Origin of the sequence: Acetilactobacillus jinshanensis, assembly GCF_004359375.1 — a bacterium.
Taxonomy (GTDB): domain Bacteria; phylum Bacillota; class Bacilli; order Lactobacillales; family Lactobacillaceae; genus Acetilactobacillus; species Acetilactobacillus jinshanensis.
Genome location: NZ_CP034726.1, coordinates 57,672 through 288,357, shown reverse-complemented (window position 1 = coordinate 288,357; position 230,686 = coordinate 57,672). Strand labels below are relative to the sequence as shown.

Sequence of the window (230,686 nt, the reverse complement as noted above, 5' to 3'; positions counted from 1 at the left end):
GTAATTCTGCTGCAGAAAGACTTCATGAGCGTCTGGATAATCATCTTTGAAGTCAAGGATGTTATTCATGTTGGCACCACGCCAGCCGTAGATACTTTGGTTAACATCCCCAACAACACAGACGTTCTGATAACGTTTGCCCAACAGATGAATTAATTCATATTGAGCTTCGTTAGTATCTTGATATTCATCGACACTGATGTATTTAAATTTCTCTTGATAATATCGTAAAACGTCAGGAAATTTCTTGAATAAGATAATCGTTAGCATAATCAAGTCATCAAAATCCATCGCTTGATTTTGATGAAGTTCATGCTGGTAACGAACATAAACTTTAGCAACCGTTTTAGTAAACGGATTGTGAGCCTTATCCTGAATGTCTTTATATTCATCGGGTGTCTGTAAATTATTTTTAGCCATCGAAATTGCGGATAAAACAGCTCTAGGGTTCATCCGTTTTGGATCCATATTTAACTCACGGGTTAAGATATGTTTAACGAGGGTTCGCTGTTCACTAGTCCCCGCAATTGTAAAAGCACGGTTATAATTTATTTTTTCAGCGTTAAATCTTAAGATGCGCATGCATAACGCATGAAATGTTGATACCCAGGCACCCTGACTATGACCATTCAATAATTTAGTTATTCGGTCACGCATTTCTCGAGCCGCTTTATTAGTAAAAGTAATTGCCAAGATGTTCCATGGGCTAACGCCACAGGCTTTAATTAAATAGGCAATTCGTCTAGTTAGTACTCGGGTCTTTCCACTACCGGCCCCGGCCATAATTAGTAATGGACCTTTAGTGCATAAGACCGCTTCTTTTTGTTTCGAATTAAGTCCGCTTAATATATTTTCTTTAGGCAAAAACGATTCAACTCTTTCTATTGCAAGTAAATTATAGCATAGCGATTAGTTTTCAAGATTAATCCATTTTATAATTTATCAGCTTTAAATTGCTTCTTAACGTTGTCTAACGTATCGGCATGCATCAGCGCATAGCCTTTATGATGGTTAATTAATGAATTCAAGTCAAAATTAACTGAACTGTTATTAGACAATAATTTTTGAGCTTGACTTAAATTATGCTGATCAATCACACTGAGTAACCAAACCTGATGAAGTGACTTTGATTGAACGGGTAATCCAAATACAGAATGTAAAAAGGTTTTATATAGATTATCAGGAGTTAAATTATAAATGTTATTAACTAATTCAAATGGCAATTCAACATTATCAACGTATACCTGTCCATCAGGGGTTAAAATAAGGGAAAGCGTTAAGCAACCTTGATAGTCTAAATGGCTAGTTAAGTTATCGGTAATCTTAGTAAATTGATCAGAAACTTCAGATGATACCTTAGGGCTAAGGTCAGCCATCTTTAATTGTGGACCTTGATAATGTTCTTCAATCACGGGTAATAAAGTAACACCTGAATTTGATTTGATCAACGTTAACTTAAAGTATCGAGATCGTTTGGGAAGTGCTTCTAGTAAGTAGGTTTCACCATTAAACATATGACTTAAATGACCCAATTGACTTGGATCTGTAACCAAGACGCCATTTTGATGAACGTAACTTGTTTGAACGGGCTGGATATATAAAGGATCATGAGAATCACTTAAAGATTGCTTGACGTCATCTAGATTAAAGACAGTCTTATAAGGCAAGGACTTAATATTAAATGAATCCAATAGAACCCTTAAAATAGCCCGGTCATTAATCAAATCTAAAACTTTGGATCCCTGCGGAACGTTTGTAAATTGACGTAGATAATTAATTAAACCAGCGCTAATTCCGGAACCGTCAACATAGACAACTGTCTGACATTCATTTGCAAATTCTTTAAGGTGTGCCTTATCGTTGAGCTTACCGATTATCTTAAAATCAGCGGATCTTACGGCTGGATCATTTTTATCAGTATAGATCCCGATTTTAATCCCCAGACGATGAGCTTCATAGATTAATCGCGCAACATTAGCATTTTGATTACCAATAATACCAATTGTCGTCTTTAAGAGTGATAATTTACTCAAAATGTTCACGGCTCCCTTTTAACCTTTTTAAGTATGACGTTAATAATAAAATACCCAAACATCATTTTACATCATTTTAGTTATTCAAACTTACTCTTTACACCAAATTTCATTCGGATTAGATCGTCCCAATTATGTTAAAATAAGAATGTTAGGGGATGAATTTCTTGATTCGTAAAAAAAAGAAGTTAAGCTCTGCTGAATTAAAATATAACGTTGGTGACGAGGTAGCTTTTACTTTAGATAAGCAGAAGTTCGTAGGTCGAATCGATAAACGATACATCAATTCGTTCTTAATCTCATTTCATTCTGACGACCCGTCGATTGTGGATAAATACCATAACAAGACCGTTGTTAATAATAAGAAATTAAAATTGATTAAGGCTGCACCTAAAAAGAAAGCTAAAAAATCGGCTCCTAAAGCATCTAAATAACTTAAATCACGTAAATAAAAAAGGATTGCTAAAATTAGCAATCCTTTTTATATTATCTTGATTAATAAATAATCGATAATTAACGCTTAGAGAATTGACCTGCTTTACGGGCTTTCTTCAAGCCAGGCTTCTTACGTTCCTTCATACGTGGATCACGAGTTAATAATCCAGCTTTCTTTAATGGAGCTCGGAAGTCAGGGTCAACAGTTAATAATGCACGAGAAATGCCATGACGAACGGCACCGGCTTGACCGGAGTAGCCACCACCATTAACATTTGCTAATACATCATAATTACCAAGAGTATCAGTAGTATGGAATGGCTGCATAATAATTTCTCTTAAGTTAGGGAATGGAATGTATTTATCCATTGCCTTGTTATTAATAACAACTTTACCAGTACCAGGTACTAAACGTACACGTGCAGTAGAATCTTTACGACGACCGGTACCGCGATATTGAACTTTAGCCAATTAGATTCCCTCCTTAAATTAACTTACTAATATCTAATTTAACGGGTTCTTGAGCTTGGTTTTCATGCTTAGGACCTGCATATACATGCATCTTTAAGAATTCATGATGACCTAAGCTGTTGTGAGGAAGCATACCCTTAACTGCTAATTCAATTAAATGAGTTGGCTTAGTAGCTCTCATCTTACCAGCAGTCATGGACTTCATGTGTCCAATCCATGCTGAGTGATGATAATAAACTTTTTCGTCTGCCTTACGGCCAGATAATTTAACTTTTGATGCATTGACGATAACGACATTATCACCAGTATCAACATTAGGTGTATAAGTTGGCTTGTTCTTACCACGTAAAATAGAAGCAACAACGGATGCTAAACGGCCTAATTCAATATCAGCGGCATCGATAACATACCATTTACGTTCTACCTTACCGGCATGTGCCATATAAGTTGTACGCAATTTAATTCCTCCATGTTCTTTGTTTGTATCAACAATAAAATAACAATATTCCGGGGCTTTTATTGTGGAGGCAAACAATACCAACTCCAATAATACAAACTATTTATTATAAAGTCAATGTTGTCTGTCTTGATTATATGTATCCTTAGGGAATTTGGTCGGGTGTTTTGGATCTTCACCCTTATAAATAACTTTCTTTAGGTATAGACCACTTGCGGGTGCCGTAAAAACTGCTTGGTTACGATCCTTAACCTTATAAAGCCTTAAAATATCATGGACGGGTCGACGACCTGATCCAATCTCCAAAAGGACACCAACGATAATTCGAACCATGTTATATAAGAAGCCATTACCATAAAACTGAAAAATTAACTCATTTTCTTGATGGTCATAATGACATGTTGCGTTATATATAATTCTAACGTGATTCTTAACTTGAGAACCAGACGCACAAAAACTTGTAAAATCATGCGTGCCAATCAAGTCTTTGAGTGCAATCTGAATTTTATGCACGTTGACTGGAATTCGCCAGTGCCCCGTATAAAAGCGCTTAAAAGGATTCGTAAAGTGACCTAAGTAAGCTCGGTACATATAGATTTTACCAGACACGTCATATCGGGCATGAAACGTGTGCGGAACCTTTTCGACCTTTTTAACTTCAATATCCAAGGGCATCATACTATTAAGGCCTCGCCACATTCCGTCAACAGGAATGTTAAACGGAAAATCAAAATGTGCTACTTGGGCAAGTGCATGAACCCCAGCATCGGTTCTCCCGGAGCCATAAATTTTAATGGGCGGTTGAGGATTTTTAGCCATTGTATTAACAATATCGGTAATTGTACCCTCAACAGTTCTCAAGCCAGGTTGCTTCTCAAAGCCGTAAAATCGAGTCCCGTCATAGGCAAAGGTTATTTTATATCTAATACTCATAAATTCACTATCCTTTACTCATTATTTCCAAGGCACCAAAAAATAAATAAATGGCCCACGCAATGCCATCTAACTTCGTAAATGATGATTCATTGATTTGAGTTCGACGAATATTAGTTTGGTAACCTCTTGATAGCATTGCATAACTTAATTTCCTGGCTTGTTCAAACGAACTAAACAGAAGCGGAATAATTAACATCGCCATTTTTTTTACACGATCCGATAACGATCCGCTCCGAAAGATCATCCCTCTTGAACGCTGAGCTTTAATAATTGTCCGTAGTTCTTTATACAGCGTTGGGATAAAACGCAATGCAACTGAAATCATTAATGATATTATGTCAACCGGCAATTTAAGCTTCCGAAAAGGATTTAAAATCACTCGAATCCCGTTTGCTAATTTAGTGGGTGGCGTTGATAACGTCAGTAACGTAGAAATCAATATTATTAATAAAAATCGACAAAATACAAATGCACTGCTTGATAGGCCGCCTTCCGTAATTTTTATGGGACCAAGACCCCAAATCAGCTTTCCTGCTGGATCAAAAAACAACTGAAGTATCGCTGTGAATAAAATTATCAATAACAAGGGCTTAATGCCACGATAAATTACTTGGAACGAGATGTGGCACATCACAAAGCTAATTATTATTAATATTGATAATTCTGCATAATCAATCCAATGCGAACTAATTAACGTCATGATTATAAATAGTACACACAATAATAATTTGGATGCCGGATTCATTCGGTGAACCGGTGATGATCCTGGAATATACTCACCAAAGATAAAACTATTCACGGTAACGCCTCATTTTCAACGTGTTAACGATCAAACGCGACAATTGATGTAAATCCAATGGTAAATCATTTAATTTAATTCCCAATTGTGATAATTCATTCGCAAATCTAGGCGCAAACGGTAATTTAAGCCCTGATTTATGTAATAATTCAACGTTCTTAAATAATTTATCAGGCGTCACGTTTGCAACCAATTGACCATGATTTAGTACCAGAACTTGTGTAGCATATTTCGCAACTAAATCCATTTGATGTGTAACCATAATAATCGTTAAATGAAATTGCTTTTTTAATTTGCATAGCAACGTCATAATTCGATGCTCTTCAAAGCTATCTAATCCAACGGTTGGTTCGTCAAGAATTAAAATCTTTGGAAAACAAGCGATGACACCAGCAATCGCTACCCGTTTCATCTGACCACCTGATAGATCAAATGGTGATTTAGACAACATCAACTTTGATAAATTTAACGCATTAGCACTTGTTTTAACGGCTTTTTGCACATCGCTTTTATCAAAATCAAAATTTCGAGGACCAAACGCCAAATCATCTTCAACCGTTTCACCAAACAACTGATCCTGGGCAACTTGGAAAACCAATCCAACTTGCTTACGTAGTTTAATTAAATTACGAGTATTCATTTTAGAAGTGACACGAATCGATCCAACTTGGACAAGACCACGGGTTGGTCGCAATAGTCCGTTAATCTGCTGAACCAGTGTTGATTTACCACTGCCCGTTTGACCGACAATCATGGCAAACGAACCGGCTTTAATTTGAAATGAGACGTCAGATATTCCACCTTGAATATCAGGCTGATCACTAGGATATTTATATGTCACCCGTTTAAAAATAATTGGTGAAGCCACGACAATAACCTCGTTTCATTAAAGTGTTGATTAGGAATATCAATTCCTTGGCTTTTTAATAAGTCCCGTAAAGTATCTGGCTGAGGTAATCCCAAATGAAGTTTATGAAATAATGCAGAGCGTTGAAAAATAGCGTTTGGCGTCCCACTCGCAACAATCTTTCCATGATTCATTACAGCGATTTTCTGTGCATATTTAGCTTCTGATATATTATGCGTAATGTCAATAATCGTTAAATTAAAACGATGCTTTAAAGCATTAACTAGACGGATAATCTGATCTCGACCCTGTGGATCCAACATACTGGTACATTCATCAAGAATGATAATTTTAGGCCTTAATACAATGACATCGGCAATCGCAATTCGCTGTTGCTGACCACCTGATAAATTATCCACTAAAGAATCATAGTAAGAGCTCATCCCAACTAATGATAAAGATTTTCGAACGGCGTGTTTTATCTTGTCTGGGGCAACTTGCTGATTTTCTAGGCCAAACGCAACCTCATCTTTAACAGTGACACCAACAAATTGATCCTTAGGATTTTGAAACACGACGCCTATTTTCGGTCTAATTTTAAGAAGACTCTTACTTGTTAATAGCTGATGGTCAACTACAATTTGGCCACTAGTTTTAGGTACTAAGCCATCAATTAATTTAACTAACGTACTTTTCCCACTACCGTTTAAGCCAATTAGGGTCAGCCATTCACCACGATTAAGCGATAAATTTACGTCATTAACAGCTAATTGCTTAGCACCTGGATAATGATACGTTACATGATGCAACTGAAGTATTGGGTTGTCCATAATTTAACCAGACCTTAAATTTATGTATAAAAAAATCACTAACAGACTTATGATGCATAGGTCACCGACCCATATTCGAGCTAGACTTGGATATTCATCCATCATCGTAACGCTCTATATCATAAACCTTAGTGATTTTTAGAAATTATTCAATTACCAACGGTAATTAGATAAAATATGTCGTTTTAATAAATACGACTAATAAACCTTAAAAATATTTTTAAGATTTATACTAACTGTAAGATAACCATCGGAGCACCATCACCACGACGAGGCATGGTCTTGTATGCTCTAGTGTATCCACCATTACGCTTAGCGTACTTCTTTGCTAAGCTACCAAATAATTTCTGGAGTGCAGTGGTAACGGTGATGCTTTCACCATTTTCTTTAGCACTAGCAATTACATTTTCTAAGAATGAAGCTGCTTGACGACGAGCGCTTAAATCACCGCGTTTGCCAAGAGTAATCATTTTATCAGTGGTAGAACGAACATCTTTAGCTTTAGCTTCAGTGGTCTTAATCTGACCATGAACGATTAATTGGGTCGTTAAATTACGAAGTAAAGCACGTCGCTTATCACTTGTGCGACTTAATTTACGCATAACGGATTTTTCCTCCTTTATCGATCTTAATTATCTTTACGTAAAGATAAGCCCAAGTTATTTAACTTGTTCTTAACTTCATCAAGAGATTTTTGACCTAAGTTACGAACTTTCATCATATCCGATTCACTCTTATTAGTTAATTCCTGAACCGTATTAATTCCAGCTCGCTTCAAGCAATTATAAGAACGAACCGATAGATCTAATTCTTCGATTGGTTTGCCTAATAACTTTTCTTGATGAGTTTCTTTACGTTCAACCATTACTTTAGCGTTTTGAGCTTCTTTAGTTAGATCAACGAACATCTTAAGATGTGACGTCATAATCTTAGCAGCTAAGCTGATAGCTTCATAAGGTTTGATAGAACTATTAGTCCAAACGTCTAAGGTTAATTTATCATAGTCTGTTCGATGACCAACTCGGGCATTTTCAACTTGATAATTAACACGTTCGATTGGGGTATAAATGGAATCAACCGGAATTACACCAATTGGCATTCCGTTATTACGAGCCTTGTTTTCACTAGCTGAAACCCAGCCACGACCTTTATTAGCCGTCATTCGCATTCTAAAGTTTTTACCTTCAGAAAGTGTGCAAATGTGTAAGTCAGGATTCATAACGTGAACATCACCGTCACCTTTAATGTCACCGGCTGTAACTTCACCAGGACCCGTTACGTTAATGCTTAATGCTTTCTTAGTGTCATCTGGGCCATCAATCTTCAAATTAACTTTCTTAATGTTTAAGATAATTTGAATAACGTCTTCAGTAACCCCTTTAATTGTGGAAAAGGCATGAAGAACACCATCAATTTGAATACTGGTGATTGCGGCACCAGGCATGGATGAAAGTAAAATTCGACGTAATGAATTACCAAGAGTAGTTCCATAACCACGTTCTAATGGTTCGACAATAACTTCTCCATAATTCTTGGTTTCTTCAATCTTATGAATATTAGGTTTTTCAAACTTGATCATTATTATCTTTGCCCCTTTCAAAACGCATCGAGATAATCAACTCTCATTATTAAAAACGAAGTAAGATTATATTCGACGACGTTTTGGAGGACGAGATCCATTATGTGGAACTGGAGTTACATCACGAATTGCAGCAACCTGTAATCCAGTGGACTGAAGTGCACGGATAGCAGATTCACGACCGGAACCAGGTCCTTTAACAGCAACTTCAACGTTCTTCATGCCATGTTCCATAGCATCCTTGGCAGCAGCTGCAGCAGCCATCTGTGCAGCAAATGGTGTTGACTTACGGCTACCATGGAAGCCTAAAGCACCGGCAGAAGACCATGAAATAGCGTTACCTTGCATATCGGTAATCATAACTAAGGTGTTGTTAAATGTAGAGTGAATATGAGCAACACCGGTTTCAACATTTTTTCGAGCTCTACGCTTACGAGAATTTCGTTTAGCCATATGAACTTAAACCTCCTTCTGATTTAAATTACTTAGAAGCTTTCTTACCCTTACGGGTACGAGCATTATTTTTATCATGCTGACCACGAACTGGTAATCCTTGACGATGACGCATGCCACGGTAGCAGTCCATTTCTTCAAGACGCTTGATATTAGTACGAACTTCACGTCTTAAATCACCTTCGACCGTGTAATGATCAACAACTTCACGGATGCTGTCTTCTTGATCAGGTGTTAAATCTTTAATTAAAGTATCTGCGGGTACGTGAGCCTTTGCTAAAATTTCTTTAGCACGGTTACGACCGATACCATAAATAGCAGTTAAACCAATTACGGCATGCTTATTATTTGGTAAATCAACACCGGCAATACGAGCCATGTGCTACACCTCCTTATAAATTTATTTACCTTGTCGTTGTTTATGTTTAGGATTTGCTGAGCAAATCACCATAACGTGTCCACGACGATGAACAATCTTACAATGTTCACATAATCGTTTTACAGATGGACGTACTTTCATTTTTTATACCTCCCAGTATGAATAAATTACTTAAAACGATAAGTAATTCGACCTTTAGTCAAGTCATATGGAGACATCTCAATTGTGACACGATCTCCTGGAAGGATTCGAATGTAATGCATCCGAATTCGGCCGGAAATAAATGCCAAAATAGTGTGTCCGTTCTTTAATTTAACGTGAAACATAGCGTTCGGTAAGGTTTCAGTAACTTTACCTTCTACTTGAATAACGTTTTTATTAGACAAAAGAGTACCTCCTATATAGAGTACTACTCAATACGTTCTCTATCAACAGTAATTAGATGTTGATTTATAAGTTATCTAGAACGTTCTGAATTTCCTTATTTACATCATACATGTTCTTAGTTTGATCGATATCTGGATGACCATCAACAACATGTAATAAGTTACGTTTCTTATAAAAATCAAGTAATGGTTTCATGGTCTTCTTACCAACCTTTAAACGATTCTTAACCGTTGCGGGTTTGTCATCGCTTCGCTGGAAGAATTCATGACCACCACATACATCACAAGTATTAGCAACTTTAGGCATTCGGAATAATTTATTGTAAGTAGCACCACACTTCTTACACATAAATCGTCCGGATAAACGTTTAATTAATAATGGTAAATCAACTTTAATGTAAATTACCGCACTTAAAGGACGTTTCATCTCAGTGGTCATGTTTTCTAAAGCTTTAGCTTGGTCAACAGTCCTTGGAAAGCCATCTAAGATGTAGCCCTTTTTAACGTCATCTTTACTAAGACGTTCTTTGACGATACCACAAGTAACATCATCGGGTACTAAATCACCTTTATCGATGTACTTTTTGGCACGTTTACCCATCTCAGTTCCTTTATCCATAGCTTGACGAAAGATATCACCGGTTGAAATATGGGGAATACCATATTTCTTAACAATAAATGGTGATTGCGTACCTTTACCGGCACCTGGCAATCCCATAAAAATTAAATTCATTGACATTTAAATTTCCTCCTAATCCTCAAATTTGACTATAAATTATTTGGACGGGGAGTTCTAATGAAACCGACGTATTCACGTTTCATCATTAAGCCACGAACTTGTCGAATTGTATCGATGGCAACACCAACAACAATTAACAAGCTAGTACCACCTAAGCCAATCGATTCATTTAAATTCCAGATGTTCTGTGCAATTAATGGAATTAACGCAACAACACCTAAGAATAATGAACCAACAGTACTTAAGCGCATTAATAAATTAGAAACATAATCCTGGGTTTCATGACCTGGCCAAACATCAGGAATATAACTTCCTTGCTTTTCTAGATTCTTAGCTAACTTTTCAGGGTTAACTTGAACGAAAGCATAGAAGAACGTAAACATGACAATCAAGAATGTATATAAAATGGCACCGTCCGTTGTCTGCATGTTAAATACATTCGACATGATTCGATACCATGCATCGCTACCATGAGATTTCTGGAAGAACATCAAAAGTGTTTGTGGAGTCGAAATAAATGAACTAGCAAAGATAACTGGAATAACACCAGAAACGTTTACCTTTAATGGTAAGTAACTATCTTTACCAGAAGTTGTAGCTCGACGTGTGTATTGAACAGGAATTCGACGTTCAGCCTGTTGAACCCAGGTAACAAAGGTAATAATAATTAAAACAACTAAAGCAACAGCCAAGACAAAGAGAATGCCTTCAATTAAGTCGGCACCACTGGCACCTTCAATATACGTTTGCCATAACTGCTTAACCCCAACTGGAGTATCAGCAATAATACCAGCAAAGATAATAATGGAGATACCTTGACCAATTCCTTTATCAGTGATCATATCACCCATCCAAGTGGTTAACATTGATCCACCGGTTAAAATAATACCGATGCTAATGTAAGTTCCGATACTTGGATTCTTAACTAAATGCATTGGACTTAATGCATTAAAACCAGCCGTAATACCAACGGACTGGAAAAATGCTAGAACGATGGTTAACCATCTAGTAACTTGATTTAGTTTACGACGACCAACTTCTCCTTGTTTACTCCATTCCACGAATCGTGGGACGATATCCATTTGAAGAAGTTGAATCACAATTTGAGCAGTAATATAAGGTGAAACACCCATAGCAAATAGTGAATAATTAGTTAATCCACCACCACTAAAAATGTTTAACATGCTAACTAATCCTGAAGATGAAACACTTTGTAAAGCTTTAGCGTTTACTCCAGGAACCGTAATATACGCACCGATTCTATAAATAACTAGAATCATTAAGGTAAATAGTATCTTTCCGCGAATATTCTTTACCTTAAAAGCGTTCTTTATGGTAGACAGCATTAGATCACCTCAGTTTTACCGCCAGCGTTTTCAATTGCAGATTTTGCAGATTTAGAGAATTTATTAGCTTTAACCGTTAATTTCTTAGAAAGCTTACCTTTGCCTAAAACCTTAAGGCCATTCTTAAGATTCTTGACAACACCATCTTTCTTTAATAGTGCTGGAGTAACTTCAGTACCATCTTTGAAACGGTTTAAAGTCGTTAGATTAACGATAGCATATTCTTTACGGTTAACGTTAGAAAAGCCACGTTTTGGCATTCTACGGTATAACGGCATTTGGCCACCTTCGAAACCAACACGGGTCTTACTACGTGCACCTTGGCCCTTTTGACCACGGCCAGCAGTTTTACCTTTACTGGAACGGCCTCGACCTTTACGAGTACGGTTAGAACGAGAACCAAAAGCTGGTTTTAATTCGTTTAACTTCATAACTGAGCACCTCCTTAATTATTTATTTAACTAATTCAACTTTAACTAAATGGGTGATCTTAAACAGAGCACCACGTAATGCAGCAGTATCTTTCTTGGTAGTAGTACTGTTAATTCGGTTTAAGCCTAATGACTTAACGATTCGACGTTCATTAGGAAGACGATGAGCAGCACTATGAATTAAAGTAATCTTTAATTTAGCCATTATAAACAGCCTCCCTTTATTCTGCTAAATGCTTAACAGATACACCACGTAATGCGGCTTCCTGCTGAGCACTTCTTAATGAAGTTAAGCCTCTAAATGTAGCTCTGATTTCATTAATTGGGTTATTAGAGCCTAAACGTTTAGCTGTAACATCTTTGATACCAGCTAATTCCATAACGGCACGTACAGTACCACCAGCAGTATCACCAGAACCTTCAGTAGCAGGCTTAAGTAATACAGAACCGCCACCAAAGTGACCGATAACTTTATATGGAATAGTAGTCTTAACTAATGGAATAGTAATAATGTGTTTCTTAGCTTTTTCAGAACCTTTATTGATAGCAGCTGGAACTTCTTCAGCCTTACCAATACCAAAGCCAACGTGACCATTACGGTCACCAACGATTACTAAAGCAGAGAAACGTAAACGACGTCCACCTTTAACAACCTTAGTAATACGGTTGATAGATACGACGTTGTCTTCTAACTTTAATTTACTTGGATTAGCATATTTAGCCATAAGCGGATATTCCTCCTTTATTTAGAATTTCAAGCCAGCCTGACGAGCAGCATCAGCTAAGGCTTCTACACGACCGTGATATAAGTAACCTCCACGATCGAAGACAACCTGCTTGATGCCTTTCTTCATTGCATTTTGTGCAACTAACTTGCCAACGCTCTTAGCTTGATCAGTCTTAGTAGTACCACTAACACCTTTGTCTAAGGTAGAAGCACTTGCTAATGTATGACCTTTAACATCATCAATAACTTGTGCATAAATGTTCTTGTTAGAACGGTAAACATCTAAACGCGGACGATCGGCAGTACCAAAAACGTGTTTACGAACACGATCATGTCGACGTTCACGATCTTTGTTTCTATTCGTCTTTGTGATCAAAGTTGTCACCTCTCTAAATCCATAATCTGAAGCATAACTAATAAGTAATTATGATTACTTACCAGTCTTACCTTCTTTACGAAGAATGTGTTCGCCTTCATAACGAATACCTTTACCTTTATAAGGTTCAGGCTTACGAATGCTACGAACACCAGCAGCAAAATCACCAACTAATTGTTTGTTGATTCCGCTGACAACAATGGTGTCTTTCTTAGGAACCTTAACAGTTAAATTAGGGTCGATATCAACCTTAACAGGGTTGGAATAACCAACGTTTAATACTAAGGTCTTACCGGCTAATTTAGCACGATAACCAACACCAACTAACTTTAAGGTCTTACTGTAACCTTTAGCAACACCTAAGATCATGTTCTTTAAATTAGCGTTCATCGTACCATGTAATGCACGGGTCTTATAATCATACTTACCCTTAGGTTTAAAAGCAATGCTCTTACCCTTAACAATCATGGCAATCTTTGGTGAAAAAGCACGAGTTAAAGTACCTTTTTTACCAGTAACAGTAACGTTGTTACCATCTTGTTTAAGAGTTACACCATCAGGTAAAGTGAGTTTACGATAACCAATTCGACTCATTTATTTACACCTCGATCCATAAATTACCAAATGTATGCTAATACTTCTCCACCGATTTTCTTAGCACGTGCTTCTTTATCGGTAATAACACCTTCAGAAGTAGAAATGATTGCAATACCTAAGCCGTTAAGAACTTTAGGTACATCGGCAGATTTTACATAAGTACGTAAACCTGGTTTAGAAATACGTTTTAAGCCAGCGATTACTCGTTCATGATGCTTACCATACTTAAGGTATACTTTAATAGTACCTTGATTATTGTTTTTAACAACTTCAAAGTCGCGAATGAAACCTTCATTTTTTAAGATGTTAGCGATTGCGACTTTCATTTTTGAAGCCGGAGCTTCTACCGAACTGTGTCTAGCCATATTAGCATTTCGAATTCGAGTTAAGAAGTCCGCGATTGGATCAGTCATATGACTTAACGCCTCCTCGTATATTAATTAAATCTACCAACTAGCTTTTTTCATACCAGGGATTTGGCCCTTGTGAGCTAATTGACGTAAGCAAATTCTGCATAAGTGAAATTTACGGTAAACAGAATGTGGTCGACCACAACGTGCACAACGGGTATAGTTCTGAGTTGAGAACTTAGCAGGACGTTTGCACTTTTCAATTAAAGCTTTTCTAGCCAAATTAAAACCTCCTTGATTTACTTGTTGTTTTTATCAGCAAATGGCATACCAAACTGATCTAATAAGGCACGGCCTTCTTCATCAGTCTTAGCAGTAGTAACGATAACAACGTCTAAGCCACGTACGTGGTTAACGTTGTTGTAATTAATTTCTGGGAAAATTAATTGTTCACGAACACCTAAAGTGTAATTACCGCGGCCATCAAAAGACTTTGGACTTACACCATGGAAGTCACGAACACGTGGTAAGGAAACGTTGATTAATTTATCTAAAAATTCATACATACGTCGGCCACGTAAAGTAACTTTGGCACCAATAGCCATTCCTTTACGTAAACGGAATCCGGCAATGGACTTCTTAGCTTTAGTAACCAATGGCTTTTGACCAGCGATTAATGATAATTCATTAACAGCTTCGTCTAAGTTCTTGGAATTATTAACAGCATCACCAACACCCATGTTTAAGACAATTTTGTCTAACTTAGGTGCTTCCATTACGGATTGATACTTAAATTTTTTAACTAAAGACGGTTGAATCTTTTTAGCGTACTGAACTTGTAAGCGACTTTTCATGAAGATATTTCCTCCTCTCGCTATAAATTACTTAATCGGCTTTTTAGTCTTTTTAGAAACTCGGATCTTTTTACCGTTTTCAAACTTGTATCCGATTCGAGTAGGTTTCTTAGTTGATGGATCAATAACCATTACGTTAGAAGCATTTAATGGAGCTTCTACTGATTTGATACCACCTTGGGGATTACTTTGAGAAGCTTTTTCAGCTTTCTTAACAACGTTAATTCCCTTAACGATTACACGGTTAGCATCAGATAAAACAGAAAGGACAGTACCTTCTTTGCCTTTATCTTTACCAGCAATGACACGAACTTTATCACCAGTTTTTACGAACATAAGGACACCTCCTTATTCTGATTAGCTCTTTTTTATAATACTTCTGGAGCTAATGAAATAATCTTCATGAACTTGTGGTTACGTAATTCACGAGCAACGGGGCCAAAAATACGAGTACCCATAGGGCTCTTATCATCATTAATAATTACAGCTGCGTTTTCATCAAAACGGATATAACTACCATCTTTACGATGGATAGAACGCTTAGTACGTACAACTACAGCTTTAACAACTTGACCCTTTTTGACAACACCGCCTGGTGTTGCTTCTTTAACAGTAGCAACGATAACGTCACCAACTCGTGCATAACGGCGGTTAGAACCACCTAAGGCTTTAATTACTAAAAGCTTTCTAGCACCAGAGTTATCAGCAACGTTCACACGACTTTCTTGTTGAATCATAGCGATTTCCTCCTTTCACCGTTAATAACTAATATCTTTAGATTAGTTCAAACTTTGCTTAACAGATTTCTGAAGAACCTTAACTAAACGAGTGTGAACCGTCTTTGATAATGGACGACAGTTCATGATTTCAACATAATCACCGACATGAGCAGCATTATTCTTGTCATGAGCTTTGTACTTCTTAGAGTATCGTACTCGTTTACCGTATACAGGGTTATCTTTATAAGTAGAAACTAATACAGTGATTGTCTTGTCCATCTTAGTAGAAACAACACGACCACGGAAAATCTTACGTTGATCTCTCAAGGGATTCCCTCCTTTGATTATAATACCTGTGTTATTAATTACTTAGCACTTTCCAATTGCTTCTGACGTAATACCGTTTTAATACGAGCAATATTATGACGAACCTGCTTTAATTTAGCAGTATTTTGTAATTGGCCAGTAGCTAATTGAAAACGAAGATTAAATAAATCTTTCTTGAAACTAGCTTCTTTAGATTTCATCTGAGAAGTAGTTAAATTTTTGATGTCTTTAGCTTTCATTGTTCGCCACCTGCTTTCTTATTCTTTCGTGGAATAATTCTAGTTCTGATAGGTAGCTTCTGAGCAGCTAACCATAAAGCACGTTTAGCGGCAGCATCGGAACACTTACCAACTTCAAACAATACTTTATCACGCTTAACAGCGGCGACCCAACCTGCTGGGGCACCTTTACCACTACCCATACGAACACCAACACCTTTTTGAGTGTAGTTCTTATGAGGGAAAATCTTAATCCATACTTTACCGTCACGTTTGAAGTAACGAGTCATGGCAGTACGGCAAGCTTCGATTTGGCGGTTAGTAATCCAAGCAGATTGTAATGCTTGTAAACCATAAGAACCAAAGGCAACAGAGTTACCACCTTTAGAATGACCCTTTAAGCGGCCACGCTGTTGACGACGATACTTAACACGTCTTGGTACTAACATGATTATTTGCCTCCTTTACTCTGACGAGCTCTAGCTTCAGGATGTCTCTTTCGTGGTAATACTTGACCACGGTAGATCCATACCTTAACACCAATTGAACCATAAGAAGTGTGAGCTTCACAGTCAGCGTAATCGATATCAGCACGTAAAGTATGTAACGGAACAGTACCATTGGAATAGCTTTCAGTTCTGCACATATCAGCACCGTTTAAACGACCAGCGACCTGAATCTTAACACCCTTAGCACCAGCATGTTCAACACGGCGCATACCTTGACGCATAGCACGACGGTAAGCAACACGAGCTTCTAACTGACGAGCGATGTCATCACCAACTAACTTAGCGTCTAAGTCAGGCTTCTTAATTTCAATGATGTTAACGTGAACACGTTTACCAGTTAATTTATCTAAAGCTTTACGAAGACTTTCAACTTCAGATCCACCTTTACCAATAACCATACCAGGTTTGGCAGTGTTAATAGAAATGTTGATGCGCTTTGCAGCACGGTCAATTTCTACTCGAGAAGTGGATGCATCGGCAAGTCGTTTTGCAATATACTTACGAATGCGTAAATCTTCAATTAAGTTTCCGGCAAAATTGTTATCAGAGTACCACTTGGCTTCCCAGTCACGGGTAATACCCATTCGTAAGCCGTTTGGATTTACTTTTTGACCCAAGTTTTATACCTCCTACTTTTCAGAAACGATAATCGTAATGTGACTAGTACGTTTGTTAATCGGAGAAGCAGAACCTTTAGCACGTGGACGGAAACGCTTTAACGTTGGCCCTTCGTTACAAATGGCTTTGCTTACGTACAAATCTTCACGATCTAAATCAAAATTATTTTCAGCATTAGCAACTGCTGATTTAAGTACTTTACTTAAAATTGGAGAAGCACTACGTGGAGTGAACTTCAAAATAGCAGTAGCTTCGGCAACGCTCTTACCTCTGATAAGATCCATAACAAGGCGAACTTTGCGGGCCGAAATTCGAACAGTTCTAGCAGTAGCTTTTGCTGAAGTAACTTGTGCAGCCATTATTAATCCTCCTTATTATTTAGTAGTCTTATCGGCAGCAGTGTCATCACTGTTAGTGCCATGGCCATGGAACGTACGAGTTGGTACGAATTCACCTAACTTATGGCCAACCATATCTTCTTGGATATATACCGGAACGTGTTGACGACCGTTATATACGGCAATGGTGTTACCAATGAAGCTTGGGAAAATCGTAGAACGACGTGACCAAGTCTTAATTAATGTCTTCTTATCTTTACCTTTTTGCGCTTTGATCTTCTTTAATAAAGATTTATCAGCAAAAGGTCCTTTTTTCAAACTACGACTCATGAGACGACCTCCTTCAATCTGGTGTCTTAACTAATTTACATCTTGGACTGCTTACGACGACGAACAATAAACTTGTTTGAACGAGCTTTCTTTGAACGGGTCTTTTTACCAACAGTCTTCTTATGCCATGGAGATAATGGAGATGGGTAACCAACAGTGGTATGAGCATCACCACCACCATGCGGATGGTCGTTAGGGTTCATAGCAGAACCAGTAACATGTGGACGTTTGCCTAATCGACGGGTACGACCAGCTTTACCACTTACTACTAATGAGTGTTCAGCATTACTTAATGCACCAATTGATGCACGATTAGTAGCTAATACTAAACGAACTTCACCTGATGGTAATTTAACTAATACGTACTTGCCCTGCTTACCTAATAAGTGAGCAGAAGTACCAGCAGAACGAGCTAACTGACCACCTTTGCCATGTTTTAATTCAACATTATGAATGGTGGTTCCATCTGGAATATTCTTTAACGGAAGTGCATCACCGACTTTAATGTCAGCGTCAGGACCGGATTCAACTTTGTCACCAACATGTAAGCCCTGTGGTGCTAAAATATAAGATTTAACACCATCAACATAATAGATGAGGGCAATATTGGCAGTTCGGTTAGGATCGTATTGGATTGACTTAACAATTGCGGGAACGCCATCTTTAGTCCGCTTAAAATCGATTAAACGGTAACGACGCTTAACACCAGCACCATGGTGACGAACCGTAATCTTACCACCGTTGTTTCGACCGGATTGGGCCTTACGGTTAGCTAATAAGGACTTTTCAGGGTTGTTTTTAGTAGCAACTTTGTAGTCGATATTAGTCATATTACGGCGACCATTACTGGTGGGCTTGTATAATTTGTTAGCCATTATTTTCCCCTCCTATTCTTTATTTATTATTACTCTTGTTAAATACATTAATCTTCTTCGAGTCTTTGGATAAAGTAACGATGGCTTTACGACTACGACTAGTGTAACCAACGAAACTTCCTTCTCGCTTAAGCTTGCCTCGAACGTTCATAATGTTAACTTTAGTAACTTTAACACCAAAAACATCCTCGACAGCCTTTTTAACTTGGGTCTTGGTAGCCCGTAGGTCAACATCAAAAGTGTACTTCTTCTGGTCCATACGATCAGTTGATGCTTCGGTAATTACGGGACGTAAAAGTACATCACGTGATTCCATATTATGCGAGTACCTCCTCTACTTCGGCTAAAGCAGCTTTAGTCATAACCACTTTACGGTGATCCATAACGTCTAAGGTGTTAATACCTTTACCAGTAATGGTCATAACGTTAGGTAAGTTACGAGCAGCTAAAGCAGCTTTATGATTACCAGATTCTAAGACAAGTAATGTCTTGGATGAGTCTTTTAAGCCAGCTAATAACTGACTCATTTTCTTAGTCTTAGGTGCGTTGAATTTCAATGAATCAACGACGTATAAGTCACCAGCAGCGACTTTGTCTGATAAAGCAGACTTAGTAGCTAACTTAGTAACTTTCTTTGGAAGATGGTAATTGTAAGAACGAGGAGTAGGGCCAAATACAATTCCACCTTTACGCCATTGCGGATCACGAATGGAACCTTGACGAGCACGACCAGTACCCTTTTGGCGCCATGGCTTCTTACCACCACCACGACGTTCACCACGTGATTTAGTATCAGCGGTGCCTTGTCGTTGTGATGCTCTTTGCATTAGAACTGCATCGAATTCAACATTGTTGTTCGGTTTAATACCAAAAATGTCATCGTTTAATTTAACGCTACCATTCTTGCTACCATCTTGTTTGTATAATGCAACGCTAGTCATTTATTTTTCCTCCTTTCTTACTTTCGAGCTGTAGAACGAATCATTAAGAATGACTTGTTAGCACCTGGAACACTACCACTGATTACTAAGGCGTTATCTTTAACGTCGGCATCAATAACAGTTAAATGCTGCATAGTCACACGATTATTACCCATACGGCCAGGTAATTTCATACCTTTAACAACACGGTTAATAATCGGGCCTAAAGAACCTGGACGACGGTGGTAACGAGAACCATGAGCTTCTGGGCCACGGTGCTGGTTATCTTTCTTAATAACACCCTGGTATCCGTGACCTTTAGTAATACCGGTGACATCAACAACGTCACCCTTTTTAAAGATATCAGCAGATACTTTATCAGCAACTTTTAACTTTCCTAAGTCAGCATTACGAATTTCTCGAATAAAACGCTTAGGAGCAGTTTTAGCTTTTGCTACATGACCTTGTTCAGGTTTATTGCTTAAAACTTTTCGTTTATCGGCATAACCTAACTGGACGGCATTGTAACCATCATTTTCTTTGGTTTTCTTCTGTAGAACAACGTTTGGTGTGACATCAACAACGGTTACTGGAATTAATTCGCCATTCTTGCCAAATACTTGGGTCATACCAACTTTTCTACCTAAAATTCCTTTTCTGGCCATGAGTACACCTCCTATACTATTTTAATAAATCTCTATAATTTAATTTCAATATCAATACCGCTTGGTAAGTCCAACTTCATTAAAGAATCAACAGTCTTTGGGGTTGGGTCTAAAATATCAATCAAACGTTTATGAGTTAACATTTCAAACTGTTCACGAGACTTCTTGAACTTATGCGGTGAAGCAAGAACCGTATAGATCGTACGATCAGTTGGTAACGGAATTGGGCCAGAGATACTAGCGCCAGTACGTTGTGCTGTAGCAACGATCTTAGCAGCTGATTGATCTAAAATACGATGTTCATATGCTTTCAAACGAATCCGAATCTTTTGTTTTGCCATTATATTCCCTCCTTCGTCTATATTTGAAATAAGACTAACTCCGTGAAAATTCCCGACGCACCCATGGCAAAGCAACCGGGTGTGTCGCAACCTTTCACATCATAGCTATAGGGTAAACTACCCCAATCAGCAACAATTCTTATAATACTAGGTCTCCCCTGTACTGTCAAGGTTTCTCATAATTTATCCAAATTAAATAAACAAAAAAGGATGTCTAAAAAGACATCCTTTGTAATTATTAATTCAATTAATTATTTTAATTAATTTTTAGAAGATTCAGTTGAGCCACCGTTCTTTTCGATAATCTTCTTTTGAAGACTCTTCGGAACTGGAGCATAGTGATCAAACGTCATAGTAAATGTACCACGGCCTTTGGTAGCAGATCGTAAATTAGTGGCATAACCAAACATTTCACTTAATGGAGTGAAGCAATGTAAGGTTTCGGCTTTGTTCTTTTCAGCCATACCACGGATCTTACCACGACGAGCGGTAATTTCACCCATGACATCACCCATGAATTCCTTAGGAATTACGACATCAGTCTTCATAATTGGTTCAAGGATAACTGGATGAGCAGTCTTAGCAGCTTCTTTCAATGCTAAGGCACCAGCGGTTTCAAATGAAGCCTGGCTTGAATCAACTGGATGATAACTACCATCGTATAACTTAGCCTTTAAGTCAATTAATGGGTAACCGGCAAGAACACCATTCTTCATGGCACCCTGAATACCTTTGGAAACGGATGGAATGAATTCACGCGGAACAACACCACCGACAATGGCATCTTCGAACTTGTAACCTTCACCAGGTTTAGTAGGTGTGAATTCAACCCAAACATCACCATACTGACCTTTACCACCATTCTGGCGGATAAATTTACCATTAGCTTTAGTAGGCTTGGTGAATTCTTCACGATAAGCAACCTGTGGCTTACCAACACGGCATTGTACGTGGAATTCACGACGCATACGTTCAATAATAATGGTTAAGTGTAATTCACCCATACCAGAAATAATGGTCTGACCAGTTTCCTGATCAGTATGAGTCTTAAAGGTAGGATCTTCTTCAGATAACTTTTGTAAAGCGTTATCCATTTTACCTTGATCAGCTTTAGTCTTAGGACCAACGGATACACTGATAACTGGGTCAGGGAAGTCCATGGATTCTAAGTGTAATGGATGATCCTGAGCAGTTAATGAATCACCGGTACCAGTATTCTTTAAACCGATAACAGCGGCGATATCACCAGAGAAGACTTCAGGAATTTCATGACGCTGGTTAGCGTGCATCTGAAGTAAACGACTAGCACGTTCACGCTTGTTCTTGGTTGCGTTTAAGATATAAGATCCGGCTGGTAAAGTACCTTGGTATACACGGATATAAGTTAAACGACCAACGAATGGATCAGTAGCGATCTTAAATGCTAAGGCGGCAAATGGTTTCTTATCATTAGCCTTTAATTCAACAATCTTGTTGGTTTCAGGATCCTTAGCTTCGTATGGATGAATATCCAATGGAGATGGTAAGTAATCCAATACGGCATCCAATAACATTTGAACACCTTTGTTCTTATAAGCGGAACCAGCTAAGACTGGGAAGAACTTTAATTCTAAAGTAGCTTTACGAATAGCAGCTTTGATTTCAGCATTAGAAATTGGGCTACCAGATAAGTATTTAGCCATTAAGTCGTTATCAACGTCACATACAGCTTCGATTAACTGCTGACGACGCTTCTTAGCTTGTGGTAAGTACTTAGCAGGAACTGGAACGGTATCCCACTTAGCACCCATCTTATCTTTATCATAAATATCGGCTTTCATATCGATCAAGTCAATAACACCTTTGAAGTTATCTTCGGCACCGATTGGCATTTGAATGGCATGAGCATTAGCACCTAACTTGGTGTGTAATGACTTAACTGATGCATCGAAGTTAGCACCAATTTTATCCATCTTATTAACAAAGACGATATTTGGAACACGGAATTGAGCAGCTTGACGCCATACGGTTTCAGTTTGCGGTTCAACACCGGCGTTAGCATCTAAGACGGTAATAGCACCATCTAATACACGTAAGGAACGTTCAACTTCAGCAGTGAAGTCAACATGTCCTGGCGTATCAATAATGTTAATTCGGTGATCTTTCCACTCGGCAGTAGTAGCGGCAGAAGTGATCGTGATACCACGATCTTTTTCTTCACTCATCCAATCCATTTGGCTATCACCATCTTGGGTTTCACCAATCTTATGGATCTTACCAGTGTAATACAGAATACGTTCAGTAGTAGTCGTTTTACCGGCATCAATATGAGCGATAATTCCGATGTTACGGGTCTTCTCAAGTGGAAATTCTCGAGCGTTAGCCATGTATATATTTTCTCCTCTCAAACGATCAATATATCTCTATATCAATAAAGTGGCTAAAAATTAGCCACTTTATTTGAAATTATTTAATTATATCGTACTTACTAAATTACCAGCGGTAATGAGCAAATGCACGGTTAGCTTCAGCCATACGGTGTACATCTTCACGTTTCTTAACTGAAGCACCAGTATTGTTAGAAGCATCGATAATTTCACGAGCTAAATGTTCGGTCATGGTATGTTCACCACGTAAACGTGCGTAGTTAACAATCCAACGTAAGCCTAACGTTACTCGGCGAGTAGGACGAACTTCGATCGGAACTTGGTAGTTAGCACCACCAACACGACGAGCACGAACTTCTAATACAGGCATAACATTCTTCATAGCAGCCTGAAATACCTTAACTGGGTCATGATGAGTCTGTTTTTTAATTAATTTAAAAGCATTGTATAAAATCTTTGATGCAGTGCCTCGCTTACCATCGATCATTAAGTGGTTGATTAAACGAGTAACCAACTTAGACTTGTAAATTGGGTCTGGTAAGAAAGTACGTGGTTGTACTGGACCTTTTCTTGGCATAGATTATATCCTCCTTACAAAAACGAAACTAGTTACTTCTTAGCCTTAGGCTTCTTGGTACCATACTTAGAACGGCCTTGACGACGGTTCTGGACACCAGCAGTATCTAAAGCACCACGAATGATATGGTAACGTACTCCAGGTAGATCTTTTACACGACCACCACGAAGTAATACCACACTATGTTCTTGAAGGTTATGACCAATTCCAGGAATGTAGGCAGTAACTTCCATTAAGTTAGTTAAACGAACACGGGCGTACTTACGTAATGCGGAATTAGGCTTCTTTGGAGTCATCGTACCAACACGGGTAGCAACGCCACGCTTCTGTGGAGAAGGAACATAAACTCTTTCCTTCTTGTAACTGTTATAACCCCAGTTTAATGCAGGGGACTTTGATTTAGAACTTTTAGATTTACGACCTTTACGGACCAATTGATTAATTGTTGGCATCTAAAAAGTCCTCCTTTCAATTTAAAATTTGATTGAATTTCAAGTCCACACATCCAGGCGGTTCTTTTTCTAAAAGACTGCTTGGACACTTTTCACGCTTAAGACATGGTTAATAGTATCATTCTCTCCAAAAAGTGTCAACATTTTGCGAAAACTTTACGTATTTAATGGTGAGGTGTTAATCATATGATCAACTTTTTTAAATTCATTGTGGGAACCGTCATTGGCTCTTTTATTTCATTATCAAGTATCAGGTCATATCGTCACGAATCCATTATTTTTCCAGCATCCCACTGTGATCACTGCAATCATAAACTCAGACCTTGGGAATTAATTCCAATCGTTAGTTTTATCCTTCTTCGAGGCAAGTGCCATCAATGTCATCGACCGATTGGCTTTCTAACGTTAATTGGTGAATTGACTGGTGGCTTAATATTTTTGTTTAACCCGCTCACTCTTAACGGACTTTTAGAAATTATTTTTGAATTATTATTTCTATTCATTGCCGAATGTGACTACAGTTACTACACCATCCCAACTTGGTCGTTAATATCAATGTTAACGTTAACTATTTTGCAATTAATTACTAACGGTAAATTAGATGTCCTAACTTTTGCAATTATTCTCATTATTTATGCATTAATTTCACTACTAAATCATTATCTTAAATTTATCGGAAACGGTGACGTTGACCTAATGTTTTTACTGTTCCTTAAAACCGATGTCACCACAATTATTTATATCATTGCGATATCATCTTTCAGCGCCATCTTTAAATACGTAATTCATCACAAGCATAAACTAATTCCTTACGCACCCTACCTAGGATTCGCATACCTACTACTTCGGAGTATAAAAAAATAGCGGTTGCTTATTCAGCAATCGCCATTAATTAAAAGTTATTATTTTTTATTTAGTCTTCTTTAGTACTGTCAGCAGTTGATTCTGCGTCATCGGCTGATTTATCAGTATCAGCAGGCTTGTCTTCCTTCATCTGAATATTACGGTATCGATGCATACCAGTACCAGCAGGAATTAACTTACCAACGATGACGTTTTCTTTCAAACCAACTAACGGATCGTTCTTACCACGAATAGCAGCATCGGTTAATACTCGAGTAGTTTCCTGGAATGATGCGGCACTTAAGAAACTCTTGGATTCTAAAGCAGCCTTAGTCAAACCAAGTAATACTGGACGAGCAGTGGCAGGAATCTTACCTTCGATGACATACTTAGCGTTGGCTTTACGGAAATCATTGATATCCATCAAGGAACCAGGTAATAACTTGGTATCGCCAGGCTTCATGATTCGAACCTTACGCATCAATTGACGGATGATTAATTCAGGATGCTTATCGTTTAGATCAACACCTTGCATACGGTAAACTTTTTGAATTTCACCAAGCATGTAGTTAGCGGTTTCGATCATGTTAGTAACCTGAAGCATTTCCTTAGGATCAATTGAACCAACGTTTAATGGAGTACCACGGTGAACGTGGTCTCCTTCTTTGACGATCAACTTCTGGTCCATCGGAATCTTATACTTCTGAGTATCAGATTTACCTTTAATAGTAACTTCACGAACGTTTTCAGCAGGGTTTTCTTCAATTAACTTGACGTCACCAGTAACCTTACTAATTAAAGCACGGCCTTTTGGATGACGAGCTTCAAAGACTTCTTGGACACGCGGTAGACCTTGGGTAATATCAGCATTACCAGCAACACCACCGGTATGGAAGTTACGCATAGTTAATTGAGTACCAGGTTCACCAATGGCTTGTGCGGCAACGGTACCAACAGCTTCACCGACTTCAACTAATTTGCCAGTGGTCAAATTACGGCCGTAACACATAGCACAAACACCATGAACGGTATGACAAGTCAATGCAGAACGAATTTCAACTTCCTTGACGCCGGAGTTAACAATTTCCGTGGCCTTCTTTTCATCGATCATCTGATTATGACGAACGATAGTCTTTCCAGTCTTCGGATTCTTAACTTCCTTCATGGCGACACGGCCTAAGATTCGTTCATACAGTGGTTCTAATAATTCGCCACCGTTCATTAAAGCATGAACTCTTAAGCCACTATCAGTACCACAATCATGTTCACGAACGATACAGTCTTGAGCAACATCAACCAAACGACGGGTTAAGTAACCAGAGTTGGCAGTCTTCAAGGCGGTATCGGTCATACCTTTACGGGCACCATGGGTGGAAATGAACATCTGTTGAATGGATAGACCTTCACGGAAATTCGCGGTAATTGGTAATTCCATAACTTTACCATTAGGTTCGGCCATTAAACCACGCATACCAGCTAATTGAACGAAGTTCGAGATGTTACCACGGGCACCGGAATCAGACATCATAAAGATATCATTTTCTGGATCAAAGTGATCTTGAATCTTCTGTTGAACTTTATCCTTGGCGTCACTCCAGATATCAACGACACGCTGATAACGTTCTTCATTGGTAATTAGACCCATCTGATATTGCTTAGTGACTAAGTCTTTCTTCTTCTTACCAGCTTCGATAATGTAAGGCTTTTCTTTCAAGTCAACAATATCAGGAATAGCGAACGTTAAGCCTGACTTCATGGAGTTTTCGTAACCCCAATGCTTCAAGCTATCAGCGACGATTGCGGTCGTAGCAATATGGTAACGACGGTAACATTCAGCGATAATATCACTGATCATGCCCTTCTTGAATGGCGGAATTAACTTCGAATGCTTTAAGTAATCGAAGATATTTTCGCCAGGCTTTAAGAAGTACTTATCTGGTAATTCACCACGTAAGTTACGCTTAGTCGGTTCGTTCAAGAATGGGAAGTCATCTGGATACATCGTATTCATGATGATCTTACCAACGGTGGTTACCAAGATTTCTTTACGCTGCTGAGGAGTAAATGGCTTCTTCGGCATGGAAGCAACTCGGATACCAACACGACTATGCCACTGAACATAACCATTCTGGTAAGCTAAGACAGCTTCGTTAGCATCATTAAAGATGGAACCTTCACCTTCACGATGACGTTCTTCTAAGGTGATGTAGTAGTTACCAATGATGATATCTTGTGACGGTGTGATAATTGGAGAACCATCACGCGGTGCCAAAATATGAGTAGAAGCTAACATTAACGTACGGGATTCAGCTTGGGCTTCATCACTTAACGGTACATGTAATGCAACTTGGTCACCATCAAAATCGGCATTATAAGCAGTACAGCAAAGTGGATGGAATCGAATGGACTTACCACTAACTAATACTGGGTAAAAGGCTTGAATACTTAAACGATGTAACGTAGGCGCACGGTTTAATAGGATTGGGTGACCTTTAATGACGTCAGCTAAGACATCATAAATGTCATCATCACGGTTATGAATCTTACGCTTAGCGCTCTTAACGTTTGAAGCAATGCCTCGTTTAACTAATGCGTGCATTAAGTAAGGCTTGAATAATTCCAATGCCATTGGAACTGGTAGACCTAACTGGTTGAACTTCAAATGAGGTCCAACATCAATTACTGAACGACCAGAGTAATCAACACGCTTACCTAATAGGTTCTGACGGAAACGACCTTGCTTACCTTTAAGCATATGCGATAAGGACTTTAACGGACGGTTACCCGGACCAGATACTGGACGACCACGACGACCATTATCGATTAAGGCATCAACAGCTTCTTGTAACATCCGTTTTTCGTTTTGAACGATGATACCAGGGGCATGTAATGCTAATAAACGCTTCAAACGGTTGTTACGGTTAATAACACGACGGTATAAATCGTTTAAATCAGAAGTAGCGAAACGGCCACCTTCTAATTGAACCATCGGTCGTAATGCTGGTGGAATAACTGGAATGACGTGCATTACCATCCAGGATAACTTATTACCAGACTTTAAAAATGCCTGTAAGATATCCAAACGACGAATGGCACGGGTACGTTTCTGACCACCGGCAGTCTTCAAAACCTTTTCTAAATGAGCTGATTCTTTCTTAAGATCAACATCATTTAGTAAGGTTTCAACGGCCTGAGCACCGATCTGAGCTTCAAAACGGTTACCATATTCATTCTTCTTTTCACGGTATTCACGTTCAGTTAATAACTGTTTCTTTTCTAATGGAGTATCTCCAGGATTAGTTACAACGTAAGCCGCAAAGTAAATAATTTCTTCTAAGGCTCGCGGACTCATATCTAATACCAAGCCCATTCGACTAGGAATGCCTTTAAAGTACCAAATATGAGTAACTGGTGCAGCTAATTCAATGTGGCCCATCCGTTCACGACGAACGTTAGAACGAGTAACTTCAACACCACAACGATCACAAATGATGCCACGGTATCGAATTCGCTTGTACTTACCACAAGAACACTGCCAATCTTTGGTCGGTCCAAAGATCCGTTCATCAAACAAGCCTTCCTTTTCAGGCTTTAAGGTACGATAATTAATTGTTTCTGGCTTTTTAACTTCACCATAAGACCAGCTTCGGATCTTATCAGGAGATGCTAGGCCAATCTGCATACTTTCAAATCTATCAACGTTGACCAATTAATGGACCTCCCCGTTATTTATCAGTCTTTTTACCATCAGTCGGCTGCTTCTTTGGATCAGACTTTTCGTCTGTCTTAGTCTGCTTCTTTTGTTCCTGCTTTTCAGCGAACTTACTCAAAGCATCGACGTTCACAACGTCCTGATCTTCGTTATCTTCATCACTTAAGTCAATTTCGTTATGGTTCTTATCTAGAACTCGCATGTCTAAGCCTAGACCTTCAAGTTCTTTAACAAGAACACGGAATGATTCAGGTACACCTGGGTTAGGTAACGGTTCACCTTTAACGATTGCTTCGTAAGCCTTAACACGGCCGACAACATCATCGGACTTGTAAGTTAAGATTTCTTGCAAAGTATAGGCAGCACCGTAGGCTTCTAATGCCCAAACTTCCATTTCACCAAAACGTTGACCACCGAACTGGGCTTTACCACCTAGCGGCTGTTGAGTGACTAATGAGTAAGGCCCGATAGCACGAGCATGGATTTTATCATCAACCATGTGATCCAACTTAAGGTAGTTCATAACACCAACGGCAATTCGTTTGTTGTATGGTTCACCAGTTTCACCACTGTACATGACGGTCTTACCATCAGTAGCACAAGCGGCTTCACGTAAGGCATCGGTAATTTGAGCATTACTAGCACCTTCGAAGACTGGTGTATCAACTTTGATACCTAACTTACGGGCAGCCATACCTAAGTGTAATTCTAAGACTTGACCAATATTCATACGAGATGGAACACCCATTGGACTTAATAGAACATCAACGGGTTCACCATTTGGCAAATAAGGCATATCGTTTTCTGGAACCACAATGGAAATGGTTGACTTATTACCATGTCGTCCGGCTAATTTATCACCGACTTGGATCTTACGGAACTGAGCCAAGTAGACACGAACCATTTCGTTAGTACCAGGCGGTAATTCATCACCGTTTTCACGGCTGAAGACTTTGATGTCCTGAACAATCCCACCGGCACCATGCGGTACACGTAATGAAGTATCACGAACTTCACGGGCCTTTTCACCAAAGATAGCGTGAAGTAAACGTTCTTCACTGGATAATTCAGTCATTCCCTTAGGAGTAACTTTACCAACTAGAATATCACCGGTATGAACTTCGGCACCGATACGAACGATCCCATTTTCATCCAAGTTCTTTAATGCGTCTTGACCGACGTTTGGAATTTCACGGGTGATTTCTTCAGGGCCCAACTTCGTATCACGAGCTTCGGACTTATAATCCTGAAGATGAATTGATGAGTAAACATCATCAATATCCATCCGTTCACTAATGGCAACGGCATCTTCGAAGTTATAACCATGCCAAGTCATGAAGGCAACCAATGGGTTTTGACCCAATGCCAATTCACCTTCCTGCATAGAAGGACCATCAGCAATGATTTCATTGGCGTCAACATGGTCACCAACTTTAACGATTGGTGTCTGGTTATAGTTCTTACCGGCATTAGAACGCTGGAACTTAGTTAAGATGTACTTATCTAAAGCACCATCGTCACGACGAACACGGATTTCGTTGGCATCAACATATTCAACGGTTCCTTCGTGCTTACAAATCTTAGCAACACCGGAATCATGACCAACTTTATATTCAACACCGGTAGCGATAACTGGAGAATGTGGACGAACTAACGGTACGGCTTGACGCTGCATGTTAGCACCCATCATGGCACGGTTTGAATCATCATGTTCTAAGAAGGCAACACAAGCAGCGGCAATTGAAATGACCTGGCGTGGAGATACATCCATGTAGTCAACGTCGTTAACGTTACAAATAAAGTTCTTGGACTTATGACGAGCCATGCAGGTCTTGTTCTTGAAGGAGCCATCATCATTTAACGGTGTGTTGGCTTCGGCAACGGTGTACTTATCTTCTTTATCGGCAGTTAAGTAATCGATCTTATCGGTTACCTTATGGGTCTTCCAAGATACACGACGATATGGTGTTTCGATGAAACCATACTTATTAACTTTAGCGTAACTAGCAAGACTGTTGATTAAACCAATGTTAGGACCAGACGGTGTTTCGATAGGACAAATACGACCGTAATGAGTGTAATGAACATCACGAACTTCGAATCCGGCACGGTCACGGGTTAAACCACCAGGACCTAAGGCGGATAGACGACGTTTATGAGTTAATTCACCCAACGGGTTGTTTTGATCCATGACTTGAGATAACTGTGATGAACCAAAGAACTGTTTAACGGCAGCGGTTACTGGACGGATATTAACTAGCTTCTGTGGAGTAACGGTTGCCGCATCCTGAATTGACATTCGTTCACGAACGACACGTTCCATCCGTGCTAAGCCAATTCGGAACTGGTTCTGTAATAATTCACCAACACGACGAATACGACGGTTACCCAAGTGATCAATGTCGTCTCGAGAACCTAAGTGTTCCTGCATATTGAAGAAGTAGTTCATTGCAGAAATGATATCCGCATTGGTTAAGTGAGTATAACTTAACGGAATATTATCAGGAGCAACGACTGGTACAACATGACCAGGGTTCTTCTTGGAATATACCTTGATGATCTGAACGGTCATCTTCTTTGGATCAACCGCATCAGAACTAGGTGTAAAGGTATATGCCTTAAAGTCTTTTCGTTCTAAGAATGGCTTTAACTTCTTCATTACTTTGTTATCAACTTTAGTACCCTTCTTGGCCAGGATTTCACCGGTGTCTGGATTAGCTAAAGTTTCAGCTAAGGTCAAACCTAGTAACTGATTCTTCATGTCTAATTTTTCGTTAATCTTGTAACGGCCAACCGGCGCGGTACTATAACGCTTATGATCGAAGAATCGGTTCGTTAATAAATGACGAGCAGATTCAGCAGTCTTCGGTTCACCAGGACGTAGACGAGCATAGATATCCTTTAAAGCTTCTGCCGTACGGGTATCCTTAGGGTTCTTGTGTACATCCTTTTCTAAGGTTAACGACAAACTATCGTTACTACCTAAGATGTCCGAGATCTCTTTATCAGAACCAAAACCTAAGGCACGGACTAATTCAGTGATTGGTAACTTACGGGTACGGTCAATTCGTACGTATGATAAGCCCTTAGCATCATTTAAAAATTCCATCCAAGCACCACGGTTAGGAATAATGGTGGCTCCGTAAATCGTTCGGCCCTTCTTGTCTTTATCCTTATGGAAGAAGACACCTGGGGAACGAACTAACTGAGATACGACAACACGTTCGGCACCGTTAATAATAAAAGTACCTTGAGCCGTCATCAATGGAAGATCACCAAAGTAGACATCCTGGGTCTTGATTTCACCAGTTTCATGGTTGGTTAATTCCAAAGTAACGTGCATCGGAGCAGTGTAATTAGCTTCGTGATCACGAGCTTCAGCTTCGGTGTATTTAGGAGTTCCTAACTTATAACCAATGTAATCTAAGGTTAAATTACCCTTGAAATCGGTAATGGGCATGATTGTCTTAAACATTTCATCAATACCCTTATCCAGGAACCACTTGTAGGATTCAGTCTGGACGTCCGTTAAATTAGGAATTGCGAGCACTTTTTTAATGCGAGCGTAATTTCTACGAACACGGTGTTTACCGTATCGAACTAAATGTTCCGGCAAGCTGTTCACCTCTCAAAAAATTCTACGAATGCAACTTTATATTGCGGAAATAAATGTTACATTTTGATTACAATTACGTTTGAGGCCCTTATTGACCTCACGCAAGGCAAAAAAAATCCAAAAACAAGGTAGTAACCTCATTTTTGGAAACTATGCAAATCACTAACGGACAATATATCGCTAGCAATCCATTTCAAATCATAGTTAATACATCATGCTACTTTATGATATACACCATGGAATTGAATGTCAATATTTAACTGATTAATTATTAATGATCAGCAACTTTTGATCGTTTTGTTTTTGGTGACTTTTTAATTGGTTTTGAACTGATGGTAATTTTACCCTGACGAGCACCAATCGTAACGGCATCCCCAGAAGCAACCTTACCAGACAAAAGATCATCACTTAACGGATCTTCAACTAAGTTCTGAAGAACTCTTCGGATCGGTCGAGCACCATATGCAGGTTTATAACCCTTGGTTGCAATTAAGTTAACCGCAGCCGGAGTCATCTTAATCTGAATGTGCTTAGCGATAACTCGTTTCAAGAGGTCACTAGCCATTAATTTAACGATCTTACGAATCTGTGGCTTGGTCAACGAGTGGAAGATAATGATGTCATCAATTCGGTTGATAAATTCAGGACGGAAATGTTCCTTCAACTGATGTTTAATCGTATCTGACATATCTTCATAACTGATCTTCTGCTTCTCGTTACCAAAGCCAACCGGTTTGGCGTCACGTAACGTCGTGGCACCTAAATTAGACGTCATGATGATGATCGTGTTTCTGAAGTCGACTTTCCGACCTTTGGTATCCGTTAAGTATCCTTCATCTAATAATTGAAGGATCACGTTAAAGACATCTGGGTTAGCCTTTTCAACTTCATCGAACAGAACTACAGAATACGGATGAGTCCGAACTTTATCAGTTAACTGACCACCCTGACTGTAGCCAACATAACCGGGTGCAGAACCGATCAAACGGCTGGTGGAGTACTTTTCCATGTATTCACCCATATCGATCCGAATTAGATCCTTCTCAGAACCAAAGACCGTTTTAGCTAATTCTTTAGCTAACTGGGTTTTACCAACACCAGTTGGTCCAAGGAACATAAACGAACCAATTGGACGGTTAGGATCCTTTAATCCGCTCCGGGCACGACGAATGGCCTTTGAAACTGAATCCACGGCTTCATCTTGACCGATAATCCGCTTATGCAAGATCTTTTCTAAGTTTAATAAACGATCCTTAGCACTCTTGGTCAAACGGGTTACCGGAACGCCAGTCCATTCAGAAACAACCTTAGCGATATCGTCAGGCGTTTCTTTCAATGAATATTGGCCTGGCTTTAGATCACGTTTAGCAAGCTTTTCCTTCTTTTCGGATAACCGCATCTGGTCTTTCAAAGCCAACTGATGATTTCTGATCTGGGCAGCTTTTTCAAAGTGCTGACTTTCAATGGCAGTTTCCTTAGCCTTAGCTAACTTCAGGTAACGACGGCGATTCTTAGAAACCTTATTCGGTCGTTGGTTAACCCGAATCATAGCGGCTGCTTCATCCATTAAATCAATGGCCTTATCCGGTAAGAAACGGTCCGGAATGTAACGGGTCGATAATCTAACGGCCGTCTTCAATGCGGCATCGGTAATGTTAACGTGATGGAATTTTTCGTACTTTAGCCGTAAACCTTGTAAAATCTTAAAGGTTTGATCCTTAGTCGGTTCTTTAACGGTGATCGTAGCGAATCGACGTTCCAATGCGGCATCGGGTTCAATGTGCTTTCGGTATTCAGCTAACGTCGTGGCACCCATTAATTGGAAGTCACCACGAGCTAACGACGGCTTCAAAATGTTAGATGCGTCAATGGCGCCTTCAGCGCCACCGGCACCAACTAAAGTATGTAATTCATCAACGAAGAGAATTACGTGACCGTCAGTTTTAATTTCGTTAATAATGTGGCGAAGACGATTTTCAAATTCACCACGGTATTTAGTACCGGCAACTAATGAGCCCATGTCTAATGACATTAATCGTTTATGAGCCATGTCACTCGGTACGTCACCGTTGACGATTCGTTCAGCTAAGCCTTCGGCAATGGCTGTTTTACCAACACCGGGGTTACCTAAAAGAACTGGGTTGTTCTTAGTACGACGGCTTAAAATCTGGATAACCCGCTGAATTTCACGATCACGACCGATAACTGGGTCGAGGCGACCTTCACGAGCTTCCTTGGTTAAGTCGGTAGCAAGTGAATTTAAAGTTGGCGTGTCCTGACGACGGCGACTTCGACGATGGTTTAAAGCCATTCGCTGGGCAGAAATTGAACTAACGCCCATCTTACGAAGGGTAACCGTCTTAACGTCTTCTGGCTTAACGCCTAACGCAATTAAAATCCGTGATGATAAAATCGTGTTATCACTTAACAAGGCCAGTAATAAGTGTTCAGTACCGACTTTTTCAGCTCCGTACTGTCGAGCGATTTTAGCGGCGATCGATAAAATTAACTTAGCCTTGGGAGAATATGGTAAATAAGTTTCAGGTCCCATGCCGGCTAAAGTTCCGTAACCAGTAAAGTGTTCAATTTCACCACGAATATCAGCATCGGTGATCGAAAATTGTCGAAGAGCGTGATAAGCAATCCCGTTCTTTTCCATTGATAAGGCTAACAATAAGTGTTCAGTGCCGATAGCTTGGTGCCTGAACCGTTTAGCTTCCTTCTGTGAGATCACTAAAACGTTTCTAGCACTGGGTGTAAATAAATTATCCATAAGCTGGCCTCGCTTTCTAACTTTCGTATCGCAAGTGATTCAAAATTGAAATCAAAATTCGAGCTCTAATTTCATTTTCTAACGCAGTGTTACCTATACATAAGGTTCGTTTGCTAATCGAAGCAATTACAATGTTTGCTTCTTTATGACTAAGGATATCATGTCGAACTAAAGTGTGTACAATCGATACACCCTTCTTCTCAGATAGATGCGTACCAATTACTTGAGTCAAGAGATCTAAGATCCCTAAATTATCAAGGAGCTTAACATGTTCAATTCGAATGTATCCCCCACCGCCACGTTTACTTTCAACTAGATAGCCATTCGGAATCGTAAATCGAGTCCGGATAACGTAATTAATCTGTGACGGCACCACGTTAAATAGGTGGGCAATTGACGATCGTCTAATTTCGATTTGATCGTCATCAGCCATTATCTTCTTTAAATAGTGCTCGATAAGGTTTGAAATATTTCTGCTTCTCATAATATATCCCGTCTTCTTGACTAATCTTGACTATTATTATAAGAAATCCGGAAATTCATTAAAAGGATTTTGCATATTCTTCATAAGGTACAAAAAAATCGGAAAGACAAGATTCGAACTTGCGACCTCTGCGTCCCGAACGCAGCGCTCTACCAAGCTGAGCTACTTTCCGATAATTTATAACCTATATGTATTTTATCATTCATTTTGCTTAATAAAAACATTAAACAAAAATCGGGAAGACAAGATTCGAACTTGCGACCTCCTGGTCCCAAACCAGGCGCTCTACCAAGCTGAGCTACTTCCCGAAGAATATATGCACCATATAGGGCTCGAACCTATAACCTCTTGATTCGTAATCAAGCGCTCTATCCAGTTGCGCTAATGGTGCATAACATGCCGAGGATCGGGCTCGAACCGATACGGACAAAAATGTCCGCGGGATTTTAAATCCCGTGCGTCTGCCAATTCCGCCACCCCGGCAGAATATGAAATTGTATAAAAACAAAAAGCGGAAGACGAGATTCGAACTCGCGACCCTCACCATGGCAAGGTGATGTTCTACCACTGAACTACTTCCGCATTGTTTATGCCGACTAACAGATTCGAACTGTTGACCTCATCATTACTAATGATGCGCTCTGCCAACTGAGCTAAGTCGGCATATTGACTCGATAAATGCAGGCGATGGGGCTCGAACCCATATGTCCAGAGGACACAAGATCCTAAATCTTGCGCGTCTGCCAATTCCGCCACGCCTGCATATCATGGCAATAAGTCATATTCAACTTAATGAGCCGTAAGGGATTTGAACCCTTGACCCTCTGATTAAAAGTCAGATGCTCTACCAGCTGAGCTAACGGCTCATAAAAATATGGAGGATATCGGGCTCGAACCAATGACCTCCTGCTTGTAAGGCAGATGCTCTCCCAACTGAGCTAATCCTCCAAAATGGAAATATCCATATCACTGTCGTAACGGCGACAGCAATTATTATATTATCACAATTAGAAATAATGTCAAGAACTAATTAATAAAGATTTAAATGAATTTATTAACTAAAGCTCAAGGCATCACACCTCGCGACAACAGTTATTAATATACTCGTCTTTTCCTGAAAATGCAACACTTTTTCCAAAAAAGTTAACAAAAAAAGAGACTGAAGAATATCCAGTCTCTTTAATCGCAAAACTAATGATTCGATTTTAGAACATGTGGTCCTTAGTGATCTTTTTAATGCCATGCATGTATGGTTGTAAGACCTTTGGTACGTTGATCGTGCCATCTTCATTCTGGTAGTTTTCCATAATGGTGGCAACGGTACGGCCCACGGCTAAGCCAGAACCATTCAAAGTATGAACGTACTGGAGCTTACCGTTTTCGTCACGGTAAGTGATGTGAGAACGACGAGCCTGGAAATCACAGGTGTTGGAACAGCTTGAGATTTCACGGTAACAATGCTGACCTGGCATCCATACTTCTAAGTCGTAAGTAGTTGCGGCAGTAAAGCTCATGTCAGAAGTCGTTAAACGAATTACATGGTACGGGATCTTTAATAAGCGTAATAAGTGTTCAGCTTCGTGGGTGATTTCAGCTAATGCGTGCCAAGATTCGTTTGGCTTAGTGAACTGAGCTAATTCAACCTTGTTGAACTGGTGAACACGGATTAAGCCACGTGTATCACGACCAGCACTACCGGCTTCAGAACGGAATGCTGGACTTAAAGCGGTAACTCGGATCGGTAACTGGTCAGCGGGTAAAGTTTCACCACGGTAGTAGTTGATTAACGGAACTTCAGCCGTTGGAATCATGGTTAAATCAGTGCCTTCACATTCGTAACCGGCGTGCTTTTCCAAGAACTTTGGGAACTGACCAGTACCGTACATGGATGCAGAATTAACCATGTATGGCGGTAGAATTTCTTTATAACCGTGCTTGGTGTTTTCATCCAAGAAGAAGTTATATAAAGCACGTTCTAATAAAGCACCTTCACCAACGTAGTAAACAAATCGGGCACCGGAAACCTTAGCGCTTCGTTCAAAGTTTAAGATTCCTAGGTTTTCACCCAAGGTCCAGTGATGCTTTGGCTGGAAACTGAAGTGGGTCGGTTCACCGATTCGGCGAACTTCTTTAGCCCCTTCTTCAGTTAAGCTAACCGGAACGTCATCAGCTGGTAAGTTCGGTAAGTGATCAGCAACGTTCTTTTCAGCAGCCTGAACCTTGTTGAATTTCTTATCAAAGTTCTTGATGTCACTACCAACTTTACGCATCTTCTGAATAACCGGCTTGATGTCTTTACCAGCCTTGGCCATCTTAGGAATCTGTTTAGAGACCTTGTTCTTTTCGGCCTTTAACTGTTCATCCTGAACAATCAAATGACGACGCTGTTTATCATATTTTAGTAATTCATCAATCTTTTTACCCGGGACGTTACGGGTAGCTAATTTTTTCTTAATGTATTCGGGATGGTTCCAAATTAATTTCATATCTAGCATGTTCTACTACCTCCTATAGAAAGCAAAAAAGGCCCTCGTCATTGGGACGAAGGCCTTTCAGTTCGCGGTACCACCCAAGTTCTCAAACTAATGAGCAACTCGTTAGCGATAACGGAACTACCGTGCAGCATTTGAACTGCCTACTTAGATATACCGGAAACTTCGATCAGCAACTCTCACCAACATCGCTTCTCTTTAGATCTACTTATGAAAGCATACCTTGTAATTTCTCAATTACGTTTAATTCAACTTAATAATATTACAAATAATAGCAATGCTCAACATAATTCAAGAATTTAGCCTTAAATCTAATTGATATACCAAATCCTCTTGATTAATTGCCATGTTAAGCACGGATCGATAATTATGGAAATGATTTTTAAGTAAGACTTTTCGTGACGGGACGTTATTCTCAGCTACTAATGCCACTAATCTTTGAACGTGTGAATGCGCCTTTAATCGATTAATCAGCATCCCTAACGTTTTCCCCATATAACCATGATTCTGATACTTGGGCAGCATCATATCAGCTAATTCTAGACACGATTGATTTGGTTCACCATGAGATCCAACTGTCGTATACAGAGAAACCATCCCGATCATTTCATCATTTAAAATGACGGCGTAACTCATGGCATGATTTAAGTCATCTTTAAATAATTCCTTTGCGTTCGACCAATCCTTTGCTGGCTGAAATCGTGCTCCTTGCGCAATCTTTGGATCACTAACTAATTGATAATAGGTTTTGAAATCGTCCTGACTCATCGGACGCAGTTTTAAATTAGAAATAGACGTCAACTTCCCCAATAAGTTATAATTAACACAATCATTATCTCAATTTCATGAGGTGTTCAATTAATGAAAATTATTACAACTAAATTATTAAAAAATTCTAAAGCCTATTTAAAAGGTTACATCAGAAGTAATGTCTATGGTAGAAAACCTAAAAACGAAAAGTTTCCGGCTATGATCATTTTACCTGGTGGTTCGTTTACCCACATTAAGCCCCAGCAAGCCGAAAGCTTTGCCCTAGCTTTTACGGCACTTGGCTACCAGAGTTTTTACCTTCGTTACAGTTTTCAGCAGGAACACAAACCTTTGTACCCATACCCGATGATTGAACTTTGCAAGGCCATTGAATACGTTCGTGCTCATGCTGATGAATGGGATATCAATCCCAATCAAATCGTGGTCGCTGGATTCAGCGTTGGTGGTCACGTCGTTAGTTTATTAAACGACTTTTACGACAGCCCTTGGTTCAAAGAAGAATCCGGCTTCAAAGATCCCAATAAGATCAAACCTAACGTCACGATCTTGGGTTACCCCGTGATTGACCTCCGAATGGGCTTCCCTGAAAAGTTATCCACAGCTAAGCGCTGGATCGATAACCTCCGTGAACTCCGACCTGAATATCACGTCACCGACACTAACGTACCCACCTTTACCTGGGTAACCGCCGATGATAACTTCGTTCCTAGTCAAAACGCCATGGTATATGCCTATGAATTAAATAAGCACCACATCCCGAGTGAATTCCACATGTATTATCATGGCCCACATGGCTTAGCATTAGCTAACCGAGTTACCGCATGGTCACCAGAAACCGATGACCCCCACGTTTCCAGCTGGGTACCATTGGCTGATGAATTCATCCATTCCATTTTTAAACGTCAAGCCAAAAAATAATTTCAAAAATAACTAAAAAAAGACGATCTTTTAATAAGATCGTCTTTTAATTTTATCTAATTTAAATATACGAATGACTAGTAAATGGCCATTTCTTAAGGATTGGTGCAATCTTAATGTAAAGCCATTCACTGATCTGCAGCCACATGTAACCAATCGCAATTGCGCCAAACGTATCGGTTGGATAATGAGCATTCAAATAGATCCGGGCCAGCATTACGAAAATCAGCCAGATCGTTGCCACGATGTAGGCGAACCAGCGCCACGAGGCTTTCTTAATTAGCGGAAACACCACTAGCCACAGCACGCTGATCACCATAAAAGTACTAAAGACGTGACCACTTGGAAAACTATAACCAGTATCAGCAGCCGGATGGAAAGTCGGTCGTGGACGCTTGATGATGTGCTTAATAACTTCGTCAATGACGTCACCACCAAAGACGTTGCACATAGCCCACAATGCTTGAATCTTATATTTAAATCCCCATAATAGAAACGCGATGATCAGAATCCAAACGAGTCCCGCTTTGGGACTGTCTAGAAACGAAACGAACACGTACCACATATGCAGAAATGCGCTTTCGTGCTTCTGAACATCACCGATAATCGAAAGATCGATAAACTGCAGATACTGAGAATTATCAATCACGGGAACGGTAATCAGGAGCGAAATAAAGAACGCCAGTAGAAAACGAAGCGGTCGGCTGTATTCTTTATTAAATAACATTAACCATTAGACCCTTCAATTATTTATGTTTATTTATGTCCTAATTTATTACTTAATTAAGTATACCACAGGTGATTAACCAAAATCCCGAGTCCTTTTTGTTATAATAGGTATAACTTATGTTATTAGGAGGTCTAATATGTTTGCCACCCAAATGATTTTTATCGGGATCTTCGCTGGAATTGCCGGAGCGATCCTGGGCCTTGGTGGTGGAATCATTGTTACCCCAATCTTGACGTTAGCCTATGGCCTGCCCATTAAATACGCCATCGGTGCCAGTATTATCGTGGTCATCGCCACGAGTTCCGGTGCTACCATCTCGTACTTAAAAGACAACGTTTTGAATTTACGGGTTGCAATGTTTCTTGAAATTGCCACCACGATCGGTGCCGTTGCTGGATCCTTGCTAACGGGAGTCCTTAACCCCATGTACCTATACATTCTGTTTGGGCTCTTGCTAGTCTTTAGCGGCTTTAACATGGCCAAAAAGGTTCGAGGAACAACCGATAACTTTGCTAAGCACACCGGTCCAATCGCCCAAAAATTAGAATTAGACAGTAGCTATTACGATAAAGCGGCTCACAAAAAAATTAATTATCAAGTCACGAATGTACCTGGTGGCTTCATCGTCATGCTAGGTGCCGGACTAGCCAGTGGTTTACTTGGTATTGGTTCTGGAGCTTTTAAAGTCATCGCCATGGATACCTTCATGAAGATGCCTTTAAAGCCGTCGAGTTCCACTAGTAACTTCATGATGGGAGTTACTGCCGCCGCTAGTGCCACGGTCTACTTCTTTAACGGTTCGATCTTGCCACAGATTGCGGTTCCGCTAGCCCTTGGCATCTTAGTTGGTGCCGTTGCTGGATCTAGGATCATGCAGCACCTACCTGCTAAATGGATTCGAATCGTATTCGTGCCGGTTCTGTTTTATATCGGGATCGATATGTTACTGCAAGGATTCGGGGTGAAATTATAAGATGAATAAATTAGAACAAGCACGCCAAAAACGTATTCAAGCTAAGATGGATAAGATTGAAATCGTGATTGGTAACCTATTACGAGCTGGTGTTATCATCAGCGCCGTTATCATGATTATCGGCTTTGCCCTCCTAATCATTACTGGTGGAACCGGCTATCCAGCTGGTTACCATCCCCATGATTTTAAGCAAATCTTCGCTGGAGTAATCGCCTTCAAGCCCTACGCTATTATGATGCTCGGTATCTTCTGTTTAATCTTAACCCCGGTTTTACGAGTCTTAGTTTCAATTTACTCATTTTATAAGGAGCACGACATGCTATATGTGTACATCACGACGTTCGTGATGTTCGTGTTAGCCTTTAGTTTCTGGCTCGGAATTCATAAGTGAATCTTAATCAATTAAATAATAAAAAAGCTGTGATTTAACTAAAAATCGCAGCTTTTTATTTATTATCTTAAATTTTTACTTTTTAACCGGCCGAACAAAAATATAATGAGCGGCTTTGTAGCCGATCGTTAACTTAGTGTGATCGGTCAAATTATGAACAATCACGGGACCGTCAAACGGTGCATGTCGTACCACGTGAACCACGTCACCAATATCTAACTTAATGTCGCCTAAATAGGTCAGCAGATCACGATTATCAATAAACCGATCCACCGCAACGGTATGACCGTCCTTAACGTCATTTAAGACCACGTGACTTTCACGACTGTAGTGACCATCTTTACCAGGAATTACACCACCATGCGGACAATGTCTAGGATAGCCCAACCACTTATCTAAAGCTTTTAATAACTTCGGGCTGGTAACGTGTTCCAAAACGTCAGCTTCCTGATCAACATCGCTTAATTTAAAGCCTAATTTTCTAACTAAAAAGACTTCCCAAAGGCGATGTTTCCAAATCAAAAGTTTGGCCAGTCGAGCACCCTTAGCGGTCAGGGTAACCCCTGAATACGGTTCATGTTTAGCGAGACCATCACGTAATAATTTATTAACCATTTCGGTTACAGATCCAGCGGCAATGTTAAGGCTAATGGCAATCTGTTTATTAGATACCTTCACCCGGGTACCACCAAGTTCAAAAATTATTTTTAAATAATCTTCTTTAATCGGACTCATGGCTATATCCCCAATTTTTTCAAAAAACAGTTTTACGTTTACTATCTTAAAAGATATAATTAGATTATACCGCAATCATTTATTACAATAAATGGTGGTTTATAAGTATAGAATTCTATAATTTAGTTTGAAAGGAAGCATCTCATGAGTAAGCTCGTCAAATTTGATCAACTCAGCGATCAGGCCAAAAAGAAAGCGATCCTCGATTTTGCGAAGTTCTACGTTCCGCATTATCGTTCCGAAAACTTAGAAATTATTGGCTCATATGACCACACTGGACTCATCTGGGATATCAATCGTGACATTTGGGATAACAAATTCAATTCTAAGGAAGACGTTATCAAGATGTCTGCTCATGATCGTCCTAAGCATTACGGTAAATTACTTGATAAGATGGACCAGAAATTCTACGAAAACGGCAATCCCGAAAAGCCGTGGAAGAAATGGTACCATGATAAGTACTTCAGTATCGAAACCGGACTATAATTACGATTTAATCTAAAAACGAAAATAACGTGAATTTTAGTTGATCACTAAAGTTCACGTTATTTTTTTATCTTTAATTTAATTATCTATTAAACATCGTGATAATGACCGTTACTGTAATTATAGAAATTCTCCTGTTTACCACGGTTAACTTCAGCCTGTAAAGTTACGTGATCAATATGATATTTCTTATGCAACAGCTCGTAAATTGGATGATACGTCTTTTCAGCTTCACTGATCGTCATGTCACGCATATTGATGTGCGCAGAAAAGATAATGCTGTTTTCATCGATCAGCCAGATATGAACATGATGAACACCGGTAACTTCCGGTAACTGCATCAGATCATGCTGAATCGCTTCACTATCGATATCAGGGGCACCCTGCATCAAAATCACGATGGTCTTCTTAATAATTGGCCAGGTTTCAGCCATGATGTATAGGGCAACGCCGATCGTGACGATCGGGTCAACGATGAACCAGCCATATAATTGAATTAAAATCCCACCGATAATGATGCCGACCGAGGATAACGTATCACTTAATAAATGAAGATACGTGGCTTTGATGTTCAAATTATGCTTGGCACCATGGTTCAAGATCACAGCTGACACTAGATTAGCGATCGTTCCGACAATTGCAACTAGGAACATTAATTCACCATTGGTGTGCTCAGGGTGAAATAATCTTGAAGCCGCTTCAACGATTAAAACTGCGGAAATAATCATCAAAAATGCGGAATTAACGAACGCTGAAATAATCTGAGCTCGTTTATAGCCGAACGTCTCGTGTTTCGTCTGCGGACGACTACTGATTCGATGCGCATAATAACTTAAAACGACCGAAGCCGAATCACCGAGATTATGAAAACCGTCTGATACTAGTGACAGACTTCCGGCCAAGGCACCTCCGGCAAATTCGACCACGGTGATGACGATGTTTAAGATCGTGACGAATAAAAACCGGGCACCTGACATCTGGTCCTTGGATTGCACACAATCGCCTACTTTCTTATTGTTGGGACTTTATTATGGCACGTTAAAAATTATTTTTCCATCCGACCTAACTTATTTTAATCGGATGTAACCATGCGCCAGTCCCCTTCGGCGGCTTTTGAAATCAAATTCAGAAAGTGAGCGACGTGCAAAGCTCGTTGGGGGTCATGCTGATGAAGATGATTCAAGCCGCGTCCAGTAACCATGGGTCGACCTAATCGAAAGTCACCATTTTCAAAATGACCTTCTGAAAAGGCCACGACGGTCTGGCCAGATTCAATCTTGGTTACGATAAAGAAAAGACTGTAACTGTCTTTGGCTTTCATATAAGCCGGCATTGCCCAGATATCAGGAGCAATTTCTTCTAACTTTTCGTTCATGAATCGATAATCTAAATGGTTCTTTTTGGTAACGGGTCTGCGCAACACAAATATCATTCTATTAAAAATGGGGTTGCCTAATTCGATGTGGTTAATGTTTTTTGGTGTATTCATGTTTGTGCTCCTCTTTAGTCTCTTTGGTTATATATCGATGTTCAGCCTTATTTTCGGTCCTCAAGATATTATTCTGACGACGAAGGTCCATCAATTCAGCGTGAACCTCGCCTAAAATCTGGAGTTGTAAACGCTGAACCTCTAAATTATGCGGTAATTGATCCTGGTTTAAATGATCCAGCTTAGCGTGTAAAATACGAAGTTCATGTTCCGATTTAATGTTGACATGATAATCGTTTTCAGCTGACAAACGGTCATGGTCGGCGGAACGGTTTTGACTCATCATGATAAACGGGGCTTGAATGGCAGCAATACAACTCAAAGCTAGATTAAGCAAGATATACGGATACGGATCAAAGTGAATCCCAAATAATTCCAGACCGTTGACGGTCATCCAAATTAACAGGAAACCAACGAAGATAATAATGAAGCTCCAACTACCACCGAAGTGGGCAACGGCATCGGCTAACTTCTGCCCAAAGGTTTCGTGTTTCTGTAGGGCCTGGTTAACGTTGGTGATTGCGTAATTATCGTTATTCAGAGCCCGAGTCAACTTTCGGTTGATCTTATGGTTACGCTTGGTATCACGATTAATCATGCGGTTAACTTCGTGAACTCGGTAATGCAACAGATGATCACCACAAATAAAGTCGGTATCTTTAGCATGATGATAATCATATTTGATCTGACCTCGGATCGACGGCTTCAGTTCTTTTAAGAACATTCCGTCGACCACTCGATACTTTTTGCCGTCAACTAAGCACTTTACAACACTATTCTTTTTCATAACTATCCCTCCGAACTATTTCTGGGTTAGTAACCGTTTCATATCAGCCGGTAAATTGGCCTTAAATTTTCTAACTTGATGAGTAAACGGATCAGGAAAGGCCAAGTACCAAGCATGCAATGCCTGACGCTTAATCCCCCAGTCCATCGGTCCGCCATACAGATGATCACCCACTAAAGGATGACCAATTTCAGTAAAATGAACTCTAATCTGATGGGTCCGTCCGGTATGCAAACGGGCCTTGATCAACGTAAATTTCGGGTACGATTTCACTTGCCGGTATTCCGTCCAGGCAAACTGACCGTTGATCATTTTATGCCGCTTAATTTCGTTTGGTAATTTCCCAATCAGCATTTTTACGGAGCCGTGCTGCGTCTTCAAATGCCCTTTGATTATAGCTAGGTAAACCTTTTTAATCTTATGGGTATTAATCAACTGGTTAGCCAGACTGTTAGCAAACCGATGCTTCGCAATCAGCATTAGACCACTGGTGTACATATCCAACCGGGTAATTAAATGTGGACGTAAATTAGGCGAATGATGCGCTAATAAATACCCCTTAAGGCGGTTCACCACTGTATCATGCCGATTATGCGGACCGGGGACCGAAGTCAGTCCAGCCGGTTTATTAATCACTAGCCAGTTCTGATCTTCATACACTACATCTAATTTACCATGACTAATAACAACGTGGGGATCTGCCGGCTCAGACGGAATGTCAACGGCTACTTCATCCCCTAATTTCATCGGCTGACTAGTCACGATCCGGTGATGATTTAGATAGAGCTTCCCGTGATGTTTAATCGAAGTGAAGATCCGGTGACTGATTCCACGGTGCTTTAAAAATTTTTTCACGGCAATTCGTTTAAACTGCTGGTTAACCCAGGAATATTGCAAATACTATTTCTCCTTATTCAATATAAAAGGCCCCATTATGGAGCCGTCAATCATTAATACTTTCGAATGTAAACTTTATCGATCCGGTGATTATGAGTCTTATGAATAATAAAGTCAGCTCGTGACCGGGTCGGCAAGATATTTTCCTTTAGATTTGGTAAATCGTTCTTGTCCCAAACCCGTTTAGCCATTTTAACGACCGCTTCCGGATTCTGATGAGCATACCGATAATAATAATTCAGTGGATCCTGAAAGGCCGTCTTCATTAATTTCTTGAGTCGGGTTAGGTACCACTGTTCAATCAATTTGGCGTCGGCATCGATATAAATGGAAAAATCAGTAAAGTCACTCACATAAATCTGCTGATTACTCGGTAACTGTAAAACGTTAATCCCCTCGACGATCAAAACGTCGGGCCGGTCAACAATGTCGAAACGATGCGGAATTACATCGTACACTTGATGTGAATAAACCGGTGACTTAACCTCTCGCTTGCAAGTCTTGACGGCATTCAAGAATTTAATCAATGCTGGCATGTCATAAGTCTGCGGAAAGCCCTTCAAAGCCATTAAATGCTTCTTTTTCAAGACCTTATTGGGATACAGAAAGCCGTCGGTCGTAATCATCTGGATCTTGTAACCTTCAAAGAAATGCGAAAGTAAGACTTCTAATAGCCGAGCTGTAGTTGATTTACCGACCGCAACACTTCCGGAAATCCCGATGATGAACGGGGTCCGCTGAGCTGGTCGCTGTAGGAACATCGCTCGAGTATCGTGCCAGGTCTTAAAATTATCCAGACGCATCCGTAATAGATGAATTAACGGGATGTAGATATCCTGAACATCCTGCAAAGAGATTCGATCATTAAACGCTTTGATCTGCTGAAGACTCTTTGCGGTAATCGGGACGGATTCACCCTGGTAAAATTGTTTCCACTTATCCTTTGGATACATAAAATAATTACGTTTACTAGGTACACTCATGTTTAATCCTCTTAATTAATCGTCTAATTGGTACAACTGCTTTGGAATTGCGTTAAATAACGGTGACAAATCATGAATACTGATCACGTTCAACCGGTGCATGGCTCGGGTACAGATCGTGTACGCTAACTGACGATCTTCATCGTTAGCGTAATTATGCCGGGATGCATCCAACATCACGACGGCATCGAATTCTAGTCCCTTGGCTAAGTATGCCGGAACTACTAAGATCCCGCTGACCAATTCCTGATTTTCAGTCTGGATCAGATGAACGTTAACGCCACGCTGCTTTAGCTGCTTAGCTAACAGCTGACACTGTTTTAGATTCTTACCAATTAATGCGGTGGTGCCGTACTTATGATTATTTTTAATGATCTTAATTAAGCCGGCTAATTCTCGACCACGGCTTGGTTCAACGGATACTTTCGGTAATTCACCATTTCGTGCGAACGATTGAATGTCTTCACCATCCGGTAACAGATACTTACTGAAGTCGGTAATCTGTTGAGTGGATCGGTATGATTTAACCAGTTGAACCTGGTGAATTGTTTGACCCTTAAAGATCTGCTTAAGATCACCAAGTAAATGATGACTACGCTGATGGGTAAAGATGGCTTGATTAAGATCGGCCAAGACGGTAAAGCGAGCCTTTGGGAATTCATAATGAATCAGTGCCATCTGGAAGCCAGTGTAATCCTGGGCTTCATCGATAAAGATGTACTTGATGCCCGGATGACCCAAACTACCAGCAATTCGATCATGCAGATACAGATAGATCGAGACATCGGCCATCGAAATCTGGCCATAATCTAATTCGTTAATGAATTCCTTTAAGCTGTTTTGCCAAGTCTTTTCCGGAATCCCAAACTGCTTTAAGCTAATGTACTTCGGTAATGCATTTAATAGGTGCAGATACTGTAGGTTCAGGTTGATAAACAAGCCGTTGGTAATGATGTGTCTAACCCGACGAAAGGCACCGATAACGATGTGCTTAGCCAAGAAATTATACGAATTATCGACGTTCTGGAATTCGTTCGGATGACTTAATTGAATGGCTTGTAACTGAGCACGATCCATATCTTCGATGGCGTCGGAGACCCACTTCTTCTTCATTTCGGACTTAATCCGTTCACGTAATAAGATTAATAATTTATCTTTAGTTGCGTCTAACCGGTTACTAAGATCGTAATTCGAATTGAACTGGTAATAGATCTTTGCGATCTGCTGCTTAGAAATGAAGACGTGACCGTTAAAGATGATGTTCTTGAAGTGCATCCCGCTATGGTTCAAATCACCCAAATATTTATTAACGGCTTTAAAGCACTCTAAGCTGTTCTTCAAATTATTAATTCGCTGATCATGATGCGTTAGATTATCATCACTAAACCGCTGAGCTAAGGTTTCAACACTAAAGTGCGGAACTCGATGGTCACTGTATTGGTAGTACGTCATCCGAACCATGTTGTGTTCACCTAAACTCGGTAAAACGTGGTTAACGTAATCATTGAACAACTGGTTCGGCGAGAACAGAATAATCTGTCGAGACGTTAAACTCGGTCGGTAATGGTACAAAAGGTAAGCGACTCGCTGTAAAGCAGCTGACGTCTTACCAGAACCAGCGGCCCCCTGAACGTAAAGTAAATCAGCGGAAGTATCACGGATGATCTTGTTCTGATCAGCCTGGATCGTGGTCACGATATTCCGCATCTTAGGTGTTGACTGCTGGCTTAAATTACTAAGCAATAATTGGTCACCAATGGCGGCTTTAGTATCGAAGACGGTCACAATCTTACCGTTCTTGATCTGAAACTGACGCTTCAGGAGAACATTAACGGTATGCGGACCAGATGGTGCTTGATAGGTGACTTTACCCAATTTATTTTCGTAATAAATACTCGAAATTGGGGCTCGCCAGTCATACACCAAATAATGTTTACCTTCGTTAGCAAACGAGGCTAAGCCGATGTAAATGGTGTGGACCTGATCACTATTTAACTCTTTGAAGTCGACCCGGGCAAAGTACGGATTCTTAGCCAGTAACTGAAGCCGCTTCAAGAAGAAATGCGCCTGATGCCATTCACTATTGAGCTGATCTAGCATCTGCTGTTTCTGACGAACTTCGACTCCGGTTTCCATTAAACCGGAATAGGTCGTTGAACGTAAACGAACGTCATTGTAGAAATCCTTCTGAATGATCCGTTCGTTCTTTTCGTCATGATGAATCGTCTTTAGCTGTTTCAATTTAGCTAAATTAATCTTTTGAATTACTGAATTAAGCCGTTTCTGTTCTGCGATCTTAATATTTTCTGCCATTTAAATTTCCCCTAAAATTAACGATAACTTGTAGAACCAGCCTTTATTTTATCACGTGACGACCACTAACAAAAAAGCAGGACATCAAATTAAATCCGTGTAGATTATTTAGAATTTACAACCGACATTAATGGATAATCCCCGGTAACCTTGATAAAATAATAAATAGAAACGCAACGCAGTCAGGAGGCGCTTAAATTTTGATCAATATCTTTTTTGTTCGACATGGCCAAACGTACTTAAACATGTACTACCGAATTCAAGGCCTATGCGACGCCCCACTTACACCCAAGGGTGTCTTGGACGCTAAGAAAGCCGGTCAGCGACTCAGTTCAATTAAATTCGACGCAGCATACGCTAGTGACCGGCCACGTGCTATTCACACCGCTGAATATATTTTAGCTAGAAATCCGTCACCAATTAAAGAACCCGTAATTGACAAAGCTTTCCGTGAAGAAAACTTCGGTTACTTCGAAGGTGCCGATGGCGAACACGCCTGGCACATGATCGGTGGTCCTTACGGTGAAGACACCTATAACAAGATGATTAACCGTTGGGGCATGAGTAAGGTCTTAGACATGATTCACGATGCCGACCCATTCCACGATGCTGAAAGCAGTGCGCAGGTTAAGAAACGGTTTGAAGCCGGTTTGAAGCGAATCTTAAGCAAGGCTCATGACGGTGACAACATTTTAGTTGCTGCCCACGGGACCATCATTCGCTGGATCGCTTATTATTACGGTAACCATGTTGACGTCTCCCAGTCGACTGCTAACGGCAGTGTTACTAAGATGGTCGTCAAGGATAACCATCCCGAAGTCGTTTACTTCAACAAAACTGACACCAAGAATTTATAACCGATAAAATTTTAAATTAAAATCACGTGGCGGTTAGTATTTCTATTGAATACTGACCGCTTTTTTAGCAAGGGAAGCCTTAATATCGATACTAAATTTACAAACCAGCCGACCAGAGTTATTACCATCGGTTTAAACCTGAATGATCCTCACTTTGATTACTCCATTAAGGAACTCAACGCCCTGGCCCAAGCTAATCATATGCAAGTCGTTACAACCGTTACCCAGAAGCTCGATCATCCGTTTGCCGGAACCTACTTCGGCCCTGGCAAAATCAAGAGTCTAAAGGAAATTGCTGAAGCTCAAAAAGCCCAGTACATCATCGTTAACGATGAATTAACGCCTAGTCAGATCCGAAATCTAGAAAAGATGACTGGTAAAGACATCATCGATCGAACAGGTTTGATTTTAGAAATTTTCGCTAACCAAGCTCGAACTAAGGAAGCTAAACTTCAAGTTAAATTGGCCCGATTAGAATATCAGTTACCACGACTACGAACCAGCGCCAGTGTCCGTTTGGATCAACAAACCGGTAACGGTGGTGGTTATACCAACCGTGGTTCTGGTGAAACGTTGCTTGAAATGAGACGCCGAACCTTAGGCCGTCAGATCAACAACATCCGTCATCACCTTAAATCAGTCAATAAGACGAAAAAGGTTCAGAGTCACCAACGGAAAAAGATGACCATCCCGACCGTTGCGTTGGTTGGTTACACCAACGCTGGTAAATCGACGATCTTGAACCAATTAGTTAAACGCTGGGGCACCAACGAAAGTAAACGGGCTTTGGTTAAGAATATGCTCTTCGCGACCTTAAGCACCGAAGTTCGTAAATTAACCCTACCTAACAACCGTAAATTCCTGCTTAGTGATACGGTCGGTTTCGTTAGTAAGTTACCTCATGAATTAATCAGTGCGTTCCAGTCAACCCTATCAGAAGCCGCTAACGCGGATCTGTTAATTCAGGTCGTTGACTACTCCGACCCAAACCGGCAATTAATGATGAAGACCACCATGAAGACCTTAAAGAAGATGGGTATTCATGGCATCCCAATGATCACGGTCTTCAATAAAGCCGATAAGGTTGGTAAACATTATCCGGTTCAGGAAGGAAACAGTTTGATCATGTCGGCTCAGGACCCAACTAACCGGTCCATCAATGCATTAGTCAAAATGATTGAACAACGGATTTACCGCAATTACATTACGGTTAATCTCGTAATCCCTTATAACCAAGGTCAGATCATCAGTTATTTGAATACCCACGCCGACGTTTTAAAAGCTAAATATTCTGCTAAAGGAACTCAAATAAAAGTAAATTTGCCAAAGCCCATGCTAGACCGGATCAGCCAATATCAGATTTAAGTCAAATCACGGCTCAGCCCCGTCATATTGCATGTTCCACAACATGTGGCACCTCGAATTGACTTAGCCCCAATCTATGGTATTATTTTAACTGTCATTTGATATTCATATCATAATTTTAATAATTCAGGGGTGCTTAATATGACAATTATTTCTAAAAAAGGTTTTTGCCCTGGCTGCATGATGACCCAAAAGGTCTTGGACGCTAAAGGTGTTAAATACACGATCAAACACATTGATTCCGAAGCGGAAAGAAATCATATCCTGGATTTAGGTTTCCGTAGCTACCCAATCGTAGAACCGAACGATAAGATCGATGATGAAACCTTCTGTGGATTTCGTCCAGAAAAGTTAAAAGCTTAATTAAAGAAAACTAAAAGCCATGACGTGTGATTTAGACGTCATGGCTTTTTTGTAGAAAGAATAATTAAAATGGATCTTGCGTTGTCCGAATATCACGTTATTGTTATGAAGCACACCGATGATCAATACACCGTTCTTTGCCATGATCAAGATCGATATACGATTAAGACCGATACTCAAAAAGCGATCCTCAAGGACGATCGTTGTCTGTGGGACCGAACGACCATGCGAAAGATGATCCGAGATGTTGGCTTTCAAAAGCCGGAAATAACGGCCATTTTAAAGAAGGTCACCGGATTTGATAATCTCAGCAAATGTCAGTTTGTATGGGCCGATCAATTTAAACTTAACTAAAAAGACGTCAACATTATTAGATCAATTTCTACGTCTAATAATATTAACGCCTTTTTTCTTTTACTCAATTTAATTAAAATTGCGGTCGTTCAAAACGAACGTTGACCTGCAAACGATATGGCTGGTGATGCTGATAAACTCGCGAGCGCCCCATCATCTGGTAAGGACCGCCAACCAAGATGACCGAAGTTAAAACTGGCACCCAGGAATGAGCGTGCTGGTTAACTTCTTGGATCGGTTGAAGACCAATCCGGGCAATCTTACCAACGTAACGGGCATGAAATTTGTCATTACCGGCAAATACTCGCCATTCGTTATCGATGTGCCGAAGCTGGTAAAACGGGACTAAGGCTCCCGCACCAATGGCGTAGACCGGACGGTGATGATCCTGCTTCAAACGTTTAAAGATCTGGTGATAACTTAAGCCGGCATAATCAGTATTTAAGTGGTCACCCTTGATCAAATCCTGAACTAAAGCTTGAAGGTTCCGACGGGTCTGTTGCGTAGTGATCAAGTGAGCTGGGATCGACTGTCGAATCTCATGAACCGCATCCCGATCATCCCGCTGATGCAAATTCTGTAGATGCGTTAATGAATGGGTGGCTTCTTCATTAAACTGCTTCAGGCCCAGTTTCTTCTCGATAACTGGTGATACATCAAATGGTGCTTCGCGTTTTAAGAAATAGTAGTAAAAATTGATGTACAAGAAATAGACCAACGCAACGGAAGCTACCACCAGTAAGACACCATGAATGATAAAGCCATTAATGATAAAGCGGCTTCCCGCATAAAACAGGTATAGATCACCTAAGATTCCGGCGGTCGTATAGATTTGATTAAGAACCCTATTACCACGGCTCCCAATGTTAATGAACCCGAAATAACCTAATCCTTGACTAAGTAAATTTAGAAAACTGAACACGATGTCACCTTCTATTGATTCGACTGGCTGCCACTGTTATTCGTCGACTTGCTCTGACTTTGACCGGTCGACTTTTGGGCACCTTGTGACGAACTACTACTTTGGGATGAGCTCGACGAATGACTCGGTTGGTCACTAGTTGATGTCGAATTATTCACATTTGACTTATTCGATCGATTCGGTTGCTTCGTTGATTCAGTCGAATCATCGTCCGATTTTTGATCATTTTTATTATCTTTATCATTTGGTGACTTAAGCTTGTTTTTAATCTTATCCACGATACTATGGCTCCGGGTTCTGTTCTGGTTATTATTTACCACCCGGGTCTGCCGAACAGGCGCACCTTCGTGGGTATTAGTAACTTTGTTTTCAAAAACATTTGACGCACCCAAAATCAAAATTATCGATAGAATCGCAAATGGCGTAATAAACGGCGGGGTGCGGTGCATATTAATCATCTCGGAATTAGATTAGGCCTAACTGCTTTTTAACGAACTGGTCAACATCATAAAAGACGTCCCGTTCGTTATCGTAATAAAAAGTGTGGTAAGCGTTCCGAAAGTCGAACCATCCGTAATCCATGACCTGTTTCTTAGACGGAGTTACAATTACATGCGATTTAACCTGGGCTACAAAGACCTTGACCAAACGCTTATCACCAAGGTTAGGATGATAAGTTAGCGATTTACAAAAAGGTAGTTTAATCTTAACGTCTAAATTAGTCAATTGTTTAGCGCTGGCTTCAGCAGCTGATTTGAATTGATCTAAATCTTTTGGATCGGCATCTGTTTTTAACGGACCCTTCGGAAATTCCCATTCACCGTTATTACGGTGAACTAATAAATAATGGGGAAAACCGAAGACCTTCTGATAAATAATGACGCCGCCTTCTAATTTTTCGGCCATAATTAACCTCCTCAAAGGTAAATTATACTCGGTTCGGTTCAGTTTATGTTAAATGGCCATAATGTTTCCACCCATTAAACATTTATTAACAAGTTAATGATTTTAGATAAGCATTAGCTGTACAATACTATTTAGGAGGTTATTTTATGCACATGAAAAATCATCAATTCGCGATCGAACCCGTTAAGTTTTCGCAAATGATCCATGAATTAAAAGTTATCCACTTTTATAACGATCAAATGAGCAAGTTATCCCCTGCTCTGCTCTTTAAACACTTACTTTTTAAGGCTTTCGTTAACGACCATAGTCAGGCTTTGAAAAACTTCCGACTTCACGGTTTAATGGCCACACCTGACCAAGCTGCCGATAATTATTTAGACAGCACCCAAAACTTATCCACAAGTGCTTTTTATAACGTTGCTTTACAGCTCTGGCACTTTGAAGTTCATCTGGACTTTGAACTTGACGCTCCATTAAAAGCAATGAAAAAGATGCGCTTGCCAATGGTCAAGGTTGCTAACCCTAAGGCAATGACCAACAAAGACGTCTTACATGCTTGGTACTTAATGTTAAATACTCACACCAAGCTTGGTCAGACCTACTTAGATGATCTAGCTAGTGACGGTTATTATAAACAATTTAATGACCTGCCAAAGCCACTCTTCATCGACGGGAAAGCCCAGCCGGTCTTTAATACTAATCATCTAATTCACGAAGTGGTCTACGTTGAATCCCCATTAGACACTGATAAAGACGGTGAACGGGATCTTTTAAAGACCGACATCATCAGACCGAGTGAAACTAATCACGGTGTCAAAGTCCCAACGTTATTCACAGCTAGTCCATATAACATGGGAACTAACGATGCTGACGGTGACCGAATGACACATAATGTCAACAAACCGTTAACTCGCAAGCAACCAAATAACTATACATATCAGGATGTTGAATCACATGCTGATCCAACCAAGAACATCCCCGCACCCCGTGCAGTTAAGGGTCATGCTAAACAACCTGAACAAGCTTTCCATCATGAATGGACATACACGATGAACGACTACTTCTTGGCCCGTGGCTTCGCAGTCGTTTACTCTGCCGGTGTCGGAACGTTAGGCTCACAAGGACTAAAGACAACCGGTGATAAAGCCGAAACGGTCAGTGCTGAATCAGTCGTTCAGTGGTTAGCTGGTAATCGCACCGCCTTCACCAATCCATCTGATCACATCGCAATCGATGCCTGGTGGTCTAATCATAACGTTGCTATGACCGGTCGTTCATACTTAGGAACCTTAGCGACCGCCGTTGCCAGTACCGGTGTTAAAGGTTTAAAGACTTGCATCATCGAAGCCGCCATCTCTAGCTGGTACGACTACTATCGTGAAAACGGCTTAGTTTGCGCTGCCGGTGGCTTCCAGGGTGAAGATGCCGATGTCTTAGCTGAAGAAGTCTTCAGCCGGAAAAAGAGTGCGGGTGATTATCATCGCATTAAACCGTTGTGGAAAAAGCAACTTGCTAAGATTACCCATGACCAGCATCGTGATACCGGTGCATACAATAAATTCTGGGACGCCCGTAACTATCTAAAGGATCTCAAGAACACTAAGGCTGACTTATTATTTGTCCACGGTTTAAACGACATCAACGTTAAGCCAATCAACGTTGAACACAGCTGGAAAGCCTTAAAAGATGTCCCCGTTACCAAGAAATTAATCCTGCATCAGGGTCAGCACATTTATATCAACAACTTCCAGTCAATCGACTTTACTGACATGGTCAACCTGTGGATAAGTAATAAATTATACGGTGTGGATAACTCCGCTAATCAATTAATTCCACCGGTTACCGTTCAAGATAACACCAAGCCAGAAACCTGGAATACTTACAAAGATTGGTGTAATAGTCAGCATCACATCACCTATCATTTAAATGATCAGTCATTAGATCCAGAAAGTTGTTCACAGGCTCCGCTATCATTTAAGGATTATGTGGATAAAAAATCGTTTGCTAAATATTGTCACTACTTACCAGTCTGGTATCACGATCTGATGAGCAGTAAAAAATCACCATTAACCGGTAATAAATTAATCTTCAAAACGGCACCGTTCAAGCATGACCTTAAGGTCGACGGTAACGTTAAAGTTAACTTACGTGTTAAGAGCAGTCAGGACATCGGATTAATCAGTGCCATGCTTGTGGATTACGGAACTGCTAAACGCTTAACGATTTCTCCACAAGTGATCGGCTTCCAGAGTATTTACCAGGGTTATCACTGGCGTAAAGATGATCTCCGTGAATTCAAATATCAGAAGCACCCAACCCCGTTCAAGAAGATCGTGGTATCACACATCAACCTACAGAACCGTCACAATGCCTACAAGGTTGATGATCTAAAGCCAAACCAGTACGTTGACGTTAGCTTTGAACTTCAGCCAACGTTCTTCCACTTCTTACCGAAGCATCAGTTAGGTCTAATCATCTTCGCGACTGACTATGCTCGCACGTTACGTGGTAACCAGCACATTAGTTACACGATCGATCCTAAGTACTCCAGCTTGGTCGTTCCGGTTTATAAAAAATAAATGTTATTATATAAGTATTAACGATTAAAAAGGAGATTCAATATGCGAACTGGTACTAAAATCATTACTTTAGACAATGGTTACCATCTCTGGACCCATACGTCCGGTCATGGTCACATTCATTTACTCGCATTACACGGTGGCCCCGGTGGCACTCCAGAATACTGGGAAAACGCTGCTCAGGAATTAAAGAAACAGGGCTTGGACGTTCAAGTTACCATGTACGACCAATTAGGCTCATGGTATTCTGATACGCCTGACTTAAGTAACCCGAAGATTGCTAAACGGGTCCTTACCTACAAGTACTTCATTGATGAATTAGATGAAGTTCGCCGTAAATTAGGCTTAGATAATTTCTATCTGATCGGCCAATCCTGGGGCGGCTTAATGGTTCAGGAATACGCTGCTGATCCAAAGTTACAGAAGCACTTAAAAGGTGCCATTATTTCATCAATGGTTTCAGACATCGATGATTACACCAAGCACCTAAACCAGATCCGTGAACACGCCCTTCCGGCTGACGACGTTGCCTACATGAAGAAGTGTGAAAAGGAAAACAACTACGATAACGCCCGTTACCAGAAATGCGTTGACGTATTAAACCGTGGCTGGATCGACCGGACTTATCCACCGGCAATTCATCACTTAGTCGACATCAACAACGAAGATATTTACCACGCTTTCCAGGGTGATAACGAATTTGTCGTTACCGGCAAGTTAAAGAGCTGGCACTTTACCAAGCACTTAAAGGACATTCACGTTCCAACCTTAGTAACCTTTGGTCAGCATGAAAGCATGCCGATCTCTGCTGGTAAAAAGATGGCTAAGTTAATTCCAAACGCTAAGTTCGTATCAACTCCACATGGTGGTCATCACCATATGATTGATAACGCCCCTGTTTACTACAAGCACTTGGCTGACTTTATCCGTCAGGTCGAAAACGGGACATTCAACAAGTAATTTAAATTTACTTTAATAACAAAAAGCTCCTAATTATCGTAATGATAATTAGGAGCTTTCTTTATCTAAATTATTAGATTAATTATCTTAAGTTCGTGTGTAAGTTGTTGGCACGTAACATCGCGTCACGGTACTTAGCTTTGTAAAAACCGATACTAGTCTTTAACTGTTTGTAGTCTTCACGCTTCAATACCACGTAATTCTTTTTCCATTCAGCAAAGCCATGGTTATGCATATGCTTATGCATCTTCTTGAATTCACTGAAAAGCTTCTTACCAAGTTTTGTGCCCTTGGCAACGAACTTGTTACCCTCCAACTTACTGATTTGATCTTCTAATTTGTTTTTCTGAGCTTCTAATTTCTGTAATTCTGCTTTCTTATCCATTGGTAAGTACCTCTTTAGTTTGATTTAATCTTTAATCAACTAGGTCAACTCTACAACTAATTAAGCATGTTCACTAGGTTTATGCAGGTCTGGATTTTGAAGACTGAGTTTTTCAACGTTAAGAACTCGATCACATAAGCCATCGTAGAAGCCGACTTCATGCGATACGATAATCGCGTTACCTGGGAAGTTCTTGATGGCAGCTTTTAGGGATGCTCTAGTTTCAGCATCTAAATGATTGGTTGGTTCATCCATGATCAAGAAGTTACTAGGCTTAAATTCCATTAAGGACAACTTAACCTTGGTTTGTTCACCACCGGAGAGTTCCTGCATTGGTTTCATGGCGTTAGCAGAATCTAAGCCACACTTAGCTAGCTTAGTTCGTAACACCTTTTGTGTCAGATTCGGGAACTTACCTTCCATCATGTGGAGTGGCGTTTCTTCCGGATGTGGCCAGACTAAATCCTGACTAAAGTAATTAACCTTAGCGGATGGTGAAAACTTGGAGTGACCACTAATGGCAGGAATCATCCCTAAAATCGTCTTAATCAGCGTTGATTTACCAACCCCGTTAAAACCTTTGAGGCCGATCTTTTCATCGGTGGTAACGGTAAAGGTAACCGGTGACAGTAACGGTTTGCCATCGTAACCAACGGATAGCTTCTTGACCGATAAAGCATTTTGCGAACCGGTATCGTAATACGGAAAGTTGAATGATGCGTGGATATCCTTAGATGGCTTGGCAACCTTATGGATCTTACCCAGCATCTTTTCACGCGACTTCGCCATTTTGGCGTTAGATCCGGCACGGTTCTTACGAATGAACGTCTTGGCCTTGGCAATCTTGACCTGTTGCTTATCGTAAGCTTTCTTATAGAACTTTTCTTCAGCCGTCTTCTGACGCATGGCTTTCTTAAAGTCACCACGGTACTTCTTAATGTGACCGAACGCGATATTCAGGATACAATTAGTAATCTTTTCTAAGAAGTCGTAATCATGCGAGATGACCATGAAGGTCCCAGAGAAGTTATTCAAATAGTCAATCAACCAGTCAACATGGGCTACATCTAAGTAGTTAGTTGGTTCATCAAGCAGGATAACGTTCGGCTTTTCTAAAATGACCTTGGCCAGAATAATCTTGGATCGCTGACCACCACTCATCTTAGATACTTCTTGATTCTTACCGATATCATCTAAGCCTAGACCGGTAATAACTTCATTGATCTTAGTTTCGATATCATAGAAATGATGCGCTTCAAGAGTTTCCTGGATTCGACCTGCCTGCACCATCAACTTGTTATCAGGGTGCTTGGCGTAATCCTTATATAACTGGTTCATGTGGTCGTTCATATCATAAAGCTTCGAGTAGGCAGTATGTAGAAACTTCATCAGGGTCATGCCCTTGGGGATGTTAACGTATTGGTCTAAATAACCGATTTTAACACCTTTCTGCCACTTGATCTGGCCAGTTAACGGTAATTCGGCACCGGTAATCAATTTGATTAAGGTTGATTTACCAACCCCGTTTTGACCAACGACACCCATGTGTTCACCTTTGTTTAATGTGAAATTAGCGTGTTTATATAAAGTCTTATCAGCAAAACTCATGGTTAAATTTTTAACGTCTAAAAGAGCCATTGAATTCCCCTTTGCGAAAAACTAGTATAGTCTATTTATATTTTAATGGATTTCTTATATAAAAAAAGAACCTACTAGAGAAACTAGCAGGCTTAAAAACAATATGGATTTTTCAACTTGATTATATTCAGCATCTTTAAAGTACTGGATATTAATAGATTAGTCAACCAGAACACATATTAACTTATGCTATAATTTACCTGATTACCACAATACATAAAGGAAGTTTTACACATGAGAGTACGTGACTTTGATCACATCACCATCACCGTTAAAGATCTCGATCGCACAATGCGTTTTTATCATGAAGTATTAGATTTACCGGTCGTTAGCTTTACTAAAGATTTATTAACCGTTCAATTAGGTCACCAAAAGTTAGTTTTTCGTCAGCTTGGTAAAGATTACGATCCAAACATCCCAGTCCCAACACCTGGTGCATCCGCATTATGCATTACCGATAAGGATTCATTAACCTACACCAAGGAACACTTAGCTAATTACGGTGTTCCAGTTGTTAAAGGTCCCGTTGAAGTCAAAGGTTCCAATGGTCCAATGCGAGCCATTTGGATCTTAGATCCTGATAAGAATTTAATCGAAATTAAAGAATCCAAGCAAACAAAATCATTTAATTAAATCTAAATCAAATTGATCCAAAGTGGCCCAGTACTTGCTAGACTGGGCTTTTCTTGAACCATTTTCTAAATTTTGATATAATAATAGATATGTCATGAGAACAATTCATGACTTTACATTTGAATATCGAATTGTTTTTGGAGGAAAGTTATCAAAGGAGATTTGATAAATATATGAAAACTAAATCCAAACGTCAAATCGGTCTCTTTCAGATCGTGATGCTCGGACTAAGCTCCATTATCGGATCCGGATGGCTATTTGGTTCCTGGGAAGCTTCTAAAGTTGCAGGACCAGCAGCCATTCTTTCATGGATCATCGGAGCAATCGTCATCGGTTCAATTGCCTTTAACTACATTGAACTGGGTACCATGTTTCCAGAGACCGGCGGAATGAGCCGTTACGCTCAATACACTCACGGATCGCTACTTGGTTTTATCGCGGCCTGGTCTAATTGGGTCTCGTTAGTGACGTTAATCCCAATTGAAGCCGTCGCAGCCGTTCAATATATGAGTTCCTGGCCGTGGAGCTGGGCTTACTGGACCCGAGGCTTTATGTATAATGGTGAGATCTCGAACGAAGGTCTGTTTGTTGTCTTTCTATTCATCCTGGTCTTCACCCTCTTAAACTACTGGTCAGTTAAGTTCCTGGCTACGTTTACCAGTTTCATCTCTATCTTTAAATTAGTAATTCCGTTACTAACGATCGTGATGTTACTGTTAGCTGGCTTCCACCCCGGAAACGAAGTTGGTGCTGGAATCGGTGGCTTCATGCCTTATGGTAGTGCCGCAATCTTTGCTGCCACCACTAGTTCAGGAATTATCTTCTCGTATAACGCCTTTCAGGTCGTTATTAATATGGGTGAAGAAATCAAGAACCCGAAGCGAAACATCCCGCTTGGGATCGTAATCTCGTTACTGATCAGTGTTGTAATTTACGTCTTACTTCAATTCACGTTCGTTGGTGTCGTTAAACCTAGTATGGTTGCTAAACTCGGTTGGCACGGGATCTCATTCCAGTCACCATTTGCTGATTTAGCTATTATGTTAGGTGTCTACTGGTTATCAGTATTACTGTATGCTGATGCTTTCGTATCACCGTTCGGAACTGGGGTATCATTCGTTGCCCAAACCGGTCGTACTTTAGCCGCAATGGTTGATAACCGTCATATGCCAAAGTTCTTGGGCATCACCAATAAAAAATGGGGTGTCCCACGAATTGCGATGGCCGTCAACTTAGTCATTAGCGTTCTGCTGGTTGCGTTCTTCCGTTCTTGGGGAACCTTAGCCAGTGTCATTTCAACGTCAACATTGATTGCCTACTTAACTGGACCGGTTACCGTTACCACCTTAAGGAACATCGCACCGCACTTTAAGCGACCGATTCACCTTAAGATGATGAAGTTCATGGCACCATTTGCCTTTGTCTTAGCTAGTTTAGCTACTTACTGGGCAATGTGGCCAACCACCGTCAAGGTTATCTTGATCATCATGTTAGGCTTACCATTCTACTTCTTCTACGAATGGCGAATTCACTGGCGTCACACCGGTGCTGAAATTAAGAGTAGTATGTGGATGATCGTTTACCTAATCGTCATCTCGGTAATGTCATACTTCGGTAGTAACAGCTTTAACGGAACGAATTTAATTCCGTACCCGTTAGACTTTGTTATCATCATTATCGTATCCTTGGCTTTCTACCGTTGGGGAATTTCCAGTTATCAGATTACCAAGAATTTGAAGACCGCTCGTCACGTTAATAGTAAAGTTAAAATGAAGTAATCATTTCCAAAATCTAATTAATCCTGCTTATTTCAATATAAGCGGGATTTTTCTTTATCGTCTGAACTGTGATAATATTATTTTGGATAGAAAACATTAGGAGTGATACGCATGCTTCCTAACGAATCACAGCATTCACAATTAAAATGTTACCGTTTTAATTATCATCGTCAAAAACGTAATAATCAGCAGGCGGTCATCTGTGTCTGGATCTCCGGTTTAATCATCATCGTCTTTCTGATCCTCGGTGGAATTAGACTGTTCAATCAACACCAGACGGCTGAGAACAGTTACCACAGTCACGTCACACGACACGTTAGTAAGTCGGATCAATCCGTAAACCGAAATAGTCTTCGGGCGATTCGAACGGCTCGAAACGACCGAGTCGAACAAGAAAGACAGCCTAAGGTTAATTACAATACTACTGTTCAGAAGAAACGTCAGCCACCAATTCCACCGCAACCGGTGTACCATAAACAGCGCTTTGCTTCGATTAGCAACGCCAAAGCTTGGGCCCAGGCAACTCAGCAACGCTGGCTGCATGCTGGTTATACTAACTATCTAGTTCGCTCTGATGGTCAGGGTGATTACTACTTACAATTCACAAAATCAAAATAATCTAACTAATATCTAAGGCATTGTCTATAATATAGGCAATGCCTTTTATTTTACTCATCTTATCAATCGATAAAGGAAGCATTAACATGAAAGACTTTAAAACCTGTACCACAATGCTAGTTGGTAAAGCTGCTAGCACCGATGGTTCAACGATCGTCGGTCGAAACGAAGACATTCGGGAACCGAAATTCCCCATTAAGTTTTTGGTCCGCCCCGCTCATGATAATCAAAATCAAACTTTTACATCAGAAAAAACGGGTGTCAAGATTCCGTTACCCAAACACGCCTATCGATATACTTGTCAGCCCGTTGCCATGAGCGGCTTCTCAAATCACGCCTATGAAGAAGGCGGCGTTAACGAAAAGAACGTCTGCATGAGCGCCACGGAAACTACCTCTAATAATCAGCAATTTCTCAAAGCTGATCCGCTAACTAAATACGGTTTAAATGAAATTGACATGCCAACCGTTATTTTGCCCTATATCAACAGTGCTCAAGACGGTGTTAAACGTTTGGGTAAACTCTTGGAAAAGTACGGTACCGGTGAAAGTAACGGGATTATCTTTTCAGACAAAAATGAAATCTGGTATGTCGAAACTGCCGGTGGTCACCATTGGGTTGCCCAACGCATCCCGGATGACTGCTATGCAATTGCACCTAATCAGATGATGATCCAGAACGTTGATTTCGATGATCCGAAGAACTTCATGTGGTCACCAGATTTACCAGAATTCGTTAAACAGCACCATCTTAATCCTGATCTAAAGGAATTTAATTGGCGACACATTGCTGGAACCCGAACTACTCATGATCTTCACTTCAGTAACGGTCGCGCTTGGTATGGTCAACGCATGTTTACGTCGTCCGCTAAACAATCACCCATGGATCCTGAGATTCCGTTTCTTCACCATCCCGACCATAAGTTAAGCATTGTCGATGTTGAAAAGTTCTTATCATCCCATTATCAAGGCACACCTTATGATCCATATGGAAAAGATAAAGTCCATCATTATAAATTCCGCCCCGTCGGTGTCAGCACCAACCGAGCTTCGCATATCTTACAGATTCGTAATGATCGTAATCTTAAATATTCCTGTGTTGAATGGTTAGGGTTAGGTAACCTTGTCTTCAGTCCGTACGTTCCGTTCTACACCAACATCAGTCAGACACCCGCTAATTATCAGACTGCTGGTGATCACTTTGACCGCCACAGTGCCTACTGGATGTATGAACTATTGCAATCCCTTGTAATTCCTCACTATCATGGATTAATCAAAACCGTTAATCAATATCGAGAAGCTTGTCAAAGCGATGAATTTAAGCTATTAAATCATTTCGATCAACAAGCTAAACAAATCCAACCTGACCAGATGACCAACTTCCTCACCAAAGCTTCATTTAAGATGGCCAATCACATCACCTATAAGACCCAGACCTTAATTAGACAACTAATTGAAAAGACTCTTGCCCTACAAAACGATCAATACATCAAGAATTATTCAACACCACCCAGAAAATACTAAACTCAAGGTAAACAAAAAAGCGGTCGATCTAAACTAGATCGATCGCTTTTAATTTTAGTTAAATTTCTAAATTCTAGTTATTCTTGAAGAATGGCTTCCACTGGTTAATGATAGCGTCATCATTGAATTCTTTAGCCTTAGCTAAAGCACCCTTACTTAACTTATCATTTAATGAGTTATCACTCATGATCTTAGCCAAGTGGTTAGCAGCTTCACGAATGTTACCCTGCGGAACTAAGTAACCGTTCTTACCGTTTTCGATAATGTTGTTCGGTCCGTAATTGACGTTGTAGGCAACTTCAGGTAAACCGTATTCTAAGCCGTTCACTAAGGACATACTGAGGCCTTCACCAAATGACGTCTGGGCCATGGCTTTGGCATCCTTCATTAACTTGTCCTTACGGTCACCAATCGCATAGTTGATGAACTTAACGGATTTCTGCATCCCTAAACGCTTAACCTGCTGCTGTAACATCTTCTGGTACTGTGGTGATTCAAAGTAACCAACGACTTCTAATGTTAAGTCAGGAACGCTGTTCTTAACGAAGCTGGCAATCTGGATTAACTGGTCGATATGCTTATCATGGGCAATTCGACCGATATATAGAAGATTGTTATCTTTCTTAGCAGCTGGCTTTAATTCCTTGGCAACCTTAGCCATGTGATCACTATCTAAGGCCGTATCAGAAATGGCGTAAACCGGTACTTCAGGAAAGAGACGGTTTAAGTCCTGTTTCTGCTGAACAGTTGGAACGATCAAGCCATCGTAATCCTGTAAGTACTTGTGGAATAACGGTTCCAAGACAGGGAATAACTTACCCTTGGCACTACCAGCCATGGCGGCATTCGTCGTCTGTTCATTATGAAGTAACTGGTACTTGGAATCAGCGTACTTCAACTTGGCAACGACACCAGTCAAGGTTGGGCGGTCATTGATAACAACGGCTGGCTTCTGCTTTAATAAGTCATCCAAGAAGAAGTCGAACATGTCATCTTCAGTGTTAAAGCGCCAGTTGTGACCCTTGTAGTTCAATAATTTAAACATGGTAGGACCAACCTGCTTGGTCTTGTGGTTGATGTACATGTGGGTAATTTCGATGACCGGAACACCCTGGTAGTTATAAACGATTTCGTCACCAATGGTGCCATCCGGATGCATGTACTGAGTCTTGGACTTGAAGCCACGACCGTCCCAGATGTCACGGCTGGTAACGTTACCGAAGTCATCGTAGTAAGAAACGATGCCGACTTCACCAACGGTCAACGGGAAAATGTTAACCTTGGCAACGGTCCGCTGACCACGCTTCAGTAATGAATAGTTACTGTTAACACCGATAATCTTGTCATAACGCTTATCAACGATCTTGGAGTAACGTAATTTTTCATGATGATGCGGAACGTGCATCGTACCCTGAAAGTAGTCATACATGTTGATGATGTCATCATCTTTTAATCCGTACTTAGCGATTTCCTGGTGTAAGCCCTGGTTGTAATTACGGGTCACGATCTTGGAATCGATGCCGTGCTTACGGAAGAGCTTCTGACGGTTCATCGCGGAGAATTCAGTACCGGAATTAAAAGTAAAAATATTTTCGTTAACGAATAAATATCTTTCACTCATATCTTATAAATCCCTCGATTATGCTTTGGCTTGACTCTTCGACTGCTTAGCAAGGCGTTTTTCCTTGGCTTCCAACTGACGTGGTGTGCCTAAGCCTTCGCTAATGTCTGGACGGTACTGCTTGTACATGGCAGGCCATTCTTTCTTGGCGGTGTCCAGTAACTTCTTCCAGCCTTTCCAGACGTTGGTTTCACTGAAGCGCTTGGATAATTCGTAGGCGTTATCAGACATCTTCTGGAGTAACTTTGGATTGCTGAATAACTTAACGAAGCAATCGGACATCTTCTTCCAGCCGCCCATTGGAACGATGTAACCGTTCTTGTTATTGACGACTAATTCGTTAGGACCGTAGTTACAGTCGTAAGTAACACCGACGTCACCTTCGGATTGAGCTTCCATCATGGCTAAGTTAAAACCTTCCATCATGGATGCTAACGGGTAAACCTGACCCTGCTTCTGGTACTTAGCAACGTTGTTGGTGTAACCATGTAAATGAACACGACCCTTGGTGTTAGGAAATTCCTTCATGGCCTTCTTGATGTGCTTGCTAGCGGCATCGTGGTTGGAGTGGTCAACATAACCGTAAAGATCGATGCTTAAGTCTAACTTAGGATCTTTCTTCATGGCTAAGCCCATAGCACGGATAACGTCATCAAAACGTTTATCGGCAGCGATACGAGCGGTGACAACGATGTTACCCTGCTTACGATCCTTCATTGGAATTCGTGGTTCGTCAAAGTGCTTATCAGGAATCACACCAACGGGAATCGTGAACATATCAGTCTGAGGATGGAAACGGTGAATCACGTCACGAGTCTGCTTATGGGTGGCAGAAATAATGGCGTTGTACTGGTTAGCGTTAACCAAGCTGTATTCATAATTGTTGTTCAAGATTGAAGTATTCGGCTTGGTGGCATCACCCGACTGACAGTTATGCAGGTGTAAGACCTTGTAACAAGGGTTTCTTAAGTAAAGTAATTCTTCTTCGTAAACATCGGAACGGTCCATGATGAAGATGTTAGGCATCTTAGAGTTCATGTAATGATCGTTGACGTCGTTTAGGAAGAGACGGATTAATTCACCACCAGAAGTTAAGTTGTGAACAGTACCGTCTTCGTCACGGACTTTCCAACCAGACTTCTTCATCTTGCCAAGGGCGTTCTTACGGTAGAAGTCTTCGATGGCAGGACGGCCTTCTGGGGTGTACCATACTTCAGTGCCAATCTTGTTATCAGGTGTGTACCACTGAACCATGGACTTGAAGCCACGGAGATCAAAGAAGTCAACGCGGTATAAGTTACCAAAGCCATCAAAGAGTTCAACGGACTGAACCTGTTTGTGATCGGAGATGTCCTTGACAAAGTAATTAACACGGCCTAAAAGGATGTTACCTTTAAAGACTAAGTAACGGTTGGCACGAGGATCTTTCTGGTATCTTAACTGGCCACGAATACCGAAGTCGATATCACGTGGTGTAATCTTTTTATTCTTAACGTTAGTTGCGTGCTGGAAATAATCGAATAAGCTCAAAATTTCGTTATCATGCATGCCGGCAATGTGAAGCCAGTGGTGAATTAACGGGTTCCACTGACGAAACACCAGCTTGAAAGGCACCTTATTCTTTCGGAAAAGTAATGCTCGCTTTAACTGAGCATGTTCAATCCCGGAATTTTGGGAATTAAAACCTTCGTTCATGAAAAAGTTCATAAAGTGTTAACCTTCTTCTTTATTTTGTGTAATAACCATTTTCTATTATAGAATAACCAAGTCAAAAAATCTATGTCAATCCTAATGTGATAACATTCAGCAAAAATTAAAGCCACTGATTTAATAATTATTAAAAATCAAATTTAATATGGCCTAATTTTACTCAAACTATTTTTGACCTATTTTTTCCGTTTTTTACGTAGACCGACATAGCTAAAGATGACCCCTAAAATAATGAAGAGAATTGCAATCAACGTTACAGTATCCCGTCGTTCACCAGTCTGGGATAGTCGCTTTTGATTATTACCACGATGATGAATTAATTGATTAACTTGGCGATGATCAATATGATGAGATAAACGATTACCTTTAGTATGATTATTGGGGCTTACTGATTGGTAAAAGTCCCTCAGTGCTTTATCAGGATTAATTTGATTTTCATCATAACTTTGACTCGCCACGTTACTTAAATCGACAGCACGGCTAGAATTATTGGTTGATATTGCTGACGAACTATAATACGAGCTAGGCACAACGGGTACATAACGATTCGGAATATTTGCACTAGAAGGCTCACTTGATGAAACACTTGTACTACTAGGTATAACTGGTACATTCGAACTAGTTTGACCAGAAGTACCGCTAGGTAATGAACTAGTAGAATTGCTTGAAGTTCCCGATGCATTAGAGCTAGCTCGGCTAGATGAACTGCCAGTCGTGGAACTAGTACCACTGGATGGATTTGACTCCGCAGAATTTGCATTCGACTGACTACCTGCACTAGATGAATCTGATGAACTAGACGGGTTGGTTGATGAATTAGTATGGCTTGATGAGCTTGAAGAACCTGAACTAGAGGCATTAGAACCAGATTGACTCGATGGCTTAACGGCACTTGATGAACCTTCACTAGCTTTACCAGATGAATTAGGCGTTGTAGAATTTGATGCAGGTTTATCATGGTGATAAGTAACAACCAAATTAACTATAGGAGTTGGATTAACCGAAACTGGAATAGTCTCAGATTGTTCTCCAGACTTAATATTTTGAGTCCCATTACTAAGTGTCCAATGATAATTCGCGTAGTGCGGGATCGTAACAGAGACTGATACCCCTGGGCTAACACTTTGTTCATCGCTAGTTACTTGATCTTTTGTGATTTTTGCTTTATACATTATATTTTGTGACGTTGGTTGTGGGAGTTGTGGTAAAAGCCTCCTATCAGAACTAGTGAACTGCACGTTTTCGTCAAATGACTGGTCAGATGTTGTATTTATAATCTTGTGCTTCAAGTGAATATCCAAATTCTGGGTATTACTAGAATACTGGAAAGGAATTTGATCATCATGGGCATTGCTGCTGGGTAAAGAAACTAATTCGTAGCCGTTCTTTCCCAACTTTTTTAGTTCTTTACTTGCATCATAAGTAGTCTTATCCTGACCACTACCATTTTTCATGAAAACAGGAGAATCACTAACATCCAAGCCGTTTTCATCGTCATCAACGTAATGAAATTGGACGGAACCCTCTGGATTATAGTCAATATTATCAACAAAATTATAAAATTTTGGATAATCTTTTGAACCTGCTGATAAGTTACTTACATCGGGAGTCTCAATTTTACTGACACTTGGTACATAACCAGTATTCTTAGGCATTGTAACATCAGTAAAATGCTTAGGTGTAGGTATCCAATTCCCATACTTTACAATTTTTCCTGCATAATTTTCATAATTAGTTTGAGTAAATAACGGAATTAATTGACTAACACTAGATGTCGTTGTGCCACCATTTATATGATTAATGTTAAAATTAATCTGCCAGTGTGCGAACACTCCATTAACAAACGGCTTTAAATCACTTGCAAAATTAATTACATATGGCTCAGTACTATAAATATATTTTGTTGGGCTACTTACAAGATGAACATGTTCATCTGATTCAACTTTCTTAACAGCATCATTAATTTCAGCTATAAGATTACTGTTAAATGCAGTTCCAACATAGCCTTTATTAGTTGTTAAAACGGATCTCAATGGCTCTCCATTATCAAGGAATTCAATCTCAGCTGAAGCCATCTCTGGCTCGTACACAAAAGTAACGGTCTTGCTCCATTGATGTTTGGCGTAATCATATCGATCATTAAAAGTAAATGGGTCCCCATTAGGTGTTGTACCAGCTGGTATAATTTTATTCTTATTATTACCGTAATAATAGCCCACGTATTGATACGTTATACCATCTACACGATCTTTAACGGGCGATGAAACAGCACTGCGATTTCCTGTAATTTGGAAATTAGCTGATCTATCTGACTTTGAATCTGATTGCTGTGTAGGCGTGTATACTATACTATTTGCAAATTTATTTACAATACTAGAATCATAATTAGCGTTATGAACCCCTGATACTGTCATTCGATAAGGTGATGGAACATTTGGTGCGATTTTAATCGTAACAGTATCCTTATCTTTAGCTTTAATATCTTTATTGTTATCTATAAATTGAGCTGATGAAGCTTGATATCCATGAGTCCATTTTGAACTTGGTATCGTAACGTCCGTATTACTTCCATTATCAGCATCAATTGGAACATTGTTATAAGTATTCAATTGGCCTTTACTAACATCAATCACGTTAACAGTAATAGTAGCCGGATCAGCCTTATATGTGTATGTTGGTCTAGGTAAATCACTGGACATATCGCTTAAAATATTACTAGTATTTTGAGAAGAAACCAAGTGGTAATTTACATTATTAATAGTAATTGTATTTGGCATCTGCGGTAATGCCACATAATATTCCTTTAGATTACTATCGAATTGAACTGGAATCTTGCTTACACTACTTAAGAATTCTTTTGCTTTCACATCAGAATTATTAGGAGTAAGTACACTATCTGACTTCCCGTCATAATGCTGAAATTGTAACTGCCCTTTTATATTCTTATCAGTACTATTTGCTTTATTAAAATGAATATAAATATTGACTGATTCATTATCAGATGGAACTGTATATTTACTTAGTAATGCGAAAATATCTGGGTATTCAATTGGTTTACTATTATTTCCTATATAAACATCAGCGCTCACAGGAACTTCACCAGAATAATTGTAAATACTAGCCTGATTATCCTTTAGAACACCCTCCAGATTTTCTTTTGGTGTTAATGAAAGTAATTGAGTATTTTCAGGCCGCTCACTTTCGTCACTTTTATTATCGTTTACATAATGAATAGTAACGTTGCCCTTGTAATACCACGTTGCAGTCATCCCATCAGATGATAAATCTGATTTAACAGGTTTACCATAGTTAAATGCCTCAGAACGACGCTTATCGTATTGAGTCATCAACGCTGTTTTATCCGGGTTACTTAATGAAGTTATGTTGACCATATATACTGGAGCTGGTTTTCCATTATTCATAAGATAAGCAGTATTAATAACTTTAAGTGTCTTTAATGGCTTTAAATGTTTGTCACTAGTGGAATTATCAACTTGGACAGCCTTAAATGTTCCGGCTAAATTTGGGCCTAAAACGTCATCACCGACAATTGTATATTCAGGCTTTTTTGACACGTGTAAAACAGCAGTGTCATTATAAGCATGCGGTTGTAAATCAACATTATTGGGGCCCAATTGCCATTTACCAGTTGACGATTTTGACACCCATACCCTATCACTATCATTATGTGAGATATTAGGAATCACAGTATCTTCCCAATCAGCATAATTACTTTGATAAGCAGGATTATACTCATATCCAACAGGCATTTTTGTATTAGGTATTATTAAATCAGTCTCAATAGAGTCATTTTTATGTTGATTATCCAAATCAGTCTTACTTACCGGCCACGTATCGTAAATATAATGAAATTGGTGATCTTGATCATCATATTTAACCCAATCACCATTCACACCATTAATTACTTTAGGCTGACCAACGATATCAACTTTACTCTTAGCTTTATCTGGATAGCCACCCTTATCAGAGAAATTATCGTCGCTAGTAATTGGCTGATTATAAGTACTATATTCAATATTTAACGGATGAGCTGGATCTGTAATCGTATTATATACGTTAAAGACATACTGCTTAGGAGTGTTTGAAGTAAGAACTTTAAATGTAACAGGGTTAGCTCTATCACTATTAGTATCTTCACCATAATAATAATTACCATTATCATAACGATAAACGTATCCTTGTTGGAAAGTGTCTAGCATCGATGTGCCTGCTGAACAAAATTGTCTATGTTTAGCTTCATCATATTGACCTAGCTGGTTGTCAGATTGTAAGTCATCCTTAGCTAAACCTCTAACATTTGTCCATGCATCCTGTTTTTTTGCTGCAATACTGTTATCTTCAGCAAATATTACTGGAGATCCAGCATCATAACTACTGTTTAATATTTGATATGTGTCATCACCTGTAAACTGAACGACTAAATATGGATTAATAGTACTTTGCCCCATAAGTTTTTGAAAGTTATCATCAAATAAATGGATAGCTACAATCGTATTTATTGGAACATATTTTGGTAAATTAGCCGTAGCGTTAGCAATCTTTTCTCCATATGGCATAACTAAGTGGCTACTATCTTTAATACCTCTAGGTAACTTACCGGTATTAATATAATTTTTATAGTCATTCAAATCATATTCACTAAAGTATCTGCCAGTTGAATCTTCAACGCGGGGACGATAATAGTTAATTACATAATTAATTGGTGCCGTGCGAACGTAATTATGTAGTTTCGTTCCATTAATATAATTAATTACTGGAATTTGATTATTCATCCATTGAGCGTTATTTTGCCCATTAATTCCCTTGATTCCATTGATTATAGCGTTAAATGAGTTGGTAGTTAGGATAACGTTATCACTATTATATGGATTCTTAGCGTCAGATAATTTAACGCCTGATAGCAGGCTAAATTTAATACCGTTATCAGATGGATGCAGGGCATCCCATTTAACCGTTGAGCCATAAGATCCATTCATAGTAATCTTTGCTTTAATTGGATTATGACCGTTTTCAGGCTTACCAGTATTGTCAACTTCCTGGAAATACACGGGTAATGTGATATTAGATACCGAATTACCTTCTGTATCAAGGTAAATTGTCTGAGGTATTTGTTCATATGCGTAGGTAGATGGATTAACTAGATGATAATAGGTACTAATAGAGGCTCCTTTATTAGCGCCATAAGAGAACTTAAGATTATTAAATTCCCGTGTAATTTCACTAGTAGTTAACGATTCACCAATGTAATGGTGGTCACTAAATGTAAACGAATAATGATGATTACCAATTCGATAATTAACCGTAATAGGAGCCGCTGGTTGAGCAACTAAATCAAATGCATCCCGATTACTTAACCAACTATCAGAATTAGTATTATTTTGTTTTGAATTAATGATTGCATATAACGGGGCGTTATCTTTTAATTTGTAACCATTGTTAATGTATTGACCAAGTAAATCAGAATTAGGTGTAATTCGAATTGGTTCACCATAGTAACCACTAATTGTAATAGGTGGCGTATTCTTAATACCACTATTATATTCAGGGCCATTGTCACCCCGATAAAATTTCAGACCTGGAGTAACATCATAAGTAACATATTCTGGAGTGAAAGAATCGTCCGAAAACGTATAGTAATGATTAACCACTGGATTACCATTTATCTCAATTGGCTTTGGATTAGGATACGGTTTATTACTTTGATCTAATAATTGGCCATTATTACCCAGTTTAACAATTTGACCATTACCTGGTAATGTTATTTGTTTACTAGATGGGAAGGAAAGTACGTATTTATAATAGTAAGTCCCATTTTCCAAATTAACGACTACGTGTCCCTTATTATCATACATAGGTCCATTATAAGTAGATGTACTACTGAGATTTCCCTGTTGGTTTGGTGCTTCAGTATTCTGACTCTGAGTGGTCATTTGTCTAGCCAACAAAGCAGCATGAATATTATGCGCATATTTTGAAATCAAGTTAGGGTCTTGAGATGATTGCTGTATTGCTGCGGAATTTTGCTTAGACGACACTACCATCGTTTTAGACGTATCTGCCTTTACAGTTACATGGCTAACAACGCCCATTCCACCCAACAAAGCAAACATAAAAGCACTAGCAACGATCCAGCCCTTGCCAGCTTTAATTAATTTCTTCTTTGCATTTGTGATTCTAAATTGGTTTCGATTGTACAGCACTAGTTAACAGGGCTCCTGTAAAAATAATTTTCAATCTGATCTCGATATAAGTTTCGTTAATTTGTTATTTTTGATCGAATTTTCACATCTATAGTAAAGCTATTTTACTTATTTTAGCAAACAAAAAAGAGCTAAATCAATGCGATTTAGCTCTTTTAATGAGAATGATATTAAATTGACATGTTTGCAATCAAAACTTAATCATTACTTTTAACGACTCTCGATACGGCATACGCTTCAACCAATGCCAACACGAACATGAAGACTAAGGCATGTTCCGCACCTGCAGCCCACAAGAATGAGCGACTAGCACCACCGGTACTAATGGCGTGGGCGACGATTGCGGATACGATCGCGGTACTCACGGCACCAGATAATTGCATCAAGGTATTGAAGATGGCGTTACCATCGGGCTGACGTTCAAGTGATAAATGACTGAGGCCATCGGTCATGATGTTACCGAATGATAAGCCAACCCCGATCATGTAGATGAAGTAGAAGCACATGATCATGTCGTTGGATAAGTCTTCACCAGTACAGATGAACAGGAATAATGCAATTACGATTAATCCAGCACCGGTCCAGATTGGCTTCCGAGCACCTAAGTGATCAAGTAACTGACCACCGAATGGTGCGAAGACGGCACCAATCACGGCACCTGGTAAACAGAATAAAGCGGCCTTCGTAGCACTCTGACCGTTAACTTCCTGGATGTAGTTAGGCAAAATGAATGAAAAACCTAAGGTCAGTAACTGTAACGAGAAGAAAGCAATCGTGTGACCCGTGAAGTTATGGTTCTTCATGATGTTCAAGTGAATGATTGGATTATTAATTCGGTCAGAACGATGGAATAGTAACCACGCAGCAACTAAACCGACGATGATCGAAACTACCGCAACGATCACGTTACTGGTTAAGTTACTGAAGCCATAAACTAAACCGATAAAGGTGATAAAGATCCAGAAAACACTGGTCTTATCAACTTTCACCTGCTTATGCTTATCTTCCTTTGGAATGGAAATTAAGCCCATAATTAATGAAATAACTAATAATGGTAACAGGAAGATAAAGATGTAGTGCCAGCTTAAGGCATCTGAAACGGCACCACCGAAGATGGGTCCAACAGCAGGTGCGATGGCGGTAATCAAAGCACCGACCCCCATCATGGCACCGATCTTGTCACTTGGGACTTCAGACAGGATGATGTTGAACATTAACGGTAACGCAATCCCGGTTCCAATTCCTTGGATCACACGACCGATTAATAGCACACCGAAACTTGGAACGGGAAAACTTAGAATCCCGTCGACAGCTAACCCGATGATAAAGGCTAAGTTAGCCACCAAGAATAATGACTTCGTCCGGAAATTCTTCTTAAAGATCGCGGATAACGGAACGATGATGGCAACCGTTAAAAGGTAAATGGTTGTCATCCATTGAACCGTTCCGGTTGAAATCTGGAACTGACGACTTAAAGCTGGAAAGACGATGTTGGTCGCAGTTTCAACCGCCACTCCACAGAATGACATTAGACCGGCAGCGATAATCGCGCCGATCACTTTGGGTGAAATTTGTTCACTAGATGAATTATTCAAAATCCAAATGCTCCTTACTTTTGATTAATTAAGTTCTTTAACAATTGATTTAGCAACTTCATTTGATCCGGTGTGAATTGGGCCTGAATCTGATGCTGCTGACGAGACATGTAAGTGGTAATGACGTGTTCCAGTCGTTTCGACTTATCAGTTAAGATCACCTGACGCTGACGGGCATCCGTTGGACTCGATTTCCGCATGATTAGACCGCGATTCCCCATGCGCTTCAACAGGATTGAAGCCGTTGACCGCCTGATCATGAATTCATGCTCGACATCCCGCTGAAAAATCGCCCGGTCACGATGGATATACAGAAAATCGATCAATGACATCTGGACTGCGGTTAAATGATACTGTTTCGCAAATTGATTAAAGCGCCGTGACATTTGTGCTGACGCTTTCTTAATTAAACGACCGATGTCTTCCACTTACTGATGACTCCTCTCAATTCGTTAGTTATATAACGTTAGAACACTAACAATTATACAAGACAACTTTAGATTACGTAAGAACTTTGCTGAACTTTTTTGGAAGGAATCATTTATACTTGAGCTGAAGAATTCTTTTGCATCGGAGGTTTTTATATGAAAGTACAAGTACCATTAGATAATGGCTACATTAATAGTAAGTACGCTAAAGGCGCTAAACAGACCATTAATGGTAAGCCTAGTATGTCATTCCCGATTATGATTAGTGGCGTTCCTGACAACGCTAAGACGTTGGCATTCTGCGTGATCGATTGGGACTCCATTCCAGTCTGTGGATTACCATGGATTCACTGGGTTGGTGCTAATATTGATCCAATGACGACTCTGATCCCTGGTAATGCCAGTCAGAATGAATCAGTTAAGATGACTCATGGTAAAAACACGTTGGCTGGGGCCGCCTTTGGCCCGTTGGATCCGAAGATTTCTCAGCACTACACTGGACCGGTTCCACCTGATAAACCGCATGACTACACCCTTTATATGTTTGCCTTAGATAAGAAGCTACCGTTAAAGGATGGCTTTTGGTTAAACCAGATGTTCCACGCTATGAAGGGCCATATCTTGGCTAAGGCTAAATTTGTCGTGCCAGCTAAGAATTAAACGATATCAATTCGATTAAATTATTTTGAGCCTTCAAATTGCAGGCTCTTTTTTGTTGCCAAGACGCCTTATTCAAGATCCTTGAACCGTAATGATGCTTGTTATACTATACCTTATATACGCTTAAAGGCTTACAGAATTAATCTTCATCGAAAGGTAGTGGCATTGTGGTCTCATACAGTAAGAAATCCACCTTGTACTTATGGATCTTTACCGCTTGGGCTCTCCTTATGTTCTTATTTGGCTACTACACCGTTCGTGATGGAATTATTGTTACCTGGGATCAGGGCAAACCTGTAATGGCCGTTCTTGAAGGAGTTAACTTCGGGGTGTTTACTAATCTCTTTCTATTTTTCAGTGTCCAGAATTTCACGTATCCCATTATGTATCAGCACATCAAGAATCCTGAAGCTAAGCATGAACGCAAAATCCTAGCTAAGCCCTTGCCATCGGATTGGCACCCGATCGTTAAACTTCTGTACACAACGTACAATGATTTCATCCCGTACGCTCTGAATGAATGCATGAATCAGACGTATGATAATGTCAAAACCGTTATTTTAGATAATAGTACTGATCAGCATTTCATTAATCTCATTAGACAATTCTGCAAAGTTCATCCTGATGTTGAATGGGTCCGAGATGTCCCCAATCACCACGCTAAAGCCGGTAATTTAGATAATTATCTTTGTCATGAAGGCCGGGACACCTACGATTATTTCGTCATCCTGGATAGTGATGAATTGTTACAGCCCGATTTTGTCGAGAAATGTCTGAAATTCTTTTACTACGGCAATCATTTGGGTATCCTACAATGTAATCACATTAGTGGCCGTAATGATAATGCCTTCATGGACATGTTTGCCCATTCAGGAAATAGTTTCTGGCCGGTCCAAAATTCGGTTCGCTCGAGTGAAAACGGTTATTTAGCACCAACTAAACATCCACAAGTCATTAAGCCTGGTGATACGGTTGACATTGGCCTTGGTCATGGTGTCATGGTCAGTCGGAAATGCTTCGACTCGTTTGGCGAATTTCCGTGGATGGTTGCTGAAGATATGTGCTCTAGCTGTGAAGCCTTATTAAAGGGCTGGAACATTAAGTTTGCAACCCAAATTTACGGTAACGAAGAGTTTCCAATCAATATGGAAGCGTTAATGGTCCGTAGTTCTAAATTTTGTTCAGCTAACTTCCAGTTCTTTAATCGGTACGTGCGACGTCTATTTAAGACCAAATTATTAACCCGTCGGCAAAAATTAGACCTGTTGTCGTTTACACTGAACGTCCCAACGTTTGCATTGATGTACATGTCATTGATTTTATGTAGTATCGTCTTCCCACTTGATCGTGTCCCAATGGGCTACAATGCCATTATGTTATTACCAACTTTACTCTGCTACTTTAGCCAAAGCATCACCGATGGTGTCTTTGAATTTCAAGATGGGATGCCATTCTGGGATGTTATGAAGTACGAACTTGAATCAATGATTATGTACGGTTCGTTCTACTACTTAACCGTTAAATGTACCGTTTTAGCCTTACTGGGTGTTCCCGCTAAATTCAATGTGACACCAAAAAGTAATACTAAAATCACCTATCATCAAGCCTTTATGGAAAACATTGGCAGCATTACCTTTAGCCTGATTACAATCATCACGTGTATCGTCATCAGTCGTTCATCTTGGATCCTATTATCATTCGTACCAGGCTGCTTAGGATGGCTCATGAGCTTGAAAGCCAATCACCAAAGCAAATCTGATAAAAAGAAGCAAAAAATACTTAGTGATTACAATTATTATGCGTTATATCATCCTGAGCATGTTTTAAAATGGTATGAATAATTTAACGGTCTCACATTATTTTGGTATAAAATAAGGAGTATTCTAGTTATTCAAGGAGTACTCCAGCATGTACATCATCCCGACGATAATTATATTAACGGCCGTTTTCTTATGGCTATCGAATAGCATTAAGAATGAACCGCCGATCACCAGTCCGTCAATTAGCCAATTTTTCGTTAAATTAACCCGACGACATTGGTTAGTAACCCCAGTCATCATTATGATCTTAGGTTTCAACCTAATCTTTTTACGATTATTGGGAATCATAATGGATGGCTTTTTATTATGTTGACTGCTCATTGGTGCTACAAAGTTATTCAAAATACCCGAAAACAGCTACAATATATTAGATCAATCAGTCCTAATCATACATATCACTATATTCAAATCCGTCTAAGTCCTGAAGATAATAAAAAATTGGGTGGTAATGGACTGCATTATATGTTTATTAATCCCAGCTCTAAAGTAATTGTCTTCCCCGAATCAAAATATGGTAATCATCGTAAATATTATTTAACTAAAATGCAATTCAAGCCCACGTATGGGCCAAATTACTTACGTTTAACCTATGATGGTAATCAGTGCACACGAAAAGCCCTTTTTAAAGATATAAAGATGGGACGTGCCTACAATAATCAAATTACCGAAATCCCGAGTATTGCTTATCTAACGTTAAAAAATGATTGGAGCGTCACAATTATTATTCAAGATTAAACTTCATGACCAAATCAGTGAAACGGTTGATAATCTTAAGAATAAATGGAAAATTTCGAATTTAAATCCACATCAAAATTAAGCAAATAAAAAGCCGTCAGGAATAAATCCTAACGGCTTTTTTGTAGTTCTCTGAGTGGACTCCCTGGGAATCGAACCCAGATCAAGAGGACCGAAATCTCTTGTGCTATCCGTTACACTAAGAGTCCATAACTCACTACACCTTTAATAATAACGAACTTTTTATTTCAATGCAAGTCAGCTATTTTGAATGGCAATTTGATCAGCTTGATCTTCTAGATTAATCCGTAAAAACAGGGCGTTCTTCCTGAAACTCTCAGCAAAGGTCTTGTCCTTTGCAGATACCTGAGCGACCTTAGCATTATTAACGTTATTGACCGTGATCAAGCCCGGATTAGTCATCTCGGCGGTATCATAATGACCTTCTTCAGCGTTATCGAGATAGATCTGAAAGAGGTGCAATACCACGTGCGTAATAAATTCATCGGCATCAATTTGCTGACCAGCCTGTCTTAAATCGTTTAATTTAATGCGAACTTCCGCCATGTTTTCAGGTACTAACTTGCTCATCTTGAACCCCTCCATAATCTAATATACCACAGCCCCTTTAAATTATATCGAGATACCACCTATAATTAAGTTAATACTAAAATTGAAATAAACATCAGATTACTAAAACCAAGGTGAATTATATGAAAGTTGCTGTCGTTGGAGCCGGACCCCGTGGCCTGCTAATTGCATCCCACCTGATCTATCATTTCTCCCAGAGCTCCGTTAAGAAACTCCGCATCCAGATTTTCGATCCCTATCCAATCGGTGGTCGAGTCTGGAAAACAACCCAACCTAAACTATTGATCATGAACACCATCGCTCAGCAGATGACGATGTTCGATACCCAAAGCTTTACCGGGCCCAACCTGTATCAATGGGCTAAAGGTCAGGCGATCCCGTACATCGAAAGTGAAGATTATCTGCATAAAGATACATTCATTAACATCGCTAAAGATTTAGGACCAAACGATTACACGCCCCGCTGTATCTTCGGAGTTTATCTGCAGTGGTTCTATAAAGAGATCACAACTAACTTACCAAAAGGCTTAACGATTCAATTCATTCAGCATTCCGTTAAGGGTCTTAAAAAGATTGATAATGGCTATGAATTAGAACTCGGCAACCATGTTCAATGTGATGCTGATAAAGTTGTTATGAACTTAGGTCAGCAGGCTAATAAGCTAACTCGGGATCAGCAATCGCTAGAAGATTATGCCTTTAAACATGACCTCACGTATTATCGAGAAGGATATGCCGAAGACAAAGATCTCAGTAAGATTAAGCCCCGCCAGAAAGTTATTATTCGTGGGATGGGTTTAAACTTTGTTGATTACATGACATTACTGACCGTTGGCCGTGGTGGTAAATTCCACAATCATGACGGCCGACTTAATTACATTGCTTCAGGCAATGAACCGCGCATTATTGCCGGTTCCATTCGTGGTGTTCCGTACTATTCCAAGGCCAATAACCAGAAAATCAACGGCCACCATGAACCAACGCACTTCTTGGATGAAGCTCACGTTAAGGCTCATTTAAACAACCGTCATTTAAGCTACAAGGTCTTCATTCATTTATTACGTTTGGATATGGAACTGGTTTACTATACCCATCTAATCAAAGCTAATTACCATAACCTCGACGCTAATAAATTTAAGCACGCTTTCTTAAAGAGCAACGATCCTGATAAAGTCGTCAAAAAGTATCATTTTAAGAAACAGGACCTGGTTGACTGGCGCAAGATCTTGAACCCAGTTGCTGGTCTGAAAGTTACCAACTTAAAGGATTACCGAAACGCCGTTATCAAATGGATGAACGGTGTCATTAATGATGCTAACTTGGGTAATAACACCAGTTCGTTAGCTTCAGCTCTAGAAGTGGTCCGTGATGACCGAACCCCAATTAGAAAGTTAATTGCCCAGAACCGTTTTACCGATAGTGAATACGTGCTTCGGTTCTTACCGATTTTCTATTCAATCAGTAAGTTCCTGTCAATGGGTGCGCCGGTCGTCTTCATGAACCAATTACGAGCATTAATGCGGGCTCGAATCATTACGATCCTAGGACCACGGATGCACGTCATCGGTGCTAAAGGTCATTTCATTGCGGCTTCTGAATTTTACCCAAAGGAATACTTTAAAGCCAACACCTTAATTGAAGCTCAATTACCGAAGCCACGGTTAACCCTATCGGCTAATCCGTTACTTGAATCGTTACTTCAAGATGGCACCTTAAGTCGACCAACCATGAAGTTAGCTAACGGTCAAAAGTACAAGATCAATGCAGCTAACGTTAAACGTGGTACAGATCAGGTCGTCAACTACAGGAACAAGGTCCAGCATAACTTATACATCTGGGGATTAACTACCGAAGGTATTTACTTCAACACGGCTAATAGTCCCCATCCAAGTGGCCATGATGCTTTACTGCATGCGGCCAACCGAATTGCTCGGCAAATGTTGGGTATGAAATTCAAATCATATCGATTAATGTAATTTAAAAATTATCTAAGATACAAAAAATCGTCAGATCAAAATCAATTGATCTGGCGATTTTTTATTACTTAATATTTTTACGATTTAGCCTTTTGGTACCATCCGTTTATGCTTTTTCTGTAACTTCTTGGTGTTGATGTAGATGCCATGCTTGTACTTCTTAGGTACTTTAATGAAGTTATAGTAAAACTTTTTCTGACCGGCATGTAAACCAATTCCGTTACCAGCGTTGTTCTTGAAGACGGTGCTCAACTGAACGACTTCCGGTTTGTCCTTACCTAAAGTCTTCCAAACGGATTTCTTACTCAAGTACTTCTGAGCTTCATGAGATAAGTTAACGTCATGCTTCAACTGGTTACGGTTACTGATCAAGATGGAATTACTGCTGCTAGCGGCAACTTTCTTACCATTAGCTGCAAAGTGATACTTTTGCTTAAAGTTCCGGGCCTTCGTCTTACCAATCATAACGTAGTACTTATGAATCTTCTGGTTCGGGTGCTTTAAACTTAACTTAGTTTGGCTTTGGGTAATTGGACTTGATTGAACCGTGATCTGTGAATTAGCTGGTAAAACGTGATGACGACGGGTCGTTTTACCCATCCCAATCAACAGAACAACCAAAATCAAGACTTCGAACAAGGTAATCTCGAAATTATTCTTCGAAACGTTCCAAGATAACTTGTGTTTCTTGTTACTCATGGCCGTCTTGATTAAGCGTTTCTTTCTTGCATGCGAATTATGAATGATGAATAGAAAATAGGCAATTATGGCCAACCAAACAAAAATGCCTAGCCAATTCCATGCTGACGACATATTACTTCATTCCCTTTCCTTTAAGGTCGTTTCAATAATTTATCAATTGCGTTTAACACGACTGCATCCCGTGCCGGACCAGATAACGTTTTGGCAATATCGCTGACCTGAGCGTCGGCATTCGGAAATGTATACGAATACTTAGCCGCGTTCAAGTAGTCAAAATCAGCAGCATCGTAGCCGAAGGCGGCCGTCTGTCGATTCCGGACCTTCAAATGATCCTGAATCGTTTCAAGAGCGTTACCTAAGTCAACTTCTGGAGCTAGGATGTAAAAATGCTTCTTACCACCCTTGATCAAACGAATTGAAGTCTTAAAACGATTTCGTAACTGACGGGCGTATTCTGCAACGTTCGGTAACGGAACGTCAACTCTGATCTGATAGATCTGACTAGCGACCATTAGTAGATCTGAAACCCAGTGAGTGGTTGGGTATAATTTCTTTAAATGTTTATCGATATCGCTACCAGGAATTGCGTTGGTAATGGTGCTTAAACGGCCTGACAACGTTAACGTCGTCTTACCAAAAGCCGGTTTTTCGCTCATCCAGTTTAAGATCTCACCTAAAGTCGTGGAGTCAAGCTTGTTTTCTTTAACGTTAACCCCGTCAACCACAACTTCAGCACCGTTTTCGGCGATGTAATCTAACGGACCTTGAACATTCTGAAATTTAGCTAGTAAATAAGGATATGATTTTGGTGTAATCAGAACCAATCGAGTCCCGTGTTTTTTCATTTCGTTTAACCGTTTCTGCAATCCTGATACGTTAACACTTCCGTGCTGATCCATCAGCATCCCTTCTAAACGGCTAGCAACCAATCTAATCATCAAAAGCCTCCGAAAAGCGTTTAGCTTGGTATTCAAGCCAAACGAAAGTTAATTATACATAAATTATAGCATTTTTGGGATTACGACTAAATCATGCTCGGGGATTGGCATTGACGAAGTACATCAAGGAACGGGTATCTGTCATATCTTTAACGTCATGAAGAACAACGGTGATAACCCGATCCTTATGCTTAGGTTGTTCGGTACCGACAAAGCAGAATCCAGCATCTGGAGTGAAACCGGTCTTTAGACCGTCAACCGGTAAGTTCTTTTTAGCAAAGGCTTTCCCTGGTAGTAATTCGTTGACGTTATAAAGGGTCTGACCATCAACTTTTTTGGATACCACTCGCGATGTTTTAATCACACCAGGGTGCTGAATTAACAAGTGCTGAGCAATGATCGCTAATGCTTTAGCAGAAACCATGTTACCTGCCTGTGAATTACCAGCAACTTTTAATCCGTACGGCTTCAAATCGTCATTTTCTAATCCCGAAGCTGAGATGAAATGAGCCTTAATGTGCCAAGCCTTAGCCTGAGCATTCATCATCTTAACGAAGGTTCGATTATTACCGGCAACCCATTCGCCTAACGCAATCGCTGAATTATTAGACGACTGAATCATTGCCGCCTGGAATAACTGGCGAACGGTGTAACGATGACTCTTCTTAAATTTAAAGCCACCGATTTTCTTGTTATAGCTCATTTTACGCAACTGTTTATTTTGAGCAGCCTTTACAGGCTGGTCCCAGCCGTGGACATGATTAGCCTTTTGTTCAACTAAATATAGCGTCATCAGTTTAGCAACCGACGCAACTTTTCTAGGTTGATTAGGATTCCGCTGATACAGGATCTGACCCGTTTTAGCATCCATCGCAACGACACTCTTGGCGTACTTCATCTTGGGTGCTCGGGGATTCTTAATTAACGCTAACTGACCAACCTTTCGACCACTTGGAGTGTGACTTACATAGTTAACCCGTTTTTTAATTTGACGAGTCGTAATCGGTCGACTACTGGTCATCATCCGGTGATGCTGAATCACACCGTAACTACCGGTAGCAGCTAAGATAACTATCACGCCAATCGCTAACTTAAGTCGAAACCTAGTCTTTTCCCTCATGTTGACTTCCTCCATTTATAATGCGATACCTTGAAAATCAAAGTCTAAGTTAGCACTTATCAATCCCGCCGGCAAGCGCTTTACCTAATTTTTTGCATTCACCATGATTACCCGCTACGATTAATTATGAAATCAATATAATGTTATCTGGGGTGCCGTAATGGCTGAGATAGACCCATTGAACCTGATCTGGTTAGCGCCAGCGTAGGAATGATGTCAATCATCACAGTTTCAATCGAATTGAACTTGAAATTATGGTCTCCAGATAATATCTGGAGACCTTTTTTGTAGTAAGGAAGATAATTTTGACTCATCGTTGGAACTTACGCAACATTATTATGTTGACTTTAATTAGTATCTTTTGTGGGGTTATTTTCTGGGGCACCAGCTTCATTTACAACGGGCTGGTATATGTATTGACACCGATCGGCATGAAGCCCTTTGCGAATGAAATCCTGGTTGGTCTTTATATTTTGGCCGGACCGTTAGCCGCTTGTCTCTTCAAAGTCCCAGGCGCCGCCACATTAAGTGAAGTCATTGCTTCAATCGTTGAAATGTTTTTAGGCAGTCAATGGGGCGTCATCGACATCATCGCCGGATTGATCCAGGGTGTCGGTTCCGAAGCTGGTTTTGCGTTAACCGGTTACCGTCATTATGACTGGTTCGGTGTCACCATGGCTGCCATTACCGGTACGGTCGTCACTTATGCCTATGACTGGTTCAACTTGGGCTATGGTAAATTAACCATCCCGATGAACATCGGCATCGTGATCGTCCGCTTCATCTCGTTAATGATCTTCAGTGGTTGGTTACCGTTAGCCATCAGCCGGAAATTGACTAAGAGTCACGTCATGCAACTACACAAATAAGGAGTTCGTTAGATCTTGGAACAACTTCGAGTTAATCAGTTAACATTTGAATATCCACACCATACGCCAACCTTACGAAATCTTAGCGCGGTCTTTAAAGCTGGGACCATCAGCTTAATCACCGGTCCCTCTGGATCAGGAAAATCAACGCTTTTACAACTGCTGGCAAGGTTACTGTCAAAAGCCAGCCATGGTCAAATACTTTATGGATCCAAATTATTAAAGAACATCCCTGCTCAGCAGTTAAGCCACTACGTTGCCATGATGTTTCAGGATCCCAATCGGCAATTTGCGATGCGAACGGTCAAGCATGAACTGATCTTTACATTGGAAAATCAATCCGTTCCGGCAAATCAAATTGCCCAGCAAGTTAATGCTACCCTAGCTAATAATAATTTAACGGATTTCAAGAACCGAAAGTTAAACACCCTTTCCGGTGGCGAAAAGCAGCGGGTCGCCCTAGCAATCATTACCGCTTTAAATTCAAAGGTGATTTTGTTAGACGAGCCGTTTACGAACGTTGATCATTTTTCACGAGCTAAAATCATGCATCAACTGGTTAATTTGAAGCACGCTGGTAAGATTATCATTATCGTGGACCATGATTTACAGGGTTATCAAAAAATCACCGATCAGCTATTGATAATGAAGAATGGTCAGTTACAGCCCGCTAAATTTAGCCAATTTCAGAACGAGTTAAAGACAATCGATTATCAATGGCAACTACCGAATGATAATAATCAATCAATTTATCAGATTAAAGACTTTAGTGTTGGTTATCGAAAGCCATTAATTACCACTGATGATTTTAAGGTATTTGCTCATCGCGCTACGTTGATTACCGGCCCAAACGGTTCCGGCAAATCAACGCTATTTAAGGCGTTATTAAACTTGATTAAATATCACGGCCAAATCACCTACCAAAAGAAACTCGTTCCGAAATTAAAGCCCCGCAAGTATTATCATGACGTCAACTTAGTATTTCAGGAACCCATTAATCAATTCCTGGAAATTACGGTTAAAGAAGAATTAGATCTATCAACGCGAGATCATACCAATGGCAAAAGTTTGTTGAAAAAGATGCTTAAGTTTACAGGGTTAGACCATCACCTTAATCAAGTTGTGTACTCGTTAAGTGGTGGTCAACAAAAGTCCTTGCAACTAATCGAGATCTTAATTAGTAACACACCGATAATGTTAATGGATGAGCCGTTTCAGAGCCTTGACCATCGTTTGATTCAATTCTTTAAACAGCTACTAAAAAATGAAGTGCAAAATAAACACCGGACTTTAATCGTGATCAGTCATCAAATTGCACCGGTTGCTGATCTATTTGACTATCACATTCGTTTAGCATCTCATCACCTGAAATACTTAAGGGGGCTTATTCAATGAACGCCGTTATGAAATTAGGCATATCCCTATTACTCGGAATCGAACTATCGTTTACGCCAAGCTTAAGCCTCAACGTCGGTCTGATCATCGCGAGCTTAATCTACCTGTTCATCAGGCATATTCATTGGAAAGTCCTCTTGTACTTAATGTTGGTACCGGTTATCCCGGCAGTTGGAGTAGCCATCACGCAAATCATGTATGGTGCCGGACTTAATTATGGTGTGATCCTAGCAACCCGTATCTACGCTTATATTTTGATTGGTGCTGACTTAGTAATTAATACGACAGCCCTCGAGATGACCAACGCGTTAGAAGAAAACTGTCATTTACCAGCCAAGTTTGCGTTCGGGATCTTAAGCGCTTTAAACTTAATTCCGCAAATTGTTTATCAGGTCAAAGTTATCAAGGTCGCTGCTGAAATGCGTGGCGTTCACCTAACCTGGATCTCACCGACCCTTTATTTCAAAGCCATCTTGGCCTCAATTCAATGGGCCGACCAATTAGCCAACGCCATGAAGTCGCACGGCTTCGTGGAAGATGCGCCCCGAACGCATTATTATCAGTACCCAATTCACCCTAGTGACTGGTTTAAATCCATTGGACTCTTCATAATTATTCAACTCTTAATTTTTATCTAATGGTCATTATTAATAAATTAAGTTATAATATGTTCAGACACATCGATTTCATCAGGAGGATTGCAATATGGCATTTAGTAAGATTGCAAAAGAAATTATTGATTACGAAAAAAAGCATAATGGCATGACTGATACCCAGTTAGCCTTTAACCTTCATTTAAGTGTCGAACGTTTACATGGCATCAAGTCCATGCAAAAGCTCCCAACTAATGAAGAAAAGACAATGATTGAACAATTCTTCATTAACAATAACTAATTTGAAATTATTTAATTAAGACTCAAAAAAGAGCTTGATCTCATAAAAAGATCAAGCTCTTTTTGTTTACTCTAACTAATTATTTTTTCCAGCTTTGAACATCGAGTTGCTTTTTAACCAAGTAGGTGCCTAAATAATCAAAGGCAATCTCCTGTAAATCATTTAAACTGATTTCGTGGGCAACCGACAAGCCCGTCTGACTTTCGTTAACGGGTCTGAATAATAAAACGCCCTGACGAAGTTGACTCGGATAACCCATTTCACTATGGGCTTCACCTTTGGTCCTGATTCGAACCAAGCGGTGCATTACTAACGCCTGCCGTAATAATGCTGGTGCCATATCTTCAGTTGGATCAAAGACTCGATCATCATTTAAAACCGGTTGGACTAAGTTCTTGGCCTTACGGTTAACTTCGACAAAGTGATTAATGATCCGTAAGTAATCACTCTGTTGAGCGAGATAGCAAGGGCTATCTAGTCGCATCAAGACGTAACCACCAAACTGACCGGACATATCAATGACCTTCATCATGACGTCCTTAGAATTAATGGCAACGACCCAGCCAACGTAGAAGTAGTTCTGATCCTGAACCGATTCAACTTCGATCAACTGATGATCTTGATAGGACTTCTTTAGGCCCTTCATAATTGCTTCTGGCGCAGACTGACTGACCGTCGGAATCGATTTACCCATTAACAATGATTTGGACTTACTGAGTAACGTTAATTCTTTACCCTGAAATTCGATAACTTCGATTTTGTCATACGAAATCGTCATCTTTTCACGACGTTCAAAATGAAACTTATTAATGGCCATAAAACTAATCTGGTTCTTACCGATCTTTTCAACGAAACCTTCAATGTAATGGGCGCGGTCCGTTAATTCAAGCATTACTTCCTGAACTTCAACGAACGACCGGCCCAGGATCTGTTTAGTCAAATCCTGATTTTCGAGTAATTTCATTGGCGTCTGGCGAGTATATTCGAGTAGACCGTTTAATTGTGCTACCCGGATTCGAACGCCCATCGCGGTCAAATCATTACTGTAGAATTCGACGTGATAAATGTCGCCAAAATTCAGGAAGACCATCCCGTCGGCCATCCCATACTCATTAAACGTTCTGATTACTACCCCGTCGTTGCCTAAGACGTAGACGTATCCGGTGTAAAAGACTTCGGACGTTTTCTGATAAACGTTAATTAACGATTTTCGGCGTTTGGCCACGGCTAAATCTTTTTCAATCACGGCCGATCGCCCTTTCTAATGTCTGGATTATATCTCGATTACTTACAAGATTAAGGTACTGAGTACCATTGTAACCGAAAATTAACTTATCGTCATTGTTAGAATTTTCAACTAATGTTAAAATTTAGTTAACTTAATGTGATTGCCTATATAATACCAAGATGAGGTTGGTTAGTGTCTACCCGAACCCGTAAAGTTCGGACTATAAGCATTAAGGCCGTTGTCATCAACGCCACCTTTACTTTTCTCACCTCCTCAGCAATCACAATTGTCAGGAGGATTTTTTGTTATTATGTTTAAACATCATCAAATTAATGATGAAGCAGGATTAAAACAGGTTCCGCAAGGTCAAGCTGCGATTCTGGGCCTGCAGCATCTGTTAACGATGTATTCCGGTGATGTCATCACAGCATTAATCATCGGAACTTTCTTACGGTTAAGTGCTGGTCAGATGACGTTATTGATCTCCACCGATATCTTCATGTGTGGGGTCGCTACGTTATTGCAGTTAAAGCGAACCTTTATTACCGGGATTGGACTCCCAGTTGTCCTCGGTTGTGGTGTTCAATACATTACACCATTAGAAACGATTGGTAAAAGCTTTGGCCTTAGCGTCATGTATGGATCAATCATTGTTGCCGGGCTATTTGTCTTTCTGATTTCAGGATTATTCTCTAAAATCAGAAAATTTTTCCCGCCGGTTGTCACCGGTTCATTAATCACCATCATTGGTTTCTCAATCGTCCCAACCGCTGTTCAAGATTGGGGCGGTGGCAGTTCTAATGCTGCATCATTTGGTAGTCCCAAAGATTTAATCATTGGTTTCATTACGATGATGATCATCGTATTGATCAACGTTTTTGCGCACGGTTTTCTGCGGTGTATTTCGATTTTGATTGGGATGATTGCCGGGACCGGAATTGCGGCGGTTGAAGGAATGGTTTCACTTAGTGCTATTGCTAAAGCCAACTGGTTTCGCATCCCGCGACCGTTCTTCATCGCGATGCCCCATTTTCAGTGGTCCAGTTCGTTAACCATTATTTTGGTTGCCATTACGGCCATGATTGAATCCACCGGAGTCTTTTTCGCCCTAGGTGATATCGTCGGTCGACCGATTCACAGTAAAGACTTAGGCCGAGGTTACCGTTCCGAAGGTCTAGCCGCCATCCTTGGTGGGATTTTTAATACCTTCCCATACTCAACGTTCTCCGAAAACGTGGGTGTTGTTCAGTTATCCGGAATTAAGACCCGTCGACCAATTTACTATGCGGCTGGTTTCTTACTGGTATTAGGCTTCTTGCCTAAGATTGCGGCACTATTCCTAATCATTCCAAAATGTGTCCTGGGTGGTGCCATGGTACCAATGTTCGGTGTCATTGGGGTTCAAGGAATCCGGGTCCTCCAGAAGGTTGACTTTAGTAAGGATAATAACGATCTCTTGATCGTTGCCGTATCAATCGGTTTAGGCTTAGGTGTTACCACCTATCCACAGTTCTTCCAGTTCTTACCACAGTCATTACAGATTATCTTGGATAACGGAATCGTCGTTACCAGTATCGTTGCTGTGGTATTGAACTTAATGCTGAACTACATTCCTGAAAAACTGAATAAGAAGAAAGTAACTATTAAAGATTAATAATTATTGACGAATAATTACTTATAAAGTATTATTTAAATTGAAGACAGAAATGAAGTCATTATTTAAAATAACTTGTTACCAGTAGGTCGGTAACAAGTTATTTTTGTACATAAAAAAAAGCGTGAGTAATATTTACTCACGCTAAAGCACACTATGAATTATTATGGTGCTTAAAAAAGCGGTGATTTATCCAGTGTGTTATTAAGTAGGTCACCACGCCAGACAGCACCGTCAGCAGAAATGAAGTCATTATTGCCACCTCCTTATATTTGAGATGACAAGCAAAAGTATATCAAAATTTATTAAGTATGTCTTTAATTTAGACTAAAGAGATGAATCCTATGAAAAATCGCTTTTATCAACCCAAGAATTCAAAAGACGCGATGCGTTTTATCGAAGAACTTTTTAATAAGTATCGTAATGCACCGTTAACTAAACCGTTGTTGCAGTACCATGAAAAGCTGATGTTTCAGATCCACGACAACGTCTTACCCGTTGCCAAAAAGGAAGGTATCCCTGACCGAATTAAATCGGCTCAACGCATGTATAAGATCATGCGACAATGGATCACTATCCGGATGAGTGGACACGCTTTTCAGGGCAAGATGCGCCACTTCAAGATCGATAATCATCACCATAAATTCAAGGCTCGTCACATCAAAATCAATAATGGGCATAACTACCAAACTAGTCGCCACTGATTTTCACTTTTAATCAAAGCTGATTTCAGCTAAAATTAGAGTAGTTAGTTCGTTTCTACGAGGTGAACACATTGTTTAAAAAACGTTACGAAAAAAAAGAAGACAAAAAAGCAATTATCGATATTGATAACTTCATCGTTACCTATGGTGAACAAGTCTTAGGCTCAAGACCTGATTTAACCCAAACCATTTATAAGGCTTGTAAAGGTAACCTTAAGGGTCTAGACAAATTATTTAAGGATCAAGGCTTCGGCCGTATCCATAAGTTTGTTGAAATCGCCCAGGGTTACGTCAGTGACATGTACGAATTAGACGGTAAGGCCGCTGAACCCAAGGTTAACTTTATTATTCATCAGGCAATTGCTTACTTAGGTTCACACGCTAAGGACCTTAATAAGTGGAAGTTAGCTTAAATTAATCAACGAAATAAATTAAAAGAGACAATTCTTGAATTAAGAATTGTCTCTTTTTAGTATCTATTACGAATTTATCTTATTAGAAAGCATGATCAATACGCCTGCCGTTACTGGAGAATTCGTCGGGACATACATCATGATGACGCTTGGTCTTGGGATCAGTGTCATTATCAACTACTTTTTGTACCCCAACGGCCAAAGTCGTTATTTAACCGGCTTTTATTGGGGCATTAGTATTTGGATTGCATCCATGATTGGGACCGGAATTTGGAATACCGCGAATTTCAATCCGCTCTTTTCGATTGCACAGGGCCTCAACCAGCAAATTACGTGGTCAGTCGTGATTGGTGAAATTATGGTTCAAATCTTAGCGACCTGGTTAGCAAGCGCCACCGTTCATCGGATCTGGAAACACTGGCTGATTACACTACCGTTAAACCTAAACTTCTTCGCAACGGTCCCCAGGCGTTTTAACCACAACTGGTACAACTTCTTTTGGGAAGCTGGTGGAACGGCATTAATCACCATCAACGCCCAATTATTACCGTTAGCTAACTTACCCTGGTGGGTTAACGTAACCTGGTCATCAATCGTGATGTTTATATTAATTACAATCGTCGCACCCATTACCGGAGCGGCCTTTAATCCAACCAGAGATTTAGTACCTAGGGAGTATTTTTCTTTTCTAATCAGTCATGATTATGCCCAATGGAATTACGCTATTGTCCCATTGATGGGCCCGATTGTTGGTTGCGGATTAGTTATGATCATTAAACTATTGATTTAGTTATTTCTTACAGATCATGACGGCAAAGGCATTATTACCGGTATGGTTAGAAACGATTGCGGATGTATAAAGAAAACTGATCGGTAAATCAGGATACATCTCATGTAAGTGATCTGCACAGAACTTTGGAAAGACGGTACTGCCAGTATAACTAATGCCGATAAATGATAAATCAGTACCTTTAATATGCTTAATAAAGCGCTTGAACCAACGATAGAAGGTCTTCTTGCCCCGGCCTTTAATATCTAAATGCAAGTCCTTATCGCTTAACGTAAAGACAACGTGTAAATTTAATAAATGGGTTAAGAAGCCGGTGGCTCGACTGATTCGGCCACCCTTAACCAGGTTATCTAACGTACTAGCACCAATATATAATTCACTTTTATCTCGAACTTTGTTTAACTTATCAAGGATCTGATCCATGGTGTACTTACCAGATTGAGCCATCTTAGCGGCAACTAAGACCATGTGGCCCATACTCTGATCAATGTACTGAGAATCAATCACCGTAACTTTACCCTTGCATAAACGGGCTGCTTCACGGGCGGCATCAACGGTTCCACTCAATAACTTAGTCATCTGAATTGAGAGAACCTGATTGCCATCGGCCGTCAATTTATTATAAGCGTCTAAGAACAAGCCAACTGACGGCTGACTAGTTTTTGGAAACGGCTTTTTATGGGTATTCATAAAGTCGATTAACTGTTTTCCATTAATACTGATTGGATCTTGATAGGTCTTATCCCCGATCGTAACGGTTAAGGGAACAATCGTAATGTTATATTTCTTTGCTTTCGCTTTTGGAATCAAAGCGGAAACATCGGTAACGATCTTGATCATGAATATACGGCCTTTCTTCGTTTTATTGATAGTACAATTATACACCGGAATGTTAATTAACTTATAATAATAATTCAATTCGCACTTTTTCTTTTACCCAAAATTACTATAGAATTAACTCATACTAAAGAGGTGTCCAGTATCGCAAAAGCCAAAGATCTTGGAGTCCGCAAATTAATTGAATTCACTCTACGCAGTGGTGATTTAGGTGCACTTATCCACAGCCAAAATACCGCTGCAAACGGGAGTCGGATTCATCGTCGAATCCAGCGCCGACGTGGTAAGACCTACAAACCAGAAGTCTATCTATCGCAACCTGTTCAGATTAACCACCGTCACTTTCTCATTCATGGTCGTGCTGATGGGATTATCATGCGCAAGCATCCCCTGATCGAAGAAATCAAGACCTGCGACGTTGATTTCGATCAGCTCCCGAAAAGTATTCTGATCCTATATTGGGGCCAGGTTAAAATGTACGCTCATCTCTTGATGAACAAACATTCTGAGATCAAGCAGGTCAAATTACGGTTAACTTACGTTAAGACACCCGATAACCAAATTACCGAAAAGATCCAGCAATTCACCAACGTTCAAGCTCACGAATTTTATACCCATGTGCTCAATATTTATCAACAATGGATTGAACTCCGAGATGAAATTGTGGATAAACGAAACCGAACCGCCAAGAAATTACGGTTCCCATTTAAACATTATCGAACCGGTCAACATGAAATGGCGGCTGCGGTATATAAAACGATTCTTTTCCACAAGCATCTCTTCTGTGAAGCACCAACCGGGACTGGTAAAACGATTTCCACTATTTTCCCCAGCGTTAAAGCAATGGGTGAACACCTGCTCAACCGCATCTTTTATCTAACGGCTAAAAAGAGCACCCGCCACGTTGCTGAAGAAACCATGAGTTTTTTGGCAAAGCATGGCCTGTGGATAAAAAGTATTACCATTACCGCCAAAGAAGAGATTACTTTTCCACAGGAGATTGATAAAGACCCTGACGAAAATCCGTATATGTTGGGCTATTACGACCGCTTAAAGCCAGCACTAAAAGATTTATTAAAACATAACAACCAAATCACCAAAGCAACGGTTATCCACTACGCCAAAAAATATACTCTAGATCCATTTGAATTTTCACTGGACGCCAGTGTTTTCTGTGACGTGGTAATCTGTGACTATAACTATCTATTCAACATCGAAGTCTATTTACAAAGGTTCTTCTCAGCCCATGATGACGGCAACTTCTTTCTGATCGACGAAGCACACAATCTAGTTAGCCGTTCCCGTGACATGTACTCAGCAGATCTTTCTAGTGCGAAGTTAAAAGATCTGTTAACGCTGACTAAACATCACAAATCACGTTGCTACGATATCCGGCCTAAATTACTGAAACTAATGCGAACCTTTGAAGACGAAAGTCTATCGTTAGATGAATCACATCAATATAGTCTGAGTCTTAAAAAGCCATTAAAAGGTTTTAATCAAGCCGTGGCGGAAACGGCTCACGCTATCCACAAATGGTTACCACGCCAGCAACATCGTGATGATTTGGTCAACGCTGTGATTCAATTCTACTTTGACTGTAATACCTACTTAACGATTGGTGATTTGTATGACGAGACCTATCGAACCCTCATGATCCACGATAAGGGCCATCAGGTTATTTTCCGTGAATTCTGTATTGATCCAAGTCAACATCTAGCCCACTCACTTAGTCTAGGTCGTGGTGCCGTACTATTCTCAGCAACTCTAACCCCAATGAAGTACTATCAACGGGTTCTAGGCAATGAAAAAGATAGTCTAGATTATCAATTGCCCTCAGCTTTTCCACCCCAGAACCAAAAGGTATTGATAACTAATTACATTCGGACAACTTATCGACAGCGTCAGGCTAATCAATCTACAATTATTGATACCATTTACACCTTAATCTGTGGAAAACCAGGTCATTATTTAGTGTTTTTCCCATCTTATGACTATTTAAACTCGGTTGCGGACGACTTTAAGCATCGTTATCCACAGGTTAAGACATTAATTCAGACCAATGACATGTCGATCGACGACCAAAGGGACTTTATCCACAAATTCAGGACCAATTGTTCACAGACCTTAGTCGGATTTGCCATCTTAGGCAGTAACTTTTCAGAAGGCATCGATCTTAAGGGTAACGCCTTAATCGGGGTTGCAGTCGTCACCGTTGGCTTACCGAAAATTAACGATGAAACTAATTTAGTTCGTGATTATTTCGACACGGAGGGTCACGGCTTTGAGTACGCCTACCAATTACCAGGATTAAATAAAGTTATGCAAGCTGCCGGACGTTTAATTAGAAGTGCTAGTGACGTTGGGATCGTGGCGTTGATTGATCAACGCTTTAGTTGGACCCAGTATCGACGGTTCTTACCAGCCTTTTGGCGCCCTCAGTCTGTGTATAATTTATCTCAATTCAAGCAAGCAGTGAATAACTTCTGGCAAAATCACTAGTTATCCACCTGTGGATAACGTAAATATTATGATCAATTATCGACAAGCCCAATCAATAAGGATTATGGGCGTTAATTTATGGTAAAATAATTAACGGTGAATAAAACGATTTAAATGTAATAAAATCAGTTGAAGGGACGAAACTTAATGAAAGAATTTAAGGATTTAGACGACAATGCACAGAAGTTATTAAAACAGACGATCGACACTACTCAAGATTTAGCAACTGTTTACATGGACTTTGCTAAAGAAGGCAAGGATGCCGTTAAAAAGGCTCAGCCTAAGGATTCTGAAGCATACTTAGCTGATCACTTTGACGATGTCTATTCTTTAGCTAAGAAATATGGTATCGGTAGCGGTGCCTTCAGCATCAGCAGTGTTCAACAGAGTTTAAACGACGTTGTTAATAACTTAAAACGGATTGCCGTTTATCCTAACTCTCAATTACACCAAGTTATCGATGATTTAGTCATGATCGCTGAACATTACGATCATGATCCTAAGACCTGGGTTGAAAATACCGTTAACGTCAACCAGGATGGTAAATGCTTAGATGCCGATGTTGGTGAAATTAAGCGTAGTTTTAAGATGACTGATAAGTAATCTCGAAAATTTTTATTGAATTATAGACAAAAAAGCTTGGCTAAATTAATTTTTAACCAAGCTTTTTATTTATAATCAGTTTCAATTATTTACTTAATAATCTTTTCTGGGCAAACGCAGACACCTTCAGGAACTTTGAAGTCCTTCTGGATCATCTTTAATTTACCAGTTGAAGCGTTACGTTCGTATAAAGTAGCGTTATTAGTGTTCTGGTTCAATGCGATTACCATACTCTGATCATGGTTGAAGTTGAAGTCACGTGGGAAGTCACCTTCAGTGGAGATTTCCTGAATTAACTTTAACTTGCCTTCAGCATCGGACTGGAAGACAGCAATACTGTTAAAGCCACGGTTAGATACGTAAATGAACTTGCCATCTTTGGACATGCGAATGGCAGCCGCACCATTATGTTTCGTCCAAGTGTCAGGAATGGTCGAAATAACCTGCTTCAATGAAAACTTACCGACTTTGGCGTCGTAATTCATAACGGCAACGTTACTACTCAATTCAGCAGATACATAAGCAACGCCCTTCTTTGGATCGAAGACAATGTGACGCGGACCAAAACCAGGCTTGAACTGGAACTTACTTACGGGGCTTAATTTACCTTCATCACTTAAGTTGTATAAGTAGATGCGGTCCTGACCTAAGTCAACGACGACTAAACGGCCATCTGGAGTTAAGTCAGCAAAGTGCGGATGAGCACCGTCTTTTTGTTCAGGACGCGGGCCCTGGTGACCTTTGTCGACGACGCGATCAGTTTCCTGTAACTTACCCTTGGGCATAATCTTGTAAATAATGATTGCACCAGTGTGGTAGTTAGCGGTGAAGACTAACTGCTGTTTTTCATCAACGGTGACATAACAAGGTGAAACACCTGGATCTAATTTGGTGTCGGTTACGATGGCCGGACGAGAATTATTGTCCAAGACCTGTAAGCCGCCACGCATGTGATCGTTACCTTCACCTAAGTTCTTTGGCCATACTTTATCGATCGCATAGATTCGGTTAGCTTTAGAAATGGCTAAGTACGTTGGGTTACCGCTACCGGCAACGAAGCGTAAGTTCTGTAAACGTTTCTTGTTGTCATCTAATTCTAAATCATAAACGCCGTGACTAGTCTGCAGCGTGTAAGTTCCAATCAGGAATTTTTCGATCATATCTAACATCCCTTCTCATAAGATTACATTTAAATTCTACCACCGATCACGTTAAGAAAGAAAGCGCTTTTATTAATGGTAAAAAGGCAAGGCATTTGATCAGAAATGCCTTGCCTATAATACTTTATAAATTATATAAATCTAATTTATCTTCGATTAATTAATTTAAATGGCTGTCCAGCCAACTCATAATGTCGCGCATTCGCTGGATCCGTAAGTTCGGTAATCCATGACGAGAAACACCATGGAACCCCTGCGGATAACGTAAGTAACGGACTTCAGTTCCAGTCTGTTTAACGGCGGTGAAGTACTCTTCACTCAAACTGTCAGGACATCGCATGTCATATTCACCATGCTGGATTAATAGCGGTGTCTTAACGTTCATCGCATAAGTAATCGGTGATTCCTTCTTGTATAATTCATCAGCATGATCTTTATAGAGATCTTTCCCTAATTCATCATCACAGAAGCGAATTCCGATATCACTGACACCATATTGTAAACGCCAGTCAGCTAACGGCCGTTGAGCAATTGCAGCGGTAAAACGATTGGTGTGACCAATGGCCCACAATGACATGAAGCCACCGTAAGAACCACCAGCAATGTAGACATGCTTACCGTCAAGATGTTTAAACTGCTTCAAAGCGGCGTCCAAGCCGGTAATTACGTCCTGATAATCAACCGTTCCAAACTTACCAATCACTGCCGTTTCAAACTTCTGGCCATAGGTCGTTGAACCACGTGGGTTAACGTATACTAATGAGTAACCGTGTTCAGCGATCGCCTGGAATTCCTGGAAGAAACTGTCACCATAGGCATCATGTGGGCCACCGTGAACGTATAAAACAACTGGGCTCTTAGCCTGGTGCTTCAACGATGGCATTACCCAGCCGTAAATCGTGGCTTTTTTATCTGCGGATTGGCAATGGAATGGAACTGCTTTAGCATAATGATGATCCTGTTCATACTGCCAGTTCGGGTTATAAACCGTTTTTTCGTCATCGTAATCTAAGCTCATAACCCGTAATTCACACGGCTGTGACTGTTTCGATGAACTTAGAATTACGTGACGGGCATCGATAATGTTAAAGTCATAGACCTCGCGACGACGATCACTAACTAATTTAATCTGTTTACCGTGACCTAGATATAACTGGCTACGACCGTGATGATAGGCATGAAATAGATAATCACCGTTATCTAACCAGTGCATTTCGACATTGCTTCGCTGCTGGGCAAAATCAGTACTCAAGCCACCAGCGTAGCCAACGTCTACGTCATCATGATCTTTAGTTAAATTACTGAGCTGGTCATTTTCAACGTCATAGAGCCAGAAATTATTCACCGTTACGCTTGGGTAACTATCATCATTCCCAATTAACGCAATCCAGTGACCATCCGGAGAATATTGAGCAGTATGAAAGACACCTTTTGGTACATCGTGATTAATCAACTTGGCCTGATGAGTGTTCACGTTATACGCAAACGCGCCTCGAGCTCGATTAATATCAGTCATCTTGTGATTAGTCTGCTGAAGATACAATACCGTCTGATGATCAGGACTAATTGATTGAAGATTAAAGTCGGCCTGGCTGTTCATCAAGACCGTAACCTGATAACTCTTTTCGGAGTAGACACACATTTCATAACGAGCGTCATTCGGTAACCAGCCGTAGCCATCAGCTTTGTTGACTAATTTCGTGACCGTTCGGACCTGTGGAAACTGACTAGTTGGATATTTTGGTGTTTCATAATTTTGAGTAACCTTAAAGTAAAGCTGGTCTCCAGCTAAATGAAGCTGACTAACGGAGCCGTTAACTTGAATCGGTTCAGCCTGACCACCTGATAACGACATCCGCATTAACTGGTTACCTTGTTTAGTCTGATGAACATAGTACAGGTAACTAGAACTAACCTGCGGATTAGTATTGATTCCACCGTCAGCCCAAATCTGATAGTTACCCTGATGATCGATGCTGGCAATGCTAGCTAGATATCGATTATCCTTTTGATCCATCGCATTTTCAACAAAGAAGTAGCGACCATCAGCACTGACCGGCTGAGTAACCGACTTTAACTGATATAAATCCGATGCACTAACGCCTTTCATATAACAACCTCCTATTTCGATGACTTTTTACCGTGTTTTTGATGATACCGTAATTGCTGAGCCATTACCAACGATGTGATTGGGATCGTGATGATGACTCCGATCAATGAGAAGATAATAATGATAAATTCAGCAGCAAAGACCTTGTCGTTCATGATCATACCGAATGAATAATGCAGACCAAGGAACCAGACAAATAAGGCTAATGAGCCACCAAATAGACCAAAGAAGAGTGTATTTAACGTGGTTCCGATGATCTGCTTACCAATCATGATCCCTTCACCTAGTAAACGATGCGGTTGGATCTTTGGATCATGATCAATAATTTCACCAAGCCCGGAAGCAATCGCCATCGTGGCTTCAGCAATCGCACCCAGAGTACTAAGAATTGCCGTGGCAATGGCAACCTTAATGAACGGAATCCCAATCAACAATGACATCCCTTCCAGGTCATCACTGTCTTCAAGGCCAAAGCCCTGGAACTGACCCCAGTATTCAAACGGCACGATTAACAGAATCAAAACGAATAAAACGAATAACGATGCTTCAAAGGCAATCTTACTGGTGGTGTCGTTCGAGCCACTCAGGAAAATGGTCAGCGACAAAACGATGATACTGGTGATCACTGTGATCCAGATCGGTGGCAGATGAAAGGCAATTAACACAATCGCAAAGAACAAGAAGCCAAAGTTAAATAATAAGCTTAAGAACGATTGCAGCCCCTGTTTACCACCAACAATCAGCATCAACACTAACAGAACTAAACCTAATCCACTGATAACACTCATGCTGTGGCACCAGCTTTCTGGTTACCTTTAATCCAAATACTGGCAAAGAAACTCGATAACAATACTGCTAAAACAATTCCAATTGCACTGATCAAGCTCTGGACAACGCCTAATGACATGTTCATGGTAAATGAATAACCCCAGCTGTTACCGTTCTTTAGGAACAACAACGTTAAAGGCAGTGCACTACCCATGAAAATGAAGAACAGGACGTTAATCAACGGACCCATAATCGATTTACCGATGTTTCGGCCCGCTAGAAAGATCAGATTACGAGAAATCTTGGGCTGTTCACGGACTAAAGCAAATAGTGACGATGTAATATCAGTTGATTCATCCATTACCGCACCTAATGATCCAATCAGCGATTCAGCCAAAAATAGCGGCTGCGGCAGCTGGGTGACGTACTGCATGGATTCGTAATGGATCCCGTGCTCATGAGTAAGGTGAAAAACGAGCAAACTGATCAGCAATGCTGCTAAAGTCCCGAAGACCGTTGACGCTAACGTGATTAACATCTGCCGACTGAAACCTAGAATTAGCAGTAAGGTCACAACTGAAAAGACTACGGCTAAAGCTCCGAAAAGTAATAGCACCTTAGTTCCTTCGGTTTTACCGTTAATCACGACTGCTAGCATAAACAATATAATGTTGACCACGATACTCAAGAGTGCCGTTAAGCCACTGATCCTTAAGAAAATCAAAAGCAAACAAATTGCGAGGTAAGTTAATGCCGCAACTGGCACGTCCCGTTTATACGTTCTGATGGTAGAACGGCCAATGTCCTTATGGATCACCAAAAAGGCTTCTTCACCAACGTGATACTCACGGTCCATCGCGTTGGATTCAGAATAAGTATTAGAAATACTTAAATGATGACCCTTGTGTTTACCGTTCATAATGACTCCGCTCAGCTTCTGATTAGTCTGACGGTCCTGATTATGAAATTCATCGGTTGCCTTATCACTACTGAGTTCACGAACGTGATTAACCTTAAAGATTGGTTGCTGATACAATGCTTCATCATGCATCATTCCAAAGATAAAAATGATCCCGATGATTAGCATCCCAAGGATCATTTTCCACGGAATTTTCTTAATCCATAACATAATCTATAATTCATCTCGAAATCTTATCATTATTTATCAGTTCTCATTTTAAACCCTTTGTAAACGTTTGAATAACCACAGCTTTCAGAAACAAGGTATACTATATTCTGAACTTAAAATAAGGAGACTTTACAATGTCAGACCAAGTAAACAAAAGTCTACTCAAAGATAATTTTTACCAGGCCGTAAACGGGGAATGGCTTAAACATGCCAAAATTCCTGCTGACCACTCCACTACCGGTGGTTTCCGTGACCTGGTTGACCAGATCGATAAAACCTTAATGAAAGATTCAGATAAATTATTGTCCGGTAAAATGCAACCGAAGACTAAACCGATGGCAGAATACAAGAAATTCTACGCCATGGCCATGAACTTTCAGAAACGTGATGATGACGGTGATAAACCGTTATTACCAATTCTGAATCAGGTTGAAAGCCTATCATCATTAAAGAATCTTAACGCCCACTTAGCAGACTGGACACTGAGTGGAATGCCGTTACCATTCGGTTTCGACGTTGATTCTGATATGAAGAACGCCAAAATTAACGCCTTATCCGCTTACGCACCAGCCCTGTTCCTGCCAGATAAAAACTATTACAAACCTGGCAACAAGGCCGCTAAGAAACTAATGCCAATCTTCACTAAAATGAATCAGCAATTACTTATCTTAGCCGGATATTCAGCACCTGACGCTGACGACATCGTGGCCAACGCCAAGAAGTTCGATAAGATGATTGCACCACACGTCATGAGTCCCGAACAGATGGCTAAGGTTCAAAATACTTATCACCCTGACAGCTTCGAGCACTTTGCCAAGTATAGCAAGTACGTTGATTTAACGAGTCAGATCAAAGCTTTGATCGGAACCGTACCAAAGAAGATCAACGTTGTTGAACCCGCCTACTACAAGGTGATGGATAAGATCGTTAATCCAGATAACTTCAACATGATGAAGGACTGGATGATTGTTAACATCGTCATGGACTGCAGCGACTGTCTATCCGAAGAATTCCGTCAGACCGGCAGTGTCTACGGTCGTGCTTTATCAGGACAGAAGAAAGCCGTTAGTCAGAAGAAAGCGGCTTATTACTTAGCCAGTGGTACCTTTGACCAGGTCGTTGGTCTGTACTACGGTCACAAATACTTCGGTCCAAAAGCTAAAGCCGATGTTTTAAAGATGGTCCACAAGATGATCGGTGTTTACAAGAAACGTCTAGCTAACAACACCTGGTTAACTAAACAAACCCGTCAGCATGCCATCGAAAAGTTAGAGAATTTAGTTCCACAGGTCGGTTATCCCGATCACTTGGATCCGCTCTTTAAGAAATTCAAGGTCACTACGACCGCTGACGGTGGCACGATTTTAAGTAATCTAATTAAATTTACCCAGATTGCCACTAAAGATATGTATGCTCACTGGAACAAGCCCGTTAAACGAACCCGTTGGGAAATGCCAGCCGATGAAGTCAACGCTTATTACCACCCGTTAAAGAACATTATCGTCTTCCCAGCCGCAATCCTACAGGCACCGTTCTATAGCCTTAAGCAGTCAGCTAGCGCTAACTACGGTGGAATTGGTGCCGTAATGGCTCATGAAATCTCACATGCTTTTGATAACAACGGTTCGCAATTCGATAAATACGGTAACATGAATAACTGGTGGACTAAATCTGATAAAGCCAACTTCAATAAGCGTGCTAAAGCCATGGTCGACGAATTCAATGGTATTCCGTACGCCGGTGGGAAAGTTAACGGTAAATTAATCGTTTCCGAAAACATCGCCGATGCCGGTGGCTTAAGTTGTGCCTTAGAAGCCGCTAAATCAACCGATCATCCCGATTTACAAGCCTTCTTCATTAACTGGGCTCGTATCTGGCGAATGAAAGCCACGACTGCATATAAACGGTTACTATTATCAATCGATGTTCATGCCCCTGGTGAACTTCGTGTTCAGGTCCAGGTCAAGAACCTTGATGACTTCTATAAAGCCTTTAATATTAAACCTGGTGATGGCATGTATCTAGCACCAGAAAAACGAGTTAAAATCTGGTAATTAATCAAATCAAAAGATAACAAAAGCTCCTTAATTCATAACGAATTAAGGAGCTTTTAATTTACTCTAAATAACTTCTATTTTTTTCTAAACGCACAAATCATGCTGACCAAAGCATCCATCAGCATCCCAAATGCCATCATGATCATGGCAATCATGTTCATGTGATATAACACTAGAATAAACAAGACGAGATAAAAGATGAAGAAGACAATGGTCCAAAATTTTGAACGACAAGCCATTATTTAGTCGCCTTTCTAGGGTTCTTGATCATGAAGGCGGTAATAATACCAACAATTTCGATGATGAAGAAGACGATAAACGTAGCGTGGAAACCCATCCGAAGTGCTGAACGGGATACCATGGCAACGTTGCCTCCAGAGACGTTAGTTAAGATAAGCATGGCAACAACGACACCAGTTGAACCAAGGATTTGACGCATCGTGGTGATCAAAGCGGTTCCGTGTGATACTAAGTCCTTTGGTAAGGAATTGGCACCCATGGTAACCGATGGCATCATAACAAAGGCGTTCCCACCTTCGATAATGGCTGCTAAGACCATCATGGCAACGATGCCTAAGTTAGAGGTAACACTTAAAAGACCCCAACCAACTAGAATCATTGCCATACCAATTAACATGGTCTTCTTAAAACCAATCGTACCAGTTAACTTACCAGTATATGGGTTTAAAAGACTTAAGAAGACGGCACCTGGAACTAGTGCCAAACCAGAAACTAACTTGGATGTCCCCAAGACGTTCTGGTAGTACAGTGGGAAGATAATCGTAACAACGATTAAAGCAATGTATGAGAAGCAGGTTAAACCAACGGCTAAGTCATAATTAAAGGTCTTCATAACTCGTAAGTTTAAGAGTGGCTTCTTCATGTGTAACTGACGGTAAACAAATAGAATTACCATGATTACACTAACGACTAAGACAACATAATTCCAAACGCTAATGTTACTGAAGCCGTTCTTGAATAGGTCGATAAAGTATAAAATTCCAATTAAGCCGATGGAATAGATGACGGATAAGACATCCAAGTGGCTCTTTTTCTGTGGCATTACATCTTTGATAAAGAATAAGGATAATACAAAGATGACTGTGATAATAATCATGAAGAAGATAAAAATGCCTCGCCATGAGGTGAAATTCATGATAACACCGGAAACGATTGGACCACAAGCTAATGCCGATCCCATAACTAGTCCTGCGAGGCCCATGATACTACCACGCTGATTCTTTGGTGTTATGTATAACAAAACGGACTGGAATGACGGGAACAGAATCCCCATTGCCAGGGCTTCTAAGGTTCGACCAATCATCATTGTCCAGAAATTCGGCGTTAGTACAATAATCAACGTTCCGACGTCAAACATTCCTAAAATCCACAGGAACAACGTCTTGAACTTCATGTTGTTCAGGAACCATGGACTAGCTGGCATCATGACACACATGATTAACATTAAACCAGTCGTTAACCATTGAACGGTCGTTCCAGAAATTCCAAACGACTTCATCAACGTTGGGTAAGCCGTTGAAACGGATGATTGACTGATTGACATGGTAAAACTACCAAACAGCAATACCAGTACAAAGGCTAACAGGTTATACTTGTGGCCTTCTAAATCAATTGCCACATTTTTCTTTTTCATCTATTTCCACCTTCTAATTTATAATCATTATAAAGTAGTTCGATTGTTATTATACCCTAAAATAAAAATGATGTGAAAGAAAGAACATGTTCGGCCCAAACAAAAAGTCGAGCTCAAAATGAGCTCGACTTAGTAGCATTTATTTATTAAAAATAAATCGATTTACGATCCGGTCAACGACTGAATTGTGATGCAACCAACTATGTTCGGCATAACGGCCGTAGATCGGGACTTCTTCATAGCTAACGTCACGACCGTGAAGCAAATACTTTAATGATCGAGCGGACACGTTAGTTACATATCCATCAGCATTGACCTTTCGATCAATTCGACCGTAGATATTTAAGACCTTAACGCCCTTCGGGAAGTGACGACTGTCTCTTAGCAACTGCTCATAACCTGGGTACCAACGGTTACTGTGGTAAAAAATCTGTGGTTTTCCCTGACGATTAATGGTGTTTTGATTAGGTTGATCGTTCATCCCAATCACACCATCATACGGCCCGGCAATCGAAGCAAAACGACTCAAGTGAGCCACGTTCTTCTGAGTACCATACCTATCAGTAGTTTCTAAAACAGTAATTGCACCGGCCGAATGGGCAATCGCATTGTACTTATTAATGTGATACTTTGACTTCATTAGCATCAAAATTTGGTGGGCCCACTGAACCTGCCGACTAACGGGTGCCATGTTATCCAAGAAATTGACCTGAACCAACGGGTGCTTCATATTTTTACGAATACTACCACGACAATCTAAGCGACCGTTTCGGTCAACGTTGATGATCATAGCTCGCTGGCCATCGGTTCTAGCGGCGGTATCAATTAAATGGTTCGTTGAGCGAGCGGTCCCCTGCAAGCCATGAAAGTACAGGGTCGGAACTTCGTCACTACTAGCAACCTGACGAGCCGTTCTTAAGTGATGGTGGGTAGTGTGACCACCGGTGCTAACCTGATGAGTGTTATAGAACACCGCCACTCCGATTAAGGCGACACAGACGACGATTAATTCGATGGTGTGTTGTAACCATTTACTCACAAAATCATTTCCTTCATCATTTCATAAATTTCGTTAAATCGAACATTCGTTTTCTAGAATAACCGATATTGGATTAAATGTCAGTAGTTTAGTTAGGGATTTTTGAAATTAGCCAAAAAGAAAGCCGCTTTTTTGGATAAACAATATTTTTATCCTTACGCCTGTTATAATAAGTACTGAGATATATTTTAAAGGAGACTTATATTTTGATTACGTTAAAATCCCCTCGTGAAATCAAAATGATGTGGAAGTCCGGCCAGATTTTAGCCGGCGTTCATAAGGGCTTACATAAGTTAATCAAACCGGGTATCGATACCTGGGACATCGAAGAATTCGCTAACCATTACATTCGAGATCATGGTGCTTTTCCATCCCAGATCGGTTTCGATGGCTACAAATACGCCACCTGTATTTCAATCAACGATGAAGTTGCCCACGGAATTCCGCGAAAAGGCTTAAAGCTTAAAGATGACGATGTCGTTAAGGTTGACATGTGTGTCAACTACAAAGGCTTCGAAAGTGATTCTTGCTGGTGCTACGGCGTTGGTAAGTGTTCTAAAGAAGTTGAACATTTGATGGCTGTTTGCCACGATGCCATGTATAAAGGTATCGAACAGGCTCAACCAGGTAACCGTTTAGGTGACATTGGTTACGCTTGCCAGCATTACATCGAAGACGTTAACCACATGGGTGACGTTAAAGAATTAATCGGTCATGGAATCCAGCCTTCCATTCATGAAAAGCCCAACGTACCGGCCTATGGTGAAAAAGGTCAGGGCTTATTAATCAAACCTGGCATGACTTTCACCATCGAACCAATGGTTATCTTAGGTGGTACTTGGCACATCAAGGAACATTACGTTAAGAAAGATGACTGGACCTACTACATGAGTGCTGATGGTACTAAGTCCGCTCAATACGAAGCTACCTTAGCCATCACTAAGAACGGTCCATGGTTATTAACTTCCCAGGATCATAAGTATGATAAGAAGTTCATGCCTGACTGGGTTAAAGATGCTGACTAATCGTTAAATTAAATCTAAAATCTAAAAAGCTGGGTCATTAATCTATAATTAATAACTCAGCTTTTTGTTTTGCGGTTATAATAAGAATTGTTACCTTTAATTCATACAGGAGTCGATAATCGTGGATCAATTCCATCAGTTACTAAATAACCTAAACCAAAATAAATCGGCAAAATCACAATCAAGAAAGCCGGTCAAACCGAAACCAATTCCGCCTCGCCAATTCCCGAAGCAACAGTACCAGAAATTCACCAGGAAGTTATGGCTTACCGTTGTCGCAATCTTGATCGTGTTATTTATCGGTGGCGTTGCGATTGGTGTCCATCATAATCAAAATGTGGAGCATCAAGCTAGTCATTCACATGTTGAAAGACCAGCTCGTCCCAAGCATCATGTTAAATCAACCGTTCATCATCATAAGATGATCAAACATCAACACGCCAACCGGTTATCACCTAAGCAAGGTGAAAAATTACTGGGTCATTGGTTAATTAAGCTTCACTATTCAGAAGCTCAAAGCCAGAGAATCCTCAACATCTACCAGCGAAGTAACGTTAACGAAGAAAATTCAATTACTCAACGACTCAGTAACATAACTAATGGAAAATCCACATCGGCTCAGAAACAAAGCGCAATTCAAAATTATCTTCACCAAAAATTCGCAAGTACGAAATAACGTTAAAGATATAAATAAAAAAGATCTGATTTGTATAAAAATCAGATCTTTTTTGTTAGGCGTAATTGTAATGAATTTAATTATTTAGTTTCGGCATGCTTGCGGTGGAAACGATTGATTTCATTAGTTTCAATCTGTTCTAAGGATTTGCCTCGGGTTTCTGGTACGAGGAAGATTACGAAGAACATTGAAATGAATGAAAGGATTGCGTAAATAGCAAACGGACCACCAACGTTATTACCAAAGAATGTTAATAACGTAAGTAAGGTTTGTGAAACGATGAAATCACAGATCCAGTTCGTAGCGGAACCAATGGCAGCACCAACACCACGGACACTGAATGGTAAGATTTCGTTCATGATTACCCATACTAATGGGCCCCATGAAACAGCGAAGCCAACGATGTAAATCATGATTAAGATGATCGTTGGAACAGCTGTTGAGGAAGGACTCAAGGTGTAGTTCAAGATTGCTAAGAGACCTAATGATACGGTCATAACAATGGAACCAAAGATCAAGACACTCTTACGGTTGAAGTGATCCATGATCTTGTAAGCAACAACGGTTGATACAAAGTTAACGATCCCAACACCAACGGAAATCCAAATTGAATCACTCGTTGCAAAGTGGAATGACTTAATAAAGATTTGTGGTAAGAAGTAAATAACGGCATTGATACCAGCGAATTGCTGGAAGAACATTAAACCAATCGTGATCAAAATAGATGGTGTAGCGATCTTGAATAATGTCTTCAAGCCACCCTGCTTCTTGGACATTAACTTTTCAATACCAGCTAATTCCTTGTCAGGATCATCGCTAGTACCAGCACGTAATTTATGTAAAATATTACGAGCTCGACTTATGTACCCATGCTTAACTAAGTAACGTGGTGATTCTGGTAAAATTAATGATCCGAAGAATAGAAGTAAGGATGGGATCAAAGCTGAACCAAGCATCCAACGCCAGTCACGTACACCTAATAAGTTATGGTGTAAGAAACCTAAGTTAGATACGTAAGCTAGTAAAATACCTAAGGTGATCATTAATTGGAACATGGTCCCTAATGATCCACGGTGCTTGGTATCAGCTAATTCAACTAAGTATGCAGGTGTTAATGCTGAAGCAGCACCAACGGCAAAGCCTAAGATGATACGGGCAATGATCATTGATACGAAGCCAACAGCGAACATCGATAATGCCGAACCAATAAGGAATAGAACGGCGGACCACTGAAGTAATCGCTTACGACCATAGTGGTCTGATAAAGAACCAATGCATAAGGCACCGATTGCAGAACCAACTAAGACCGATGAAGTAATAAATCCAGTTTCAGTAATCGTTAAATGAAAGTTAGTTTCAATTAACGGAGACGCACCTGAAATGATCCCGGTATCGAACCCAAACAGTAAACCACCAAGGGCTCCAATCAGGAAGATCAGAAACGTACTAAATTTCATCTTATTATTGTTTTTAGATGTAGACATTAATCTTCATCTCCATGAAAATCAGTTGCTCATTTGTCTTTCCGTAAGCGCTTACATTGTTTGGAACAAGCAACACACGTAATCATTAATACAGTTATGATGTTACTTTTTTCATGAATTTAAACAGTGTTCAAATAAGAATTGAGCACTGTTGATTTCATAGATGAAAGTTAGGTATAAACAAAAAATGCTTGATCAGACTTAGCCAATCAAGCATTAGCGATTTTATTATTTTATAAAATTATTTAGGCTGGTTAACCGGATACAACGGTTCCTTACCGTTTAAAACTCGAGCGACATCCCGTTCAGCCATTTCAGCGGTCTTACGGTGAGATTCGACGGTCTTTCCGGCACAATGCGGTGTAATAAAGACGTTTGGTAACTGACGGAGCTGACTCTGTTTCGGTAACGGTTCTTTTTCAAAGACGTCTAATGCGGCACCTTGAATTTCATGCTGCTTTAAAGCGTTGACCATGTCAGTCTGATTAATTAAAGTTCCCCGACCGAAGTTAACGATGAAGGCACTATTCTTCATCATCTTAAAGGTCTTCATATTGACGCAATGAGTTGTGTCAGCTGTGGCCGGGATATGCAACGTTACGTAATCAGACTGGGTGAATAACGTCTTCCAGTCAACGAATTTACCGTATTTAGAAGTCTTCGGGTGACGATCCCAGATTAAAATCTTAACGCCAAAGCCGGACAGCATCTTGATGACCTGCCGAGCAATATGACCGTAACCAACGACACCGACGGTCTTCCCCTTTAAAATGCGGGGCTTGTAATTGGCAATTGGCTGTTCACCACGCATTAGAGATGACGTGGTAAAAAGACGCTTGGATAACACCAAAATATCGGCAACCGTGTTTTCAGCAACGGAAACTTGGTTAGAACCAGGCGTATGGGTGGCCCAGATCCCCTGCTTAGCAGCTGCTTTGTAATCAACGTTATCGTAGCCAACGCCCATTCGGGTAACGATTTTTAGATTAGGCAACTTCTTCATTAACGAACCAGGAAACGGACCAACCATCAACATCGCACCACTGATGTCAGGCGCCTGAGCCAAAATGGTGCTCGGCTGCTGATCTTTTAAGCAGACTGGCTGAAAGCCGTCTTGTCTTACTAACTTAGTTAAAATGTTCTTATAATTACTAGGAATTAATACTTTTTTCATACGTTTAGCTCCTATATACAAAAAGGGCTGAGATCAATCAGCCCTTTATTATTTTTTACTTTTAGTCCTTATCTTTAGCGGTTTCACGAGCCCAGGTTCGTAAGTCGTTCCGACGACGGCGCCGTTGACGACGGGTCATAAACCTGTGCATCGGGTGCGCCGCGATCATCTTAAAGTGGTTAACACTCGGATCGCTGTGCAACATCTTGATGATTGACGCTAACAACAGCGGGAAAATGAATAGAACTGGGAATCCGGCAATCGTACAGAACGTCTGAACGGTTTGGAACCCACCAACGACAACTAGACTGAAACCAAAGATAACAAAGACGATGACCCAGGTCATTCGATTCAAACGGCTTGGTTCCTGATCAGCCTTTAACTTTAGACTAGTGAACGATGACAGAACGAATGCCGAACTGGAAATCGTGGTGGCCAGGAAGATGAAACATGAAATACAGTAAATCGCGAACATGATCATCTTGAATGGTAAAGTTGAAATTACGGCCGCAATGACAGCAGCTTGACCCTGGGTATTCAAGATGTGGACTAGGTTAACAACACCTGTCTTCTGTAGCCACAATGAGTAACCACCTAAAACGGCGTAGAAACTCATACAGCCTAAGGCACCAAACGTCAGCATCCCCACTAGAATCTGACGGATGGTTCGACCACGCGAGATTCGGGCGATGAACAAGCCCATGAACGGCATGTAACTTAGCCACCAGCCCCAGTAGAAGATGGTTTCTTTCTGAGCAACACCGGCAGTTCCGTTCGGTACGGTATTTGTACTCATTGGAATGAACTTCTGAACTAACAGACCAATACTGCTGGTTTCTGAATTCAGGATATAAACGGTTGGACCGACTAACAGAACGATCGCTAGGAAGATGATCGCTGTCCAGATATGGGCGTTACTTAATTTATCAATCCCACCGTTTAAGCCTTTAAAGACGGTAACGGTAAAGATAACAAACAAGACGGCGAACAATTCAGACTTTAAGCCTAAATTATCTTTTAAGCCGGTTAAAATGCTCAAAGTCTTAGAAATTACGGGGATTTCTAAACCGATACTGGCACCAACACCGCCCATGATTCCGAAGACCACGACGATGTCAACGATTCGACGCAAAGCCGTCTTCCACAAGCTATCACCATCTAAAACGGTGATGGCGTTACTTAACGATTGGACTTTCCGCTTTTTCTTGTACATGACGTAACCAATCGCAATCGTCGGTGCAGCGAACATTAACCAGGCCATTGGACCCCAGTTAAACTGACCGTACATATGCGATACGTCGTACGCCGTTGTGGAATATGGTTTAGCGCCAAATGGCGGATCCTGAAGATAACGGAGCGGGTCAACGATACTTAACATTAAAATACTGGCATCGATTGCGGTCGCGAAGACCATGCTACCCCACTGGAACGTACTGTATTCAGGCTTTTCGTCCTTTTTACCAAAACGGATTTTGCCGTACTTACTAATCAACAAATAAGCAAAGAAGACAAAGTTAATTACGTAGATCCACATGTAGCCCCAGCCCATGTTGGTGGAGATCCAATGCAGGATGTTTCCAAGGAAACTCTGTAAGGACGACCCACCAGCAATCAACAGGCCAGAAATTACGAAGAACAGAATAACTGTCGGAATGAAGACCACTTTGTCGATTCGTTTGCGCTTAAAGATAAAAGGTTCCTCCTCTAGGAATCAATTAATAGTTAAACTAAATTTTTCTAAAATAACGTATTATTACGATACATTAAATATTATACACACATATTGAAAGTAAATAAAAAAGCCGTTGGATCGCGGCTCTTTCAGGAATTTACTTCTTGTTAGGTTTGGCTTTATCGTTATCTGGTTTGATCTTACGAATTACGTGACCAGGGTTACCAACGATGATGACGTTGGGGCCAAACGACTTAGTTACTACGGTCCCGGCACCGATAACATCATTATCACCGATCTTAACGCCGGGAAGAATAGTAACGTGGCCACCCATCCAGACGTTATTACCGATCGTGATCGGTTTACCTAATTCAATGTCCTCTTCACGCTGCTTAGGATCAATTGGGTGAACCGGTGTGTATAAGCCAACATCTGGACCTAAATAACAGTTATCACCAATCGTAATTGGGCAAGTATCCAGTAATGTTAAATGATAGTTACCGTAAAAACGGTTCCCAATGTGGATGTTGTAACCATAATCAAATTGAATCCCAGTTTCGATGAAGAGGTCCTTGCCGCAATCACCGAAGAGATGAGCTAATTCGTTATTCCGTTCGTCATTATCAGTCAGGAAATTAATCTGGCCTAACTTCTGGCGAATGTACTTTCGACGAGCCTGTAATTCGGGATCGTACTGATCATACGGCTTACCAGCCGTCATTTTGTCACGTTCGGTTAACATTATTAATCACGCTTCTTATCTAATCGTTTTAATATGGTTGCTTTAATTATAATCCATTTTACTTGGGATATTAATTTTGTAAGAAACCACGTTTTCGTAACTCACGTTTAATGTCTTCGATCGAATTAGAACCGTGAATAATGTAGGGCTTAGCAGATTTTGGTTCATTATTTGAACGACACGTTTGGATAGTTTGATGTTGAATCGTTGAATGCTTGGTATGACGATCCATCGCTTCATTAAGATAGTGATCCACAAAATTATTGCCACGATTAGTCGCGTGACCCTTAGTCCACTTGAACTTCAGGTGATCAAACTGCCGTAATAATCGGTACATAACGGCCCATAATTCGGCATTCTTAACAGGACCACCACTGCTCAGTCGCCAGCCACGGCGTTTCCAACCGTAGATCCAACCTTTAGTGATCGCGTTAAGTAAATATCGGGAGTCCGCCACTTCGGTAATCGAGGCATGATTAAGGTGATGCGCTAATAACCATTTCAACGCCTGAACTAACGCCATCATTTCCATCCGGTTATTGGTGGCACCCCATTCAAAACCAGTGCCAGGATATTCTTTGCCATTAATCACGATTAAATAAGCCCAGGCTGATTTATCATTACCTTTAACGTGCTGATCACGTTTATTTCCGGTATTACGGGAGCCACCGTCGGTATAAATCGTAATGTCATCCTGTGATACCGATGGTGCGGTCCCGTTAAGATATTCAAGAGCCGCTTGTTTATGGTTAAAGCCTTTAAACTCCGGCTTGGAATAGCCCTTTAGCATTTTTTGGACGGTTGGCCAATCTGTGTAAAGTCCTGGCTTGGGTCCCTTTTTAACGGCATAGTATTTTTTACTCATGAAGGATCACCTTTAAAACGCAAAATAAAAATCCGACTAAAATTTAACTAATAGTCGGACCTTAACTCGTTAATTTATAATTATTTTTTGAAATCGCTTAATAAAGCTTTTTGAAGCTTAGCGTTTCGAACCTGTTTCTTTTGTACTTTCTTATGATCGATTGGACGACGGCCTTGGACACCATCTGGATGACATTCACGCATGAGTTAAACCCTCCTTTATTTATTGGGTTTCAATTATACTAATATATTGTAATACACATTATTTACGAAAACAAACCGTGAAAATAGAAACGTTAACTTATTATTGAAAAATCACTATAATGGCATTAACGCTTTATTCACAGGAGGTCGTAACATGATTAATCGTTTTCCACAGGCTGTTACCATCGCCGGTTCAGACAGTGATGGCAGTGCGGGAATGCAAGCTGACTTAGAAACGTTTGAACACTATCACGTTTATGGTGCGTCAATCATCACCGCATGCGTTGCCGGTAACTCATACGGAATTCACGGTAGCGTTGTAATGCCGCTGTCATTCATCGATCAAGAATTTAAAGATTTAGCCGATGATTTCAACATCAAAGCGGCCAAGACCGGCATGCTTGCCGATTCAAAATTAATTGACGATGTCGTTAAAAATTATAAGAAATATAACTTTGGTCCGCTGGTTGTTGACCCAGTCATTGTTACCAAACATGGTGCAATGCTGCTCAAGACTAGTGCCTTTAACACCTTAAAAGAAAAGTTAATCCCGTTAGCAACGGTCATCACACCTAATTATTACGAAGCCCAGAAATTAGCGGAAATGCCAATCAAAAATGATCATGATATGTTAATCGCCGCTAATAAATTAATGAGAATGGGCGCCAAAAACGTGATGGTCAAAGGTCGGCATAACGATCCTGAAAATCAGGACAGTGTTCGTGACTTAGTCCTGTTAGAAAATGGCAAACACTTCTGGTTATCAGGTCCCTATTACAAAACTAAACGAAAGAACGGAACCGGTGATACTTTATCCGCCGGAATTACCGCTGGTCTAGCTAAAGGCATGTCGGTTGAAGATTCAATCAAGAACGCTCGTCAATACGTTGATAACGCTATTCATCAATCATTAAACATTGCCCATGTTTACGGGCCAATCAATCATTTTGCTAAATAAATATTAATCAGACAACAAAAACGACGACTAAATTTTTAGCCGCCTTTCTTTTTACCATTTGGCGTGATTCCAGGTCCGGCCATCCAATTCCATCTGGGCCTGTTTTAAACGCTTCGATTGTTCCTTAACTAGATCACGAGTCCGTTCAAGCAAGGCTCGCGGTTTAAATTTGGGTTCATGCTTAATTTCATTAGTTAATTGGTGAACTAACCATTGTTGCGTATCCATTACTGATCATCTTTTCTCTTGATCATGTTGATCTGACTTTTGAGATCATCGAGCTGGTTTTGATTCTTTTGAATCTGTTTAATGACAGAGTCAAAAACGATTTTCTTGACCTTATCTTTGGGCGCATACTGCTTAAGTTGATCTAAGGACCACTTAATCTTATTCTTCAGTCCAAACGGTTTTGGATTTGTCAGATAATTCTGGTAATCGACTAACGTTTTAGCTTCCTGCGGCGGCGTCTTATAAAAGAATTGCGAAATGATAAATGGTGATAAATATTGCATCCCCGCTTTTTTCGCCAACGCCTGATACGGTGTTAGCAGTTCCGATAAGCTAAAGTGCTCACCAGCACCAGGTTGATAATTCTTAGCGGGAACACCCAATGTAATTACCATGCCCAACTGTTTATGACGTAAGTATCCGCCATGAGCCGCGTTGGCAAATTTTCTCACCAGCACGTCATCTTCCCACTTCTTCAGAAGTGCCGGCGCACTGTACCAGAATAGCGGAAACTGAAAGATGATCCGGTCATAATGCATGAGCAATTGCTGTTCGTGTTTAATATTGATTTTAAAATCCGGATACAAAATATCCAGCGGGTGCCAAGTGACATCGTTAAAATCCGCCTGAGCATCATGTAAAAAAGATTGGGTATACGAATCTTTAATGGTCGGGTGTGAAATGATAACTAACGTTTTCATGAAAAAATCCTTTATATCTTAAAATGCATATATTTCGATACGAAGATGACAAGTGAGTCAACGGGCGTCTTCATCCCGTTTTCAGTCCAGGTAATCAAAATTTCGGTTAATCCGCCGGCAATCATCGCAATCAACAGTTTTGATGATTGCTCACGGGTCCGTAAAACTCGTTCATCAATTAAACCACCGATATAGTACTTTAATCGGTCTAACATCAACGAAGATAAATTATTTTTAATAATCAGCTGCATTTTATGCTGACGCTGCTTAATTAAATTAAAGAAGATGGTCGCGATCACGATAAATGTCGGGTGATGACTAGATGCAACCCGCTGAATAAAGATGGTAAAATCCTGATCAAACGAATAGCGAATAATGTCGTCCTTGGTTCGGAAATTACGGTAATACGTCATTCGAGAAATGCCAGCCGCTTTACAGATCTGTTTAACCTGCAGCTTCTGATAACTCTCGTGCTGCATTAATTGAAATAAACTATTCGCAATTTTTCGTTTAGCAGGAACCCGCTGGCGCATCTTTCTGTCATCTTCTTTTTAACCAAGGTTTTGTAAATCACTTATTAATGATATAATAATTTTTGTTAATGATAAACTACTTATACGACCAATGTTAAACATTCAGCCGTATACATCAGGGCTAATTCGTATTATAATTTAATTAGACCTGAATTATAAAGGAGGAAATTATAATGGCAGCAATTGATGAATCTAAATCACTTGCCTTAGATAAGAAATTCGAACATAACGCCCTTTTAGACAAGCCAATGAACAAAGTATTTGACTGGGCTAAGACCGACGATCCAGTTCGTATCGCTTTATGGAATAACTTCATGGAAAATGATGATCACGATACCATGAAGACTGCCGACAAGATGTTACCGTTCTTAAAGATGAGTGACGATGACGTTAAAACTAAGGCCGAATCATTATTAAAGAAGTAAATTAAAAAACTTTTTTAACATAAACAAAAACAGCCATTTTGGTGGCTGTTTTTTCTTTACCCTATTTTTCTTTTTGTTGAGCAATTTTAATTAATTTCGGTGATACATAAGCCGTTGTAAAACGCTGTAAAGGCGTATAGTTATGCCGGTGGTTATACTTAACCTTATGATAAGCAACAACGGCAACCCGTAATTCATTTTCGGTCAAGAATACTTGGCCGATTTTTTTGAATTTACCTTTAGTGTGGCGGCCGGTCCGCCAAACGTTTAATTTAAACTGACCGTGGGCATCCCGTTTAATTCGATAGTTTCCATCATCATCAGCCGTCAAAACAACGCCTAAATATCGATTAACCGGATATTTTCGTTTCAAAATAATCAGTCCTTTAATATTACGGTCTTCTACGATAAACCATCAAGAAACCAGCTAGCACTAACCAAGTCATAATCGTAATCGCCATCATCAAGCCTAAGCTGAAGTCCGGATGAAATTCAATTGTAACCCGGTTCCAACCCGGTCTAGCATGAACCTTTAAGGCACCAACCTTTGAGATCCGTGGGTCACTGACCGGTCGGCCGTTAATCGTGACTTGGGTCTGATGATAGGCAACTAACGGTAAAATTGTTACCTTAGAACGACGTTTATGGTTCATCCAGTGTAAACTCAATTGATCACGATTAATGATCCAATGTCTAAAGACTGAGTTGTCATCATCCAGTTGAACATTCTCACGATGATAAGGGTGAAGATGATAATAGTCGTGATTGGTTCGAAGTGATGCACTTGACGGCAAATAATCAGGGGTACTCTTAGTGATAGCCTGAATAGCTAAGTGAAGATCAGATGATTGAAATGCATGCCGAAGTTGACCTGGTGTCTTAGATTTAATGTGCAACATGTTACTAGGTTCATTTAAAACTTCATCGGATTGATACTGTTTGACTTCTTGATTCATCGTGCTTCGTAAGCCACCGACGGAACAGACCAGAAAAATTAACAGCATAATCAACTTTAAATTATGGAGCTTAAAGCCCTTATAAGATAAGTCAGCTAGTGGTGAACGTCGTGAACAGATCTGACCAAACGCTAATAAAAGTAAAATAATTGCAATGATCATGAACCGCCGCGGAAACTGAATTAAATTGGCGAACGCTGTCCAGTGTTTGTGAGCCCAATGCCATGGGAACCATGCGCTTGATAACCACAGGAAGAACCAGCTAATGAATACAATCGTCTTCCATCGATAATCATAGTATTTCCACCTAAAGATCAAGGTCAAAGTAACTAATAACGCCACAATCGTCATAATGGTTCCCAAATAAGCAAGATGTCCATGGGTAAAGTAAATCGTACCCTTCATTAAATCCTGTTGCGGAAAGACCGGGATAATGTGGTTGGTGGTAAACATCTCAACGATGCTGCCCCAGACGTTACCCGTCAGTAAAATCGTTAATCCAGCGGCTTTAAAAGCGTTGGTGAACATGTCAGCTCGATGATGCGATGTAACCCAGCCGACAATAAACATTGGGATTAACGCCATAATCGCAACCAGGGAACTCATCAGATGCGTTTGAACCAATAACGTCATGGTCATCGCTAACGGCAGAACACGGATCTGATGATTATTCAGCATCTTAATCCCACAAAGGATTGCTAACGGCAAAAAGGCCGCACCTAAACCGGTAAATTTCTGAGCAGTCGGCCAAATACTTACCGAATAACAGGTCATATACATCGTTCCCATTACTAGTGCGGCCCAACGTTTGACGTTACTCTTAACAGCTAACACGTACATTAGCCAGCCACTTAGCGAAAGAACTAATAATGAATTAACGATCTGAAAGTTAATCCAGTTCTTACATAACAGTAATAAACCGCCAAACACGTAGGCCATTAACGGTCCGTAAAACGCATTAACTAACCGACCAGTCTGATGGAAAGCAAATATAGACTGAAAATAACTAAAATGACCCGTTTTAATCTGCATGGCTGTCTCATAAAACCGGTTCATATGAAATGCTGAATCGGTTCCCGCAATAAAAGCGTGATTACTAATTTGCGGCCACATAATAATTGCGGCAATCCCAAGAAAAATAAGGTATGAAATTAGGTTAATAATAATAATTTCAAAAGTAGATTTTGGCGGTCGATGACCTTCGTGAACCGCGACTCGAGTTGGTCTCATCTTCAAGCCCTTTCAAAGAGAATTTCATTAGACATTATAACGCGCACCATCACCGAAATGACGATAAAATAAAAGGCCAGTCAAATTAATGATCGGTCTTAAGAGATTTAATTCAAATTGTCTTTAACGAACTTTAATGTTACGACGCCCAGCTTCCATTAGCAGTGAATCGTAACGACGATCAATTGCGTGACGAACCATTGCGTTACGACGTAAACTATTACGGGTTCGGTGAATCATTTCACGGATTTCAGCATCCGTATATCCGGACATGTGCTGCTGAACAAAACTGGTGTGACGATATGCAGAACGAGTCAAAATAGCACCATACTTTCCGGCATGGACAAGTCCTGTTACCCATGCGTTGATTTTACGATCCTGATGACTAAAGCGGTTGATCTGGTCAACTAAATCACGACTAATGTGCAGGTTCCAGAAGTTAATCAACGGACCCGCAAAGAATGCGACGACAATGGTCATGATCCCAACGGAGCCGCTGGAAATTCCACCAGCGAGGACACCCGCAATCATGAATAAAATATCCTGAGAACTACGAACCCACTGGTATTTGGCGTGTTTAGAACGTTCAACAATAATGGGTGCGATGGCATCGTAAGGTGCAACCCCTAAATCAACTGACATATATAATGAAGTGCCTAATGTAAATAATGCGATTCCAACTAATGCATCAACGATAATTAAAGGAATGTGCAATCCTTCGGCAACGTGAGCACTATAAATAGCTGAAAACCATTGAATTTCATAACCAACTAGTACCATGTTAAAGAAGGTACCAATTCCGATTTGCTTACGATCTAAAAGTAGAACGAAAATAAAAATGATAATATTAACTGATAATTGATAGGTTCCTAAAGCCATGCCTAAATGATTGGACATTCCAATATTTAAAGCCGTGAACGGATCCAAACCAACGTGGCCCATCTTTAGAAAGGTGGCGCCTAAACCGATTAATACTACACCAAGTAAAGATACGATGGCCTTAAGCGATTTGCCTAAGAGGTTATCTTTACTCTTTTGGGGATTTAATACATTGTCCATAAAACTAAATTCCTCCCATGCAAGTAACCGTTTACATCTTCATAATAGCACGATTTAGACCTTTTGCAACCTGAAAATAAAAGCGCTTTCTTTCAAAGCGCTTCAACGATTATCAAATTATGTAAAATTTAATTTTGATGTTTAGCAGGATCGGCAGCCAAAATAAAGACAACGCTTAAAATTAAAATTCCACCGATAATTTCAGCACCGTTAAACGGCGTTCCAAGAAACATGATCATTCCGACGGTTGCCGATAACGGTTCAAAAGTATCCAGCATCCCGGCAACGGTCGGTGTAATGTATTTTAAACTCGAGATAAAGAACATGAACGCCAAAATGGTACTAAAGACAACGATAAAGGCAACGCCCATGAAGGTCCCAAAGGTCAACTTCGGGGCGTCGACCCAGAACGGGTGGATAAAACTAAAGATAATGCCACCGAGTAACATGGCCCAGCCAACCAAGATTGATGTGGGATAATGACGAAGTAATGGAACTGGCAGCATGGTGTGTAACGTTGCCGCAATGATCAGAAGGACACCAATGATTAAGGCTTCTTTACTGATCGATAATTTGGTCATGTCACCCTTAGTGATCAACATCCAGGTCCCGATGATCGACGCGATTAAAGCGATCCATTCACACACGGTTGGGAACCAGTGGTAAATGGCAATCGTTACTAGCATAATCAAGACTGTCCCTAAATTCTGTAAAATGGTTCCAGTCGCACTGTTACTAGCTTTAACCAAGACTAAATAAAAATATTGAACGGCCGCCATGCCTAAAATGGCGTAGCATAGAAACATAAAAAGATGTTTTTTATCATGCCAAATCCGAAAGATATGCTGACGTTGATAACTCTTCGCGAACAGTAAAATTAAAAGGCCGGCAATGGTATCTTTAACGCCCATTAGCCATTCTGGAGAATAGGAAGCATCCTGAAAAAGAAATTGTGAGATGGGTCCCTGGATCCCCCAGCAGAACGCAGCTGAAATGGCCAGTGTCCAGCCAATCATACGCGATTTATGAGTCAATTTATCCACTCCTTAAATGCAATTACGGGCTTAATTATACCAACCTCGCCCGATCTTATCCACAGGTGGATAACTCTCAGAATGGTACAATTAGAGTATTAAATATGGAGAAGATGAAATTTTGTCAGTTACCTTAGATCAATTCTTTAACCATCGACCAACCACAGAAATTTCCCGTGATTTACTTGGCAAACGATTTTCATACCGCGGTGCCAGCGCCTGGATAACCGAAACGGAAGCTTACGTCGGTGCTAAGGATCAAGCCGCTCATGGTTATCAAAATCATAAGGCTAAGTGGAACCGAGCTCTATTCATGGCTCCTGGGACCATCTATGTATTTACGATGTATGGCTCCAATCTACTTAATTTCATCACCCAGCCCGTTGGTAACCCACAGGGTGTTCTAATTCGTGGTGTTCAACCCGCCAGCGGAATTAAATTAATGGAACAACGTCGTCATAAAAAAGGTTTCAATCTAACCAACGGTCCCGGTAAGTTATGCACAGCAATGGGCATTAATCTGAGTATTAATACCCAAAGTCTTGCTAAATCACAACTCCACCTGGACCTTGTGGATAACGCTAAACACCCGGAACGAATCGCGACATCCGGTCGAATCGGTGTTCCGCATAAGGGTAAGTGGACAACCGCTCCGCTTCGCTACTACGTTGCTGGTAATCCCTATGTATCCAAGATGCCAAAAAGTAAAATGAATTTAAAGACCTACGGATGGAAATAATCCACAAGTGGATAATTTTTTAGCCAAAAATAAATCCGTCAAGATTACGATTAATCTTGGCGGATTTTTAAGTTCTTTGATTTAATTTTTAATTATCTAATTTCTTATTAACGTAATTATGAATCTTTTTAATGGTGTCCTGCTTATTCTGCCAGCATTCCTTTGACAGATCAACTGGATAATCTTGTGGATTCAGCTGACGTCGATATTCGGGCCAGAGTGAAGCCAGTGATGCATTGGCGTGTCGTTTAATGTCACCAACAGGTGGTTCATGATAAACCTGTTTACCGTCCTTAAAGATGGTCTTCAATAACGGTTCCGCTTTAAAGTCAGTTAAAGTCTTGTTGATGTAAGTGTACTGAGGATGGAACATGTACAGTGATTTTTCAAGATTAGGATTTTCACCGTTAATGGTGATGTAGTCACCTTCAGATTTACCATCACTGCGTTTCGTAATTCGCCAGACCTGCTTTTTACCTGGCGTGGTAATCTTAGCCGGGTTGTTAGTCAACTTCATGGCGTTACGCATCTTACCGTGACCGTTATCAATTGAAACTAACTTATAGACACCGCCTAAACTTGGCTGGTCATAAGCAGTGATCAACTGGGTGCCAACGCCCCAGGCGTCGATCTTAGCGTGCTGCATCTTTAAATCGGTGATGATATTTTCATCTAAGCCGTTTGACGCAACGATCTTAGTATTGGTGAAACCAGCGGCATCTAACATCTCACGAACCCGTTTGGACAGGTAGGCCATGTCACCGGAATCTAAACGAACGGCAGCAAAGTTAATCTTGTTGCCCATTTCCTTGGCTACTTTAATTGCGGCCGGAACACCGCTCTTAAGGGTATTATAAGTATCAACTAAAAACGTGCAATTATAATGCGTTTCAGCATAGGCTTTAAAGGCGTCATAATCATTACCGTAAAGTTCAACTAATGAATGAGCGTGAGTACCGGCAATTGGTAAGCCAAAGAGTTTACCTGCTAAGACGTTCGACGTGGAGTCAAAGCCGCCAATATAAGCGGCACGGGTTCCCCAGAGTGCTGCGGATACTTCCTGAGCACGACGACTGCCGAATTCCATAATCGGATCATCACCGGCCGCGGTCCGAATTCGGGAAGCTTTGGTTGCGATTAAAGTCTGGTAGTTAACCATGTTTAAGATGGCGGTTTCAACTAACTGACATTCAACGATGGTTCCTTCAACCTGAACGATGGGTTCATTAGCGAAGACCAGATCACCTTCATGAGCGGAACGAATTGTCCCGTGAAACTTGAAATGACGTAAATAATCCAGGAACTTCGGGTTGAAGAAATGGGTACTCTTTAAATATTTGATATCACTATCCGTAAATCCTAAATGATTAACGTAATCAATTACGTGCTGTAATCCAGCAAAGATAGCATAACCGTTACCAAACGGATTCTTTCGGAAATACATTTCAAAAACCGCGTGACGGTTCTGAAGATGCTTACCCCAATAGGTCTGCATCATACTGAGTTCGTATGCATCAGTATGTAAAGTTAAATTTTCTTCTGGCATCTTAACACCTCTGGCTTTAACCAGTTTCATAATTATTTTCATTAATTTAATCCTGTTGGATCATTTTGACTTTAGCACATTTTAGCCAGTCAGGGAAAATAATAACGCTTCTCAGACCAAAATAAAACGCCCGTAATCAAATTACGGACGTCAAAGGATCTTATTTAATCAAGTTTATTCTTTCCAGTCTTTAGGAGAATCATCCCAATGATCAACTTCATCAGTGTACGGTGCGTTAACACTGTGCCACTTGAAGTTGTCGTACCATAAGGCACGCTTTTCTTGATCAACGTTGTTGATAGCATTGATTTCATCATCAGTTAACTGGAAGTCAAAGATCTGACTGTTCTGAACGATTCGTTTTTCATGAGCGGACTTTGGAATCGTAACGATACCACGATCCCAGTCCCAACGTAAGATCACTTGGGCAGCTGACTTACCGTGTTTCTTAGCAATCTTGTTAATGGCCTTATTGCCAAGGGCTTCACCACCACCTAATGGTGACCAGGCTTCAGTCTGGATCCCTTTCCAGTTATCAAAGGCAATGACCTTCTTTTCCTGGTTGATCGGGTTGAATTCCATTTGATTAACGGCTGGAGTTACGGTGGAATGAGCTAACAGGTTCTTCATGCGTGGAACGTCAAAATTAGAAATTCCGATCGCACGAACTAAACCTTCATGGTATAACTTTTCCATTGCGCGCCAAGTATCGATGTACTTGCCGTCAACGGGCCAGTGCATAATGTATAAGTCTAAGTAGGATAAGCCTAAACGCTTCAGGGTTCCCTTAATGGCGTGTAACGTCGTGGCGTAACCTTGATCACCGTTGTAAAGCTTAGACGTAATGAATAAGTCTTTCCGATTGATGCCGGTCTCAGCAATGGCTTCTTTAATTCCCTGGCCAACACCATATTCATTACCATATTGTTTAGCCGTATCGATTAAATGATAGCCATGTTCGATCGCGTTCTTAACTGAATTCTTAGCGGTACTATTATCCGTCTTCCAGACACCTAAGCCTAAACGAGGCATCATAACACCATTATTTAATTCAGTAGTTGACTTTAAACTTTCGGGCATATGGATTCTCCTTTATCAATGACTTTCCTTTTCGCTACATTCATCATTATAACGAAGAACCGAAATCAGTATCAATCAAAAACGTTTATCCTAAACGTTCCATAGGGCATTAATATCATGCTGGTTGGCTTGAATTTCTTTTGATGCGGCCTGCTGTAATTGGGTCCCCTTTAAACTGGCGACCAAATCATTGGCTCGGTTCAAATCAGTCTGAGCTTCATACGCATCAGTCAAAGTAACGTCAAAGTTATTTAGATGCGGATATAAGTCCATGAGTGATTTTTGAGCGTCATCTTCGTCGACACTAATTAACATCAGAATTGTTTTATTTGATAAACGACGGGCGTTAACGTTACGCAAGTTTACTTCAGGATCGAAACTATAGTCCTTGTTGACATAACGTAAAGCTTGATTGAACAAATTCATGGCGTTACGTCGGTCACGACGATTATGGATCTGACCTAAAATCTTGCTAACATGGCGTAAGCTGCGGTTAGCTGCGTTAATATCCTGTTTAGCTTCTTTAGGCTGATGGTTAGCATTAGCAACTTGAGCTGCGGCAACTGATTTAGCAGCCTGCTGGTAATCAGAACGGATCGTAGCAATGCCTTTCATTGTCTTTGCGCTTGGGTTAACGGATTTGACCACCTGTAAATAGCGATACCCCTGCTGAACCGCGTTTTTGGCAGTTTGATAATCAGGAGTCCCCTTTAAAGCCTTAACTGAAGCTGTGGCCTTACGCAAATATTTCTGGGCCGGCTTTAACTTTAACGGCGTATGATTAACTAAACTCTGGTGTTTGTGTTCATCAATATTGATTTTGGCCTTATTAACATAGTAACCAACGTTACCACTAGCCGCTTGTTGCTTTGGATCCAGAATGGTCCGTAAATCGGTTTCGTAGATCCAGCCCCTAACGGAATGGTGCTGTGAAACGATCTTTAAATACCAAGAGCCCCGATTTGTGACGGCCTTTCGATAAGCCATGAATCGAACGTGCCGTTTAGCTAATTTTCGAACTCCACTTTTCGTTAATAACCGGTGAGTACCCTTAACGGTTCCCGGTAACGTATATAAAGCATGGTCACCCGTTACATAATTCGTATAACTTTGGTTAGGAATTGAAACGATTCGTTCGATATATACATCGTCATTATCATTTTGTGAATTATGGATTGGTGTTGCTTGGTAATTGTTTCGGTAAGTCGTTCGCTTAGCACTCACTTGTGAAGCGGGCATCGCGATACCTAACAACGTTAACGCGGCTAAGCTATAGCCTAGCCATTTCTTAATTTGGATTTTCAAACTAATCACCTCATATAAAATGATGTTCGTTTCATTTATATTATTGCTTTTATGGACTCTATTTTTACTAATAAATCACGGTGAGAATACCACGAAATCCAATTAAAAACAATTTGTGAAGCCCATTTATAAACCTTTATAGCTTTACCCCTCAAATCGCTGTATAATTAATGTACAATTAATTTGAAAATAAAGGAAACAAAGCGGTAAGGTGTTTTGCAAAAATGAGTACCAGTTTATTCTTTAACCTAAGCTTTGATTTGGGTGGAATTTCGTTAATCCTGTTTGTAGTTTGGTTCTTTGTTAACTTTAATAATTCGGCAGCCGCGTTCAAATGGTTCTCGTTATCGATCCTGGCTTTATTGGCCAGCGTCATTATTTTAAGTTACGGAGCAACCAAGTTAGCCAAAGTTCGAAGTTCGCTGCCGTCACAAAATCAGACCGAGATCATCAACCTTAAACAAGAAGTTTCAGATTTAAAATCTAAACAAGCTCATCATTCTAAAACCACGACTAAAGAGCCAAAAGCGACTAAATCTCATCATAAAAGTCACAAGAAGACTGAAGCTGATGAACCAGCGGTCCCATCACGGATCGTGAATGAAACTGATAATCAGATCGTTAAGACCGTGGTCGAAAAACATCCCCACCACATTAATTTAGTGGCTAAGGTCACTAATCAATCTCAACCAATGATGGTTCGCGGTGTTCACAGTAATCAAACCTATAAGATTCATGGTAAACACGATCCAATTACCGTTGGTGAATTTGTCGTCATCAAAGGAACCGCTACTAAAGTTGACAGCGCCAATACAATTCACGTAACTTCAACTAGCGTTAAAAAACAAGTTAGTTAATCACCGTTAATGAAAATCTAATGCAGAAAGAATGCGATGCATTTCCTGGGCTGCTGATTGATACTGATTAGTATCAAAATCATGCAGTGCTGTGGATGCACCGTTTTTTTTCGTCCACCGAACGTCAATCATGATGAACCGAAAATGCTGCGCACTCTTCTGGTATTGATTCATCGTCTGGTATAGGACTGCCAAACGGTAACGGGTCTGGTTATCATGCGGATCCAACGTCAGAGCTTGTTCATAATCCGCAGCGGCTTCATTGGGATGGTGTAAATGCTGCTGTTGTAACTTGCCACGGTTAATGAACGCTAACGTATACCGTGGATTTAAAGCCAGGGTCTGGTTAAATTCAGCTAATGCTTCTTTATATTGTTGCTGTTCTAAATGGCTAATCGCTAAATTATAGTGATGATTAGCCTTGATGAATTTATCTAAAATTGACAAACGAATTCCCTCGTTTCCTTGATAAGTAATGTAACACTTATAGTATAATAATGGCGAAAATAACTAAACGCATTCCAGAAAGAAGTCTCTTTGATGCTAGTTCTAATCATTTTAATTATCGTTTTGGCCGCTTTCTTTTATTATCTTTATTACCTTAATAAAAAGCGTCTTCAACATTTGATTCAAATTGCGCCAGATGACTTAGTTCATTATCAAGGAATTAATCTGGTCCGTGATCAATATAATCCGCTCGATAAGATTGGTATGGATAAAGAACATCACATTCGATACATCGGTGTCGATAAACAGCACCGAGTTTTGTTCCCCGAATCCAAATTCGGTAATAATGCTCGTTACTATTTAACGGCAACCAGCTTTAGTCCCAAACTTTCTGAGTCCGGACATCCCGCAGATAACGTCCGAGCAGCCATCAACGTTAAGGGCGCCGCATACAGCGACAACGCTAGTCAAAGTGGCGTCGTTTACCTAACGCTCATCAAAAGTGATCTATCTGATGCTTTTAAAATCGCCATCAAAGCTCAGCAGCATGATGTTAATTTATTAAACGAAACGTTTGCCTTAAGTGCTGCACAGTTAAAAGATCTTCGCCAGAAAATCAGTCAAACTAACAAATAATTTAATCGATAATAAGATAAGAAAATCCCCTGGAATTTGATCCTGGGGATTTTTTATTTAGTTCTTAACTACTTTAAAGCGAACCAAAAAAACTTGATCTTTAGCGTGTTGACGGCTATTCACCCGAATGTCACCATGACCTAACAGTTCCTTAAAAGCCACTTTGACGGTGTGCAAAGAAACCTGATCATGTTTGGCCAACGGTTGTGGATTAAAAAACGTGAAGTAATCATGCGCCTGCTGATCATATTGACCCTGACTCATGATTAAGTAAATCAGGTACATCATGACGTGAGCTTCAATTTTAGAATAATGAAGCTGCTGGATCACGTGCATGATCGATTGGTAGCTAGTTTGCTTACTAATCGGAATTTGTCGGGACATATTTTCGCCTCCAAAAAGAAAGCATCACCTTTGACGTGATGCTTTTTTATCGTTTAATTTACTTATGCGTAAAATGAATCGCTAGGAGATTGACAATCAAAAGCAAAATAATTGCGACAATTACAATTCCAATGCCCTTAATACGATCTGATTTGGTACTCTGATGATCAATTATTTTAGTAAGACCATATAGACACCAAAGAGCAATCAAAACGTCAATTACGCCAAAAAAGACCAGGTTCCTAGTATACGCTTCAATTAGAATTGACATCGTGTTCAGGCCTTATCTATTTACCTTGAATAATTGTAAAGCTCTTATCTCTCACTCTACTCTTTTTACTGTGACGTGTCGAACGCCGTTGGGTATGACGTGAACGAGATTGCTGATTACGTTCTCGAGAACGGGTCGATCTACGATAATTGTTGTTACGATGAGTCTTTCGGTATGAGTTTGAGTTACGTTGGTTGGATTTACGATTATTTGAAGGTCTGGATTGCTTTCGATAGTTATTACGCTTTGGTGTCGAACTATTTCGGCGGATATTTCGTTTCTGATTGGACCGACGATTGTTTTCACGACGTGAATTATTTTGGTTGCGTCGATGGTTATTTCGATGTTGTTGATGGCCACGTGACGCATTAGAACTCTTAGATCGGTTAGCATTATTAGAATTATGCGAACTATAAGACTTGTGCGTATTACGTGAACGGTAATTTCGGCGTGAACTCTGAGAATTTTCATCAGACGGATAATAATGCGGCTGATAATTTAGCTTCTTAGCACTCCGAATAACGCTCTTTTCAAGATGTCGACTAAGGTGGTCTTCAACGTAAGTATCATGAATGACCATGCGAATTAAGCCAATAATTTCTTTGGCACCCTTAACACTGACGTTCCCAAAGACGTTATCAACGTTCTGGGTTTGATGAGCACCAATATTACCAAGTCGACGAATTGAATCGATTGCTTGCCAAACTCGTGGATTACTCTGTTTATGACGAAGCTGATCTAAATCATGATATAGATCCCCTTCTTCAATGTGATAGAAGTCCGCGATAATTTCTTCTAAAATTCGTCGGGCAAGCATCGCAGCTGAATTAGGACTGACTTCATAAACTTCGTTAGCTTCCTTATAATCCTGACGAATTTGGTCAGGGACGTAAGTCGGAAGCGGATCAGCATTAAACCGGGGATAAATATTAAACACGTGATGGTGCTTATATTGATCACCGATTCCAACGGCACGGACCGTGATCCGATGACAGTTCGGACATGCTGACATTTCAAGTCGTAATAATTCAGGATGCTGCTGTTTTAATTTCGGGCTAGCGGCAACGTTTTTACCAAGTGGATAAATTTCTAAACGGTTTTTCATTCGCTTCAAATAGACGCGGCTGTCAACATAGGATAAATCACTTCGATAAAACGTGGTCCCACAAAATGGACACTTAATGTTATTACTAACGGGTCGTTTTACCATATTTTCGCCTCCCTTCAGTTGTGTTAACAAGTTAATTTTAACATAATCTAAAATTTAAAATTTTGAAATTAACAAAAAGAGCTCGATAACGGGCTCTTTAGATAATTTATTCCTGATTAAAGACACGACGCTTTAATTCAGATAAAGAAACGTTTTCATAACTATTATCGTCATAAAAGGCGTCAGTATAAAGATCGTTCAATTTGCGTAATGTTGCCATGGCTCCGGTATATTCACTAGCACTAATCTGGTGTTCAGCAACCTTTTTAAGTTCATTCGTCGCAACTTCACCATTGATGATGCCATACTTGCGAAGAAACTGGGGATGTTGATATAACCAGTTATTAACGTCAGTGTAGACTTTCGCAGTCTTCAATAAATGTTTAGCTGTTTTCAATAGGGATTGATCCATTGGTATTTATTACTTCTTTCGTTAATTTAGAACTGTAAGTGACGGTTATAATTAGCTCTCAGGATTTCTGGTGAACGGCTAACTAATAGGTACCCATTACCGAAACGATCGAAGGACAAACCTTCAAATTCTCGAGTTGTATTAAATTGGGTATTCCAAACATCAGATGTCTTCAAATGACCTAAATATTTAACAGGAACGGAAGTTACAGATTCGTCACCTAAAATATAAAGACGATTATTCTTTGGGTTATAAGTTAATCCCTGAATTACGTCACTTGGAGCATAACGTAAAGCCTGTTCAATTAATTTCATATGGATACCACGATTATTAATTAATCCAGCAAAAAATTTCAAGGCACCGGGCGTAGCAAAACTACCATTCCCTGCTTCAGTAACGCTATAAGCATTCCCTTTTCGATCAAAGGCTAAGTCATCCCCGATGGTCGTATTACCAAAATGGAAATTAATTCGTAATTCTGGTAACAAAGTACGTGGATTAATCAGACTTACAGCAGTCTTAGTCCTTTGGCCTGTTATATTATTTAATAACCATAATTGGCCAGTCTTTGAATTATATGCAAAGCCCTGGCCATGGCCCCCGTAAAAGACAGGGCCAACTTTGATATTCCGATGAGCAGCCTTTAGATTTTCGTTATAATCTTTTACATGTTTGCTTAAATCAATTCGAATGATTTGAGTGGCACCAGGCTTTTTAAAGGCACTCGTACCAGTTGAGTTATCACCATTAATATAACTAGCTGGTGTTTGTTTATCCTTATCGCTATCATTATTATGGCTAGACTCATAACTATTGGTCGCATTCGTAATTACATATGCATAATGACCAACAATCACTAAACCTTGTGGAGAATAGAATTGATTCATGATTCGCTTATTATTTAACTTTTTTGGAATAAATGTCACGCGATGAAAAGTTATTGTGGAACCATTTTGTGTTGTCCCTGTAATTGGTGTGCCAGTTCTGGCATAATCAGGATCTCCATACTGACCGGAACTTTGGAAATTAGCTGGTTGATCATTTTCAACATACTTAATTTTTTTACTGTAATGATTAACAGCGGATTTCTTTTGGTTAATGATCTTTTCATGAAACCGAGCTAACTTTGGTGCTTGATATTTCACAGTCCGTCGCTTTTTAGCCCTTGGCTTACGGACGTTTCGCTTGTTTTTATTATTACGGTTATTCCGGTTTTGTCTCGTTACTCGAGGGTTATTCTGTTTATTCTGTCGACGATTCTTTTGGTTTTGACGATTAACCGGTCGTTTCGTATTCTGCCGTTTTTGATTATTTTGCTTATTATTTGGTTTCTTAACGGATTGCTTATTGCTACGATGGCCACGACGTGAACCAAGTCGAATTAATGCATTCTGATTATTTTTAACGGTTCGCAAATTCTGGTAAGTATAATGATGACTTACTTGATTCTTAGGCATTACGACTGATGATGATTTAACCTCATGACGATTATTATTCATCTGGGTTGTCTGTGGCCGTTTGGTCGTTTGCTGTTGAGCCTGATTAGTGGCAGCGTGAACGTTAACGTTCATCAACATCGCAGCAGAACACGCAACGATCATCGCTAAAATCTTAGAATTCAAATGCTTCATATTTTTTAAACGCCTCTTGAATTATTAGTACCTAATTTTTACTGGTAAAGTTCATAGGCAACCACGACTTTATTATCTTTAGCTTTATCAATGTAAGCCGTGATCCCAATCAACCGGTTCTTAGGATCAAGTAAAATCTTACGATGACCCCAATGTGATCCAGCATCATGATAAATCATCCCGTTAACCGCACTGTGAGCAACTTGAACTGCCGTATTATCAACGTCACCGACCTGTTCCGATAAACATTCGGATAAGTGAGTCCGAGCGTTAAGATAACTTGGACTGACGTGTAATTTAGCGGCATCAACCGCACTTAATGCCTGTCCGGCACGATTATAATGGTCAAAGTTTTGATTAGCCTGAACAGCACGCAATGACGCCACTTTATTCAAGGATTGATTTAACTTTAAAGCTGGTAAATGCCGTTTTGATCGTTCTTTATTAATATTACGAAACGCCTGCATCCGAATATCATTAAGGTAAGCCGTTTTATTTTTAGAATCAAAATAGCCATGATAATGAATCGGGTGCTTAAGTACAACCTGATGAGTTTCTCGTGATACATCACCAGGTGCCTTTAATTTAGGTAAACGATGTTGCTTTAATATAACGTGTCGACGAACCTGTGGCTGAAATAGATTTGGGATCCGAAGGTCATCCCGGTTAGCGTATTCATCGGCACCAACGATCACCAATAAAATAATAACTAGCGTAAACCAGAATTTCTTCATATTACGATAACCTCGACTAAATAGATTTCTCATGTATCATTATACCTTGTTCGGAGTCGTTAGCTAATTATTGATTTAGTTTTAATCCCGCCCGTTTTCAGCTAGAATATAGTTAGCAATAGGAGGATTAACATGAGTAAAAATCGTCAAGTTAAACCGAATCAAGATAAAGATGTTATCCACACCGTGTTAATGATCGTTAATCCAAGCCCTGCCACCATTCAACTTCGGAATCGAATCATTAATCAACGAAATTCCAAAGACCGGGTTGGTATCGTCACAGAAAAGCCTGGTACTCTTAACGCTTCATCAACAACTCGAGAAATCATCTTTAACGTTAATTTAAAAAATGAACCAGCATTATCTAAATTAATTCAATCCCAAGGTTTTGATACCGTCTACATTGATTTAAAGCAAGCCAATCCTGATTTAATGCATAACATTATGGAAGCTGCATCGGGAACCCAAGTCAACCGGGTTATCTTAGCTCTAAATGATAATGACAAGCCTAGTGACGCGCAAGTTAATAAAGCTACTGAAATCGTTAAACGAAGTGGCATTCATTACACCATTATTCGTCGGGCTAAACTTAATCGTTATGACCTTATTAGTTACCAAGTCGTCAACAACGCTCAACCGGTAAGTGACAGTAGCGTTTCGCCGTCAAGTGTTGCTGATTTAGCCTATCAGATTATTGAACACCCCAATTTACATAGCAACGTTGATTTAGGAATTGCTCAATTACCATATAAATAAGAATTTTACATAACATTCAAAAAAGACGATCAAAGTAAAAACTTTGATCGTCTTTTTTATTATCTTAAATTTAATTACTTAATTAACCGCGAAAGGCGTGACCATGACGAGTTTGGTAAATCTTCATGGCTTTCTTTTCGGTGCGTGATAAACGATAGTCACCACGTTTAAATTTACGGCCGATCTTGGTCATTTCATGATGGTACTGTCTAAGGTTGAATGTTGCAGTCCGTGGAGTAACCTTGGTGATTGATTTAGCTCTTCTAGTTTTAATGGGTTGAACAACACCGTTGCCATTGGAACCAATCCAAAAGCTTAACGGTTTGTTACCCATTAATTTAGAGGCATCAAGCTTTTGACCTAATGCTTTACTGTAATGAGTACTTGAATATTGCCAGAGGTCATATTTATGACCAATAATTGGTTTCTTATAATAATATTGAGCAACCCAAACAGCATCATAATGCTTAAGAGCTGGACGTAAGTACTGATTTATAAAACTAGCGCCACTATAAAGAACAACTGGCTTAGTAGTTAATCGTTTCATCTGATCAGCCCATGCATTAGTAGCCGAGACAATCCGAGAACCAGCATTATTTTGTTCAATATCATTAATATAAAAGTTAGCTTGTGGGGCTCGATTATATAATGTAGAAGCTTCGTTACGAGCCTGCTGATTATTATGGTAAAGACTGTAACTATAAACACCGTATGGAACGTTATTCTTATTCATTTCGTTCATACTGTGCTGAAATTGAGCATCTTGATAACTTGAACCTGCTTGAGCACGTAAAATTACGAATTTAACTTCATTTTTTAATCCTTGAGCTTGACGATCATTAATTCGACCTTGATATTGCGAAATATCATAAGCATCAGCTTGACTAGCGTTTACTTGAATATGGTGACCACTAACGAAATTGCCACCAACTAATAACGTAACAACTAATACTAGACTCATAATAAGGGTCTTTAGAATATTTCTCGATTTCATTAAAAGCCTCCCGTTTACATTATTTATAATAGCATAGAAACGGGACTTTAAACCTTGCAATATAGTTTCATTTTAGTTACAGAGACATTACCTAATATTACTTATAATTGAACTAAATCAGGGTTAACTTTATAGCAGACTAAGCCCTTACCCAACGGCAAGTTCTCGGAAGTAATCATGTGATGTTTTTCTAAAATATCTAAGGTTTTGTCAACCATTGATTCAAGACTAATGTTCGTATTTAAGCGAACCCCAGTTAAACGGGCCTTTTGAATTCCAGACTGGATTAATTGGGCAACCGGAACTTTTGAAACGTTGTTACCGTCCATATGAAGAACCAAAATTGCAAAGGCCCCGGAAGCGTTAATGCCATGCTGAATATCATCTAATTTAGACAGAAGTTTTAAAGCGTCTGGATTCATCTTAACGTTATTATTATTCATCTAAATCAACTTCCTTAATTACGATCTTAAGAACATTTACTTACTAAGTTTAACCCAGCCCTGCTTCTTGGCATCGTAAACATAGGCCACGGGATTCTTTTGCATTAAGTGACCTTTTAACCAGATGACGTTGTTAATGTCGACGTTTTTAGCAATTACAGCACGCTGATTATTCGGGGCATAATGATTCATAATATCCGGGCCATACTGGCGAAGATCAACGAAGCCACTTAGTTTCCATAAACGTGGGTTATTAGAACGACGAAAATGCGATCTTAGAATAATTACCGCTCTTCTTTCTAACGATTATCTATAATCACATTATATCATGGCTATCTGGCTACGCTACAACCCTTTCAGATCTAGTAAATGTGATAAACTATATTTCAGATTATTAATGAAAGGAATTAAATATGAATTCACATCCTTCAAAATTTAATTTAAGTCGATGCTTAAAGTGGTTATCAATCCTATGCTTTATCCTAGCGATTGGCTGCTTTGCTTATGAGCCCGTTAAATCACACCTAGTCAATCACTACCAGGTTCAGGTCAATCGTCAAACCGTTAACCAAGGCTTACGCCACAAGTCGAGTGGCTACGATATGAGCAAGGTTAAACCCGTGACCATGAGTCAGGTTGTCAGTGCTAGAATGCATGCTAAACATTTACCTGTCATCGGCCAAATCCTAGTCCCATCCGTTGGGCTCCATTTGCCGATTGGTAAGGGTGTTGGCAACGAAACGTTAATGCTGGCTGCTGGGACCATGAAAGCTAACGAAAAAATGGGCCAAGGTAACTATGCCTTAGCGGGACACCACATGATCAATAAATCAGCCCTTTTTACACCGCTTTGGTTTCACGCACATAAGGGAACTCAGGTGTATATTACCAACATGAAAAAGGTATACGTTTATAAAATCAACGTTCGAAAAGTTATCAGCCCCTATGACGTCAACGTCATTAATAATACTAAGCAACCAATTTTAACGTTAATTACCTGTAACGACAGTGGTAGTAAACGGTTATTACTGCAGGGACATCTAAGAAGAACCGTTTCAATTAATCATGTTTCACCGGTAATCCGCAAAGATGTTCAAGCAAGGACTAATAATCACGACGTCTTGAAAGGATATTAGCTGACAGAATTATTAAATATGATATAATAAGGTTGTAGTCATTATGGGGATGTTAAGGATTCGACATTCAGCCCTCAGTAGTACTGCGTTCGTTAGGCGTACGTATAAGCGCACTTTCTTTGTTTAACTGCAAACAATAATCAAGCTATCGCTGCGTAATTTAACAGCGCTCCTGTACTGATGACACCGGATAGTTAGTACAGTATCATATGCCGGCTGTTGTTGATGTTTCGATTTGCATACGACGTGACGGTGCTATAAAGAGTTGTTTGGACACGGGTTCGATTCCCGCCATCTCCACTAACAATTAAAATAATAAAAGGCCAAACGGAAATTTCCGTCTGGCCTTTTTGTGTAAAAAAATAACCATATCTAATGATTAGATGTGGTTATTTTACGTCTTATGTTATGCAGCCAAGAAGACTCGAACTTCCATCGGGAAAAATCCCGACGAGATCCTTAATCTCGCGCGTCTACCAATTCCGCCATGGCTGCATTATTTCTTTGACGGTTATTAATATAGCAGAGTTCGAGTCATTTTTCAAATAAAAACTTATTCGCCACGAACGGTGGTACCGTTTCGATCGATTCCTAATACTCGGATAGCACCCTTTAAACTTGCGTCATCACTGAGCCGATCATGAAGTCGATTTAATTCAATTCGTTGACCAAAGGTAATGATTAGCGGTCCCTGACCATTCAGATAAGTACCATAAATCCCTAACTGATGCGCCTGATTACGAATCACCTTTAGATCATGAAGACCGACTTTTCGATGATGGGCTTTAATGGGATCTTTTTCCATCATCATGGAAGCCTTTGTCCAGCGGTTATCCATAACGGCAGCAATCAAGACGTTTGAAACATCAATTGATTGGATCATTTCAGATAACGTAACCTTTTTAATTGGCGGAACAGAATGCTGCTTACTGTTGTAGTGAGGAATGATGTACATTAATGCGTATACTTGAGGCATATGCGTTTTGACCGTCGAAACCCGCTTGCCATTCGCATATGATGCCGTCAGATCACCTAAGATTCCGGAAGCAACACATTCCGGATGACCCATCAATTGATTACCAATGTTGATCTGCTGATCCAGGGTTAAATTCATGTGACCCAGAACGTTCGCAATTTTAATTCCGGCAATGATTGAAGCGGTACTGTGACCTAAACCATGAGCTTGCGGAATATCTGACATAACGGTTAACTGTCTTGGCGCAATTTTCGGGTTAATCCGTAAAATCGTCTGAACAATTAAATTATTAGCGTCATGCGGAATTCCTTTTAACGAATGGTTAACTCGCCAACGATCGGTCTTTTCTTCAACGATTACGGTTGAATACAGAGCGAACGCAATCCCCAATGAATTGATTCCGGCACCTAAATTCGATGACGTAGCGGGAATTCTAATCACAATCTTTTTCATTCGGTGACTCAGCTTTCTAATTTCAACGGTCCATAACAATAACTACATACGTATCGATGAGTATCTAAATGACGGTGTCGCCAGTAAATGCGACCACACTTTAAACAACGATATTTTAACCAGCGAACATGCTTAGGTTGCGGTGCATATCGGCTACCACCAACCGCTCTTAATAATTGCTTAAATTCAGGTGTATTGTGACGACCGGAATAACCGGCCAAGTGAAGATGATAATGACATAATTCATGCTTGATCACGTTAATCAAATTAACGATTGAAAAATCATTTAGCATTCTTGGATTGATGTCAATATCATGCGACTGCAGATAATAACGACCACCAGTTGAACGTAACCGTGAATTAAATCGAGCGTGATGACAGAACGGTTTAGCAAAGTATCGTAATGATACCTCTTCAACCAACTGTTGTAACTGGTTATTAGTCATTCAAAATTCATCCCCATCGTTATATACGTATGGAGCTAGAAATCTCACGCCATAATTCGATGAATCCAGGAAACAACTTCGTTAACGTTTTTATCCTGGTCCTTTTCAGACTGGTTAAACTTTTTAACGTCAACTTTCTGGTTATCTGAATCAAGGCTGTCGGTCATATCTTGGCAGCTCTTTACATATCGAGCATAAGCCGTTTGAAGTGACATGCTTGGCCCAATGACTTTAACGGGAGCGTGTGCTTTCTGAAGCTTTTGAGATAATTTTTTATATTCATTAGTCCCAGATTGAAAGACCTTTTTAGTTTGATCTAAATCAATTTTAGAAAGGTCCTTATCCGCTAAAGCTTTTTTAAGTGGTGTAAAGTATTTCTGTAGCTTCCCACCAATTTTATTCGTAGTTTCGATTAGATTAACGATTACTGGTGCGTAATCTGACATTCGAGCAATTTTATGCATAATATATCTCCTAATTATTTCTTCCAGAAGGTTGAGTAAACGTTAATTGGCATGTGACGTTTATGTTCGGTCTTCTTCCACCAGCCTTCAATCACTTCAGCTGCGTGATCACTAACTGGACGGCCTTCTAAGTAAGCATCGATGTCTTTATAACGAACGCCCAAGGTGACTTCATCAGGTAAGCCCGGATGACCATCTTCTAAATCAGCGGTTGGTACCTTTTCGTATAAGTGAGCTGGTGCCTTCAAGACCTTTAACATTTCTTTACCCTGTCGTTTATCTAAACGCCATAATGGGGCAATGTCACTGGCACCATCACCAAACTTAGTGTAGAAACCAGTTACGGCTTCGGCGGCATGATCAGTACCGACAACGACACCTTTGGTTTGGCCGGCAATTGCGTACTGAGCGACCATTCGTTCGCGGGCTTTAATGTTACCTTTATTGAAGTCGGAAATCTTGATACCGTTCTTTTCAACAGCCTTAACGACTTCATCTGTCATGGACTTAATGTTGACACGAACAACCTTATCGGCATGCATATAATGAATGGCTTCCATAGCATCACTTTCGTCAGCTTGTTCACCATATGGTAAACGAACGGCGATGAATTGATAGCTGTCATCCCCGGTTTCTTTGCGGAGTTCAGTTGTCGCCATCTCACATAATTTACCGGTTAAGGTCGAATCTTGGCCACCGGAAATTCCTAAGACTAAGGTCTTTAAGAACGAGTATTTCTTTAAATAATCTTTAATAAAGTCCACACTGCGACGAATTTCCTGCTTCGGGTCAATTTCTGGCTTTACACATAATTCTTTATCTATTTTCTTTTGTAACGGACGCATTGTTAATCACCCCTATGATTAATCATTGGCAACGTTTTATTCATTAATATTTTAGCATTATTATTAAGTTAGTTTGAAATTTTAACCTAGTTTAAAATAAGGAAGTTTTTATTATTATTCATCGAACCCGAATTCTCGGCGTTAATTTTGTTAATACGTCCTTTAAAAAGTTTACGGATGTGATTGAACAACGAATTCAGCATCATCAAAACACGTTTATCGTAACCGCAAATCCAGAAATCGTGATTTACGCTAATCAACACTCTAGCTATAATCAATTAATTAAACGAGCTGATTATATAACACCTGATGGAATTGGCATTGTTAAAGCGGCTAAGATTTTAAACGATCCAATGCCAGGTCGCATTTCAGGATTTGATCTCTTTGTTCAATTCCTAAAATGGGGAAATGAACACCACAAGTCAATTTACTTATTAGGATCTCATCAAGCTGTAATTGATGATTTAATCAAGGTTATCCATCACCGTTGGCCTAATTTAGCTATTTTAGGCTCACATAACGGCTATTTTAGTGATTCCCGCGCAATTACCAAACAAATTCAAGTTAAGCAACCTGACATGGTTTTTGTCGCTCTAGGTTATCCAAAGCAAGAAGCTTTTATTAATCGATATCGTAAGTTAAGTAACTCCTTATGGATTGGTATTGGCGGTAGTTTTGATGTGTTATCAGGACACACCAAACGAGCACCACAATTTTGGATTAATCACCATGTTGAATGGCTTTACCGCTTACTTAAGCAGCCACAAAGAATCGGAAGAATGATGTCATTACCACGGTTCTTAATTGACGTATATAAACAAAAAATGACCAAGCCAAAGTGACTTGATAATTTTATAAATTTAAATTCAGTTTTAATTATTCGAATAGTTTCTAAAAAAGACTGACAATTAAGTCAGTCTTTTTTATATCTTATTGATAATATTGGGCTAGCTGGGTTCGAACCAGCGCATCTCGGGATCAAAACCCGATGCCTTACCACTTGGCTATAGCCCAATAATATGGACGGGATAGGATTTGAACCTATGAACTCGTAAGAGAGCGGATTTACGGTCCGCCGCGTTTAACCAGACTTCGCTACCCGTCCAAAATATATGAATTATCATACTTTTTGCATGACAAATATTATATTAAATGGTTTAAAGATTTCAGTCAATATTTTTAAGAAAATGACTTAAATCCTTATGCCGATTGGCAGATTCGAACTGCCGACCCCTTGTTTACGAAACAAGTGCTCTGCCAACTGAGCTAAATCGGCATAATATAAAAGTGCTAACCATAACAGCTAGCACTTTTACTTTAGGTCAACTCCGGCAGGCGGGCTCGAACCGCCGACACTCTGATTAACAGTCAGACGCTCTGCCAACTGAGCTATGCCGGAATAATCGCGTGGCAACAACCTATCCTCGCAGAGGGCGATCCCTCAACTACTTTCGGCGCGCGGAAGCTTAACTTCTGTGTTCGGCATGGGAACAGGTGTATCCTTCCGGCTATCGCCACCACACTATATTTTCAAGAGAACTTCATTCTCTCAAAACTGGCTAATATTCATACTTCTCCGAGGATACCTTTTTGGGTTAAGTCCTCGACCGATTAGTACTGGTCGGCTTCACGCCTCGCGGCGCTTCCACGTCCAGCCTATCGAACTCATCATCTATGAGTGGTCTTACTTCCCCGAAGGGAATGGGAAATCTCATCTTGAGGCGGGTTTCACACTTAGATGCTTTCAGCGTTTCTCTCATCCATACATAGCTACTCAGCAGTGCCCCTGGCGGGACAACTGATACACCAGCGGTATGTCCATCTCGGTCCTCTCGTACTAAAGACGGCTCCTCTCAGATTTCCTACGCCCGCGACGGATAGGGACCGAACTGTCTCACGACGTTCTAAACCCAGCTCGCGTACCGCTTTGATGGGCGAACAGCCCAACCCTTGGAACCAACTACAGCTCCAGGATGCGATGAGCCGACATCGAGGTGCCAAACCTTCCCGTCGATATGAACTCTTGGGGAAGATAAGCCTGTTATCCCCGGGGTAGCTTTTATCCGTTGAGCGATGGCCCTTCCATTCGGAACCACCGGATCACTAAGTCCGACTTTCGTCCCTGCTCGACCCGTTGGTCTCACAGTCAAGCTCCCTTGTGCCTTTACACTCGATGAATGATTTCCAACCATTCTGAGGGAACCTTTGAGCGCCTCCGCTACTCTTTAGGAGGCGACCGCCCCAGTCAAACTGCCAACCTGACACTGTCTCCTGCCACGATCAGTGGCATGGGTTAGAGTGTTCGTACAACAGGGGTAGTATCCCAAAGACGCCTCCACCGAAACTAGCGTTCCGGTTTCCACGGCTCCTACCTATTCTGTACAAGTCATATGAACACCCAATGTCAAGCTACAGTAAAGCTCCACGGGGTCTTTCCGTCCTGTCGCGGGAAACCTGCTTCTTCACAGGTACTTCAATTTCACCGAGTCCTTCGTTGAGACAGTGCTCAGATCGTTACGCCTTTCGTGCGGGTCGGAATTTACCCGACAAGGAATTTCGCTACCTTAGGACCGTTATAGTTACGGCCGCCGTTTACTGGGGCTTCATTTCAGAGCTTCGCCGAAGCTGACTCATCCATTTAACCTTCCAGCACCGGGCAGGCATCAGCCCATATACTTCATCTTACGATTTCGCATAAACCTGTGTTTTTAGTAAACAGTCGCCTGAGCTTTGTCACTGCGGCTGCACTGACGTGCAGCGCCCCTTCTTCCGAAGTTACGGGGCAATTTTGCCGAATTCCTTAACGAAGGTTCACTCGCTCACTTTAGAATTCTCATCCTGACTACCTGTGTCGGTTTGCGGTACGGGCGGTTAATCACTAGCTAGAAACTTTTCTTGACAGCGTGACGTCAGTAACTTCCTTACTAAACTTCAGTCCTCGTCACTGCTCACGTGAACGGGAACAAGCATTTGACTCATTCCCTGGCTCGCAGCTTGAACATGCACAACCAGCGGCATGCATTACTTAGCCTTCTGTGTCTTTCCTTCGCTTAAAACGCAATTAACCGGTACAGGAATCTCAACCTGTTATCCATCGCCTATGCCTTTCGGCCTCGGCTTAGGTCCCGACTAACCCTGGGCGGACGAACCTTCCCCAGGAAACCTTAGTCATCCGGTGAACTAGATTCTCACTAGTTTCTCGTTACTCATACCGGCATTCTCACTTCTAAGCGCTCCACAGGTCCTCACGGTCCTGCTTCAGTGCCCTTAGAACGCTCTCCTATCACGCGCACCTGACGGTGCGTGTCCACGATTTCGGTAATGTGCTTAGCCCCGGTAAATTTTCGGCGCAAAACCACTCGGCTAGTGAGCTATTACGCACTCTTTAAATGATGGCTGCTTCTGAGCCAACATCCTAGCTGTCTATGCAATTTCACTTCCTTTTCCACTCAGCACATATTTAGGGACCTTAATCGGTGGTCTGGGCTGTTTCCCTTTCGACCATGGATCTTATTACTCACAGTCTGACTCCCGGATATTTAAATCAATGGCATTTGGAGTTTATCAGAAATCAGTAGCTCAAGACGAGTCCTTCATTCTAACAGTCGCTCTACCTCCATGATTCTTCATCCGAGGCTAGCCCTAAGGTTATTTCGGAGAGAACCAGCTATCTCCAAGTTTGTTTGGAATTTCACCGCTATCCACATCTCGTCCAAGCAATTTTCAACTTACACTGGTTCGGACCTCCGGTCCGTATTACCGAACTTTCATCCTGGACATGGATAGCTCACTTGGTTTCGGGTCTACGGCAACATACTCAACGCCTGATTGAGACTCGCTTTCGCTGCGGCTCCGGCTTTTCGCCTTAACCTCGCATGCAACTGTAACTCGCCGGTTCATTCTGCAAGAGGCACGCTATCACCCGTTAACGGGCTCTAACTGCTTGTAAGCATATGGTTTCAAGAACTGTTTCACTCCCCTTCCGGGGTGCTTTTCACCTTTCCCTCACGGTACTGGTTCACTATCGGTCACTAGGTGGTATTTAGCCTTGGGAGATGGTTCTCCCGGCTTCCGACGGAGTTACACGTGTTCCGTCGTACTCAGGATCCTGAACTGAGAAGCATCAATTTCGCCTACGGGGCGTTCGCCCTCTCTGGCAGATCTTTCCAAATCTTTTGACTATTAATGCTTTTGGTAACTCAAATGTTCAGTCCTACAACCCCATGAAGCAAGCTCCATGGTTTGGGCTCTTCCCCGTTCGCTCGCCGCTACTTAGGGAATCGAAATTTCTTTCTGTTCCTGCTGCTACTTAGATGTTTCAGTTCACAGCGTTTTCCCCTCGCCAGCTAATCAATTCACTGGCGAGTAATCACCGACTGAGGTGATTGGGTTTCCCCATTCGGAAATCCCCGGATCAAAGCTTACTTACAGCTCCCCGAGGCATATCGGTGTTTGTTCCGTCCTTCTTCGGCTCCTAGTGCCAAGGCATCCACCATACGCTCATAATAACTTAACCTAAATGTTTGTCACTTGCGTGACAACGGTTTTGGTCATTTTGAATAATTTTAGAATTCAAAAATAACGCGGTGTTCTCGGTTGAAATTAAAATTTAAAATAAATAATAATTTCAATAGGAAATATAAATATTATCCAGTTTTCAAAGAACCAAGTTCTAATGTATGAGCCCTCACGGGCTCAATGGAGTATAGCGGAATCGAACCGCTGACCTCCTGCTTGCAAAGCAGGTGCTCTCCCTGCTGAGCTAATACCCCATAACAGCAATGGGTCTGGACAGACTCGAACTGTCGACCTCACCCTTATCAGGGGTGCGCTCTAACCAACTGAGCTACAGACCCATACGGGCAAGGCCTGTAGGCCTCTCAAAACTAAACAAGATTTCGATATCTGTACAAGTTTCCGATTGAATGTAAATCCTTAGAAAGGAGGTGATCCAGCCGCAGGTTCTCCTACGGCTACCTTGTTACGACTTCACCCTAATCATTCGTCCCACCTTAGATAGCTGGCTCCTCAAAAGAGGTTGCCGCACTATCTTTGGGTGTTACGGACTCTCATGGTGTGACGGGCGGTATGTACAAGACCCGGGAACGTATTCACCGTGGCATGCTGATCCACGATTACTAGTGATTCCAGCTTCGTGCAGTCGAGTTGCAGACTGCAGTCCGAACTGAGAACAGCTTTATGGGATTAGCTTGACCTCGCGGTTTCGCAACCCATTGTACTGTCCATTGTAGCACGTGTGTAGCCCAGGCCATAAGGGGCATGATGATCAGACGTCATCCTCACCTTCCTCCGGTTTATCACCGGCAGTCTGACTAGAGTGCCCAACTGAATGCTGGCAACTAGTCACAAGGGTTGTGCTCGTTGCGGGACTTGACCCAACATCTCACGACACGAGCTGACGACGACCATGCACCACCTGTAGATCTGTCCCCGAAGGGAACAGCTAATCTCTTAGCCTAACAGAAGTATGTCAAGGCCTGGTAAGGTTCTTCGCGTAGCATCGAATTAAACCACATGCTCCACCACTTGTGCGGGTCCCCGTCAATTCCTTTGAGTTTCAACCTTGCGGTCGTACTCCCCAGGCGGAGTGCTTAATGTGTTAACTTCGGCACTAAAGGACGGAAATCCTCTAACACCTAGCACTCAACGTTTACAGCATGGACTACCAGGGTATCTAATCCTGTTTGCTACCCATGCTTTCGAGCCTCAGCGTCAGTGACAGACCAGACAGCCGCTTTCGCCACTGGTATTCTACCATATATCTACGCATTTCACCGCTACACATGGTGTTCTACTGTCCTCTTCTGTACTCAAGTCGCTCAGTTTCCAATGCACTTCTTCGGTTAAGCCGAAGGCTTTCACATCGGACTTAAACAACCGCCTGCGCTCGCTTTACGCCCAATAAATCCGGATAACGCTTGCCACCTACGTATTACCGCGGCTGCTGGCACGTAGTTAGCCGTGACTTTCTAACCAGATACCGTCACTACCAAGCCATTTCCTACTTGGTACGTTCTTCTCTAGCAACAGAATTTTACGAGCCGAAACCCTTCTTCATTCACGCGGTGTTGCTTCATCAGGCTTTCGCCCATTGTGAAAGATTCCCTACTGCTGCCTCCCGTAGGAGTCTGGACCGTGTCTCAGTTCCAATGTGGCCGATTAACCTCTCAGTTCGGCTATCCATCATCGTCTTGGTAGGCCTTTATCTTACCAACTAACTAATGGACCGCGGGTCCCTCCAAGAGCGACGCAAACGCGCCTTTCAAACTGAAACCATGTGGTTTCAGTTGTTATCCGGTATTATCATCCGTTTCCAGATGCTATCCCAGACTCAAGGGCAGGTTACCCACGTGTTACTCACCCATCCGCCGCTCACTCGAATGTAGAATCATTTGATGCAGAGCATCAAAATCATCTACGGGAGTGCGCGCGACTTGCATGTATTAGGCACACCGCCAGCGTTCATCCTGAGCCAGGATCAAACTCTCATGTTAAAAATAACATAAGAACTTAATTACAAGCTCTTAAGATTAAATTACTAGTTTAGTTGTACGAACGAATTTATTAAAAACGCACGTAAAGTTAAAAATCTCATTATAAAATAACAAGACCACTTGCACTTGTGATGTCAAAATCTTGTTCAGTTTTCAAAGACCTACAATTGCTAACCACATGAGCTCTCGCTCACATGACAATTATTAATATATCACAGATGAGACATAATGTTAAGTTATTTTTAAAATTAATTTAAAAACTTTTTAAACTAACTTTACAAATCATTAACATGTTTATTCTCACGCGACAATTGTTAATTTAACACGATCATCAATACCTGTCAACGCAATTCTAGAAATTAATTTGAATTCTTATAAAATAAAAAGGCGAAAGCCCAATGCCATCGCCTTTATTAGAACTAAGAAAATTTAGTTTAATCAATTGATTTAACTGTCTGTAACGCTTCTGATATTAATTTACGCTCAAGTTTTTGCTTCATTTTAGCTTTAAAATCTTTAGTAGCTCGTTTAGCCACTAATTTCTTCTGAGTAACGGATAATTTAGGATTCTTATGAATCGCATCCATTTCCTGTGACTTCACATACATCATCGCCTGTTGACGAATCCTGTGTTCTGCCTGTGGTGAGTTAGCTTTTTGCTCCAATTGACCGCTACGGTTCTTTATGATCTGTTTTAACGCTAACGTCTGCTTCATTGATAACACTCGCCAAGAATTAGGAACGTAAAAAGTATGCCGAACTCGATAAGTCGACGGTTTCTTTGCTAAATAAAACCAAAAATGACTAGTCGAATTACTATATATCCATTTCGAGACGCTCGTAACCACGTGTGGCTTGGTTATTTTACTATTCTGAACAATTTGATTAGTAACTTTTAAGTCAGATGCAGTATGAACTACCTTATTGTGTTTATTTTTATAAATTACAATTTGGGATTTGCGACTATTACCCATCGGTCGATACACTAGCATCTTTAATGATCGTCGCGGTGATATCGACTTAATTTGTTGGGTTTGTTGTGGCTCAGTCACCTTATGCATCCCGTAATGATCCTTAAAGTTTGCAACCGCAAAAAAGACCGTGACTAAAAATAGCAACGTTGTTATTAACGACGCAATAAAATGAATCTTACGATTATCGATTAAATTCCAAGCCAGGAAGAACAGAGCTGAAGTAATAATTAATGCGTAAATAATCATCTTAGTTCAACTCCTTTCTGGTTTCTGCCGTAAACCCACGGTCATGCTTCTTAACCAGGAACGTAGCAACTAAACCAATCACTCCAAAAATAATGGCGACCACGAATGCAGCATGATAACCGTTCATGGCGGCGTTAAGCATGTGATCCTTATACTTTAACGGATTAATCATCAACATATGATGCATAGGTTTATCACCATTGGTCGTATTCGAAAGCACCGACGTTAAAATGGCGGTCGCAATCGAACTAGCAATCTGCTTAACAGTATTATTCGCACTAGTCCCATGATTAATTAATCGATCAGGTAATGCGTTCATGGAATAAGTAGTAATGGTCATCATCGACATGGCAATCCCGACGGATCGAATCCCGTACAGGACAACGATATATAACGTTGACGTGTGCTGAGTTAAAAAGATAAACGGAATCGTCCCGGCCGTCAAAAAGATGAAACCACTAATCGAAAGGTCCCTGGCACCAAAGCGGTCAAAAAGCCTCCCAGTAATTGGCGCAAAGATTCCAACTAGCAATGCCCCTGGCAACAAGGTTAATCCAGAACGAAAAGCACTATCACCATGCATTGTCTGTAAGTAAAGTGGCAGAATCATTTCAAAACCGACTAAACTCATCATTGCTAATGAACCGATAATGGTCCCTAAATTAAATTTGAATGATTTAAAGACCTTTAAATTCAACAGTGGATCATCGATTGATAATTCACGCCGGACAAAGACACCGACAAAAATTAAACCAATCAATAAACTGCTTAATACGATCCAACTTGTCCAGCCGTCACTACCGACGGATGAAAAGCCGTACAATAGAAAGCCAAAACCGATTGAAGACCACACAACGGACCAATAATCTAACGGTGATCGATGGTTATGCAAAACAGGCTTAATATAAACTAAGCCAAGAAGCAATACTAACGCCATCGGGATGATGTTCATCCCGAATAAATCTCGCCAGCTGGCGTTATCAATAATCCATCCTGATAACGTTGGTCCCACGGCAGGCGACAGACCAATTACTAATCCAGCCATCCCCATGGCGACGCCACGGTGTTCTGGCGGGTAAATACTCAGCATAATAGTTTGGAATAACGGCATCGCGATCCCGACACTGATGGCCTGAATAATCCTGGCAACCAATAAGATCGAGAAACTTGTGGCAACGTATGCCATGATGGTCCCGACCTCAAAGATGATTACCGAAAATAAATAAAGCCACTTGGTATTATATCGAGCGGTCAGCCACGCCGTTAACGGAATCATAATTCCGTTGACCATTAAGAACGCACTCGTTAACCATTGGACCGTTGATGCGTTAACACTAAAGTAACTCATCAATTTCGGATACGCGGTCGCAAGGACCGTTTCGTTCAACATTGTAAAGAATCCACCGATCAACAGGATTAAGACCATCATCGGTCTGTTGAATGGCTTACCATTCTTATCAACTATTCTGTCACTTGTCATTAAATCTATCACTTCTCAGTTCTACGTTTAATTTCAATTATTTTGACGTAAATCGTCAAGTATTAGGTATTTTACTATAAATTTATTTATCCCTCAAAAAACGCTTAATTTGGGTATAAAAAAAGCCCTTTTAAAAAGGACTTCCAAAATTAATTTAAAATCTTAAATTATTTGCCTAACTTAACTTTGTTAGTGACGTGTAACTTGTCATCGAAGTCATAGACAACAGGCTGACCTAAGCCCATTTCTAAGTTCATGATGTCATCATCACTGATGCGTTCGATGTACTTAGTTAAGGCACGTAATGAGTTACCGTGGGCAGCAACGACAACGTTCTTGCCATCTAATAACTTAGGAGCGATCTGGTCTTCCCATAATGGCATTACTCGCTTTAAGGTAACCTTTAAGTTTTCACCACCAGGGATGATGTTAGGATCTAAGTACTTGTAACGACGGTCGTGAACAGCAGAACCTTTGTCACCAGGCTTCATTAACGGTGGTAAAGTATCGTAAGAACGACGCCAGATGTGAACCTGTTCAGCACCGTACTTTTCAGCAGTCTTATGCTTATTTAAGCCCTGTAAACGACCATAATGACGTTCGTTTAAACGCCAAGTCTTCATTTCAGGAACCCATAACTGATGAGAATAGTATAAAACATAATGTAAAGTACGGATGGCACGAGTCAATACGGAAGTGAATGCGTAATCAAACTTTAAGCCAGCCTTGTCAACTAATTTACCAGCGTTAATAGCTTGCTTAACACCGTTTTTACTTAAGTCAACGTCGACCCAGCCAGTAAATTGGTTTGATAAATTCCACTGACTTTGACCGTGACGAATTAATACTAGTTTTGCCATGACTTTAAACCTCTTTTGATATTAAACTTATCACAAATAATTTTACATCAAATTAATGTAGTTTGCATATTTGATATAAGTCCGTCTAATAACAACTCACCTATTAACGATACCACAAACTACCGTGAGCTCAAATTAATAGTTGTCTTTAGCGTAGCGGTAGATGCTGATGTGGTGCTTATTAGCCTGTCGAATTAGATTAGCTACGTCCTGATTGTTCATTTGATGGGCGTCAACGCCAGCCCGCTGAATGTCACGACGTGCTTTCGTAATCGTGACTTTTGACGGGTGGTCGGCGATCACCTTCGGTGACTTCAACTTAAATTGATTATTTTTATTGTGATTAGCCGTTACATTGGAACTGATTAGACTACTCCGTTGCTTACGATTATTGGATTTAATCAATTTTTCAACTTTCGATCTAAATCCTTTAAAGTACTTATCATCAACGCCAGGATCACTAATGATCCTATCTAGATGCTGGGTCGAGCGTTTGAAATCACCACGATGGTTTAATTCGAGAGCCTGATCATATAAAGTCGTAAATTTATTGGTATTATTTCGAAGACTTTCAATGTTTTGGTATGCTAATTTAGACCGACGATTTAATGCCGCAATCGCATTAATCTTAACTGCCCGATGATAATTCTTAGCGGCTTGACTTAATTTATGCTGGCTTAAATAGTGATTACCGCTGACGTAACTCTGAATTTGATCAAGATCATTTTTGGCATGGGATCCCGTTGGATCGACCTTAATAGCACCCTGAAAGTAATTTAAGGCATCATGATAATTACCATCAATCACGTCATTTTGACCTAAACGAACGCAAGCGTTATAACTTCGCTGACCGTGGCCGTGCAACGTTATCATCCCGCTGCCTAACAAGACGATGATAATGATCGAGCCAATGATTAAGAACCATTTTTTCACGTTTGTTTCCTTCATTCATTTCGTAATTTCCGTGAATAATTATAACATTTACCCATTATTTCTCCGTTAATGATCAATCCAACCTTGCCTGATTCTTTGAAATAATTGACTTTAATGGGGCCTAATCTGTAAAATTATTGTGTGGTATTTACACTTAATGAAAGGATTCCTAACGGATGTTTGAAAAGACTTTCTACAAAAAACTATTAAAAAACAGCTTTAACATCCCGCTCCGGGTAAAATTCTGGGACGGCAGTGTTAAAGAGTACGGCGATGGTGATCCACAGATCACTCTAATTTTTAACCGTAAGATTCCGGTTAAATCAGTTCTCACTAACTCATCCATTGCTTTGGGTGAAGCTTACATGAACGGTGATATTGAGATCAAAGGTAGTATCGAAGATTTAATCTGTGCAGCATATCAGAAAAAATCTAGCTTCTTAGAAAATGGTAAGAAGTTTATTAAATACATGCCAAAGTTTTCGCACTCTGTAAAGTCAAGTGTTAAGGATATTCAGCATCATTACGACATCGGTAATAACTTTTATGAATTATGGTTAGATAAGACCATGACTTATTCCAGTGCCTACTTTGAACATCCTGGTGACAGCTTATACCAAGCTCAGCTTAACAAAGTTGACTACATTTTACGTAAATTAGATCCAAAGCCAGGTCGAACCTTCTTAGATATTGGTTGTGGCTGGGGTACTTTAATGTTACGTGCCGCCAAGAAATACAACTTAAAAGTTGCTGGTATTACTTTAAGCCGTGAACAATACAACTACGTTGAAGAACAGATTAAAAAAGACGGTTTACAGGATCAGGCTAAAGTTGAACTCAAGGATTACCGTAATATCGGTAAGAATGAACAGTATGACTACGTCACTTCAATCGGCATGTTCGAACATGTTGGTAAGAAGAACTTAGGCGAATACTGCCAGTTACTCAGCCAGTACTTAAAGCCAAACGGCCGTGCTTTAATCAATGGTGTTACTCGTCAGCAAGGCGGTGCCACCAATGGTTGGATTGATAAATGGATCTTCCCAGGTGGTTACGTACCAGGCTTAACCGAAATGCTTAATCACATCATCGGTAATGGTATGCAGATCTATGATTTAGAATCATGCCGTCGTCAATACCAGTGGACCTTGGAAGCTTGGGATCATAACTTTAGGAAGCACTTACCGGAAATTAAAAAGATGTTCGACGAAAAGTTCATTCGCATGTGGGATCTATACTTACAGTCCTGTGCAGGTGGATTTAAAGCTGGTAACATTGATGATTTCCAGTTCTTACTCTTCAAGGGTCCAAGTGGTTATGATTTACCAATGACCCGTGATTACATGTACGATCACAATAAGTAATTTTAAGAATTAAACCAAATTAAAAGAGCTGATTAAAGTCAGCTCTTTTTTTGTTTACCTAAATTAATTCAAAGCTACCTCTTAATCAAACGAACTCGACGAACGCCAGGGATTTGCTTTAATTTGTCTAATGCGGAAGAAGATAACGGTGACTTTAAATTGACCAGTAAGTAATCAGCAAATTGATTCTTTGCGCTAACTAATTTACCTAAACCTTTTAACTGATCAGTAAGCGTAGCCAACAGTTTAGCATCCGATTTAGCTAAGATCGAAAGCCGGGATTTAGTTGTGAATTTCAACTGAAGATCCGGACAGTTCAAAGCCCTATCAACGTTACCGGTATTTAAAAAAGTCTTAATGTCACGAGCTGCCATATAAGCACCGTTGCCTTCACCTTCAACGGTCGATCCCCCAATGTGCGGAGTTACGATCACCTGATTGCCGTTATATTTTGCTAAACTGGGATCACCAAAATCAGTGGCATAAAAACGTAAGTGATGATCATCCAACGCCTTTTCAACCGCATGGTTATCAACGATGCCTAACCGTGAATAGTTAAATAAGTAAGCGCCCTGCTTCAGCTCAGCAATCTTATCGGCACTGATGAAGTCACTGTTAGCCTTGTTCTTCGGGATGTGGACCGTTACATAGTCCATTCCCCGAATGGCCTGATCAACGGTCTTCACTCGGGTAACCTGTGGTGATAATTTCCAGGCGGCATCCGACGTTAAGTATGGATCATAGGCATAAACCTTCATACCTAAATTTGCAGCGGCGTTAGCAACCGATGAACCAACGTTACCAACCCCAATGACACCCAGGGTCTTACCTTTGATTTCGGTTCCACGTAGCTTGGCGTCACTCTTTGGATCCAGTGATACATCACCGGTGACGTTCTTTCGGGTGTACTCAATGGCTTGAAAGAGATGGCGTGAAGTAGCAATCAATAACGCAATTACTAATTCTTTAACGGCGTTGTGATTGCTACCTGGCGTGTTATAGGCAACGATTCCGTGTTGGGCCAACTTTTCAAGCGGTAAATTATTGTAACCAACCCCGGCACGGCCGATCACCTTTAAATTGCTGGGAAACTTGGCGTGATGTAAATCAACGGATCTAGTGATATAGGCATCGGGATTATCAGATTGGTTGACCTGATAATTTGGATCCCGTTTAAATAATTTTAAGCCCCAATTAGAAATCGCATTATACGTTTTAACGTCAAACATCATAAACGCCCCTTTTAAAAAGCAAAAATCCTCATGATTATCTAAAACCATGAGGATCTAATTTTTTAATGATATTTTCGATTTCTAGATTCATTAGTATCCACATGGTTTAGATATTGTAACCATATGAATACAAGTTACGAACCAAATATCCATACAGCCGAATTAAACAAGTTCAAACATGGCTTGCTGTTCGACCGTAAGTTCAAAAACGTATTTTTGAATGACTGAATAAAGTTTAGTTCGCATTTTAAATTTCCTTTCGTCTAACTACATTTATTATTGTAAACCATTATTAGTTAAATTCCAGTGAAATTTAAAATTAATCAGAACTTTTTATTAACTACTATTTATTATTGTTTCTATATTACAAAGGCTAATAGCCAGACGGCGATTAAACCTAAGATGACGGAACTCGCCATTGACCGGGTCCAGTACGCAACGACAATAACGATCACCGTTGCGATTAAATCGGGAGCTTTTCCGGAAACGGAAAATGCGTAGTGATTAGTAATAAAAAGGCCCTTCACAACTAAAGCTGTAAATAGCGATATCGGAACGTAGCTCATCCATTCGTTAAACCATTTCGGGATCTTTCGTTTCCGGAAGAAAGATAGCGGAATAAATCGTGGAATCAAAGCCACGAAAAAACAAATTATGATAAGCCAAAAATGGTCCATGGTATTCCATTCCATAGGTAAATCTCCTAATAATTAAAACTTATCACCGTAATCGACATCCTTAACATCTTCTCGAGGTCGACCTGCTGGGTTCTTAAAGGTCTTCAACAGGTGACCACGACGGCGACGTCTAGCGTAGGCATCAATTGCATAACCGATCAACGAGGCAATTACTGCAGCGACCACGATTCCTAACGTTGATCGCATCAATACGATCATGATAATCGAAATAAAGACCGAAATGATCGTTACAAACAATTTAATGTAATCCTTGGTCTGGACAACGATCATATAGATAAACAATGCTGTAAGCGCAAATTCGACGACATCCAGGTCGATTACGATTGCATTACCGACGAAATTACCAATAAAGTTACTAACGGTCCAGAACAATAACGAATAATGTTCCACAGATAGAGCATCGTGCGGCGTGAATTTCTTATCGGTCGTAAACTTTAAATAGTTGATCGCAAAGTTTTCATCGTTTAAAGAAACCGCAAAAAAGAAGGTAAACCGGTTAGAATGCCCCTGCAGATATTTAGATAAACTCGACCCCAGTAACGCGTAACGAAGTTCTAGAAAGAACATCATTAGCACGACTGAATACATCGGGGATTTAATTAAAACCAAAGACGCAATAATAAATTGAGCCCCGCCACTGAAAACCAACATGGAGATCATGACCGTCAGCCAAGCGTTAAAACCGGCCGCATGCAGTAAAATTCCGCACGCTAAGCCGATCGGAATATAACTTAAGTCCAACGGTAGTGAGACCCGTAAATTACTTAACCACGCCGGTTCGGTTGAACCCGCGTATTGTTTAATCAAGAATTGTCCCCCATCTCAAATATCGAATAAGGCCAATCAACTTTCGCTTTCATTATATTAGAATTTACGAACAATAACAAAAAATTATGGAATGTGAATCCTACATAATGACTAAAAAACAGCCAATTAGCACGAATTACTGATTGACTGTTTAATTTATTATTTAATTCAACGACGAGGACGAGCGTGGAAAGCACTCGAAACGTTGTACTTGTGATGGACCCAGAAAGCCGCAGCAATACTGATTACGGCTAAGGCAATGTTGACCCATGGGCTGAAGACTGGGTTCAGTGGACGTGGTAACAATGCGGATAGGTAGAAGACGGCCATCCAAGCCAGGAACAAACCAATCATAATCAAGAACCGAACGAAGCCGTTATACTTATGCTTGATTCGGTCATCAAATAATCGGGTCATGATTGGCATCCCGAGTCCAGCGACAACTGAAGTAATCACTAGGCCAACGAAACCGGCGGCACCCTGCTGATTCTCCATCTTGCTGGAAATCATGTAGGTGATTCCGTAAAGCAAGTTAAAGATGATGAAGAAGATCAGCATGTTATAAATGGCGTTCGGCCAGTAATTCTTGTTCAGCGGAACCACTTTTTTCGGTGGGTGAACAATGGTGTGAATCTTATGTTTGACCGTACCATACATACGACGGGCAGTAAGTCCTTTTCGCTGGTTAACCAGGAGCTCGTGAATCATCTTATGAATGATCTTCTGTTTTTTGGCATCATCCATTTTAACGTCAGCGAATTCCTTATTGAACTGGTACATATACTCAGTATTTCGCTTCGTTAAGCCCAGATTATCAAAGACCTGACCAGTCTTCTGATGACGATGTTCAATCGTACCATGTTGACGATGACGAGCCTTTTGGTTATGGATGGTGTTCTTTTTTTCCATTTCTTCTTCTGACATCACAAAGCGCCCCTAATTAAACGTTAAATCTGAAGTAAGCGATGTCGCCATCTTGCATGACGTAGTCTTTACCTTCGACCAAGAGCTTACCGGCTTCTTTAACCTTATCTTCACTGCCTAATTTATCTAAATCAGCATAGTGGATGATTTCAGCACGAATGAAGCCTCGTTCCATATCGGAATGAACTTTACCAGCGGCCTGAGGAGCTTTGGTACCCTTCATAATGGTCCAGGCACGGTTTTCTTTACCACCAACGGTGAAGAACGTCTGTAAGCCTAATAACTTGTATGAAGCTCGAATTAACTTGTTTAAGCCAGGTTCCTTAACACCTTCGGAATGTAAGAATTCGATAGCGTCTTTACCGCCTAATTGAGCGATTTCTTCTTCAGCTTCACAAGCGATACCCAATGCCTGAGCATGATGAGCGTCAGCATACTTCTTAACTTCACGGTAGTAATGAGACTTTTCAGGATGAGCCATGTAGTCTTCACTGATGTTGGCAACGTAGATAACCGGCTTAGCCGTCAGTAAGAATTCACCCTTAACAATCTTCCATTCATCTTTGTTAAACGGAATGGAACGAACGGAACCACCGTTTTCCAAAACGGGCTTAATTTTCTTTAAAACGGCTAATTCAGCCTTGGCTTCTTTGTTACTGCCTTTAGCAGCACGTTCAACCTTGCCCATTCGTTTATCAACGGAGTCTAAATCAGCGATTGATAATTCTAAGTTAATGGTCTTGATGTCATCAAGTGGATCAACCTTACCGCTGACACTGGTGATGTTATCATCATCAAAGGCACGAACCACATGAACGATGGCGTCGGTCTGGCGAATGTTTTCTAAGAACTTATTACCTAGACCTTCACCACGGTGAGCACCCTTAACGATTCCGGCGATATCCGTAAATTCGAAAGTGGTCGGTGTAATCTTTTTGGCCGGGATAATCTGTTGGATTCGCTTTAATCGAGGATCCGGTACGGCAACCGTACCGACGTTTGGCTTGATCGTAGCGAATGGATAGTTAGCAACTTCAGCCCCAGCTTTTGTAATCGCGTTAAACAATGTTGACTTACCAACGTTTGGCAAACCAACGATACCAGCTGTTAATGCCATATCTAACTTTCACTCTTTCTATAAGAATTTGCGCTCTCTAATGTTTTCGGGCGCCTTTTTTAATACCTTTTTTAGTTTTCGTTCAAAATGATGACGACTAAGCATCACAATGTGGTGGCAATTAGTGCATTCAATCTTAATGTCCGCACCCATTCGAATGATCTGCCACCGGTTAGCACCACATGGATGTGGCTTTTTCATCTGAACAATATCATGTAAGCCATATTTCATCATGATTAATCACCACTCTAATCCAAGTTAATGTTTAAAATCTTCAGAATTCGGTTCAAATCATTCTGAGACGTGTAATCAATCTTAATTTGACCTTTACCATGACTACCACGGGGACTATGCAACGACACTTTAGTTCCGAACTTATCCTGGAGTTGATTTTCGGTCTCACGCACAAACGGTGACTTACGAGGACTGTATCGACGCCGGCGCCGTTTTTGCTGTGGCTGCATCTTGGCAATCAATTGATTGATCTGACGAACGGTCAGGGTCTTCTGGTAAGCTCGTTTAGCCAAAGCGACTAATTGCTGCTTATTCTGAACGGCCAATAACGCACGGGCTTGACCCATTGACAACTGCTTGTTTTGAAGCATCGCCTTAACTTCGGTCGGTAAACCTAAAAGCCGTAAGTAATTAGCGATGTATGGACGACTTTTACCGAGGCGCTTCGAAACCTGTGACTGAGTTAAATGAAGCTTGATCATCAACGTATTGTAAGCTTTAGCTTCTTCTAACGGTGTCAAATCTTCACGCTGTAAGTTTTCCATGACGGCAATTTCCATCATTTGTTCATTGGTAGCGTTGCGGACAATTGCGGGAATGGTCTGCTTCTTAGCGATCTTTGAAGCCCGAAAACGTCGTTCACCAGCTAAGATCTCGTATTGACCGGCATGGTGAAGCGACTTCCGAACGATAATCGGCTGAAAAACACCATCCTCTTTAATCGATTGGGCTAAACCGTTTAACGATTTTCGATCAAAACGAACTCGCGGCTGGTACGGGTTCGGAACTAGTTTACTTAGTGGAATGTGAACGACCGTTTCACCGGTATTTAAGCTACTGTCACCAAACAGAGCAGCAATCCCACGGCCTAAGCCTTTTTTATTACTTGCCATGAGCAGCTAGCACTTCCTTCGCTAATTGCATATAAACCTTAGCACCTTTGCAATTAGGATCATAGTCAGAAATGGCTAATCCGTGACTGGGCGCCTCTGACAAACGAACGTTCCTCGGAATCACGGTCTTATAGACCAGACCCTTGAAGTACTCACGGACCTGTTGATCAACCTGATGGCTCAACTTAGTTCGTGAATCATACATCGTCAGCAAAACCCCTTCGAGCTTAAGGTTTGGGTTAAAATGCTCTCTGACCAGCTTCATAATGTTTAAGAGCTGACTTAAACCTTCTAGAGCATAATATTCACTCTGAACTGGGATTAAAATCGAATCGCTGGCACAGAAAGCGTTGATCGTAATCAGACCTAACGATGGTGGACAATCGATCAAGATGTAATCATAATCCTTTTTGACCGGTCGGATAGCTTCCGTTAAGCGGGTTTCTCGAGCAATCATCGGAGTCAATCTAACGTCAGCCCCTGATAATTGGATGGTCGCCGGTGCGATATCTAATCCCTTATGCGTCGTGGATTTAATGATGTTTTTAAGCGGTTCTTTATTAATCAAGACGTTATACATGTCAGCTTGAATGCTCGACTTACGAATACCGACCCCGCTCGTAGCGTTACCCTGGGCATCGGCATCGATAATCAAGACCTTTTTACCTAGAGTTGCTAGATCAGCACCTAGATTAATGGCTGTCGTAGTCTTACCTACGCCACCCTTTTGGTTGGCTAACGAAATGACATAAGCCATCGTAATCCTCCTTTAAAAGCGACTACTTGGTATTAAGTAACGGTCTACGGTTAGGAGTTCCAGCTTTACGAGGATACTTCTTTGGAGTCCGTTTCTGTTTTCTGATCACGATAATCCGTCGAATATCACCCGATACCGGTAATTTAAAAGTGTGATCATTAATGACCTTGCCACCAAGCTGATCAATCGCGTAACGGGACTGATCTAGTTCTTCCGGTGCATTCACGGATTTCATCGCTACGAATTCACCGCCGATTCGAGCCAACGGTAAGCAAAATTCACTTAAGACGTTTAATCTGGCAACGGCACGAGCGATTACCAAGTCATATTGCTCACGATGATGCGACCGACGACTACCGAAGTCTTCAGCTCGAGCATGGTATAACTTAACGTTTTTCAAGTCTAACCGATGAACTAGATCACGCAAAAAATTAATCCGTTTGTTTAACGAATCTATAATGGTGACCTTGAGCTGCGGAAACGCGATCTTAAGCGGTAACGACGGGAAACCAGCACCAGCGCCCACGTCACAAATTGATAACGAATGATGACGCAAGCCTTCAATAAATCGAGCCGGTGTAATTGAGTCATAAAAATGCTTTAAATACACATCAGGCTTACTGGTAATGGTCGTTAAATTAACGGTCTGGTTAGCTTTGATTAATAAATGATAATAAAGATCAAACTGAGCAAGCTGATGGTCATTTAACTTAATCCCCAGCTTCTTCAAAGCTTGAACAAACTCTTCCGGATCCATAAAGTCCTCCTCGTGAAACAAAAACTAGTTTCACATTTTTTATTTTAACATACTCAGGTCACATCGACCGCAACAGACTATTCGATAACGGAATCTCAGTTCCAGGTTCTTTAAAGTTATCGATCAATGTAGCAGCAATGTCACCAACGCTCTTCCGAGTGCCGACGTAATGGCCCTTAGATACTTCCGGCGTGTACATAATCAATGGTAAGTATTCACGGGTGATTTGTCTTTCCGGATAACTAGGATCATTAGCGAAGCTTGACGTAATGATCAGTAAATCCGTTGACGTCAACGTTGACATTAACAGTTCGATTTGCTTATCAACGATCGAAAGTCGAGCGGCATAACCCTGTGGATCCTTTTGCGTGGCGACCCACTGTAACTCAGGAACCTGTAAATAAATCAAACCGGTATCCATCTGCTTTAAATTATTGATCAATTTTCGGAACCCTGTGTTGTCATTAGCGCTCTGGATCTGTAAGCAACAGTCCTGATCCGCTAAGTAACTAATGAACCGGGAAATAATGATAGTCCGGTAATGACAACGCGATAAATGATTAAAGACACTTAAAGTCCGTAACGGTTCATTGAAGTCAAACATCTCACGTAGACTAGCATCTTTGGTTCCCGAATGGGTCCTGACTTTGAGTTTGCCGTAAAATCCTAACGGCGTTTTGGCCGGCGGGATTGTCAGGAACTGATGATGACGACGAATGTTCCCGAGGCCTAATCGTTGTAATGTTGGGACATTCAGTAAATATTGTTCATCTAAATGTCCGAGCGTATTTGCTTTTTCAGAATGATATCGCTTTGCGTCAGGCATAGCACCGAGTCCTAACGACGCAATATCAACCACGATAACTCGACGAAAATGCATATGGGTTAACCCTTCTTTAAGTAACGAACGGCTTGGTCGTGATAGGTAAAAAGACTTCATCAGTTAAACCAAGTCAACCAATAAAGTCTTTCCCTGCCAAGGGCGTACATTTATTGTACAATATATTTAACTCAAATTAATCAATAATGGAGGAATTTTAATGTTAGTGGCGTTAGGCGATTCTGTCACCCGTGGCTTTGACGGCTACCACGATCTGTTTACCGGAACCTATCCGCAAGATCTCGAAAAGATTCTAGGTGAAAAGGTCATCAATCAGGGTGTCGATGCGGCATCCCTATCCGGACCCTTTTTAGGTGACATGACCAGTCAGCTTAGAAATACCCACTTTCCACAATATCGTGGCGTCATTTTGTTCTACGGAACCAACGACTATGACCATACGGATCATAATCTCAAACAGATCTCAGCGGCCCTTAAAAAGAACCTTAAATATCTGCATAAAAACTACCCAAAGCTTAAAATCTGGGGCGTTTTACCACTAACCCGTTACGATTTTTATAAGAACGACGATAACGTAAAAAATGCAGTCGGCTTTACTTTTAAACAATTATTAAACACGTTAGAAAAAACGTATCAAAAGTGCCACGTTCCGGTCCTTAACTGGGAAGAAGATCCGCGTCCCATTATCAATGACAATAACTATAAACAGCGGCTTAACGATAGCCACGTCCACCCGACTCGAGCTACTTATCAGCTAATCGCGGAACGAATCGCTAAATTCATCAAAGCTAACGACTAACGTAAGAATTTCGTTTTACTTAGGTTAACGTAGGGTTTGATCATTGCACTCTGCATCATATTCAAGGGCTGGCCTTGCCAGTATTTCGTTAGCATTAAACCAATACTAACGGACTTTTCGGTCATGCTTCGGGCATTATCCTGTAACGTCGTGTCTTTCCATGACCGCCAATGTCCCTGATCGTGAAAGAAATGATGACGATTTTTATACACCATTAATTCGAGGACTTTCCAACCGACGTGATTATTATCGATGATCTGTTTCTTGTGTTCACAGACGATCTTTCGGTAATTATCAATAATCGGATTGGGTGCAGCTTTTAACCGTTCGTTAACTGATCGTTGATCCATATAAACCACTTCCTAATCCACATGATAACAAAAAAGCCAGTCAAAATTGACTGGCTTTTAATTTATGATTATTTATTCAAAATGATTCTTTTTGATCGAGCCCTTATGATAACGTTTCCGGAGTACATACATGAAGGCTGGTAAAATGGTCAAGGCACTGATCAATGCATAAGCGGTATCAAGTACGGTGATCATTCCAAAACTCTTCAAGACTGGGAAACTAGAGAACATAATGGCAACGAAGCCCCCGATAACGGTTAAACCGGAAGCGGTGATTGCCTGACCAACATAGCTAATTGCTCTGGTGATCGCAGTTTCAGAACCATTACCCTTAGCAAGTTCTTCACGGTAACGTTCCATAATCAGAATTGTAAATTCAATCCCAATCCCTAAGACTAATGCACTCAGTGAAACCGTTAATGGATTATACGAAGTGTGCATCAGGAACAGGGTCAATGGTGATAAGCCTAAGACAATCATAATTGGAACGATCGGGAAGATTGCCAGGCGCCAGTTGCGGTATACCAAGAACAGAACGACGAAGATGATCAAGAGACCAACTACGATGATTAAATCACGATTAGCCGTCATGTTCTTAATACCTTGGAACATCATGTTCTGGGTACCGGCTGAACGAATTGTCATACCCTTCTCGTTACGCAAATCATGCGAAATATTATTCATCAGATGTAACTGATCCTTGGATGGTGAATTCTGGTTAACCTTGAACTGCAACGTAGCGTAAGTATGCGGCTTGTTAATCAAAGTCTGACGAACTGACTTCGGCAGTTTATTGATCGTGGAGTTAATCTTGCTCTGCGATGCCGTAAACTTACCGTTGCTCTTCTTATAGGTTGTGGCAACACTGGTAACACCCTTAACGTTAGTGTACTTGTGTTCTTCATGCTGACCTAAATTATACAATCTCTGCATATCCTTAGGATTCGTTACGTGATGGTCCTTAACCAGGTACGTAATGTACATGGTTGAACCAATCTTATGCTGTAAGTAACGGGTGTTGACTAAACTTGACATGTTTTGCGGAATCATGTGGGTTAACTGAGTATCGACACCAATCTTAGGTTCAGTTGAGAAACCAACGGCACCTAAAATCAAACCAATAATCAGAACTGGCCATGCATGACGCATAACGAAGCCCGCATAACGAGCTAATAGACGAGACAGAGGTGTAACTTTAGATTTATTCTTTGGAACCTTACGATCAGTCATCTTGGCATCCCGTAAACTAACGGTACCGAAGATCATGATCATTTCAATGAAGTAACTGATTACAACCCCGATGGCCAAGGTCATCCCGAATTTCTGCATTAACGGCGCTTTAGAAAGGAACATCGTTAAGAAACTCAGGGTCATTACGATCAAAGCAATTCCGACGGCAGGACCCATGTTTTCAATCGATACTTCAATTGACTTAGTTGAATCATGACGCTTCTTAAATTCTTCTTCGTAACGGTTCAGGAATTGAACTCCAAAGTCGGTACCTAAACCAATGATGATTGGTAAGGTTGCCATGGTAGCTAAGGTCAGTGGTAAGCCAACCCAGCCCATGATACCAAATGTATCATCTAGACAAATTAGAACGAACAGTAACGGTAAGATCCGACGACGAACTGGGAAGACTAGCGCTAGGATCAAGACCATCAAAATGACGGCGAAAATCAGCATAATGCCCATGTTCTTAATAACTTCAGCGTTGACCTGGCCTAAGATGTGCGGAGTACCGGCTAACTTAGTGGTAACACCGGAGTTAAAGTGAGTCTTCTTCATAGCGTTCTTAACGTCGTTGGATAACTGAACGTCGACGCTCATGTCTGATGACTTACTGGACGTGTTCAGAACCATCAAAGCGTGGCGACCGTTTCTTGGGAATAACAGCTTGAGCGGCTTTTGAATGTTACCGTTCTTGTCCAAGAAGATGTCACGTAATAATGGCGTTGACATGTTCTGAACTTTTGGAATGCTCTTAGCAGCACTACCCTGTAAAGCTTTTTGCTGAGCAGGGTTCAAAATTGTCATGGCGTAAGCCTTGATCTTAGCCTTTTGACCGCTGTTCAAAGCCTTAGCCACCATGGCCTGTTGCTTTTGTTTTCCAGCGGGTGACTGGCTTGCTGAAGCAACAGCCATTTGAGCCATCTGCTGATTGCCACCGGTCTTCTGCATGGCTTGAGCCATCGCAGCTTGCTGCAAAGCTTGCATCTTCTGCTTTTGAGCCGGTGTCAAGATAGTCAAAGTATACTGCTGAACTTGAGCCTTTTGAGCAGATGTTAAAGAAGCCTGAGCTTGTTTAGCTAGTTTGGCCTTTTGAGCTTTCGACATCGAACTCAAAAGATCCTTCTTTAACTTAGCCCGGTTAACGTTACTCATGTTAGCCTGGGAAGACTGTTTATTCTTTAGTTCACTGTTGACTAAATTAACGACGCTAGTCGTGTTCTTAATGTTTTTAACATGATTAGCCTTATGACTAAAACGAGCGATATCCTGCATCGTCTTGTGGTTCAAAATGTTTTTACGTGGCCCGTTTAAGAGAACGTAAAGTGAATCACCACCAAAATGTTTCTGGTAGGTCTGAGAATTCTGATAAATTGCTCGGCCTGGACTAACGAAGACATCGTTACCCATTTTCATCTGAATCTTGGGTAAACCAAAGGTCAGAAAAATGGTGATCAGGACGATGGCCGTGATCCATACCTTAGCGTGGCGATGAATCGAGCGACCGAATCGACCAAATAACTTTTTCATCGCTTTGCCTCCTAACTTGTGTTCAATTTTATTTATCAATGCTTAGACTAGAACATTTCATAATATGATACAATAGTTCCATAGATGTTGAATAAAAAACTAAATTTTGTTTCATAAGAAAAGGCGATTCTATGTATCACATTAAGCCTGATAAACGGTCTCAGCGGTCCGCAACTTTAATTTGCCAAGGTTTTAATAAATGTATCGCTAAGAATCATAATCTCAACCAAATCACCATTTCACAGATCATTCATGAAGCAACGATCGGCCGGGCAACGTTTTACCGGCTCTTTGATTCGAAGCGCGACGTGTTGGCGTATGAATGTGACCTGCTTTTTAAGCAGGCGGCCATTAAATCTAAATCGTCAAACAACAGTTCAACACGAGACCTATTTCTCTACTGTGCTGAGTTGTGCATCAAGAATCATCTGTTATTTGAAGCCATTATCAAATCACATCAAGCCCAGATCATTTATAACACCCTGATGAATCGACTTAGCTTAATCCGGAAACATTTTCGAATCGCTAACAACGTCTCAGATGCGCAGATGGATTACTTCTTATCAGATTTAACCCACTTAATTATTAGTACCCTATCTACCTGGATCCGGCACGGTGAAAAGGAATCAGCTCAGGATCTAATCAGTAACGCGGCCGTGATCATCGGGATTATCTACCGATCAATCAAATAAAAAATAAAGCCATGATTTATTAAAAATCATGGCTTTATTTAGTCTAAAAATTATTTTTATAAATTAAGCTTTACGAAATGCTAAGACGGCGTCATGACCACCAAAGCCAAATGAATTACTAATGGCGGTGGTAATCGGCTTCTTGTTATTCTGCTTATTGACCAAGGTAATCTTAGCTTCCGGATCCTGATGGTAACAGCCAACGTTAACTGGCATCTGACCACGGTTCAAAGCACCGATTACGATAACGGCTTCTAAAGCACCGGCGGCACCTAAGGCATGACCAGTCATCCCTTTAGTACTGCTTACTTCTAAGTGGTCGTTTCCGGCAAAACACTTGGCGATAGCTTGAGCTTCGGCACCATCATTATCTTTGGTGGCAGTACCATGGGCGTTAACGTAGTCTAAGTCGTTCTTAGCGATGTGACCTTCGTTAATGGCCTGTTCCATAGCACGAATAGCACCTGAGCCGTCCGGACGTGGGGCGGTTAACTTGTAGGCATCACTGGTACTACCGTAACCAACGATTTCACCTAAGATGTGAGCACCACGCTTCTTGGCATGATCCCAGTCTTCTAAGACTAAGGTCCCGGCACCTTCACCCATGACGAAACCATCACGGTCTTTATCAAATGGCATGGAGGCTTTCTTTGGATCCTTAGACGTTGATAAGGCGGTTAAAGCGGCGAAACCAGAAATTCCGATTTCGTTAACGGATGCTTCGGCACCACCGGTGATCATGTAGGTAGCTTTACCCTGCTTGATGCGTTCAAAGGCATCACCAATGGCGTTGGTACCGGATGAACATGCGGTAACGATCCCTTCACTCATGTTACGGGCATCTAAGTTAATGGAGATGTTACCAGCAGCCATGTTAATGATGGCGTCAGGAACGAAGAATGGTGAGACACGATGCGGACCCTTCTTGTACATCTTGATAACCTGAGCCTGAATGGTATCTAAGCCACCAATTCCGGAACCGTAGATAACACCGATGTCATCAGGGTTATAGTCACCCTTCTTTAAGCCGGCGTTGTTCATGGCTTCGAATGCAGAGGTTACGGCAAACTGAGAAAAACGGTCCATTCGACGAGCGGTCTTCCGCTTCATATATTTGGTTGGATCGAAATTATTAACTTCAGCGGCAACTGTAATTCCGGTATCACTGGCATCAAAGTGGGTAATCGGTGCGATTCCAGTCTTGGATGCAAAAATTCCGTCAAGGAAAGAATGTAAGTCGTTGCCTAACGGACTAACGGCTCCCATTCCAACTACTGCGACACGATGTGACATGAAAGATACCTCCTATTTTTTAGCAGCCGGAACGATAAACGAGAGTTCGGCTTCACAAGCACGTTTGTCACCAACATAGGCTTTACATTCAACTAAGCCCATGTTCCAGTGCTGACGGCCCATCTTGACGTCAAAACGTAAAACGTCGCCGGGACGAACAACTTTACGGAACTTAGCGTTCTTAATGCTGCCCATGTAAGCAGTCATGCCCTTATACTTAGGTGACTTTAAGATTAAGATTGAAGCAACCTGAGCCATGGCTTCAATAATTAAGACACCAGGCATTACCGGGTTACCAGGAAAATGACCCTGGAAGTAGTTTTCGTTAATGGTAACGTTCTTGGTGGCTTCAATGAACTTGCCCGGTACTAACTTATCGACTTTATCGATAAATAAGATTGGGTAACGGTTCGGGATTAATTTCATAATATCAGTTGTGTTTAAAACGCTCATAAAATAATGTCCTTTCAATTTTGGTATATCTATCTAGTTTGTAGTAGACGCACCTGCGAAGCGTCTCGATAGTTTAAGTGATGAATCTGCTGTTGCTGATCTTCTACTAATAGTCGGGCCATGTCATCAATGCCAAGAACTCGACCGATTTGCTGACGACCGTTGATTTGATAAGTAACACTTTGATGAATCCAAATTAAACGTTTTTCATAATCATTTAAAATGTCCTGATCTGACGCACGTGCCATCTTAACCAGGTAATCATAAATCCTAGCGATTAACTGGTTACGGGATACCAACGGTTGATGACTGAATAGATAACCCGCTCGTTGCTGAATCGATTTTGGAAACGAATGGGTATATAAATTTAGTCCGATCCCGATCACAAAGCTACGAATCGAATTATCACTGGTACTGTGGGTTTCAACTAACAACCCACCACATTTCCGCTGATCTAAGTAGATATCATTCATCCACTTTAGATTAATTCGCTTCTGGACGTAAGGCTGAATGGCCTTAATTACGGCAACGCCTAAACCAGCTGTCAAAACACCGGGCTTCATAATGAAGCGTTGTTTAGCCGGTAACGTGATCGTCATGTAGATCCCGCTCGACTTCGGTGAATAGAAACGGTGGCCACGCTGACCTCGACCCTGGGTTTGGTGATCAGCAATTACCACGTGTGGTGTGATGAACTGATGCTTTAACGAATACGTCTGGGTTGAATCAATCTGCGCAAACGTATCAACAACCGGTTTCGGGCTCGTAGTAATGAATTTTTTAATCTGTGATGAATCTAGTTGATCAGCCATGATTAAAGATCCTTTATGATGGTGCCGACGTATTCAGGAGTTACGTTATACGGAATTAAGCGATACTGCTTACCTTTCCGGGTTGCAGTCTTAAGATCCGGTACCAAAGTATGAACCGTTCTGACACCACCGTTCAAGCCGGTACCTACCTGTTTTAGAACGCCTTCGATAATCGTCCACAACTTTAGTGTGGCTCGAGAACGCTGATCCTTGGGTACTTTAGCCAGGTAATTAATTTCATCACCCGTAAAGGCGCGATGAATTCGATGGTAATCAATTGGGCGAATCTTTTCGGTGTCAACCGCAATCGGTGTTTTATCAGCAGCTAAGATCACCTGCTCCTTTGAATTCGTAATGTTAAAGGATAACGAATGATCTTTTAAGTACGGTTTACCAAATCGACCGTGAATAAACATGTCACCACTAATGATTTTCGATAATGGAACGTGAAATAACTTCGCCAATAAACATTTTCCCACTAAACTTTGTCGTGGGTGAAATTTATGGACGTCAATTCGGTATTGCTTATATAACGGCTGATAAATCGGGTTGGTAATCGTATCGTGTAAAACAATCATTAAGTTAGAAGATGAACTCCTTTATCAACGAAGATCACGTTACCAGTAACACCGGTTGATAAGTCGCTCATTAAGAAAGCGGCAGCTCCACCAATTTCGTCAATGGTGACACTCTTCTTATCAACGGTTCGAGCTTCTGATTCATTCAAGAGATCTCGATGATGCTTAATTCCAGTAACTGATAACGTCTTAACGGCACCGGCAGAAATGGCGTTGACACGCATTTCCTTTGGACCTAAATCACGAGCTAGGTAACGAACACTAGCTTCCAAAGCGGCTTTGGCAACTCCCATCATGTTGTAATTTGGAATTGCTCGGGTGGCACCCATGTAAGTCATGGTAATGAAGCTACCCTTGGGATTCATAATCTTACTAGCGTAATGAACAACGGAAATGAACGAGTAGGTACTGATATCCTGGGCTAAATTATAACCGGGTTTCTTAACGTCCATTAACTTGGACTGTAACGTTTCAGGATCGGCATAGGCGATCGCATGAACGACCCCGTCGATCTTACCGTACTTCTTACCAATTTCAGCAAAAGCATTCTTAATGTTTTCGTCATCGGATACATCACACGGAACCATTGGCTTATCATCACCAACTAAGCGTGATAAATGTTTCTTGGAGCGGGCGTTACGGTAAGTATAAATAATCTTAGCGCCCTGTTCAGCCATGACCTTGGCACATCCCCACGCAATACTGCGGCGGTTAGATGCTCCCATCACGACGATTTGTTTACCATCTAAAATTCCTGACACAACTGACATCTCTTTTAACTTTTAATTAAAATTACGGAAACGAGCGTGACGCTCTTTCAATAATTGTGACTTCGGCTTCTTACTCAAGGTCTTGATCTCATTGATCAGCATCGTCTTGAAGTGACGCATCGTTTTGGCATCATGAACTTCAGGAACGATTTTATCGATGATGTGCTTCTTTAACAATGTCTTTGGTGTCAAGCCCATTACGGACGCGGCTTCACGAGCTTTACTGGAGTCCTTCCACAAAATCGTGGCAAAGCCTTCCGGTGAAAGAATTGAATAGACACTGTTTTCAAAGGCCCAAACGGTATCACCAACGGCCAATGCAAGTGCACCACCGGAACCACCTTCACCAACGACAACGCTGATGTATGGAACCGGTAAGTTCAAGCCTTGAATAATGGACTGAGCGATATTATAACCCTGGCCATGGTATTCAGCATCAACACCCGGATAAGCACCTGGGGTGTTGATTAAAGTAATGATCGGCCGGTTAAATTTAGCGGCCTGTTTCATCAAACGTAATGCTTTACGATAACCAGATGGTTCGGCAGAACCAAAGTGACGCTTCATGTTCGACTTCATATCATAACCCTTTTGGATCCCAACGATCGTAACGGGTTTATGATTAATCAGACCGATACCACCGATAACGGCAGGATCATCCTGGTAAGCTCGGTCACCGTGAAGTTCAATAAAATCTTCGGTAATGCCTTTGATCAAGGTCTTAATACTAACTTTATTTTTACTACGAGCTGCAAGAACTCGATCGTATGCTTCTGGTGCTTTCTTCATTCTAGGGCCTCCTTAATTCCACTTCAGCATCTTATACAGAAACGTCTTCATCTGAGGACGCGGAACGACTTTATCCAAGAAGCCGTTCTTTAATAACGTTTCTGAACGCTGAAAGTTCTTCGGTGGGACCTGCTGAATCGTCTTTTCGATAACACGGCGACCGGCAAAACCGATTAAAGCATGCGGTTCACTGACTAAAATGTCACCTTCGGAAGCAAAACTGGCGGTAACACCACCGGTTGTCGGTCCTGTCAAGACATCAATCAAAAGTAGACCCTTCTGGCTGTGTTCGTATACAGCCTGAGAAACTTTAGCCATCTGCATTAAGGAATCGATACCTTCCTGCATTCTAGCACCACCGGAAACGGTGAATAGAATAACCGGTAAGTTATTTTTGGTAGCGAATTCAATCAAGTGGGTAATCTTTTCACCCATGGCAACACCTAAGCTACCCATGACGAATCGCCAGTCCATAACGGCTAAAGCAAATTTTTCATCCTTGATGGTGGCAACTCCGGTTGCGACACCTTCCTTTAATCCAGTGCGCTTCCGAACTTGATGCAACTTAGCTAAGTACTTTTTATCACTGGCAAAGCGCTTTGGAGCCTGTAAATTATGGAACATCGGTTTGAAGCTATCACAGGTCAAATTAATTCGTTTTTGTGAGCCGATTCGAAAGCCGAACTGGCAATGCGGACAAACATCATACTTACCTAATTCACGACGGTAAAAGACGTGACCGCAAATTGGGCACTTGATGAAGATATGATCAGGAATCCGTGTGGCCATGCGTTTTTCTACTTCAGTTTCAGTCTTTTGCATGTTTACTCATCCAATCTTTTAAGAACGACTGTTCAATATAACGATTATTGAAGTTGCCCTCTTGAAAGCCCTTATCACGGACTAAGTCCAACAGAAACTGACGGTTGGTATGAACACCCTTGATGTCGAATTCCTTCAGAACTCGAGCCATCTTGGATACCGCCTGCTTCTTGGTCGGCATGTGGACAATGATCTTAGCAATCATGGAATCGTAATATGGTGAAATGACGTCACCCTGACGAACTCCGGAATCAATTCGGACACCCTTCGTACCAAACGGGAAGTTAGCGTAAATAATCTTACCTGGTGTTGGCATGAAGTTCTTAGCAGGGTCTTCAGCGTTGATTCGGCATTCCATTGCGTAACTATTCAGATGAATGTCTTTCTGGGTGTATGGTAACGGCTGACCTTCGGCAACTAAAATCTGATCCTTGATCAACTGAACGTTAGATACTTCTTCAGTAATCGTATGTTCAACCTGAAGACGAGCGTTCATTTCCATGAAGTAGAACTTATGGTTGTCTTCATCTAATAGGAATTCAACGGTACCAGTATTGGTGTAATGAGTGGCTTTCATAGCTTTAGTAACTAAACTGCCTAAGTATTTTCGTTCCTTAGGTGAAACTTCGGAACACGGCGTTTCTTCTAAGACCTTTTGGTGTTCACGTTGTAATGAACAGTCACGTTCTGGGAAGTATACGACATGGCCGAAGTCATCGGCAATGGCCTGCATTTCAACGTGTTTAGCGTTCTGAATGTCTTTTTCCATGTAAATGGCGCCATTGTTGTAGTCTAACTGAGCTTCACGTTGATCGGCTTGAAATTCATGAATTAAGCTATTGTCATCGGTGGCTTTACGGATTCCTTTACCACCACCACCGGCAGTTGCTTTTAACATCACTGGGTAGCCCATCTTATGAGCTAGATCCAAGGCTTCATGAACATTCTTTAAATTGCCGTCACTACCGGGAATGGTCGGGATACCAACTTTTTTCATGGTAACTTTGGCACTGGCCTTATCCCCCATTAAACTGATGGCCTTTGAACTCGGTCCGATAAACTTGATATGACAGTCTTCACATAAGGCTGCGAATTCAGCGTTTTCACTTAGAAAACCGTAGCCGGGATGAATAGCGTCACAACCGGTCAAAACGGCAGCGTCGATGATGGCGCCCATGTTGATGTATGATTGAGCCGGTAATGGACCACCGATGCAGACAGCTTGATCAGCCAAGTGAACGAACATACTGTTACGATCAGCTGTTGAATAAACGGCAACCGCCTTGATGCCCATTTCGTGAAGAGCTCGAATGATCTGGACCGCAATTTCACCACGGTTGGCAATTAATACTTTCTTAAACAATGACATCATCCTTTACAAACTCATTCGACCGCAAAAATTAAATCAGCAGTACAAATTACCTTATGATTACGAACGATTACTCCGTGACCAATGCCAAAATTACCGATGATCCGCTGCATTTCAACGGACAAATGTAAAATATCACCTGGACGGAAAGCGTCTTTAAAAGTGGCCTGTTTAATCCCGCCAAAGAAGACGTTCTTACCAGCGAATTGATTCATCGATAAAATTGCACAAGCTCCAGTTTGAGCCAGTGCTTCGATTGCTAACGGTTTCGGCATCTTAGGATCACTGGACTGGTTATCGAAATACCAGTCATTGATATTCAGTAATTTAATTGCGTCTGCTGATAGACCGGGCAGAATATCGATGACCCGATCAGTCATCTTAAACGGATAACGTTGTGGAATATATTTATCTGCGTCCATCGTTTAATCTTTCTTAATGCTGAAGATCGGCTGATGATATTGAACCATTGAGCCGTTCTTAACTAACTGCTTGGTGATAGTACCGCTGCAAGGAGCCTTAACGTTGTTTAAGACCTTCATGGCTTCGATCTGACAAACAATGTCGCCCTTGTTAACGTGGGAACCAACCTTAGCAAAGACAGGCTTCTTCGGGTTGGGTCGGAAGTATACAATCCCAACTAATGGTGCTTTGATACTAGCACCAGCTGGTTTCTTGGCCGCCGGTTTAGTTGCTGGCTTGGCTTGACTAGCGTTCGTCTGTGGTGTTTGAGTAGCAGCTGGTTGAGCAACGGGAGCCTGTACTTTAGGAGCCACGTTATTCTGAGCAACTGCGCCCGGCTGATTCAACTTACTGAAGTAAATTGAATCACTGCCACTTGTTAAACGGAGTTCGTTTAAACTGGAGTGTTCAAAATTATTCATTAATTTTGAAATATATTCTTCGTCCATTAAAAGATTCTCCTCTAAACTTAAATGGTCAAGCCACCGTCTAACGTGATGACTTGACCTGTCATATACTGATTATTGATTAAGAATTCGACCGTCTGTGCAACTTCATCGGGTTTACCGAAACGATGCATCGGAATTTGTTTCTTCCAACGACGAGCGACCCGATCACTTAACTTAGCAGTCATGGCCGTAGCGATCATCCCAGGCGCAACGGCGTTACAACGGATCCCCCGTAACGAGCCTTCTTGGGCGGTCGTCTTGGTTAAGCCAACGATTCCGGCTTTACTAGCGGAATAATTAGCTTGACCTAAGTTACCATGTAAGCCAGAAACACTGGACATATTAACGATGACACCATGACGCTTCTTGAACATGTAACGAAGAGCGGCTTTCGTCATGTTAAAGGTCCCGACTAAGTTAGTATCTAAAACATCTTTAAAGTCCTTTTCCTTCATTAACGGGATTAAGGTGTCACGGGTGATGCCGGCATTATTAACTAAAACGTCAATATGACCGTACTTCTTAAAGACATCTTTAACCATGCCCTGAGCGGCTTTTTCGTCACTAACGTCACCAACTAAAATGTCAGCTGGATGTACCAGCTGATCCTGAATCTTCTTAACTTCGTCATCGCTTAATTTACGGTGAGAATTAATAATGATCTGATTATTCGGGTCACGAGAAAGGCGCTTAGCGTCAGCTAGACCTAAGCCTTTAGTGGCACCGGTAATTAAAATGATTTGTCTCATTTTTATTTAACTCCTAGCTGATCTAAAGTGTCGTGCAACGTCTTAACGCTGTCTACACGATAATTCTTAACATCAGGCAACGTCTTGTGAGCCAAATGACTTAACGTATGACCCGGGCCAACTTCTACCAAGCCGTCCAAGTGCATTGGCTTTAATGCGGCCACATCCTGAGCAAAGTGAGTTGGGTTAACCAACTGTTTGATCAAGGTTGGCTTGATGTTCTGCTGAGTAAACGGTTTAGCTAAAGTGTTACTCATAACCGTCGTCTTAGGGGCGGCAAAAGTCATCTTAGCCATCCGTTTAGCTAATAGATCACTAGCCAACTGCATTAACGGCGTATGTGAGGCAACGGCAACTTTTAACGGAATTACGATGCGAATTCCGTGAGCTTTCAAAGCTTTACGAGCCGCTTTAATGCCTTCTTTAGTTCCACCGATGACAGTCTGGGTAGCCGTGTTGTAATTACACGGGTAAGCACCGTCAACGGTGTCACAAATGGCCTTGACCTTTGATGGGTCAGTCTTTAATACGGCAGCCATGGCACCCGGATGTTTAGCTCCGGCCTCGTCCATGTAATGGGAACGGTCGTGAACTAATTTTAAGCCATCTTCAAATGATAATGAACCGGCCGAGATCAAGGCACTGTATTCACCTAAACTCAAGCCAACCATGGCTGCAGGTTCAGGTAACTTCGTCCGTAAGATCCGGTAAATTGCATAGCTCATGGTCAAAATAGCGACCTGAGCATTATTGATATCATCGAAGACCTTGGGATCAGACATGTCCATCCCTAAAATCTTCGAAGCCTGATCAATCGTCTGTTTGTACAACGGTTGGTCTTTGTATAAGTCCTGGCCCATGTTCTTAAACTGGCTGCCCTGACCTGCAAACAGGAATCCAAGTTTCAAAACTTAATTCCTCCTAAATTACTTGCTTTGCTTCTTCTGGATTTCGTCAGCGATGTAGTCAACGAACTGGTCAACAGTGTCTAAGTCCTGGTCAGTGTTGATTTCGATATCATAAGCATCTTCTAAGTCATCAACGATTTCGAAAATGTCTAAGCTATCTAAGTCTAAGTCCTTCTTGATGTTAGTCTGTGGGGTGATCTTTGACTTATCAACGTCATCTAACTGATCAGCAACGACACTCTGTACTTTAGCAAAAATCTTTTTCTTATCCATAATGTAGTTCCTCCAATAAAAACTAAAAATTAAAATTTTAAGATAACGGTCCCAACGGTTAAACCGCCGCCAAAACCGGTTAAATCAATTATATCACCATGCTTAATCTTACCTGAATCGACCAGTCGTGACAATAGCATCGGTTCACTAGCCGCAACGGTATTGCCATACCGATTGATACTGATAGGAAATTTATCGAACGGGACGTGTAAATGACGCGAAACGCTCTTTACGATCCGGGCGTTCGCCTGGTGTAACACGAAGTACTTAATTTGATCTGGTGACATGTCAGCTTTCTTCAAGGCCCGTCGAATCGACTTCGGGACTTTACGAATGGCAAAGCCGTAAATAGCACGACCGTCCTGATGACAGAAGCGGTCTTCCGCATCGGCCTGATGATATTGTGGATCATGGTAGCCAAAGTGGCCCGCGGTTAACTTGGAGCCTAGATCACCATAAGTCGCTAGATCCGTCGTAATGATTCGGCCATTACCAGCATTAGCGGCCAAGATACCACCGGCACCATCACCGAACAATACTGCAGTTGACCGATCGGCCCAGTTAATGTACTTGGTCATGGTTTCGCCACCAATCAAGATTCCCTTAGCACCAGGCTTTTGAGCCAATAAGGCATCCAGGATCTTAACCCCGTAGGCGAAACCGGAACAAGCAGCACTAATGTCAAACGCCGCGGCATTTTTAGCACCGATGATACCCTGAACCGCAGCGGCAGTCGACGGCATCATGTAATCAGATGACATCGTGGCTACGATCACGTAGTCCAGTTCGTCAGCATTCACACCAGATTTATTAAGTAACTGTTTTGCAACGTCAGCAGATAACGACGTCGTGGTTTCCGTTGTGGCTACCCGGCGTTCGTGAATTCCGGTCCGGCGACTGATCCAGGCGTCAGACGTATCCATGATCTTGGAAAGATCATCATTTGTAACCACTTTTTTAGGAACCGCACGCGCGGTAGCCAGAATTGAAAACCGATTCATCAATTAAATCTCCTAACTTATACGTTTATCCTAGATCGTTAATAATTATTACGTAAACGATCTTTTGGCAAGCGAGACTCTTATTATTCGTCAAAGTTCCCGTAAAATCAATGATTAGAAAAGAATAACCGCACCCTCAAAATCGAGGTTACGGTTATCATGATTTGTAACTAATTTATTTTTAGAATAAGCCGGTAATCTTACCGTTCTTATCAATATCCATGTTTAAAGCGGCCGGATGACTTGGTAATCCAGGCATCGTTAAGACTTTACCAGTTAAAGCAATGATAAAGCCAGCCCCTAACTTTGGTTCAAGGGCACGTACATGGATCAAGAAGTCCTTTGGTGCACCTAAGCGATGAGCATCATCAGTTAATGAATACTGAGTCTTAGCAACACAAACTGGTAATTTATCCCAGCCATTCTGTTTCAATGATTCTAGCTGGGCCTTAGCTTTAGAGCTTAATACAACTTTCTTACCACCGTAGCAGTTCTTAACAATCTTATTTAACTTGGTAACTAGGTCATCATCTTGATTGTACAATGGGTGGAAAGTACGTTGTTCATTACAGTCCTTAGCAACGATCTTGGCTAAGTCCAAGGCACCTTTACCACCTTGGCCCCAGACGTCGACGACGGCGGCATGGGTATGTAAGTCCTTAGTGATGTAGTTCTTTAAGACCTGAACTTCATGGTCAGTTCCGGCATCAGGAGCACCGGCAAAACGATTAATGGCAACCACAACCGGTTTTCCGTAACGTTTCATGCTGCTAATGTGCTGCTTCAAGTTAGCGGCACCCTTTAATAAAGCCTGAACATTTTCCTTTGGTAAGTCAGCTAACTTCATTCCGCCGTTGTACTTCAAAGCACGAACACTGGCAACGATGACAACGGCATCCGGTGTCTTATGAATCCGTGGAGCGACGATGTCCATGAACTTTTCGGCACCTAGGTCAGCACCGAAACCAGCTTCGGTAACGGTATAATCAGCAGTATTTAAAGCCGCTTTGGTAGCTAAGATACTGTTACAACCATGGGCAATGTTAGCGAACGGACCACCGTGAATAAAGGTTGGGGTGTGTTCTAAAGTCTGAACCAAGTTCGGCTTAATGGCGTCCTTTAATAGTAAGGTTAAGGCACCGGTAGCGCCTAAATCTTTAACCGTGACCGGTTTTTCATCAAAGGTGTAACCAATGACAATCTTACTGATCCGTTTCTTCATGTCCATTAAATTACGGCTTAAGCAAAGAATGGCCATTAATTCACTGGCGGCAGTGATGCTAAAACTATCCTGACGAGGAACACCTGAGAAACGACCACCTAGACCAACGACACAGTTACGAAGTTCACGATCGTTGACATCCAAGACACGGTGCCAGGTGATCTGACGAGGATCTAAGTTCAACTGGTTACCATGATGAATATGAGCATCAATCAAAGCCGATAAAGTATCGTGGGCTTCAGTTAAAGCATCCATATCACCGGTAAAGTGCAAGTTGATGTCTTCCATCGGTTCAACCTGGGCATAGCCACCGCCGGCAGCTCCACCTTTCATGCCCATAACAGGACCAATTGAAGGTTCACGGAGTGCTAAAGCAGCATTGTGATGTAACTGGTTCAAAGCATCAGCTAAACCAATTGCAACGGTCGTCTTACCTTCACCTTTCGGGGTTGGGTTAATGGCCGTCATTAAGATCAGCTTCTGTTTAGTGTGCTGGTCTTTAATTGGTAATGAAACCTTAGCCTTGTAATGGCCGTAAGGTTCGATCTGATCTGGTGTTAAATGTAATTTCTTAGCAATTTTTTCGATTGGCCACATGTGGCAGTGTTGGGAAATTTCGATATCTGATTTCATATATCAGCCCACGCTCATTTTTGAACGCGGAATTGCCCCCTCTTATTAATTCAAAGTAACGAAACAAATTTTACCGCATTCATTATATCATTAAATCGCTAATTAATAAGGGTGTAAGTTGATTTAAGCAGCCCGTCAAATTATAATTCAAAATGAAATCTTAAATTCTAGAATTCGTTATCAGTTAAAGAAGGTTTATAGATGTCAATTGACGTAAAGAAAACTTACCAGAGTTGGTGTCAGCAGGTTAACATGCCCGTTTATTTAAAACGAGAATTAGCCAGCATGAAGGATAATCCCACTAAAATGAAGGACGCATTTGGTGCCCAACTTAATTTTGGGACCGCCGGAATGCGTGGTACGATGGGCGCCGGCTTAAATCGAATCAACATCTATACGGTTCGTCAAGCTACCGAAGGCCTAGCTAACTATATGGATACATTATCACCGAAGGACAAGCAACGTGGTGTTGCGATCAGTTATGATTCCCGATACCACTCCCGTGAATTTGCTGAAAATACCGCCATGGTATTAGGCGCTCACAACATCCCAAGCTACATTTTCGATGATATCCACCCGGTCCCCGAATGTTCATTCACGGTTCGTCATCTCCACACCTTTGCTGGAGTCATGATCACGGCTAGTCATAATCCAAAGCAGTACAACGGTTACAAGATTTACGGTCCTGATGGTGGTCAGATGCCACCGAAGCCATCTGCAATGATCGTTAACCGAGCTCGCAAAGCTAGCGATCTCTTTGCCATCAAGACGATGCCGATCCCGGAAATGCGTCAAAAGCATTTAATGCACATCATTGGTGAAGACGTTGATGAAGCCTACTTAAAGGCCGCTAAATCTGTCAACATTAACCATGATCTACTAAAAAAGTGGGGACCGAAGTTAAAGTTCGTTTATACCCCATTGTATGGAACAGGGAAAGTCTTAGCCCGACGCGCTTTACGTGAAGCGGGCTTCACTAATTATGTAATCGTACCGCAACAGGCCATTGCTGATCCGGAATTCCCGGATACGGTCCATCCAAACCCACAATATCCAGAAGCTTTCCGGATGGCAATTCAGTTAGGCAAGAAAGTTAACGCCGACGTCTTAATCGCTACTGATCCAGATGCCGACCGTTTAGGTGCTGCCGTTCGTCAGCCAAATGGTGAATACAAATTATTAACAGGTAACCAGATCGCTAGTATTCTTTTGAACTACATTTTGAAAGCCAAAAAGAATGCCGGCACTTTACCGAAAAACGGCCGGGTTGTTAAGTCGATCGTTTCCACTGAATTAGCCACCAAGATTGCCGAAAGCTACGGCGTTGAAATGAAGAACGTCTTAACTGGTTTCAAGTACATTGGTCAGCAGATTAAAGAATACGAACAAACGGGTAAGCATACCTTCCTGTTTGGCTTTGAAGAAAGTTACGGGTACTTAATCAAGCCGTTCGTCCGTGATAAGGACGCTATTCAATCCACAATGTTACTTGCAGAAGTTGCTGCCTACTATAAGAGTAAGGGCATGACCATGTACGACGGCTTACAGGCCATTTACAAGAAGTACGGATACTTTAAAGAATTCCAGGATTCAAAGCTATTTAGTGGGATTAACGCTCAGAAAGATATGCAGAACGTCATGGTTAAGTTACGCAAAGATCACTTAACCAGTTTCAACGGCCAAAAGGTTGAAAAAGAACAGGACTTCCTGTCATCAACTACAACGGATGCCAACGGTAAGACTAGTAAAATCAATTTGCCAAAGTCCAACGTTATGAAGTACTGGTTAGCTGACGGCACCTGGTTAACCGTCCGACCAAGTGGAACCGAACCGCGCGTTCGTTTCTACATTGGTACCGTTGACAAGACCAATGATGGTGTCATGAAACGTTTTGCTAGTTATAAGAAAGCCGTTGCTAAGTTAATCAAAGCACTCGCTTAAGTATTAGAAACTGATATTAATTTCTGGATTCGCTATCAAATTAGCGGATCTTTTGTTTTACACTAATTACGTAAAGAAGGAGTTTATATGAATAACAGTGCCGCATTCAAGCTTGGTCCAGGTCATCATCTGACAACCGAGCAACAAAAACTAGTCAATCACGTCGAACATTTCGCTAAACAAAATCTACACGCACCCAAGCACGCCGTTTTCGTAATCTACGGGGATGCCGGAACCGGGAAAAGTGTCGTCCTTAGTCAGATGTTCTACGATATTCAGCAGATGACTGCTGATAAGAACGATCCGTTATACAAGACCAATAATTATTTCTTAGTTAATCACCCCGAAATCCTAAAAGTCTATAAAAAGATTGCTGGCAGTGAAAGTCACGTCCTAAAGAAAAACTTCAACCGACCGACCTCGTTCATTAATCAGATGCATAAAAAACATGGTCACGCTGACGTCACGATCATCGATGAAGCCCACCTGCTGTTATCTGAAGGTGACCATTACAATAATTTCTATCAAAAGAATCAATTGGCTGAAATTATCAAAATTTCGCAGGTTACTGTATTAGTCTTCGATAAGCACCAGGTCTTACGGACCAAGAGTTTCTGGAACGATCATCGTTTACAGAAAATCATCAAACCGTACATTATAGATAGTTATCATTTAACCCATCAATTCCGCATGACCGCCAGTGATGATTTAATCCATTGGATTAATGACTTAACCGACGGAACATTAAAACCATTACCGAAAGACTTCGGTAAAGATTATGATTTCAGAGTCTTCGATGATGCCGAAAAGATGCGCCAGGCAATCGTTAAGCGTAATAATCAAGTTGGTTTATCACGAATCGTCTCAACATCCGGTTACCCATCAACATTAGACGGTGGCAAACACTACATTCACGAGATTCACGGCTTCAAAATGCCATGGGATCAATATAATCACACCCAAATCCCGTGGGCTGAACTCCCGCAGACGATCAACGAAGTCGGTTCGATGTTTACTTGTCAGGGCTTTGATCTAAATTACGTTGGGGTCATCTTGGGACCACCCGTTTACTTAAAGCCTGGCACTAACCAAATTAAAATCGATTTCTCCAAATACACTGACACCGAATCCCTAAAGAAGCGGAAAGACATCCCAAATCCGAAAGTCTTTGACCAGATCAAGCAACAGCTAGTACTTAATTCAGCCAACGTTTTGATGAAGCGTGGTGTTAAAGGAATGTACCTGTTTGCCCACGATCCGTTACTGAGAAAGAAATTGATGCAGTATTATCGGGATGCCACAAAATAAATTGACAGAATTCACTAAAACTAATATCTTGTAACTGAGAATATTAAACACTTATCTAAAAAAGCGCTGCCGAAATTGAGTTCGGCAACGCTTTTTTGCTGTCAATTATTTAATTCTAAATTAATAAGACGGAGCGAACTTCATAGCGGCCAACTTACTAAAGTCTTCATCAGGATACTTATTCTTTAAAGCCTTCAATAACATTGACTTCGTTACTTCCGGATTACGAGCCAAGAACGAATGGATGTAGGTACAGTATAAGTTCTTTAACTGAGCACCTTCACCATTGACCTTGGTATTGTTACCGCCCATACCATCAATGACTTTACCAAGCGGTTTTTCACCATTACCTAAGAACGTCTGGTCCTGATGATGCTCGAAGCCATGATAAGTCTGATGAGTAATGGGATCAGCGATTCTTTCTTCACCCACAAAATCATGGTCACGGTGCCGCTGGTCAGTCGTATGGCTCATAATACCTAAGCCAGGCATTTTATGACCCTTAGGCGTTAAGTAAGATTTACCTAATAACTGGTAACCTTCACCAACGGCTAACATCGGAACGCCACGGTTGATCATCTTCGTTAAGGCGTTTTTCTTGAATGGTAAGTCTTTCGCAACAATTGACTGTTCAAAGTACTGACCGTCACCAAAGATGGCTAAATCATACTTATCAGGATCTAACTCGCTACCGATGCTAACGACGTTAGCGTCAACTTTGATGCCCATCTTACGACCGTAATACTGCAGAACCAAAATGTTTCCGTAGTCACCGTAAGTATTCATAAGGTCACCATATAAATGGGCAATTCGTAATTCATATTTCGATTTCATATCAGTCGAGCCCCTTCTTTACGTAGCCTTTTTCGGCAAGAATTCCACGTAGCGTTCTCATTGGTGTGTAACAAGCCACAACGTAGACTTTCTTGGTCGGTACGTTGGCTAAATCGTGGATTAATTCCTTATAATTCTTAGCAACGATGTGTTTATCATCTGGAGCACCGGCAACCTTCATACGGTAGGCAATATCCTTATAATGATCACCGCCGGAGATAAACTGCTTTGGATGCATCTTAACGACTTTTTCAAAGTTACAGTCCCACATGTAGCTAGTGTCTAAACCATCGGCGTTCTTGGAGCTCAACAGAAAGGCAAACGAGAACGGATTTTTTTCGTGAGCTAACATGTCAAAAATAACGTTAACGCTGACCTTGTTCTTGATCATGATTAAAATGATCTGACGATTGTTAATGTCAATTTTTTCTTGACGGCCAAAAATCTGGGCGTTAGTTCGGAAAGCCTTAATAATCTTATCATCATCAACGCCAAAGAACTTAGCGACAGCATAAGCCGTTAAGGCGTTGTAAATGTTGTAGGTCCCACCAGCTTCGATCGTTAACTTATGATGGTCAATTTCAAATTCTGAAGTATCAGGGGTTAATTTATCGATCTTGGTAACCGCAGTGGTTAATTTTGGCCTAGCGTAACCACAGTTAGGACAGAAGTAGTCACCTAAATTAGCGTAGGTAATGTAATGATAATGAAGAATGTGATGACAACGTGGGCAGATCACATCGTCGGTATTCGGCTTAGCCTTGAAATCAAGGTGTTCGTCATGATTTGCAAACCCATAGTATACAACCGGATTTGGTAAATTAACTGACTGGAATAGTGAATCATCACCGTTAGCGATGATGGTAGCCTTCGGTGCTAACTTAATGGCCTTCAGAATTAAATCGTAAGTGTAATAGATTTCACTGTAACGGTCCAACTGGTCACGAAAGATATTGGTCAAAACGAACGCAATTGGTTTGATATACTTAACGACCTGAATTACGTAGGCTTCATCAACTTCTAAAATGGCTAACGGACGGGAACCCTTCCGATGATGGTGACCCTTTAAGAAGGTCGTCACAATCCCACGCTTCATGTTGGAACCGGACGGGTTAGTTAAGATATGCGGATACTTCTGCTTCAAAGCTCGAACGATTAAGGACGTGGTCAGCGTCTTACCGTTGGTACCGGTGACGATGACGACCCGATAATTCTTACCTAATGACTTCAGAATGTCAGGGTCAATCTTGGTGGTAATTTCACCAGGGAAAGCCGTCCCACCGTGCATAATGTTGTGCAGGAACCAATAAGATGACTTCCCGGCCGCCGTAGCGATAATGCTTCTAAGTGACATTTAACAATCGCCTCAATGTAATTTGATTAATAATTTCTTTTTGTGAACTTATTTCTTAAAAATTATACCAATCTTATTTTAAAAAGTAAATATTATTTTATGATTAAGCTTTAATTCTTAACTTAGCACGGATGCTGTCGGACATATTATTACCTAAGACATAGTCAGCTAAGTGGCTCTTAAATACGCAGTATACGTAAGTTAAGCCAGCGATGATAACGGCAATCATGGTAACGACGAAGCTACCAACACGACCGTCAATATTCATCAGCGGTGCTAAGTAACGGTTGCTCAAAGTAACGGTAACCAATGCTTCGACGTATACCAATACCGAGCACAGTAAAATCCCGTTCGTAGCTTTAGCAATCTGATCATAATTAATACCAAACTGCTTATTCATCGAATGCAAGATCAAGCCACTGGTGACGATAAAACCGATCCCACTAGTGATCATCGGGCCGAACGTGCCGAAAAACTTAATAAATGGAACCTGCAAAATAACCTTCACTAACGTCCCAACAAAGAAGTACTTAACGGCCCGCTTGTTCTGCGAGATCCCCTGCATCATGGCACTGACGATTGCAAAGAGACCAAACGTAATCGCAATCAGTGAGTAAAACGAAAGGACGTTAGCGGCAATTACCTGATGACCAACACCATAGAATAAGCGGTTCAACGGTCCGGCAACCGCAGCCATCCCCAATGAACTCGGTAACATCACGAATTCAAACAGAATCAAGGCACTGGTAATCTGCTGACGAGTTTCGGCTTTATCGTGTCGGGTATACGACTTCGATAATAACGGAACCACGGTAATCGCAATCGACGTCGAGAGCGAAATCGTAATCATGATCAACTTTCCGGCATTTCCAGCAAAGATGGCGTACAAATCATTGACTTCGATACTCGAATAATCAGTGAACTTATGCATAGCACGGAAGAACGTGTATTGGTCGATCAATTGAAAGATCGACGTTCCGGCACCCAAGATAATGAACGGGATCGACTGCTGGATAATTTCATGATAAAGCTCCATCGTTGGAACCTTCATCTTGTGGTTACTGTTGATCACCAAGCTACGGTAATAATGGTGACGACGCATGTAGTACCAACCTAGGATTGCGAAGCCGGCAACGGCACCGACGAAAGCGGCAAAAGTCGACTGTGAAACGGCTGTAACCCAGTTACCATGCATGACCTGCATAATAATGTATGCCGTGACTAGCATGTAGGCAACTCGGACGACCTGTTCACCAAATTGCGAGATCGCTGACGGTGCCATATCTTGATAACCCTGGAAAAAGCCACGGGTAATACTCATCGACGGGATAATCATGATCGCCCAGGCTAACGAATGCATGACAGGGATGACGTTAGCATCGTCGTTATCCAGAAACGGCGCGCAATAATAAAAGACACCGGCACAGATAATCCCGATCGTGATCGACAATGACAAGCCTCGCTTATACAGCTTGACCCCGATACCATATTCGTTCAATGCGTTGTAATGGGCAACCTGTTTAGCGATTGCCGATGGAATCCCGGCAATTGCGATAATCAGTAACGTCGCGTACACGTTATATCCTTGGACGTAGATGGCGTTGGCCCGGAAGTACTTGTCGGCAAACCAGATGCTCCACGGAATGATGTAGATCGCACCTAAAATTCGTGAAAAAATACTGCCGGCGGTCATCCAGGTCGAACCGGCCAACATGGTTGATTGATCTTCTGAAGATTCGGTACTTTGATTATTATTCGACATCTTAGAAATCCTACTTTCACTTAACTTAATAAAATCGTACGCTATCAATTTTATGGCATGCTGTTAATACATGTCAATCAGGGTTTACAAAATGAAAATATCCCGTATCTCTAGCTGAACGCTAGAAAGTACAGGATACTTTATGTTATTTCAATTTCGTAACTTTATTAATAACGAACGAAGCTTACGTTAGTCTTATGACCATTCTGACTAGTTAACTTAAAGTTGTTATTAGTTAGGAACTGAAGGGTCATGCTCTGGTTCTTATTGCGATTCTGATAACTAATCGTCCAAACGTTGTTCTTAACGCTATTTACTTTGTAAGGAGCATTAGAAATGTACTTCTTACCATAACGACCATTCTTGTAAGCCTGTTCGTTCAAGCCACGCTTCTGGCTAAGGTTCCATCGCTGGTTATATGATTGCCAGTTACCATTAGGTGTTTTAACGGTGACTTTGTTGGCTTTATTACTCTTACGAGTGGTCTTGCGGTTACGATTAACCTTGTTGGCTTTCTTATTTACCTTTTTAGCAGATTTACGAATGCGTTGTTTAGCGTTCTTATTAGTGGTCTTAACGTTACCAGTTTCATCATCTAATTCAGCTAAAGCTTGTTCTGCGTTGGCAATGATCGCCTTAAGATTAGCTCGTTTAGCAGCAACTTTGCTACTAGTATCCGCTTCAATCTTGGCTAAATCGGCTTCATCACGATTGTAAAGTACTCGTTCTTTAGCATTGCGAATCTTTAAATCGTTCATCTGATTTTTAAGCTGAGCAACCGTTGCATTAACACTAGATTTAGTAGTTACTTTAGGAGTCTTCTTGACGGTCTTTTTAACTGACTTCTTAACAGGCTTTTTGACGGTCTTCTTGGCAACCTTTTTATTAACTTTCTTGTTAGCTTGAACGGCAGCTTTCTGGTTAGCTGGTGTCTTAACAAAGATAACTCTGTATGGATGCCAGTAACCCTTCTGAGCCGTAACGGTTAAGTGCATATCAGCCTTTAAGCCCTTGGGAATCCGTAACGTGTAACGACCGGTCTTCTTGTTAGCATAAGTACTAGCAAGAACCTTCTTACCATTCTGTAAGGTAACACGGAAACCTTTGCTAGCAGTACCCTTAATGACCCGGGCATTACTACCGATGCTTTGTGGTGCGTTAACAAAATATGAATTTGCATTTACATTTCGAGTTACGTTCGTACGATAATGGTGGGCGGTCTTAGCTTGAGCTGACTGTGCCGTTGCTCCGATTCCGGTTAAAGCTAAAAGAGCTGCACCAAACAGGTACATATATTTCTTACTCATTATTATCCACCTCAACCCTTATTATATGGCGATCGGGCCGGTAATCAATTATTACGATCGTCAATTATATTGACACTGCCGTCGATCACGCCACCTTCACCAGATAGGTTGATTTGGTTGAAAGAACCGACATCTAACTTCAGACCTTTATCAAGATAACGGGCTGAATATGGTTTGTAATAAAAGGTCCCTAAGTCACTATCTAACTTACCACCATAGTCAGGTGTCTTTTCATCGGGCTTGACGGCAATAATGTCGAACGCCGTGCCAATGCTGCATGAACCCACTTTAGAATAAGGCCCGACACCATCGTTATAACTGAGTAATAATTTAGCGGGACCCTTGATTTTGTCTTCGATTCGTTTTTTAACGGCATCACTAATCGTAATCTTGTCCATAATATCTCTCCTTATTAACGTGAAATGTTAAATGTTAATAATTATTTATTAATTAACAGTTTTCGGCGGTGGAAACGACGTGGGTTGACCGGGTGATAACGGTAATCATGATAGTGAATCAAACGGCCGTCAACGTAATCGTTGTAGAAAGCCGGAGCGTTCTTCGGAATTGGAACCTGCATCGATTGATCGATGATCGAACGGCCCGTTGAGTAGTCAAACTTTACACCCGGTTGAACATTAAAGATGTAAACGTTGAAGTCTAACGAATGATCCGTTGAGATCGCTTGCATGTGAACGCCACGAGCCATCAATTCGTGTCCTCTGAAGATCGGTTTAACCCGGAAGATCACTTTCTTATTACGGTAAAGAGCTCGTCGAACCTTACTCTCGTAGATGGTCTGCAACTTCTGGTTACTAAAGGCCGTCTGAGTAAACAGATTCCGTGGATTATTCTGGTCACCACTTGGATTATACGGTCGGTAACTGCCAGTGTAGTCAATACCTTTCGACAAGCTGTACGCTATCTCATGGCCTCGATTAATGATTGCCTGGTTAGCGATCATCTTCTGGTGCCAGCCACTCGGGAACACGAACTGACGCTGACGTAACGTGTCATGGGCAATGTTCTGACGAGCTAAATAAGCCGTGTTCCCTTTCGACGTTCGGTTCAAATGATCTAAGTTAGTGTAAACGATGTGATCAGACTTCCAGGATCGCGGGTTCAACGTACTTCGATCGTGATCAACCTTAACGATGGCTGAATGGCCAGACTGATAATCTAGATTAACTAAGTGGTTATCATCACGGGTTGCAGAATGATGGGTAGTGTTGCCACAGCCAACTAAACCAACGGCAACCAGTAGGACACTAAAGAGAACCGCAATTCGTTTTAATTTCAACTTCATATTAATCACCCGCATTGCTCATGATGGTTTCAATTTCTAACAGCTGACTTTTCATTCCCGGACTTTCCCGAAAATGGCCTAATTTTTCGGGTGTCTCTAAGACCCGATGTGTCGGAATCAGGATCAGGATTGGGTTAAGGCGAAGGGACTTTTCAATCCGGGCAGCACTGCTGTGCAGTCGTTTAGCCAGCTGCTTAACGGTCCGTACTTCACCGTACGGGATTTGTCGGACTAAATGCCAGACTTGATGATCCAAATGATCACCGATCCCGTCTAAATCCAACGGAAGATGATTGGAATAGTGTTCACCGGCAAGATAATCCTCGATCACTTTTTGGTACGGTCTAGTTAAGTCAGCTTGGTACTTAAATTCAAATGACTGGTGGCGATAAAAATCGTAGATCTGTGAAATCCCCTGCTTGGGATCGGACATGAATTTAAGGCCCTTCTTCGTCACCGCCATGTACATTCGATGATCATTAAACGCGGCGGTATTCCAATACAATCTTTCCATATATAAAACAGCGTCCTCATAAATATTTCTATGGTAAATTATGGTACCATTTCTCGCAAAAAGAAAGGTGTCGGATACTTAGATCCGACACCCTTAATTACGTAAAATTATTGAAATTCAATCACATTATTTAAAAATCGTTTTGACAATCAAACTGGTGTATTCCTGATTACCCTTTGGGTTCGGGTGGACATGATCGCTCCAGAAATAATTTGAGTGGCTATGACTTGCGGCGTACCAGTCAATCACGTGGAAGTTACGGTACTTCTTACCAGCACGACGAATCGTATTATTCGTCGAATTCTGGTAAGGCTTAGTTGGAACGTGAGCCGTAATCCAGTAAACATTACGATGTGGGCCAACGATGTCCATAATTTCTTTGATTTGGCTAGATGTCAACGGTGCATTAGTACCAATATTGACCAGGATGTTCTTCTGTAAGGTGTGGTTAGATTTCTCTTGACGAAGAATATCAGCAGCCTGGTTCAACTGGCCACCAACTTTGGCTTTAATCAACGTATTCTTAAAGACTTGATGTAAGTCCTTTGAGCCATCAACCAATACGGAGTCACCAACGGCAGTCATCGGGAAGCTCTTGGCATCTAAGACCTGACGTTTGTTCAAGCCATAGCGCTTGGCAACCTGTTGTTCCTGCTTAGTTAACGGACGACGAAGTTGATTATTGGTAACTTTATCCTTACCGTGATCCTTCTTCTGACGCTTGATCAACTGTTTATTACCTTTCGATAATGAACGCTGGTTAGTCGTAATGTGCTTCTGCAACATGTTCGGATTCTGATGATTAGGAGCCTGAACGGCACCGACACCACAAACGTAGAAGACCGCGATAACTGGAATAATCAGTAACTTTCTCATCGTTGACTTAAAGGAACGGTTGCGGAAGTAGTGCTTGATATCATAACCAAGACGGCTGTAATCATAATGATGCATTGGCTGTTCAATCCAGCGGAATGATGCTTCACTGATTAAACCGATGATAATCATTTCGATAATGGCGTTAAGTAACGGGTGACTAAGCCTGGTTCGGGGAACCTTAGCTTCATAAAAGATCATAACTGGGAATTGATACAGGTAAATCCCGTAACTACGGGTCCCTAACCAATGGAAGATCGGGTTAGTCATAACTCGGTTAACGTCGGCGTGTGAATAAACGATGGTGCCTAAAAAGACGGTGGCTTCTAAGGTAACGAGTAACATGCCACCTTTATAAGTGGATGCACTCTGACCAGCCATCGTAAAGCCGGCATAAATCAAGCCGATTAATGAAACCAATCCAATTAGATCGATCAGAATTCGTTTAAACGCTGACAATTTATGTCTGACTTTATCAACTGGGAACATGTAAGCCAATGCGATTCCAGCAAAGAACGAGAACATTCGCGTATCAGTACCATAGTAAACACGGTTGATGTTATTGGTATGCATGTAAATGAATGCCATGTACCAGGCACCAATGAACGTTAAGGCAATGAATAAGACCGCCAGTAACTTACTGTTCTTATGCAGTAATAATACCAAGGCAACCATGACCCATGGCCAGAATAAGTAGTACTGACCATCGATGGCTAACGTCCACAAATGAATGAACGGTGATTCACCCTGGAATCGGTTAAAGTAACTTTGGCCGTGGGCGATTTCCCACCAATTATAAACGTACAGTAAGTTCGTCCAGATGACGGAACGCAAATGAACCAGCAAATTCCGCTGGAATAACGTAATGTATGCTCCAGATCCGATCACCGTGGTGACCAAGGCTGGATACAGACGTTTCATCCGACGATAATAGAACGTCTTAATGTTAATGGTACCCGTCTGCCGCCATTCCTTCATAAACAGATCGGTAATCAGATATCCGGAAATGACGAAAAAGATGGGAACTCCCATGTAACCACCTTTTAGATCATAAGGTAGTAAATGGTAGATGATAACACCAATGACCGCTAACGCACGGAGACCATCAATCCCAGTGATGTAGTGGCTATTCTTTAAGCGTGGCTTACGTTTCATTTGCAAACGGCTCACGACTCCCTCAATTGTTACTTAGTTTTTAGATAGCGTACGTTCTTTAATTGTACAGTATTAAGGAAGTCGGCTCAATGACTTATCACAGTTATTAATGTTAACTGTTAGACAAACGTTAACGGTTAACAGAAAACAATCAATTACTATTTCAACTAAAAAAGCTTCACTAAAATTTAGTGAAGCTTAATTCAGATATGATTTACTTTTTCTTCGAATTCTTGGGACCAATTGAAATTGGATCCTTGCTCGTGTAACGATGTTCAATCTTCATCGGCCGCTGCGAGTTCTGAGTTCGATTATTCCGTTGCTGACGCTTCGTCATCCGTGACTTATTTTTTGAATTCCGTCCCGTACGTTTCACACTGACACCTTGAGTATGACGATGTTGAGTCTTTTTATGATTTTGATACGGACGGACCCGTTTTACAGAATGAGCACTCACATAAGTATGTGAAGTCATCACGCCACCAATTGTTAAGCTAAGTAAAGCAACTACGACGATACTTACTTTCGACATGATGGCTTTAAAATCATAGTGAATCATCTGATAGAACTTCCCTTATCTTTTGTTTATAATTGAAGCTTAAGAGAGGGTACACCCTACTCTTTACGCTAACAAGATTAGTGTATCAAATCACAAGCGTTTTTTTCAAGATGATTTCACAAAAAATATCAAAAATTAGCCACCATAACCCGTATTGATTGACGTGTTTCTTAATAATGCGTATATTGGAAAGTGGTACGGCGTGTTCATTCACACCATATTTAATATAAAATGAACAGTTAAAAAGTGATTAATCACCATTTTGCTCCGCATAGCAAATTTTGGAATGCGTGGTTAATGTCATGAAGCCGGATTTCTATAATTAACTTAGCGTGGTTGAGAGAATCGGTAGGTTTAATCTTAGTAACTTCCATTTCCCATCTCTAGTCTTAGAGAGCTTAAATTAAACTACTGAAGCTCCACTGCCTTGCTGAGTTGATTGCTTATAATTTCACGGATTGCACCCTAACGATCAATGAAATTATCAGAGATCATCTAGTCAATTTGTTAACCCTAATAACAAACGCTAGTCAGACTACTCTACGGTACGGCTCCAGCATTTAGCTGAAAATCCCAAGTTAATCACGAAATACTATTCATATAGCAAAAACAAAAAATCTCCATTTCAGTGAAATGGAGATTTTTTCGTATATAATTATTAACTAATCAAATGGTGTATCATCACCATCATTGAGTTGATTAAACCAATCGCCATTATCATCAAAATGATTAAAGAAATCTTCCCAATTATCATAGTTAACTGGTTCATTATCATCATTATCTGAAGTGTCATTACTATAAGTAATATATAGATCTAATTTATCATATAACCATTTACTATAATTATGATGATATACATAATGATGAACTTGGTAAATATCATATAAAGCATCATTAATATTTGATCCAATCTTAATTAATTCTGCAAAATCGCCTTTGTCTCTTGAAGACAATTTATCTTTAATATATTTAATTAAATTCTTATTTTCCTCATAATAAGTATTATCAGGTAATCTGCCATAATTAACTTCTATGTAATAATTGAAAGAAATAGCCGACTCCAAGCTACTTTCTGCTGAATCAGCTAACGAATTAGCTGTACTTTCAGATGCAGCTGTTGATGCTCTTTCTGAAGCAGCTTTTGCCTCATTACTTAAACTATTAGATGTTGCGATTGAATCTGAAACTGACGTGCTAATTGAATTAGATAACGACACAGATGTACTTGCAGATGCTGATATGCTAGCTGAAGTTGAAGCAGATAATGAATAATCCGTGCTATCAGATACCATAGTTGAGGCAACTACTGAAGCATTAAATTCACTAGTGGCTTGACTTGATGCCATATAAGCTTTACTAGCCTGTATTAACGCATCTGTAGAACGAGATAAAGAATAAGCTGTACTTTCTGAGTTCATATTAGATAATGCAACCGATGCATTATACTCTTCAACCGATTTACTAGCCACCATATAGGATTCACTAGCTTTAATTTGCGCATTAGCAGACTGAGCATATGAATTAGCAATAGATGATTCTAAGTTTTGGTCAGCCTTTCGAGCAGCAGCATTAGCTTTAATTTTATTTGCACTAGATACAGATGCCGTTACAGAATTTTGATATGATTTAGCTATAAGACTATTTGCCTGTGAAACAGAATTACTAACTGAATTTGAATAAGAATTAGCAATACTTTGATCAGCAACACTAGCATATGAATATGCAGTGCTTTCAGAGTCCATATTTGAGACAGCAACCGATGCATTGTAATTCTTAACAGATTCACTGAATGCCATATAAGCTTCACTAGCTTTAATCTTATTAATTGCTGAATCAGCATATGAATCGGCAATGGAACTCTCTAGACTGCGGTCAGCTTTGGATACAGAATTACTTACTGAATCCTGGTATGACTTAATAATTTTCTGATCAGAAGCACTTGCGGTCACTGAAGCTTTACTACTGTTAGCTATAGATACTGAAGCACTAACTGAATTTGAATAAAAATTCAAAATACTTTGATCAGCTGAATTAATTGCATCATTTTTAGCTGTACTGTCTTTAGCAGAAACATCCGCAGCAACTGAATCTTTATAAAAATTAGAAATCGATGTGTTCGCAGATCTAGCTGCAGACGTAGCCACACTTTTGTCGTATTGGTTAACTGAATCAGAAACAGAATTACTATACGATGTAGCTATACTTTGGTCAGCAGAAGCTGCAGCACGCTTATTAACTAAAGCCTGAGATGCTGACAATGATTTAGCATGATTAATGTGCGCAATTTTTGAGGGATCATTACTTCCCTTACGTATAGCCCATGCTGAATCATGATTGGCTTGATCAGCTACAGATTTAGTTTCTGCAGCAGATCGACTTGCCGCATGGGATTTTCTGACCATAGCATTTGAAGCTTTGCGCTTTAACATCGCAGTATGACTAGCAACTTTATAAGCATAAGATCTCTGAGCCATATGATTCTTATGAACCACGGCAGCAGATGCCTTTTTAGCAGCTGGATTTAAATGATGTTGACGTAAATAATCATTATGTGCTTTACGTTTCATAGCAGCCTTATGACGAGCAACTTTATAAGTATGCTGACGATTAGCTAAATTACGCTGATGAGCCTGTTGATCAGCAATTCGTTGACGGTGATTCTTACTATCCTGACTGTTACGCTGAGTAATTTCACCTTTAGACTGACCCGTCCGGCGTAAGTAATCATTGTGTGCTTTACGAGCCATGGCTTTTTCATGTTTTGCAACTTTACGGTTATGAGCACGAATTGCTTTATGTTCAGTAAATGCTGATGCAGCAGCACTACTCTTAGCATGAGCTAATTTGGCTGGATCATTACTACCACTGCGTACAGCCCATGCTGAATCATGTTTAGCTTGATCGGCTACCGATTTAGTCTCAGCATTAGATCGACGTGTGGCATGTACTTTTCTAATAGCTGCATTAGAAGCCCTACGCTTTAACATCGCCGTATGACTAGCAACTTTATATACCTGAGCACGTTGAGACATATGTTCACTATGAGCAGATGCCAACGAAGCTCGTGAATTTTTATGAGCTGTAGATGCAGAAAAAGCGGAGCTTCGTTTACTTTGATTTGCTAAAGAAGCCTTTTGGACATTAGCCCGAGAACTCATATGATCACGATGGGCTTTTGAAGCCACATTATAATTTGATACTGATGTACTCTCAGCATTACTTCGAGCTGACATATTACTCTGGTGTGCTACCATAGACTTTTGATAGTTAGCTTCGTCACTAGCCTTTTTAGCTTGCACTTGATTATAGCTAATCTGATCAGACTTTGATTTAGCAATTGCTGCAGCACGTGCACTCATATTAGCACTATGAGCTGCAGAATTAGCGGATCTACGCTGCACCATGGCATTATGACTAGCTACTTTTGAGCTATGATCATTGTCAGTAGTACTTTGATTAGCATCACTATCTATAGAACTATTAGTAGTGGTACTCTGGCTATCACTACTTACAGAGCTACTTGCGCTACTAGCTGGTGCTGTTTGGCTTGAACTAGCTGTAGACTTATTTGCACTATTGCTAGATGCTGCATTCTGACTTGAATTAGTTACAGAGCTATTCATACTACTTGCGGCCGATGATGGAATATTTGGTACATCTGAATTATTAATTGATGAAGCAGTAGACGCACTTGGTATATTAGGAACATTGCTTGGCATTGGACCAACATTTTGTGTAATTATATTTACAGTAGACTGTAAATTCATAGTACCTGCACTACTCTGAACATCAGCACTTGATACAGAAGTACCATTACGATGATTGTTCTTATTAATATTTGGCGTATTCCTATGTGGTACTACGGCAACGGCTTTAGCTCGACGCTGAATTCGGTGTAATGAACGCAGTGCTTGTTGTCGAACTCGACGATTACCGTGCTTAGCATCCCACAAAATACCATGATAAATATCCTGAACACTACGTGGATCATTAAGTTTACGTAATGCTCGGATGTAATCTCGGTATTTTCTTTCTACCCTTCTTAAGGTACGTAATGCTCGACTTTTAGCACGTCGACCACGAGCTCGTCTAACCGCAATTTTAGCTTTACGGATCGCTTTTCGACCCACATTAATCCGCTTTTTGATAATCGCAAGCATGGCCTTACGATACTTACGTGGGATTTGACGTTGTTGACTATGACGTAAATGACGACGAGCTCGATTAACCCGTCGGTTGTTATGTTTGCTATGGACCACACGCTTCTTATGGTTATGGTGTGGTGTTATTTGTCGTGCTTCAGCCACATTAGCTGAATCAGCTAACGGATTTATTGTTGTAGCAACAAATCCGCTCGCCCCTATACTTAAAACAATAGCCGAGACAACTAGCCATTGTTTCCCTACTTTGTGTAGGACCTTTTTAGTATCTTTGATACTAAATTTATTCTTATTTATCATTTTAGATCTTCCATTTCCCAGTCAAAAGGCTTGGAGTATCCGAGTGGTCAATCGCCACCCTAAAAAGAGCTGTTCCCTACGCAGCTCTATAAACTAAAATGAAGCCCAAAGAATTACACGGTATACCCTAAATACCGAACGCATAATTAATTCTTTGCGGCTTATAAATTGTATGACGTGAATAATGTAACATAATAATAGATCGTGCACAACCTATTCTATTAATTTATTAATATTTTTGTGAAATTATCCACGTATTTACCAAAGTATAAATAATTCATTATAATTTAAGCAATTCTTATTTACGTTAAGGAGATTATATCTTGAACAAAGTTTTAAAAGATAGCTTAATCACATCAGCAACCCTATTAATGCTGCTGTCAACCGGTGCTGGCATTACCAACGTCAGTGCATCACATCATGATCCTGAGCCCAACACCTACGAAACGTTATGGGTCGGTCACCGCCTAACTAAGCGTCAGCAGATTCATCTCGAACATAAGTACTTTTATCACATTACACATAAAGATGTCTACAGCACCAAATGGTATCAGAAACATTATTACAAAATCCTGCAATACCTAGGCGATGAACCTGGCACCGTCACCCAAAATTCATTTGGTCATTTCTACACCCAACCTGGTAAAGATTTCGTACTTGGCTACAATGACGCCACCCGTGGTACCGGTGGCTACTACGTTCGAAGCGGCTTGATCCGTCACCACATCTTGACCCGTGATTATAAGACCGGTTGGGTAATGGGCTTTAGCTACAGTCCAGGTGATAAACATGATGGCTTTACTGCTAAGAACATTAAAGCATCACTTAATGATTATCATTTAATCAAGTACGGCCCGACCCGTCGTCAGATCAGAAAATGGGCTCACTTTGAACACCTTAATATGTCACCAACCGCTAAACAGGCCAATGATCCACAGTGGTACTTGAAGCACTATCGTCAGGACAATCATTATTACATCAATCATGATGAAAATATATCATCGATGAACCGTTCACTCTTTGTAACGCGACAAGGACACAGCTTTGATGATGCCTATAATTACATGCAGAACTTCCATAATAACGTCCGAGTTAATGCCACCGCTAGAAGTAAGCACCCCAGCTATCGTTATCTAATTCGGCACGGCTATAATCCATCGGCTTACAAAGCTGGTTGGATCGTCGGCGCTTATGATGACTATACCCAAGGCGCTGGTCAGAAAGCTACTAAGCAGCAATTTGCTAAGTGGATCCATAATTATAATCTAAATCGATATTATAATGACTGATTAGTCGTTGATAAGACACAAAAGATCTCGTTACTTAATATATAAGTAACGAGATCTTTTTTAATTTATTCAAATAACTATTACGCACTCATTCGGCCTCTAACACTCACCGTTCTTAATTTTCGACCGTTCGTGAAACAAAAGATCAATTTACCAGAAATGCAGCCATTTTTATCTTTCGGTGGATGCTTCTTAAAGGCCTCAATTAAGGCTTTATCAATATCATCATTTTTGATCGGAATGTTAATCACACGGTGACTATCGTTCATCACCGTCGGCATCTCATCAAGGAGACTGGGGAAGAATTCCGCATTAACTGGATATAATCGACCATCACTATTCATGTACAGAATTTCCTTTAATTTAATATAGTTGATGGCTTCATCACCAGAACGGTTAATGATCTTAAGTAAAATGCCGTCGCGCGTGGGAAAATAATCAACACCCCATCGTTGTCGGTAACCTAAATGACGATAAATGACGTAAACAATGATAAAGATCACAACTGACGTTACCCATTCCAGGAACTTAGAGAATCCAGCTAATTCATTCATAAAATCTAAGAATTGATCAATTCGAGTAATCATTGTATCGCCACCGTAGATTTCCCTAATCTTTATACTAGCTTGGGTGCAAGGTGATATGAGTGGCGTTGATAAGATTGAGTATGGCTATTTAACTACTTTACTTGGCTTAATCCTATCAATACATTTTGAACCAACTTATAATTTTTAGTATCTTGATACGACTTAATCGCATCGTTCGCAACGTCATTCAATAACTTAACTGCGATCGCAAGTACTTTTGCATCGCTAACGCTAATCTCTACTGTGGTTCGACCGGACAAAAGATCTCTTTTATACACTCTGTCCAACTTCGCTAATGGGTAAAGGATATGAACCTGATTATCCCAATACTTGCTAACTTCCTGAGTCGTTATTCTATGTAACTTCCCAAAAATAGGGATCATAAACAAAGATTTGTTTCGCTTGCCGGCACTGTTATAAGTTATGCATAATCGAATCGCGTCTAAAACAACTCGAAAATTATCAGTACCGATCATCGTATTATCATGGAAACCTTTGATTGAAGACATTAGGATTACTCTTCCCCAATATTAAAAATTAGGAATAAAAAGAAAAGCCATCAATTATTTGATGACTTCCTTAGAACACTTGATGGTTCACATAACCAGTCAATATTCCTTTTGCTCAGTTTCTAAACTATTACTTTTCTTATTAATTGTCAAATGATATTATACTAATGTGCAGCTAGTCCATCATAAAGGTGGTGGCCCACATGACAAAGTTTATACTCCTTTTGCTCACGTTATGTCTATTAATTTTATCAGTGTGTATGCTAATCATACTCACTAATAATTAAAATAGATATATGACTTTGTTTACTACTTGAATCGACTGTACAACAACGTTATTTAGTTAATAGCTGAGTAACGCTTTTTATTTATGATCGTGTCGCCACAGATACAACTTCCGAATCGGCTTATTATACCCAATCGCCACGATATCTAAGATAAACAAGATCACATCAATAATCTTAAAACCAGTCCCGATAATAATATCTGGATTCAAGAACTTCGTGATAAATGAGATTGAAATATCAGCCAGAGTAGTAATCATCGTTACCAGAACGTTAATAATCGATAAGAGGTTAATTCGCCTCGTCGAGCCACCATTCAAATTATCATAAGCCGGTGGATAAACTCTAAAGTACCGATGTAACCACGCACCAAACTTAGCGATAAAGATATCAATAAATAACGAAGCAACGATGACAAAGATCAAATAATAAACGGGGTACCAAATATTAAGATGTGGTTTCAAGATACTCATAAGTAACGACATGTCGTTCACCCCAATGATTAGAATCATCTAATCTTTATCATCCTTACTTTAATTTAACGCATTTATTAACGATGTTTATTGCTAATCCATCTTTTTGGTGTGGCAATATTCCATCTCGTTTAAGTGTCACACGTAACATGTCACATGTGACACGTTACACATAATCTACATATTACCGTTCCATTAATCTTCCATTAAATTTTCCCATTTCACCCTCACCCTCGCGAGACTTTCTTTCCAATGCCTTATAATAAACATAGTTAATCCCACACAAGAAAGAGTGATCGATCTATGTATTTAGCAATCGGTGATGAACAAACCCCTGGATATAATCCAAAAACAACGAATCGAACTGAATCAAAAGCCTTAACTAAAGCACTTGGTCAAAAGGTCATCAGTAAAGGTGTTAAAGGCTCTAGCTTAACTCTAAAAAATAAGGGTAACATCATGCATCAATTAGACCAATTTAGCCTGCCTGCTTATGATGGCATTCTACTATTCTTTGGTGCTAATGATTATTTCCACTCGAAAGCAAACCTTGGCAAAATCAACGAAGCCATCACTAAAGCTGTTGCCACCATCCGACGTAAAAGCCAATACACCCGGATCTACGGTATCTTACCATTACCTATGTATGATAAAAATGGGAATGCCTATATGGGTAAACGCAATCAGGCTTTCTATACCCTTCACGATCTAATGGATATGATTAGAATTACTTACACCAATAACAATGTCTACTCATTAAATTGGTTAACCTTAACGGCGCCGATCGTTAACCGGAATAATGCTAAGCAACGCTTAATTAATGGTTGGATCCCAACCAAAGAGACCCAACAATTAATGGCACAACGGATCAGTACCTTTATTAAGCAGCACCCTGTCAATGTATAACGACTGTTACCGCTCCATTAAAAGTACGTTAAATCAATGTATCATCACTAATCAGATGCATATCAAATGGTATAATCAATAGCGAATTAAATCATAAGGAGATTAAACTATGAATAAAAACTTTAAAAAAATATTAGTTACCGGTGCGGCATTATTAATGTTTGCCAGTGTTGGTGTAGGTGCAAATGTTAACGCTGCCCGCAATCATAATATCGGCTGGCGCCAGGTAACCCGCAATACTAACTTGAAAGTAAACCGTGGCAAGAAACTTTCATTACGAAAGAACCAGCGGGTTTACGTCATCAAGTTATCCCGTAATAAGAAAACCGCTCAGATCAAAATCGGCCGTAATTACTATAACGTCAACGTCAAACTGTTAAAGAAGGCTAACGTTAAGAAAGCTGTTAACAAATACAACCGCACTAACCGTAACCTCAAGAAGCAGCACAACCGTAAATACAATCAACGCAAAGCTAATCAGAAGCGTCAACGCAATAACAAGAAGTTAGCTAACCGTATTAACAAGAAAGCACACACTCGTCGTAACCGTCGCCGTGTTAATAACAAGAAGAAGAATGGTAACGTCTTAAAGCCTCGTTATCGTCGTTCCAACAGCAAGCGGTTATTAAAGAAGAGTGGCTACCAAGGTGTTAACGCCCAAGCCGGATTCGATATCATGAGTAACTACGCACCAACTAGTCGTCGAGCTGTAATCCCGAAGAATGTTAAACCAAATAAAGTTGTTCTTTGGATTCAATACAGTATTAGTAAAAAGCCTAAAGCCCATTTCGTCGAAAAGAATGCTTTTATGTATGATTCAATGAATCATGGGTGGATCAAATTAGCTAACGCTCATGTCGGTGCTAATAATAATCAGTAATCAAATTATTTCAATATAAACAAAACTCCCGGTTCAGTTCATCTGAATCAGGATGTAGTGACCCCATTTTATTGGACAATTAAATTTGTTCAATAAAGTGAGGTCATTTTTTATGTATAGTTTTGACTTTGACACTAAAGCAAATGCAGTTAAAGCCTATTTGTCGGGAATAGGTTCAACTACGTTGAACCATACCTATGGGATTAAAAGTAGTGCAACGATATTGGGTTGGGTCGCCAAATATAAGAAATATGGTTCTAAGGGCCTAGTTGTAAGCCATACCAAGAGCGTGTATCCTTTTAAATATAAATTAAAAGTGCTGAACTGGATGGTACTTCACCACAAGTCTTATCCAGAGACAGCACTTCACTTTAATATTGCGTTCCCAGCAACAATCTTTTATTGGGAACGTAAATTAGAAAATGGAGATCTACGCCCAATGAAATCTAAGTATAAATCCCATAAGATGAATGATGACATAGACTCGTTAATAAATCAATTAAAATCTTGTCGAAAACAAAATTTGGAACTTAGAATCCAATGTCGGTACAGTAATTTGACTAAAGACTATGACCAAATAGACAGTATTCATAGGATAATTAAGGAATATTCTCAAGTCCCGATAAGTCGTATCTTAAAGATACTTGATATTCCCCGAAGTAGCTATTATTACAAGAAGAAAGCGTCGCTTTCTCATCGTGACGCATATAATTTAAAATTAGCTCATACAATTTACAAAATAAGAGAAATATCTAACTATAAATTTGGGTACCGTACAATTACAGGCATTTTAAGAAACACTGTCCATATAAATCATAAGCGGGTCCAAAGAATTATTCAGATGTATGGCTGGCAATGTACGGCTTTCAGCAAGAAAAAGCGTAAATATAATTCATATCATGGTCAGGTTGGCAAGATAGCTCCTAACGTACTTGGTGGGAACTTTAAAACTAAATTATTTGGACGCAAGACAACGACTGATGTAAGCGAGTGTAGATACGGGAATCAAGATATTCATCATCGCATCTATATATCGCCATATATGGATTTAGCGACCGATGAAATTATCGCATTCAATATCAGTAATCATCCAACCGTAGGTTTCACCTTAAAGCCATTAATTAGGGGCCTGAATACATTAAAGAAACTTCATTTACCATATAAAACGATTGTCCATAGCGATCAGGGAATTCAATACCAAAGCCACGTTTGGCAAGACACTCTAAAGAATTATGGTGCAATTCAATCGATGTCTCGTAAAGGTCGCTGTCATGACAACGCCCAAATGGAGTCATTCTTTCATCTGATGAAGGTTGGAGTAATGGATAAACATTATCAGACCGAAGGTCAGTTAATTAAGGCACTTAAGTATTGGATATGGTACTATAACAATATTCGCCCAAAGAAAAAACTAGGTTATAAATCTCCGGTTGAGTACCGAAAATTTCTTATAGCCTAGTTAAATAACATTAATAAATTGTCCAATTTTATGGGTGCAGATCAGGAGTTTTTTGTCTATAGTTATTTTTTAATCTTTAAAATCTTCAGTTAAATCATAGCTACTGATTTACGGATTATACGCGGTTCCCATCCAAATCATCGTATGGTTTAGGATTATAATATTGTTATGATGCTCCACGGTTTCTTGACCTAATATAAGGACTTATAATCATTAACTTTACGAAAGTTTCTCTTATTATATATGTTATAGTCTCTTAATATATACATATATGTCATAATAATTATGATTTAATCCTAAGTAGCCTTTCAAATTCACTTTTACATCAAATAATAATATACTGATTCATACAATTACAAGAACATATGCATCATATTTATAGCTCGAGTTACTTGGTTATTTTTATCAATTTCTCTATTTTGTTTTAAGATAATTGATTGTAAGTCTTTACGGCTAAATATTTTAGAAATCATGTAATTATATGTATTTCTTTGAACCTTATTAATTTTAGGATTAATCGTTATCAGGTTAATTATTGCCTTTCTTCTATAATCTTTAAAAAGAGCTATAAATTGAATTTTTTGATTATAAATTACATTATTCACCATAGATTTATACCATTCATTATCAACATGACAAATTTTAATAATATCTGATATAGGAATAACAATACTATCTAAACAAGATTGTGGATCTAACGATGTAAATTTACGAAAATACTTAACGTAACTTTCATTATAATTTGAATCACCTTTATCATATCGAATTATATGGGGCTCTATCGTCCTAATCCTTTTTCTACCAAAGTTCTTATAAAATTTAATATCGTGTTTTGTTGGAATAAGTCCGTCAAATTCAACTAAACACTTACTTTTCTTTGCATTATTTATAAACATAACTTTTAAACGGCTAAATCTTAGATTATCAATATTAAATGATGAATCAATCTTATATGAATGGCGAAAATAAGAAATAGACGAAAGTCCCGCTATTAGAGCCGTAGCCAATTCAGATAAAGGCCCAATATTATTAAACTTAATTATAAACATGATTGCATACATATTGATTAGGGACTTTCTATACATAAAACTACATCTATTGTTTAACTATAACATCACTAATTTAACTAACGACCATATAGGTTTGGTATAATTACAATAATTGTGGGTGGTGCTTCATCAATTAATTAAACATTAAATTCATCGCTATTATGCATAATAATATGAGAGGGTCATATCTTTTACCACATTTTTGAAGAAAAGTTATTTAACCACTCTCCACTCAAACAATATACAAACATAAATAAAGCTACAAACCATTTCATTATCTATGAAATTTGTTATTCATTATTACTATGAATCCAGTGATTAATTTTACTTACTAATCTAATAAATATATTTCTATTGTCATATTTTAATTCACATGTTTGGATATCTGTAATGCCTCGATAAGAAAGTGTCAGCATCTTAACTACAGTTTCAAGAGACATATGGAAAGATTCCATAATTTTGTAATTCTTTTCATAATCATCTGTTAATGACAGACCTTTTGCTAATTCAGGCTTTTGTATTAATGCTATTTGTAATAAGTCACAAATAGCATTAAATAACGAGTCATAGGATGTCTTATTATCTGTTACTGGTGATCTCTTTTGTTTTTCTTTTTTAGCCTCCTTATTAAGCTCATTTTTCATATCTTTAAGAAATCCTAAAAACGACGACTTACAAGCTTTGCTATATTTAGATGTGGCTTTATCAAGTGACTCAATATCGTTAAATGTCGATAAATCATTAGATATAAATTTTACATATTTTAATGGAACTTCATTATTGGCATAACTGATCAAAGGTAATACATCACTAATTTTATTAATATCGCTATGATATGTTTCGATTGGAAAATCATTAAGAACTGCGCTAGTTTGCTTCTTTATCAATGATATTAAATGTTTATTATTAATGCTTGCATACATAATCACTAGCATATCAACTTGATCAATACGAGCAGCCCACTTATCAATATCTGCATTAATATTATCTAATTTTTCATAATAGTATTTATACAATGTATTATCTAAACTAAATACTCGACTATTATTAGAATTCATAATAGCAACAGATGTTGATATTATAAGAGCAACAAGTGACAAAATATTTGAAAACATTTAATTAAACTCCTTATTGCATAGTTAAATTTATTAAATTATCTTTCAAATAAACAATTTACAGGATTCAATCACATATTTCAAAGATTTTAAGACGTTTGCACTTTTTATAATATTTTTTGGTATACGCTTCAATAATTTCAAAGCGCTTAGATGGTTTCCATGCTCAATATCAGCAACAGCTTTATCCCAAAATATTTTAGAGATGAATTCAGTCCTCGATTTAATTCATTAACATTATTAATGATCTTCTTATTTAACAGGCTAGGATAAAAATAATTGCCTATGGTAGTTTGGTGTGTACCCCAATTTAGAATATAAATAAAATAAAAAAGACTGGAATTAAAAATTTCAGCCTCAAGTGCTAAATATCATTAGATTACCCATATCAGAAATTAAATATATTAAAACTTTTTATTTAATTTATACATTAATTCAGGTAATGTAATTGTTTGAATGTGAAAATGTTTAGCAACAAAATTAATATTTGGTGAAAGATTAGATTGCGTAAAATTAGCAACATCTTTTATATTAGCATTATCATGCAGTGTCACAATTTCTTGATTATTAGCTAATGCCGTTGATATAATCCAAGGTTCCGGAGTATATGGATTAGTCCAAAATTGTGTACCAATACTATTCCATAGACCAGATGTTGTACTAACCCAATTCATCAGAATTCCATATTTAGAAACAATTTCATCATTAGGTGATAGAGTTGACTATCCTTAAAATTCTTCTTGCACCATTTATATAAGAAACCATTATTTATATTAGCGATATATTCATATGCAACAGAATTCATTTGAATATTTTTATTATTACCTAATATTTTCCATAATGAATTAAAAGCCCTTGGATTATAAGTATCATGAGCTGCTTGGACTAATGATTCAGGATTTAATAAATATTTCATTTATTTGTACCTCTTTATAATTTATACTCATTACAATTTTTTAATGGCATTATCATAATGCGTTAAACTTACATCTAGCATTGAAGCAGCTCTAGGTAATGTAATATCACCCTCGGCTTCAGAATTAATAACCGCTGTTGCAAAATGAGTATCTACTCTAGAAGATACATTATTATAATAATCCCCGCCAGAGTTTTTACTATTTTCTTTATTTATTTTTAATAATTTCTTTTCATGACGTTTAATTTCATCAATCAGTTTTTCTGTTATACCATGAATACCCAGTTTTTTTAGTCTTATTGCTGTAGCCAATTCACTAACATGCGAAACGGAGGCTATATTCCTAATTTCATCTCTTGGAACATCATTAATATAATTCAATACCAATTCTTCAGGTATTAATACATTAGCTGTCACATTATTAATCCATCTTTCGGAATCAATTTGGTTACTTTCTTCTATAGATGCATTCAATATTTCGTTTTTACCAAGCAAAATATGAATAAGTTCATGAACTAATGAAAATATTTTTGCACGCATACTATCAGAATTATTAATAAATATAAATGGAACTATATCATCTATTAATGCAAATGCTCTAAAATCTTTTACTTTTAATGTTCTATGGGTATTTTTACCAACAATACCACTTTGCATAATAACAATACCCATATTACTAATTTTTTGTCTTAATAAATTAAAAAATGTTCTATCAGAGTTTTCATTAGTACCACTATTATCTCTAATTATATTTAATTTCAATAAATTACTTATTTTATCGGATATGTTAATAACATCATCATTAATATGGATACATTTTATATAATTAAATCTATATTGATTATTTTGGTGAATTAAGTGATTTCTCATCCATTCTTGGCGAGATTTCATTTCATCCAAAACATCTATTAGTTTCCAACTCAAAGTCTTCGATTGTTCATTATTTACAGTTCTAAAACGAACAAAATAATTTGGTTTGTGGGGTAATGTATTCCCAAAAAAATAACTAAAAGGAATTCGTGTACAATTACTAAAATTTTATAATTGCTTAAATGTTGGATAATCAGATCGTTTCTTAGGATGCATCCACTTATCAAAGTTATATTTTTTTGCAGCACTGTTCAAATATTCGCCATGATCCAATGACCATTGGATTACGTCTTTATTTACAGGTACATGATAAATTCTAGCCATTATAACAATCCACCTAAATAAATTAAAATAGTGTCATTATAAACACATAATAAAAACAAGAACCATATTTATTTCTACGTTTTCATTATTAATGATACGTTATGTTGTAAAATAAGTAAATATAAATATGAAATTCCATCTCATATATTCAACTATTTAATAATAAGCCGGCACGAACATATAAACAAAATAATCATACGCAATTACTTTATAAAGACTACTAAACAAAAAACTGAGATATAATAACAATACCTCAGTTAATACATAAAAATTATTTTAAAGTCAAAAGACAAGAATTAATGAGATTGCACCAAGTATGAAACAAAAAAGGAACATACGTCTATTCATTTTAAACTCAGGATATCCTTTTATAAATCTGTAAAACCACATAAGGCCTAATCCTATAACTAATACACTAAGTAGAATCCATACGAATTTATGATCTAAAAAGAAATTCAAGAACATTGATGATGTTTGCTTTGGTGTATTGTTAACCCCAAATACAAAAGTACCATTATTGAGAACATGTTTTGCATGTTCAAATATGAGACTTATACCCAAATCAATTAATGAGAAATAAATTGAAAATTTATGTAAAAACGATAACATTCTATATAACCTCTTTTTAATTATATAAAAAAGGCGCCGACCCAACAGGATCAACGCCTTTTAATTGGCTTTTATGCCAAATTATTTCAAATTAATTATTCGCTAATTAGAAGAAGAACTTCTGGTTAGCAGAGCTAGCTGCAGAGCTTGGTGCAACACTTGCGTTAGATGCACTGGCACTTGTGTTGGATGCAGCACTAGCAGACTTAGGAGCACCATAGCTGAAGAACTTAGTGTTAGCAGTGAAGTATAAGCCAGTCTTGTTATCCTGGAATGCAGAATAACCACCGAACTTATCATCATTACTGTAAGCAGTAGCATTAACAACAGTACCCTTAGCTAAGGTCTTGTGAGCAGATACCTTACGTGCAGCATCTTTGAAGAGACGTGCATTCTTAGTTAAGGTGATAGTTACGTTGTAGTTAGTGGTATCACTAGCTTCAGCATAAGTTGGTGTTACGTAGCCCTTAGCAGTAGTTAAGAAGCCTTTGTCTTTGCCATTGGTTACTAATAAGTGTAATGCACCATTATTACCAAAGCCTAAGCCAACGACAGTGAACTGTTCACCCTTAGTAACTTTAGCGACTTTCTTATCACCGTTAACGTTATAGTTAGGCTTGCTGTGTAATAATGCGTTCTTAGTAGCAGTTACGTATAATGGAGTGTTAGCCCAAACATTATCAGCAAATTCAGTTGATAAGCTGTTGTACTGAGCTTCTTCAGAACTAGCAGCTAAGTAACTAGCATTGTCACTAGCGAATGATGAGTTACTCTGAGCAGAAGCAACTGAGTTGTATACGTTAGTCATTTCACTTTCTGCACTAGAAGCAACACTGGATTCAGTAGAAGCATCATTGCTGTAACTAGTAGCAAATGAAGCAGCTAAGGTTAACGGTACATCCATTGCGGTTGCGTAACTAGAAGCAACAGAACTAGCATTGTTGAATGCAGAGTTAGCACTGGAACTAGCAACACTTAATTCCATGCTGAACTGGTCAGCGGAATTACCGTTCTTAGCATCATTGCTGAACTGAGCATTAGAACTGCTCTGAGCACTCATAGAAGCACTGGCACTGTTAACAGCACTGTTTACATCACTGAATGCAGAAGTAGCAGAACTAGCTTCTAAGCTGTTGTAGTTAACACCTAAACTAGCTAATGCAGCAGATTCAGCATAGTCTTCAACAGATGCACTAGCAGGAGATACACCTTCTGCATTTTCAGCATCAGTATCTTCTTCTAAGCCATTGTGACCAGCAGCAGTAGTGTACTGAACATTAGCAAACTGATCAGAGGCACCCTTTAAAGCCTTAGCAGCATTCTGTAAATCAGCAGCAACCTTAGCTACACTGTTGGTACCAGTTTGATCACCAGTTGGAACGAAGTCAGTATCGTTAGCTAATGCCTTGGCAGCCTTTGTCTTAGCATCAGAATCATTGAATAAAGCATCAACTACAGTAGAATAAGTGGTAATAGTATGACTGCCTTTAGTAGAGCCACCTAAGTCACTAGCTAAGTTTGGTAACTTATCAATAGCACTAAGAGTGTCCTGCTTATTATAAGCATTTAATGCATCAGCAGCCTTGTTTAATAAGCCTTCAACAGCTTCTGGATCCTTAACAGCATCAGAAACTTTAGTATTCTGAGCAATAGTTAAAGCGCTATCACCATAAGCATCAGTTAATGCCTTCTTCTGAGCATTGGAATCAGATGATAATAATGCCTTAACAGCAGTTAAGAAGTTATTTTGGTCAGCAACTTTGTCGTAAACTTTGGTATTACCCTTATACTGGTCATTTAAGCCAGAGAATACTTCGTTAACGGCATCAGGAGTAGACTGTGCAGCTTTACCTAATAAGTTCTTAGCATAGCTAACAGCAGCAGATGCAGCTTTAGGTTCGCTAACAGTAGAATTAACAGCAGCAGATAAGTTGTTAACTAATACTTTTTCAGCGTTAGCTACATCATCGGCATAACTAGCAGATACAGATGCATTGTTAGCTTTGTCAGCACCACTTACAAAGGCATTCATAGCATTAGAAGCCTTAGCAGAGTAGAAGTTAGCAGATGCAACATGAGCATTAGCGAAGATAGCCATGGAATTAGCTTCCTGGGATTCACCTTCGTTAGATGCAACACTAGTTAAGTAATCAAAATCACTAGTTAATGAAGCAGCTAAATTACCATTAAGTGCATCTAATGAAGCAGTTAAGCTACCATTAGCATCAGCAGCAACAGAGTCTGTAGCATATGATGCTAAGTATGATGCAAAGTCCGTAGCAGAAACGGAGTTATTACTTAATGCAGAGCTAGTAGCAGTACTCTTACCATCTAAGTCAGCTTTGCTGTTGAATAAAGAACTAGCATTTAAAGATTCCTGACGAGCAGCAGAAGCTACAGCAGAATTAACAAAGTAGTTAGCCTTAGCTAATGCAGAAGTCTGGTCAGCACTCTTAGTGAATAAGCCACTGACAGCTGAACTTAAGTCATTGTGAACTAAGTTCATGAACATGTTGTCTAATGGCTGGTTCATGCTAGCTTCAGCAGATAATGCAGATGCTTCACTGGAAACCATGCTTGCTTTCTTAGCAGTGTTTGATGCTGCAGAAGAAACAGATGCAGATTTAGTAGAAGCGGTGTTAGCATTAGATACAGTCTTAGAAGCAACCGTTGATTTAGCATCAGCAAACTTAGCATTTAAGTCAGCTTGAGTAGCAGCTAATGACCAGTTAGTGTGGGTTAATGCATAAGCCATAGACTGAACAGCACTGTTAGCATTTACATCAGCAGATGCACTGCTTGCAGTTTCGTTGTTAACCTGGTTTTGAACGTCTACACTGCCGGCAAAGTCAGTAGCATCGGAGCCGTTCTTTAATGCTAATGAGTTAACGGTACTCTTAGTAGAAGCCTTGCCTGCAACAGCAGAGTAAGAACTAGCTAACTTAGTATCGTTAGCTTCTTTAGCACTAGCAGAGTTAGCGTCAGACTGGAATGCACTTACAGCAGGTGCATATTCAGCGTTAACACTGTTAACAAAGCTCATAACGCCTTTGTTAGCATAGCTGTTCTTAGCAGAAGAAGCAGAAACCGCTTGTGCATGGTAACTGGTAGCAGAACCAGCATTGTTCTGTACGTAACTTACGGCAGAGCTAGACTGTGCAGAACTAGTAGACTGGCTAGTAGCAGAGCTATTAGCAGACTGTGGAGCAGCACTGGATGCCATACGCATAGTTGGTGTAGTTAAAGCATCAGCGTTAGCAGTTGTGTGACTAGCGGCAACAGCACCACCAGCAACAGCCATAAGTAATGCAACGGAAACAACTTTCCATTGCTTACCTACTTTATGTAAGATCTTTTTATCGTTGGTCTTACTTACTTTATTTTTATTATAAAGCATTATAGGTAACTTCCTTTCAATATAAATCTTCAATTTGCATGCAAAAAGATTAAATGAATCCTTTTACATATCTCATGATACATGGGGCATATATCCATGTCAATTTAGAGCGAAGATTTTCCGCATTCTACCGATACCGTTAGGGCGTAGACTATGCAATCGTAATATAACTTAATCTGATTGACACTATTATGTAATCTCCATGTAAAAATGTGTTATAGTATTTGTGTACTGAAAAGAAGGTACACACATAATCATTTAATTGATTTGTCGCTGGTCTTACGCGGACAAGCCAAATCGATGACGTCATCATGATTTGATAAGGAAGCACAAGTTCTGAATCCTGCTTGTGCTTTTTGTCTACGTGAAACTGACTCATGAAGAAAAAGTGTTAACCAAACGAAAAGTCACTCACAAATGTGAGTGGCTTTTTGCATCTCAGGCCTACGGCCTAATAAAATATCTTATTTTCTTATGTATACCAAGAATTATTAGTAATAGCCAGCTTAATATCGTTATTAAACTTAGGGATTTGAATAGCAATCCCGGTTGATACCCAATTTGCATTCGATTCATACCGGGTCTAGCTTTAACCATCATCGTTCCAATCAACGTTCGCTTGGGATTAATTTCCTGATGATTTAATTGGACTTGTGTATGACCGTATTTAACTAATGGCACTTGCATCCGTTGTGCCTTTGGACTTTGCCAACTCATCAGCAAGCTATGCTTCTGGGTTGTTTTGCGGAATTTCGATTGATTTTTAAAGATCTTGATGTAGTCCTGGTTAAATGGATTATGATAGTAAGTCTTCAAATTAACTTTATTGGGTGTTGGCATGTAATCAGTCGTGATCTTATGGACAACGTTAACGGCTTGGCCTAAATCAGGACTTCGGAAGGCTTGTCTGATCTTGGCACCTTGATGAAAATCTTTGGAAAAGCCACCGTTGGGTGACGGGTGAACCCAGTATTGAATGGCATTAGCCGATTGCCAATTCATCGACTCTTGATGAGTGATTTGAAGGGCTGGATGTAACATGATTAATAGTCCAATCGCTAGGAGCACGTTAACGATTCGACGCGGTTTACTTGCGATTGTTAATCCGATTCTTCCCATTAATAGTAACGTGATGATAAAGACGATCGCGATGAACCGAACCGGGAACTGAATGATCAACGCTAATTCAGGGCAGATCTTCAGCATGGCTTGCCAAGGGAAATATATAGATGATAGCCATAGAAAAAGAACGTCATCAAGGAGTAGGCACCAATCAACTGTAGTTATGGATCGATACCGAAGAAACATTGCGATAATTACAATGACTAGTAGCCAAGTATAGAACGTCCCCAGGCCTGTTAAACTATGACCCTGAAAAAAGACGATCTTATTAGCAACTGGCAACTGGAGATTAAAGTTCGGAAACGTCGGAATTACGTGATTTGTGGAGTAAACATCATAAATTGCACCGAAGATGTTGCCACTTAGGCAGATTGCTAAGATTGCTGCTGCGATTGCGTGCATGATCAACTTAATTCGATTATCAGCTAGCACCAGGCTACAGATGAAGAACGGGATTAACGCTAGTGCTGCGATCATGCTGGTCATTAGGTGGATTTGCAGACAGATCGCCATCATAACGGCTAACGGGATCACTTTAATTTGACGAGCTTTAAGCATTCGGATCCCTACCAATAATACGAATGGTAATAAGACGGTGGCACCAAAGCCCGTAAACTCAAAATTACGGATCCAGAGCGTCATGACCGGCCCCGAGACCATGTAGAATAAGGCAACGATGATCGATGTTACTTTAGCCATCTTTAATTCACGGGCGCAACTGTACATCCCGAACCCACAGGTCACCAACGTGATGAAGTAAGTCACAAATTCAAAGCGGATCCAGCTCCCGCACAGTAGAAGCAATGCTCCCAATAGATAATTAAAGATTGGTCCGTACAGACTATTAACGATCCGGCCACTCTTTTCAAAGCCGAATAACGAGATGAAGTAGCTAAAGTGACCGGTCTTAATCTGCATTGCATCCTCATAGATACTGTTCATGTGGAAGTAGGTGTCATAGCCACTCCAGAATTCCTGCTTGGTTAGTAATGTCCCTAGGATTACCAGCGCCAAGGTGCAGATCCAGAAGACCGGTAATTTAATAAGCTGGATTAGTAAGTGTTTATTATGATGATTTGACATGAATTCACCCTATTGTAGTGGAATATATTTTTATTTTACTACAACATCGAAGATAATTAAGATATTTTATTGGCACAACTGTCATCAATTCATTAAGGCGGGATCACATCAAGTTTTTTACCACGGAATTGATGGACCGCATTTTATGTAGAAAAGATGCATCATACGACAAAGACCGTAAAGTAATAGTAATATCCAGAATCCAATACTGATTAACATCCCAATTCGGAACCACTGACTGGGTTGATACTGCAATGAGAAGCGATTTTGTCCGGCCTTTAATGGTAACAGCATTGCGCCAACTTGATTAATCCGTGGATTAACCACATGATGATTGAGAACTACTCTAGTATGAGCGTATTTAGCAAATGGTACGGTCTTCATTTGGTCACGTGATGAATTCAAAGTGATGATCTCTTTGCCGTGACCAATGATGTGCCAATGGAAATGGACTTTCTGCATCTTCTGTAAGTAAAATAAATTATACCGATAGTACGGTTTAATATCTGCGTTATATTGACGGATATGTTGATAATTTATACTAGTCGGTAAGTAATCAGGAACGGCGTTACTTACCATATTCAGGAACAGGCCTGGATTATCAATTAGTAAGCTTCTTGTAACCGCTTTGGGTTACGCTTGGCCGTTCGATGCATATTGGTCCAGTGAATCACTTTACTACTGTGATAGGCCTGGATCTCAGTTTGATAAGTTGTGTTGTTCATTAACCCAATTCCGCCAATGAAGAACAACAACATAATCATTGAAGCAAGCCATTTAAAACTCAAGCCGGCTCCGTGTCTCGGAATTGATTTAGATAAAATAATACCTAGAGTTAAATAGATCAGAATTAAACCAATCGGTAAAAAGCGTCTTGGAAATTGGATTAGGGAGCATATGGCACCTGCGTAATGGCTAACGAAAGCCCACGGGAACCATCCCGAAGATAACCAAATAAAGAATAGTCCAAATAACATATAAATATTAATGACATAATTTAGGTGACGAACCTTGAGAAGCCATAGAATTAAGGCAACCACGAGTAATAATGCGCCACAAAAGCCGAGCAAACTCGGTGTCTGTGAAAACTTCAACCATGGATAGACATTCATAATTGAATTACTGGGTCGATCTCCTAAATGCTGACCTGGAAATGTCGGCACGATGTGATGCAGATTAGACCCAAAAACTTCAATGATACTGGCCCATTCGTTAAAGGATAATAGAATGGTTAATAGTCCGGCTTCCAGAACGTGCCTGATCAGACGAATCTTATGATTGGACACAATAACGCCAATCAAGACACACGGGATTACGAACGTCATCGATAAGACAAACGTCATTAAATGAACTTCAACAACTATTACGATCACTAACGCAAATTTAACGGGACTAATATCCTTTTCATGCAGCATTTCCGACATCATCAGGACAATTAATGGAACTAACGAGGCGGCAAATCCCGAAAATTCCTGCAAGAAGATAAAATTATATAGAGGATTGGATAACATGTAAATGACGCCAATCAGGAAACTGATGGATTGCTTAACGTGCCAGTAACGGCATAGGTGATACATCGTGCCACCGGCTAACGTTAGTGCAAGCATAAAGATACAGATTTCCCAGTTATACCAACTTTTAGTTAATAATAAAATTAATCCACTAATGTAACCACCCACGGGACCGTATAAGGCGTTCACAATTCTGGCGTTATGATGCCAGCTAAATAATGACAAAAAGTAGCTGAAGTGTCCTGTCTTAATCTGCATCGCTGTTTCGTAAGTTCGTGACATATGAAAGTAGTAATCCATCCCGCTAATAAAAGAATGAGTGTAGATTTGCGGTGATAACATACATAGTGCAGCAATTACGATCAGTAAATATGGAATGATTTTCTTGGCCCCAGTTTTAAATTTAATGTTCAATTTCTAATTGCCTTCGTTCTCAATCACAAATTAATTCCACCTAATTATAGGAACGTATCCTTAGGTTTGTCCAGGATCACCAAGTCAAATTGTAATGTCAAGAATTTTGACTATACTAAGAATTGTTTAATTCAATTACTAATATAAATCCCATTTGAGAAAGGTGTATCAATTCCATGTCCAAAAATTTAAAACGGGTTCTATTAATTGGCGCCGGTGTTTTAGCAGGCTTGTCATTATCGATGGTATCCCCGAAAGCCGCAACGATTAACCAGCGTGGTAATGCTTTGACTTCTTATATTAAATCCTCACATTTTAATTTTGTTAAGAATGCTCACTACGTTGAACCAGATAACTACTCTGATAATTATAATCAGAACACTAATCCAGACCGAACTTTTAAAGCCACTGGTGGTAATTACAAAGTTAATTACAGCGCTTATGCTCAATTAGATGACCAAAACGGTAATTATAATCCACAAAGCGTTGCCATTGATAAAGATGGTACTACTTATGTATCTTACCGAGTCGGACCGACTAAAGTTCAGATCGCTAGATACCCAAGTATTAATAACGTTAGTGACGGAATGCTAAATAACGTTAAATATGGTCCTGTCTTTAATGGTGGTCATGGTCAGGCCATGGCATTGAACCCGAAGAACGGTCAGTTATGGTTACTGTATAATCCAGATGGTTCAGCCTCAAGTACTAAACTTTTCGAAATTAGTAAGTCTAGTCTAAAACCAATCAATACCGTTAAATTTCACATGAGTCCTTATCCCATGGGTGATACTTTAGCATTCGATAAGAATGGTAATGCCTACATGTGCATCCGAACCTTTGGTGGTGCCGCTCCAGTTGGTAGTCTAAAGTTATTCAAAGGTAAGATTACTCCGCATTCTGTCAATTTCAAGATGGTCCAGGGATTACGTTATGCACCTGGTGCTATCATGCAGAACATGAGCTACAATCCATCTAATAACCGCATTTACTTCATCACCGATGGTGAAATCATGTCAGTACCAGCTAACCACTACTCTCACTTAAAGCCAAGTGACGTTCGTGCTGATGAGTTAAGTGATCACTACGAATTCGAAGACTTAGCATTCCACGATGGTAAAGGCTACCTATTAGTTCATTATCCATCCGAATTAATGGTCAGCAACAACCACGTTAGCCAGTCCAGCAAGGTACCCAAAAGAGTCGCTAAAAAAGCTAACAAGAAAGCTACTAAGAAGCACGCCCGCAAAAACGCTAAGAAAGTTTCTGCAAAACAGAATCGTAAATCCACTAAGAAGACGACTAAGCACAGCAATAAGAATAATCACAAAAAGGTAACTAAGCGTAACAATAAACGTAACGCTAAGAAGTCCGTTAAGAAAGCTGTTCGTCGTCATGATCGCAAGAACCGTAAATAATTAAGTCAACCTTTCAATTAATCTAATCAAAATAAAATGACGTTAATCCAAATGGATTAACGTCATTTTTGTATCTAAAGGGATTTACCAGAGATGTTTTTTGACGATCTCAAGGCCAATGTTTACAAGGAACATCAACCAGACGACGATGCTGATCCACGTCATAACTCGATATGAAGTCGACGGTATATACTTAAACTTCATAACGTTATGACCAGTTCGCGGTTTAACATTGATTGCACCAACTTGGGTCAAGCGATAATGACTTAACAGTTTACCGTTCATCATGACTTGGGTATGCGCATACTTAACGAACGGCACGATAATCCGGCGTGACGACTTTCGATTAAACGAAATGGTCATGACGTGGTGGGCTAGATGATGATGATACGATAATTTATTTAAGATCACCTGCTTATAGTAACGATTGTACGCATTAATCTTATGATATTGTGCATCAGTTTTAATTCTCTGCGTGGTTGGCATATAATCAGGCGTCGTCTTAGTGACTAACTGGAAATAACGACCTGGATTACCACCCCGTAAACTCTGTTTCAATTTCTTCGGTTGTGGTTTCTTACCCTTAGTCAGCCAACCGTCAGCGGTTGCGGTGTGAAAAGCACTCCCAAAATAACTGGCGACGGTCTGTTGACGATACAAAAACTGAGCTTCATACTGAGTATTTTGCCAAGCATGAATGACGAACATCCCTAAGATAACGAACAGGATAAAGGTCAGAAAATATTGGTTATGCGCATGGTGCTGCAACTTAGTCAACAGGACACCCAACATCAGGCAAAATGCTGATAAAGCAACTGGCAAGAAGCGCTTTGGGAATTGAAGATCAGTATCTAGAATTGGGAGATGCTGCTGAATTAAGGGCCACGGAATCAAACGTGACGATAAGACCAGAAAGCCGATCCCTAAAATGATCATGATAAAGTTTAGCTGCACATTTAAATACCGCATATCTAATAGGTAGAGAAACAAAGTAATCAGTAGGAGCACGGTTGCGGATAATCCCAATAAAAACAGGTTCTGATGAATTGAGAATTGATGATTATAGAAAACGGTACTCCACATGTTCTGGAAGAAATTCGGAACGGAGTACGTCGGAATGATCTTACTGTGGTTGGACCCAATGACTTCGATGATCCCACCCCAGACGTTGAACGAAAGAATCGTAGTCATGAAAAGCACTTTAATGGCTTTCCATGTCAATGCGCTTCGGTGGTCATTGATTATCAAACTTACAATATAGCAAAGGCCCAGTACCAATAGTCCCAGTAGTAATGAGAAGACGTGAATTTCAGCTAGAATGACCAGTAATAAAACTAACTTCCAATTCTTAAAGTCATTATGATTTAAAATCTTGGAACCAAAGTACAGGATCCACGGCATAAAGGCGGCGCCGACCCCGTCGTACTGAGAATTCATCCAGAACGCCATTATCGGGAACGTGAATATGTATAAACAACCGATTAAGGTACTATAGATTCGGGTGACGTGCCAGTAACGGCATAGTTGGTACATTGAGACACCAGAAATCATAAAGATGATGAAGAACATCGCAATTTCCCAGCGAAACCAGCTACCAGTTATTAATAGTAGTAAGCCACTGAAGTAGCCCCCAAGTGGACCATACACAGCGTTAACGATTCGCAAACTATGGTAGAAACCGAAAGCTGACAGAAAATAACTGAAGTTACCGGCTTTCAGTTGACGATATGTATCATACGTAACCGACATGTGGAAAAACGAATCGATTCCGTTGATGAAGAAATGATGTGTCATTTGAAAAAACAAAATTGAGATGACCATTAAGATCAGAACTATGTATGGCAAACAATTCTCCAGATGACGTTTGGTAATTCGACTGATCATTTATTATCCATCCCTCTTGCAAGATCTCGAATTCAGAGAACAAGTAAATTCTACCATCATTCCTAGTATGGCGACGACTTTAAGATTTGAAGCGTCAAATATTGACATATCAGGTCAGTATTATATAATGTTTCATGAATAATACTTATAGGAGTCTTTATCCATGTTTATGTTCACATCTGTCGAACAATTAAATATGCAGATGGCATCTATTATTGCCATTTCAATTATTGCCATTATTATTATTGCGATTTTGGCTTTAACTGAAATGGCTGCTGGATAGAGATTTTTATCCATGCAGCCGGATAAATACGCGCTGCGTGGATCTGCCGTTAATAAATTGTGACTAAAAACGAGTCCTCACAGCGCAATCGCTGTGAGGATTTTTTGTTGTCTATGTTTATTGAGGAGTGAGTACAATGTCACATAGTCGTAAGATTAATGTTGTCGAAGCCTTCGCCCTTTCGTTAGCGACGATGGCCCCAACTGGTTCAATGGCCGGAAACACTGGACCGGGTGCTAAGTTTGCTGGGGTTAACTTACCGATCGCTTTCTTGATTGCTGCGGTCGCAATGCTACTGGTTGCCGTTGGTTTCTGTGAGATGTCGAAGCACATTTCAGCTGCTGGTTCTGTTTATGCATATAACAGAGCATCACTTGGTGAAAACTGGGGCTTCGTTTCCGGCTGGGTCATGCAATTAGGTTACACCGTTATGGGTGTTGCCATGTGTGCCCTATCCGGGACCTATGCTTCATTAATTCTTAAGAATTTAGGCGTCAGCGTTTCACCAATGCTAATCGGTTTCTTATTAGTTCTCTTAATGTGGTTCATTCTTAGTCATGGAATAAAATTAACCAGTAACTTCTCGTTAGTTACTGAATCAATCGCCTTGACGATTTTAATCGTTCTTAGTGTTACCGTCTTAGCTAAAGGCGGTGGCAATGGTGGCGTTAACTTAAAGCCATTCGTACCAACCGTTGGTGCTTCTGGCATCACCCAAGGTGTTGTTTACACCGTTCTTTGCTTCGTTGGTTTTGAAGTTGCCTGTACAGTTGCTACCCGTACCAAGAACCCGAAGCGTGCAATTCCATTAGCTCTGTTACTTACCATCCTTGGTGGTATGGTAATTTTCGTTTTTGTTAGTTATGCCGTTGTCATCGGCTTTGGTACTAACGACGTTGCTGAATTAGCTAAATCATCAGCACCATTAAACGTTTTGGCAGCTCGATTCATCAGCCCCGCAATGGCCGTTTTAGTTGACTTCGCTATTTTCTTAAGTACTTTTGGTGCCGCCGTTTGTGTTACTAATGGTGCTTCATACATGTACTACGCCATGGGTCAACAGGGTTACTTACCAAAGACCTTAGGTAAATTTAACTATTCTCATAACGCACCTAGTCATGCTGTCCACATGGTTTGTGGTTTAGACGTTCTATTATACATGTTGGCCGACTTTACTAAAGGTAATGCCAATACATATCTTTACTACATTACTTTAGGTGCCGTTTGCATGATCGCTATTTACATGATCGGCTGTGTTGGCTCATTCGTATTCTTTAAGAAGCACGCTGAATTCAAGCATTCATTCTTAAAGCATGACCTGGCACCAGTTGTCGGCTTCGTTGTCTTAGCATTTCCATTATTATCAAACTTCTATCCAGTTCCCGCATTTCCGTTAAACTTCTTCCCATACTTCGTTCTAGCATGGGCTGCCTGCGGTTACTGGATGAGTCGCCATCACGTCAAGAAAGCTCATCTTCAGAAGGTTAATGATAATTCAAACGCTAATAATAATGAGGCTGCGAATTGACGCATTAATTCAATTAAATAATCAAGCATATCATTACAAATAACCTGTTGCATGGTAAGAAATTGCAGTAGGTTATTTTTTATACGCAAAAAGACCGTTCCGACATTTATCGAAACGACCTTTTTTACTTATTAAATTAATTTTACTAGGAGTAAGTTTAACGTAAGTTAGCTGGACGAGACATACCAACTAAATGCCACCATGGGGCCTTAACGTTTTCAATTACGACACCACGTAACTGGGCATCGATCATCTTACCGTGACCAATGTACATACCAACGTGGGTAATGTTACGACGACTGGAACCAAAGAATACTAAGTCACCGGCCTTACCATGACGGTAAGATACATGCTTGTAATTATAGTACTGGTCACCAGCTAAACGAGGTAAAGTCTTGTGTAAAGCATGCTGATAAACGTATTTAGTAAAACCTGAGCAGTCGAATACGTGAGGACCATTACCGCCCCATACGTAACGATCACCTAATTTAGATTTAGCGATCTTGAAGATGCGGTTGAACTGTTTGGATTGAGGCTGCTGAACATTTTGGTTCTGGTTCTTGTTAACCTTTTTGAACTGATGATTAGTAACCTGAGCACCATTATCATTGTACTTAGCGGCACGATCCTGTTTATTATTCCGATTATAGTTAACCGATACTTTGGAATTGTTAGAAGCGGCGTTAACGTGACTAGCGTTTGCTGATAAGGAAACCGCAAGTAAAGCGACCACCATTAAGATGATCATCATTGTTTTGCGCGCGACACTTTTACTAACATTCATAACAAATAACTCCTTTAATTTAATAAATTTGTTTTTAAGATTTAAATTCATGATTAACATGTATCCTGATGAGTTCTCCTCATCAATCGACATTTTATATATTAAAGATTAAATGCTACCAGACTGATACAGGGACATTGCAGGAATGTTAAAGAATACCGCGTTTTGAAGCATAGCCTTAACATAAGTCGACTAAGCCCCCGTACAATAGCTTGTGGAAATCGCGGATTTAGCATAAAATTAATGCATAAGAAGGAAAAATTTTTATGAATTTATATTCGTACGGCTATTTAACCCATAATTCAGGGATCTTAGATGACTTTTTCATCTTTATCGGAATTATGATCGGAATCACCATTTTAGTATCAGGTTTTAAATACGCTCGGAACCGAACCAACCTCCGTTACCGAAACGTCCTGATAACAATGGTCCTCTTTGCGATCCTAATCATCTGCCTTGAAGTGGGCCGAATCCAAAACCAGCAGTCGTCACAGAGTCAGATCGGTCAGACGGCACAGATCATGCGAAACATCAGTAGTAAGGACCACATTCCGCTATCGAACATCTACACCAGTTCGACCACTCTGAATAACGGCATGACGATCAAGGCTGGTAAGCATTTCTACCAGGTCAATTTGAATAACAATGATAACAGTACCTATACGTTGTCACCAACGCACCCTATCAATCACCAGATGAATTATGTTCATCACGGTGGCCTTAACTTCAACCTTAATAATGGTAAGTATCTGAACATCGCTGTGAAACTACTAATCGGTTTCGTAATGCTAGTTGTCCAGATCAACCTTGCCGGGAAGAGTAATCTGGCACCGTCTAACGCAATTGATCAGCTCCAAAACTACGTCTTAGGTGGTATCGTCGGTGGTGTGATCTATAACCAGGCCATTACGATCCTGCAGTTCATCATCATTATTTTGATTTGGTCAATCATCATCTTCGGTAGTAAGATTCTGATCACGCAGAGTGATTTCTTTAAGACGATCTTCATTGGTCGTCCTCACGTTCTGATTAACCACGGCTTGATCAACGTCAACGCAGCGTTAGCTAGTGGCATGTCGGCTAATGATCTAGTTTTTAAGCTCCGGAGTGCCGGTGTCAACGACTTTCAAAAGGTTAAGCGAGTTACGTTGGAACAGAATGGTCAATTAAGCATTAGCAGATATAATGACCCCACTAGCGTTAACTTCCCAATCATTACCGATGGAACGATTAACGATGACGTCTTAACACATATTCATAAGGACCGGAAATGGTTATTGAAATTACTAGAACTAAAGCATCATCAATTAAAGGATGTTTATTTGGGACAAATCATTAATGGTGATTTAGTATTAACGCTGTATCCGCAGCACAATAACCGAATCTTCAAATACTTACCAAGTCATCGAATTGATATTAGTAAATTCCTGAAAAATACCAAGGATCACTTAAAGAATACAAAACATCACTTTAGGATTTAGAAATTGAGACAAAAAGTATATCATATCTTATGACTTATTAAATGACGATGATGTGTTAAGAGTAGCGAAAGAATTAATGGGTAACCATAGTTATTGCCCAAACAAAAAGAGCTGGCTAAAAATTTAGTCAGCTCTTTTTGTATCTAGCTTAAATTATTTACCAATCGCAACCGCTCTTGGTCCACGAATTGGAGCATTAATGATATTCATAAACGCTTTTTCTGGTGTATTACCTGGACGGTTATACCATTGATCCGGATCAGTCCAGTAGAAACGATGATTACGATAGCCATAAATTAGCATTACTCGATCGGACCGATAGCCGTTGTACCCACGACGGTTTGTCCGAGTTCCAAATTGCATATGGTTACATCCTTCAAAGACTACCGGATACCCTTTTAAAATTGCCTGTCGAAACGCATTCGCAGACGCTTTTCGACCATATAAGCCATGACCATGCTTGTAGTAATCATCAATGATGTAACTCTTTTTGGCACCGTAACGTTGAGCAACTTTTAATAATGCTCGAGGATATAATGAAGCTCCAGTGCCTAATTTCCACGGATTCTTGGTATAACCCTTTTCCGGGTCCTTACTTCTTGGAATTGTACGGACAAATTGAGCTAGATTATAATGCTTTGCCAAGTCAAAATGATGCAAGGCCATCAAAAGTGAAGCCGCTTCGCAACCATCGTTTGCATTGCCACGGCCTTTTTGACTGATAAATTGGTAATGCATAAAACGACTATTTCTCGCATGATTATATTTCCGTGATTTATGACGATAAGTCTTTCTATAATTATTAGCAGCGCTAACGCTAGTCATCGAGAAATTTAAGCCAACAGCTACAAATATAGATAAACAAGCAACGACCAATAGACTGATTAGTCGCTTAGATTTATTTTGCATAAAATCAATCCCTAGAAATTACAAACAAAAATAAAAGTGCCAAAACCATTATATAGCCTTGGCACTTTATTCGTATCTTTAAAATTTCAATTCGTTAAAATGATATTTACTTAGCAGCGTTGTCAGAGGCCTTTTTAGCAGACTTCTTAGCACCTTTTTTAGCTAATTTCTTGCTACTCTTTTTAGTGGCTTTCTTATCAGCTTTTTTGGCTGATTTCTTGCCTAATTTCTGACTGCCTTTCTTAGCAGACTTCTTGTTAGACTTGTTAGCTAACTTTTTGCTACCTTTCTTGGCAGCTTTTTTAGCTGGCTTCTTAACGGCTTTCTTGTTGGCCTTTTTGGCTGACTTCTTGCTGCCTTTCTTAGCAGTCTTTTTGTTAGCTAATTTCTTGTTGCTCTTCTTGGCTGCCTTTTTACCAGCTTTCTTAGCTGATTTTTTGTTGCCTTTTTTGGCAGCTTTCTTACCAGCCTTTTTGGCTGACTTATTAACACCCTTTTTAGTGGCTTTCTTAAGAGTCTTTTTTGCGGACTTCTTAGGAGCTTTCTTGGATGATTTAGCGGCAGCCTTCTTAACGGCTTTCTTGCCAGCTTTAGAAGCTAACTTCTTACTGCTATTTTTGGCTGCCTTTTTACCAGCCTTTTTAGCTGATTTCTTGGCACTCTTCTTAACAGCCTTCTTAGCACCTTTAAGGTTCTTCTTAGTAGCTTTCTTATTAACTACTTTTTCGGTTTTGGCACCTTTAGTTGCGGTTGATTTAGCATTAGCATTAGTTAAACCAGCACTGCATACCATAGCACCTGCTAATAATGCAACAGAGGCACCTTTAGCTAACTTTTTTAATAATGATTTTTTACTCATTGAAAGACATCTCCTGATTAATTTTCGATTTTTATTGTACCGCATTCTTAACAAATTTTGTAGATGTCTTCCAGAAAAGTTAATAATTTCTTTGAAAGCGCTTCGATCTTTGTAAATATCGGTCGATAAATACGAACAATATTCCAACAACGGTTCCTTTAATCAAATTAAACGGGACAACCCCAAATTCAATCAACTTGGTGACCGGTAACTGAATCGTCATCCCAGCAATTTTCATGTACAACGGAATTGCACCTAGGTTAGTAATGGCCATAATCACCGTTAGATTAAGTGTCAACAACATGATCAACAGTAACTTCCGTGACCATGCGGGCTGGCGTCGGTACCAGCTAATTAATAACCCGACCGTTAACACCAGTGTCAGTGCTGAAATGAACATCAATGAGTCACCGATGATAGCTGGTAACGATAAGCCGCTCATCAATAGATGTAATAGTGTCGTCACTCCAGCAATTGACGCACCGGCACTGATTCCCAATACAACAGTGCCTACTAAAATCGGTAGATCACTGAGATCGAGCTTAAGGTACGGTACAATCGGAATCACGGGAAACGCAAACAACGTCAGGACGTAGGAAATTGCCGCTAAAATCGCAACTTGAATAATTTTGGTTAAGTGTTCAACTGTTAATGGCAAAACAAAAAGACCTCACTTTTCTCGCAAGGTCTACCTTTAGGGTTGATTATCTTCTTCTTACCAGACTTTAACTGTCGGTTCAGGAATCACACCTGATTAACCGTGCACTGCACGGGTCGCGGACTATCACCACCGGTCGGGGATCACACCCTGCCCTGAAGACAAACCTCTAATATATTATACGATTATATCTTATTAATTAGTTATTTAATGATCTTGAAACGCTTGTCATCTGGCATGAATGACTTCTTGCCAGCCGGAGCTTCGATGGAACCGATGTTCATCTGAGTACGTAACTTCCAACTCTTTGGTAAGTCAAAGGTCTTATGAACTTCGTCATCAATCAACGGGTTGTAATGCTGGATGTTAGCACCGATACCGTTTTCAGCTAAACCGGTCCATACGGCATACTGGGAATTCCCCTGGGCCTGTTCAGACCAGTCTTTAAAGTTAGCAGCGTAAGTCGGGAACTGCTTTTCAAACTTCTTAACGATGTCCATGTCAGTTAAGAATAAGATCGATGCATAAGCATTCTTAAACATGTTGATCTTACCAGCGGTACCCTTTTGGTAACGTTCCTTACCAATCTTGGCTTCTAAAGTGTTACCAACGATGTCCCATAACTTTTCGTGGTTCTTACCGAATAACATAACGACACGAGTCGTCTGGTTATTGAATGGGGACGGCGTCCATTTAACGGTTTCCTTAACGAAATTAAATAATTCGTCAGGGGTCTGTTTAACATTTTTGCCTAAAGCATAGATACTGCGGCGCATTTTTTCTAATTTAAGTAATTCTGTCTTCATAGGAATTTCCTCTTTGTTCTTGTTAATGTTAATTATTTTTAATGTTTAACATTGATCTCTTCCTATTGCTTACTTTTAGTAAGTTTACGCTACTTGATTAACCATGTCAAGTTTTCACTAACTTTTTGTAAGTTTTCTGGTCCAGTTGCCATAGCTTGCTTTAAACTCATGGCTCCAGGAATGATTGGTAAGACCGCATCAATCCCCTTTTTATAAAGTGGCTGGATGCCATTACCAACGTGACCACCTAAAGCAATTACTTTACAATCAGGACTAACTTTCTTAGCTAAATCGGCAACGCCAACGGGGACCTTACCGTACTGCGTTTGTGCATCAACGCTACCTTCACCGGTCATGACAACGTTGGTATTCCGCAGTTTACTTCGCAAGTCCGTTAATTTCATAACGACGTTGATCCCAGAGTCGAGCTGACAATTCGTAAAGGCCATTAGTCCAGCACCTAGACCACCGGCCGCACCAGATCCGGGCTGCTTTTCCACGTCTTTATGTAAGTCCCTTTTGATAACTTTAGCGTAATGCGATAAATTATAATTTAAGTGTTTAACCTCTGCTGAACTAGCGCCCTTTTGTGGGCCAAATACGGCTGCGGCACCATGAGGACCCGTTAACGGATTCGTAACGTCGCTGGCAATAATTATGGGGATCTGCTTTGCTTCAGGAATCATATGGCTTTCGTCAATTCTTACCAAGCGGTTAAGTTGATTACCACACGGTAAGATTGGATGACCAGTCGCATCCAGAAATCTAACCCCGAGTGCAGCAGCCATCCCAACGCCACCATCATTCGTGGCACTGCCACCGATCCCGAGGATGATCTTCTTAACGTGCCGCTTCATGGCGTCTTTTATCAAAATCCCGGTCCCGTACGTCGAGGTATCACCTGGATCAGATATCTTCGGGTCAATAAATTGAATTCCACTGGCCGCTGACATCTCCATAACGGCAACCTGACCGTTTTTAATCAAACCGTAACGGGTCTTGATCGATCGGTTTCGTGGATCACGAGTGTTAACCGTTACCCATTGACCATGAAGAGCATCCACTAATGCCTGGGTAGTGCCTTCACCACCGTCGGCCATCGGGACCTTTTTAATCACTGCTTGCGGATCAGCCTTCAGAATTCCCTTGGCCATTGCATCGGTAGCCTGTTTAGCGGTCATGCAGCCTTTAAAAGAATCGGGTGCTAAAACAAATTTCAAATCAAAGTCTCCTTGAAATTAATTAATCCTTAAAAAACATTAGTACTTCTCATAATTTCTTTCGGGTGGTTCATTAAGATATAGGCGTGACCAGAACGGTCAAAGGATAGCCCCTCGTATTCACGACGTTGTCTCAAAATGGTCTCTTTGACATCACGGGGTGATAGATGACCCAGTTTATTAACTGGAAGTGAAACGATGACGTCGTTTTCTTCAATATAGAGACGTTTCGTACGTGGACTGTAAGCTAATGCCTGCACTACGTTACCTGGTGAACGGCGAAGTCCTTGTGAAACATCACTGAATTTAACGTGGTGCCAATTAACATGACCCTGATGTAAGAGAATCATCCCAGGTCGATAATGTCCGCCAGCAGTACTTGGCCAGATCATATTTTCGTTATAAATATTATTATGATTATCAAAGGCCAGGCTATCACCCAGGTTATCATTCCGTTTTAGATTAAACCGAATCTGATGTTGCGGACGAAGTGATTTAAGGCTGATCTTTTCTAATGAGCCCCGGTGAATAGGGCCACCAAGATCATTCAACAACCATAACGACGGGCGACCCTTTGGATTATACGCAACAGCCTGGCCATGACCACCTTTAAAAGGTTTACCAACTTTGATCCGGTGATGTCGTAGGTCAACTTGAGCAATTCGAGTTAACTCACTATGGTGCTTTAACACCGGTTCATAGCCGTAACCGACGTATGCATAATGACCATCTGGAGTAACGTTCAATGACTGAACCAAGAAATTACCGCCGGCAGCGTCCGTCGGAATGAAATCCACCGTCTTAAACGTTGCTCGCGGACCGTAATCACTCTTTACGGTTTCTTTTCGATATTTAGGGCGACTAGCCCAGCTCAGCCGTTCGTTAACCCGTTTAATTCGATAGTTAACGGTTGGGTAGGGCTGAGTGTAATGGCGTCTAATTATTCGGTGACGAGGTCGATAATGACTTCGCTTCTTATTATGTCTAACGTTACGACTAACCCGAACCCGCGGATGTGAACGAATCGTTCGTTTACGCGCGTTAACCTGATTGATCGGGATTAGCATCCCAATTATTAAAAACATTGATAATATAACTAAAACGAATTTATGCCTTAACGTGTGGTCCAGCACAACCTATACGCATCCTTTTAATTGTAATTTCATACATAGAAATAAATCGAAAAGTACATCAGAGCGGTCCCTAGCATGACGAAGAGATGCCAGATCACATGACCGAACGGAATGCTTTTGATGCTGTAAATTACAGCACCGACCGTAAAGGTGACACCACCCAAGAAGAGTAGACCAAAGCCACGAAAACCAAGGCCATCCCAGAGTGGTTTAATCCCAATCAGACACATCCAGCCCATGATGACATATATAATGGTAGATAAGCGTCTAAAGTCACCGATCCAGATCGACTTATAGATGATGCCAAGCACCGTCATGAACCAGATCACACCAAAGATGGTCCAGCCTAATCCGCCTTTGATCGTAACTAGGCAGTATGGTGTATAAGTCGCAGCGATCAATAGATAGATCGAACAATGGTCAAAAATCTGAAAGACCTTTTCCGCCCGAGTAAAATACAGGCTATGAAATAGCGACGACATAATGTAGAAAATAATCAAAATCGATCCGTAGATCGCAAACGTGGTGACCCGCATCGCACCACCTTCATGAACGCCATGGACTAATAGACAGACTAGCCCGGCGATGCTTAAGGCTGCACCGATCCCGTGGGTGATCGAAGACAATGCTTCGTCTAAAATTGCGTAATGTGTGTCACGTACCATTCGAATTCCTTTCTTGTTCTTATTAAAATTATTTTATATCTAGTAACATTATATCCCAATCCCTTACCGGTTCTCATAATTAATATATGATTATGATATAATGGAGCCGATTTTACTATATTGATAATAATTCGATCAACATTATATAGGAGGTTTCCCACATGTGGGATTTAATCAAAAGGAACTTTAGTCAGCGTGCCAATCTTCTTTACTTCTTTAACGCGATCTTAATTTTATACATTATTGGGGTCGGTTTAGGTAGTCATTTCGTTCAGATTTTACCGCCAGTTAACTTCTTACCAACGTTAGGGACTGCATCCGATATCGTTACTGGTATGATCATTATCTTAGCGGCATTATCATTCTCAGGTAAAAAAGCACACCGCCAAATTGACGGTTATTTAGCAATCCACGTTTCTAAGCTGGACATCTTCTGGAGCAAAGTCATCACGTTAACGATCCAGTACGTTAATTTAATTTTAGTTGACGTGATCTTATCCGTGGTCGTTCAGCACTTTATGACGCCTGGTAAATACATTAACCGACGGACACTTCATGTAATGGCAATCGCCGTCGGTGCCAATGTTTTATACGTTTTCCTGTTAGCTTCAATTACGGTCCTGTTCAGTACCTTAATTAAAAACGAAGCCGGGACCATCGCAGCTGGCTTTGGCTTCCGTTTCTTAGGTACGGCGATCGCCGGAATCTTCATGATCCTGTTATACAGTCATCGTTGGTTAAAGTGGAACCCGTTCAACGCTCTGTTCGTTGGTGGATCCTACAGTCAAATCAACAACCCGATTTACCACGCCATGACCAAGATGTCGATGCCTAACGCTATCGGCAGCGCCATTATTTATGGTATTATCTACCTATTCTTTGCTTACCTGATTTTTTCACGCTACTATAAGCGCACTGAACACTCGTCAAAGAATTAAAGGAGATACTCAATCGTGAAAAAAGGATCCGAATCACCACTACAGCAACAAGCCGACAAAAGATTCCTGGGTCAGATCACTGGCCTGGAAGCACAACAAGCCCAAGAAGAGCACAAATCAGGCCTGCAAAAGCTCCTTAGTAAACTTAAGGATCTATTCTAAATCAGAAGTCGTTACTTCAATACTTCAATCCAGCATTTTGCAGAGGTCGTGTCAACATGGAATTAAGTAATATGCTATGCTTTCAACTTGCGAAGGCACATCAGTTTTTCAATCGTTTTTACAAGAAACCGCTCGATCGTTATCATTTAACCTACGTTCAATACATCGTCTTAATCGCCTTATGGAACGGTGACAATATCACTGTTAACCAACTCAGTAAACGGGTCGGCCTTAATAACGGAACTTTAACGCCGTTATTAAAACGCCTGCAGAAACACGGCTGGGTCACCCGAAACCGGGATCCGAAAGACGAACGAAAAGTCATTATCGGATTAACTAAATTGGGTAAAAGCAGACGTAGCCAGGTCCTTCATGACACCAGCACCTGCTTCGAAAACCTCGATTATGATAAAAAGGATTACGCTAACGCGATCCAATTGATCAAGAATATCGAATCACGCTTAAAAGTCGCAATTAAAAAGAATGCCAAATAAATGATTACAATTTACAATTAACTTGAAAGGTGATCATTATGACAAAAGTTGCAATTTTAGGTGCTGCTGGACAGGTTTCCGGTTACTTAATTAAAGATCTGTTAAAAAACACCCACGCTGATTTAAATCTGTTAGCCCGAAACGCTAAGCAACGACTTAACGTTACCGATCCAAAGCGTGAACACGTTTTTGACGGTGATTTCAATGATGAAAAGTCATTATTACCAGCCATTAAAGGTGCTGACTACGTCTACGTCGATAACATGAGCTCACCTAGTGCAACTAAGACGATCGTTAAAGCCATGGACGATGCCGGTACCAAGCGCATCATTTGTATGAACATCTTAGGTACCCGAAACGAAGTCCCTGGCAAGTTTGGTAAATGGAACGAAATGATGATCGGACCATCAATCCGTAAACACACCAAGACCGCCAAAATTATTGAAAATTCCGATTTAATCTACACCAACATGCGTGTTACCTGGTTATACAACAAAGACGGTGACACTAAGTACGAAGTTACCGCTCCAGGTGAACCGTTAAAGTCAGCCCAGATCACCCGTCAGGCGGTCGCTAAATTCGTCTGCGACTTAATCCAATGCGATAAGTCCAGCTACCAGTGTAAGAGCATCGGTCTAGGTGAACCAAATACCTACTTTGATAAGCCATCTTTCTATTAAAAGTTAGTAATTAAATAAACATTAAAGCCAATCTTTAGACTAAAGGTTGGCTTTTTTAATTTGCCTTTGACACTCCCCAACAGATGCGGTATTATATTTAATGTCGAAAGAGAGTGAACACATGTCCATTGGAAATAAACAAAACAAGTCATCGAAACATCTAAAACGTAAATTAGAACCGCGTCACATTCAAATGATCGCACTGGGCGGGACGATCGGTGTTGGTCTATTCATGGGTTCTGCTTCCACCATCAAGTGGACCGGACCTAGTGTACTGATCGCATACAGTATCGCCGGTGTTTTTCTTTATCTGATCATGCGAGCATTAGGTGAAATCATCTATGTTCATCCGGTTGAAGGTTCGTTTGCTCAATTCGCCAACATGTATATGCACCCAGTTTTCGGTTACTTAACCGCCTGGGCCAACATTTTCCAGTACGTCGTCGTTGGGATGAGTGAAGTTATCGCGATTGGGACTTACATGCATTTCTGGTGGCCGAACCTACCAGGCTGGATCCCCGGTTTGATTGCCATTCTCTTCCTGTGTGCCGCTAATCTGACTTCGGTTGGTGCCTTTGGTGAACTAGAATACTGGTTCGCCTTAATTAAGGTCGTTACCATTATCCTGATGTTAGTCGCTGGTTTCGGTTTAATCGTCTTTGGGATCGGTAATGGTATGCATCCCATCGGCATCAGCAACATCTGGAAATACGGTTTCTTCACCGGTGGTGTCAAAGGTTTCTTCTTCGCCCTCGCAATCGTCTTGGCTTCCTACCAAGGCATCGGCTTAGTTGGGGTTGCTGCTGGTGAAGCTGAAAATCCACGTCACACCTTAGTTAAAGCCGTTCAATCCACCGTTTACCGAATTTTAATTTTCTATATTGGTGCCATCTTCGTAATCGTTAGTATTTATCCATGGAATAAATTAAACGACATTGGCTCCCCATTCGTCGAAACCTTTGCTAAATTAGGCATTACCATCGCTGCCGGAATCATTAACTTCGTCGTTGTTACGGCCGCCTTATCAGGATCAAATTCCGGGATCTACAGTGCCAGTCGGATGTCTTACCTACTAGCCCGAAATCATGAATTACCAAGGTTTATGATGCGACTTAATAAGCACGGTGTTCCATGTGTTGCCGTTATCATGATTTCATTAGGCATCATGATGGGTGTCGTTTTAAACGTTGTTCTGCCGATCTTCTTCAAAGGTGCTAACGAAGTCTTCGTCATGGTCTACAGTTCAAGTGTTCTACCTGGGATGGTACCGTGGTTCGTTATTCTAATCAGTGAGATTATCTTCAGAAAGCGTTACGGTAAGAAGATCAAGTCCCATCCGTTCAGAATGCCGTTCTCACCATACTCTAACTACCTTACCCTAGCATTCTTAGTCGTCACGGTTGGTTTCATGTTCCTGAACAGCGAGACCCGAGTGCCGTTGATCATCGGTATGGCTTTCTTAATCATTATGACGATCGTTTACTTCGTCAAGTACAGTGATAAAGATAAAGAAGCTCCGAAGTTATTTAAGACCAAATAATATTGACAATTAACATGTGTTTATGCTTAAATTAAAGCTACCGAGTTAAGT

General features: G+C 40.4%; 227 protein-coding genes, 17 tRNA genes, 3 rRNA genes, 1 other RNA gene and 3 riboswitches (1 of these 251 running past the window's edge). Of the genes, 58 read left to right on the top strand and 190 right to left on the bottom strand.

Annotated elements, in window-relative coordinates; translation table 11 throughout:
- Both pcrA and ELX58_RS01485 read right to left on the bottom strand, forming a co-directional pair.
- Window positions 1-864, bottom strand: partial view of a DNA helicase PcrA gene (gene pcrA, locus ELX58_RS01490; RefSeq protein WP_133441402.1) — the start only. The gene continues 1,398 nt to the left of window position 1, outside the view; only the first 864 of its 2,262 coding nucleotides appear in the window; it begins with the start codon at window positions 862-864; its stop codon lies beyond the left edge, outside the window.
- A gap of 68 nt (window positions 865-932) precedes the next feature.
- On the bottom strand, window positions 933-2,033 hold the full coding sequence (locus tag ELX58_RS01485) for a 5-(carboxyamino)imidazole ribonucleotide synthase (RefSeq protein ID WP_162614584.1): 1,101 nt from the start codon (window positions 2,031-2,033) through the stop codon (window positions 933-935).
- A gap of 170 nt (window positions 2,034-2,203) precedes the next feature.
- Between ELX58_RS01485 and ELX58_RS01480 the strand changes: the two genes are divergently transcribed.
- On the top strand, window positions 2,204-2,467 hold the full coding sequence (locus tag ELX58_RS01480; RefSeq protein WP_133442549.1) for a DUF2187 domain-containing protein: 264 nt from the start codon (window positions 2,204-2,206) through the stop codon (window positions 2,465-2,467).
- 79 nt (window positions 2,468-2,546) lie between these two features.
- Here the strand turns inward: ELX58_RS01480 and rpsI are convergent, their stop codons facing one another.
- The 38 genes from rpsI to rpsL all read right to left on the bottom strand — a co-directional run bounded on the left by rpsI (window position 2,547) and on the right by rpsL (window position 24,280).
- Complete coding sequence (gene rpsI, locus ELX58_RS01475) at window positions 2,547-2,939, bottom strand: 30S ribosomal protein S9 (RefSeq protein ID WP_133441400.1); 393 nt, start codon at window positions 2,937-2,939, stop codon at window positions 2,547-2,549.
- Between the two features lie 13 nt (window positions 2,940-2,952).
- Window positions 2,953-3,396, bottom strand: a complete 444-nt coding sequence (gene rplM, locus ELX58_RS01470; RefSeq protein WP_162614583.1) for a 50S ribosomal protein L13 — start codon at window positions 3,394-3,396, stop codon at window positions 2,953-2,955.
- 114 nt (window positions 3,397-3,510) lie between these two features.
- The gene (gene truA, locus ELX58_RS01465) at window positions 3,511-4,329 is read right to left on the bottom strand and encodes a tRNA pseudouridine(38-40) synthase TruA (protein WP_133441399.1); all 819 of its coding nucleotides are present in this window, start codon (window positions 4,327-4,329) and stop codon (window positions 3,511-3,513) included.
- Between the two features lie 7 nt (window positions 4,330-4,336).
- Window positions 4,337-5,131, bottom strand: a complete 795-nt coding sequence (locus tag ELX58_RS01460) for an energy-coupling factor transporter transmembrane component T family protein (RefSeq protein WP_133441398.1) — start codon at window positions 5,129-5,131, stop codon at window positions 4,337-4,339.
- A complete protein-coding gene (locus ELX58_RS01455; RefSeq protein ID WP_133441397.1) occupies window positions 5,124-5,999 on the bottom strand; it encodes an ATP-binding cassette domain-containing protein in 876 nt (291 codons plus the stop codon). Before ELX58_RS01455 ends, ELX58_RS01460 begins: the two co-directional genes overlap by 8 nt.
- The gene (locus tag ELX58_RS01450) at window positions 5,969-6,808 is read right to left on the bottom strand and encodes an energy-coupling factor transporter ATPase (RefSeq protein ID WP_133441396.1); all 840 of its coding nucleotides are present in this window, start codon (window positions 6,806-6,808) and stop codon (window positions 5,969-5,971) included. Before ELX58_RS01450 ends, ELX58_RS01455 begins: the two co-directional genes overlap by 31 nt.
- Before the next feature lie 227 nt (window positions 6,809-7,035).
- Window positions 7,036-7,410: a 50S ribosomal protein L17 gene (gene rplQ, locus ELX58_RS01445; protein ID WP_133441395.1), complete on the bottom strand. Its 375-nt coding sequence runs from the start codon at window positions 7,408-7,410 to the stop codon at window positions 7,036-7,038.
- A 26-nt stretch (window positions 7,411-7,436) separates the two neighbouring features.
- Window positions 7,437-8,387: a DNA-directed RNA polymerase subunit alpha gene (locus ELX58_RS01440; RefSeq protein WP_133441394.1), complete on the bottom strand. Its 951-nt coding sequence runs from the start codon at window positions 8,385-8,387 to the stop codon at window positions 7,437-7,439.
- 66 nt (window positions 8,388-8,453) lie between these two features.
- Window positions 8,454-8,840: a 30S ribosomal protein S11 gene (gene rpsK / locus ELX58_RS01435; protein WP_133441393.1), complete on the bottom strand. Its 387-nt coding sequence runs from the start codon at window positions 8,838-8,840 to the stop codon at window positions 8,454-8,456.
- Between the two features lie 28 nt (window positions 8,841-8,868).
- Window positions 8,869-9,219, bottom strand: coding sequence for a 30S ribosomal protein S13 (rpsM, locus tag ELX58_RS01430; protein ID WP_133441392.1), 351 nt, complete (start codon window positions 9,217-9,219; stop codon window positions 8,869-8,871).
- A 21-nt stretch (window positions 9,220-9,240) separates the two neighbouring features.
- Window positions 9,241-9,360, bottom strand: coding sequence for a 50S ribosomal protein L36 (rpmJ, locus tag ELX58_RS01425; RefSeq protein WP_133441391.1), 120 nt, complete (start codon window positions 9,358-9,360; stop codon window positions 9,241-9,243).
- Between the two features lie 26 nt (window positions 9,361-9,386).
- Window positions 9,387-9,605 carry a translation initiation factor IF-1 gene (infA, locus tag ELX58_RS01420; RefSeq protein ID WP_133441390.1) on the bottom strand — a complete coding sequence of 73 codons (219 nt, stop codon included), beginning with the start codon at window positions 9,603-9,605 and terminating at the stop codon, window positions 9,387-9,389.
- Window positions 9,606-9,669: 64 nt separating this feature from the next.
- Window positions 9,670-10,344: an adenylate kinase gene (locus ELX58_RS01415; protein ID WP_133441389.1), complete on the bottom strand. Its 675-nt coding sequence runs from the start codon at window positions 10,342-10,344 to the stop codon at window positions 9,670-9,672.
- A gap of 29 nt (window positions 10,345-10,373) precedes the next feature.
- Window positions 10,374-11,690 carry a preprotein translocase subunit SecY gene (secY, locus tag ELX58_RS01410; protein ID WP_133441388.1) on the bottom strand — a complete coding sequence of 439 codons (1,317 nt, stop codon included), beginning with the start codon at window positions 11,688-11,690 and terminating at the stop codon, window positions 10,374-10,376.
- Window positions 11,690-12,121, bottom strand: coding sequence for a 50S ribosomal protein L15 (rplO, locus tag ELX58_RS01405; RefSeq protein ID WP_133441387.1), 432 nt, complete (start codon window positions 12,119-12,121; stop codon window positions 11,690-11,692). Before rplO ends, secY begins: the two co-directional genes overlap by 1 nt.
- 22 nt (window positions 12,122-12,143) lie before the next feature.
- A complete protein-coding gene (gene rpmD, locus ELX58_RS01400) occupies window positions 12,144-12,326 on the bottom strand; it encodes a 50S ribosomal protein L30 (protein ID WP_133441386.1) in 183 nt (60 codons plus the stop codon).
- 16 nt (window positions 12,327-12,342) lie between these two features.
- Window positions 12,343-12,846 (bottom strand): 30S ribosomal protein S5, encoded by a 504-nt coding sequence (gene rpsE / locus ELX58_RS01395; protein ID WP_133441385.1) that lies wholly within the window; start codon window positions 12,844-12,846, stop codon window positions 12,343-12,345.
- Window positions 12,847-12,867: 21 nt separating this feature from the next.
- Window positions 12,868-13,224 (bottom strand): 50S ribosomal protein L18, encoded by a 357-nt coding sequence (gene rplR / locus ELX58_RS01390; RefSeq protein WP_133441384.1) that lies wholly within the window; start codon window positions 13,222-13,224, stop codon window positions 12,868-12,870.
- A 54-nt stretch (window positions 13,225-13,278) separates the two neighbouring features.
- Window positions 13,279-13,818, bottom strand: coding sequence for a 50S ribosomal protein L6 (gene rplF, locus ELX58_RS01385; protein ID WP_133441383.1), 540 nt, complete (start codon window positions 13,816-13,818; stop codon window positions 13,279-13,281).
- 23 nt (window positions 13,819-13,841) lie between these two features.
- Window positions 13,842-14,234 carry a 30S ribosomal protein S8 gene (gene rpsH / locus ELX58_RS01380; RefSeq protein WP_133441382.1) on the bottom strand — a complete coding sequence of 131 codons (393 nt, stop codon included), beginning with the start codon at window positions 14,232-14,234 and terminating at the stop codon, window positions 13,842-13,844.
- Between the two features lie 33 nt (window positions 14,235-14,267).
- On the bottom strand, window positions 14,268-14,453 hold the full coding sequence (locus ELX58_RS01375; RefSeq protein ID WP_133441381.1) for a type Z 30S ribosomal protein S14: 186 nt from the start codon (window positions 14,451-14,453) through the stop codon (window positions 14,268-14,270).
- Between the two features lie 17 nt (window positions 14,454-14,470).
- Window positions 14,471-15,025: a 50S ribosomal protein L5 gene (gene rplE, locus ELX58_RS01370; RefSeq protein WP_133441380.1), complete on the bottom strand. Its 555-nt coding sequence runs from the start codon at window positions 15,023-15,025 to the stop codon at window positions 14,471-14,473.
- Window positions 15,026-15,052: 27 nt separating this feature from the next.
- Window positions 15,053-15,361, bottom strand: coding sequence for a 50S ribosomal protein L24 (gene rplX / locus ELX58_RS01365; protein ID WP_133441379.1), 309 nt, complete (start codon window positions 15,359-15,361; stop codon window positions 15,053-15,055).
- Between the two features lie 32 nt (window positions 15,362-15,393).
- A complete protein-coding gene (gene rplN / locus ELX58_RS01360; RefSeq protein WP_133441378.1) occupies window positions 15,394-15,762 on the bottom strand; it encodes a 50S ribosomal protein L14 in 369 nt (122 codons plus the stop codon).
- A gap of 42 nt (window positions 15,763-15,804) precedes the next feature.
- On the bottom strand, window positions 15,805-16,071 hold the full coding sequence (gene rpsQ, locus ELX58_RS01355) for a 30S ribosomal protein S17 (protein WP_257791757.1): 267 nt from the start codon (window positions 16,069-16,071) through the stop codon (window positions 15,805-15,807).
- Window positions 16,072-16,109: 38 nt separating this feature from the next.
- Window positions 16,110-16,310, bottom strand: coding sequence for a 50S ribosomal protein L29 (gene rpmC / locus ELX58_RS01350; protein ID WP_133441376.1), 201 nt, complete (start codon window positions 16,308-16,310; stop codon window positions 16,110-16,112).
- Window positions 16,307-16,738, bottom strand: a complete 432-nt coding sequence (gene rplP, locus ELX58_RS01345) for a 50S ribosomal protein L16 (protein ID WP_133441375.1) — start codon at window positions 16,736-16,738, stop codon at window positions 16,307-16,309. The genes rpmC and rplP overlap by 4 nt, the downstream gene beginning before the upstream one ends.
- A gap of 2 nt (window positions 16,739-16,740) precedes the next feature.
- Window positions 16,741-17,415 carry a 30S ribosomal protein S3 gene (gene rpsC / locus ELX58_RS01340; RefSeq protein ID WP_133441374.1) on the bottom strand — a complete coding sequence of 225 codons (675 nt, stop codon included), beginning with the start codon at window positions 17,413-17,415 and terminating at the stop codon, window positions 16,741-16,743.
- Between the two features lie 12 nt (window positions 17,416-17,427).
- Entirely contained in the window at window positions 17,428-17,775 is a 348-nt protein-coding gene (gene rplV, locus ELX58_RS01335; RefSeq protein WP_133441373.1) for a 50S ribosomal protein L22, read from the bottom strand.
- 15 nt (window positions 17,776-17,790) lie between these two features.
- The gene (rpsS, locus tag ELX58_RS01330; RefSeq protein ID WP_133441372.1) at window positions 17,791-18,084 is read right to left on the bottom strand and encodes a 30S ribosomal protein S19; all 294 of its coding nucleotides are present in this window, start codon (window positions 18,082-18,084) and stop codon (window positions 17,791-17,793) included.
- 35 nt (window positions 18,085-18,119) lie between these two features.
- Window positions 18,120-18,959 carry a 50S ribosomal protein L2 gene (gene rplB / locus ELX58_RS01325; protein WP_133441371.1) on the bottom strand — a complete coding sequence of 280 codons (840 nt, stop codon included), beginning with the start codon at window positions 18,957-18,959 and terminating at the stop codon, window positions 18,120-18,122.
- Between the two features lie 19 nt (window positions 18,960-18,978).
- Window positions 18,979-19,275 (bottom strand): 50S ribosomal protein L23, encoded by a 297-nt coding sequence (gene rplW, locus ELX58_RS01320; RefSeq protein ID WP_133441370.1) that lies wholly within the window; start codon window positions 19,273-19,275, stop codon window positions 18,979-18,981.
- Window position 19,276: 1 nt separating this feature from the next.
- Entirely contained in the window at window positions 19,277-19,900 is a 624-nt protein-coding gene (gene rplD, locus ELX58_RS01315; RefSeq protein ID WP_133441369.1) for a 50S ribosomal protein L4, read from the bottom strand.
- Window positions 19,901-19,917: 17 nt separating this feature from the next.
- The gene (gene rplC, locus ELX58_RS01310; RefSeq protein ID WP_133441368.1) at window positions 19,918-20,544 is read right to left on the bottom strand and encodes a 50S ribosomal protein L3; all 627 of its coding nucleotides are present in this window, start codon (window positions 20,542-20,544) and stop codon (window positions 19,918-19,920) included.
- A 32-nt stretch (window positions 20,545-20,576) separates the two neighbouring features.
- Window positions 20,577-20,885 carry a 30S ribosomal protein S10 gene (gene rpsJ / locus ELX58_RS01305; RefSeq protein WP_133441367.1) on the bottom strand — a complete coding sequence of 103 codons (309 nt, stop codon included), beginning with the start codon at window positions 20,883-20,885 and terminating at the stop codon, window positions 20,577-20,579.
- Between the two features lie 260 nt (window positions 20,886-21,145).
- A complete protein-coding gene (gene fusA, locus ELX58_RS01300) occupies window positions 21,146-23,251 on the bottom strand; it encodes an elongation factor G (RefSeq protein WP_133441366.1) in 2,106 nt (701 codons plus the stop codon).
- Between the two features lie 106 nt (window positions 23,252-23,357).
- A complete protein-coding gene (gene rpsG, locus ELX58_RS01295) occupies window positions 23,358-23,828 on the bottom strand; it encodes a 30S ribosomal protein S7 (protein WP_133441365.1) in 471 nt (156 codons plus the stop codon).
- A 32-nt stretch (window positions 23,829-23,860) separates the two neighbouring features.
- Window positions 23,861-24,280: a 30S ribosomal protein S12 gene (gene rpsL, locus ELX58_RS01290; protein WP_133441364.1), complete on the bottom strand. Its 420-nt coding sequence runs from the start codon at window positions 24,278-24,280 to the stop codon at window positions 23,861-23,863.
- Between the two features lie 186 nt (window positions 24,281-24,466).
- Here rpsL and ELX58_RS08105 point away from each other — a divergent pair, with 186 nt between their 5' ends.
- Window positions 24,467-25,144: a prepilin peptidase gene (locus tag ELX58_RS08105; RefSeq protein WP_133441363.1), complete on the top strand. Its 678-nt coding sequence runs from the start codon at window positions 24,467-24,469 to the stop codon at window positions 25,142-25,144.
- Window positions 25,145-25,193: 49 nt separating this feature from the next.
- Here ELX58_RS08105 and rpoC read toward each other — a convergent pair whose 3' ends face one another.
- From rpoC to ELX58_RS01210, 15 genes are all read right to left on the bottom strand, one after another.
- The gene (gene rpoC / locus ELX58_RS01280) at window positions 25,194-28,832 is read right to left on the bottom strand and encodes a DNA-directed RNA polymerase subunit beta' (RefSeq protein ID WP_133441362.1); all 3,639 of its coding nucleotides are present in this window, start codon (window positions 28,830-28,832) and stop codon (window positions 25,194-25,196) included.
- 16 nt (window positions 28,833-28,848) lie between these two features.
- Window positions 28,849-32,460: a DNA-directed RNA polymerase subunit beta gene (gene rpoB / locus ELX58_RS01275; RefSeq protein WP_162614582.1), complete on the bottom strand. Its 3,612-nt coding sequence runs from the start codon at window positions 32,458-32,460 to the stop codon at window positions 28,849-28,851.
- A 262-nt stretch (window positions 32,461-32,722) separates the two neighbouring features.
- Window positions 32,723-35,224 (bottom strand): ATP-dependent Clp protease ATP-binding subunit, encoded by a 2,502-nt coding sequence (locus ELX58_RS01270; protein WP_133441360.1) that lies wholly within the window; start codon window positions 35,222-35,224, stop codon window positions 32,723-32,725.
- A 16-nt stretch (window positions 35,225-35,240) separates the two neighbouring features.
- Window positions 35,241-35,708 (bottom strand): CtsR family transcriptional regulator, encoded by a 468-nt coding sequence (locus ELX58_RS01265; RefSeq protein ID WP_133441359.1) that lies wholly within the window; start codon window positions 35,706-35,708, stop codon window positions 35,241-35,243.
- A 98-nt stretch (window positions 35,709-35,806) separates the two neighbouring features.
- Window positions 35,807-35,880, bottom strand: a tRNA-Pro gene (locus ELX58_RS01260).
- A 62-nt stretch (window positions 35,881-35,942) separates the two neighbouring features.
- Window positions 35,943-36,016: transfer RNA gene (locus tag ELX58_RS01255), tRNA-Pro, on the bottom strand.
- Between the two features lie 9 nt (window positions 36,017-36,025).
- A tRNA-Arg gene (locus tag ELX58_RS01250) sits at window positions 36,026-36,099 on the bottom strand.
- A gap of 6 nt (window positions 36,100-36,105) precedes the next feature.
- A tRNA-Leu gene (locus ELX58_RS01245) sits at window positions 36,106-36,191 on the bottom strand.
- Window positions 36,192-36,218: 27 nt separating this feature from the next.
- Window positions 36,219-36,290, bottom strand: a tRNA-Gly gene (locus tag ELX58_RS01240).
- An 8-nt stretch (window positions 36,291-36,298) separates the two neighbouring features.
- Window positions 36,299-36,371 (bottom strand) — tRNA-Thr (locus tag ELX58_RS01235).
- Between the two features lie 16 nt (window positions 36,372-36,387).
- A tRNA-Leu gene (locus tag ELX58_RS01230) sits at window positions 36,388-36,470 on the bottom strand.
- A gap of 31 nt (window positions 36,471-36,501) precedes the next feature.
- A tRNA-Lys gene (locus ELX58_RS01225) sits at window positions 36,502-36,574 on the bottom strand.
- Window positions 36,575-36,583: 9 nt separating this feature from the next.
- Window positions 36,584-36,656: transfer RNA gene (locus ELX58_RS01220), tRNA-Val, on the bottom strand.
- A 257-nt stretch (window positions 36,657-36,913) separates the two neighbouring features.
- The gene (serS, locus tag ELX58_RS01215; protein WP_133441358.1) at window positions 36,914-38,203 is read right to left on the bottom strand and encodes a serine--tRNA ligase; all 1,290 of its coding nucleotides are present in this window, start codon (window positions 38,201-38,203) and stop codon (window positions 36,914-36,916) included.
- Between the two features lie 288 nt (window positions 38,204-38,491).
- Window positions 38,492-39,001, bottom strand: coding sequence for a GNAT family N-acetyltransferase (locus ELX58_RS01210; RefSeq protein ID WP_133441357.1), 510 nt, complete (start codon window positions 38,999-39,001; stop codon window positions 38,492-38,494).
- A 60-nt stretch (window positions 39,002-39,061) separates the two neighbouring features.
- Between ELX58_RS01210 and ELX58_RS01205 the strand changes: the two genes are divergently transcribed.
- Window positions 39,062-39,889, top strand: a complete 828-nt coding sequence (locus ELX58_RS01205; RefSeq protein ID WP_133441356.1) for a lp_1002 family arylesterase — start codon at window positions 39,062-39,064, stop codon at window positions 39,887-39,889.
- Window positions 39,890-39,950: 61 nt separating this feature from the next.
- On the opposite strand, the gene ELX58_RS01200 is transcribed toward ELX58_RS01205, so the two are convergent.
- On the bottom strand, window positions 39,951-40,616 hold the full coding sequence (locus ELX58_RS01200; protein ID WP_133441355.1) for a phosphatase PAP2 family protein: 666 nt from the start codon (window positions 40,614-40,616) through the stop codon (window positions 39,951-39,953).
- Window positions 40,617-40,755: 139 nt separating this feature from the next.
- Between ELX58_RS01200 and ELX58_RS01195 the strand changes: the two genes are divergently transcribed.
- A complete protein-coding gene (locus ELX58_RS01195) occupies window positions 40,756-41,592 on the top strand; it encodes a sulfite exporter TauE/SafE family protein (RefSeq protein ID WP_236747688.1) in 837 nt (278 codons plus the stop codon).
- Between the two features lies 1 nt (window position 41,593).
- Window positions 41,594-41,983, top strand: coding sequence for a DUF1634 domain-containing protein (locus tag ELX58_RS01190; RefSeq protein WP_133441354.1), 390 nt, complete (start codon window positions 41,594-41,596; stop codon window positions 41,981-41,983).
- A gap of 75 nt (window positions 41,984-42,058) precedes the next feature.
- On the opposite strand, the gene ELX58_RS01185 is transcribed toward ELX58_RS01190, so the two are convergent.
- Window positions 42,059-42,718 carry a metal-dependent transcriptional regulator gene (locus ELX58_RS01185; RefSeq protein ID WP_133441353.1) on the bottom strand — a complete coding sequence of 220 codons (660 nt, stop codon included), beginning with the start codon at window positions 42,716-42,718 and terminating at the stop codon, window positions 42,059-42,061.
- 144 nt (window positions 42,719-42,862) lie between these two features.
- Between ELX58_RS01185 and ELX58_RS01180 the strand changes: the two genes are divergently transcribed.
- Window positions 42,863-43,204 carry a hypothetical protein gene (locus ELX58_RS01180; protein WP_133441352.1) on the top strand — a complete coding sequence of 114 codons (342 nt, stop codon included), beginning with the start codon at window positions 42,863-42,865 and terminating at the stop codon, window positions 43,202-43,204.
- Between the two features lie 89 nt (window positions 43,205-43,293).
- Here the strand turns inward: ELX58_RS01180 and ELX58_RS01175 are convergent, their stop codons facing one another.
- From ELX58_RS01175 to helD, 6 genes are all read right to left on the bottom strand, one after another.
- On the bottom strand, window positions 43,294-44,181 hold the full coding sequence (locus ELX58_RS01175; RefSeq protein ID WP_133442546.1) for a cation diffusion facilitator family transporter: 888 nt from the start codon (window positions 44,179-44,181) through the stop codon (window positions 43,294-43,296).
- A gap of 95 nt (window positions 44,182-44,276) precedes the next feature.
- Window positions 44,277-44,693: a hypothetical protein gene (locus tag ELX58_RS01170; RefSeq protein WP_133441351.1), complete on the bottom strand. Its 417-nt coding sequence runs from the start codon at window positions 44,691-44,693 to the stop codon at window positions 44,277-44,279.
- Complete coding sequence (locus ELX58_RS01165; RefSeq protein ID WP_133441350.1) at window positions 44,671-45,480, bottom strand: DUF1003 domain-containing protein; 810 nt, start codon at window positions 45,478-45,480, stop codon at window positions 44,671-44,673. The genes ELX58_RS01170 and ELX58_RS01165 overlap by 23 nt, the downstream gene beginning before the upstream one ends.
- A gap of 15 nt (window positions 45,481-45,495) precedes the next feature.
- Complete coding sequence (locus tag ELX58_RS01160) at window positions 45,496-46,377, bottom strand: RluA family pseudouridine synthase (RefSeq protein ID WP_133441349.1); 882 nt, start codon at window positions 46,375-46,377, stop codon at window positions 45,496-45,498.
- Window positions 46,378-46,430: 53 nt separating this feature from the next.
- Window positions 46,431-47,360 carry a type I pantothenate kinase gene (coaA, locus tag ELX58_RS01155; protein WP_133441348.1) on the bottom strand — a complete coding sequence of 310 codons (930 nt, stop codon included), beginning with the start codon at window positions 47,358-47,360 and terminating at the stop codon, window positions 46,431-46,433.
- 15 nt (window positions 47,361-47,375) lie between these two features.
- A complete protein-coding gene (gene helD, locus ELX58_RS01150; protein WP_133441347.1) occupies window positions 47,376-49,673 on the bottom strand; it encodes an RNA polymerase recycling motor HelD in 2,298 nt (765 codons plus the stop codon).
- A 200-nt stretch (window positions 49,674-49,873) separates the two neighbouring features.
- Here helD and ELX58_RS01145 point away from each other — a divergent pair, with 200 nt between their 5' ends.
- From ELX58_RS01145 to ELX58_RS01130, 4 genes are all read left to right on the top strand, one after another.
- A complete protein-coding gene (locus tag ELX58_RS01145; RefSeq protein ID WP_335878635.1) occupies window positions 49,874-50,530 on the top strand; it encodes a histidine phosphatase family protein in 657 nt (218 codons plus the stop codon).
- A gap of 84 nt (window positions 50,531-50,614) precedes the next feature.
- The gene (gene hflX, locus ELX58_RS01140) at window positions 50,615-51,895 is read left to right on the top strand and encodes a GTPase HflX (RefSeq protein ID WP_133442545.1); all 1,281 of its coding nucleotides are present in this window, start codon (window positions 50,615-50,617) and stop codon (window positions 51,893-51,895) included.
- A gap of 141 nt (window positions 51,896-52,036) precedes the next feature.
- Window positions 52,037-52,258, top strand: coding sequence for a glutaredoxin family protein (locus tag ELX58_RS01135; RefSeq protein WP_133441345.1), 222 nt, complete (start codon window positions 52,037-52,039; stop codon window positions 52,256-52,258).
- A 69-nt stretch (window positions 52,259-52,327) separates the two neighbouring features.
- A complete protein-coding gene (locus ELX58_RS01130; protein ID WP_133441344.1) occupies window positions 52,328-52,612 on the top strand; it encodes a hypothetical protein in 285 nt (94 codons plus the stop codon).
- Window positions 52,613-52,685: 73 nt separating this feature from the next.
- Here ELX58_RS01130 and ELX58_RS01125 read toward each other — a convergent pair whose 3' ends face one another.
- Genes ELX58_RS01125 through ELX58_RS01115 form a run of 3 tightly spaced genes read right to left on the bottom strand, consistent with a single transcriptional unit; the run spans window position 52,686 to window position 54,440 of the window.
- Complete coding sequence (locus ELX58_RS01125; RefSeq protein WP_133441343.1) at window positions 52,686-53,534, bottom strand: DUF6681 family protein; 849 nt, start codon at window positions 53,532-53,534, stop codon at window positions 52,686-52,688.
- A gap of 11 nt (window positions 53,535-53,545) precedes the next feature.
- Window positions 53,546-53,983 (bottom strand): hypothetical protein, encoded by a 438-nt coding sequence (locus tag ELX58_RS01120; RefSeq protein ID WP_133441342.1) that lies wholly within the window; start codon window positions 53,981-53,983, stop codon window positions 53,546-53,548.
- Between the two features lie 16 nt (window positions 53,984-53,999).
- Window positions 54,000-54,440, bottom strand: a complete 441-nt coding sequence (locus ELX58_RS01115) for an NUDIX hydrolase (protein ID WP_133441341.1) — start codon at window positions 54,438-54,440, stop codon at window positions 54,000-54,002.
- Between the two features lie 152 nt (window positions 54,441-54,592).
- Between ELX58_RS01115 and ELX58_RS01110 the strand changes: the two genes are divergently transcribed.
- Window positions 54,593-57,019 carry a Xaa-Pro dipeptidyl-peptidase gene (locus ELX58_RS01110; RefSeq protein WP_133442544.1) on the top strand — a complete coding sequence of 809 codons (2,427 nt, stop codon included), beginning with the start codon at window positions 54,593-54,595 and terminating at the stop codon, window positions 57,017-57,019.
- A 42-nt stretch (window positions 57,020-57,061) separates the two neighbouring features.
- Window positions 57,062-57,979: a proline iminopeptidase-family hydrolase gene (locus ELX58_RS01105; RefSeq protein ID WP_133441340.1), complete on the top strand. Its 918-nt coding sequence runs from the start codon at window positions 57,062-57,064 to the stop codon at window positions 57,977-57,979.
- An 82-nt stretch (window positions 57,980-58,061) separates the two neighbouring features.
- Here ELX58_RS01105 and ELX58_RS01100 read toward each other — a convergent pair whose 3' ends face one another.
- Both ELX58_RS01100 and ELX58_RS01095 read right to left on the bottom strand, forming a co-directional pair.
- On the bottom strand, window positions 58,062-58,364 hold the full coding sequence (locus ELX58_RS01100; protein WP_133441339.1) for a hypothetical protein: 303 nt from the start codon (window positions 58,362-58,364) through the stop codon (window positions 58,062-58,064).
- Window positions 58,365-58,424: 60 nt separating this feature from the next.
- Entirely contained in the window at window positions 58,425-60,002 is a 1,578-nt protein-coding gene (locus tag ELX58_RS01095; protein ID WP_133441338.1) for an ABC-F family ATP-binding cassette domain-containing protein, read from the bottom strand.
- Window positions 60,003-60,236: 234 nt separating this feature from the next.
- On the opposite strand from ELX58_RS01095, the gene ELX58_RS01090 reads away from it, so the two are divergent.
- From ELX58_RS01090 to ELX58_RS01075, 4 genes are all read left to right on the top strand, one after another.
- On the top strand, window positions 60,237-60,635 hold the full coding sequence (locus ELX58_RS01090; RefSeq protein WP_133441337.1) for a VOC family protein: 399 nt from the start codon (window positions 60,237-60,239) through the stop codon (window positions 60,633-60,635).
- A gap of 173 nt (window positions 60,636-60,808) precedes the next feature.
- Window positions 60,809-62,413 carry an APC family permease gene (locus ELX58_RS01085; protein WP_133441336.1) on the top strand — a complete coding sequence of 535 codons (1,605 nt, stop codon included), beginning with the start codon at window positions 60,809-60,811 and terminating at the stop codon, window positions 62,411-62,413.
- A gap of 111 nt (window positions 62,414-62,524) precedes the next feature.
- Complete coding sequence (locus ELX58_RS01080; protein WP_133441335.1) at window positions 62,525-63,031, top strand: hypothetical protein; 507 nt, start codon at window positions 62,525-62,527, stop codon at window positions 63,029-63,031.
- An 86-nt stretch (window positions 63,032-63,117) separates the two neighbouring features.
- Window positions 63,118-64,554, top strand: a complete 1,437-nt coding sequence (locus tag ELX58_RS01075) for a C69 family dipeptidase (RefSeq protein ID WP_133441334.1) — start codon at window positions 63,118-63,120, stop codon at window positions 64,552-64,554.
- Window positions 64,555-64,627: 73 nt separating this feature from the next.
- Here the strand turns inward: ELX58_RS01075 and ELX58_RS01070 are convergent, their stop codons facing one another.
- The 5 genes from ELX58_RS01070 to ELX58_RS01050 form a co-directional block, all read right to left on the bottom strand.
- Complete coding sequence (locus tag ELX58_RS01070) at window positions 64,628-66,175, bottom strand: glycosyltransferase (RefSeq protein WP_133441333.1); 1,548 nt, start codon at window positions 66,173-66,175, stop codon at window positions 64,628-64,630.
- Window positions 66,176-66,193: 18 nt separating this feature from the next.
- On the bottom strand, window positions 66,194-67,882 hold the full coding sequence (locus ELX58_RS01065; protein WP_133441332.1) for a glycosyltransferase: 1,689 nt from the start codon (window positions 67,880-67,882) through the stop codon (window positions 66,194-66,196).
- Between the two features lie 179 nt (window positions 67,883-68,061).
- A complete protein-coding gene (locus ELX58_RS01060; protein WP_133441331.1) occupies window positions 68,062-74,106 on the bottom strand; it encodes a KxYKxGKxW signal peptide domain-containing protein in 6,045 nt (2,014 codons plus the stop codon).
- 197 nt (window positions 74,107-74,303) lie between these two features.
- Window positions 74,304-75,635, bottom strand: coding sequence for an MFS transporter (locus tag ELX58_RS01055; RefSeq protein WP_133442543.1), 1,332 nt, complete (start codon window positions 75,633-75,635; stop codon window positions 74,304-74,306).
- Window positions 75,636-75,715: 80 nt separating this feature from the next.
- Window positions 75,716-76,129 (bottom strand): MarR family winged helix-turn-helix transcriptional regulator, encoded by a 414-nt coding sequence (locus ELX58_RS01050; RefSeq protein WP_133441330.1) that lies wholly within the window; start codon window positions 76,127-76,129, stop codon window positions 75,716-75,718.
- A gap of 156 nt (window positions 76,130-76,285) precedes the next feature.
- Here ELX58_RS01050 and ELX58_RS01045 point away from each other — a divergent pair, with 156 nt between their 5' ends.
- The gene (locus tag ELX58_RS01045) at window positions 76,286-76,789 is read left to right on the top strand and encodes a YbhB/YbcL family Raf kinase inhibitor-like protein (protein WP_133441329.1); all 504 of its coding nucleotides are present in this window, start codon (window positions 76,286-76,288) and stop codon (window positions 76,787-76,789) included.
- A gap of 167 nt (window positions 76,790-76,956) precedes the next feature.
- Window positions 76,957-78,630 carry a glycosyltransferase family 2 protein gene (locus tag ELX58_RS01040; protein ID WP_133441328.1) on the top strand — a complete coding sequence of 558 codons (1,674 nt, stop codon included), beginning with the start codon at window positions 76,957-76,959 and terminating at the stop codon, window positions 78,628-78,630.
- A 42-nt stretch (window positions 78,631-78,672) separates the two neighbouring features.
- Here the strand turns inward: ELX58_RS01040 and ELX58_RS01035 are convergent, their stop codons facing one another.
- Window positions 78,673-78,897, bottom strand: a complete 225-nt coding sequence (locus tag ELX58_RS01035) for a hypothetical protein (protein ID WP_133441327.1) — start codon at window positions 78,895-78,897, stop codon at window positions 78,673-78,675.
- An 18-nt stretch (window positions 78,898-78,915) separates the two neighbouring features.
- Here ELX58_RS01035 and ELX58_RS01030 point away from each other — a divergent pair, with 18 nt between their 5' ends.
- Entirely contained in the window at window positions 78,916-79,344 is a 429-nt protein-coding gene (locus tag ELX58_RS01030; RefSeq protein ID WP_133441326.1) for a hypothetical protein, read from the top strand.
- 137 nt (window positions 79,345-79,481) lie between these two features.
- Here ELX58_RS01030 and ELX58_RS01025 read toward each other — a convergent pair.
- Window positions 79,482-79,553: transfer RNA gene (locus tag ELX58_RS01025), tRNA-Arg, on the bottom strand.
- Between the two features lie 49 nt (window positions 79,554-79,602).
- Window positions 79,603-79,935: a hypothetical protein gene (locus tag ELX58_RS01020; protein WP_133441325.1), complete on the bottom strand. Its 333-nt coding sequence runs from the start codon at window positions 79,933-79,935 to the stop codon at window positions 79,603-79,605.
- A gap of 122 nt (window positions 79,936-80,057) precedes the next feature.
- On the opposite strand from ELX58_RS01020, the gene ELX58_RS01015 reads away from it, so the two are divergent.
- Complete coding sequence (locus tag ELX58_RS01015; protein ID WP_133441324.1) at window positions 80,058-81,911, top strand: FAD/NAD(P)-binding protein; 1,854 nt, start codon at window positions 80,058-80,060, stop codon at window positions 81,909-81,911.
- A gap of 84 nt (window positions 81,912-81,995) precedes the next feature.
- On the opposite strand, the gene ELX58_RS01010 is transcribed toward ELX58_RS01015, so the two are convergent.
- The 3 genes from ELX58_RS01010 to ELX58_RS01000 form a co-directional block, all read right to left on the bottom strand.
- On the bottom strand, window positions 81,996-82,724 hold the full coding sequence (locus ELX58_RS01010) for an LVIS_2131 family protein (RefSeq protein ID WP_133441323.1): 729 nt from the start codon (window positions 82,722-82,724) through the stop codon (window positions 81,996-81,998).
- A gap of 20 nt (window positions 82,725-82,744) precedes the next feature.
- Window positions 82,745-83,551: an HAD hydrolase family protein gene (locus ELX58_RS01005; protein WP_133441322.1), complete on the bottom strand. Its 807-nt coding sequence runs from the start codon at window positions 83,549-83,551 to the stop codon at window positions 82,745-82,747.
- A gap of 91 nt (window positions 83,552-83,642) precedes the next feature.
- A complete protein-coding gene (locus ELX58_RS01000) occupies window positions 83,643-84,671 on the bottom strand; it encodes a D-alanyl-D-alanine carboxypeptidase family protein (RefSeq protein WP_162614581.1) in 1,029 nt (342 codons plus the stop codon).
- 138 nt (window positions 84,672-84,809) lie between these two features.
- Window positions 84,810-84,900, top strand: a riboswitch (TPP riboswitch).
- 76 nt (window positions 84,901-84,976) lie between these two features.
- Between ELX58_RS01000 and ELX58_RS00995 the strand changes: the two genes are divergently transcribed.
- The 4 genes from ELX58_RS00995 (at window position 84,977) to ELX58_RS00980 (ending at window position 87,829) form a co-directional block, all read left to right on the top strand.
- Window positions 84,977-85,540 carry an ECF transporter S component gene (locus ELX58_RS00995; protein ID WP_236747685.1) on the top strand — a complete coding sequence of 188 codons (564 nt, stop codon included), beginning with the start codon at window positions 84,977-84,979 and terminating at the stop codon, window positions 85,538-85,540.
- A gap of 15 nt (window positions 85,541-85,555) precedes the next feature.
- The gene (locus ELX58_RS00990) at window positions 85,556-86,935 is read left to right on the top strand and encodes an ATP-binding cassette domain-containing protein (RefSeq protein ID WP_133441320.1); all 1,380 of its coding nucleotides are present in this window, start codon (window positions 85,556-85,558) and stop codon (window positions 86,933-86,935) included.
- Complete coding sequence (locus ELX58_RS00985) at window positions 86,932-87,573, top strand: energy-coupling factor transporter transmembrane component T family protein (protein WP_133441319.1); 642 nt, start codon at window positions 86,932-86,934, stop codon at window positions 87,571-87,573. The genes ELX58_RS00990 and ELX58_RS00985 overlap by 4 nt, the downstream gene beginning before the upstream one ends.
- A gap of 67 nt (window positions 87,574-87,640) precedes the next feature.
- Window positions 87,641-87,829 (top strand): LBP_cg2779 family protein, encoded by a 189-nt coding sequence (locus ELX58_RS00980; RefSeq protein WP_133441318.1) that lies wholly within the window; start codon window positions 87,641-87,643, stop codon window positions 87,827-87,829.
- A 79-nt stretch (window positions 87,830-87,908) separates the two neighbouring features.
- Here ELX58_RS00980 and ELX58_RS00975 read toward each other — a convergent pair whose 3' ends face one another.
- Complete coding sequence (locus ELX58_RS00975) at window positions 87,909-89,075, bottom strand: hypothetical protein (protein WP_133441317.1); 1,167 nt, start codon at window positions 89,073-89,075, stop codon at window positions 87,909-87,911.
- A 126-nt stretch (window positions 89,076-89,201) separates the two neighbouring features.
- A riboswitch (purine riboswitch) is annotated at window positions 89,202-89,300 on the top strand.
- A 67-nt stretch (window positions 89,301-89,367) separates the two neighbouring features.
- On the opposite strand from ELX58_RS00975, the gene ELX58_RS00970 reads away from it, so the two are divergent.
- From ELX58_RS00970 to ELX58_RS00955, 4 genes are all read left to right on the top strand, one after another.
- On the top strand, window positions 89,368-90,711 hold the full coding sequence (locus tag ELX58_RS00970) for a nucleobase:cation symporter-2 family protein (RefSeq protein ID WP_133441316.1): 1,344 nt from the start codon (window positions 89,368-89,370) through the stop codon (window positions 90,709-90,711).
- Window positions 90,712-91,055: 344 nt separating this feature from the next.
- Window positions 91,056-91,415: a hypothetical protein gene (locus ELX58_RS00965; protein WP_133441315.1), complete on the top strand. Its 360-nt coding sequence runs from the start codon at window positions 91,056-91,058 to the stop codon at window positions 91,413-91,415.
- A gap of 71 nt (window positions 91,416-91,486) precedes the next feature.
- Window positions 91,487-91,828 (top strand): hypothetical protein, encoded by a 342-nt coding sequence (locus ELX58_RS00960; protein WP_133441314.1) that lies wholly within the window; start codon window positions 91,487-91,489, stop codon window positions 91,826-91,828.
- Window positions 91,829-91,919: 91 nt separating this feature from the next.
- On the top strand, window positions 91,920-92,618 hold the full coding sequence (locus ELX58_RS00955) for an aquaporin (protein ID WP_133441313.1): 699 nt from the start codon (window positions 91,920-91,922) through the stop codon (window positions 92,616-92,618).
- Here the strand turns inward: ELX58_RS00955 and ELX58_RS00950 are convergent, their stop codons facing one another.
- A complete protein-coding gene (locus tag ELX58_RS00950) occupies window positions 92,619-93,458 on the bottom strand; it encodes a DegV family protein (protein WP_133441312.1) in 840 nt (279 codons plus the stop codon).
- 132 nt (window positions 93,459-93,590) lie between these two features.
- On the opposite strand from ELX58_RS00950, the gene ELX58_RS00945 reads away from it, so the two are divergent.
- On the top strand, window positions 93,591-95,957 hold the full coding sequence (locus tag ELX58_RS00945; RefSeq protein ID WP_236747684.1) for an ATP-dependent DNA helicase: 2,367 nt from the start codon (window positions 93,591-93,593) through the stop codon (window positions 95,955-95,957).
- A 147-nt stretch (window positions 95,958-96,104) separates the two neighbouring features.
- Window positions 96,105-96,560 (top strand): hypothetical protein, encoded by a 456-nt coding sequence (locus ELX58_RS00940; protein ID WP_133441311.1) that lies wholly within the window; start codon window positions 96,105-96,107, stop codon window positions 96,558-96,560.
- Between the two features lie 89 nt (window positions 96,561-96,649).
- Here ELX58_RS00940 and ELX58_RS00935 read toward each other — a convergent pair whose 3' ends face one another.
- From ELX58_RS00935 to ELX58_RS00920, 4 genes are all read right to left on the bottom strand, one after another.
- Window positions 96,650-97,720 carry a lactonase family protein gene (locus tag ELX58_RS00935; RefSeq protein ID WP_133441310.1) on the bottom strand — a complete coding sequence of 357 codons (1,071 nt, stop codon included), beginning with the start codon at window positions 97,718-97,720 and terminating at the stop codon, window positions 96,650-96,652.
- 160 nt (window positions 97,721-97,880) lie between these two features.
- On the bottom strand, window positions 97,881-99,830 hold the full coding sequence (locus ELX58_RS00930; RefSeq protein WP_133441309.1) for a S9 family peptidase: 1,950 nt from the start codon (window positions 99,828-99,830) through the stop codon (window positions 97,881-97,883).
- 11 nt (window positions 99,831-99,841) lie between these two features.
- Window positions 99,842-100,618: a YibE/F family protein gene (locus ELX58_RS00925; protein ID WP_133441308.1), complete on the bottom strand. Its 777-nt coding sequence runs from the start codon at window positions 100,616-100,618 to the stop codon at window positions 99,842-99,844.
- Window positions 100,615-101,727, bottom strand: a complete 1,113-nt coding sequence (locus ELX58_RS00920) for a YibE/F family protein (RefSeq protein WP_133441307.1) — start codon at window positions 101,725-101,727, stop codon at window positions 100,615-100,617. The genes ELX58_RS00925 and ELX58_RS00920 overlap by 4 nt, the downstream gene beginning before the upstream one ends.
- A 134-nt stretch (window positions 101,728-101,861) precedes the next feature.
- Between ELX58_RS00920 and ELX58_RS00915 the strand changes: the two genes are divergently transcribed.
- Window positions 101,862-103,781, top strand: a complete 1,920-nt coding sequence (locus ELX58_RS00915) for a M13 family metallopeptidase (RefSeq protein ID WP_133441306.1) — start codon at window positions 101,862-101,864, stop codon at window positions 103,779-103,781.
- Between the two features lie 77 nt (window positions 103,782-103,858).
- On the opposite strand, the gene ELX58_RS07980 is transcribed toward ELX58_RS00915, so the two are convergent.
- The 3 genes from ELX58_RS07980 to ELX58_RS00905 form a co-directional block, all read right to left on the bottom strand.
- Complete coding sequence (locus ELX58_RS07980) at window positions 103,859-104,023, bottom strand: hypothetical protein (protein WP_174919235.1); 165 nt, start codon at window positions 104,021-104,023, stop codon at window positions 103,859-103,861.
- Window positions 104,023-105,438 carry an MFS transporter gene (locus ELX58_RS00910; protein ID WP_133441305.1) on the bottom strand — a complete coding sequence of 472 codons (1,416 nt, stop codon included), beginning with the start codon at window positions 105,436-105,438 and terminating at the stop codon, window positions 104,023-104,025. The genes ELX58_RS07980 and ELX58_RS00910 overlap by 1 nt, the downstream gene beginning before the upstream one ends.
- A 139-nt stretch (window positions 105,439-105,577) precedes the next feature.
- Window positions 105,578-106,477 carry an alpha/beta hydrolase gene (locus tag ELX58_RS00905; RefSeq protein ID WP_133441304.1) on the bottom strand — a complete coding sequence of 300 codons (900 nt, stop codon included), beginning with the start codon at window positions 106,475-106,477 and terminating at the stop codon, window positions 105,578-105,580.
- A 206-nt stretch (window positions 106,478-106,683) separates the two neighbouring features.
- On the opposite strand from ELX58_RS00905, the gene map reads away from it, so the two are divergent.
- Both map and ELX58_RS00895 read left to right on the top strand, forming a co-directional pair.
- The gene (map, locus tag ELX58_RS00900) at window positions 106,684-107,502 is read left to right on the top strand and encodes a type I methionyl aminopeptidase (RefSeq protein WP_133441303.1); all 819 of its coding nucleotides are present in this window, start codon (window positions 106,684-106,686) and stop codon (window positions 107,500-107,502) included.
- A gap of 121 nt (window positions 107,503-107,623) precedes the next feature.
- Window positions 107,624-108,178, top strand: a complete 555-nt coding sequence (locus ELX58_RS00895) for a hypothetical protein (RefSeq protein ID WP_133441302.1) — start codon at window positions 107,624-107,626, stop codon at window positions 108,176-108,178.
- Between the two features lie 80 nt (window positions 108,179-108,258).
- Here the strand turns inward: ELX58_RS00895 and ELX58_RS00890 are convergent, their stop codons facing one another.
- The 6 genes from ELX58_RS00890 to ELX58_RS08030 form a co-directional block, all read right to left on the bottom strand.
- Complete coding sequence (locus tag ELX58_RS00890; RefSeq protein ID WP_133441301.1) at window positions 108,259-109,662, bottom strand: sugar porter family MFS transporter; 1,404 nt, start codon at window positions 109,660-109,662, stop codon at window positions 108,259-108,261.
- Between the two features lie 241 nt (window positions 109,663-109,903).
- The gene (locus tag ELX58_RS00885; RefSeq protein ID WP_133441300.1) at window positions 109,904-110,836 is read right to left on the bottom strand and encodes a phosphoglycerate dehydrogenase; all 933 of its coding nucleotides are present in this window, start codon (window positions 110,834-110,836) and stop codon (window positions 109,904-109,906) included.
- Window positions 110,837-110,897: 61 nt separating this feature from the next.
- Window positions 110,898-112,490 carry a BCCT family transporter gene (locus ELX58_RS00880; RefSeq protein WP_133442540.1) on the bottom strand — a complete coding sequence of 531 codons (1,593 nt, stop codon included), beginning with the start codon at window positions 112,488-112,490 and terminating at the stop codon, window positions 110,898-110,900.
- A gap of 175 nt (window positions 112,491-112,665) precedes the next feature.
- On the bottom strand, window positions 112,666-113,253 hold the full coding sequence (locus ELX58_RS00875) for a sugar O-acetyltransferase (RefSeq protein ID WP_133441299.1): 588 nt from the start codon (window positions 113,251-113,253) through the stop codon (window positions 112,666-112,668).
- Between the two features lie 67 nt (window positions 113,254-113,320).
- The gene (locus tag ELX58_RS00870) at window positions 113,321-114,115 is read right to left on the bottom strand and encodes a ribonuclease H family protein (protein ID WP_133441298.1); all 795 of its coding nucleotides are present in this window, start codon (window positions 114,113-114,115) and stop codon (window positions 113,321-113,323) included.
- Window positions 114,116-114,195: 80 nt separating this feature from the next.
- The gene (locus tag ELX58_RS08030) at window positions 114,196-114,318 is read right to left on the bottom strand and encodes a hypothetical protein (protein WP_257791756.1); all 123 of its coding nucleotides are present in this window, start codon (window positions 114,316-114,318) and stop codon (window positions 114,196-114,198) included.
- Window positions 114,319-114,472: 154 nt separating this feature from the next.
- On the opposite strand from ELX58_RS08030, the gene thiD reads away from it, so the two are divergent.
- Window positions 114,473-115,276: a bifunctional hydroxymethylpyrimidine kinase/phosphomethylpyrimidine kinase gene (thiD, locus tag ELX58_RS00865; RefSeq protein ID WP_133441297.1), complete on the top strand. Its 804-nt coding sequence runs from the start codon at window positions 114,473-114,475 to the stop codon at window positions 115,274-115,276.
- Window positions 115,277-115,327: 51 nt separating this feature from the next.
- On the opposite strand, the gene ELX58_RS07805 is transcribed toward thiD, so the two are convergent.
- From ELX58_RS07805 to ELX58_RS00855, 3 genes are read right to left on the bottom strand one after another with little or no spacing between them, the layout of a single operon-like run.
- Window positions 115,328-115,504 (bottom strand): hypothetical protein, encoded by a 177-nt coding sequence (locus ELX58_RS07805; protein WP_162614580.1) that lies wholly within the window; start codon window positions 115,502-115,504, stop codon window positions 115,328-115,330.
- Window positions 115,504-116,205 (bottom strand): NAD(P)H-dependent oxidoreductase, encoded by a 702-nt coding sequence (locus ELX58_RS00860; RefSeq protein ID WP_133441296.1) that lies wholly within the window; start codon window positions 116,203-116,205, stop codon window positions 115,504-115,506. Before ELX58_RS00860 ends, ELX58_RS07805 begins: the two co-directional genes overlap by 1 nt.
- Window positions 116,206-116,216: 11 nt before the next feature.
- The gene (locus ELX58_RS00855; protein WP_133441295.1) at window positions 116,217-116,738 is read right to left on the bottom strand and encodes a TetR/AcrR family transcriptional regulator; all 522 of its coding nucleotides are present in this window, start codon (window positions 116,736-116,738) and stop codon (window positions 116,217-116,219) included.
- Between the two features lie 173 nt (window positions 116,739-116,911).
- Here ELX58_RS00855 and ELX58_RS00850 point away from each other — a divergent pair, with 173 nt between their 5' ends.
- Window positions 116,912-117,163, top strand: a complete 252-nt coding sequence (locus tag ELX58_RS00850; protein WP_133441294.1) for a P8 family protein — start codon at window positions 116,912-116,914, stop codon at window positions 117,161-117,163.
- A 61-nt stretch (window positions 117,164-117,224) separates the two neighbouring features.
- On the opposite strand, the gene ELX58_RS00845 is transcribed toward ELX58_RS00850, so the two are convergent.
- The 4 genes from ELX58_RS00845 to ELX58_RS00830 form a co-directional block, all read right to left on the bottom strand.
- The gene (locus ELX58_RS00845; RefSeq protein WP_133441293.1) at window positions 117,225-117,536 is read right to left on the bottom strand and encodes a DUF7671 family protein; all 312 of its coding nucleotides are present in this window, start codon (window positions 117,534-117,536) and stop codon (window positions 117,225-117,227) included.
- Between the two features lie 19 nt (window positions 117,537-117,555).
- Entirely contained in the window at window positions 117,556-119,349 is a 1,794-nt protein-coding gene (locus tag ELX58_RS00840) for a hypothetical protein (RefSeq protein ID WP_133441292.1), read from the bottom strand.
- 123 nt (window positions 119,350-119,472) lie between these two features.
- Window positions 119,473-120,408 (bottom strand): YczE/YyaS/YitT family protein, encoded by a 936-nt coding sequence (locus ELX58_RS00835; RefSeq protein ID WP_133441291.1) that lies wholly within the window; start codon window positions 120,406-120,408, stop codon window positions 119,473-119,475.
- Window positions 120,409-120,536: 128 nt separating this feature from the next.
- A complete protein-coding gene (locus ELX58_RS00830) occupies window positions 120,537-121,442 on the bottom strand; it encodes a DMT family transporter (RefSeq protein WP_236747683.1) in 906 nt (301 codons plus the stop codon).
- A 121-nt stretch (window positions 121,443-121,563) separates the two neighbouring features.
- On the opposite strand from ELX58_RS00830, the gene ELX58_RS00825 reads away from it, so the two are divergent.
- Entirely contained in the window at window positions 121,564-122,181 is a 618-nt protein-coding gene (locus ELX58_RS00825) for a DNA-3-methyladenine glycosylase (protein WP_133441290.1), read from the top strand.
- A gap of 88 nt (window positions 122,182-122,269) precedes the next feature.
- On the opposite strand, the gene ELX58_RS00820 is transcribed toward ELX58_RS00825, so the two are convergent.
- The 3 genes from ELX58_RS00820 to ELX58_RS00810 form a co-directional block, all read right to left on the bottom strand.
- Entirely contained in the window at window positions 122,270-123,727 is a 1,458-nt protein-coding gene (locus ELX58_RS00820) for a nicotinate phosphoribosyltransferase (protein WP_133441289.1), read from the bottom strand.
- A gap of 174 nt (window positions 123,728-123,901) precedes the next feature.
- Window positions 123,902-124,807 (bottom strand): aldo/keto reductase, encoded by a 906-nt coding sequence (locus ELX58_RS00815; RefSeq protein WP_133441288.1) that lies wholly within the window; start codon window positions 124,805-124,807, stop codon window positions 123,902-123,904.
- Between the two features lie 90 nt (window positions 124,808-124,897).
- Window positions 124,898-126,112, bottom strand: a complete 1,215-nt coding sequence (locus ELX58_RS00810; RefSeq protein ID WP_133441287.1) for a hypothetical protein — start codon at window positions 126,110-126,112, stop codon at window positions 124,898-124,900.
- Between the two features lie 224 nt (window positions 126,113-126,336).
- Here ELX58_RS00810 and ELX58_RS00805 point away from each other — a divergent pair, with 224 nt between their 5' ends.
- Window positions 126,337-126,969: a hypothetical protein gene (locus ELX58_RS00805; protein ID WP_133441286.1), complete on the top strand. Its 633-nt coding sequence runs from the start codon at window positions 126,337-126,339 to the stop codon at window positions 126,967-126,969.
- A gap of 6 nt (window positions 126,970-126,975) precedes the next feature.
- On the opposite strand, the gene ELX58_RS00800 is transcribed toward ELX58_RS00805, so the two are convergent.
- On the bottom strand, window positions 126,976-127,416 hold the full coding sequence (locus ELX58_RS00800) for a tetratricopeptide repeat protein (protein ID WP_162614579.1): 441 nt from the start codon (window positions 127,414-127,416) through the stop codon (window positions 126,976-126,978).
- 93 nt (window positions 127,417-127,509) lie between these two features.
- On the opposite strand from ELX58_RS00800, the gene ELX58_RS00795 reads away from it, so the two are divergent.
- Window positions 127,510-128,052, top strand: coding sequence for a hypothetical protein (locus ELX58_RS00795; RefSeq protein ID WP_133441284.1), 543 nt, complete (start codon window positions 127,510-127,512; stop codon window positions 128,050-128,052).
- A 57-nt stretch (window positions 128,053-128,109) separates the two neighbouring features.
- Here the strand turns inward: ELX58_RS00795 and ELX58_RS00790 are convergent, their stop codons facing one another.
- The 5 genes from ELX58_RS00790 to ELX58_RS00770 form a co-directional block, all read right to left on the bottom strand.
- The gene (locus ELX58_RS00790) at window positions 128,110-128,436 is read right to left on the bottom strand and encodes a hypothetical protein (protein ID WP_133441283.1); all 327 of its coding nucleotides are present in this window, start codon (window positions 128,434-128,436) and stop codon (window positions 128,110-128,112) included.
- A gap of 287 nt (window positions 128,437-128,723) precedes the next feature.
- Complete coding sequence (locus tag ELX58_RS00785; RefSeq protein ID WP_133441282.1) at window positions 128,724-129,917, bottom strand: DUF4145 domain-containing protein; 1,194 nt, start codon at window positions 129,915-129,917, stop codon at window positions 128,724-128,726.
- Window positions 129,918-130,023: 106 nt separating this feature from the next.
- Complete coding sequence (locus ELX58_RS00780; protein WP_133441281.1) at window positions 130,024-130,329, bottom strand: hypothetical protein; 306 nt, start codon at window positions 130,327-130,329, stop codon at window positions 130,024-130,026.
- A gap of 26 nt (window positions 130,330-130,355) precedes the next feature.
- Complete coding sequence (locus tag ELX58_RS00775; RefSeq protein WP_133441280.1) at window positions 130,356-131,960, bottom strand: SdiA-regulated/phytase-like domain-containing protein; 1,605 nt, start codon at window positions 131,958-131,960, stop codon at window positions 130,356-130,358.
- 38 nt (window positions 131,961-131,998) lie between these two features.
- Entirely contained in the window at window positions 131,999-132,727 is a 729-nt protein-coding gene (locus ELX58_RS00770) for a CAP domain-containing protein (protein WP_133441279.1), read from the bottom strand.
- Between the two features lie 99 nt (window positions 132,728-132,826).
- Between ELX58_RS00770 and ELX58_RS00765 the strand changes: the two genes are divergently transcribed.
- Window positions 132,827-133,450, top strand: a complete 624-nt coding sequence (locus tag ELX58_RS00765; RefSeq protein ID WP_133441278.1) for an NAD(P)H-binding protein — start codon at window positions 132,827-132,829, stop codon at window positions 133,448-133,450.
- 82 nt (window positions 133,451-133,532) lie between these two features.
- Here ELX58_RS00765 and ELX58_RS00760 read toward each other — a convergent pair whose 3' ends face one another.
- From ELX58_RS00760 to ELX58_RS07800, 3 genes are all read right to left on the bottom strand, one after another.
- A complete protein-coding gene (locus tag ELX58_RS00760) occupies window positions 133,533-134,444 on the bottom strand; it encodes a GH25 family lysozyme (RefSeq protein ID WP_133441277.1) in 912 nt (303 codons plus the stop codon).
- Between the two features lie 101 nt (window positions 134,445-134,545).
- A complete protein-coding gene (locus ELX58_RS00755) occupies window positions 134,546-134,887 on the bottom strand; it encodes a hypothetical protein (RefSeq protein ID WP_133441276.1) in 342 nt (113 codons plus the stop codon).
- Between the two features lie 36 nt (window positions 134,888-134,923).
- Window positions 134,924-135,079, bottom strand: a complete 156-nt coding sequence (locus ELX58_RS07800) for a hypothetical protein (protein WP_162614578.1) — start codon at window positions 135,077-135,079, stop codon at window positions 134,924-134,926.
- Between the two features lie 221 nt (window positions 135,080-135,300).
- Here ELX58_RS07800 and ELX58_RS00750 point away from each other — a divergent pair, with 221 nt between their 5' ends.
- Window positions 135,301-136,023 (top strand): class A sortase, encoded by a 723-nt coding sequence (locus ELX58_RS00750; protein WP_133441275.1) that lies wholly within the window; start codon window positions 135,301-135,303, stop codon window positions 136,021-136,023.
- 45 nt (window positions 136,024-136,068) lie between these two features.
- Window positions 136,069-136,326: a transfer-messenger RNA gene (ssrA, locus tag ELX58_RS00745) on the top strand.
- Between the two features lie 106 nt (window positions 136,327-136,432).
- Here the strand turns inward: ssrA and ELX58_RS00740 are convergent.
- The 5 genes from ELX58_RS00740 to nadE all read right to left on the bottom strand — a co-directional run bounded on the left by ELX58_RS00740 (window position 136,433) and on the right by nadE (window position 139,207).
- Window positions 136,433-136,518: transfer RNA gene (locus tag ELX58_RS00740), tRNA-Leu, on the bottom strand.
- A gap of 58 nt (window positions 136,519-136,576) precedes the next feature.
- Entirely contained in the window at window positions 136,577-137,452 is an 876-nt protein-coding gene (locus ELX58_RS00735) for a GHMP family kinase ATP-binding protein (protein ID WP_133441274.1), read from the bottom strand.
- 8 nt (window positions 137,453-137,460) lie between these two features.
- The gene (locus tag ELX58_RS00730; protein ID WP_133441273.1) at window positions 137,461-137,898 is read right to left on the bottom strand and encodes a SprT family protein; all 438 of its coding nucleotides are present in this window, start codon (window positions 137,896-137,898) and stop codon (window positions 137,461-137,463) included.
- A gap of 44 nt (window positions 137,899-137,942) precedes the next feature.
- The gene (locus tag ELX58_RS00725; protein ID WP_133441272.1) at window positions 137,943-138,362 is read right to left on the bottom strand and encodes a hypothetical protein; all 420 of its coding nucleotides are present in this window, start codon (window positions 138,360-138,362) and stop codon (window positions 137,943-137,945) included.
- Window positions 138,363-138,376: 14 nt separating this feature from the next.
- Window positions 138,377-139,207, bottom strand: coding sequence for an ammonia-dependent NAD(+) synthetase (gene nadE / locus ELX58_RS00720; RefSeq protein ID WP_133441271.1), 831 nt, complete (start codon window positions 139,205-139,207; stop codon window positions 138,377-138,379).
- 179 nt (window positions 139,208-139,386) lie between these two features.
- Here nadE and ELX58_RS00715 point away from each other — a divergent pair, with 179 nt between their 5' ends.
- Window positions 139,387-140,049, top strand: coding sequence for a WecB/TagA/CpsF family glycosyltransferase (locus ELX58_RS00715; protein ID WP_236747682.1), 663 nt, complete (start codon window positions 139,387-139,389; stop codon window positions 140,047-140,049).
- A gap of 100 nt (window positions 140,050-140,149) precedes the next feature.
- Here the strand turns inward: ELX58_RS00715 and ELX58_RS00710 are convergent.
- The 13 genes from ELX58_RS00710 to ELX58_RS00650 form a co-directional block, all read right to left on the bottom strand.
- Window positions 140,150-140,221, bottom strand: a tRNA-Gln gene (locus ELX58_RS00710).
- A gap of 6 nt (window positions 140,222-140,227) precedes the next feature.
- Window positions 140,228-140,312: transfer RNA gene (locus ELX58_RS00705), tRNA-Tyr, on the bottom strand.
- 98 nt (window positions 140,313-140,410) lie between these two features.
- A tRNA-Thr gene (locus ELX58_RS00700) sits at window positions 140,411-140,483 on the bottom strand.
- Window positions 140,484-140,533: 50 nt separating this feature from the next.
- Window positions 140,534-140,606 (bottom strand) — tRNA-Asn (locus ELX58_RS00695).
- 6 nt (window positions 140,607-140,612) lie between these two features.
- Window positions 140,613-140,729, bottom strand: a 5S ribosomal RNA gene (gene rrf, locus ELX58_RS00690).
- A gap of 69 nt (window positions 140,730-140,798) precedes the next feature.
- Window positions 140,799-143,723: ribosomal RNA gene (locus tag ELX58_RS00685) — 23S ribosomal RNA — on the bottom strand.
- A 183-nt stretch (window positions 143,724-143,906) separates the two neighbouring features.
- Window positions 143,907-143,979 (bottom strand) — tRNA-Ala (locus ELX58_RS00680).
- 10 nt (window positions 143,980-143,989) lie between these two features.
- Window positions 143,990-144,063, bottom strand: a tRNA-Ile gene (locus ELX58_RS00675).
- 83 nt (window positions 144,064-144,146) lie between these two features.
- A 16S ribosomal RNA gene (locus ELX58_RS00670) occupies window positions 144,147-145,722 on the bottom strand.
- The 16S, 23S and 5S rRNA genes sit together here with 6 tRNA genes alongside, the layout of an rRNA operon.
- A 434-nt stretch (window positions 145,723-146,156) precedes the next feature.
- On the bottom strand, window positions 146,157-146,942 hold the full coding sequence (locus tag ELX58_RS00665; protein WP_133441269.1) for a DUF4811 domain-containing protein: 786 nt from the start codon (window positions 146,940-146,942) through the stop codon (window positions 146,157-146,159).
- 1 nt (window position 146,943) lies between these two features.
- The gene (locus ELX58_RS00660; RefSeq protein WP_133441268.1) at window positions 146,944-148,422 is read right to left on the bottom strand and encodes an MDR family MFS transporter; all 1,479 of its coding nucleotides are present in this window, start codon (window positions 148,420-148,422) and stop codon (window positions 146,944-146,946) included.
- Between the two features lie 167 nt (window positions 148,423-148,589).
- Window positions 148,590-149,282, bottom strand: coding sequence for a 2,3-diphosphoglycerate-dependent phosphoglycerate mutase (locus tag ELX58_RS00655; protein WP_133441267.1), 693 nt, complete (start codon window positions 149,280-149,282; stop codon window positions 148,590-148,592).
- 135 nt (window positions 149,283-149,417) lie between these two features.
- The gene (locus ELX58_RS00650; RefSeq protein ID WP_133441266.1) at window positions 149,418-150,215 is read right to left on the bottom strand and encodes a hypothetical protein; all 798 of its coding nucleotides are present in this window, start codon (window positions 150,213-150,215) and stop codon (window positions 149,418-149,420) included.
- Between the two features lie 176 nt (window positions 150,216-150,391).
- On the opposite strand from ELX58_RS00650, the gene ELX58_RS00645 reads away from it, so the two are divergent.
- Window positions 150,392-151,579 carry an SAM-dependent methyltransferase gene (locus ELX58_RS00645; RefSeq protein WP_133441265.1) on the top strand — a complete coding sequence of 396 codons (1,188 nt, stop codon included), beginning with the start codon at window positions 150,392-150,394 and terminating at the stop codon, window positions 151,577-151,579.
- Window positions 151,580-151,653: 74 nt separating this feature from the next.
- Here ELX58_RS00645 and ELX58_RS00640 read toward each other — a convergent pair whose 3' ends face one another.
- From ELX58_RS00640 to ELX58_RS00595, 10 genes are all read right to left on the bottom strand, one after another.
- Window positions 151,654-152,808 carry a 3-phosphoglycerate dehydrogenase gene (locus ELX58_RS00640; protein WP_133442538.1) on the bottom strand — a complete coding sequence of 385 codons (1,155 nt, stop codon included), beginning with the start codon at window positions 152,806-152,808 and terminating at the stop codon, window positions 151,654-151,656.
- Window positions 152,809-153,170: 362 nt separating this feature from the next.
- Window positions 153,171-153,503, bottom strand: a complete 333-nt coding sequence (locus tag ELX58_RS00635) for an AzlD domain-containing protein (RefSeq protein ID WP_133441264.1) — start codon at window positions 153,501-153,503, stop codon at window positions 153,171-153,173.
- An 18-nt stretch (window positions 153,504-153,521) separates the two neighbouring features.
- Window positions 153,522-154,316 carry an AzlC family ABC transporter permease gene (locus tag ELX58_RS00630; RefSeq protein WP_133441263.1) on the bottom strand — a complete coding sequence of 265 codons (795 nt, stop codon included), beginning with the start codon at window positions 154,314-154,316 and terminating at the stop codon, window positions 153,522-153,524.
- A 168-nt stretch (window positions 154,317-154,484) separates the two neighbouring features.
- On the bottom strand, window positions 154,485-155,240 hold the full coding sequence (locus tag ELX58_RS00625; RefSeq protein WP_133441262.1) for a DUF1129 domain-containing protein: 756 nt from the start codon (window positions 155,238-155,240) through the stop codon (window positions 154,485-154,487).
- 16 nt (window positions 155,241-155,256) lie between these two features.
- A complete protein-coding gene (ychF, locus tag ELX58_RS00620) occupies window positions 155,257-156,357 on the bottom strand; it encodes a redox-regulated ATPase YchF (protein ID WP_133441261.1) in 1,101 nt (366 codons plus the stop codon).
- Window positions 156,358-156,375: 18 nt separating this feature from the next.
- Window positions 156,376-156,591: a DUF951 domain-containing protein gene (locus ELX58_RS00615; protein WP_133441260.1), complete on the bottom strand. Its 216-nt coding sequence runs from the start codon at window positions 156,589-156,591 to the stop codon at window positions 156,376-156,378.
- A gap of 14 nt (window positions 156,592-156,605) precedes the next feature.
- The gene (locus ELX58_RS00610) at window positions 156,606-157,484 is read right to left on the bottom strand and encodes a ParB/RepB/Spo0J family partition protein (protein WP_133441259.1); all 879 of its coding nucleotides are present in this window, start codon (window positions 157,482-157,484) and stop codon (window positions 156,606-156,608) included.
- Window positions 157,474-158,241 (bottom strand): ParA family protein, encoded by a 768-nt coding sequence (locus ELX58_RS00605; protein WP_133441258.1) that lies wholly within the window; start codon window positions 158,239-158,241, stop codon window positions 157,474-157,476. The genes ELX58_RS00610 and ELX58_RS00605 overlap by 11 nt, the downstream gene beginning before the upstream one ends.
- A gap of 22 nt (window positions 158,242-158,263) precedes the next feature.
- The gene (gene rsmG / locus ELX58_RS00600; RefSeq protein ID WP_133441257.1) at window positions 158,264-158,998 is read right to left on the bottom strand and encodes a 16S rRNA (guanine(527)-N(7))-methyltransferase RsmG; all 735 of its coding nucleotides are present in this window, start codon (window positions 158,996-158,998) and stop codon (window positions 158,264-158,266) included.
- A 58-nt stretch (window positions 158,999-159,056) separates the two neighbouring features.
- Window positions 159,057-159,878 carry an alkaline phosphatase family protein gene (locus ELX58_RS00595; protein ID WP_162614577.1) on the bottom strand — a complete coding sequence of 274 codons (822 nt, stop codon included), beginning with the start codon at window positions 159,876-159,878 and terminating at the stop codon, window positions 159,057-159,059.
- Window positions 159,879-160,038: 160 nt separating this feature from the next.
- Here ELX58_RS00595 and ELX58_RS00590 point away from each other — a divergent pair, with 160 nt between their 5' ends.
- Window positions 160,039-160,638 carry an SGNH/GDSL hydrolase family protein gene (locus ELX58_RS00590; RefSeq protein ID WP_133441255.1) on the top strand — a complete coding sequence of 200 codons (600 nt, stop codon included), beginning with the start codon at window positions 160,039-160,041 and terminating at the stop codon, window positions 160,636-160,638.
- Here the strand turns inward: ELX58_RS00590 and ELX58_RS00585 are convergent.
- Window positions 160,635-160,988: a hypothetical protein gene (locus tag ELX58_RS00585; protein WP_133441254.1), complete on the bottom strand. Its 354-nt coding sequence runs from the start codon at window positions 160,986-160,988 to the stop codon at window positions 160,635-160,637. The two genes, ELX58_RS00590 and ELX58_RS00585, sit on opposite strands and share 4 nt — an antisense overlap.
- A 72-nt stretch (window positions 160,989-161,060) precedes the next feature.
- A complete protein-coding gene (locus tag ELX58_RS00580; protein WP_133441253.1) occupies window positions 161,061-163,748 on the bottom strand; it encodes an efflux RND transporter permease subunit in 2,688 nt (895 codons plus the stop codon).
- Between the two features lie 131 nt (window positions 163,749-163,879).
- On the opposite strand from ELX58_RS00580, the gene ELX58_RS00575 reads away from it, so the two are divergent.
- Window positions 163,880-164,440, top strand: coding sequence for a TetR/AcrR family transcriptional regulator C-terminal domain-containing protein (locus tag ELX58_RS00575; protein WP_133441252.1), 561 nt, complete (start codon window positions 163,880-163,882; stop codon window positions 164,438-164,440).
- Window positions 164,441-164,503: 63 nt separating this feature from the next.
- On the opposite strand, the gene fabF is transcribed toward ELX58_RS00575, so the two are convergent.
- The 15 genes from fabF to ELX58_RS00500 all read right to left on the bottom strand — a co-directional run bounded on the left by fabF (window position 164,504) and on the right by ELX58_RS00500 (window position 177,023).
- Complete coding sequence (fabF, locus tag ELX58_RS00570) at window positions 164,504-165,733, bottom strand: beta-ketoacyl-ACP synthase II (protein ID WP_133441251.1); 1,230 nt, start codon at window positions 165,731-165,733, stop codon at window positions 164,504-164,506.
- Between the two features lie 12 nt (window positions 165,734-165,745).
- Window positions 165,746-166,186 carry a 3-hydroxyacyl-ACP dehydratase FabZ gene (gene fabZ / locus ELX58_RS00565; protein WP_133441250.1) on the bottom strand — a complete coding sequence of 147 codons (441 nt, stop codon included), beginning with the start codon at window positions 166,184-166,186 and terminating at the stop codon, window positions 165,746-165,748.
- A 29-nt stretch (window positions 166,187-166,215) separates the two neighbouring features.
- Entirely contained in the window at window positions 166,216-166,998 is a 783-nt protein-coding gene (locus ELX58_RS00560; protein WP_133441249.1) for a biotin--[acetyl-CoA-carboxylase] ligase, read from the bottom strand.
- Window positions 166,999-167,000: 2 nt separating this feature from the next.
- The gene (locus ELX58_RS00555) at window positions 167,001-167,462 is read right to left on the bottom strand and encodes a 4'-phosphopantetheinyl transferase family protein (protein WP_162614576.1); all 462 of its coding nucleotides are present in this window, start codon (window positions 167,460-167,462) and stop codon (window positions 167,001-167,003) included.
- Between the two features lie 113 nt (window positions 167,463-167,575).
- Window positions 167,576-168,337 carry an enoyl-ACP reductase FabI gene (fabI, locus tag ELX58_RS00550; protein ID WP_133441247.1) on the bottom strand — a complete coding sequence of 254 codons (762 nt, stop codon included), beginning with the start codon at window positions 168,335-168,337 and terminating at the stop codon, window positions 167,576-167,578.
- Window positions 168,338-168,358: 21 nt separating this feature from the next.
- Complete coding sequence (gene accA, locus ELX58_RS00545; RefSeq protein WP_133441246.1) at window positions 168,359-169,135, bottom strand: acetyl-CoA carboxylase carboxyltransferase subunit alpha; 777 nt, start codon at window positions 169,133-169,135, stop codon at window positions 168,359-168,361.
- 12 nt (window positions 169,136-169,147) lie between these two features.
- Window positions 169,148-169,957, bottom strand: coding sequence for an acetyl-CoA carboxylase carboxyltransferase subunit beta (locus ELX58_RS00540; RefSeq protein ID WP_133441245.1), 810 nt, complete (start codon window positions 169,955-169,957; stop codon window positions 169,148-169,150).
- Window positions 169,944-171,320 carry an acetyl-CoA carboxylase biotin carboxylase subunit gene (locus ELX58_RS00535; protein ID WP_133441244.1) on the bottom strand — a complete coding sequence of 459 codons (1,377 nt, stop codon included), beginning with the start codon at window positions 171,318-171,320 and terminating at the stop codon, window positions 169,944-169,946. Before ELX58_RS00535 ends, ELX58_RS00540 begins: the two co-directional genes overlap by 14 nt.
- A 20-nt stretch (window positions 171,321-171,340) precedes the next feature.
- The gene (locus tag ELX58_RS00530) at window positions 171,341-171,748 is read right to left on the bottom strand and encodes a 3-hydroxyacyl-ACP dehydratase FabZ family protein (protein WP_133441243.1); all 408 of its coding nucleotides are present in this window, start codon (window positions 171,746-171,748) and stop codon (window positions 171,341-171,343) included.
- Between the two features lie 3 nt (window positions 171,749-171,751).
- Window positions 171,752-172,237, bottom strand: coding sequence for an acetyl-CoA carboxylase biotin carboxyl carrier protein (locus ELX58_RS00525; RefSeq protein WP_133441242.1), 486 nt, complete (start codon window positions 172,235-172,237; stop codon window positions 171,752-171,754).
- A gap of 20 nt (window positions 172,238-172,257) precedes the next feature.
- Window positions 172,258-172,986: a 3-oxoacyl-ACP reductase FabG gene (gene fabG, locus ELX58_RS00520; protein ID WP_133441241.1), complete on the bottom strand. Its 729-nt coding sequence runs from the start codon at window positions 172,984-172,986 to the stop codon at window positions 172,258-172,260.
- Between the two features lie 2 nt (window positions 172,987-172,988).
- Window positions 172,989-173,894 carry an ACP S-malonyltransferase gene (locus ELX58_RS00515; RefSeq protein WP_133441240.1) on the bottom strand — a complete coding sequence of 302 codons (906 nt, stop codon included), beginning with the start codon at window positions 173,892-173,894 and terminating at the stop codon, window positions 172,989-172,991.
- Between the two features lie 18 nt (window positions 173,895-173,912).
- Complete coding sequence (locus tag ELX58_RS00510; protein WP_133441239.1) at window positions 173,913-174,167, bottom strand: acyl carrier protein; 255 nt, start codon at window positions 174,165-174,167, stop codon at window positions 173,913-173,915.
- A 29-nt stretch (window positions 174,168-174,196) separates the two neighbouring features.
- A complete protein-coding gene (locus tag ELX58_RS00505; RefSeq protein ID WP_133441238.1) occupies window positions 174,197-175,168 on the bottom strand; it encodes a beta-ketoacyl-ACP synthase III in 972 nt (323 codons plus the stop codon).
- Window positions 175,169-175,349: 181 nt separating this feature from the next.
- Entirely contained in the window at window positions 175,350-177,023 is a 1,674-nt protein-coding gene (locus tag ELX58_RS00500) for a formate--tetrahydrofolate ligase (RefSeq protein WP_133441237.1), read from the bottom strand.
- Window positions 177,024-177,224: 201 nt separating this feature from the next.
- Here ELX58_RS00500 and ELX58_RS00495 point away from each other — a divergent pair, with 201 nt between their 5' ends.
- Window positions 177,225-178,964: a phospho-sugar mutase gene (locus ELX58_RS00495; RefSeq protein WP_133441236.1), complete on the top strand. Its 1,740-nt coding sequence runs from the start codon at window positions 177,225-177,227 to the stop codon at window positions 178,962-178,964.
- An 87-nt stretch (window positions 178,965-179,051) separates the two neighbouring features.
- The gene (locus ELX58_RS00490; RefSeq protein ID WP_133441235.1) at window positions 179,052-180,272 is read left to right on the top strand and encodes a DUF2075 domain-containing protein; all 1,221 of its coding nucleotides are present in this window, start codon (window positions 179,052-179,054) and stop codon (window positions 180,270-180,272) included.
- Between the two features lie 120 nt (window positions 180,273-180,392).
- Here ELX58_RS00490 and ELX58_RS00485 read toward each other — a convergent pair whose 3' ends face one another.
- The 10 genes from ELX58_RS00485 to ELX58_RS00440 form a co-directional block, all read right to left on the bottom strand.
- Window positions 180,393-181,106: a type 1 glutamine amidotransferase gene (locus tag ELX58_RS00485; RefSeq protein WP_133441234.1), complete on the bottom strand. Its 714-nt coding sequence runs from the start codon at window positions 181,104-181,106 to the stop codon at window positions 180,393-180,395.
- Between the two features lies 1 nt (window position 181,107).
- Entirely contained in the window at window positions 181,108-182,460 is a 1,353-nt protein-coding gene (locus ELX58_RS00480) for a MurT ligase domain-containing protein (protein ID WP_133441233.1), read from the bottom strand.
- 103 nt (window positions 182,461-182,563) lie between these two features.
- A complete protein-coding gene (locus tag ELX58_RS00475) occupies window positions 182,564-184,222 on the bottom strand; it encodes a putative polysaccharide biosynthesis protein (RefSeq protein WP_133441232.1) in 1,659 nt (552 codons plus the stop codon).
- 167 nt (window positions 184,223-184,389) lie between these two features.
- Window positions 184,390-185,529: a hypothetical protein gene (locus tag ELX58_RS00470; protein WP_133441231.1), complete on the bottom strand. Its 1,140-nt coding sequence runs from the start codon at window positions 185,527-185,529 to the stop codon at window positions 184,390-184,392.
- A gap of 44 nt (window positions 185,530-185,573) precedes the next feature.
- A complete protein-coding gene (locus tag ELX58_RS00465; protein WP_133441230.1) occupies window positions 185,574-185,927 on the bottom strand; it encodes an iron-sulfur cluster biosynthesis family protein in 354 nt (117 codons plus the stop codon).
- Window positions 185,928-185,968: 41 nt separating this feature from the next.
- Window positions 185,969-186,835, bottom strand: a complete 867-nt coding sequence (locus ELX58_RS00460) for a DNA/RNA non-specific endonuclease (protein WP_133441229.1) — start codon at window positions 186,833-186,835, stop codon at window positions 185,969-185,971.
- 1 nt (window position 186,836) lies between these two features.
- Entirely contained in the window at window positions 186,837-187,349 is a 513-nt protein-coding gene (locus tag ELX58_RS00455) for a methylated-DNA--[protein]-cysteine S-methyltransferase (protein ID WP_133441228.1), read from the bottom strand.
- A gap of 126 nt (window positions 187,350-187,475) precedes the next feature.
- Window positions 187,476-189,377, bottom strand: coding sequence for an acyltransferase family protein (locus ELX58_RS00450; RefSeq protein WP_236747706.1), 1,902 nt, complete (start codon window positions 189,375-189,377; stop codon window positions 187,476-187,478).
- 214 nt (window positions 189,378-189,591) lie between these two features.
- Entirely contained in the window at window positions 189,592-189,936 is a 345-nt protein-coding gene (locus ELX58_RS00445; protein WP_133441226.1) for a hypothetical protein, read from the bottom strand.
- Window positions 189,937-190,598: 662 nt separating this feature from the next.
- On the bottom strand, window positions 190,599-194,396 hold the full coding sequence (locus ELX58_RS00440) for a serine-rich family protein (RefSeq protein ID WP_133441225.1): 3,798 nt from the start codon (window positions 194,394-194,396) through the stop codon (window positions 190,599-190,601).
- A gap of 323 nt (window positions 194,397-194,719) precedes the next feature.
- Here ELX58_RS00440 and ELX58_RS00435 point away from each other — a divergent pair, with 323 nt between their 5' ends.
- Window positions 194,720-195,685 (top strand): hypothetical protein, encoded by a 966-nt coding sequence (locus tag ELX58_RS00435; protein WP_133441224.1) that lies wholly within the window; start codon window positions 194,720-194,722, stop codon window positions 195,683-195,685.
- A gap of 80 nt (window positions 195,686-195,765) precedes the next feature.
- On the opposite strand, the gene ELX58_RS00430 is transcribed toward ELX58_RS00435, so the two are convergent.
- The 3 genes from ELX58_RS00430 to ELX58_RS00420 all read right to left on the bottom strand — a co-directional run bounded on the left by ELX58_RS00430 (window position 195,766) and on the right by ELX58_RS00420 (window position 197,550).
- Window positions 195,766-196,272, bottom strand: a complete 507-nt coding sequence (locus ELX58_RS00430) for a hypothetical protein (RefSeq protein WP_133441223.1) — start codon at window positions 196,270-196,272, stop codon at window positions 195,766-195,768.
- A 92-nt stretch (window positions 196,273-196,364) separates the two neighbouring features.
- Window positions 196,365-196,781, bottom strand: a complete 417-nt coding sequence (locus ELX58_RS00425; protein ID WP_133441222.1) for a hypothetical protein — start codon at window positions 196,779-196,781, stop codon at window positions 196,365-196,367.
- A gap of 364 nt (window positions 196,782-197,145) precedes the next feature.
- On the bottom strand, window positions 197,146-197,550 hold the full coding sequence (locus tag ELX58_RS00420; RefSeq protein WP_133441221.1) for a hypothetical protein: 405 nt from the start codon (window positions 197,548-197,550) through the stop codon (window positions 197,146-197,148).
- 291 nt (window positions 197,551-197,841) lie between these two features.
- Here ELX58_RS00420 and ELX58_RS00415 point away from each other — a divergent pair, with 291 nt between their 5' ends.
- From ELX58_RS00415 to ELX58_RS00405, 3 genes are all read left to right on the top strand, one after another.
- Window positions 197,842-198,444: an SGNH/GDSL hydrolase family protein gene (locus tag ELX58_RS00415; RefSeq protein WP_133441220.1), complete on the top strand. Its 603-nt coding sequence runs from the start codon at window positions 197,842-197,844 to the stop codon at window positions 198,442-198,444.
- 109 nt (window positions 198,445-198,553) lie between these two features.
- Window positions 198,554-199,324: a hypothetical protein gene (locus tag ELX58_RS00410; RefSeq protein ID WP_133441219.1), complete on the top strand. Its 771-nt coding sequence runs from the start codon at window positions 198,554-198,556 to the stop codon at window positions 199,322-199,324.
- A 112-nt stretch (window positions 199,325-199,436) separates the two neighbouring features.
- Complete coding sequence (locus ELX58_RS00405) at window positions 199,437-200,783, top strand: IS3 family transposase (RefSeq protein WP_133441184.1); 1,347 nt, start codon at window positions 199,437-199,439, stop codon at window positions 200,781-200,783.
- A 353-nt stretch (window positions 200,784-201,136) separates the two neighbouring features.
- Here ELX58_RS00405 and ELX58_RS00400 read toward each other — a convergent pair whose 3' ends face one another.
- From ELX58_RS00400 to ELX58_RS00360, 10 genes are all read right to left on the bottom strand, one after another.
- On the bottom strand, window positions 201,137-201,844 hold the full coding sequence (locus tag ELX58_RS00400; protein ID WP_133441218.1) for a hypothetical protein: 708 nt from the start codon (window positions 201,842-201,844) through the stop codon (window positions 201,137-201,139).
- Between the two features lie 278 nt (window positions 201,845-202,122).
- Window positions 202,123-202,947 carry a hypothetical protein gene (locus tag ELX58_RS00395; RefSeq protein WP_133441217.1) on the bottom strand — a complete coding sequence of 275 codons (825 nt, stop codon included), beginning with the start codon at window positions 202,945-202,947 and terminating at the stop codon, window positions 202,123-202,125.
- Between the two features lie 404 nt (window positions 202,948-203,351).
- Window positions 203,352-203,621 (bottom strand): hypothetical protein, encoded by a 270-nt coding sequence (locus tag ELX58_RS00390; RefSeq protein ID WP_133441216.1) that lies wholly within the window; start codon window positions 203,619-203,621, stop codon window positions 203,352-203,354.
- Window positions 203,621-203,863 carry a hypothetical protein gene (locus ELX58_RS00385; protein WP_133441215.1) on the bottom strand — a complete coding sequence of 81 codons (243 nt, stop codon included), beginning with the start codon at window positions 203,861-203,863 and terminating at the stop codon, window positions 203,621-203,623. The genes ELX58_RS00390 and ELX58_RS00385 overlap by 1 nt, the downstream gene beginning before the upstream one ends.
- A 30-nt stretch (window positions 203,864-203,893) precedes the next feature.
- Entirely contained in the window at window positions 203,894-204,754 is an 861-nt protein-coding gene (locus tag ELX58_RS00380; protein WP_133441214.1) for an ImmA/IrrE family metallo-endopeptidase, read from the bottom strand.
- A 147-nt stretch (window positions 204,755-204,901) separates the two neighbouring features.
- Window positions 204,902-205,057: a hypothetical protein gene (locus ELX58_RS07795; protein WP_162614575.1), complete on the bottom strand. Its 156-nt coding sequence runs from the start codon at window positions 205,055-205,057 to the stop codon at window positions 204,902-204,904.
- Between the two features lie 715 nt (window positions 205,058-205,772).
- On the bottom strand, window positions 205,773-209,063 hold the full coding sequence (locus ELX58_RS00375) for a hypothetical protein (RefSeq protein ID WP_133441213.1): 3,291 nt from the start codon (window positions 209,061-209,063) through the stop codon (window positions 205,773-205,775).
- 444 nt (window positions 209,064-209,507) lie between these two features.
- Window positions 209,508-211,268: a hypothetical protein gene (locus ELX58_RS00370; protein ID WP_133441212.1), complete on the bottom strand. Its 1,761-nt coding sequence runs from the start codon at window positions 211,266-211,268 to the stop codon at window positions 209,508-209,510.
- A 117-nt stretch (window positions 211,269-211,385) separates the two neighbouring features.
- Window positions 211,386-211,847 carry a hypothetical protein gene (locus ELX58_RS00365; protein ID WP_133441211.1) on the bottom strand — a complete coding sequence of 154 codons (462 nt, stop codon included), beginning with the start codon at window positions 211,845-211,847 and terminating at the stop codon, window positions 211,386-211,388.
- A gap of 26 nt (window positions 211,848-211,873) precedes the next feature.
- Window positions 211,874-213,193: a hypothetical protein gene (locus tag ELX58_RS00360; RefSeq protein WP_133441210.1), complete on the bottom strand. Its 1,320-nt coding sequence runs from the start codon at window positions 213,191-213,193 to the stop codon at window positions 211,874-211,876.
- A 176-nt stretch (window positions 213,194-213,369) separates the two neighbouring features.
- Between ELX58_RS00360 and ELX58_RS00355 the strand changes: the two genes are divergently transcribed.
- Window positions 213,370-214,611 (top strand): hypothetical protein, encoded by a 1,242-nt coding sequence (locus tag ELX58_RS00355; RefSeq protein ID WP_133441209.1) that lies wholly within the window; start codon window positions 213,370-213,372, stop codon window positions 214,609-214,611.
- Window positions 214,612-214,695: 84 nt separating this feature from the next.
- Here the strand turns inward: ELX58_RS00355 and ELX58_RS00350 are convergent, their stop codons facing one another.
- Window positions 214,696-216,495, bottom strand: coding sequence for a hypothetical protein (locus tag ELX58_RS00350; RefSeq protein ID WP_133441208.1), 1,800 nt, complete (start codon window positions 216,493-216,495; stop codon window positions 214,696-214,698).
- 419 nt (window positions 216,496-216,914) lie between these two features.
- Here ELX58_RS00350 and ELX58_RS00345 point away from each other — a divergent pair, with 419 nt between their 5' ends.
- The gene (locus ELX58_RS00345) at window positions 216,915-218,306 is read left to right on the top strand and encodes an APC family permease (RefSeq protein WP_133441207.1); all 1,392 of its coding nucleotides are present in this window, start codon (window positions 216,915-216,917) and stop codon (window positions 218,304-218,306) included.
- A 157-nt stretch (window positions 218,307-218,463) separates the two neighbouring features.
- On the opposite strand, the gene ELX58_RS00340 is transcribed toward ELX58_RS00345, so the two are convergent.
- On the bottom strand, window positions 218,464-219,090 hold the full coding sequence (locus tag ELX58_RS00340) for a C40 family peptidase (protein ID WP_236747681.1): 627 nt from the start codon (window positions 219,088-219,090) through the stop codon (window positions 218,464-218,466).
- Between the two features lie 266 nt (window positions 219,091-219,356).
- Between ELX58_RS00340 and ELX58_RS00335 the strand changes: the two genes are divergently transcribed.
- On the top strand, window positions 219,357-220,571 hold the full coding sequence (locus ELX58_RS00335) for a DUF3290 family protein (protein WP_133441206.1): 1,215 nt from the start codon (window positions 219,357-219,359) through the stop codon (window positions 220,569-220,571).
- Window positions 220,572-220,724: 153 nt separating this feature from the next.
- Here ELX58_RS00335 and ELX58_RS00330 read toward each other — a convergent pair whose 3' ends face one another.
- From ELX58_RS00330 to trhA, 7 genes are all read right to left on the bottom strand, one after another.
- Window positions 220,725-221,480 (bottom strand): C39 family peptidase, encoded by a 756-nt coding sequence (locus tag ELX58_RS00330; protein ID WP_133441205.1) that lies wholly within the window; start codon window positions 221,478-221,480, stop codon window positions 220,725-220,727.
- 106 nt (window positions 221,481-221,586) lie between these two features.
- Window positions 221,587-222,339 (bottom strand): hypothetical protein, encoded by a 753-nt coding sequence (locus ELX58_RS07790; RefSeq protein WP_162614574.1) that lies wholly within the window; start codon window positions 222,337-222,339, stop codon window positions 221,587-221,589.
- A 79-nt stretch (window positions 222,340-222,418) separates the two neighbouring features.
- A complete protein-coding gene (locus ELX58_RS00320; RefSeq protein WP_133441204.1) occupies window positions 222,419-222,997 on the bottom strand; it encodes an ECF transporter S component in 579 nt (192 codons plus the stop codon).
- 44 nt (window positions 222,998-223,041) lie between these two features.
- A riboswitch (FMN riboswitch) is annotated at window positions 223,042-223,164 on the bottom strand.
- Window positions 223,165-223,200: 36 nt separating this feature from the next.
- The gene (locus ELX58_RS00315; RefSeq protein ID WP_133441203.1) at window positions 223,201-223,803 is read right to left on the bottom strand and encodes a nitroreductase family protein; all 603 of its coding nucleotides are present in this window, start codon (window positions 223,801-223,803) and stop codon (window positions 223,201-223,203) included.
- Between the two features lie 89 nt (window positions 223,804-223,892).
- Window positions 223,893-225,023 carry a glycerate kinase family protein gene (locus ELX58_RS00310; protein ID WP_133441202.1) on the bottom strand — a complete coding sequence of 377 codons (1,131 nt, stop codon included), beginning with the start codon at window positions 225,021-225,023 and terminating at the stop codon, window positions 223,893-223,895.
- Window positions 225,024-225,052: 29 nt separating this feature from the next.
- Window positions 225,053-226,108 (bottom strand): hypothetical protein, encoded by a 1,056-nt coding sequence (locus ELX58_RS00305; RefSeq protein WP_162614573.1) that lies wholly within the window; start codon window positions 226,106-226,108, stop codon window positions 225,053-225,055.
- Window positions 226,109-226,185: 77 nt separating this feature from the next.
- Window positions 226,186-226,821 carry a PAQR family membrane homeostasis protein TrhA gene (gene trhA, locus ELX58_RS00300; protein ID WP_133441200.1) on the bottom strand — a complete coding sequence of 212 codons (636 nt, stop codon included), beginning with the start codon at window positions 226,819-226,821 and terminating at the stop codon, window positions 226,186-226,188.
- 161 nt (window positions 226,822-226,982) lie between these two features.
- On the opposite strand from trhA, the gene ELX58_RS00295 reads away from it, so the two are divergent.
- The 4 genes from ELX58_RS00295 (at window position 226,983) to ELX58_RS00280 (ending at window position 230,635) form a co-directional block, all read left to right on the top strand.
- Complete coding sequence (locus tag ELX58_RS00295; RefSeq protein ID WP_133441199.1) at window positions 226,983-227,759, top strand: hypothetical protein; 777 nt, start codon at window positions 226,983-226,985, stop codon at window positions 227,757-227,759.
- Between the two features lie 218 nt (window positions 227,760-227,977).
- Complete coding sequence (locus ELX58_RS00290) at window positions 227,978-228,415, top strand: MarR family winged helix-turn-helix transcriptional regulator (RefSeq protein WP_133441198.1); 438 nt, start codon at window positions 227,978-227,980, stop codon at window positions 228,413-228,415.
- A gap of 38 nt (window positions 228,416-228,453) precedes the next feature.
- Window positions 228,454-229,095 carry an NAD(P)H-binding protein gene (locus tag ELX58_RS00285; protein WP_133441197.1) on the top strand — a complete coding sequence of 214 codons (642 nt, stop codon included), beginning with the start codon at window positions 228,454-228,456 and terminating at the stop codon, window positions 229,093-229,095.
- A gap of 193 nt (window positions 229,096-229,288) precedes the next feature.
- Entirely contained in the window at window positions 229,289-230,635 is a 1,347-nt protein-coding gene (locus tag ELX58_RS00280) for an amino acid permease (protein ID WP_418621005.1), read from the top strand.
- The last annotated feature ends 51 nt before the right edge of the window (window positions 230,636-230,686 follow it).

Bases quoted from the DNA above. Each gene is read 5' to 3' on its own strand.
- rpmD (WP_133441386.1), bottom strand. From the start codon at position 12,326: ATGGCTAAATTAAAGATTACTTTAATTCATAGTGCTGCTCATCGTCTT.
- helD (WP_133441347.1), bottom strand. From the start codon at position 49,673: ATGGCAGAAAATATTAAGATCGCAGAACAGAAACGGCTTAATTCAGTA.
- ELX58_RS01090 (WP_133441337.1), top strand. From the start codon at position 60,237: ATGAGAGTACGTGACTTTGATCACATCACCATCACCGTTAAAGATCTC.
- ELX58_RS01115 (WP_133441341.1), bottom strand. From the start codon at position 54,440: ATGGCCGAAAAATTAGAAGGCGGCGTCATTATTTATCAGAAGGTCTTC.
- ELX58_RS01130 (WP_133441344.1), top strand. From the start codon at position 52,328: ATGGATCTTGCGTTGTCCGAATATCACGTTATTGTTATGAAGCACACC.
- rpsK (WP_133441393.1), bottom strand. From the start codon at position 8,840: ATGGCTAAACGAAATTCTCGTAAGCGTAGAGCTCGAAAAAATGTTGAA.
- ELX58_RS00765 (WP_133441278.1), top strand. From the start codon at position 132,827: ATGAGTAAAAATCGTCAAGTTAAACCGAATCAAGATAAAGATGTTATC.
- ELX58_RS00415 (WP_133441220.1), top strand. From the start codon at position 197,842: ATGTATTTAGCAATCGGTGATGAACAAACCCCTGGATATAATCCAAAA.
- ELX58_RS00290 (WP_133441198.1), top strand. From the start codon at position 227,978: ATGGAATTAAGTAATATGCTATGCTTTCAACTTGCGAAGGCACATCAG.
- secY (WP_133441388.1), bottom strand. From the start codon at position 11,690: ATGCTGTCTACCATAAAGAACGCTTTTAAGGTAAAGAATATTCGCGGA.
- ELX58_RS00500 (WP_133441237.1), bottom strand. From the start codon at position 177,023: ATGAAATCAGATATCGAAATTTCCCAACACTGCCACATGTGGCCAATC.
- rpsL (WP_133441364.1), bottom strand. From the start codon at position 24,280: ATGCCAACAATTAATCAATTGGTCCGTAAAGGTCGTAAATCTAAAAGT.
- ELX58_RS00585 (WP_133441254.1), bottom strand. From the start codon at position 160,988: ATGGATCAACGATCAGTTAACGAACGGTTAAAAGCTGCACCCAATCCG.
- ELX58_RS00335 (WP_133441206.1), top strand. From the start codon at position 219,357: ATGAATTTATATTCGTACGGCTATTTAACCCATAATTCAGGGATCTTA.
- ELX58_RS01015 (WP_133441324.1), top strand. From the start codon at position 80,058: ATGAAAGTTGCTGTCGTTGGAGCCGGACCCCGTGGCCTGCTAATTGCA.
- ELX58_RS00440 (WP_133441225.1), bottom strand. From the start codon at position 194,396: ATGATAAATAAGAATAAATTTAGTATCAAAGATACTAAAAAGGTCCTA.
- ELX58_RS07800 (WP_162614578.1), bottom strand. From the start codon at position 135,079: ATGAATCATTATGCCCCGAATAATCAGCGTGCTGTAATTGCTAAAAAC.
- thiD (WP_133441297.1), top strand. From the start codon at position 114,473: ATGATTAATCGTTTTCCACAGGCTGTTACCATCGCCGGTTCAGACAGT.
- ELX58_RS00525 (WP_133441242.1), bottom strand. From the start codon at position 172,237: ATGGACGAAGAATATATTTCAAAATTAATGAATAATTTTGAACACTCC.
- rpsJ (WP_133441367.1), bottom strand. From the start codon at position 20,885: ATGGCAAAACAAAAGATTCGGATTCGTTTGAAAGCATATGAACATCGT.
- nadE (WP_133441271.1), bottom strand. From the start codon at position 139,207: ATGCGTCCGTTACAAAAGAAAATAGATAAAGAATTATGTGTAAAGCCA.
- ELX58_RS01185 (WP_133441353.1), bottom strand. From the start codon at position 42,718: ATGAGTCCGATTAAAGAAGATTATTTAAAAATAATTTTTGAACTTGGT.
- ELX58_RS00785 (WP_133441282.1), bottom strand. From the start codon at position 129,917: ATGGTAAAACGACCCGTTAGTAATAACATTAAGTGTCCATTTTGTGGG.
- ELX58_RS00955 (WP_133441313.1), top strand. From the start codon at position 91,920: ATGATCAATACGCCTGCCGTTACTGGAGAATTCGTCGGGACATACATC.
- rpsE (WP_133441385.1), bottom strand. From the start codon at position 12,846: ATGGCTAAATATGCTAATCCAAGTAAATTAAAGTTAGAAGACAACGTC.
- rplN (WP_133441378.1), bottom strand. From the start codon at position 15,762: ATGATTCAACAAGAAAGTCGTGTGAACGTTGCTGATAACTCTGGTGCT.
- ELX58_RS00760 (WP_133441277.1), bottom strand. From the start codon at position 134,444: ATGAAATCGAGAAATATTCTAAAGACCCTTATTATGAGTCTAGTATTA.
- ELX58_RS00455 (WP_133441228.1), bottom strand. From the start codon at position 187,349: ATGGAAAGATTGTATTGGAATACCGCCGCGTTTAATGATCATCGAATG.
- ELX58_RS00410 (WP_133441219.1), top strand. From the start codon at position 198,554: ATGAATAAAAACTTTAAAAAAATATTAGTTACCGGTGCGGCATTATTA.
- ELX58_RS08030 (WP_257791756.1), bottom strand. From the start codon at position 114,318: ATGCGTGAATGTCATCCAGATGGTGTCCAAGGCCGTCGTCCAATCGAT.
- ELX58_RS01010 (WP_133441323.1), bottom strand. From the start codon at position 82,724: ATGTCGTCAGCATGGAATTGGCTAGGCATTTTTGTTTGGTTGGCCATA.
- rpsH (WP_133441382.1), bottom strand. From the start codon at position 14,234: ATGACTGATCCAATCGCGGACTTCTTAACTCGAATTCGAAATGCTAAT.
- ELX58_RS00540 (WP_133441245.1), bottom strand. From the start codon at position 169,957: ATGCAAAAGACTGAAACTGAAGTAGAAAAACGCATGGCCACACGGATT.
- ELX58_RS01080 (WP_133441335.1), top strand. From the start codon at position 62,525: ATGCTTCCTAACGAATCACAGCATTCACAATTAAAATGTTACCGTTTT.
- ELX58_RS00970 (WP_133441316.1), top strand. From the start codon at position 89,368: ATGTTTAAACATCATCAAATTAATGATGAAGCAGGATTAAAACAGGTT.
- ELX58_RS00925 (WP_133441308.1), bottom strand. From the start codon at position 100,618: ATGAGTGTTATCAGTGGATTAGGTTTAGTTCTGTTAGTGTTGATGCTG.
- rplC (WP_133441368.1), bottom strand. From the start codon at position 20,544: ATGGCCAGAAAAGGAATTTTAGGTAGAAAAGTTGGTATGACCCAAGTA.
- ELX58_RS00855 (WP_133441295.1), bottom strand. From the start codon at position 116,738: ATGCGCCAGCGGGTTCCTGCTAAACGAAAAATTGCGAATAGTTTATTT.
- ELX58_RS01170 (WP_133441351.1), bottom strand. From the start codon at position 44,693: ATGAATACACCAAAAAACATTAACCACATCGAATTAGGCAACCCCATT.
- ELX58_RS00940 (WP_133441311.1), top strand. From the start codon at position 96,105: ATGAAAGAATTTAAGGATTTAGACGACAATGCACAGAAGTTATTAAAA.
- ELX58_RS00420 (WP_133441221.1), bottom strand. From the start codon at position 197,550: ATGTCGTTACTTATGAGTATCTTGAAACCACATCTTAATATTTGGTAC.
- ELX58_RS00725 (WP_133441272.1), bottom strand. From the start codon at position 138,362: ATGCATAAAATTGCTCGAATGTCAGATTACGCACCAGTAATCGTTAAT.
- ELX58_RS00985 (WP_133441319.1), top strand. From the start codon at position 86,932: ATGAACGCCGTTATGAAATTAGGCATATCCCTATTACTCGGAATCGAA.
- ELX58_RS00375 (WP_133441213.1), bottom strand. From the start codon at position 209,063: ATGCTTTATAATAAAAATAAAGTAAGTAAGACCAACGATAAAAAGATC.
- ELX58_RS00530 (WP_133441243.1), bottom strand. From the start codon at position 171,748: ATGGACGCAGATAAATATATTCCACAACGTTATCCGTTTAAGATGACT.
- ELX58_RS01085 (WP_133441336.1), top strand. From the start codon at position 60,809: ATGAAAACTAAATCCAAACGTCAAATCGGTCTCTTTCAGATCGTGATG.
- ELX58_RS00750 (WP_133441275.1), top strand. From the start codon at position 135,301: ATGAATTCACATCCTTCAAAATTTAATTTAAGTCGATGCTTAAAGTGG.
- ELX58_RS00645 (WP_133441265.1), top strand. From the start codon at position 150,392: ATGTTTGAAAAGACTTTCTACAAAAAACTATTAAAAAACAGCTTTAAC.
- rplX (WP_133441379.1), bottom strand. From the start codon at position 15,361: ATGTTCGTAAAAACTGGTGATAAAGTTCGTGTCATTGCTGGTAAAGAT.
- ELX58_RS00295 (WP_133441199.1), top strand. From the start codon at position 226,983: ATGTGGGATTTAATCAAAAGGAACTTTAGTCAGCGTGCCAATCTTCTT.
- ELX58_RS08105 (WP_133441363.1), top strand. From the start codon at position 24,467: ATGATCAACTTTTTTAAATTCATTGTGGGAACCGTCATTGGCTCTTTT.
- ELX58_RS00465 (WP_133441230.1), bottom strand. From the start codon at position 185,927: ATGGACAAGATTACGATTAGTGATGCCGTTAAAAAACGAATCGAAGAC.
- ELX58_RS00770 (WP_133441279.1), bottom strand. From the start codon at position 132,727: ATGAGAAATCTATTTAGTCGAGGTTATCGTAATATGAAGAAATTCTGG.
- ELX58_RS01190 (WP_133441354.1), top strand. From the start codon at position 41,594: ATGAATAAATTAGAACAAGCACGCCAAAAACGTATTCAAGCTAAGATG.
- ELX58_RS00980 (WP_133441318.1), top strand. From the start codon at position 87,641: ATGGCATTTAGTAAGATTGCAAAAGAAATTATTGATTACGAAAAAAAG.
- ELX58_RS01180 (WP_133441352.1), top strand. From the start codon at position 42,863: ATGAGTAAGCTCGTCAAATTTGATCAACTCAGCGATCAGGCCAAAAAG.
- ELX58_RS01195 (WP_236747688.1), top strand. From the start codon at position 40,756: ATGTTTGCCACCCAAATGATTTTTATCGGGATCTTCGCTGGAATTGCC.
- ELX58_RS01045 (WP_133441329.1), top strand. From the start codon at position 76,286: ATGAAAGTACAAGTACCATTAGATAATGGCTACATTAATAGTAAGTAC.
- ELX58_RS00935 (WP_133441310.1), bottom strand. From the start codon at position 97,720: ATGATCGAAAAATTCCTGATTGGAACTTACACGCTGCAGACTAGTCAC.
- ELX58_RS00870 (WP_133441298.1), bottom strand. From the start codon at position 114,115: ATGAGTAAAAAATACTATGCCGTTAAAAAGGGACCCAAGCCAGGACTT.
- ELX58_RS00790 (WP_133441283.1), bottom strand. From the start codon at position 128,436: ATGTCCCGACAAATTCCGATTAGTAAGCAAACTAGCTACCAATCGATC.
- ELX58_RS00460 (WP_133441229.1), bottom strand. From the start codon at position 186,835: ATGAAGTTGAAATTAAAACGAATTGCGGTTCTCTTTAGTGTCCTACTG.
- ELX58_RS00930 (WP_133441309.1), bottom strand. From the start codon at position 99,830: ATGAAAGGCGTTAGTGCATCGGATTTATATCAGTTAAAGTCGGTTACT.
- ELX58_RS00605 (WP_133441258.1), bottom strand. From the start codon at position 158,241: ATGGCTTATGTCATTTCGTTAGCCAACCAAAAGGGTGGCGTAGGTAAG.
- ELX58_RS00860 (WP_133441296.1), bottom strand. From the start codon at position 116,205: ATGAAAACGTTAGTTATCATTTCACACCCGACCATTAAAGATTCGTAT.
- ELX58_RS00495 (WP_133441236.1), top strand. From the start codon at position 177,225: ATGTCAATTGACGTAAAGAAAACTTACCAGAGTTGGTGTCAGCAGGTT.
- ELX58_RS00425 (WP_133441222.1), bottom strand. From the start codon at position 196,781: ATGTCTTCAATCAAAGGTTTCCATGATAATACGATGATCGGTACTGAT.
- ELX58_RS00910 (WP_133441305.1), bottom strand. From the start codon at position 105,438: ATGAAAAAGAAAAATGTGGCAATTGATTTAGAAGGCCACAAGTATAAC.
- rplD (WP_133441369.1), bottom strand. From the start codon at position 19,900: ATGACTAGCGTTGCATTATACAAACAAGATGGTAGCAAGAATGGTAGC.
- ELX58_RS01440 (WP_133441394.1), bottom strand. From the start codon at position 8,387: ATGATCAAGTTTGAAAAACCTAATATTCATAAGATTGAAGAAACCAAG.
- rpmJ (WP_133441391.1), bottom strand. From the start codon at position 9,360: ATGAAAGTACGTCCATCTGTAAAACGATTATGTGAACATTGTAAGATT.
- ELX58_RS00280 (WP_418621005.1), top strand. From the start codon at position 229,289: ATGATCGCACTGGGCGGGACGATCGGTGTTGGTCTATTCATGGGTTCT.
- ELX58_RS00610 (WP_133441259.1), bottom strand. From the start codon at position 157,484: ATGGCAAGTAATAAAAAAGGCTTAGGCCGTGGGATTGCTGCTCTGTTT.
- ELX58_RS00480 (WP_133441233.1), bottom strand. From the start codon at position 182,460: ATGTCACTTAGAAGCATTATCGCTACGGCGGCCGGGAAGTCATCTTAT.
- truA (WP_133441399.1), bottom strand. From the start codon at position 4,329: ATGAGTATTAGATATAAAATAACCTTTGCCTATGACGGGACTCGATTT.
- ELX58_RS00430 (WP_133441223.1), bottom strand. From the start codon at position 196,272: ATGATTACTCGAATTGATCAATTCTTAGATTTTATGAATGAATTAGCT.
- rpmC (WP_133441376.1), bottom strand. From the start codon at position 16,310: ATGAAAGCTAAAGACATCAAAAATTTAACTACTTCTCAGATGAAATCT.
- ELX58_RS00485 (WP_133441234.1), bottom strand. From the start codon at position 181,106: ATGAAATCGAAATATGAATTACGAATTGCCCATTTATATGGTGACCTT.
- ELX58_RS00390 (WP_133441216.1), bottom strand. From the start codon at position 203,621: ATGAATTGGGTTAGTACAACATCTGGTCTATGGAATAGTATTGGTACA.
- ELX58_RS00560 (WP_133441249.1), bottom strand. From the start codon at position 166,998: ATGGCTGATCAACTAGATTCATCACAGATTAAAAAATTCATTACTACG.
- ELX58_RS01065 (WP_133441332.1), bottom strand. From the start codon at position 67,882: ATGAACTTTTTCATGAACGAAGGTTTTAATTCCCAAAATTCCGGGATT.
- rplB (WP_133441371.1), bottom strand. From the start codon at position 18,959: ATGGCTAACAAATTATACAAGCCCACCAGTAATGGTCGCCGTAATATG.
- ELX58_RS00400 (WP_133441218.1), bottom strand. From the start codon at position 201,844: ATGTATGCAATCATGTTTATAATTAAGTTTAATAATATTGGGCCTTTA.
- ELX58_RS01165 (WP_133441350.1), bottom strand. From the start codon at position 45,480: ATGAAAAAGAATAGTGTTGTAAAGTGCTTAGTTGACGGCAAAAAGTAT.
- ELX58_RS01200 (WP_133441355.1), bottom strand. From the start codon at position 40,616: ATGTTATTTAATAAAGAATACAGCCGACCGCTTCGTTTTCTACTGGCG.
- ELX58_RS00365 (WP_133441211.1), bottom strand. From the start codon at position 211,847: ATGGTAAGTAACGCCGTTCCTGATTACTTACCGACTAGTATAAATTAT.
- ELX58_RS00850 (WP_133441294.1), top strand. From the start codon at position 116,912: ATGGCAGCAATTGATGAATCTAAATCACTTGCCTTAGATAAGAAATTC.
- ELX58_RS07805 (WP_162614580.1), bottom strand. From the start codon at position 115,504: ATGGATACGCAACAATGGTTAGTTCACCAATTAACTAATGAAATTAAG.
- ELX58_RS00885 (WP_133441300.1), bottom strand. From the start codon at position 110,836: ATGAAAAAAGTATTAATTCCTAGTAATTATAAGAACATTTTAACTAAG.
- ELX58_RS01005 (WP_133441322.1), bottom strand. From the start codon at position 83,551: ATGATTAGATTGGTTGCTAGCCGTTTAGAAGGGATGCTGATGGATCAG.
- ELX58_RS00305 (WP_162614573.1), bottom strand. From the start codon at position 226,108: ATGTTTTTAATAATTGGGATGCTAATCCCGATCAATCAGGTTAACGCG.
- rplF (WP_133441383.1), bottom strand. From the start codon at position 13,818: ATGAGTCGAATTGGTTATCGTAAACTCACTTTACCTGATGGTGTAACT.
- ELX58_RS00805 (WP_133441286.1), top strand. From the start codon at position 126,337: ATGAGTACCAGTTTATTCTTTAACCTAAGCTTTGATTTGGGTGGAATT.
- ELX58_RS00405 (WP_133441184.1), top strand. From the start codon at position 199,437: ATGTATAGTTTTGACTTTGACACTAAAGCAAATGCAGTTAAAGCCTAT.
- ELX58_RS00490 (WP_133441235.1), top strand. From the start codon at position 179,052: ATGAATAACAGTGCCGCATTCAAGCTTGGTCCAGGTCATCATCTGACA.
- ELX58_RS00505 (WP_133441238.1), bottom strand. From the start codon at position 175,168: ATGAATCGGTTTTCAATTCTGGCTACCGCGCGTGCGGTTCCTAAAAAA.
- ELX58_RS00950 (WP_133441312.1), bottom strand. From the start codon at position 93,458: ATGATCAAGATCGTTACCGATGTTTCCGCTTTGATTCCAAAAGCGAAA.
- rplV (WP_133441373.1), bottom strand. From the start codon at position 17,775: ATGGCTGCACAAGTTACTTCAGCAAAAGCTACTGCTAGAACTGTTCGA.
- ELX58_RS00340 (WP_236747681.1), bottom strand. From the start codon at position 219,090: ATGAATGTTAGTAAAAGTGTCGCGCGCAAAACAATGATGATCATCTTA.
- ELX58_RS00355 (WP_133441209.1), top strand. From the start codon at position 213,370: ATGTCCAAAAATTTAAAACGGGTTCTATTAATTGGCGCCGGTGTTTTA.
- ELX58_RS00820 (WP_133441289.1), bottom strand. From the start codon at position 123,727: ATGCCAGAAGAAAATTTAACTTTACATACTGATGCATACGAACTCAGT.
- ychF (WP_133441261.1), bottom strand. From the start codon at position 156,357: ATGGCATTAACAGCTGGTATCGTTGGTTTGCCAAACGTTGGTAAGTCA.
- ELX58_RS01075 (WP_133441334.1), top strand. From the start codon at position 63,118: ATGAAAGACTTTAAAACCTGTACCACAATGCTAGTTGGTAAAGCTGCT.
- trhA (WP_133441200.1), bottom strand. From the start codon at position 226,821: ATGGTACGTGACACACATTACGCAATTTTAGACGAAGCATTGTCTTCG.
- fusA (WP_133441366.1), bottom strand. From the start codon at position 23,251: ATGGCTAACGCTCGAGAATTTCCACTTGAGAAGACCCGTAACATCGGA.
- rplW (WP_133441370.1), bottom strand. From the start codon at position 19,275: ATGGAATCACGTGATGTACTTTTACGTCCCGTAATTACCGAAGCATCA.
- ELX58_RS00965 (WP_133441315.1), top strand. From the start codon at position 91,056: ATGAAAAATCGCTTTTATCAACCCAAGAATTCAAAAGACGCGATGCGT.
- ELX58_RS00385 (WP_133441215.1), bottom strand. From the start codon at position 203,863: ATGAAATATTTATTAAATCCTGAATCATTAGTCCAAGCAGCTCATGAT.
- ELX58_RS00635 (WP_133441264.1), bottom strand. From the start codon at position 153,503: ATGGAATGGAATACCATGGACCATTTTTGGCTTATCATAATTTGTTTT.
- ELX58_RS00370 (WP_133441212.1), bottom strand. From the start codon at position 211,268: ATGTCAAATCATCATAATAAACACTTACTAATCCAGCTTATTAAATTA.
- ELX58_RS00795 (WP_133441284.1), top strand. From the start codon at position 127,510: ATGCTAGTTCTAATCATTTTAATTATCGTTTTGGCCGCTTTCTTTTAT.
- ELX58_RS07980 (WP_174919235.1), bottom strand. From the start codon at position 104,023: ATGGCTTGTCGTTCAAAATTTTGGACCATTGTCTTCTTCATCTTTTAT.
- ELX58_RS00595 (WP_162614577.1), bottom strand. From the start codon at position 159,878: ATGCATTTTCGTCGAGTTATCGTGGTTGATATTGCGTCGTTAGGACTC.
- ELX58_RS00450 (WP_236747706.1), bottom strand. From the start codon at position 189,377: ATGAAACGTAAGCCACGCTTAAAGAATAGCCACTACATCACTGGGATT.
- ELX58_RS00615 (WP_133441260.1), bottom strand. From the start codon at position 156,591: ATGATGAAATATGGCTTACATGATATTGTTCAGATGAAAAAGCCACAT.
- ELX58_RS00315 (WP_133441203.1), bottom strand. From the start codon at position 223,803: ATGAAGACAGAATTACTTAAATTAGAAAAAATGCGCCGCAGTATCTAT.
- ELX58_RS00380 (WP_133441214.1), bottom strand. From the start codon at position 204,754: ATGAAATCTCGCCAAGAATGGATGAGAAATCACTTAATTCACCAAAAT.
- ELX58_RS01095 (WP_133441338.1), bottom strand. From the start codon at position 60,002: ATGGCTCTTTTAGACGTTAAAAATTTAACCATGAGTTTTGCTGATAAG.
- ELX58_RS01175 (WP_133442546.1), bottom strand. From the start codon at position 44,181: ATGTCAGGTGCCCGGTTTTTATTCGTCACGATCTTAAACATCGTCATC.
- ELX58_RS07795 (WP_162614575.1), bottom strand. From the start codon at position 205,057: ATGGCTAGAATTTATCATGTACCTGTAAATAAAGACGTAATCCAATGG.
- ELX58_RS00575 (WP_133441252.1), top strand. From the start codon at position 163,880: ATGTATCACATTAAGCCTGATAAACGGTCTCAGCGGTCCGCAACTTTA.
- ELX58_RS00660 (WP_133441268.1), bottom strand. From the start codon at position 148,422: ATGACAAGTGACAGAATAGTTGATAAGAATGGTAAGCCATTCAACAGA.
- ELX58_RS00735 (WP_133441274.1), bottom strand. From the start codon at position 137,452: ATGAAAAAGATTGTGATTAGAATTCCCGCTACGTCATCGAATTTAGGT.
- rpsS (WP_133441372.1), bottom strand. From the start codon at position 18,084: ATGAGTCGTAGTTTGAAAAAAGGACCTTTTGCTGATAAATCTTTATTA.
- ELX58_RS01450 (WP_133441396.1), bottom strand. From the start codon at position 6,808: ATGGACAACCCAATACTTCAGTTGCATCATGTAACGTATCATTATCCA.
- accA (WP_133441246.1), bottom strand. From the start codon at position 169,135: ATGAAGAAAGCACCAGAAGCATACGATCGAGTTCTTGCAGCTCGTAGT.
- ELX58_RS00350 (WP_133441208.1), bottom strand. From the start codon at position 216,495: ATGATCAGTCGAATTACCAAACGTCATCTGGAGAATTGTTTGCCATAC.
- ELX58_RS00395 (WP_133441217.1), bottom strand. From the start codon at position 202,947: ATGTTTTCAAATATTTTGTCACTTGTTGCTCTTATAATATCAACATCT.
- ELX58_RS01265 (WP_133441359.1), bottom strand. From the start codon at position 35,708: ATGAGAAGCAGAAATATTTCAAACCTTATCGAGCACTATTTAAAGAAG.
- fabG (WP_133441241.1), bottom strand. From the start codon at position 172,986: ATGAGACAAATCATTTTAATTACCGGTGCCACTAAAGGCTTAGGTCTA.
- ELX58_RS00330 (WP_133441205.1), bottom strand. From the start codon at position 221,480: ATGCAAAATAAATCTAAGCGACTAATCAGTCTATTGGTCGTTGCTTGT.
- ELX58_RS00345 (WP_133441207.1), top strand. From the start codon at position 216,915: ATGTCACATAGTCGTAAGATTAATGTTGTCGAAGCCTTCGCCCTTTCG.
- ELX58_RS00915 (WP_133441306.1), top strand. From the start codon at position 101,862: ATGTCAGACCAAGTAAACAAAAGTCTACTCAAAGATAATTTTTACCAG.
- ELX58_RS01135 (WP_133441345.1), top strand. From the start codon at position 52,037: ATGACAATTATTTCTAAAAAAGGTTTTTGCCCTGGCTGCATGATGACC.
- ELX58_RS01030 (WP_133441326.1), top strand. From the start codon at position 78,916: ATGTTGACTGCTCATTGGTGCTACAAAGTTATTCAAAATACCCGAAAA.
- rplE (WP_133441380.1), bottom strand. From the start codon at position 15,025: ATGAAAAGTCGCTTACAAGTTCAGTACGCTAAAAAGATTCAACCGTCT.
- ELX58_RS01100 (WP_133441339.1), bottom strand. From the start codon at position 58,364: ATGGATAAGAAAGCAGAATTACAGAAATTAGAAGCTCAGAAAAACAAA.
- ELX58_RS00835 (WP_133441291.1), bottom strand. From the start codon at position 120,408: ATGGACAATGTATTAAATCCCCAAAAGAGTAAAGATAACCTCTTAGGC.
- fabF (WP_133441251.1), bottom strand. From the start codon at position 165,733: ATGTCACATCGTGTCGCAGTAGTTGGAATGGGAGCCGTTAGTCCGTTA.
- coaA (WP_133441348.1), bottom strand. From the start codon at position 47,360: ATGAGTGTACCTAGTAAACGTAATTATTTTATGTATCCAAAGGATAAG.
- ELX58_RS07790 (WP_162614574.1), bottom strand. From the start codon at position 222,339: ATGAGTAAAAAATCATTATTAAAAAAGTTAGCTAAAGGTGCCTCTGTT.
- ELX58_RS00470 (WP_133441231.1), bottom strand. From the start codon at position 185,529: ATGAGTAAGAAATATATGTACCTGTTTGGTGCAGCTCTTTTAGCTTTA.
- ELX58_RS01020 (WP_133441325.1), bottom strand. From the start codon at position 79,935: ATGAGCAAGTTAGTACCTGAAAACATGGCGGAAGTTCGCATTAAATTA.
- ELX58_RS00775 (WP_133441280.1), bottom strand. From the start codon at position 131,960: ATGAAGCATTTGAATTCTAAGATTTTAGCGATGATCGTTGCGTGTTCT.
- ELX58_RS00475 (WP_133441232.1), bottom strand. From the start codon at position 184,222: ATGTCGAATAATAATCAAAGTACCGAATCTTCAGAAGATCAATCAACC.
- rpsG (WP_133441365.1), bottom strand. From the start codon at position 23,828: ATGCCAAGAAAAGGTCCAGTACAACCACGTACTTTCTTACCAGACCCA.
- ELX58_RS01105 (WP_133441340.1), top strand. From the start codon at position 57,062: ATGCGAACTGGTACTAAAATCATTACTTTAGACAATGGTTACCATCTC.
- ELX58_RS00510 (WP_133441239.1), bottom strand. From the start codon at position 174,167: ATGGATAAGAAAAAGATTTTTGCTAAAGTACAGAGTGTCGTTGCTGAT.
- ELX58_RS00730 (WP_133441273.1), bottom strand. From the start codon at position 137,898: ATGACTAATAACCAGTTACAACAGTTGGTTGAAGAGGTATCATTACGA.
- ELX58_RS00755 (WP_133441276.1), bottom strand. From the start codon at position 134,887: ATGAATAATAATAACGTTAAGATGAATCCAGACGCTTTAAAACTTCTG.
- rpsM (WP_133441392.1), bottom strand. From the start codon at position 9,219: ATGGCTCGTATTGCCGGTGTTGATTTACCAAATAATAAGCATGCCGTA.
- ELX58_RS00665 (WP_133441269.1), bottom strand. From the start codon at position 146,942: ATGATTATTTACGCATTAATTATTACTTCAGCTCTGTTCTTCCTGGCT.
- rplQ (WP_133441395.1), bottom strand. From the start codon at position 7,410: ATGCGTAAATTAAGTCGCACAAGTGATAAGCGACGTGCTTTACTTCGT.
- ELX58_RS01415 (WP_133441389.1), bottom strand. From the start codon at position 10,344: ATGTCAATGAATTTAATTTTTATGGGATTGCCAGGTGCCGGTAAAGGT.
- rsmG (WP_133441257.1), bottom strand. From the start codon at position 158,998: ATGGATCCGGAAGAGTTTGTTCAAGCTTTGAAGAAGCTGGGGATTAAG.
- ELX58_RS01035 (WP_133441327.1), bottom strand. From the start codon at position 78,897: ATGATTCCCAATAATCGTAAAAAGATTAGGTTGAAACCTAAGATCATA.
- ELX58_RS00840 (WP_133441292.1), bottom strand. From the start codon at position 119,349: ATGAGACCAACTCGAGTCGCGGTTCACGAAGGTCATCGACCGCCAAAA.
- ELX58_RS01205 (WP_133441356.1), top strand. From the start codon at position 39,062: ATGAAAATTATTACAACTAAATTATTAAAAAATTCTAAAGCCTATTTA.
- fabZ (WP_133441250.1), bottom strand. From the start codon at position 166,186: ATGAGCGTTTTAAACACAACTGATATTATGAAATTAATCCCGAACCGT.
- ELX58_RS00590 (WP_133441255.1), top strand. From the start codon at position 160,039: ATGTTAGTGGCGTTAGGCGATTCTGTCACCCGTGGCTTTGACGGCTAC.
- ELX58_RS00285 (WP_133441197.1), top strand. From the start codon at position 228,454: ATGACAAAAGTTGCAATTTTAGGTGCTGCTGGACAGGTTTCCGGTTAC.
- ELX58_RS00625 (WP_133441262.1), bottom strand. From the start codon at position 155,240: ATGTCAGAAGAAGAAATGGAAAAAAAGAACACCATCCATAACCAAAAG.
- ELX58_RS00815 (WP_133441288.1), bottom strand. From the start codon at position 124,807: ATGCCCGAAAGTTTAAAGTCAACTACTGAATTAAATAATGGTGTTATG.
- ELX58_RS01070 (WP_133441333.1), bottom strand. From the start codon at position 66,175: ATGAGTGAAAGATATTTATTCGTTAACGAAAATATTTTTACTTTTAAT.
- ELX58_RS00780 (WP_133441281.1), bottom strand. From the start codon at position 130,329: ATGGATCAATCCCTATTGAAAACAGCTAAACATTTATTGAAGACTGCG.
- rplO (WP_133441387.1), bottom strand. From the start codon at position 12,121: ATGAAGTTAAACGAATTAAAACCAGCTTTTGGTTCTCGTTCTAACCGT.
- ELX58_RS00920 (WP_133441307.1), bottom strand. From the start codon at position 101,727: ATGTTATGGATTAAGAAAATTCCGTGGAAAATGATCCTTGGGATGCTA.
- rplP (WP_133441375.1), bottom strand. From the start codon at position 16,738: ATGTTAGTACCAAGACGTGTTAAGTATCGTCGTCAACAGCGTGGCCGC.
- ELX58_RS01110 (WP_133442544.1), top strand. From the start codon at position 54,593: ATGAAAAATCATCAATTCGCGATCGAACCCGTTAAGTTTTCGCAAATG.
- ELX58_RS00580 (WP_133441253.1), bottom strand. From the start codon at position 163,748: ATGAAAAAGTTATTTGGTCGATTCGGTCGCTCGATTCATCGCCACGCT.
- ELX58_RS01055 (WP_133442543.1), bottom strand. From the start codon at position 75,635: ATGTCATTCTGTGGAGTGGCGGTTGAAACTGCGACCAACATCGTCTTT.
- ELX58_RS01000 (WP_162614581.1), bottom strand. From the start codon at position 84,671: ATGAGGGAAAAGACTAGGTTTCGACTTAAGTTAGCGATTGGCGTGATA.
- ELX58_RS00890 (WP_133441301.1), bottom strand. From the start codon at position 109,662: ATGTCTACATCTAAAAACAATAATAAGATGAAATTTAGTACGTTTCTG.
- ELX58_RS01120 (WP_133441342.1), bottom strand. From the start codon at position 53,983: ATGCACCGCACCCCGCCGTTTATTACGCCATTTGCGATTCTATCGATA.
- ELX58_RS00640 (WP_133442538.1), bottom strand. From the start codon at position 152,808: ATGTTTGACGTTAAAACGTATAATGCGATTTCTAATTGGGGCTTAAAA.
- ELX58_RS00655 (WP_133441267.1), bottom strand. From the start codon at position 149,282: ATGGCAAAACTAGTATTAATTCGTCACGGTCAAAGTCAGTGGAATTTA.
- ELX58_RS01270 (WP_133441360.1), bottom strand. From the start codon at position 35,224: ATGGATAATTTATTTACACCCAGTGCTAGAAACGTTTTAGTGATCTCA.
- serS (WP_133441358.1), bottom strand. From the start codon at position 38,203: ATGCTAGATATGAAATTAATTTGGAACCATCCCGAATACATTAAGAAA.
- ELX58_RS00445 (WP_133441226.1), bottom strand. From the start codon at position 189,936: ATGATTCACTATGATTTTAAAGCCATCATGTCGAAAGTAAGTATCGTC.